The sequence below is a fragment of the Zoogloea sp. GW822-FHT05C07 genome (assembly GCF_058800215.1).
Genome location: NZ_CM179510.1, coordinates 4,593,615 through 4,823,702, shown reverse-complemented (window position 1 = coordinate 4,823,702; position 230,088 = coordinate 4,593,615). Strand labels below are relative to the sequence as shown.

General features: G+C 66.0%; 194 protein-coding genes and 5 tRNA genes (2 of these 199 running past the window's edge). 89 read left to right on the top strand and 110 right to left on the bottom strand.

From position 1 onward, the window contains the following. Positions 1-1,111 carry the 5' portion of an MFS transporter gene (locus AC3QL2_RS22205; protein WP_493232490.1) on the bottom strand. The gene continues 107 nt to the left of window position 1, outside the view, so only the first 1,111 of its 1,218 coding nucleotides appear in the window; the start codon lies at positions 1,109-1,111; the stop codon falls past the left edge of the window. A gap of 31 nt (positions 1,112-1,142) precedes the next feature. Then, a complete protein-coding gene (locus AC3QL2_RS22200) occupies positions 1,143-1,916 on the bottom strand; it encodes an SDR family NAD(P)-dependent oxidoreductase (protein WP_493232489.1) in 774 nt (257 codons plus the stop codon). Between the two features lie 181 nt (positions 1,917-2,097). Here AC3QL2_RS22200 and gcvA point away from each other — a divergent pair, with 181 nt between their 5' ends. From gcvA to AC3QL2_RS22185, 3 genes are all read left to right on the top strand, one after another. Then, positions 2,098-3,012, top strand: a complete 915-nt coding sequence (gcvA, locus tag AC3QL2_RS22195) for a transcriptional regulator GcvA (RefSeq protein ID WP_493232488.1) — start codon at positions 2,098-2,100, stop codon at positions 3,010-3,012. A gap of 324 nt (positions 3,013-3,336) precedes the next feature. After that, positions 3,337-6,219: an adenosylcobalamin-dependent ribonucleoside-diphosphate reductase gene (locus tag AC3QL2_RS22190; RefSeq protein WP_493232487.1), complete on the top strand. Its 2,883-nt coding sequence runs from the start codon at positions 3,337-3,339 to the stop codon at positions 6,217-6,219. A 288-nt stretch (positions 6,220-6,507) separates the two neighbouring features. Then, a complete protein-coding gene (locus AC3QL2_RS22185) occupies positions 6,508-6,693 on the top strand; it encodes a hypothetical protein (protein ID WP_493232486.1) in 186 nt (61 codons plus the stop codon). A 78-nt stretch (positions 6,694-6,771) separates the two neighbouring features. Here the strand turns inward: AC3QL2_RS22185 and AC3QL2_RS22180 are convergent, their stop codons facing one another. From AC3QL2_RS22180 to czcI, 4 genes are all read right to left on the bottom strand, one after another. Further along, positions 6,772-9,939 (bottom strand): CusA/CzcA family heavy metal efflux RND transporter, encoded by a 3,168-nt coding sequence (locus AC3QL2_RS22180; protein ID WP_493232485.1) that lies wholly within the window; start codon positions 9,937-9,939, stop codon positions 6,772-6,774. A gap of 15 nt (positions 9,940-9,954) precedes the next feature. Continuing rightward, a complete protein-coding gene (locus AC3QL2_RS22175; protein ID WP_493232484.1) occupies positions 9,955-11,247 on the bottom strand; it encodes an efflux RND transporter periplasmic adaptor subunit in 1,293 nt (430 codons plus the stop codon). A 9-nt stretch (positions 11,248-11,256) separates the two neighbouring features. Continuing rightward, the gene (locus AC3QL2_RS22170; RefSeq protein ID WP_493232483.1) at positions 11,257-12,591 is read right to left on the bottom strand and encodes a TolC family protein; all 1,335 of its coding nucleotides are present in this window, start codon (positions 12,589-12,591) and stop codon (positions 11,257-11,259) included. Positions 12,592-12,707: 116 nt separating this feature from the next. Beyond that, a complete protein-coding gene (gene czcI / locus AC3QL2_RS22165; protein ID WP_493232482.1) occupies positions 12,708-13,052 on the bottom strand; it encodes a cation efflux protein, CzcI family in 345 nt (114 codons plus the stop codon). A 246-nt stretch (positions 13,053-13,298) separates the two neighbouring features. On the opposite strand from czcI, the gene AC3QL2_RS22160 reads away from it, so the two are divergent. Next, entirely contained in the window at positions 13,299-13,979 is a 681-nt protein-coding gene (locus AC3QL2_RS22160; protein WP_493232481.1) for a CCXG family PEP-CTERM protein, read from the top strand. Between the two features lie 99 nt (positions 13,980-14,078). Here AC3QL2_RS22160 and AC3QL2_RS22155 read toward each other — a convergent pair whose 3' ends face one another. Then, positions 14,079-15,008 carry a LysR substrate-binding domain-containing protein gene (locus AC3QL2_RS22155; protein ID WP_493232480.1) on the bottom strand — a complete coding sequence of 310 codons (930 nt, stop codon included), beginning with the start codon at positions 15,006-15,008 and terminating at the stop codon, positions 14,079-14,081. Positions 15,009-15,270: 262 nt separating this feature from the next. Here AC3QL2_RS22155 and AC3QL2_RS22150 point away from each other — a divergent pair, with 262 nt between their 5' ends. The 3 genes from AC3QL2_RS22150 (at position 15,271) to AC3QL2_RS22140 (ending at position 19,316) form a co-directional block, all read left to right on the top strand. Further along, a complete protein-coding gene (locus AC3QL2_RS22150) occupies positions 15,271-16,191 on the top strand; it encodes a dihydrodipicolinate synthase family protein (protein ID WP_493232479.1) in 921 nt (306 codons plus the stop codon). A gap of 163 nt (positions 16,192-16,354) precedes the next feature. Then, positions 16,355-17,797, top strand: coding sequence for an MFS transporter (locus AC3QL2_RS22145; protein ID WP_493232478.1), 1,443 nt, complete (start codon positions 16,355-16,357; stop codon positions 17,795-17,797). Between the two features lie 139 nt (positions 17,798-17,936). Continuing rightward, entirely contained in the window at positions 17,937-19,316 is a 1,380-nt protein-coding gene (locus tag AC3QL2_RS22140; protein ID WP_493232477.1) for an OprD family outer membrane porin, read from the top strand. Positions 19,317-19,472: 156 nt separating this feature from the next. Here AC3QL2_RS22140 and AC3QL2_RS22135 read toward each other — a convergent pair whose 3' ends face one another. After that, the gene (locus tag AC3QL2_RS22135) at positions 19,473-20,807 is read right to left on the bottom strand and encodes a hypothetical protein (protein ID WP_493236660.1); all 1,335 of its coding nucleotides are present in this window, start codon (positions 20,805-20,807) and stop codon (positions 19,473-19,475) included. Between the two features lie 347 nt (positions 20,808-21,154). Between AC3QL2_RS22135 and kdpF the strand changes: the two genes are divergently transcribed. The 16 genes from kdpF to map all read left to right on the top strand — a co-directional run bounded on the left by kdpF (position 21,155) and on the right by map (position 36,541). Continuing rightward, the gene (gene kdpF, locus AC3QL2_RS22130; RefSeq protein WP_481122358.1) at positions 21,155-21,247 is read left to right on the top strand and encodes a K(+)-transporting ATPase subunit F; all 93 of its coding nucleotides are present in this window, start codon (positions 21,155-21,157) and stop codon (positions 21,245-21,247) included. Further along, positions 21,244-23,040, top strand: coding sequence for a potassium-transporting ATPase subunit KdpA (gene kdpA, locus AC3QL2_RS22125; protein WP_493232475.1), 1,797 nt, complete (start codon positions 21,244-21,246; stop codon positions 23,038-23,040). Before kdpF ends, kdpA begins: the two co-directional genes overlap by 4 nt. An 18-nt stretch (positions 23,041-23,058) precedes the next feature. Next, a complete protein-coding gene (gene kdpB, locus AC3QL2_RS22120) occupies positions 23,059-25,137 on the top strand; it encodes a potassium-transporting ATPase subunit KdpB (RefSeq protein WP_493232474.1) in 2,079 nt (692 codons plus the stop codon). Positions 25,138-25,150: 13 nt separating this feature from the next. Then, positions 25,151-25,726 (top strand): potassium-transporting ATPase subunit KdpC, encoded by a 576-nt coding sequence (kdpC, locus tag AC3QL2_RS22115; RefSeq protein ID WP_493232473.1) that lies wholly within the window; start codon positions 25,151-25,153, stop codon positions 25,724-25,726. A gap of 16 nt (positions 25,727-25,742) precedes the next feature. Further along, positions 25,743-26,618, top strand: a complete 876-nt coding sequence (locus AC3QL2_RS22110; RefSeq protein WP_493232472.1) for a TorF family putative porin — start codon at positions 25,743-25,745, stop codon at positions 26,616-26,618. A 23-nt stretch (positions 26,619-26,641) separates the two neighbouring features. Further along, entirely contained in the window at positions 26,642-27,106 is a 465-nt protein-coding gene (locus AC3QL2_RS22105) for a PTS sugar transporter subunit IIA (protein WP_493232471.1), read from the top strand. A gap of 6 nt (positions 27,107-27,112) precedes the next feature. Next, a complete protein-coding gene (locus tag AC3QL2_RS22100) occupies positions 27,113-27,928 on the top strand; it encodes an amino acid kinase family protein (RefSeq protein ID WP_493232470.1) in 816 nt (271 codons plus the stop codon). Beyond that, positions 27,921-28,217 (top strand): hypothetical protein, encoded by a 297-nt coding sequence (locus tag AC3QL2_RS22095; protein ID WP_493232469.1) that lies wholly within the window; start codon positions 27,921-27,923, stop codon positions 28,215-28,217. Before AC3QL2_RS22100 ends, AC3QL2_RS22095 begins: the two co-directional genes overlap by 8 nt. A 42-nt stretch (positions 28,218-28,259) precedes the next feature. Then, positions 28,260-28,427, top strand: coding sequence for a hypothetical protein (locus tag AC3QL2_RS22090; protein ID WP_493232468.1), 168 nt, complete (start codon positions 28,260-28,262; stop codon positions 28,425-28,427). An 82-nt stretch (positions 28,428-28,509) separates the two neighbouring features. Then, positions 28,510-30,144 (top strand): CorA family divalent cation transporter, encoded by a 1,635-nt coding sequence (locus AC3QL2_RS22085; protein WP_493232467.1) that lies wholly within the window; start codon positions 28,510-28,512, stop codon positions 30,142-30,144. Positions 30,145-30,146: 2 nt separating this feature from the next. Beyond that, on the top strand, positions 30,147-32,867 hold the full coding sequence (kdpD, locus tag AC3QL2_RS22080) for a two-component system sensor histidine kinase KdpD (protein WP_493232466.1): 2,721 nt from the start codon (positions 30,147-30,149) through the stop codon (positions 32,865-32,867). A gap of 21 nt (positions 32,868-32,888) precedes the next feature. Then, the gene (gene kdpE, locus AC3QL2_RS22075) at positions 32,889-33,602 is read left to right on the top strand and encodes a two-component system response regulator KdpE (RefSeq protein ID WP_493232465.1); all 714 of its coding nucleotides are present in this window, start codon (positions 32,889-32,891) and stop codon (positions 33,600-33,602) included. A 130-nt stretch (positions 33,603-33,732) separates the two neighbouring features. Next, positions 33,733-34,329 (top strand): DUF2239 family protein, encoded by a 597-nt coding sequence (locus AC3QL2_RS22070; RefSeq protein WP_493232464.1) that lies wholly within the window; start codon positions 33,733-33,735, stop codon positions 34,327-34,329. Between the two features lie 216 nt (positions 34,330-34,545). Continuing rightward, entirely contained in the window at positions 34,546-35,385 is an 840-nt protein-coding gene (locus tag AC3QL2_RS22065; protein WP_493232463.1) for an aldo/keto reductase, read from the top strand. A 122-nt stretch (positions 35,386-35,507) separates the two neighbouring features. Continuing rightward, complete coding sequence (locus AC3QL2_RS22060; RefSeq protein WP_493232462.1) at positions 35,508-35,738, top strand: ParD-like family protein; 231 nt, start codon at positions 35,508-35,510, stop codon at positions 35,736-35,738. After that, on the top strand, positions 35,735-36,541 hold the full coding sequence (gene map, locus AC3QL2_RS22055; RefSeq protein WP_493232461.1) for a type I methionyl aminopeptidase: 807 nt from the start codon (positions 35,735-35,737) through the stop codon (positions 36,539-36,541). Before AC3QL2_RS22060 ends, map begins: the two co-directional genes overlap by 4 nt. A 112-nt stretch (positions 36,542-36,653) precedes the next feature. Here the strand turns inward: map and ahpF are convergent, their stop codons facing one another. Both ahpF and AC3QL2_RS22045 read right to left on the bottom strand, forming a co-directional pair. Then, positions 36,654-38,204: an alkyl hydroperoxide reductase subunit F gene (gene ahpF, locus AC3QL2_RS22050; protein ID WP_493232460.1), complete on the bottom strand. Its 1,551-nt coding sequence runs from the start codon at positions 38,202-38,204 to the stop codon at positions 36,654-36,656. A 161-nt stretch (positions 38,205-38,365) separates the two neighbouring features. Continuing rightward, a complete protein-coding gene (locus tag AC3QL2_RS22045) occupies positions 38,366-38,941 on the bottom strand; it encodes a hypothetical protein (RefSeq protein ID WP_493232459.1) in 576 nt (191 codons plus the stop codon). Between AC3QL2_RS22045 and AC3QL2_RS22040 the strand changes: the two genes are divergently transcribed. The 4 genes from AC3QL2_RS22040 to AC3QL2_RS22025 all read left to right on the top strand — a co-directional run bounded on the left by AC3QL2_RS22040 (position 38,940) and on the right by AC3QL2_RS22025 (position 43,028). Continuing rightward, positions 38,940-39,392, top strand: coding sequence for a hypothetical protein (locus AC3QL2_RS22040; protein ID WP_493232458.1), 453 nt, complete (start codon positions 38,940-38,942; stop codon positions 39,390-39,392). The two genes, AC3QL2_RS22045 and AC3QL2_RS22040, sit on opposite strands and share 2 nt — an antisense overlap. Positions 39,393-39,607: 215 nt before the next feature. After that, positions 39,608-40,624 carry a LysR family transcriptional regulator gene (locus tag AC3QL2_RS22035; protein ID WP_493232457.1) on the top strand — a complete coding sequence of 339 codons (1,017 nt, stop codon included), beginning with the start codon at positions 39,608-39,610 and terminating at the stop codon, positions 40,622-40,624. Between the two features lie 9 nt (positions 40,625-40,633). Further along, on the top strand, positions 40,634-41,476 hold the full coding sequence (locus AC3QL2_RS22030; RefSeq protein WP_493232456.1) for a DMT family transporter: 843 nt from the start codon (positions 40,634-40,636) through the stop codon (positions 41,474-41,476). A gap of 85 nt (positions 41,477-41,561) precedes the next feature. Next, positions 41,562-43,028 carry a Do family serine endopeptidase gene (locus AC3QL2_RS22025; protein ID WP_493232455.1) on the top strand — a complete coding sequence of 489 codons (1,467 nt, stop codon included), beginning with the start codon at positions 41,562-41,564 and terminating at the stop codon, positions 43,026-43,028. A gap of 51 nt (positions 43,029-43,079) precedes the next feature. On the opposite strand, the gene AC3QL2_RS22020 is transcribed toward AC3QL2_RS22025, so the two are convergent. Together AC3QL2_RS22020 and AC3QL2_RS22015 are read right to left on the bottom strand one after the other, a co-directional pair. Beyond that, positions 43,080-44,279 (bottom strand): hypothetical protein, encoded by a 1,200-nt coding sequence (locus tag AC3QL2_RS22020; RefSeq protein ID WP_493232454.1) that lies wholly within the window; start codon positions 44,277-44,279, stop codon positions 43,080-43,082. A 139-nt stretch (positions 44,280-44,418) separates the two neighbouring features. Further along, the gene (locus tag AC3QL2_RS22015; protein ID WP_493232453.1) at positions 44,419-45,312 is read right to left on the bottom strand and encodes a LysR family transcriptional regulator; all 894 of its coding nucleotides are present in this window, start codon (positions 45,310-45,312) and stop codon (positions 44,419-44,421) included. A gap of 277 nt (positions 45,313-45,589) precedes the next feature. Between AC3QL2_RS22015 and AC3QL2_RS22010 the strand changes: the two genes are divergently transcribed. The 5 genes from AC3QL2_RS22010 to AC3QL2_RS21990 are packed head-to-tail and all read left to right on the top strand — an operon-like array spanning position 45,590 to position 52,034. Further along, positions 45,590-45,736, top strand: coding sequence for a hypothetical protein (locus AC3QL2_RS22010; RefSeq protein WP_493232452.1), 147 nt, complete (start codon positions 45,590-45,592; stop codon positions 45,734-45,736). After that, positions 45,730-48,936: an efflux RND transporter permease subunit gene (locus tag AC3QL2_RS22005; RefSeq protein ID WP_493232451.1), complete on the top strand. Its 3,207-nt coding sequence runs from the start codon at positions 45,730-45,732 to the stop codon at positions 48,934-48,936. Before AC3QL2_RS22010 ends, AC3QL2_RS22005 begins: the two co-directional genes overlap by 7 nt. A 1-nt stretch (position 48,937) precedes the next feature. Further along, on the top strand, positions 48,938-50,098 hold the full coding sequence (locus AC3QL2_RS22000; protein WP_493232450.1) for an efflux RND transporter periplasmic adaptor subunit: 1,161 nt from the start codon (positions 48,938-48,940) through the stop codon (positions 50,096-50,098). After that, positions 50,095-51,507 (top strand): efflux transporter outer membrane subunit, encoded by a 1,413-nt coding sequence (locus tag AC3QL2_RS21995; RefSeq protein ID WP_493232449.1) that lies wholly within the window; start codon positions 50,095-50,097, stop codon positions 51,505-51,507. Before AC3QL2_RS22000 ends, AC3QL2_RS21995 begins: the two co-directional genes overlap by 4 nt. A gap of 41 nt (positions 51,508-51,548) precedes the next feature. After that, positions 51,549-52,034, top strand: a complete 486-nt coding sequence (locus AC3QL2_RS21990; protein WP_493232448.1) for a (R)-mandelonitrile lyase — start codon at positions 51,549-51,551, stop codon at positions 52,032-52,034. Positions 52,035-52,064: 30 nt separating this feature from the next. Here AC3QL2_RS21990 and AC3QL2_RS21985 read toward each other — a convergent pair whose 3' ends face one another. The 15 genes from AC3QL2_RS21985 to AC3QL2_RS21915 all read right to left on the bottom strand — a co-directional run bounded on the left by AC3QL2_RS21985 (position 52,065) and on the right by AC3QL2_RS21915 (position 69,246). Continuing rightward, positions 52,065-52,682, bottom strand: coding sequence for a glutathione S-transferase family protein (locus tag AC3QL2_RS21985; protein ID WP_493232447.1), 618 nt, complete (start codon positions 52,680-52,682; stop codon positions 52,065-52,067). Positions 52,683-52,885: 203 nt separating this feature from the next. After that, positions 52,886-53,515, bottom strand: coding sequence for a helix-turn-helix domain-containing protein (locus AC3QL2_RS21980; protein ID WP_493232446.1), 630 nt, complete (start codon positions 53,513-53,515; stop codon positions 52,886-52,888). Between the two features lie 129 nt (positions 53,516-53,644). After that, positions 53,645-56,743, bottom strand: coding sequence for an nSTAND1 domain-containing NTPase (locus AC3QL2_RS21975; protein ID WP_493232445.1), 3,099 nt, complete (start codon positions 56,741-56,743; stop codon positions 53,645-53,647). An 11-nt stretch (positions 56,744-56,754) separates the two neighbouring features. Continuing rightward, on the bottom strand, positions 56,755-58,818 hold the full coding sequence (locus AC3QL2_RS21970; protein WP_493232444.1) for a TIR domain-containing protein: 2,064 nt from the start codon (positions 58,816-58,818) through the stop codon (positions 56,755-56,757). Between the two features lie 9 nt (positions 58,819-58,827). Next, the gene (locus AC3QL2_RS21965) at positions 58,828-59,124 is read right to left on the bottom strand and encodes a hypothetical protein (protein ID WP_493232443.1); all 297 of its coding nucleotides are present in this window, start codon (positions 59,122-59,124) and stop codon (positions 58,828-58,830) included. Between the two features lie 246 nt (positions 59,125-59,370). After that, positions 59,371-60,750: a porin gene (locus tag AC3QL2_RS21960; RefSeq protein WP_493232442.1), complete on the bottom strand. Its 1,380-nt coding sequence runs from the start codon at positions 60,748-60,750 to the stop codon at positions 59,371-59,373. A gap of 184 nt (positions 60,751-60,934) precedes the next feature. Then, positions 60,935-62,134, bottom strand: a complete 1,200-nt coding sequence (locus AC3QL2_RS21955; protein ID WP_493232441.1) for an ABC transporter substrate-binding protein — start codon at positions 62,132-62,134, stop codon at positions 60,935-60,937. A gap of 52 nt (positions 62,135-62,186) precedes the next feature. After that, positions 62,187-62,885: an ABC transporter ATP-binding protein gene (locus AC3QL2_RS21950; RefSeq protein WP_493232440.1), complete on the bottom strand. Its 699-nt coding sequence runs from the start codon at positions 62,883-62,885 to the stop codon at positions 62,187-62,189. After that, entirely contained in the window at positions 62,882-63,601 is a 720-nt protein-coding gene (locus AC3QL2_RS21945) for an ABC transporter ATP-binding protein (protein WP_493232439.1), read from the bottom strand. Before AC3QL2_RS21945 ends, AC3QL2_RS21950 begins: the two co-directional genes overlap by 4 nt. Continuing rightward, positions 63,598-64,608 carry a branched-chain amino acid ABC transporter permease gene (locus AC3QL2_RS21940; RefSeq protein ID WP_493232438.1) on the bottom strand — a complete coding sequence of 337 codons (1,011 nt, stop codon included), beginning with the start codon at positions 64,606-64,608 and terminating at the stop codon, positions 63,598-63,600. Before AC3QL2_RS21940 ends, AC3QL2_RS21945 begins: the two co-directional genes overlap by 4 nt. Next, complete coding sequence (locus tag AC3QL2_RS21935; protein ID WP_493232437.1) at positions 64,605-65,456, bottom strand: branched-chain amino acid ABC transporter permease; 852 nt, start codon at positions 65,454-65,456, stop codon at positions 64,605-64,607. Before AC3QL2_RS21935 ends, AC3QL2_RS21940 begins: the two co-directional genes overlap by 4 nt. A gap of 127 nt (positions 65,457-65,583) precedes the next feature. Beyond that, positions 65,584-66,360, bottom strand: coding sequence for an SDR family NAD(P)-dependent oxidoreductase (locus AC3QL2_RS21930; protein WP_493232436.1), 777 nt, complete (start codon positions 66,358-66,360; stop codon positions 65,584-65,586). Positions 66,361-66,363: 3 nt separating this feature from the next. Beyond that, positions 66,364-66,714, bottom strand: a complete 351-nt coding sequence (locus AC3QL2_RS21925; protein ID WP_493232435.1) for an NIPSNAP family protein — start codon at positions 66,712-66,714, stop codon at positions 66,364-66,366. Then, positions 66,711-68,417 carry an FAD-dependent oxidoreductase gene (locus AC3QL2_RS21920; protein WP_493232434.1) on the bottom strand — a complete coding sequence of 569 codons (1,707 nt, stop codon included), beginning with the start codon at positions 68,415-68,417 and terminating at the stop codon, positions 66,711-66,713. The genes AC3QL2_RS21925 and AC3QL2_RS21920 overlap by 4 nt, the downstream gene beginning before the upstream one ends. 10 nt (positions 68,418-68,427) lie before the next feature. Continuing rightward, positions 68,428-69,246 (bottom strand): SDR family NAD(P)-dependent oxidoreductase, encoded by an 819-nt coding sequence (locus AC3QL2_RS21915; RefSeq protein WP_493232433.1) that lies wholly within the window; start codon positions 69,244-69,246, stop codon positions 68,428-68,430. A 238-nt stretch (positions 69,247-69,484) separates the two neighbouring features. Between AC3QL2_RS21915 and AC3QL2_RS21910 the strand changes: the two genes are divergently transcribed. After that, positions 69,485-70,423 carry a helix-turn-helix domain-containing protein gene (locus tag AC3QL2_RS21910; RefSeq protein ID WP_493232432.1) on the top strand — a complete coding sequence of 313 codons (939 nt, stop codon included), beginning with the start codon at positions 69,485-69,487 and terminating at the stop codon, positions 70,421-70,423. A 98-nt stretch (positions 70,424-70,521) separates the two neighbouring features. Here the strand turns inward: AC3QL2_RS21910 and cydX are convergent, their stop codons facing one another. From cydX to AC3QL2_RS21870, 8 genes are all read right to left on the bottom strand, one after another. After that, positions 70,522-70,638, bottom strand: coding sequence for a cytochrome bd-I oxidase subunit CydX (gene cydX, locus AC3QL2_RS21905; protein ID WP_374486062.1), 117 nt, complete (start codon positions 70,636-70,638; stop codon positions 70,522-70,524). Positions 70,639-70,650: 12 nt separating this feature from the next. Beyond that, on the bottom strand, positions 70,651-71,793 hold the full coding sequence (gene cydB / locus AC3QL2_RS21900; protein ID WP_493232431.1) for a cytochrome d ubiquinol oxidase subunit II: 1,143 nt from the start codon (positions 71,791-71,793) through the stop codon (positions 70,651-70,653). 11 nt (positions 71,794-71,804) lie between these two features. After that, a complete protein-coding gene (locus AC3QL2_RS21895) occupies positions 71,805-73,358 on the bottom strand; it encodes a cytochrome ubiquinol oxidase subunit I (protein WP_493232430.1) in 1,554 nt (517 codons plus the stop codon). Continuing rightward, the gene (gene cydP, locus AC3QL2_RS21890; RefSeq protein ID WP_493232429.1) at positions 73,348-73,530 is read right to left on the bottom strand and encodes a cytochrome oxidase putative small subunit CydP; all 183 of its coding nucleotides are present in this window, start codon (positions 73,528-73,530) and stop codon (positions 73,348-73,350) included. Before cydP ends, AC3QL2_RS21895 begins: the two co-directional genes overlap by 11 nt. A 306-nt stretch (positions 73,531-73,836) precedes the next feature. After that, entirely contained in the window at positions 73,837-74,850 is a 1,014-nt protein-coding gene (locus tag AC3QL2_RS21885; protein ID WP_493232428.1) for a YeiH family protein, read from the bottom strand. Between the two features lie 153 nt (positions 74,851-75,003). Continuing rightward, positions 75,004-75,080 (bottom strand) — tRNA-Arg (locus AC3QL2_RS21880). Positions 75,081-75,169: 89 nt separating this feature from the next. Continuing rightward, positions 75,170-75,246, bottom strand: a tRNA-Arg gene (locus tag AC3QL2_RS21875). A gap of 88 nt (positions 75,247-75,334) precedes the next feature. Then, a tRNA-Arg gene (locus tag AC3QL2_RS21870) sits at positions 75,335-75,411 on the bottom strand. A gap of 222 nt (positions 75,412-75,633) precedes the next feature. Here AC3QL2_RS21870 and AC3QL2_RS21865 point away from each other — a divergent pair. Then, positions 75,634-75,987 (top strand): Rieske 2Fe-2S domain-containing protein, encoded by a 354-nt coding sequence (locus tag AC3QL2_RS21865; RefSeq protein ID WP_493232427.1) that lies wholly within the window; start codon positions 75,634-75,636, stop codon positions 75,985-75,987. On the opposite strand, the gene AC3QL2_RS21860 is transcribed toward AC3QL2_RS21865, so the two are convergent. The 3 genes from AC3QL2_RS21860 to AC3QL2_RS21850 all read right to left on the bottom strand — a co-directional run bounded on the left by AC3QL2_RS21860 (position 75,947) and on the right by AC3QL2_RS21850 (position 79,344). After that, complete coding sequence (locus tag AC3QL2_RS21860; protein WP_493232426.1) at positions 75,947-76,867, bottom strand: helix-turn-helix domain-containing protein; 921 nt, start codon at positions 76,865-76,867, stop codon at positions 75,947-75,949. The two genes, AC3QL2_RS21865 and AC3QL2_RS21860, sit on opposite strands and share 41 nt — an antisense overlap. Positions 76,868-77,103: 236 nt before the next feature. Next, complete coding sequence (locus tag AC3QL2_RS21855; RefSeq protein WP_493232425.1) at positions 77,104-78,294, bottom strand: 4-hydroxybenzoate 3-monooxygenase; 1,191 nt, start codon at positions 78,292-78,294, stop codon at positions 77,104-77,106. A 144-nt stretch (positions 78,295-78,438) separates the two neighbouring features. After that, positions 78,439-79,344 (bottom strand): LysR family transcriptional regulator, encoded by a 906-nt coding sequence (locus AC3QL2_RS21850; protein ID WP_493232424.1) that lies wholly within the window; start codon positions 79,342-79,344, stop codon positions 78,439-78,441. A gap of 170 nt (positions 79,345-79,514) precedes the next feature. On the opposite strand from AC3QL2_RS21850, the gene AC3QL2_RS21845 reads away from it, so the two are divergent. From AC3QL2_RS21845 to AC3QL2_RS21815, 7 genes are all read left to right on the top strand, one after another. Beyond that, positions 79,515-82,238 (top strand): type VI secretion system Vgr family protein, encoded by a 2,724-nt coding sequence (locus tag AC3QL2_RS21845; RefSeq protein WP_493232423.1) that lies wholly within the window; start codon positions 79,515-79,517, stop codon positions 82,236-82,238. 18 nt (positions 82,239-82,256) lie between these two features. Next, positions 82,257-84,407, top strand: a complete 2,151-nt coding sequence (locus AC3QL2_RS21840) for a T6SS effector phospholipase Tle3 domain-containing protein (RefSeq protein ID WP_493232422.1) — start codon at positions 82,257-82,259, stop codon at positions 84,405-84,407. Positions 84,408-85,072: 665 nt separating this feature from the next. Continuing rightward, complete coding sequence (locus tag AC3QL2_RS21835) at positions 85,073-85,870, top strand: hypothetical protein (RefSeq protein ID WP_493232421.1); 798 nt, start codon at positions 85,073-85,075, stop codon at positions 85,868-85,870. Beyond that, the gene (locus AC3QL2_RS21830) at positions 85,867-87,165 is read left to right on the top strand and encodes a hypothetical protein (RefSeq protein WP_493232420.1); all 1,299 of its coding nucleotides are present in this window, start codon (positions 85,867-85,869) and stop codon (positions 87,163-87,165) included. Before AC3QL2_RS21835 ends, AC3QL2_RS21830 begins: the two co-directional genes overlap by 4 nt. Positions 87,166-87,190: 25 nt before the next feature. After that, on the top strand, positions 87,191-87,454 hold the full coding sequence (locus AC3QL2_RS21825) for a PAAR domain-containing protein (RefSeq protein WP_493232419.1): 264 nt from the start codon (positions 87,191-87,193) through the stop codon (positions 87,452-87,454). A gap of 54 nt (positions 87,455-87,508) precedes the next feature. Then, the gene (locus AC3QL2_RS21820; protein WP_493232418.1) at positions 87,509-88,123 is read left to right on the top strand and encodes a LysE family transporter; all 615 of its coding nucleotides are present in this window, start codon (positions 87,509-87,511) and stop codon (positions 88,121-88,123) included. 157 nt (positions 88,124-88,280) lie between these two features. Continuing rightward, positions 88,281-88,898, top strand: coding sequence for a DVUA0089 family protein (locus AC3QL2_RS21815; RefSeq protein WP_493232417.1), 618 nt, complete (start codon positions 88,281-88,283; stop codon positions 88,896-88,898). Here AC3QL2_RS21815 and AC3QL2_RS21810 read toward each other — a convergent pair. The 12 genes from AC3QL2_RS21810 to AC3QL2_RS21755 form a co-directional block, all read right to left on the bottom strand. Next, entirely contained in the window at positions 88,895-90,463 is a 1,569-nt protein-coding gene (locus tag AC3QL2_RS21810) for an acyl CoA:acetate/3-ketoacid CoA transferase (protein WP_493232416.1), read from the bottom strand. The genes AC3QL2_RS21815 and AC3QL2_RS21810 overlap by 4 nt on opposite strands. A 13-nt stretch (positions 90,464-90,476) precedes the next feature. Continuing rightward, a complete protein-coding gene (locus AC3QL2_RS21805; protein WP_493232415.1) occupies positions 90,477-92,264 on the bottom strand; it encodes an acyl-CoA dehydrogenase in 1,788 nt (595 codons plus the stop codon). 51 nt (positions 92,265-92,315) lie between these two features. Then, complete coding sequence (locus tag AC3QL2_RS21800) at positions 92,316-93,662, bottom strand: porin (RefSeq protein ID WP_493232414.1); 1,347 nt, start codon at positions 93,660-93,662, stop codon at positions 92,316-92,318. A gap of 204 nt (positions 93,663-93,866) precedes the next feature. Then, positions 93,867-94,286, bottom strand: coding sequence for an acyl-CoA thioesterase (locus AC3QL2_RS21795; RefSeq protein WP_079433857.1), 420 nt, complete (start codon positions 94,284-94,286; stop codon positions 93,867-93,869). Positions 94,287-94,296: 10 nt separating this feature from the next. After that, positions 94,297-95,064: a 3-hydroxyacyl-CoA dehydrogenase gene (locus AC3QL2_RS21790; RefSeq protein ID WP_481118303.1), complete on the bottom strand. Its 768-nt coding sequence runs from the start codon at positions 95,062-95,064 to the stop codon at positions 94,297-94,299. Between the two features lie 49 nt (positions 95,065-95,113). Continuing rightward, positions 95,114-96,373: a thiolase family protein gene (locus AC3QL2_RS21785; RefSeq protein WP_493232413.1), complete on the bottom strand. Its 1,260-nt coding sequence runs from the start codon at positions 96,371-96,373 to the stop codon at positions 95,114-95,116. Beyond that, positions 96,370-97,140: a crotonase/enoyl-CoA hydratase family protein gene (locus AC3QL2_RS21780; RefSeq protein ID WP_493232412.1), complete on the bottom strand. Its 771-nt coding sequence runs from the start codon at positions 97,138-97,140 to the stop codon at positions 96,370-96,372. Before AC3QL2_RS21780 ends, AC3QL2_RS21785 begins: the two co-directional genes overlap by 4 nt. Positions 97,141-97,180: 40 nt before the next feature. After that, a complete protein-coding gene (locus AC3QL2_RS21775; RefSeq protein ID WP_493232411.1) occupies positions 97,181-99,055 on the bottom strand; it encodes a feruloyl-CoA synthase in 1,875 nt (624 codons plus the stop codon). A 9-nt stretch (positions 99,056-99,064) separates the two neighbouring features. Next, a complete protein-coding gene (locus AC3QL2_RS21770; RefSeq protein ID WP_493232410.1) occupies positions 99,065-100,207 on the bottom strand; it encodes an ABC transporter substrate-binding protein in 1,143 nt (380 codons plus the stop codon). Positions 100,208-100,314: 107 nt separating this feature from the next. Then, complete coding sequence (locus tag AC3QL2_RS21765) at positions 100,315-101,073, bottom strand: ABC transporter ATP-binding protein (protein ID WP_493232409.1); 759 nt, start codon at positions 101,071-101,073, stop codon at positions 100,315-100,317. Next, complete coding sequence (locus AC3QL2_RS21760; protein WP_493232408.1) at positions 101,073-102,926, bottom strand: branched-chain amino acid ABC transporter ATP-binding protein/permease; 1,854 nt, start codon at positions 102,924-102,926, stop codon at positions 101,073-101,075. Before AC3QL2_RS21760 ends, AC3QL2_RS21765 begins: the two co-directional genes overlap by 1 nt. Next, positions 102,923-103,957 carry a branched-chain amino acid ABC transporter permease gene (locus AC3QL2_RS21755; RefSeq protein WP_493232407.1) on the bottom strand — a complete coding sequence of 345 codons (1,035 nt, stop codon included), beginning with the start codon at positions 103,955-103,957 and terminating at the stop codon, positions 102,923-102,925. The genes AC3QL2_RS21760 and AC3QL2_RS21755 overlap by 4 nt, the downstream gene beginning before the upstream one ends. 333 nt (positions 103,958-104,290) lie before the next feature. Between AC3QL2_RS21755 and AC3QL2_RS21750 the strand changes: the two genes are divergently transcribed. Then, complete coding sequence (locus AC3QL2_RS21750) at positions 104,291-105,193, top strand: TetR/AcrR family transcriptional regulator (RefSeq protein WP_493232406.1); 903 nt, start codon at positions 104,291-104,293, stop codon at positions 105,191-105,193. A gap of 165 nt (positions 105,194-105,358) precedes the next feature. Continuing rightward, complete coding sequence (locus tag AC3QL2_RS21745) at positions 105,359-107,941, top strand: sensor domain-containing diguanylate cyclase (protein WP_493232405.1); 2,583 nt, start codon at positions 105,359-105,361, stop codon at positions 107,939-107,941. A gap of 28 nt (positions 107,942-107,969) precedes the next feature. Here AC3QL2_RS21745 and AC3QL2_RS21740 read toward each other — a convergent pair whose 3' ends face one another. Together AC3QL2_RS21740 and nosP are read right to left on the bottom strand one after the other, a co-directional pair. After that, entirely contained in the window at positions 107,970-109,118 is a 1,149-nt protein-coding gene (locus AC3QL2_RS21740) for a histidine kinase (protein ID WP_493232404.1), read from the bottom strand. Next, a complete protein-coding gene (nosP, locus tag AC3QL2_RS21735) occupies positions 109,111-110,262 on the bottom strand; it encodes a nitric oxide-sensing protein NosP (RefSeq protein ID WP_493232403.1) in 1,152 nt (383 codons plus the stop codon). Before nosP ends, AC3QL2_RS21740 begins: the two co-directional genes overlap by 8 nt. A 157-nt stretch (positions 110,263-110,419) precedes the next feature. On the opposite strand from nosP, the gene AC3QL2_RS21730 reads away from it, so the two are divergent. Then, a complete protein-coding gene (locus AC3QL2_RS21730; RefSeq protein WP_493232402.1) occupies positions 110,420-111,301 on the top strand; it encodes a LysR family transcriptional regulator in 882 nt (293 codons plus the stop codon). A 139-nt stretch (positions 111,302-111,440) separates the two neighbouring features. On the opposite strand, the gene AC3QL2_RS21725 is transcribed toward AC3QL2_RS21730, so the two are convergent. The 4 genes from AC3QL2_RS21725 to AC3QL2_RS21710 form a co-directional block, all read right to left on the bottom strand. Next, positions 111,441-113,003 (bottom strand): methyl-accepting chemotaxis protein, encoded by a 1,563-nt coding sequence (locus AC3QL2_RS21725; RefSeq protein ID WP_493240305.1) that lies wholly within the window; start codon positions 113,001-113,003, stop codon positions 111,441-111,443. A gap of 226 nt (positions 113,004-113,229) precedes the next feature. After that, positions 113,230-115,839, bottom strand: coding sequence for a bifunctional aconitate hydratase 2/2-methylisocitrate dehydratase (gene acnB, locus AC3QL2_RS21720; RefSeq protein WP_493232400.1), 2,610 nt, complete (start codon positions 115,837-115,839; stop codon positions 113,230-113,232). 213 nt (positions 115,840-116,052) lie between these two features. Continuing rightward, a complete protein-coding gene (locus tag AC3QL2_RS21715; RefSeq protein WP_493232399.1) occupies positions 116,053-116,439 on the bottom strand; it encodes a response regulator in 387 nt (128 codons plus the stop codon). A gap of 7 nt (positions 116,440-116,446) precedes the next feature. Beyond that, positions 116,447-118,993 carry a sensor histidine kinase gene (locus AC3QL2_RS21710; RefSeq protein WP_493232398.1) on the bottom strand — a complete coding sequence of 849 codons (2,547 nt, stop codon included), beginning with the start codon at positions 118,991-118,993 and terminating at the stop codon, positions 116,447-116,449. Positions 118,994-119,283: 290 nt separating this feature from the next. On the opposite strand from AC3QL2_RS21710, the gene AC3QL2_RS21705 reads away from it, so the two are divergent. Further along, complete coding sequence (locus AC3QL2_RS21705; RefSeq protein WP_493240303.1) at positions 119,284-119,571, top strand: YchJ family protein; 288 nt, start codon at positions 119,284-119,286, stop codon at positions 119,569-119,571. Between the two features lie 183 nt (positions 119,572-119,754). Here the strand turns inward: AC3QL2_RS21705 and AC3QL2_RS21700 are convergent, their stop codons facing one another. From AC3QL2_RS21700 to atzF, 14 genes are all read right to left on the bottom strand, one after another. Further along, the gene (locus tag AC3QL2_RS21700; protein ID WP_493232396.1) at positions 119,755-119,988 is read right to left on the bottom strand and encodes an RNA-binding S4 domain-containing protein; all 234 of its coding nucleotides are present in this window, start codon (positions 119,986-119,988) and stop codon (positions 119,755-119,757) included. Between the two features lie 96 nt (positions 119,989-120,084). After that, positions 120,085-120,417: a YkgJ family cysteine cluster protein gene (locus tag AC3QL2_RS21695; RefSeq protein WP_493232395.1), complete on the bottom strand. Its 333-nt coding sequence runs from the start codon at positions 120,415-120,417 to the stop codon at positions 120,085-120,087. 3 nt (positions 120,418-120,420) lie between these two features. Beyond that, complete coding sequence (locus tag AC3QL2_RS21690) at positions 120,421-121,134, bottom strand: UPF0149 family protein (RefSeq protein WP_493232394.1); 714 nt, start codon at positions 121,132-121,134, stop codon at positions 120,421-120,423. Continuing rightward, positions 121,131-121,826 (bottom strand): tRNA (guanine(46)-N(7))-methyltransferase TrmB, encoded by a 696-nt coding sequence (gene trmB / locus AC3QL2_RS21685; RefSeq protein ID WP_493232393.1) that lies wholly within the window; start codon positions 121,824-121,826, stop codon positions 121,131-121,133. Before trmB ends, AC3QL2_RS21690 begins: the two co-directional genes overlap by 4 nt. Before the next feature lie 9 nt (positions 121,827-121,835). Beyond that, complete coding sequence (locus AC3QL2_RS21680; RefSeq protein ID WP_493232392.1) at positions 121,836-122,810, bottom strand: tRNA dihydrouridine synthase; 975 nt, start codon at positions 122,808-122,810, stop codon at positions 121,836-121,838. A 106-nt stretch (positions 122,811-122,916) separates the two neighbouring features. Further along, positions 122,917-123,651, bottom strand: a complete 735-nt coding sequence (locus AC3QL2_RS21675) for a GntR family transcriptional regulator (protein ID WP_493232391.1) — start codon at positions 123,649-123,651, stop codon at positions 122,917-122,919. A gap of 4 nt (positions 123,652-123,655) precedes the next feature. After that, the gene (hpxZ, locus tag AC3QL2_RS21670; protein WP_493232390.1) at positions 123,656-124,039 is read right to left on the bottom strand and encodes an oxalurate catabolism protein HpxZ; all 384 of its coding nucleotides are present in this window, start codon (positions 124,037-124,039) and stop codon (positions 123,656-123,658) included. After that, the gene (locus AC3QL2_RS21665; RefSeq protein ID WP_493232389.1) at positions 124,036-124,716 is read right to left on the bottom strand and encodes a cysteine hydrolase family protein; all 681 of its coding nucleotides are present in this window, start codon (positions 124,714-124,716) and stop codon (positions 124,036-124,038) included. The genes hpxZ and AC3QL2_RS21665 overlap by 4 nt, the downstream gene beginning before the upstream one ends. Positions 124,717-124,729: 13 nt before the next feature. Then, positions 124,730-126,325, bottom strand: coding sequence for an ABC transporter ATP-binding protein (locus AC3QL2_RS21660; RefSeq protein ID WP_493232388.1), 1,596 nt, complete (start codon positions 126,323-126,325; stop codon positions 124,730-124,732). Between the two features lie 4 nt (positions 126,326-126,329). Then, positions 126,330-127,013, bottom strand: a complete 684-nt coding sequence (gene biuH, locus AC3QL2_RS21655) for a biuret amidohydrolase (RefSeq protein WP_493232387.1) — start codon at positions 127,011-127,013, stop codon at positions 126,330-126,332. A 31-nt stretch (positions 127,014-127,044) separates the two neighbouring features. Next, a complete protein-coding gene (locus AC3QL2_RS21650; protein WP_493232386.1) occupies positions 127,045-127,980 on the bottom strand; it encodes an ABC transporter permease in 936 nt (311 codons plus the stop codon). Further along, entirely contained in the window at positions 127,973-129,007 is a 1,035-nt protein-coding gene (locus AC3QL2_RS21645; RefSeq protein ID WP_493232385.1) for an ABC transporter permease, read from the bottom strand. The genes AC3QL2_RS21650 and AC3QL2_RS21645 overlap by 8 nt, the downstream gene beginning before the upstream one ends. A gap of 15 nt (positions 129,008-129,022) precedes the next feature. After that, positions 129,023-130,147 (bottom strand): BMP family ABC transporter substrate-binding protein, encoded by a 1,125-nt coding sequence (locus AC3QL2_RS21640; protein WP_493232384.1) that lies wholly within the window; start codon positions 130,145-130,147, stop codon positions 129,023-129,025. A gap of 25 nt (positions 130,148-130,172) precedes the next feature. After that, positions 130,173-131,999, bottom strand: a complete 1,827-nt coding sequence (gene atzF, locus AC3QL2_RS21635) for an allophanate hydrolase (protein WP_493232383.1) — start codon at positions 131,997-131,999, stop codon at positions 130,173-130,175. A gap of 263 nt (positions 132,000-132,262) precedes the next feature. Between atzF and AC3QL2_RS21630 the strand changes: the two genes are divergently transcribed. Both AC3QL2_RS21630 and AC3QL2_RS21625 read left to right on the top strand, forming a co-directional pair. Further along, the gene (locus tag AC3QL2_RS21630) at positions 132,263-133,603 is read left to right on the top strand and encodes a TAXI family TRAP transporter solute-binding subunit (RefSeq protein ID WP_493232382.1); all 1,341 of its coding nucleotides are present in this window, start codon (positions 132,263-132,265) and stop codon (positions 133,601-133,603) included. A gap of 58 nt (positions 133,604-133,661) precedes the next feature. Next, complete coding sequence (locus AC3QL2_RS21625; protein WP_493232381.1) at positions 133,662-134,273, top strand: xanthine phosphoribosyltransferase; 612 nt, start codon at positions 133,662-133,664, stop codon at positions 134,271-134,273. Positions 134,274-134,375: 102 nt separating this feature from the next. Here the strand turns inward: AC3QL2_RS21625 and AC3QL2_RS21620 are convergent, their stop codons facing one another. From AC3QL2_RS21620 to AC3QL2_RS21580, 9 genes are all read right to left on the bottom strand, one after another. Then, positions 134,376-135,191 (bottom strand): ABC transporter substrate-binding protein, encoded by an 816-nt coding sequence (locus AC3QL2_RS21620; RefSeq protein ID WP_493232380.1) that lies wholly within the window; start codon positions 135,189-135,191, stop codon positions 134,376-134,378. Further along, entirely contained in the window at positions 135,173-135,919 is a 747-nt protein-coding gene (locus AC3QL2_RS21615; RefSeq protein ID WP_493232379.1) for an ATP-binding cassette domain-containing protein, read from the bottom strand. Before AC3QL2_RS21615 ends, AC3QL2_RS21620 begins: the two co-directional genes overlap by 19 nt. Further along, entirely contained in the window at positions 135,916-136,620 is a 705-nt protein-coding gene (locus tag AC3QL2_RS21610; protein ID WP_493232378.1) for an ABC transporter permease, read from the bottom strand. Before AC3QL2_RS21610 ends, AC3QL2_RS21615 begins: the two co-directional genes overlap by 4 nt. Positions 136,621-136,651: 31 nt before the next feature. Continuing rightward, the gene (locus AC3QL2_RS21605) at positions 136,652-136,963 is read right to left on the bottom strand and encodes a hypothetical protein (protein WP_493232377.1); all 312 of its coding nucleotides are present in this window, start codon (positions 136,961-136,963) and stop codon (positions 136,652-136,654) included. 3 nt (positions 136,964-136,966) lie between these two features. Further along, entirely contained in the window at positions 136,967-137,218 is a 252-nt protein-coding gene (locus AC3QL2_RS21600; protein WP_493232376.1) for a MoaD/ThiS family protein, read from the bottom strand. Next, complete coding sequence (locus AC3QL2_RS21595; protein ID WP_493232375.1) at positions 137,215-138,501, bottom strand: NAD(P)/FAD-dependent oxidoreductase; 1,287 nt, start codon at positions 138,499-138,501, stop codon at positions 137,215-137,217. Before AC3QL2_RS21595 ends, AC3QL2_RS21600 begins: the two co-directional genes overlap by 4 nt. Before the next feature lie 110 nt (positions 138,502-138,611). Further along, positions 138,612-140,459, bottom strand: a complete 1,848-nt coding sequence (locus AC3QL2_RS21590; RefSeq protein WP_493232374.1) for an aldehyde ferredoxin oxidoreductase family protein — start codon at positions 140,457-140,459, stop codon at positions 138,612-138,614. Between the two features lie 10 nt (positions 140,460-140,469). Continuing rightward, positions 140,470-140,943 (bottom strand): 4Fe-4S dicluster domain-containing protein, encoded by a 474-nt coding sequence (locus AC3QL2_RS21585; protein ID WP_481118344.1) that lies wholly within the window; start codon positions 140,941-140,943, stop codon positions 140,470-140,472. A gap of 239 nt (positions 140,944-141,182) precedes the next feature. Continuing rightward, positions 141,183-142,148, bottom strand: coding sequence for a LysR family transcriptional regulator (locus AC3QL2_RS21580; RefSeq protein WP_493232373.1), 966 nt, complete (start codon positions 142,146-142,148; stop codon positions 141,183-141,185). Positions 142,149-142,278: 130 nt separating this feature from the next. Between AC3QL2_RS21580 and AC3QL2_RS21575 the strand changes: the two genes are divergently transcribed. Next, positions 142,279-143,427, top strand: a complete 1,149-nt coding sequence (locus AC3QL2_RS21575; protein WP_493232372.1) for an iron-containing alcohol dehydrogenase — start codon at positions 142,279-142,281, stop codon at positions 143,425-143,427. A gap of 66 nt (positions 143,428-143,493) precedes the next feature. Here the strand turns inward: AC3QL2_RS21575 and AC3QL2_RS21570 are convergent, their stop codons facing one another. Next, positions 143,494-144,465 (bottom strand): LysR family transcriptional regulator, encoded by a 972-nt coding sequence (locus tag AC3QL2_RS21570; RefSeq protein WP_493232371.1) that lies wholly within the window; start codon positions 144,463-144,465, stop codon positions 143,494-143,496. A 228-nt stretch (positions 144,466-144,693) separates the two neighbouring features. Here AC3QL2_RS21570 and AC3QL2_RS21565 point away from each other — a divergent pair, with 228 nt between their 5' ends. The 4 genes from AC3QL2_RS21565 to moeA all read left to right on the top strand — a co-directional run bounded on the left by AC3QL2_RS21565 (position 144,694) and on the right by moeA (position 149,104). After that, a complete protein-coding gene (locus AC3QL2_RS21565; RefSeq protein ID WP_493232370.1) occupies positions 144,694-145,533 on the top strand; it encodes an SDR family oxidoreductase in 840 nt (279 codons plus the stop codon). A gap of 32 nt (positions 145,534-145,565) precedes the next feature. Then, complete coding sequence (locus tag AC3QL2_RS21560; RefSeq protein ID WP_493232369.1) at positions 145,566-146,546, top strand: aldo/keto reductase; 981 nt, start codon at positions 145,566-145,568, stop codon at positions 146,544-146,546. Between the two features lie 77 nt (positions 146,547-146,623). Continuing rightward, on the top strand, positions 146,624-147,475 hold the full coding sequence (locus AC3QL2_RS21555) for an aldo/keto reductase (protein ID WP_493232368.1): 852 nt from the start codon (positions 146,624-146,626) through the stop codon (positions 147,473-147,475). 381 nt (positions 147,476-147,856) lie between these two features. After that, on the top strand, positions 147,857-149,104 hold the full coding sequence (gene moeA, locus AC3QL2_RS21550) for a molybdopterin molybdotransferase MoeA (protein ID WP_493232723.1): 1,248 nt from the start codon (positions 147,857-147,859) through the stop codon (positions 149,102-149,104). Here the strand turns inward: moeA and AC3QL2_RS21545 are convergent. The 5 genes from AC3QL2_RS21545 to AC3QL2_RS21525 all read right to left on the bottom strand — a co-directional run bounded on the left by AC3QL2_RS21545 (position 149,101) and on the right by AC3QL2_RS21525 (position 154,753). Next, positions 149,101-150,096 carry a CapA family protein gene (locus AC3QL2_RS21545; RefSeq protein ID WP_493232367.1) on the bottom strand — a complete coding sequence of 332 codons (996 nt, stop codon included), beginning with the start codon at positions 150,094-150,096 and terminating at the stop codon, positions 149,101-149,103. The two genes, moeA and AC3QL2_RS21545, sit on opposite strands and share 4 nt — an antisense overlap. Next, positions 150,093-150,488 carry a hypothetical protein gene (locus tag AC3QL2_RS21540; RefSeq protein ID WP_493232366.1) on the bottom strand — a complete coding sequence of 132 codons (396 nt, stop codon included), beginning with the start codon at positions 150,486-150,488 and terminating at the stop codon, positions 150,093-150,095. The genes AC3QL2_RS21545 and AC3QL2_RS21540 overlap by 4 nt, the downstream gene beginning before the upstream one ends. Before the next feature lie 72 nt (positions 150,489-150,560). After that, positions 150,561-152,456 (bottom strand): propionate--CoA ligase, encoded by a 1,896-nt coding sequence (locus AC3QL2_RS21535; protein WP_493232365.1) that lies wholly within the window; start codon positions 152,454-152,456, stop codon positions 150,561-150,563. 83 nt (positions 152,457-152,539) lie between these two features. Beyond that, on the bottom strand, positions 152,540-153,718 hold the full coding sequence (locus tag AC3QL2_RS21530) for a GGDEF domain-containing response regulator (RefSeq protein ID WP_493232364.1): 1,179 nt from the start codon (positions 153,716-153,718) through the stop codon (positions 152,540-152,542). A gap of 27 nt (positions 153,719-153,745) precedes the next feature. After that, positions 153,746-154,753: an oxidoreductase gene (locus tag AC3QL2_RS21525; RefSeq protein ID WP_493232363.1), complete on the bottom strand. Its 1,008-nt coding sequence runs from the start codon at positions 154,751-154,753 to the stop codon at positions 153,746-153,748. A gap of 150 nt (positions 154,754-154,903) precedes the next feature. Here AC3QL2_RS21525 and AC3QL2_RS21520 point away from each other — a divergent pair, with 150 nt between their 5' ends. After that, the gene (locus tag AC3QL2_RS21520) at positions 154,904-155,791 is read left to right on the top strand and encodes an HDOD domain-containing protein (RefSeq protein WP_493232362.1); all 888 of its coding nucleotides are present in this window, start codon (positions 154,904-154,906) and stop codon (positions 155,789-155,791) included. A gap of 6 nt (positions 155,792-155,797) precedes the next feature. Here AC3QL2_RS21520 and AC3QL2_RS21515 read toward each other — a convergent pair whose 3' ends face one another. Continuing rightward, complete coding sequence (locus AC3QL2_RS21515; protein ID WP_493232361.1) at positions 155,798-157,705, bottom strand: ATP-binding cassette domain-containing protein; 1,908 nt, start codon at positions 157,703-157,705, stop codon at positions 155,798-155,800. A 134-nt stretch (positions 157,706-157,839) separates the two neighbouring features. Here AC3QL2_RS21515 and hemP point away from each other — a divergent pair, with 134 nt between their 5' ends. The 3 genes from hemP (at position 157,840) to AC3QL2_RS21500 (ending at position 159,390) form a co-directional block, all read left to right on the top strand. Beyond that, positions 157,840-158,115, top strand: coding sequence for a hemin uptake protein HemP (gene hemP, locus AC3QL2_RS21510; protein WP_493232360.1), 276 nt, complete (start codon positions 157,840-157,842; stop codon positions 158,113-158,115). A 203-nt stretch (positions 158,116-158,318) separates the two neighbouring features. After that, positions 158,319-158,549 carry a (2Fe-2S)-binding protein gene (locus AC3QL2_RS21505; protein ID WP_493232359.1) on the top strand — a complete coding sequence of 77 codons (231 nt, stop codon included), beginning with the start codon at positions 158,319-158,321 and terminating at the stop codon, positions 158,547-158,549. A 187-nt stretch (positions 158,550-158,736) separates the two neighbouring features. Next, entirely contained in the window at positions 158,737-159,390 is a 654-nt protein-coding gene (locus AC3QL2_RS21500; RefSeq protein WP_493232358.1) for a TetR/AcrR family transcriptional regulator, read from the top strand. Positions 159,391-159,436: 46 nt separating this feature from the next. Here AC3QL2_RS21500 and glcC read toward each other — a convergent pair whose 3' ends face one another. Next, positions 159,437-160,225, bottom strand: coding sequence for a transcriptional regulator GlcC (glcC, locus tag AC3QL2_RS21495; RefSeq protein ID WP_493232357.1), 789 nt, complete (start codon positions 160,223-160,225; stop codon positions 159,437-159,439). Positions 160,226-160,473: 248 nt separating this feature from the next. On the opposite strand from glcC, the gene glcD reads away from it, so the two are divergent. From glcD to AC3QL2_RS21470, 5 genes are all read left to right on the top strand, one after another. After that, positions 160,474-161,973, top strand: a complete 1,500-nt coding sequence (gene glcD, locus AC3QL2_RS21490) for a glycolate oxidase subunit GlcD (protein WP_493232356.1) — start codon at positions 160,474-160,476, stop codon at positions 161,971-161,973. Then, the gene (gene glcE, locus AC3QL2_RS21485) at positions 161,973-163,040 is read left to right on the top strand and encodes a glycolate oxidase subunit GlcE (protein ID WP_493232355.1); all 1,068 of its coding nucleotides are present in this window, start codon (positions 161,973-161,975) and stop codon (positions 163,038-163,040) included. Before glcD ends, glcE begins: the two co-directional genes overlap by 1 nt. Before the next feature lie 38 nt (positions 163,041-163,078). Continuing rightward, positions 163,079-164,296: a glycolate oxidase subunit GlcF gene (gene glcF, locus AC3QL2_RS21480; RefSeq protein ID WP_493232354.1), complete on the top strand. Its 1,218-nt coding sequence runs from the start codon at positions 163,079-163,081 to the stop codon at positions 164,294-164,296. A gap of 87 nt (positions 164,297-164,383) precedes the next feature. Next, on the top strand, positions 164,384-166,045 hold the full coding sequence (locus AC3QL2_RS21475; protein ID WP_493232353.1) for an L-lactate permease: 1,662 nt from the start codon (positions 164,384-164,386) through the stop codon (positions 166,043-166,045). A 14-nt stretch (positions 166,046-166,059) separates the two neighbouring features. Next, on the top strand, positions 166,060-166,506 hold the full coding sequence (locus tag AC3QL2_RS21470; protein ID WP_493232352.1) for a universal stress protein: 447 nt from the start codon (positions 166,060-166,062) through the stop codon (positions 166,504-166,506). A 156-nt stretch (positions 166,507-166,662) separates the two neighbouring features. Here the strand turns inward: AC3QL2_RS21470 and htpG are convergent, their stop codons facing one another. Next, positions 166,663-168,579, bottom strand: coding sequence for a molecular chaperone HtpG (htpG, locus tag AC3QL2_RS21465; protein ID WP_493232351.1), 1,917 nt, complete (start codon positions 168,577-168,579; stop codon positions 166,663-166,665). Between the two features lie 90 nt (positions 168,580-168,669). Here htpG and AC3QL2_RS21460 point away from each other — a divergent pair, with 90 nt between their 5' ends. Further along, positions 168,670-170,466: an ATP-binding protein gene (locus tag AC3QL2_RS21460; protein WP_493232350.1), complete on the top strand. Its 1,797-nt coding sequence runs from the start codon at positions 168,670-168,672 to the stop codon at positions 170,464-170,466. 47 nt (positions 170,467-170,513) lie between these two features. Here the strand turns inward: AC3QL2_RS21460 and greB are convergent, their stop codons facing one another. Continuing rightward, positions 170,514-171,071, bottom strand: coding sequence for a transcription elongation factor GreB (gene greB, locus AC3QL2_RS21455; protein ID WP_493232349.1), 558 nt, complete (start codon positions 171,069-171,071; stop codon positions 170,514-170,516). 97 nt (positions 171,072-171,168) lie between these two features. Continuing rightward, positions 171,169-171,402, bottom strand: coding sequence for a DUF3567 family protein (locus AC3QL2_RS21450; RefSeq protein ID WP_493232348.1), 234 nt, complete (start codon positions 171,400-171,402; stop codon positions 171,169-171,171). A 169-nt stretch (positions 171,403-171,571) separates the two neighbouring features. Here AC3QL2_RS21450 and AC3QL2_RS21445 point away from each other — a divergent pair, with 169 nt between their 5' ends. The 7 genes from AC3QL2_RS21445 (at position 171,572) to AC3QL2_RS21415 (ending at position 176,649) form a co-directional block, all read left to right on the top strand. Continuing rightward, a complete protein-coding gene (locus AC3QL2_RS21445) occupies positions 171,572-171,796 on the top strand; it encodes a DUF465 domain-containing protein (RefSeq protein ID WP_493232347.1) in 225 nt (74 codons plus the stop codon). Positions 171,797-171,828: 32 nt separating this feature from the next. After that, complete coding sequence (locus AC3QL2_RS21440) at positions 171,829-173,133, top strand: O-acetylhomoserine aminocarboxypropyltransferase (protein WP_493232346.1); 1,305 nt, start codon at positions 171,829-171,831, stop codon at positions 173,131-173,133. A 14-nt stretch (positions 173,134-173,147) separates the two neighbouring features. Continuing rightward, positions 173,148-173,978, top strand: coding sequence for an alpha/beta fold hydrolase (locus tag AC3QL2_RS21435; protein WP_493232345.1), 831 nt, complete (start codon positions 173,148-173,150; stop codon positions 173,976-173,978). Positions 173,979-174,047: 69 nt separating this feature from the next. After that, complete coding sequence (locus AC3QL2_RS21430) at positions 174,048-174,845, top strand: DUF2189 domain-containing protein (RefSeq protein ID WP_493232344.1); 798 nt, start codon at positions 174,048-174,050, stop codon at positions 174,843-174,845. A gap of 139 nt (positions 174,846-174,984) precedes the next feature. After that, a complete protein-coding gene (locus AC3QL2_RS21425; RefSeq protein WP_493232343.1) occupies positions 174,985-175,692 on the top strand; it encodes an SIMPL domain-containing protein in 708 nt (235 codons plus the stop codon). Next, positions 175,689-176,126 carry a D-aminoacyl-tRNA deacylase gene (gene dtd, locus AC3QL2_RS21420; RefSeq protein WP_493232342.1) on the top strand — a complete coding sequence of 146 codons (438 nt, stop codon included), beginning with the start codon at positions 175,689-175,691 and terminating at the stop codon, positions 176,124-176,126. The genes AC3QL2_RS21425 and dtd overlap by 4 nt, the downstream gene beginning before the upstream one ends. Then, complete coding sequence (locus AC3QL2_RS21415) at positions 176,095-176,649, top strand: C40 family peptidase (protein WP_493232341.1); 555 nt, start codon at positions 176,095-176,097, stop codon at positions 176,647-176,649. Before dtd ends, AC3QL2_RS21415 begins: the two co-directional genes overlap by 32 nt. Positions 176,650-176,675: 26 nt before the next feature. Here the strand turns inward: AC3QL2_RS21415 and hemB are convergent, their stop codons facing one another. Then, positions 176,676-177,641 (bottom strand): porphobilinogen synthase, encoded by a 966-nt coding sequence (hemB, locus tag AC3QL2_RS21410; RefSeq protein ID WP_493232340.1) that lies wholly within the window; start codon positions 177,639-177,641, stop codon positions 176,676-176,678. A 420-nt stretch (positions 177,642-178,061) separates the two neighbouring features. Between hemB and AC3QL2_RS21405 the strand changes: the two genes are divergently transcribed. Continuing rightward, positions 178,062-178,142, top strand: a tRNA-Leu gene (locus AC3QL2_RS21405). Between the two features lie 184 nt (positions 178,143-178,326). Here AC3QL2_RS21405 and AC3QL2_RS21400 read toward each other — a convergent pair. The 3 genes from AC3QL2_RS21400 to ribA form a co-directional block, all read right to left on the bottom strand. Beyond that, positions 178,327-178,401 (bottom strand) — tRNA-Arg (locus tag AC3QL2_RS21400). 77 nt (positions 178,402-178,478) lie between these two features. After that, positions 178,479-179,249 (bottom strand): MgtC/SapB family protein, encoded by a 771-nt coding sequence (locus tag AC3QL2_RS21395; RefSeq protein ID WP_493232339.1) that lies wholly within the window; start codon positions 179,247-179,249, stop codon positions 178,479-178,481. Next, the gene (gene ribA / locus AC3QL2_RS21390) at positions 179,246-179,860 is read right to left on the bottom strand and encodes a GTP cyclohydrolase II (RefSeq protein WP_481114543.1); all 615 of its coding nucleotides are present in this window, start codon (positions 179,858-179,860) and stop codon (positions 179,246-179,248) included. The genes AC3QL2_RS21395 and ribA overlap by 4 nt, the downstream gene beginning before the upstream one ends. A 162-nt stretch (positions 179,861-180,022) precedes the next feature. Between ribA and AC3QL2_RS21385 the strand changes: the two genes are divergently transcribed. The 5 genes from AC3QL2_RS21385 to AC3QL2_RS21365 all read left to right on the top strand — a co-directional run bounded on the left by AC3QL2_RS21385 (position 180,023) and on the right by AC3QL2_RS21365 (position 187,245). Then, positions 180,023-180,724, top strand: coding sequence for a c-type cytochrome (locus tag AC3QL2_RS21385; RefSeq protein ID WP_493232338.1), 702 nt, complete (start codon positions 180,023-180,025; stop codon positions 180,722-180,724). Between the two features lie 100 nt (positions 180,725-180,824). Beyond that, positions 180,825-181,172 (top strand): copper-binding protein, encoded by a 348-nt coding sequence (locus AC3QL2_RS21380; protein WP_493232337.1) that lies wholly within the window; start codon positions 180,825-180,827, stop codon positions 181,170-181,172. Between the two features lie 112 nt (positions 181,173-181,284). Continuing rightward, positions 181,285-182,520, top strand: coding sequence for a TolC family protein (locus AC3QL2_RS21375; RefSeq protein ID WP_493232336.1), 1,236 nt, complete (start codon positions 181,285-181,287; stop codon positions 182,518-182,520). Then, the gene (locus tag AC3QL2_RS21370) at positions 182,517-184,097 is read left to right on the top strand and encodes an efflux RND transporter periplasmic adaptor subunit (RefSeq protein WP_493232335.1); all 1,581 of its coding nucleotides are present in this window, start codon (positions 182,517-182,519) and stop codon (positions 184,095-184,097) included. Before AC3QL2_RS21375 ends, AC3QL2_RS21370 begins: the two co-directional genes overlap by 4 nt. Before the next feature lie 13 nt (positions 184,098-184,110). Next, entirely contained in the window at positions 184,111-187,245 is a 3,135-nt protein-coding gene (locus tag AC3QL2_RS21365) for an efflux RND transporter permease subunit (protein ID WP_493232334.1), read from the top strand. Between the two features lie 167 nt (positions 187,246-187,412). On the opposite strand, the gene lon is transcribed toward AC3QL2_RS21365, so the two are convergent. From lon to tig, 4 genes are all read right to left on the bottom strand, one after another. Then, a complete protein-coding gene (gene lon, locus AC3QL2_RS21360; RefSeq protein ID WP_493232333.1) occupies positions 187,413-189,830 on the bottom strand; it encodes an endopeptidase La in 2,418 nt (805 codons plus the stop codon). 86 nt (positions 189,831-189,916) lie between these two features. Further along, positions 189,917-191,188: an ATP-dependent Clp protease ATP-binding subunit ClpX gene (clpX, locus tag AC3QL2_RS21355; RefSeq protein ID WP_493232332.1), complete on the bottom strand. Its 1,272-nt coding sequence runs from the start codon at positions 191,186-191,188 to the stop codon at positions 189,917-189,919. A gap of 38 nt (positions 191,189-191,226) precedes the next feature. Then, entirely contained in the window at positions 191,227-191,871 is a 645-nt protein-coding gene (gene clpP, locus AC3QL2_RS21350) for an ATP-dependent Clp endopeptidase proteolytic subunit ClpP (RefSeq protein ID WP_481114550.1), read from the bottom strand. 21 nt (positions 191,872-191,892) lie between these two features. Then, entirely contained in the window at positions 191,893-193,194 is a 1,302-nt protein-coding gene (gene tig / locus AC3QL2_RS21345; RefSeq protein ID WP_493232331.1) for a trigger factor, read from the bottom strand. A gap of 387 nt (positions 193,195-193,581) precedes the next feature. Here tig and AC3QL2_RS21340 point away from each other — a divergent pair, with 387 nt between their 5' ends. The 3 genes from AC3QL2_RS21340 (at position 193,582) to AC3QL2_RS21330 (ending at position 198,366) form a co-directional block, all read left to right on the top strand. Further along, positions 193,582-195,504: a PrkA family serine protein kinase gene (locus tag AC3QL2_RS21340; protein ID WP_493232330.1), complete on the top strand. Its 1,923-nt coding sequence runs from the start codon at positions 193,582-193,584 to the stop codon at positions 195,502-195,504. Positions 195,505-195,568: 64 nt separating this feature from the next. Continuing rightward, positions 195,569-196,837 carry a YeaH/YhbH family protein gene (locus AC3QL2_RS21335; protein ID WP_493232329.1) on the top strand — a complete coding sequence of 423 codons (1,269 nt, stop codon included), beginning with the start codon at positions 195,569-195,571 and terminating at the stop codon, positions 196,835-196,837. Further along, a complete protein-coding gene (locus tag AC3QL2_RS21330; RefSeq protein WP_493232328.1) occupies positions 196,834-198,366 on the top strand; it encodes a SpoVR family protein in 1,533 nt (510 codons plus the stop codon). Before AC3QL2_RS21335 ends, AC3QL2_RS21330 begins: the two co-directional genes overlap by 4 nt. Here the strand turns inward: AC3QL2_RS21330 and AC3QL2_RS21325 are convergent. Continuing rightward, positions 198,363-199,646 carry a right-handed parallel beta-helix repeat-containing protein gene (locus tag AC3QL2_RS21325; protein ID WP_493232327.1) on the bottom strand — a complete coding sequence of 428 codons (1,284 nt, stop codon included), beginning with the start codon at positions 199,644-199,646 and terminating at the stop codon, positions 198,363-198,365. The genes AC3QL2_RS21330 and AC3QL2_RS21325 overlap by 4 nt on opposite strands. Between AC3QL2_RS21325 and AC3QL2_RS21320 the strand changes: the two genes are divergently transcribed. The 4 genes from AC3QL2_RS21320 (at position 199,626) to AC3QL2_RS21305 (ending at position 203,943) form a co-directional block, all read left to right on the top strand. Continuing rightward, positions 199,626-200,612 carry a DnaJ C-terminal domain-containing protein gene (locus AC3QL2_RS21320; RefSeq protein ID WP_493232326.1) on the top strand — a complete coding sequence of 329 codons (987 nt, stop codon included), beginning with the start codon at positions 199,626-199,628 and terminating at the stop codon, positions 200,610-200,612. The genes AC3QL2_RS21325 and AC3QL2_RS21320 overlap by 21 nt on opposite strands. A gap of 28 nt (positions 200,613-200,640) precedes the next feature. Beyond that, positions 200,641-201,903, top strand: a complete 1,263-nt coding sequence (locus AC3QL2_RS21315) for a peptidase U32 family protein (protein WP_493232325.1) — start codon at positions 200,641-200,643, stop codon at positions 201,901-201,903. A gap of 97 nt (positions 201,904-202,000) precedes the next feature. After that, a complete protein-coding gene (gene rpmE / locus AC3QL2_RS21310) occupies positions 202,001-202,219 on the top strand; it encodes a 50S ribosomal protein L31 (RefSeq protein WP_493232324.1) in 219 nt (72 codons plus the stop codon). Between the two features lie 140 nt (positions 202,220-202,359). Then, on the top strand, positions 202,360-203,943 hold the full coding sequence (locus tag AC3QL2_RS21305; protein WP_493232323.1) for an ArnT family glycosyltransferase: 1,584 nt from the start codon (positions 202,360-202,362) through the stop codon (positions 203,941-203,943). Between the two features lie 119 nt (positions 203,944-204,062). Here the strand turns inward: AC3QL2_RS21305 and ftsB are convergent, their stop codons facing one another. The 7 genes from ftsB to AC3QL2_RS21270 all read right to left on the bottom strand — a co-directional run bounded on the left by ftsB (position 204,063) and on the right by AC3QL2_RS21270 (position 211,401). Next, positions 204,063-204,338, bottom strand: coding sequence for a cell division protein FtsB (gene ftsB, locus AC3QL2_RS21300; protein ID WP_493232322.1), 276 nt, complete (start codon positions 204,336-204,338; stop codon positions 204,063-204,065). Between the two features lie 48 nt (positions 204,339-204,386). After that, on the bottom strand, positions 204,387-205,676 hold the full coding sequence (gene eno, locus AC3QL2_RS21295) for a phosphopyruvate hydratase (protein WP_493232321.1): 1,290 nt from the start codon (positions 205,674-205,676) through the stop codon (positions 204,387-204,389). Between the two features lie 92 nt (positions 205,677-205,768). Then, positions 205,769-206,608 carry a 3-deoxy-8-phosphooctulonate synthase gene (gene kdsA / locus AC3QL2_RS21290; RefSeq protein ID WP_493232320.1) on the bottom strand — a complete coding sequence of 280 codons (840 nt, stop codon included), beginning with the start codon at positions 206,606-206,608 and terminating at the stop codon, positions 205,769-205,771. Between the two features lie 11 nt (positions 206,609-206,619). After that, positions 206,620-208,254, bottom strand: coding sequence for a CTP synthase (gene pyrG, locus AC3QL2_RS21285; RefSeq protein ID WP_493232319.1), 1,635 nt, complete (start codon positions 208,252-208,254; stop codon positions 206,620-206,622). A 145-nt stretch (positions 208,255-208,399) separates the two neighbouring features. Continuing rightward, positions 208,400-208,948 (bottom strand): hydrolase, encoded by a 549-nt coding sequence (locus AC3QL2_RS21280; protein WP_493232318.1) that lies wholly within the window; start codon positions 208,946-208,948, stop codon positions 208,400-208,402. A 10-nt stretch (positions 208,949-208,958) separates the two neighbouring features. Next, positions 208,959-210,938 carry an acetoacetate--CoA ligase gene (locus AC3QL2_RS21275; RefSeq protein WP_493232317.1) on the bottom strand — a complete coding sequence of 660 codons (1,980 nt, stop codon included), beginning with the start codon at positions 210,936-210,938 and terminating at the stop codon, positions 208,959-208,961. Positions 210,939-210,972: 34 nt separating this feature from the next. Continuing rightward, a complete protein-coding gene (locus AC3QL2_RS21270) occupies positions 210,973-211,401 on the bottom strand; it encodes an acyl-CoA thioesterase (protein ID WP_493232316.1) in 429 nt (142 codons plus the stop codon). Positions 211,402-211,627: 226 nt separating this feature from the next. Between AC3QL2_RS21270 and AC3QL2_RS21265 the strand changes: the two genes are divergently transcribed. Next, entirely contained in the window at positions 211,628-213,271 is a 1,644-nt protein-coding gene (locus AC3QL2_RS21265; RefSeq protein WP_493240300.1) for an electron transfer flavoprotein-ubiquinone oxidoreductase, read from the top strand. 107 nt (positions 213,272-213,378) lie between these two features. Here the strand turns inward: AC3QL2_RS21265 and purL are convergent, their stop codons facing one another. Beyond that, on the bottom strand, positions 213,379-217,308 hold the full coding sequence (gene purL / locus AC3QL2_RS21260; RefSeq protein ID WP_493236253.1) for a phosphoribosylformylglycinamidine synthase: 3,930 nt from the start codon (positions 217,306-217,308) through the stop codon (positions 213,379-213,381). A gap of 274 nt (positions 217,309-217,582) precedes the next feature. Here purL and AC3QL2_RS21255 point away from each other — a divergent pair, with 274 nt between their 5' ends. From AC3QL2_RS21255 to AC3QL2_RS21230, 6 genes are read left to right on the top strand one after another with little or no spacing between them, the layout of a single operon-like run. Continuing rightward, positions 217,583-219,031 carry a diguanylate cyclase domain-containing protein gene (locus tag AC3QL2_RS21255; protein ID WP_493236254.1) on the top strand — a complete coding sequence of 483 codons (1,449 nt, stop codon included), beginning with the start codon at positions 217,583-217,585 and terminating at the stop codon, positions 219,029-219,031. A 30-nt stretch (positions 219,032-219,061) separates the two neighbouring features. Then, on the top strand, positions 219,062-219,868 hold the full coding sequence (locus AC3QL2_RS21250) for a phosphatase PAP2 family protein (protein ID WP_493236255.1): 807 nt from the start codon (positions 219,062-219,064) through the stop codon (positions 219,866-219,868). Continuing rightward, positions 219,865-220,836 carry a lysylphosphatidylglycerol synthase transmembrane domain-containing protein gene (locus AC3QL2_RS21245; RefSeq protein WP_493236256.1) on the top strand — a complete coding sequence of 324 codons (972 nt, stop codon included), beginning with the start codon at positions 219,865-219,867 and terminating at the stop codon, positions 220,834-220,836. Before AC3QL2_RS21250 ends, AC3QL2_RS21245 begins: the two co-directional genes overlap by 4 nt. A gap of 5 nt (positions 220,837-220,841) precedes the next feature. After that, positions 220,842-221,900, top strand: a complete 1,059-nt coding sequence (locus AC3QL2_RS21240) for a glycosyltransferase family 2 protein (RefSeq protein WP_374487122.1) — start codon at positions 220,842-220,844, stop codon at positions 221,898-221,900. 6 nt (positions 221,901-221,906) lie between these two features. Continuing rightward, on the top strand, positions 221,907-223,472 hold the full coding sequence (locus tag AC3QL2_RS21235; protein WP_493236257.1) for an ArnT family glycosyltransferase: 1,566 nt from the start codon (positions 221,907-221,909) through the stop codon (positions 223,470-223,472). Further along, positions 223,469-224,923 (top strand): ArnT family glycosyltransferase, encoded by a 1,455-nt coding sequence (locus AC3QL2_RS21230; RefSeq protein ID WP_493236258.1) that lies wholly within the window; start codon positions 223,469-223,471, stop codon positions 224,921-224,923. The genes AC3QL2_RS21235 and AC3QL2_RS21230 overlap by 4 nt, the downstream gene beginning before the upstream one ends. 59 nt (positions 224,924-224,982) lie before the next feature. Here AC3QL2_RS21230 and AC3QL2_RS21225 read toward each other — a convergent pair whose 3' ends face one another. The 3 genes from AC3QL2_RS21225 to AC3QL2_RS21215 form a co-directional block, all read right to left on the bottom strand. Then, positions 224,983-226,428 (bottom strand): DNA recombination protein RmuC, encoded by a 1,446-nt coding sequence (locus AC3QL2_RS21225; RefSeq protein ID WP_493236701.1) that lies wholly within the window; start codon positions 226,426-226,428, stop codon positions 224,983-224,985. Between the two features lie 36 nt (positions 226,429-226,464). Further along, entirely contained in the window at positions 226,465-228,951 is a 2,487-nt protein-coding gene (locus tag AC3QL2_RS21220) for an ABC transporter permease (protein ID WP_493236261.1), read from the bottom strand. A 109-nt stretch (positions 228,952-229,060) separates the two neighbouring features. Further along, positions 229,061-230,088, bottom strand: partial view of a M20 aminoacylase family protein gene (locus AC3QL2_RS21215; RefSeq protein ID WP_493236262.1) — the 3' portion only. 142 nt of this gene lie beyond the right edge of the window; only the last 1,028 of its 1,170 coding nucleotides appear in the window; the start codon falls outside the window, past its right edge; its stop codon occupies positions 229,061-229,063.

Below are 230,088 nucleotides of genomic sequence, written 5' to 3'. Positions count from 1 at the left end.
CGCCGGACAGGAAGGAGCCGACGGCAACCATCCCGAACACGATGAAGTCGTTGAAGGACTGGACACGCGTCTTCTCCTCGGGGCGATGGCACTCCAGCACCAGTGCCGATGCCCCGACGAAGCCGAAATTCCAGCCAACACCGAGGAGCACGAGGGTCAGCCAGAAGTGCGCGATGTCGGTGCCCAGCAGGCCCACTATGGCGGAAAGCGCGGTGAGAACCAGCCCCGCCATGGCGATCCGGTGGGCGCCGAAACGCGCGATCAACTGCCCGGTGAAGAAGCTCGGGGCGTACATCGCAATGATGTGCCACTGGATGCCAAGGTTGGATGCCTCCTGCGACAGGCCGCACATCCGCATCGCCAGCGGTGCGGCGGTCATCAGGAAATTCATCAGCAGGTACGAGACCACCCCGCAGGTGACGGCGATGATGAACCTCGGCTGGCGGGCGATGACGCCGATCGGACGACCGCCGGCCCCCTCCTCCGCCTGCGGCATGGGCAGGCGAACGCCAGTCAGCGTGAGCGCGGAGACGACCGCCACCGCCGCCTGCGCGAGGTAGGTGCCGGCAAAGGCATGCGGCATCCACATGTCCATCGTATGGGTGACGAGCTGCGGCCCGATCACGCCCGCGAAGATCCCGCCTGCCATGACCAGCGACAGTGCCCGCGGACGCCGCTCCGGCGGCACGCAGTCCGCCGCCGCGAAGCGGAAGGACAGGACCACCGCAGCATACGCACCGCCGAAGAAGGTCGCCCCACAGAACAGCCAGAACCAGCCCAGCGCCACCGCCAGCGCCGCGAGCAAACCGGCCAGCACGCCGCATGCCGTCCCGACCTGGAAGGCGACGTGACGGCCGTGGCGCCGGGCAACCAAACCGGCAGGCAGGGAACACGCCGCCATCCCCAGCACGAAGATGGTGATCGGCAGCGTCGCCAGCGCGCGGCTGGGCGCGAGCATGTTTCCGACGATGGCACCGCTTGCATAGACGACTGCCGCGTTCGCCCCCGAGAGCGCCTGCGCGACCGTCAGCCTTGCGACGTTGCTCCGGGCGTAGGCGTAGAGAGCTGGCGAGGATTGTTCAGTCAGCGTGCTTGCGTCGGCGTGCGGCATTGGCGCGGGTCTTTCATGGTCAGATTGACGATCAGTTGCGGCCGGCCATCACGCCGCCGTCCACATCCCAGTTGGCGCCGGTCACCCAGCCCGCCTTGTCTGACAGCAGGAAGACGATGGCCTCGGCGACGTCCTGGGGCGTGCCGACGCGGCCGATGGGATGAAAACTGTTGAAGCCCTGCAGCGCGTCGTGCACTTCGGCCTTCGGGATGAAGCCTTCGTAGATCGGGGTCTGCACCACCGCCGGCGACACCGCGTTGACGCGGATGTGCTGCGGCGCCAGCTCCATGGCCAGGTGCTGGGTCAGTGCATGCAGGCCGGCCTTGGCCATGGAATACGCCGACGACGGCGTCGCCGCGATGGCCTGCTTGGCCCACATCGAGCCGATGTTCACGATGGAACCCGGGCGCCCCCGGGCGACCAGCCTGGCGGCGACCTTCTGGGTGACGAAGAAGAACGCCTTGTTCAGCTTCATGTACTGCTCGTAATCGGCGGCCTGGTGCGCCAGGAAAGGCTTGGGGAAGAAGACCCCGGCCGCATTGACCAGCAGATCGATGTCCGGATGCTGCTCGTCGATCGTCGTGAGCAGGGCCGCCAGCCCTTCGTCGTTGGCGAGGTCGGCCGTCAGCGCCCACACCGGGCCCATGGCGGCCAACGCCTTGCGTGCCGCTTCGGCCTTGTCGGTGCGGTGCCCAACGATGACCACACTGCCACCTTCGGCGAGGACCATACGGGCCGACTCCAGGCCCATGCCGCTGGTACCGCCGACCACCAGCAGCTTCCTGCCCTTGAATTGATTGCTCATCCACGCGCTCCTCTTATCTGTTAGGAAAACTATCCGCTCAACGCCCACACCAGGCGCCCCGAACATCAGCCTCGGATCTCCGTCATACTTGAGTCATTGGTGTGAAGAGGATTCTTCGCTTGTTTCGGGCCACCCACAAACGAGATAAAGTGCCCTTTATTGAAAGAAAAACTTTATTGCAATGAAGCTGCCCGTACATCTCAACGCCCTGCGCGCCTTCGAGGCCAGCGCCCGCCATCAGAGTTTTTCTGCGGCGGCGGCCGAGCTCCACGTCACCCCCGCCGCGGTCGGGCAGCTCGTGCGTGCGCTGGAGGAATGGCTGGGCACGCCGCTGTTCCTGCGCAACAGCAGCGGACGGACCCGGCTCGTCGCCACCGAGGCGGCCGAGCGGGCGCTGCCGGACATCCGGGCCGGCTTCGATAGGCTGACGGTGGGTCTGGAACGGCTCAAGGAAGGCTCGGCCAGCGGCGTACTCACCGTGACGATCAGCCCGGCCTTTGCCGCCAAGTGGCTGCTGCCGCGCATCGACCGCTTCCAGGCGGCGTGGCCCGGCACGGACGTGCGCCTGGAAACCAGCCTCAAGGCGGTGGACTTCGTCGCCCAGCGGGTCGATATCGGGGTGCGTTACGGCGCCGGCAGCTGGCCGGGGCTGACGGCAGACAAACTGATGGACGAGGAGGTCTACCCGGTGTGCTCACCACGGCTGCTTGACGACACCCGACGCCTGCAGAAACCGGAGGACCTCGCCCAAGAGAATCTGATCCATGACCTGTCGATGGACCGCCACACGGGCTTTCCTACCTGGGAAGCCTGGCTGCAGAAGGCCGGCGTGACCGGGACTTCGACGCAGAGGGGTATGCAGATCAACAACTCCGCCGCTGTGCTGCAGGCCGCCGTCGACGGGCACGGCGTGGCCTTGGCACGCAGCGTCATGGCCCGCGACGATCTTGCGGCAGGACGCCTCGTCCGGCTATTCCCCAATATTGATTACAGCTCGGAACTTGCCTACTACGTGGTCTATCGCCCCGAATGCGCCGGCCTGCCGAGACTGGTGGCATTCCGCGAGTGGATCATCGGCGAAGCAGGTGCCAGATAGAGTCGCCCTATCGAACGCCCCACCACGGCCTTCTCCCATCCGGGATCACACCGAGAAATCCCATGTCTAAAAAATGGTTTTTCTCCCCCCGCCCAACCACCGCCATTTGTTCCGCCAAATCAATACCCTGGGGTGCTTTTCAGGGAAAAGTTCTTGATTTTCAGCGCCAAAAACACTACTAAATGTAGTAGAAAATTTCTTTTTATCGCACTGTTGACTTTTTTAAGTTCATGATTTTAAACAACTAAAATATTTTGCCGATTTTCCGCCTTGGAGTAAGCTATGCGCCGCTTCAGATCACTACCAATAAGCCATCCAAGAGCCATGACCGCCACCACAAAAAACGCCAAAGCCCAGCCCGCATCTGCCGCCACGCTCGAATCGCAGGATATCTCCGGCGAAGTTCTGCTCGAGAAATACGCCAAAGGTAACGAGCAGAGCGTTGGCGACGTGCGCGCTCGTGTCGCCCGTGCGCTGGCCTCCATCGAGGTCGAAGAAAAGCGCGCCTTTTGGGAAGCCAGGTTCCTCGAAGCGCAGGAACGGGGCTTCGTGCCCGCCGGCCGTATCAACTCCGCCGCCGGCACCAATCTCGCCGCAACCCTGATCAACTGCTTCGTGCAGCCGGTCGGCGACTCGATCACCGAATCCGTGGATGGCCGCTGCGGCATCTACACCGCCCTCGCCCAATCCGCCGAGACCATGCGTCGCGGTGGCGGCGTCGGCTACGACTTCTCCTCCATCCGCCCGAAGGGCGCGATGGTGCGCGGCACCCAGTCCAACGCCTCCGGCCCCGTCTCCTACATGCGCGTCTTCGACCGCTCCTGCGAGACCGTCGAATCCGCCGGCTCCCGCCGCGGCGCCCAGATGGGCGTGCTGCGCTGCGACCACCCGGACATCGAGGAATTCATCCACGCCAAGGACCACGGCGACCTGACCAACTTCAACGTGTCCATCGCCGTGACCGACCTGTTCATGCAGGCCGTGGAAAACGACGGTGACGTGGAGCTGGCCCACAAGGCCGAGCCGTCCAGCGACATCAAGGCTGCCGGCGGCTACAAGCGCGAAGATGGCCTGTGGGTGTACCGCAAGGTGCGCGCCCGCGACCTGTGGGACCAGGTCATGCGCTCCACCTACGATCACGCGGAGCCGGGCATCCTGTTCCTCGATCGCATGAACAAGGACAACAACCTTTACTACTGCGAGACCATCGAGGCAACCAATCCCTGCGCCGAACAGCCGCTGCCGTCCTACGGCTGCTGCTGCCTGGGCTCGATCAACCTGACCCTGTACGTGAAGGACGCTTTCAGCGAGAAGGCCAGCTTCGACTTCGCCGGCTTCGCCAAGACCGTCGAAACCTCCATCCGCATGCTCGACAACGTGCTCGAGGCGACCCACTGGCCGCTCGAGCAACAGCACGCCGAAGCCCAGTCCAAGCGCCGCGTCGGCCTCGGCTTCACCGGCCTCGGCAACGCGCTGGCCATGCTGCGTCTGCGCTACGACACCGACGCCGCCCGCGAGATGGCCACCAAGATCTCCGAGTTCATGCGCGACCAGGCTTACCTGGCCTCCGTCGATCTGGCCAAGGAGCGTGGCGCCTTCCCGCTGTTCAACGCCGACATGTACCTGTCCGGTGGCAACTTCGCGTCCCGCCTGCCCAACGAGGTGAAGGACAAGATCCGCAAGCACGGCCTGCGCAACTCCCACCTGCTGTCCATCGCCCCCACCGGCACGATCAGCCTGGCCTTCGCAGACAACGCCTCCAACGGCATCGAGCCGCCGTTCTCCTACACCTACACCCGCAAGAAGCGGATGGCCGACGGCACCTTCAAGGAATACGCGGTCGAGGATTACGCATGGCGCCTGTACAAGCACCAGGGCGGTGACGTCTCCAAGCTGCCCGAGTACTTCGTGACCGCGCTGGAAATCTCCGCCAAGGCCCACAAGGACATGGTCGCGGCCGTCGCCCCGTACATCGACACCTCCATCTCCAAGACGGTGAACGTCCCCGAGGACTACCCCTACGCGGAATTCGAGAACCTCTACCTGGAAGCCTGGAAGTCCGGCCTGAAGGGCCTGGCCACCTACCGGCCCAACAGCGTGCTGGGTTCCGTGCTGTCAGTGACGCCGAGCACCGAGCAGAAGCAGCCCCACGACCTGGAAATCTCCGACGACACCAACCGCCGCCTGTCCATCAAGAACCTGCCGGCACCGGTGCTCTCGTCCCTGCGCTGGCCGGGCCGCCCGGACCTGCCGGATGGCAACTCCGCCTGGACCTACATGCTCAACACGCCGCAGGGCAACTTCGCGCTGTTCGTGGGCCACATGGATCCGGTCGAAGACAGCCCCGCCAAGGGCGCCTTCCCCTTCGAAGTGTGGGTCAACGGTGCCGACCAGCCCCGCGGCCTTGGCGCCGTCGCCAAGACCCTGTCGATGGACATGCGTGCCAACGACCGTGGCTGGCTCAAGCTCAAGCTCGAAACCCTGGCCAAGACCGTCGGCGAGAAGTCCTTCGAAATGCGCTTCCCGCCCCATGGCGAGCAGAAGCTGATGCCGGGCGTCGTGTCCGCCTTCGCCCAGGTGGTCCGCTACCGCTGCGAGAAGCTGGAAGCCCTCGATGGCGACCTGCCGACCCCGGTGCTCGACAGCGTGTTCTCCCTGCAGGAGCCCAAGACCGGTACCGATGGCACCCTGTCCTGGACTGTCGACATCCAGAACCCGGCCACCGGTGAAGACTTCGTGCTCGGCCTGAAGGAAATCACCCTGCCGGACGGCGTCACCCGCCCCTACTCCATGTGGCTGTCGGGCAACTACCCGCGCGCCCTGGACGGCCTGTCCCGCATCCTGTCCCTCGACATGCGCGTGATGGACCCGGCCTGGATCGGCATGAAGCTGCGCAAGCTGATCGACTACCCGGAACCCCTGGGCGACTTCATGGCCTTCGTGCCCGGCACCCGCCGTCAGCAGAACTGGCCGTCCACCGTGGCCTACCTGGCTGCGCTGATCATCCACCGCTACGCGATGCTGGGTGTGCTCGACGAAGCCGGCTACCCGACCCGCGAAATGGGCATCCTCGAGTCCCCGCGCGACGACAACGAGCCCAAGCTGATGCAGGGCGCCCTGTGCAACGAATGCGGCAACCACTCGGTGATCCGCAAGGACGGCTGCGACTTCTGCACCGCCTGCGGCGCAGTGGGCACCTGCGGCTAAGCTGCATGCAAGGCACGCCGTTTCCGGCGTGACTGTGCACAATCAGCTGCAAGTCGTTGCGTCATGACTTGCCAGCTGGTTTGTGAAAACGAAACAGCCCGCGAACGATTCATTCGCGGGCTGTTTTTTAGCATGCTCCACCTCAGGAAGGAACGGCCAGGGCCGCATGCGCCTTTCGCTTTTCAGCCGGGAACATTCGCCAGTATGATGCGGCCCCCGTCGACCCGGTATAGCGATCAGGCGCCTCACCAGCGCATGGCCGGATAATCAGCTCTCAGATTTGTTGTGATGAACACGCCACTCCCCACCGAACGAAAGAAATTTGCCGACCTCGAAATTGGCGCCCGCTTCTACGACGCCTTGAGCCAGGAATTTTTTGTGAAGTCCTCGGCCACCCAGGCTGTCATGGTGACCTGGCTTGCCGACGGGAAGACGCCCGATGATTTCGAGCCCGATGACCCTGTGCGGGTCTAGCCTGCCCCAGCTTCACGACTTGACACAGTAAACAGCAAAAGGCCCATCTCCCCCGGAGAGGGGCCTTTTGTCATGCCATCAATCGGTCACCGTAGCCGGCCTCATCGCCACGCCGCCTTCCTGCGCCTCCCTGGCGTGCGCCAGCCGATACAGCAGCGGCAGCACCAGCAGGGTCAGTGCGGTGGAGGACAGAATGCCGCCGATGACCACCGTCGCGAGGGGGCGTTGGACCTCCGCGCCGGTTCCGGTGGCGAGGGCCATCGGGATGAAGCCGAGGGACGCGACCAGTGCCGTCATCAGCACCGGACGCAGACGCGTCAGCGCGCCGTCGTGGATCGCCTCGTCCAGCGAACGGCCTTCCTCCCGCAGGTTGCGGATGAAGGTGATCATCACCAGTCCGTTCAGCACCGCCACGCCGGACAGGGCGATGAAGCCGACACCCGCCGAGATGGACAGCGGAATGTCGCGCAGCCACAGGGCGGCGACTCCCCCCGTCAGCGCGAAGGGGATGCCGGAGAACACCAGCAGGCCATCCTTCACGTTGCCGAACATCGCGAACAGCAGGATGAACACCAGCAGCAACGCCACGGGCACCACGACCTTCAGGCGCTGGGACGCCGACTCCAACTGCTCGAAGGTGCCGCCCCAGGCCATCCAGTAGCCCACGGGTATCGCCACTTCGCCCAGCTGTGCCTGGGCCTCTGTGACGAAGGAGCCGATGTCGCGTCCGCGCACATTGGCGCTGACCACCACGCGGCGCTTGCCGTTCTCGCGGCTGACCTGGTTGGGGCCCGGCGCCAGATCGAGGCTCGCCACCTCGCCGAGCGGGATGTAGCTCGTCCGCCCTTCCCCGCTTCCGCGCGGCAACGCGATCGGCAGGCGCTTGAGCGCTTCCGGATCGGAGCGCAGCGCATCCGGCAGGCGCACGACGATGTCGAAGCGCCGGTCGCCCTCGAACAGCGTGCCCGCCTCCTGGCCGCCGATCGCCGTGGACACCGCGTCCTGCACGTCGCCAACGTTCAGGCCGTAGCGCGCCGTCTTGTCGCGGTTGATGTTGACGGTCAGCACCGGCAGGCCGGTCGTCTGCTCCACCTTCACCTCGGACGCCCCGGGGATCTTCTCCAGCAGCGCGGCGATCTTCCCCGCCGTCTCGTTCAGCACCACCATGTCGTCGCCGAAGATCTTGATGGCCACGTCGCTGCGCACGCCGGAGATCAGCTCGTTGAAACGCAGCTGGATCGGCTGGGAGAACTCGTAGGCGTTGCCCGGCATCCCGTCGGCGACCTTCTGGATCTCCGCCAGCAGCGCCTCGCGGCTCCGCCTGGGCTCGGGCCACTGGGATTCCGGCTTGAGCATGATGTAGCCGTCGGAGATGTTCGGCGGCATCGGATCGGAGGCAATCTCGGCCGTGCCGGTGCGAGCAAAGACCCGCTCGATCTCCGGGAACCCGGCCTTCAAGCGGGTCTCCAGCCGCTGCTGCATCTCGACGGATTGGGACAGGCTGGTGCCGGGAATGCGCAGCGCCTGAATCGCGAAGTCCCCTTCGTTGAGGCTGGGCACGAACTCGCTGCCCATGCGCGTCACCAGCAGGCCGGACAGCACGATCGTCACCGCCGTCAGCGTCAGCACCACCGGCTTGTTCGCCATCACCTGCGTCAGCACCGGCTCATAAGCCCGCCGTGCGGCGCGCATTAGCCCGTTCTCCTTCTCGGCCACCTTGTCGCCGATGAACAGCGCCACGGCCGCCGGGATGAAGGTGACGGACAGGATCATCGCGCCGATCAAGGCCGTGACCACCGTGAAAGCCATCGGATGGAACATCTTTCCCTCGACGCCGGCGAGGGCGAAGATGGGCAGATAGACCACCATGATGATCAGCTGGCCGAAGAGCAGCGCCCGCCGTGCCTCCTTTGAAGCCGCGAAGACCTCATGGAAGCGCTCCGTCCGGCTCAGCGGCCGGCCGAGGCGTGCCTGCGCGTGGGCCAGCCGCCGCACGCAGTTCTCGACGATGACCACCGCGCCGTCGATGATGATCCCGAAATCCAGGGCGCCGAGGCTCATCAGGTTGGCACTGACCCGGTAGCCGACCATCCCCGAAAAGGTGAACAGCATCGACAGCGGGATGACCATCGCGGTGATCAGCGCCGCGCGGATGTTGCCGAGGAACAGGAACAGGATGACGATCACCAGGATCGCGCCTTCGAGCAGGTTCTTCTTTACCGTGGCGATGGCCTTGTCCACCAGCACCGTGCGGTCATAGACCGTCACCGCTTGGATGCCCGGCGGCAGGTTGCGGTTGATCTCCGCCATCTTCTGGTCCACCGCGCGGGAGACGGCGCGGCTGTTCTCGCCAATCAACATGAAGACCGTGCCGAGCACCACCTCGCGGCCATTGTCGGTCGCCGCCCCGGTACGCAGTTCGCGCCCGATGGCAACCTCGGCCACGTCGTGGATACGGATCGGCACGCCCTGCACGTTGCCGAGGATCACGTTGCGGATGTCCTCCGGCGTGCGCAGCTGGCCCGGCGCACGCACCAGATACTGCTCGCCGCGCTTCTCGATGTAGCCGGCACCGGCATTGCCATTGTTGCGGTCGAGCGCCGTGACCAGGTCCTGCAGCGTGAGCCCGTAGGAAGCGAGCTTCTCCGGGCTCGGCGCCACCTGGTACTCCTTCGCAAAACCGCCGATGGAGTTGATTTCGGTCACACCCGCCACGTGGCGCAGCTGCGGCTTGATGATCCAGTCCTGGATCTCGCGCAGATCGGTCGGCGTGTAGGCCGTGCCGTCCGGCTTGCGGGCGCTCTCCCCGGCCTCCACGGTCCACAGGTAGATCTCCCCCAGCCCCGTCGAGATCGGCCCCATGGCCGGCGTGATGCCCGCCGGCAGTTTCTCCCGGGCCTCCTGGATACGCTGGTTGACGAGCTGCCGCGCGAAGTGGATGTCGGTCCCGTCCCTGAAGATGACCGTCAGCTGCGACAGGCCGTAGCGCGACAGGGAGCGGGTCTGCTCCAGGCCGGGCAAGCCTGCCATCACGGTCTCCACCGGGTAGGTCACCCGCTGTTCGACCTCCAGCGGCGAATAGCCCGGCGCCGCGGTATTGACCTGGACCTGCACGTTGGTGATGTCCGGCACCGCGTCGATGGGCAGGCGCTGGTAGTTGTAGATGCCCAGCGCGGCCATCCCGAGCACGGCCAGCAGAACCAGCCAGCGGTGCTCGATGGCGAGGCGGATGATGCGTTCAAACATGGCGTTCTCCTCCCGTCAGTGCGCGTGCTCGGCGCTGTCCTTGCCGAGCTCCGACTTGAGCACGAAGCTGCCCGACGCCGCGTAGGACGTGCCGGCCTTGAGCCCGCCCGTCACCTCGACCCGCTTCCCGTCGGCGCGCCCCAGCGTCACCGGCTGGACGCGGAAGCCGTCTGCCGTGCGCACGAACACCACCGGCTTGTCGTCGACGGTCTGGACCGCCTCCGCGAGCACGCTCACCGGCACGTCGTTTTCCCCCGACACGACCTCCACATTGACGAACAGCCCCGGCCGCCAGGCCATCTTCGGGTTGTCCAGCGTCACCCGCGCCTTGGCCGTGCGGGTCTCCTGGCCGAGCAGCGCACCGACGTAGGAAATGCGCCCCTCCGCGCGGGAGTCGAGGGCCGTCGCACGCACGACCACCTTCTCGCCGACCCGAACCACGTCCAGGTCTCTCGCCGACACCACGATTTCCGCCCACACGGACGACAGATCCGACAGCGTGAAGATGCTGGCGTCCTCCTTCACCGCCTCGCCGAGGGCGATGTGCTTCTCCACCACCATCCCATCAAAGGGCGCGCGGATCTCGTAGCGGTTGAGGCTCCCCGTCCCGGCCGCCGACGCGCCGAGGGCCACCAGCTTCTGCTGGGCGTTGGCCACGGCGATCTCGGCCTCGCGCAGCGCCTGCTCGGCGACCAGGTAGTCCTGCTCCGCGGCGATCTTCTGCTCCCACAGCTGCTTTTCCCGGAGGTAGGTGGACTTCGCCAAGCCGAGGCGCTTCTGCGCGGCGAGGAGTTCGCTGCGCAGCTCCGACAAGCCGGTGCTGGCAATCACCGCCAGCACCTGCCCGCGACGCACCGGCTGGCCGAGATTGGCCGGCACGCTGTCCACCACGCCGGCCAACCGCGGCACCACGTGGGCCGTGCGGTCTTCGTTGAAACGGATCTCACCGGGCAACTGGCGCGTCGTACGGATCCGCGCCGGCCCGGCCTGGTCGATGCCGACACCGGCCGCCTCGATCTGCGCCGCGCTCAGGGCGAGCGTTTCGTCGTGGAGTTTGGCTTTGTCATCGTCGGCGTGATGCTCGGCATCGCCGTGCGCGTCGCCAGGCTTTTCCGCGTGATGGGCCGTGTCGTCGTGGCCTGCGGCCTCCGCCGGAGCCGCGTGCTCCGCGGCTTCGCCGGCAGGCGTGGCCGGACTGCCGGCGAGAATCCAGCTTCCGGCGGCAATCCCGCTGATGAGAATGGCCGCAATAGCGATGGCCTGCTTGCCGGTGATGGTCGATAAACTTGATTTGAGAGGGTTGTTCACGGTGGGCTCCTACGGATGGTCGGCCATCACTGACGACGGCGTGGTGATGGCACCCAGCACGCGCTCCAGTTCGGCAGCGGTGCGATGGGCATCGGAGAGACTTTTCAGGTACTGGGCGCGAGCCTGGAAGAAGGTGCGCTGGGCATCGAGCACTTCGAGGAAGCTGAACTTGCCTAGCTCGAAACCCTTAGTCGCAGCGTCATAGGCGCTGCGGGCGCCCGGCACGATCTCCTGCTGCAGCGTCCGGGCCTCGACCAGCAGCGCCTTCAAGCGCTCCTGGTTCTGCGCCGCGTCGGCACCCAGGCGGAGTTCGGCGGCGCGCAGCTCATCCCGTGCCTTGTCGGTCCGCCGCAGCGCCTCGAGCAGATTGCCCTGGTTGCGGTCGAAGACCGGGAACGGGATCGACAGACCGACCACGGCCTGGTTGCGGCCAAGCTCCTCGACCCGCTTGGCGCCCACGCTGACAGTCAGGTTCGGAATACGCTTCGTCCGCTCCAGCTCGGCCACGGCGGCAAGACGCTCGACCTCGAGGCGCGAGCGCAGCAGCGTCGGCGCGGTTTCGAGACGGCGGGCCAGCGCATCGTCCGGCAGCAGCGCGGGCAGGACGTCCATGCGCCCTTCCGCCTGCGCGAAGCGCGGCTGGGCGCTGCCCCAGGTGATCGCCAGCCGCTTGCGGGCCACGCTCAGGTCGGCCCGGGTCTGGTTCAGCTCGACCCGCGCCGACGCCTCGGCAACCCGTGCCTTGGTCTCCTCCACCGGCGACACCTTGCCGGCCGCCACCCGTCGAGAGGCGGCCAGCGTCACGCGCTGGGCCAACGCGAGGAGATCCTCGGCCTGCTGGACGCGCTCCTGCGCCATCAGCACCTCGAAGAAGGCGCCGATCGTCGTCGCCCGCACGTCCAGGCGCCGGGCGGCCAGATCGGCAGTGGCTACGTCACGCCCCCGCTCGGCGGAAGCGATTCGCGCGGCGCGCTTGCCGCCCAGTTCCAGCAGCTGGCCGATCTGCACCGTAGTGCTGCGGGTCGCGCGGTTCTGGGTATCTTCGATGGATGCCGAGATGTCGGGATTGGGCCGCAGCCCGGCCTGTATGACCACGCCCTCGGCGGCGCGCAGCTCGTTGGCGGCCGCCGACATTTCAGGGTTCGCCGCCATCGCGAGGTCGAGCGCCATCGCCAGGTTCAAGGAACCTGTCGGCTCGACAGGATTGGCGCCAGGGCTGGCGACGGGGCTGACTACGGACGCCGCGGCCGGTTCGGCAGGCCAGTCGATGTCGGCATGAGCAGTGCCCGCTAGCGCGGCAAGCACGCAGCTCACCGCCAGGGTGATTCGTGTATTGGAATGCATCCGATTCTCCAGTGATGAAAGACACGTGGGGAAATCGGCGGGACGCCATCCAGCCGGACGGCGCGCGGCAAGGGCCGCGAGGGGAAACTACGGAAAGGAAGGCCCGCTCCCGCCGATCAGGCGGAAACGGTCCAGTTGGGGCGTTCCGGCAGGTCGCCAGGCGGCGACGCCAATGGATGCGGCGCCCACGGCGGACTCACGACACCCGCCTCGGCGGGGATGGGCTCGAACAGCCCGAGCAATGCGGACGCACAACCCGCATGGCAGAACGCACAGTCCTCGTCGATACCAGACGGCGCACTCTTCGAATCCTTGAAGCCGCCATCGCCTTGATGCTTGTGCTGGTGGTGACCGAAGTGCTGCGATTGCCCCGACTCGTGCTGGCAATAGGCCGCCGCCACCGACCAGGTGAACTGGAGTGGCAGGAAAACCAGCAGGAAGAGAGCAAGCCAGCGGCGCATGGGGACGGATGGTATCAGAGTTGCCGTCCAGGGCCCGCCCGGCATGCTCGAACGGATACACACAGCGCACCGGAATGCCGCTGAGATACAGCCTGGCACATATTGCATCGGGCTTCCCCGCGCATGGAGCATGACAAAACTCACGCAGGATAATGCTCTCGCCTTCCAACCGTGACACGCAGCACGGCCTGAAATGTCCCGAGTGGATAAGCTGCACGCTATCCTGAATCCCAACGGTATGCCGCGATGCGCTTCTCCTCCTTCAGCAAGCTTTGCTCCGTCCTGACTGTATCCGCCCTGTCTCTGGCGGCCCAGAACGCCAGCGCCAGCGTGATCACGATGGATACGCGCTACTCGGCCAGCTCGCCGTTGGCCACCGCCGACGCCTATCGCAGCACCATTGACCAGCTCGCCGCCGCGGCGCCGACCGCCGGCTATGGCAGCGCCAGCCTCGCCTCCTTTGATGGCGTTTCCAATCAGAGCGTGTTCGGCGGCTCGGCCACCAACATCGCCTTCCGCTACACCGTCAGCTTCGGTTCGGACAGCGGTGCGTGGAACTTCCGTATCGGCCCCGATTTCGGCAACGGCGGCGCGGTCTTCCTCGACGGAATCCTGATGGGCTTCAAGACCAACAACATGTGGTGGGCCGGCTCCTACGCCTCGACCTCGCAGGACTTCGAGTTCCTCGCCAACCTGAGCTCCGGCAATCATCTGCTGCAGATCTACGGCCTGGAAGACTGCTGCGACGGCAGCCAGCAAGCCCAGTTCCAGGGCCCCGGTGGCACGTCATTCACGTCCTTCAACAGCACTGACGGCCTCAACGCCCACGGCGTACCCGAACCGGCCAGCCTGTCGCTGGTGATGGGCGCCGGCCTGGCCCTGGCTGGCTGGCAGCGCCGCGGCCGCCGCGAACAAGCCTCCGAGTAAGCAGACGCGCCCACCGGGCGCAAGGCTTCGTGATCCAGCGCAAGAGAGCCCGCATTTCGCGGGCTCTCTTGCCGTTTACGGGGCACAGACGGCAGGCGCTCATGCGGGCGCCAGGAGCGTTCCTTCCGCCGGATTGGCCGCCAGCGACGCAGCGATCTCCCGCGTCACCTGCATCACCGTCCGGGTGGCGAGCGTCAGCTCCCCGTGGGGCGACATGGCCAGCGCCAGGTAACGGGGCACTTCCGGCTCCACCAGCTTGGCCGCCTGCAGGCGGCAGTGCTTCATGGCTGCGGCAATCGCATAAGGCCCCAGCAGCGCGTAGGCGCTGCCATCCGCGGCGATCTGGGTCTGCAGGCTGAGGCTGTCCGCCTCGGCAACCACGTTCAGGCTCACACCGTGCTGGGCGCTCAACTGGTCGAACTGGTCGCGCCAGCTGTTGGGCCGGCAGAACATCACCAGCGGCAAGCCATCCAGCGCCGAGAAGGCCACCGTCGGCCCCGCCGTCAGGGCGTCGCCAGCAGCGCTGACCAGGTAGGTCGGCGCTTCCGACAGGTAGATATCGCCGTTCCGGGCCAGCGGACTGTGGCGGAACAGGATCGCCAGATCCAGGTTGCCGCTCTCGAGCCAGGTTTCGAGCTGGGCGCCCTGCCCCTCGCGCACACTCAGCTGGATCAGCGGATAGCGTTCCCTCAAGCGGTAATACAGCGTGCTGACCAGCGGGTGCGCGGTGGACGGCAGGATGCCGATGCGCACCGTGCCAATCGGCTTGCCGGCGGTGGTACGGATGTCGTTGGAGAGCTGCTCGGTGCTGGTCACCCAGGTGCGCACCTTGGGCAGGATGCGCTGCCCCAGTTCGGTCAGCACCACGCCCCGGCCGGTGCGCTGGAACAGGCGTCCGCCGCATTCGTCTTCAAGCTCGCCGATCTGCCGGCTCACATGGGGCTGGCTGGTCCGGTAGGCCACCGCCACCTTGCTCAGGCTGCCCAGCTCCACCGCGTCGAGAAACAGCTTCCACGCCGAATAGTCCATTTCCGACCTCGCCAAAACCCATGTCTGATCAGTATAGCTGAAATACAAGAATTGCCTCTTCCGGCATATCAGACCCCTTCCTATACTGCAGCCATGCTCGATGACCGACACGGCAAGAGCTGAACAAGTCGTTGAATAAACTGCGTTTACTGGCCTCTAAGCGCCCCCCCGAAAATGCCTTCCGGATTCCTCCGGAACACTCGGAACCGCGGCCGGCGCAGGCGATCGACGACCACTCCACCTACCAAAGAGGAAATACATCATGACCCTGGATCTTCGTGGCCTCGTTCCCGCCCCCGTCACCCCCTTCACCCGCGACGGCGCCGTCGATCACGACGCCATCCAGCGCCTCGGCTCCTGGCTCGGCGGCATCGACGGCGTCAAGGGCCTGGTGGTGCTCGGCCATGCCGGCGAAGGCACCTTCCTGTCCCAGGACGAACAGGCGGCCGTCATCGAGAGCTTCGTGAAGTCCACCGACGGCCGCCTGCCGGTTATCGCCGGCATCACGCTGGAGGGCACCGCCGTCGCCGCAGAGGAAGCCAAGCGCGCCGTCAAGGCCGGGGCCGCTGCCGGCCTGGTCTACCCGTCCCACGGCTGGCTGCGTTTCGGCTACCAGAAGGGCGCCCCGCAGGACCGTTACCGCGCCATCTACGAAGAGAGCGGCCTGCCGCTGATCCTCTTCCAGTACCCGGACGCCACCAAGGCCACCTACGACCTGCAGACCCTACTGGACATCTCCGCCCAGCCCGGCGTCTTCGCGATGAAGAACGGCGTGCGCAACATGCGCCGCTGGGACGTGGAAATCCCCATCATCCGCCGCGAACGCCCGGAGCTGCAGATCCTCACCTGCCACGACGAGTACCTGCTGCACACCATGTTCGACGTGGATGGCGCCCTGGTCGGCTACGGCAACATCGCACCGGAACTGCTGATCGAGCTGATCAAGGCCGGCAAGGCCAAGGACTATCCGAAGGCCCGCGCGATCCACGACCAGCTGCTGCCGGTCACCCGCAACGTCTATCACCGCGGCTCCCACATGGAAGGCACCGTCGCGCTGAAGCACGCGCTGGTCGCCCGCGGCATCCTGGAGCACGCCACCGTGCGCTCCCCGCTGCTGCCGCTGGCCGAAGGCGCCGACGTGGAGATCGCCAACGCGATGCGCGCCGCCGGCATCGTGCGCTGATCCTGGCGGGATCACAGGCGACGCAGGCCGGCGTCGCCGGGGCAGTCGGCAGAGCCGGCCGACTGCCCATCAGGCCGAAGTGTTACCGTAGCCGCCCCCTGGAGAATCCAATCTCCCGGGGGCGCGCGCCGAGCACCTATATAAGAAAGAGACTGGAGACAAAATGGATACCAAAGTTGCCGCTTTGGGGACGGGCATCGCCCCTCCGGCGGAACAGCACCTTGCCGCCAATGGGCAAGGGCGCGCGGCGCAGCTGCTCTTCCGCATCGAGAACGTGCCCTTCTGCCGCTGGCACACCAAGGCCCGCATCATCATGGGCAGCGCGACCTTCTTCGACGCCTTCGACGCGCTCTCGCTGGCCTTCGTGATGCCGGTGCTGGTCGGCCTGTGGCACCTCGGCCCGACCGAGATCGGTGTACTGATCGCCGCCGGCTACCTCGGGCAGGTGATCGGCGCACTGCTGTTCGGCTGGCTCGCCGAGCGGCGCGGCCGCGTACCGAGTGCCACCCTGGCGGTCGGCATCATGTCGGTGATGAGCGTCGCCAGCGCCTTCACCGGCAACTTCCAGATGCTCTTCCTGGCCCGCTTCATCCAGGGCATCGGCGTCGGCGGCGAGGTGCCGGTCGCCGCGGCCTACATCAACGAGCTGTCCCAGGCCCACGGGCGCGGCCGCTTCTTCATCCTCTACGAGCTGATCTTTCCGCTGGGCCTCCTCGGCGCTGCGCAGATCGGCGCCTTCGTCGTGCCCCGCTTCGGCTGGGAATACATGTTCCTGATCGGCGGCATCCCCGGCATCCTGATCGCCACGCTGATCCTGCGCCTGTCCGAATCGCCGCGCTGGCTGATCGCAAAGGGCCGCCTCGACGAGGCCGAGCGCATCATCGAACAACTGGAAGCCGCCACCACCAAGCGGAACCTCGACCCGGCACGCGACCGCATCGAAGTCGACGCCCGCCTGGCCAGCCTGCAGGCCGGCCTGCAGAACCCGCGCAAGGCCTCGTGGAAGGAACTCTTCTCGCCGATCTATCGTGGCCGCACGCTGATCGTGTGGGTGTTGTGGGCCAGCAGCTACTTCGTCGCCAACGGCATCAACAACTGGCTGCCCAGCCTCTACAAGACGGTCTATCACCTGCCGCTGCAGGAATCCCTGCATATGGCCTCCATCTCCAACGTGCTGAGCACCTGCGCCGTGCTGGCCTGCGCCTTCCTGATCGACCGGGTCGGCCGCCGCCGCTGGGCAATGGGCTGCTTCGTACTGAGCGGCGCGCTGCTGGCCACGCTGGGCATCCTGGGCGCCGACGACCCCCGCTCCGTGATGCTGCTGGCCTCCTCGGCCTACGCGGTGATGGGCACCACGACGGTGATGCTCTACCTCTACACCCCCGAGATCTACCCGACCCGCATGCGCGCCATCGGCACCGGCCTCGCCACCTCGTGGTTGCGCGCCGCCTCCGCCGCCGCCCCGGCCATCGTCGGCGTGGTGCTGAGCGGGCAAGGCGTCGCCGCGGTCTTCCTGATGTTCGCCCTCACCACCATCGTCGGCCTGATCGCCGCCACCCGCATGATTGAAACCACCAATCGTGCGCTGGAGGAAATCTCTCCCTAAGCCTCCGGGGAAGCACCACATCGACATCGCGATACATGCGGCCCGCAAGGGCTGCAGGGACGGTATCGCCCTGAAAAAGACAAGGAACCGCCCCGCCACCACGACGGGAACACGGTCACAGGATTGGATTGGGGACACCATGCAATTCACAACATCCATCGACAGACGCGCCCGCGCGATGCTCACCGCCGGCCTCTGCGGCTGCTGCCTGCCCCTCGCCGCGCTGGCCGACGACGACGCCCAGGAACTGGAACTCAAGGTCCACGGCGTTTACTGGGCCGACAAGGGGCTGGCCTATCCGACCGTCAAGACGCCCAAACCGCAGCCTGCCGCCTACGAACAGAGCGCGCTGGGGCTGGAGCTCAACTACCGCTCGGCCTACTTCCTGGGCGGCGTAGCCGGCTTCGACGCATCGGTCTATAGCGTCAACCGGCTCGGCGCCAGCGGCGTGCCGACGACCCAGCTGCTCGAAGTGGGCAACAACGGCCACCTGGAAAACAGCTACCAGTCCCTCGGCCAGGCCCTGCTCAAGCTCCGGCTCGGCGACAAGGCCGTCGTCAAGCTCGGCCGCCAGTTCCAGGACAGCCTGCTGCTGAAGAGCACCACCAACCGCGCGGTGCCCGACACCTATTCCGGTGTCAGTGCCACACTGCAGCCGATCGACGGACTGAAGCTCTACGGCGCGGTATATGACCAGTACCGCAGCCGTACCACCGGCGAGTTCGTTCATTTCCGGACCGAGGCGAGCGGCCGCAACCGCATCGACTACATCGCCGTCCTCGGCGGCAACTATGTCCGCGGGCCGCTGGAGCTGACCGCCGAGTACCTGAACGCCAAGTCCTACCTCGCCAAGAGCGCGCTGATCGCCGCCTACACCATTCCGCTCGGCGCCGACCGGCTGAAGCTGTCCGGCGGCTATCTCGCATCCCGCGACGCCGGCTCCCTGTTCGTCTGCGGCGCCGAGAAGGACATGGACTGCGCCGGCAGCGGCCGCATCGCCAACCGGGGGAGCGGCGCCTACGTGGATGTGGCGTGGACGATCCGCGACTTCACCATCGGCGGCGCGCTGACAAAAATCAGCGGATTCTGGATAGAGGACAACTACGCCGTCGATGCGGACCGGACCGGGGCGCTGACCCAGGACCCGGGCACCAATCCCTTCCCGACCCAGGCCGTCGTCGGCCCGGACTTCACCAATCGGGACGAAACCGCCGCCCAGATCCGTGTCGCCTACGACTGGAAAGCCCTGGTCCCCGGCCTGAAGACCGCCTACCGCTACGTCCGCGGCACCGGTGCCCGCAGCAGCAACCTGGTTAATAACGTGGAAGGCCGGGAACAGTACCGCGAACTGGAGGCGCGCTACGCACTGCCCTTCGTGAAGAACGTCAGCCTGCGCTACATGTTCATGACCTACGATTCCCAGGCCGACGGGCGCACGACGAGCCAGACCCTCAACGGGCTGACCCGCCAGGACTGGCGCCAGCACCGCTTCTACATCGACTACAGCTACCGCTTCTGAAGCGGCGGCACGCAGCGAATCCCTGTGCAGTAGCTTGCCTCCCCGCCCACCGGCGGGGAGTTTTTTTGCACAGCGGGTGCGACCGCGAAAATCAGCCCTTCACCGGAGTGCCTGCCATCGGCGCCGGACGCTCCGGGCGGCGTCCCGGGTGAATCCTCACTGGCCCTGCGGATACCACAGCACCGCCTGGCGCTGGCCGTCCTTCGTCGAACTGCCCGCCGCCACCGCCCGCCCGCAACCATCGATAGCCACCGAAGCGCCCCGCTCGTCACCGGCCGTTCCCCACTGCCAGGCGCGCAGCACCGCACCGTCGTTGCGGACCTTCAGCAGGAAGAGATCGCTCGCCCCCGCCGGCGCCTTGCCGCCGACAAAGGAGCCGGTCGTCTCACCGAACAGGAACAGATTGCCCTGGCTGTCGATCTTCGCGTCGGTGAGCCACTCGGCGCCGCTGGTGCCCAGTTGGGCGCTGGTGATCGCCGAGCCATCCAGCGGGTTGATGCGCGCCACGAAAACGTCCGTATTGCCGATGCTGACGCCACCGCGGAAGGAACCCATCACGGTGCCGAGCATCAGCACGCTGCCGTCGGACAGAGGCTTGAGGAAGGCCACGTTGTCGACGCCAGATGTCGTGTAACGGGCGGTCCATACCGTCGTTCCGTTACTGTCCAGCTTGCGCACGAAGGCGCCGCGGTTGCTGCCGCTGGTCACCACGCCGCCGACGAATGTCGAGCCATCCGGCGCGACCGCCAGACTCGACGCGTAGTCCTGCTCGTCGCTGTTCGAACGGTGACTCCATACCGTCGCGATGGACGAGGCATCGCCGGGCCGGCCGGCCCGCAGCCGGTAGACGAAGGAGTCAGCCCAGGCCGCCACGTAATTGGTGGGAATGTAATCGTCGTTGTAGCCACCGATGTAGAGATCGCTGTCGGACATGGCCAGCAGGCGCCGCGGATGCTGCGGGAACTCGTCCCCGAACTGGGTGATACCCCACTGGCCAGACGGACTGTTGGCATCGGAGCTAGCCACGAAAGCATCGAACTGGCCCCGGTTGACCGTCCCGGCAAGAACGCCCGTAGTACGCCCCACCGCAAACAGGGTGCCCGACGCGGTCAGTGCCAGCGCCTCCACTACGTCCGCGCCCGGCGAATCGAAGCGTGAGCCGCTGTCGAACTGCAGATCGCCGGTATTCGACAGCATGCGGATCACGCCGCGAGCGTTGCCGGCCGGCTCCAGCGAAGTCTGGCCGATCACGCCCCGGTCGTAGCCGGCGAGCCAGATCCGGTTGCTGCCATCGACCACCACATCGTTCCATTCGCTGGCGCCGGCATCCGCTGGATGCAGCGTCGCCTCAGCAGGCAAGGCGACACAAACCTGGGGGCCCTCGCCGGGCAGCGTGGCGGTACCACCGCCGCCACCGCCACAGGCATTGAGGAGGGAAAGGAGCGCGACGGCCAAGGCCGTGCGACGGAGTTTCTTGCTTGTATGGACCACGTTGACCATTTCTTGCGTGCCAGGGGAAATCACCAGGGACGGAGTATTCGACGGCGAAACAGTGTGGTCTATGACCCATTTAACACCGTCGGCATATCCACAAAGGACGCATGGTTATGCTTTAGGAGCCCTTCCGGCACCCCGCCCACGGCGGATTTTTACAAGTCCTTTATCCCGCAGCGCCCCCTTTTTCGAAGCTTTTGATACCGCCTTCCCTAGCATGACGGTGTCGATTCCTTCGATCCGAAAGGGGAAATCATGGATCTCATCTACCTCGCCGCCATCGCCGCCTTCCTGGCCCTGATGGCCGGCATGGCGGTCGGTTGCGACCGCCTGAGAGGCCGCAAATGAACGGGCTTTACATCGTCGGCGGCCTCGTCGCCATCGCGCTGCTCATCTATCTCGTGGCAGCGCTGCTCAAACCGGAGGACTTCTCATGACCTCCCATGCCTGGTTCCTGCTGGGGCTCTTCCTGGCCGTCCTGCTGCTGACGGCCAAACCTCTCGGCATCTACATCGCAAACGCCATGGAGGGCCGCCTGCGCGTCGGCCGCCCCTTCGGAAACCTCGTCTACCGCCTGTGCGGCATCCATGCCGACGAGGAAACCGGCTGGCTGCGCTACGCGATGGCACTCCTCATCTTCAACGCGCTGGGCGTCGTCACCGTGTATGGGCTGCAACGCCTGCAGGCCGTCCTGCCGCTGAATCCCCAGCAGATGGCGGCCGTCGCGCCGGACTCCGCCTTCAACACCGCGGTGAGCTTCGTCACCAATACCAACTGGCAGGGCTATGCCGGCGAAGCGACGATGGGCTACCTGGTCCAGATGCTCGGCCTCGGCGTGCAGAATTTCCTGTCCGCGGCCACCGGCATCGCCGTCGTCTTCGCGCTGATCCGCGGCATCGCCCGCCACAGCGCCACCACGGTGGGCAACGCGTGGGTCGATCTGACCCGCGCCACGATCTGGGTGCTGCTGCCGCTGTCCGTGCTGATGGCGCTATTCCTGGCCGGCCAGGGCGTGATCCAGAACTTTTCGTCTTACCGAGACGTGACTACGGTCGAGACGACCCACTACGACGCGCCCCGCCTCGACGCCTCCGGCCAGCCCTTGAAGGACGACAAGGGCAATGCACTGACCGATCCCGCCGAGACCCGCGTGCAAACCCTGCCGATGGGGCCGGTCGCCTCCCAGGAAGCCATCAAGATGCTCGGCACCAACGGCGGCGGCTTTTTCAACGCCAACTCGGCGCATCCCTACGAGAACCCCACGCCGCTGACCGACTTCGTGCAGATGCTGGCGATCTTCCTGATTCCGGCGGCGCTGTGCGTCAGCTTCGGTCGGCTGGTCGGCGACAGCCGCCAGGGCTGGGCCGTACTGGCTGCGATGACGCTGATGTTCGTGCTGGCCGCCTGGGCCGCCATGAGCTTCGAGCAGCAGGGCAATCCGCAGCTCGCCGCTCTCGGCGTCGATCAGTCAGCCAGCACGCTGCAGGCCGGCGGCAACATGGAGGGCAAGGAGACCCGCTTCGGCATCGCCGACTCGGCCCTCTTCGCTACCATCACCACCGCCGCCAGCTGCGGCGCCGTGAATGCCATGCACGACTCCTTCACGCCCCTCGGCGGGCTGGTTCCGCTGGTCAACATGCAGCTCGGCGAGGTGGTCTTCGGCGGCGTCGGCACGGGGCTCTACGGCATGCTGGTGTTCGCCATCCTGGCCGTCTTCATCGCCGGCCTGATGATCGGCCGCACGCCGGAATACCTGGGCAAGAAGATCGAGGCCTACGAGATGAAGATGAGCTCCATCGCCATCCTCGTCACACCCCTCCTCGTTCTGCTCGGCACCGCGGTGGCAGTGATGGCGGAAGCCGGCCGCGCCGGCATCGCCAACCCTGGTGCCCACGGCTTTTCGGAAATCCTCTACGCGCTGACCTCCGCCGCCAACAACAACGGCAGCGCCTTTGCCGGGCTGTCCGCCAACACGCCCTTCTACAACGTGCTGCTGGCCGTCGCCATGTGGTTCGGCCGCTTCGGCGTGATCGTGCCGGTGCTCGCGATGGCCGGCTCCCTGGCGGCGAAGAAGCGCATCCCCACCGGCGCCGGCACCATGCCGACCCACGGCCCGCTGTTCGTCACCCTGCTGATCGGCACCGTGCTGCTGGTCGGCCTGCTCAACTACGTACCGGCGCTGGCGCTCGGCCCGATCGTCGAGCACCTGATGCTGTGGCTCGGCGCCTGAGCCAAGGAGAAGACCAACATGAGCAAGAAGACCTTCACCCTGTTCGACCCCGCCCTGGCCCTACCGGCCGTCGGCGAGGCCTTCCGCAAGCTGAACCCCGCCGTGCAGTGGCGCAACCCAGTGATGTTCGTGGTGTACGTCGGCAGCATCCTGACCACCCTGCTCGCCGCCCAGGCCCTCACCGGTGACGGCGAGGCGCCCGCCGGCTTCATCGTCGCGGTGGCCCTGTGGCTGTGGTTCACCGTGCTGTTCGCCAACTTTGCCGAAGCGCTGGCCGAAGGCCGCAGCAAGGCCCAGGCCGCCTCCCTGCGCGGGCTCAAGAAGGAGACCTGGGCCAAGAAGCTGCTCGAACCCCACTACGGCGGCAAGTGGCAGCTCGTCCAGGGCGCCGACCTGCGCAAGGGCGACGTGGTCGTCGTCGAGGCCGGCGGCCTGGGCCATTCGGTGATTCCCGCCGATGGCGAGGTGATCGAGGGCGTGGCCTCGGTGGACGAATCGGCCATCACCGGCGAATCCGCGCCGGTGATCCGCGAGTCCGGCGGCGACTTCTCGGCAGTGACCGGCGGCACCCGGGTGCTCTCCGACTGGATCGTGATGCGGGTGACCGCCAATCCCGGTGAAACCTTCGTGGACCGCATGATCGCGATGGTCGAGGGCGCCAAGCGCCAGAAGACCCCCAACGAGATCGCCCTGACCATCCTGCTGGTGGCGCTGACCATTGTCTTCCTCGGCGTCACAGTGACGCTGCTGCCCTTCTCCCTGTTCAGCGTGGACGTGTCCGGTGCCGGCCGCCCGGTCGGCATCACGGTCCTCGTCGCCCTGCTGGTGTGCCTGATCCCGACCACCATCGCCGGCCTGCTGTCGGCCATCGGCGTGGCCGGCATGAGCCGCATGATGCAGGCCAACGTGATCGCCACCTCCGGCCGGGCGGTGGAAGCTGCCGGCGACGTGGACGTACTGTTGATGGACAAGACCGGCACGATCACCCTCGGCAACCGCCAGGCCTCGGCCTTCCTGCCCGCCGAGGGCGTGAGCGAGGCCCACCTGGCGGACGCCGCCCAGCTCGCCTCCCTCGCCGACGAAACACCGGAGGGGCGCAGCATCGTGGTGCTCGCCAAGCAGAAGTTCAACCTGCGGGAACGGGACATCCACGCCCTCGACGCGCACTTCGTCCATTTCTCGGCACAGACCCGCATGAGCGGCGTGGACCTGGGCAGCAAGCAGGTCCGCAAGGGCGCTGCCGATGCGATCCGCCGCCACGTTGAAAGCCTGGGCGGCCACTTCCCGGCCGCCGTCGCCACCCGCGTGGACGAGGTGGCGCGCCGCGGCAGCACGCCGCTGGTGGTCGCCGACGGCAAGCAGGTGCTCGGCGTCATCGAGCTGAAGGACATCGTCAAGGGTGGCATCAAGGAACGTTTCGCCGAGCTGCGCCGGATGGGCATCAAGACCGTGATGGTGACCGGCGACAACCGGGTCACTGCCGCGGCGATCGCCGCCGAAGCTGGCGTGGACGACTTCCTCGCCGAAGCCACGCCCGAAGCCAAGCTGGCCCTGATCCGCCAGTACCAGGCCGAGGGCCGCCTGGTGGCGATGACCGGCGACGGCACCAACGACGCCCCGGCCCTCGCTCAGGCCGACGTGGCCGTCGCCATGAACACCGGCACCCAGGCGGCCAAGGAGGCCGGCAACATGGTCGACCTGGACTCCAACCCGACCAAGCTCATCGAGGTAGTCGAGACCGGCAAGCAGATGCTGATGACCCGCGGCTCGCTGACCACCTTCAGCATCGCCAACGACATCGCCAAGTACTTCGCGATCATCCCGGCGGCCTTCGTCGGCACCTACCCGCAATTGGCCGCCCTCAACGTGATGGGCCTCGCCAGCCCGGCCTCGGCGATCCTGTCGGCGGTGATCTTCAACGCGCTGATCATCGTCTTCCTGATCCCGCTGGCCCTGAAGGGCGTGCCCTACCGTCCCCTCGGCGCCGCCACGCTGCTGCGCCGCAACCTGGCCGTCTATGGCCTCGGCGGCATCCTGGTGCCCTTTGTCGGCATCAAGCTGATCGACGTCCTGCTGGCCGCCAGCGGCCTGGCCTGAACCGGAGAAAGCCATGAAAACCCTGCTGCGCCCCGCCATCAGCCTGTTCGTGCTGCTCAGCGCGCTGACCGGCATCGCCTACCCACTCGCGGTGACCGGTATCGCCCACGTCACCTTTCCCGACCAGGCCACCGGCAGCCTGATCCTGCAGGACGGCAAGCCGGTCGGCTCGCGCCTGATCGGCCAGAACTTCAGCGACCCGGCCCACTTCTGGGGCCGCCCGTCGGCCACCGCGCCCCAGCCCTACAACGCTGGCGCATCGTCGGGCTCCAACCTGGGCCCCTTGAACCCGGCACTGACCGACGCGGTGAAGGCCCGCATCGCCGCGCTGCGGGCCGCCGATCCGGCCAACCACGCCCCGATCCCGGCTGATCTGGTCACCGCCTCGGCCAGCGGCCTCGACCCCCACATCAGCCCGGCCGCCGCCGCGTGGCAGGCCGGCCGCGTCGCCCGGGCCCGCGGGCTGTCCGAAGCAGCGGTGACGGCGCTGATCGACGCCCACACGGAAGGCCGCGAGTGGGGCGTCTTCGGCGAACCCCGCGTGAATGTACTGGAACTCAACCTCGCGCTCGACGCGCTTAAGCACTGACAAGAAAGCTCCGACCATGTCCTCCCTGCAAGCCAGAACACGTATTGCCACTGCCGCCGCACTGTTCATCGCGACCTGCCCGCTCGCCGCCCATGCCGAGCCGGACAGCACGACGCCCACCGCTACCCCGCTCACAGCCAACATCGGGCTCGTCTCCAGCTACCGCTTCCGCGGCCTCGACCAGACCTTCGGACACCCGGCGGTTCAGGGCGGCTTCGACTATGCCCACCCGTCCGGCTTCTACGCCGGCAACTGGAACTCCAACGTCAGCAGCGGCGCCGGCTATCCCGAAGGCAGCCTCGAGATGGATTTCTACGGCGGCTACAAGACCACCCTCGGCGACTTCGGCGTCGACGTAGGTGGCCTGTATTACTACTACCCCGGCTCGCGCCTCGACCATGCCTTCGCCGGCGTGAACCAGCGGCGTCCCGGCAGCACGGCCAATGGCAACGTGGACAACGGAGAGGTCTATTTGGCCGGGAGTTGGCAGTTCCTCACGCTGAAGTACTCCCACGCGCTCACCGACTATTTCGCCATGCCCGGCACCCGTGGCACCGGCTACCTGGACTTGTCGGCGTCCTATGACCTGGGCGGGGGCTACACGTTCGGCGCCCACGTCGGGCGTCTCTTCATGCGCGGCTTCGCTTACGCAAACACGGACGGCTCGCGCTATGACGGCCGTTACACCGACTGGCGGCTCGGCATCACCAAGGACCTCGCCGGCTGGATCGTCGGCGCCGCTTATGTGGGCACCACTGCCCAAGGGCGCTGCGGCAACGGCGAGTTCTATTGCTTCAGCAGCAGCATGGCCAGCGACGGCTCAGCCAGCGGTTCGCGCAGCCGAGATGCCGGCCGCGGCATCGCAGTGCTGTCCGTCGCCCGCAGCTTCTGAGCAGACAGGAGGAACGCACAATCATGCTGACCCTCGCCGACATCCTGCTTCCGGAAGACATCCTGCTCGACCTGGACGTCACCAACCCTGCCGCGCTGTTCGATGCCATCGGCCGGAACATGCAACGCTGGCACGGGCTCGCGCGCGTACCAGTGGCCGAAGTCCTCGATCAGCGCGAGGCGCTGGGCTCCACCGCGCTCGGCCAGGGCGTGGCGATTCCCCACGGCCGGCTGGCCGGGTTGCGCCAGACCCATGCTGCCTACGCCCGACCACGACGGCCGCTGCCCTTCAACGCGCCGGACGGCAAGCCTGTGACGGACTTCGTCGTGCTGCTGGTGCCGGAACGGGCCACCGAAGAGCACCTGGGCATCCTCGCCGGCATCTCCAGCCTGTTCACCGACCCGAGTTTCCGCGAAGCCCTGCATGCCTGCACCGACCCGCATGAAATCAGGTCCTTGTTCCGCTCCTGGCAGCCCGCCGCGGCCTGATCCGTAATGCGTACCGATTCAATCCCGGCCGCAGGCCGGGCCGAACCTGCAAGCGACGTACGTGCGCAGATCCTGGCCGAACTGCTGCCCTACATCCATGCCTGCCGGAACCAGCTTTTTGTGGTCGATTACGCCTGCGGCAGCATTCTTGATCCGGTCACTTGGAACAGCCTCGGCCGCCACCTCGCGCTACTCCAGTTGATCGGCCTCCGGCTCATCGTCGTGCATCGCTCCAGTGCCCTCAATACCCGGCTGGTTGCGCTCCTGAACCGGCACGGCGCAAGGGCTGCCGGGCTGTCCGGCGTCGATGACGGCATGCTGCAATTGCGCCCTGCGAGACTGTCCCTTGGCCGCGACGCCGGCCTGGAAGCCGGAGCCGTCAACAAAGCGCTGCTCGACCTGTATCTGGATGCCGGGCTACTGCCCGTCATCCGTCCGATCGGCATCGCTCCTGATGGCTTGGCCTGCCCCATGAACGGGAGCCAGTTGGCCTCTGCCCTGGCCGTGCACTTGCAGGCCAGGAAGCTCATCGTGCTGGGAGACAGCCCTCCACCGATGGATCAGGAAGGCCGCCCGGCGCACCGCCTGTCGGTTTCCGACGCCGCATCGCTGGCCACCATTCCAGCGCACATCGTCGACGCGCTGGCAGCGGGCGTCCCTGCCATCCATCTTCTCGATATCCGACACCCTGAAACCCTGCTGGTCGAGTTACTGACCCCATTCATCGGCGGCACGCTGATCCTGCCCGATGCGGCAGCCGGCGTTCTTTCCCAAAGCGAGCATTACCTGGCCCCTGTCACCGAAGGAGATGAGCATGAATGAACTGTGCATCGGCATCGTCGTCAGGAACCGCGCATACGCAGTCGCCACCCCCGGCACGGACAGTGCCGCCAACACCATCGGCTTTCCGGGCTCGCAACTGGGACGCGAAGCCTTGCGTGTATTCCTTGCCGGACAGGAATGCCCCATGCGCCTGGCCGTCGCCGGAGACGGTGCGATCGGAGTCGCACTGGCGATCAGTCCTACAGCCCAGTGCAACGTTTACATCCTCGATGCGGAGCCCGGAGCCCATCCGGCACGTCTGGCGTCGTACGCTTCAAGGGCCCTGTGAACCATGCCGGTGCACATCTGCCCCGTCTGCGGCGCCCGGCACATGGTATCGAGTGTGCTGCACCTTCTCGCCTACCGCCGCGACCTGACCTGTTCGCCAAGCTGCAAGGCGGTATTCGGCCAGCAGGTACGGCGGCGCATCCTGGCGGAAATGGCTGAAAGCGCAGAGCGCCGACGCCTGTCCGAACGCCATCAGGTGAGCGAGGACTAGCGTGTTGTTCGTCGAACGGAAGAGAATCGCGCTCTCGCGCCCCGGCGCACCGTTCGTACGCACAAGACCTAAAGGAGACGCGATGCTCTCGCAACCGGACCACGTGGTCCGCCATTTCCGGGATGTGCTCGTCTGGCCGGTCCAGATCAAGCCAGGCTTCACGGGGGAGAACGTGGCACGAATCCACGAGAGGATCACCGGCAGCGGCTACTGGGCGCCAGTGGACGATGAGTTCACCACCGATCCGGCCGACTTTCAGGAACGTCATTACAAGGAATTCGTGGCCTTCCTTCCCTACGTCCAGCGCTTCCTGTATGGAGACGGGCGCTCGGCAACCGGCGATGGCCCGCCCAGCCGCTCGGCGCCGATGGCGGTGTACCGGCGCACCGACGTGGCGGGGCTGAAGGTGACCCTGCGGCCCGGCGACGCCCCCATCCCGCTGCGCATCGCCCATGTGGACCTCTACCTTTTCCTCGATCTCGACGTGGCGATGCTCAACGTGGAAGTGGCCGCCGACGACCTGCCGCTGGCCACCGCACTGGAACTGCTCTACCGCTTCGGGCGCGCCTATCCGACCGGCTGGGACGCCAGCGGCCAAGGCGTGCACAACGTCCACCGCACCGAACTCCTCGACCGGGACGGGCGTGTGCTCGCCACCTCGGACTCGGAGAAGCGGGAACGCTACCTGCGCTTCGTCTGCGAGCACCGCACGCCCTGCGTCGGCGCCCTTTGGTCCTGGCTGCTGCGCCCGCTGGTGCAGGACGCCGAGCGCGGCGAAGGCGATCTGAGCTATCGACTGCTCGAGTACTACCGCATGCCGATGATGGCCTACCTGGCCCTCGACGAGCCGCGCAGCCTCAGCCGCGAGGACTTCATCCGCATGGGCTTCGTCGCCAACCTGCCATCCCGTGACCCGGTGCCCGCCAAGGACCCGGCGGTCATCCGCTTCGAGCGCCTGCACTGCGAGGACCGCTTCTGGACCGATTCCGACGACGGCCCCAACAGCCGCTTCATCTGCACCGGCAATGCGCTGGTACTGGTGGGCGAAGCCGGCTCAGACTACTTCCGCGATCCCGAACACGGTTTCCTCGCGCGCTTCCGCCACCAGTATTTCCTGGTCTTCCTGATCGCCCATTTCCACCGCGCCGCGCTGCTGTCCTTTTCCGACGGACTGGCCAGCGCGGTGAACGAACTCGATATCCGCAACAACGAATCCGTACGCCGCTTCAAGCGCCGCATCCGCCAGTCCTTCGAGGCCTTCCTGCGCTTCACCCACCGCTACTGGTTCCACGAGGTTTCCGAACAGGGGTTGGTGCAGGCCCTGTTCCAGCGCACCACGCGCCTGCTGCGCAACGACGAACTGTTCTGCCACGTAAAGGATCAGATGCGCGAAATGAGCGCCTACCTCGATAGCGACAGCCAGCGCCGCCAGTCCGGCACCGTGCTGCGCCTGACAGTGGTGACCATCTTCGGCCTGATTGCCACGGTGGTCACCGGCTACTTCGGCATGAACCTGTTCAACTTTCCCGAGGTACCGGGTACCTACAAGCTGCTCCAGCTGGGGCTGGTGAGCGCCAGCACGCTGGCCTTGGTGCTGTTCGCGGTGGCCCGCTCCAAGCGCCTGTCGGATTTCCTTGAGGCACTCTCCGACGAGCGCCTTCCCCGCGAAGCCAAGTGGACCGCCCTCGGCCGCGTCTTCAAGCGTACGGAACCCTAGCCATGCCTGCCCCCGACACCCCCACCGACCGCCCCGACCCGGACGCCCTGCTGGCCCGCCTGCAGGCCGACGAGGCCCGCGCCCGGCGGGGCCGCCTGAAGATCTTCTTCGGCGCCAGCGCCGGGGTCGGCAAGACCTGCGCGATGCTGGCCGCTGCGCGCCAGCAGCTCATCCAGGGCGTCGACGTGGTGATCGGCGTCGTCGAGACCCACGGACGCATGGAAACCGAGGCGATGGCCGACGGCATCGCCCGCATTCCTCCTCGCCAGATTCCCTACCGGGAGCGGCTGCTGCCTGAGTTCGATCTGGACCGGGCGCTGGAGCGCAAGCCCGGCCTGATCCTGGTGGACGAACTGGCCCACGCCAACGTGGCCGGCTCCCGCCATCCCAAGCGCTGGCAGGACGTGGAGGAGCTGTTGGCAGCCGGCATCGACGTGTATTCGACGGTGAACGTCCAGCACCTGGAGAGCCTCAACGACGTGGTCAGCGGCATCACCGGAATCCGCGTGTGGGAGACGGTGCCGGACCGGGTTTTCGACGACGCCGACGAGGTCGTGCTGGTGGACCTGCCGCCCGACGAGCTGCTGCAGCGCCTGCGCGAAGGCAAGGTATACCTGCCCAACCAGGCGGAGCAGGCGATCCGCAACTTCTTCCGCAAGGGCAACCTGCTGGCGCTGCGCGAACTGGCCCTGCGCCGTACCGCCGACCGGGTGGACGAGGACGTCCAGCAGTACCGCCGCGACAAGTTCGTGTCGCCGGTCTGGCAGACCCAGGACGCCCTGCTCGCCTGCATCGGCCCGGAAGCAGGCAGCGACAAGATCGTGCGCAGCGCCGCCCGCCTCGCCGGGCGCCTCGAAGCCCCGTGGCATGCGGTGTACGTGGAAACGCCCGAACGCCAGCGCCTGCCTGCCGTCAGCCGTGACCGTATCCTGAAGGCCCTCAAGCTGGCCCAGGATCTAGGTGCCGCTACGGCCACCCTGGCCGGCGCACAGGTGGAAGCGGAGGCCGTGCGCTACGCCCGCAGCCACAATCTGTCGCGCATCCTGGTCGGCCAGGACGCGCCGCGGCGCTGGCGCTTCTGGGAGCGCGGCATCGCCGAGCGCATCGGCCACCTCGCTCCGGACCTGGACGTGATCCAGGTAGCCCACGCCGGGCTCACGCCCCCCGAGGCCGGGCGCCCGGCCGCGGAAGGAGGCGGAGAGGCCGCCATCGCCTGGCGTACCTACGCGCTGAGCGCCGCCGCCTGCGGCCTCGCCGGCCTCATCGCGATGCCGCTCCATGCCTTGGTGGACCTGGCCAACATCGTGATGGTCTTCCTGCTGGCGGTGGTGCTGGTGGCCGTCCGCCTGGGGCGCGGGCCGGCCGTGCTGGCGTCCTTCCTGAGCGTGGCGATCTTCGACTTCTTCTTCGTCCCGCCGCGCCTGTCCTTCGCGGTCAGCGACGTCCAGTACCTGATGACCTTCGCCGTGATGCTGGTAGTCGGCCTGGTGATCGGCCAGCTCACCGCCGGCTACAAGCATCAGGCCCACGTAGCGGGCAGCCGCGAGAACCGCATGCGGGCCCTTTACGAGATGTCCCGCGACCTGTCCGGCGCGCTGTTGCCCGAGCAGATCGCCGAGATCGGCGAGCGCTTCCTGGTAGCCGAGATGGGCACCCGTGCCGCCTTCCTGCTCGCCGACGAGACGGACCACCTGCCGGCGCCGCTGTTCGCGTCGGCCGGCCTGCCGGAGATCGACCCCGGCGTCGCCCAGTGGGCCTTCGACCACGCGGAAGCGGCCGGCCAGGGCACCGACACCCTGCCCGCCAGCCCCCTGCTCTACCTGCCCCTCAAGGCACCGATGCGCCTGCGCGGCGTGCTCGCCCTCGAACTGCGCGACCCGGGCCGCCTGCTGGAGCCCGAGCAACGCCGCCTGCTGGACACCTTCGCATCCCTGATCGCCATCGCACTGGAGCGCGTCCATTATGTGGATGTCGCCCAGCACACCACCGTTCAGATGGAATCCGAAAGGCTGCGCAACTCCCTGCTGTCGGCCATCTCCCACGACCTACGCACCCCGCTCAGCGTGCTGATCGGCCTCGCCGACTCCATGTTCCTGACCCGACCTCCACCCACCGCAGCCCAGGCCGGCATCTCCCACCAGTTGCGCGAGCAGGCACTACGCATCAACGCCCAGGTGGACAACCTTCTCGACATGGCCCGCCTGCAGGCCGGTCGCATCCAGCTCAACCGCCAGTGGCAGCCGCTGGAGGAAGTCGTCGGCAGCGCCCTCAAAAGCCTGCGCCCGATCCTCGCCGGCCATCAGATCCGGGTCGAACTGGACGATGATCTGCCCCTTGTGGAGGTGGATTCCGTACTGATGCAGCGGGTGTTCTGCAATCTGCTCGAGAATGCCGCCAAGTACACGCCGGCCGGCAGCCACATCTGGATCCGGGCCCACGAGACGGCGCAGCACATGGAAGTCCGCGTCGAAGACGACGGTCCTGGTCTCCCCGCCGGGCGCGAGGAAAGCCTGTTCAAGAAATTCGAACGTGGCGAGCAGGAAGGCAGCACGCCGGGCGTCGGCCTCGGCCTGGCGATCTGCCGGGCCATCGTCGAGGCCCACGGCGGCCGCATGCACGCCTGCCGGAGCAGCCAGGGCGGCGCCTGCTTCGTATTCACGCTGCCCATCGGCACGCCGCCGCCCCTCGTCGAAGACGAGGACGAGGACGACCGTGCCCCCTGATGTATCGAAAGGAAAACCGTCATGCCCGAGCCGAGCCCCCGCGTCATCGTCGTCGAGGACGAAGCCCAGCTGCGCCGCTTCGTGCGCCTGGCCCTGGAGAGCGAAGGCTGTGAAGTCCATGAGGCCGACGGCGTCAAACGCGGCCTCATCGAAGCCGGCACCCGCAAGACGGACCTGCTGATCCTCGACCTGGGCCTGCCGGACGGAGACGGCATCGAGCTGATCCGCGAGCTGCGCACCTGGTCGGAGATCCCGATCATCGTGCTGTCGGCGCGGACCGCCGAGACCGAGAAGGTCGCCGCCCTCGACGCCGGGGCCGACGATTACCTGACCAAGCCCTTCGGTGCCGCCGAACTGCTGGCCCGCGTGCGCGCCCACCTGCGGCGGCGCTACAAATCGGGCAGCAGCGGGCAAAGCTCGGTGAGCTTCGGGACGGTCAAGATCGACCTGGGCAAGCGCCTCGTCGAAAAGAACGGCGTTCCGGTGCACTTGACCCCGATCGAATTCCGCCTCCTCGCCTACGTGGTGTCGAACCCGGACTGCGTGCTGACCCACCGGCAGCTGCTGAAAGCGGTGTGGGGCCCGTCCCATACGGAAGACGCCCACTATGTGCGGGTCTACATGGGACATCTGCGCAAGAAGATCGAGGACGACCCCACCGATCCGGACCACATCGTCACAGAACCGGGGGTCGGTTATCGTTTCGTCGCAGAGGCCCCGGCCCGCGATACCTAGCCTGCAGGCAGGCCGCCCAGCGCACGGCCGATTGTGGATAGACGATGATGTTTATTTATACCCGGATTTTATTTGCAATTTATTTTAACCCGGGTAATATTTAAGACAGATCAACTCATCCAGCCCGACCATGTCCTCATCCAGCCCCACGACCTACACCACCTTCGACGGCCCGCGCCGCATCGCCGGCGGCAGCCTGCAAGACAACGCGCTGGCCGCCAAGCGGGCACTCGAAGCCGACGCGGGCGGCACCGTGCTCACCTTCGATGACAGCACCGGCCGGCTCGTGGACATCGACTTCCGCGGCAGCGACGCCGATGTGCTGGCCCGCCTCGAACAGAACACCGCCCCCGCCGCAACCGAGGCCGAACCAACCGCCGAAACCCGCGGCCGTGGCCGGCCGCGGCTGGGCGTCGTCGCCCGCGAAGTCACGCTGTTGCCCCGCCACTGGGACTGGCTCGCCTCCCAGCCCGGCGGCGCCTCGATCACCCTGCGCAAGCTGGTGGACGAAGCGCGCCGGGCCGGCTCCGCGCAGGACGGCCGCCGTCAGGCCCAGGAGCGCGCCTACCACTTCATGTCCGCGCTGGCCGGTGACCTGCCCGGTTTCGAGGAAGCCTCCCGGGCCCTGTTCGCTGACAACCAGCCAGTCTTCCTGCAGCGCACCGATGCCTGGCCGGCGGATCTGCGCGACCACGTCCGCCGCCTGGCTTTCGGCGATACGGCCTGAACGCACCCCTGACAGAGCCGGCAGACATCGCGCTGACCGGATGACATATCCGGCCGTGTTTCGGCAATTCACGGAACATCGGCGGACGAACGCGCTCCAACGCGGGAGCCGCGCGCCGGAGCCCTCCCCGGTGCGCGGCTCTGCATGACCATCGCCCCCGCAGCAGGGGGCGATCCGTTCCTCAAAACGACCAACAAGACACGCCAGGAATCCTTCATGACACAGCAGACCACCCTTGCCCCGACCATCACCCTCGCCAATGGCGTCGCCATGCCCCTGCTCGGCCTCGGCAGCTGGCCGATGAACGACCAGGAAGCCGCCCACACCGTCGCCGAAGCCATCGGCCTGGGCTATCGCCTGATCGACACGGCGGAGAACTACGGCAACGAGCAAGGTGTCGGGGAAGGCATCCGGCGCTCGGGCGTCCCCCGCGACCAGATCTTCCTCACCACCAAGTTCAACCGCCAGTGGCACAGCGTTGCCGGCGCGCGGGAAGCCTGCGAAGCCAGCCTGAAGCGGCTGGGCGTCGATTACATCGACCTGCTGCTGATCCACTGGCCGAACCCGGACCAGGACCACTACGTGGACGCCTTCCACGGTCTGATCAGGTTGCTGGAGGCCGGCCTGGTCCGCGCCATCGGCACGTCCAACTTCAAGCCGGATCATCTGCAGCGCCTCTTCGACGCCGGCCTGGTGCCCCACCACAACCAGCTCCAGCTCGATCCCTACCACCGCCGCGACGACCTGCTCGCCATCCACAAGGCGCATGGCATCACCACCGGCGCGTGGCGCCCCCTCGGCCGCGGCAACGAGATGCTGACCGACCCGGTGATCACCGCCATCGCCGAAGCCCATGGCCGCACCGCCGCGCAGATCGTCCTGCGCTGGATCGTCCAGCAAGGCATCGTGACGACGCCCAAGTCCGCCAACCCCACCCGGCTGGCCCAGAACCTCGCGCTGTTCGACTTCACGCTGTCGGACGCCGAAGTGGCCGCCCTCGATACCCTGGACCGGCCCGACCCGACGATGCTGAACGCCGACGTCTTCGGGCACTGAAACCCGGAGGCTGCGGCCTCCACGCTGCCCATGGACGCCCCCGTGCCCGGTCGCCGGGCGCAGGGGCCGGAAAGCTGCTAATATATGAAACAGCTACAAACCATATATTCGAGATCCGAGCCATGGGCATCGTCAAAATTTCCGAGCAGATGCACGAGAACCTGCGTCTGACGAGCGGCGCGCTGAGCCGCTCCATCAACGCGCAGGCCGAGCACTGGCTGCGTGTCGGCATGCTGGCCGAACTGAACCCCAATCTCCGCTACGGCGAAATCTGCCAGCTGCTGATCCAGACCGAGCAGCAGGCCCTCGACGCGGCCGGTCTGGCCGCCGAAGCAGGAGGTGCCGCAGCATGAGAGCCCTGAGACAAGTCCCCATCCGCTCCCAGGAGGAGATCGCCCTGTCCCGCCACGCCGGCGGCCTGGCTGCCGACGTGCTGCGGATGATCGGCGAACACGTCAAACCCGGCGTCAGCACAGACGAACTCGACCGCCTGTGCCACGACTACATCGTCGATGAACTCAAGGCCATCCCGGCCAACGTGGGCTATCACGGCTACCCGAAGACGGTCTGCGCGTCGGTTAACCACGTCATCTGCCACGGCATCCCGTCGGACAAGAAGCTGAAGAACGGCGACATCGTCAACATCGACGTGGCCGTCATCAAGGACGGCTGGTTCGGCGACACCAGCCGCATGTACTACGTCGGCGAGCCCGGCATCCTGGCGCGACGGCTGGTCCGCACCACCTACGAGGCGATGGTCGCCGGCATCCATCAGGTTCGCCCCGGCGCCACGCTGGGCGACGTCGGCCACGCAATCCAGAGCGTCGCCCACCGGGAAGGCTTCAGCGTGGTGCGCGAGTACTGTGGCCACGGCATCGGCGACATCTATCACGACGAGCCGCAGGTCCTGCATTACGGCAATCCGGGCCAAGGCCTGCGCCTGGAGCCCGGCATGGTGTTCACCATCGAACCGATGATCAACGCTGGCCGCGCCGCCACCCGCCAGTTGCCCGACGGTTGGACCGTAGTCACCAAGGACCGCTCCCTGTCGGCCCAGTGGGAGCACATGGTTGCCGTCACCGACACGGGCTTCGAGGTACTTACTCCGTGGCCGGACGGCTACGGCGATTACCCGGCGATCCTGCCGCCGGCCTGAACGCCTGCACTGAACACCTGAACCGGGCACGCAGAAAAAAGCCGGAGCTTGCGGCTCCGGCCTTGGTCAGTCTGCTCAAGCGGCCGCCGGAACCCCGGCGGCCGTTTCACAATCAGGCGACCGAACTGCGGATCAGGTGATCGAAGGCGCTGAGGGACGCCTTGGCACCTTCGCCCATCGCGATGACGATCTGCTTGTACGGCACCGTGGTGCAATCGCCGGCGGCAAAGACGCCCGGCACCGAGGTCTGGCCCTTGGCATCGACGACGATCTCGCCGCGATCGGACAGCTCGACCGTGCCCTTCAGCCAGTCGGTGTTCGGCAACAGGCCGATCTGCACGAAGATGCCTTCGAGCTCCACCTGCTTCTCCTCGCCGCTGACGCGGTCCTTGAAGCGGATGCCGTTCACCTTCTGGCCGTCGCCGGTCACTTCGGTGGTCTGCGCCTGGGTGATCACCGTCACGTTGGGCAGGCTGTTGAGCTTGGTCTGCAGCACCGCGTCGGCACGCAACTGGTCGGCGAACTCGAGCAGGGTCACGTGGGAGACGATGCCAGCCAGGTCGATGGCCGCCTCGACACCGGAGTTGCCGCCGCCGATCACCGCCACGCGCTTGCCCTTGAAGAGCGGGCCGTCACAGTGCGGGCAGAAGCACACGCCCTTGGCCTTGTACTCCTTCTCGCCGGGCACGTTCATCTCGCGCCAGCGGGCGCCGGTGGAGAGGATCACTGTCTTGCCCTTCAAGGATGCGCCATTCTCGAGCTGCACCTCGACCACCTTGCCCGGAATCAGCTTGGTGGCGCGCTGCAGGTTCATCACGTCCACCTCGTACTGCTTCACGTGCTGTTCAAGCGCAGCGGCGAGCTTGGGCCCTTCGGTCTCCTTCACGGAGATGAAGTTCTCGATGCCGAGGGTATCCATCACCTGGCCGCCGAAGCGCTCCGCCACCACGCCAGTGCGGATGCCCTTGCGTGCCGCGTAGATCGCTGCCGCCGCGCCGGCCGGCCCGCCACCAATCACCAGTACGTCGAAGGCATCCTTCGCTGCGATCTCTTCCGCCGCACGGGCGGCCGCGCCGGTGTCGAGCTTGGCGACGATCTCCTCGATGGTCATGCGGCCCTGGCCGAATTCCTGGCCGTTGAGGAAGACCGTCGGCACGGCCATGATGCGGCGCTCGTTCACCAGGTCCTGGAACAGCGCGCCGTCGATCATCGTGCTGGTCACGCCCGGATTGAGCACGGCCATCAGGTTGAGGGCCTGCACCACGTCCGGGCAGTTGTGGCAGGACAGGGAGATGAAGGTCTCGAAGTCGAAGCGGCCCGGCAAGGCCTTGATCTGCTCGATCACCGCCGCATCCACCTTGGGCGGGTGACCGCCGGTCTGCAGCAGCGCGAGGATCAGGGACGTGAACTCATGCCCCATCGGAATGCCGGCGAAGTGGATGCGCGGTTCCTCGCCCGGCACCGCCACACCGAAGGACGGGCGCAGCGCGTGGCTGCCGTCGTCCCGCAGCGTGACCTTGTCCGAGAGTTCCGCGATATCGACGAGCAGGCCGCGCAGTTCCTGCGCTTTGGCGCTGTCGTCAAGGGAGGCGACCACCTCGATCGGGCGCTGGAGCTTCTCGAGATAGGCCTTGAGCTGGTTCTTGATATTGGCGTCGAGCATGGTCTTGTCCTTTTATGTGGGCGTCGTTCAGGCCCCCATGCCTGAACGGTGAATAGGACACATCATATCGACGGGCCGCGCATTGCTCCAATTGATTGATGGAATCGATTCAATACCTATTTTCTATCGGCGTGGAGTGCAGGCGCCACACGCCGCGCCAATCAATTGGCGTGGGCCGAAATGAGCAGCGGCCACATGTGGCTTCCCGCCGCGTGTCCTGCCTCCTGCCGGGGGAGGACTCCCGGCTTGAGCGTGAGGCGCACACGGAGATCCGCGCTCAGCTTGTGCGTGGAGTATGGCAGCGCCACCTCGCCCCCCGTCGCCGGCAACTGGACCGGCACATCCAGGCCGAAGACCTCCACAGCGCTGAACAGGTACTGCATTTCCGGCAGCACGCTGATGACCAGTGTGTACCCGGCGCGACTGTTGGTCGTGACCGTCAGCTTGATGCCTTCGGGGTTTCGTTTCGACGGAATGTCGATATGGCGTGTGCCGTCACCGAGTTCATCGTCACCGATGAGCAGTTCGCTTGGTTGAATGGACGTGGAATAGGCATAGAGCCGTACGTCGCTGGCGACGGCTGAACGTTCTTCATGCAACCTGGCCGCAGCGGGGAACAGGTAGGTCGCGGCGCACAGCACGGCGACGACAGCTGCGCCCGGCAGGAACCCGATGACGGGCGCCCGCGATACGGGAAAAGGGGGGACGCCGTCCTGGAGTACGGTTTTGTCGCTCATGTTGATGGTCCTGTTCTGGATTCTGTTGGTACCCGAAGGCGACGGGTTGATTATTTTTCTGAAGCGCCAGTTGCCATCCGCAAGTTCCAGGCCATTTTTTTATTTGTTTAAAAACAACAACCTAAATAATAATATTGGCATTTATCGAAAAGTCGTAAAGAAAACTGACGTTTTAATAGTTTTTGTTATATTTTTTGTACTCGCTAAGCATTTGCCCCCGCAATGCGGCCTTCCTGCCATGAAGACCGGTATTGGCCCTAGCAAAAGACGGGCAAAACCCAAAATGGGGGGCGAGGCGGGCTGCGACACAGATCACGCTCGCAACGAGAGTTTTCGCGGTTCCCGATTTTCGGAGGTGTCAAAAAATCCGACAGAATCCGGCATTCGGATGCACCGGCCGAGCAAGCCCGCACTTGGCAGCAGCCTCAATATTTCTAAGTCAAGTCTTTAGAAATCATCGTTTTACTCCGTCACGTCCAGGCCCTACGATAGCCCGGTACAAGCTCGGCAAGCCCTGGCCTTGCTGCCGAGCCAAGCTTTCATCGTGAGCAGACCCATGTCGCCCTACTACAGCCATCGCAGATGGCAGAGCAACCCCCACTCACGCGAAACCGGAATCGCCGGACGTCCGGGCCGCTCCATGCCGTGCCAACCCCACATCCCCCGATGACGCTTCCCGCCCCTCCCGCCTCCCGCCCGCCGGAACACGCCACCTCGGCGCGGCTGCCGCCCCTCATCGCGCTGTCCTACTTCGAGGTGGCGGCCCGCACCGGCAGCTTCAGCGAGGCGGCCAAGCTGCTGCACGTCTCGCCGGCCGCGGTCAGCCATCAGGTGAAGGCCCTCGAGAGCATCCTCGGCATCCCGCTCTTCGTGCGCCATCACCGCAAGGTGGTGCTGACCCGCGCGGCGGATCTGGCCTTGCCGCGCCTGCAGGAGGGCTTCGCCGCGCTGGCCGATGCGGTCGAGCAGCTGCGGGCGCACCGGGACGACGAGTCCATCATCACGGTGTGCGCCGAGCCCCTGCTCGCCACCAAGTGGCTGGTGCCACGCCTGCACCGTTTCTACGCCGCTTTTCCGGATGCCGAAGTGCGCCTGCAGGCCAGCCTCGGCTCGGTGGACTCGGTGGTCGGCGGGCCGGTCCCGCTGGCGAGCTTCCAGCGTTCGGGCATCGACGTATCGCTGCGCCTCGGTTTCGGGGTCCATCCGGAGCTGCACGTCAGTCCGATGTTCCCACTGGTCCTCGTGCCGATGTGTGCGCCAGCCCTGCTGCCGCGCCTGTCCGTGCCGGCCGACGTGCTGCGTGTGCCGCTGCTGTGCGACAGCACCTACCTGCGTTCGCCAGCCCGCTTCGGCTGGGCCGAATGGCTGGAGCAGCAAGGCATCCCGCGGCCCACGCCCTTGCGCGAACAGCGTTTCGGCAACGGTCTGCTGGCCCTCGAAGCGGCCGTCAGCGCTCATGGCGTGTGGCTGGCCAGCCCCGAGCTGACGATCGCCGAACGGGAGGCCGGCAAGCTGTGCATTGCCTTCCCGCAGGCCACAGCACTGGCCTTGCGGACGCCTGTCGCCTATCACCTCACCTGCCCGCCGGCCGCCCTCGAACGCCCCATCGTGCGGGCCTTCCAGGACTGGCTGCAGCTCGAAACCACCACGGCGGGTGCCGCGCCCCTGTTGCCCGCCTCGTAGGAGAACGCCATGCCCCCCATTCGTATCGCCGCCTTGACGGCGCTGGCCATGCTCGCCTTCGCCGCCAATTCCCTGCTGTGCCGGCTGGCACTGCGCGACGGCCACATCGACGCAGCGAGCTTCACGGCGCTGCGCATCGGCTCGGGCGCGCTGGTGCTGTGGCTGCTGCTGCGCCTGCGCGGCGGCGGAAGCGGCGCCCGCCACGGCAGCTGGCCGTCGGCGCTGGCGCTGTTCGTCTACGCCGCCGGCTTCTCCTTCGCCTATCTGAGCCTGTCCGCCGCCACTGGCGCGCTGCTGCTGTTCGGCGCCGTGCAGGCGACGATGATCGGCTACGGCCTGTGGCATCGGGAGCACCTCAAGCGCATGCAGAGCGTCGGTCTGGTGCTCGCCGCCGCCGGCCTCGTCGCGCTGGTCCTGCCGGGCCTGTCGGCACCACCGCTGGTCGGCTCCTTGCTGATGACGCTGGCCGGCGTGGCGTGGGGCATTTATTCCCTGCGCGGCCGCGGCGGCAGCGACCCGGCGGCCAGCACCGCCGGCAACTTCGCGCGGGCCGCGCCGATGGCGCTGGGGCTGAGCCTGGTCACCCTGTCCCACGCGCAGACGGACGGCGCCGGCATCGCCTACGCCCTCGCCTCCGGCGGGCTAGCCTCCGGCATCGGCTACGTGATCTGGTACATGGCGATGCCCCAGCTGCGCGCCGCCAGCGCGGCGAGCGTGCAGCTCAGCGTACCGGTCATCGCCGCGCTGGGTGGCGTGCTGTTCCTTGGCGAGGCGATCACGCCGCGCCTGGTGTGTTCGTCCATCGCCATCCTCGGCGGCATCGCGCTGGTCATCAGCGGGCGACGGCGCTGAACGTCAATACCGTGGCACCGCTTCGGGCGATAATCGCGGCAACAACACCAACATAGCCCGCGCAGTGCCTCGGAGGGAGGCCGTCATGAACTTCATCACCCCCGCAATTACGGCCAGCCTGCTTGCCGCAGCGCTTGGCTGCCCAGGTATTGCAACGGCGGCGCCCGCAGCTCCGCCGGCCAGCGAAGCACCGCCCTCGGTCGCCACCGTCGGCGTCCCCGACTTCTCGCAGATCACCCGGCGGTATGGCCCGGCGGTGGTCAACATCAGCATCAGCGGCATGCGCCAGGTATCCGTCAGCCCCGACTCGGCGGACGCCCCCGGCGACGACAACGGCGATTCGGTGCAGCAGTTCCTGCGCCGCTTCCAGCAGGAGTTCGGCGGTGCCGGCGCCAGCATGCAGATCCCAGTGCGCGGCCAGGGTTCGGGCTTCATCCTCAGCGAGGACGGGCTGATCCTCACCAACGCCCACGTGATCGCCAACGCCAGCGACGTGGTCGTCAAGCTCACCGACCGGCGCGAGTTCCACGCCCGCGTGATCGGCAGCGACCGCAAGACCGACATCGCGGTGCTGAAGATCGACGCCCACCGCCTGCCCACCGTCAGCATCGGCAATCCGGCCGACCTGCAGGTGGGCGAATGGGTGCTCGCCATCGGCTCGCCCTACGGCTTCGAGAACAGCGTCAGCGCCGGCGTGGTCAGCGCCAAGGGGCGCTCCCTGCCGGACGGCAGCGGCGTGCCCTTCATCCAGACCGATGCGGCGGTGAACCCCGGCAATTCCGGTGGCCCGCTGTTCAACGCCCGCGGCGAGGTCGTCGGCATCAACTCGCAGATCTACAGCCGCACCGGCGGCTTCCAGGGCCTGAGCTTCGCAATTCCCATCGACCTGGCGCTGAAGATCCAGAAGCAGATCGCCGCCACCGGCCACGCTTCCCACGGCTTGCTGGGGGTAACCGTGCAGGAGGTGAACCAGTCGCTGGCGGACGCCTTCCGCCTGCCGGCGCCGGCAGGCGCGATCATCCTCGACATCATGCCCGGCAGCCCTGGCGCCAAGGCCGGCCTGCTGCCCAGCGACGTGATCCTCGGTGTGGACGACATGCCGATCACAGCGGCCGGTGACGTGCAGACCCTGGTGACCATGGCCCAGCCCGGCCAGCGCCTGCAGTTCGAAGTGTGGCGCGACGGCAAGGCCCATCGCCTGCCGGTCGTTCTCGGCGAGGCCGGCAAGGCGACCGCCAGCCCGCAGCCGGCACCCGCGCCGGACACCAGCACGTTGCACCAGTTCGGCCTGCAGCTGCGCCCGCTGCAAGCCGTCGAACACCTGGCCATCGGCTTGTCCATCGGGCTGCTGGTGGAATCCGCCACGGGTCCGTCCCGCGCCGCCGGCATGCAGGCCGGCGACGTGGTGCTGTCGATCAATGGCAAGCCGGTCAGTACGCTGGATCAGGCCCGTGCCATCGTCAAGACCGTCACCGGTACCGTGGCGTTGCTGGTGCAGCGCGGTGGCGAGCGGCAGTACGTGACCGTCACCCCGAGCACGACGGCCAAGTAAACGTCGGCAACGAGGGCGCGCGCCTTCCGCGGGCGCCCTCGCCTTTCCGGATTACAGCGCCGGCTGCGTGCGCTTCCAGCTGAAGGGGCCGAAGCTGGTCGCCGTCGCGGCGGCCTTGCTGTCGTAGTTCGGGTCGATGCTCAGCTTGAGCCACTCCAGCGGCGCCGTGCTGCCATGCACCACGATACGATGGAAGTTCGGCACGCTGTAGCCATTCGGCTGGTTGGCATAGGCATCGTCGGAGCAGGCGACGGCCGCCGCGCCCGAGCTCGGCTCGATCAGGCACGCCGCGCCCTGCACCAGCGGGTTGTCCGAGCGATACACGTGGGAATCGCCGTTGAGCAGCAGCACCGGCTTGCCGAAGGCCTTGGCGCGGGTGGCGATCAGGTCGATGAACTGCTTGTACTGGGAGATGTGGCTGGCGGCCTTGCCGTCCACATCCCACATGTCGGCCTGCAGCTGGATCACCACCGCGGTGGAGTTGTCACTCACCGCCCGGTTGAAGGCGTTATCCAGCCAGCGCTTGTTGGCGGCGGAGCGGTTGGCCACTTCCTGGGCCTGGGCCGGACTCATGGACGGCGCGCCGTACCACGGGTCGGTGTCGTTGTTGGAGCCGCCCGGCATGTTGACGGTCACGAACAGCACACCGGCCTTCTCGAACCACACGTTCTCCACGTAGCTGCTGTCGGTCGGGTAGTTGGTGTCGTATTCGAGGGCCTGGGAATGCACGTCCATCGAGCCGCCGAGGGTCTTGCCCGGCTTGGCGAAGAAGATCGAGCGGACCAGATCCAGGTTGGCCAGCGGATCGCCGCCCGCGTAGCTCAGCAGGTTGCCGCCGGCATCCACCTTGTAGTCGATCTGGCCGGTAGTCGCGTTGTAGACGCCGCCGCCCTCCTTGGCCTTGTGGCAGTCGGTCCACTCGTTGTCGCCCGGCGTGTAGACCAGCGGGTTCTTCAGGGCCTTCCAGTCGGTGGCGACGGTGACGTCGTAGGCCTGGGTGCAGTACTGGGAGCCGGAGTGGATGTCGCCGACGTGCATCACCAGCGACACGTCCGCGTCGCCATCCAGGGCCGTCATGAAGGCCGGCAGCGCGGTGGTCTGCGTGGTATCCGTCGCCGTCGCACCGTAAGGCACGTCCCCAATCACCGCCGCGGTGATCTTGCCCGGCGCGTCGCTGCCGCCGCTGCCACCACACCCATACATCGCCAATGCCGCCGCCGAACACATGATCGGCCCTACGAATTTCCGCATGATTGTTCTGTCCTGTTCTTGTCGAGTGCCTCGGCCCCGAAGCGGGCCGGGCGGAGCGTTGCAAGACCGCCCCGGCGGCGATGCTGCGGCATACAGATGACAGGACCATGAACCGGAATGGGGAATGCGGGCCTTGCCTTCAGCCCCGGTAGCGTAAAGCCTCGACCACCAACGCAAAGGCCGGCGAGGACTGGCGGCGACTGGCGTAGTAGAGGTGATAGCCGGGAAAGTTCGGGCACCAGTCCTGCAACACCTGCACGAGGCACCCTGCCGCCACATCGTCCCGCACCATGTCCTCCGGCAGATAGGCCAGCCCGAAGCCGGCCAGTACCGCCGTCAGCCGCGGCGTGCTGCTGTTGAACACCCACTGCCCGTCAACCCGCACGTTCAGCGTCTGGCCGTCCTTCTCGAACTCCCAGGCCAGCAGGTTGCCGTGGGTTGGCAGGCGCAGGTTGATGCACTGGTGGTTGGCCAGCTCGCGGGGCGTCAGCGGTGGCGGACGCTTCGCGAAATAGGCCGGCGCGCCGACCACGGCCATGCGCATGTCCGGCCCGATGCGCACCGCGATCATGTCTTTCTCCACCTGGTCGCCCAGCCGCACGCCGGCGTCGAAGCGCTGGCTGACGATGTTGGTCAGCCCGTAGTCCACGTTGATCTCGATACAGACATCCGGGTAGTCCGGCAGCACGGCCGCCAGCCGGGGCCACAGCACGGTGTTGGCGGCGTGTTCGGCGCAGGTGATGCGCACCGTGCCGGCCGGCTTGTCGCGCAACTCGGTGAGCGCCGCCAGCTCGGCCTCGATCTCCTCGAAACGCGGCGCGACGGTGCGGAGCAGGCGCTCGCCGGCCTCGGTGGGCGACACGCTGCGCGTGGTGCGGGCCAGCAAGCGGATGCCCAGCCGTGCCTCCAGCGCACGCACGGTATGGCTCAACGCCGACTGGGACACGCCGAGCCGGGCCGCCGCCTTTGTGAAGCTGCCCTCCCGCGCCACCGCGACGAAGGCCAGCAGGTCATTGAAATTCTCGCGCTGCATTCATGAATTCAGTTCATAAGCTCTTGCGGATTGTAGTGGCTAATCAATGGCCCCGCTGCCCGCTAAAGTCTGCGCATCGGGCCGAGGCCAGGGCGCGCGATCCGGAAACACCGAAAAAGCGTGCCCCCCTCCCCACCGCTCACCGAAAAAGGGACACGACCATGACCATCGACGTACTCGGCTACGCCGCCTATTCCCCCACCGACGATCTGAGCCCCTACCGCTCCAAGGCCGGCAAGCAGGTCGACACGGGCACGCTGAAGGCCTGAGCGCACCGATGGAAGCAACCACCGCCGGCGTCACGCGGCTGGCCCACCGCATCGCCGCCACCTTCGCGACGTGCGCCGCGATGCTCGGGCTGTGCCTGGCGCGGGTGCTCGCGCTGATCATCAGGCCTCACCACCGTGGAGTCCCTTCGTGCTGATTCAGACCGTGCGCGTCGCCCTGCAGCGCCCTTACACCTTCGTCGTGATGGCGTTGCTGCTGCTCATCGTCGGGCCGCTGGCGGCCCTGCGCACGCCGACCGACATCTTTCCGGAAATCCGCATCCCGGTGGTGGCGGTGGCCTGGCAGTACACCGGCCTGCCGCCGGACCAGATGGCCGGACGCATCTCGACGGTGTTCCAGCGCATCCTGACGACCGCGGTCAACGACGTCGAGCACATCGAGGCCAACACCTATCCGGGCGTCAGCGTCGTCAAGATCTTCTTCCAGCCCGGCGTCGACATCGCGGTTGCCAACGCACAGGTCACCGCCGCCTCCCAGGTGGCCCTGCGCCAGATGCCACCCGGCATCACGCCGCCCGTCATCCTCAACTACAACGCGGCGACGGTGCCCATCGTGCAGTTGGCCCTGTCGGGCGAAGGCCTGTCGGAACAAAGCCTGTTCGACCTGGGCATGAACACCGTCCGCACGCCGCTGACCACCGTGGCCGGCGCGGTCATTCCCCTGCCCTACGGCGGCAAGCAGCGCCAGGTGCAGATCGATCTGGACCCGGCAGCCCTGCAGGCCCGCGGCCTGTCGGCCCAGGACGTGGCCGCCGCGCTGGCTGCCCATAACGTGCTGGTCCCGATCGGCACCCAGAAGATCGACAGCTACGAATACACCCTCCAGCTGAACAGCGCCCCGTCGGCCATCGAGGAGATTGGCCGCCTGCCGGTGAAGGTCATCGACGGCAGTACGATCTACCTGCGCGACGTGGCCCAGGTGCATGACGGCAACGCGCCGCAGACCAACATCGTGCACGTGGACGGCGGCCGCTCGGTGCTCATGTCGGTGCTCAAGAACGGCTCGGCGTCCACGCTGGCCATCGTGGACGGCATCCGCACGAAGCTCGCCGCGCTGAAGAGTGGCTGGCCCGCCGCGTTGAGCGTGGTGCCGATCAACGATCAGTCCCTGTTTGTACGGGCGGCGATCCGCGGCGTGGTGCTGGAAGGCGCCATCGCCGCCGCGCTGACCAGCGTGATGATCCTGCTGTTCCTCGGCAGCTGGCGGTCCACGGTCATCATCGCGGTGTCCATCCCGCTGTCCATCCTGGGATCGATCATCGCCCTCGCGGTGGTCGGCGAAACCCTCAACCTCATGACCCTCGGCGGGCTGGCACTGGCCATCGGCATCCTGGTGGACGACGCCACGGTGACCATCGAGAACGTGAACTGGCACCTGGAACACGGCAAGGACGTGGAGACGGCGATCCTCGACGGCGCCCGCCAGATCGTCGCGCCGGCCTTCGTCTCCCTGCTGTGCATCTGCATCGCCTTCGTGCCGATGTTCTTCCTCGAGGGCGTGTCGCGCTTCCTCTTCGTACCGATGGCCGAAGCGGTGATCTTCGCGATGGTGAGCTCCTTCATTCTGTCGCGCACGCTGGTGCCGACGATGGCCAAGTACCTGCTGCGCCCACATGCGCAGCATACCGACATGCACGGCGACGACCATGCACTGCCACCGGCCCGCAATCCGCTGGTGCGCTTCCAGCGCCGCTTCGAGGCCGGCTTCGCGTCCCTGCGCGACGGTTACCGGGGCTTGCTGGCTGGCGCGCTGGCGCATCGCAAGCGCTTCCTCGGTGGCTTTGGCGCAGCGGTCGGACTGTCCTTCGGGCTGCTGCCCTTCATCGGCAGCAACTTCTTCCCGCAGGTGGATTCGGGCCAGTTGCTGATGCACGTGCGCGTGCCTGTCGGCACCCGCGTGGAGGAGACCGCTGCCCGCTTCGCACGCATCGAGGCCGAGATCCGCCAGGTCATACCGGCGCAGGAAATCGCCACGCTGGTGGACAACATCGGCCTGCCGCCCAGCAACATCAACCTGACCTACAACAACACGGGCGTGATGGGCTCCCAGGACGGCGACTTCCAGATCGCCCTGCGCGAAGGGCACCACCCGACCGCCGACTACGTGCGGCGCCTGCGGGAACGACTGCCGACCGCGTTTCCTGACACGAACTTCTCCTTCCCGCCGGCCGACATCGTCAGCCAGATCCTCAACTTCGGCGCACCGGCCCCGATCGACGTGCAGATTCGCGGCGCCGACCTGGACGCCAACTTCGCCTACGCCCAGCGCCTGCTCAAGCGCCTGCGCACCGTCCCGGGCGTGGCCGACGCGCGCATCCAGCAATCCAACAAGGCCCCGGTATTCAACGTGGAGCTCGACCGAACCCAGGCCCAGCTGCTCGGCCTGAGCACCCGCGACGTCACCAGCAGCCTGGTCGTCAATCTGGCGGGCAGCAGTCAGGTGGCCCCTACCTACTGGCTGAATCCGGCCAACGGCGTCAGCTACCCGATCGTGATCCAGACACCGCAGCACCAGCTGGACTCGCTGGCGGCCCTGGAGAACCTCCCGGTCGGTAACGGGACGAGCGCCAACGCCACAACCCTCGGCGGCATCGCCCGCTTCGAGCGCGGCAACGCCAACGCGCTGATCAGCCAGTACAACGTGCAACCCATGGTCCAGATCCATGCCAGCACCCAGGATCGCGACCTCGGGGCGGTCGCCGCCGACATCCGGCGCGTTCTCGCCGAGACGGCCGGCGAGGTGCCCAAGGGCGCCACCGTCAACCTGCTCGGCCAGGTGCAGACCATGGACCGGGCCTTCTCCGGCCTGCTGTTTGGCCTGCTCGGCGCCATCGTCCTGATTTATCTCCTCATCGTCGTGAATTTCCAGTCCTGGCTCGATCCGGCGGTGATCGTCTCGGCCCTGTCGGCCGCCCTGGCCGGCATCGTGTGGATGCTCTTCGCTACCCGCACCACGCTGTCGGTGCCGGCCCTGACCGGCGCCATCATGTGCATGGGCGTGGCCACCGCCAACAGCGTGCTCGTCATCAGCTTCGCCCGCGAACGGCTGGCCGTGCTGGGCGATGCGACCGCTGCGGCCCTCGAAGCCGGCTTCGTGCGCTTCCGCCCGGTGCTGATGACCGCCCTGGCGATGATCATCGGCATGCTGCCGATGGCCCTCGGCCTCGGCGAGGGCGGCGAGCAGAACGCCCCGCTGGGCCGGGCCGTCATCGGCGGCCTGCTCCTCGCCACGGTCGCCACCCTGATCTTCGTGCCCGTGCTCTTCAGCCTGGTACACGGCCGCGGCGCCCATCGCCCGGCCTCCGCCACCCCGCAGCCCGCTCCCGGAGTGTCCTGACATGCCCGCTCGTTCTTCCTCTCCCCTGTTCCGCCGCAAGCCCCTCGCCCTGCTGGCCCTCGGGCTGGCGGCCAGCGTGGTGGGCGGCGGACTCCTGTCGCGGCAGTCCCAGGCCGAGCAGCTGCGCGAAAGCGCCACCGCCCAAGCCGTACGGACCGTCACCGTCGCACCGCCGACGGCCACATCGGAAACCGTGCTGGAGTTGCCGGGGCACATCGAGGCCTGGTCGCGCGCCCCCATCTACGCCCGGGTGAACGGTTACCTGAAGCGCTGGACGACGGACATCGGCGCCGTGGTGAAGGCCGGCCAGCCCCTCGCCGAGATCGAGACGCCCGACCTCGACCAGCAGCTCGCCCAGGCCCAGGCCGAACTGGCCACCGCCCGCAGCAATGCGGCCCTCGCCACCGAGACATCGCGGCGCTGGCAATCCCTGCTGGCCACCGACTCGGTCTCCCGGCAGGAGGCCGACGAAAAGGCCGGCGACCTCGCCGCCAAGCAGTCGGCCGTCAATGCGCTGCAGGCCAATGTGGCGCGGCTGCAAGCCCTCAAGCACTTCCAGCGCCTGCTTGCCCCCTTCGACGGGGTCGTGACCGCCCGCAACACCGACGTGGGGGCGCTCATCAACGCCGGCATGACCCCCGGCAGCGAGCTGTTCGTTGTCTCGGAGATCCGCCGCCTGCGCGTCTATGTGAAGGTGCCGCAACGTCAGGTGGCCCGAATCCACCCTGGTGAGCGTGCACGACTCCAAGTGCCGGAGCGACCGGGCCGCAGCTACGAGGCCACCGTGCTCTTCCTGGCCCAGGCCATCGAGGCCGGCTCCGGGGCGATGCTGGTCCAGCTCACCGTGGATAACAGCGCTGGCGAGCTGCTGCCCGGCGGTTTCGCGACGGTGCGCTTCACATCCTCTCCGCCGGCGGACGACGGCCTCGCGGTACCGCCCAGCGCGCTGATCTTCGACAAGGCCGGCGTACGGGTCGCCACCGTCGGCCGCGGGGGCAGCGTGCAGCTCAAGCGCGTGTCGATCGCCCGCGATCTGGGCAAGAGCGTGGAGCTGGCCGGCGGCCTGGGCAAAGACGAACAGGTGATCCTCAACCCGCCGGATGGCCTCGCCAGCGGCGACCGGGTGCGCATCGCCACGGCCCCAACGGGGGCCGCAAGGTGAAAGCGCCACTGATCGCGGCGCTGGCCGTAGCCCTCGCAGCCTGCGCCGCCACGCCCCCCGCACCGCGGCCGGCCTTGCCAGAGGTGCCGGCGTCCTACAGGGAACTGCCCGCACCGTGGATCGCCGCCGTCCCCGCCGATACCCTGCCCCGTGAAGCCTGGTGGACGCTGTACAACGATCCCGAACTCGACCGCCTGGAACAGCAGCTGCTCGCCAACAGCCCCGACCTGGCCAGCGCGCTGGCGCGCTACCAGCAGGCCGGGGCCGCCGCCGACGCAGTGCGCGCCGCCCAATCCCCCACCGTCGGCGCCGCCCTCGGCGTGGAGCGGGACCGCCAGTCCCAGCGGCGCCCCCTGCGCGTGCTGGGCCCCAATTCACCGGACGAATACAACAGCGCGTCCCTCGGGCTGAGTCTGCAATACGAAGTGGACCTGTGGGGCCGCATCCGCCAGCAGGTCCACGCGGGCACGGCCCTGCAGCAGGCTGCGCACGCCGATCTGGCCGCCGCGCAGCTGGCCCTGCAGGCTCAGCTCGCGGACACCGTGATCGCGCTGCGCGCCGCCGACCGGGAGGCCGGGCTGCTGCACGCAAGCGAGCTCGCCTATCAGCGGGCCGCCGGGATGGTCGAGCGGCGCCACGCCGAGGGCATCGCCTCGGGACTGGATCTGGCACGAGCCGAGGCCCAGCTGGAGAGCACCCGCTCCCAGTCGCGGCAACTGCAGGCGCGCCGGGCGGTGCTGGAACACGCAATCGCCGCGCTGGTAGGGGCCAACGCGTCGACCTTCACGATCACCCCAAGCATCGTTGCCGAGCCGATTCCGGCCATCCCTGCCGGCCTGCCCTCCGCACTGCTGCAGCGCCGGCCCGACATCGCCGCCGCCGAACGGCGTGTCGCCGCCGCCAATGCCAGCGTGGGTGTGGCCCACTCGGCCTTCTTCCCGTCCCTCACGCTGAATGCCGGCGGTGGTTTCCAGAGCAGCGATCTCGGCCACTTCATTGCAGCGCCGAACCTCTTCTGGGCCATCGGGCCGGGCCTGCTGACCCGGTTGCTCGACGGCGGCCTGCGCAAGGCCGAGCTTGCCCGCAGCGAAGCGCTGCTCGACGAGGCCGGACAGAACTATCGCGGCGTGGTGCTCGCCGCCTTCCAGCAGGTCGAGGACCAGCTCGCGCTGCTGACGCATTACGCTGACGCCGCGCAGTCCGAAGGGCGGGCCACGGCCGCCGCCGAGCGTGCCGAGGCCCTCGCCACCCACCGCTACCGGGACGGTGCCGCCAGCTACCTCGACGTGGTCACCGCGCAGACCAGCCATCTCCAGGCCCAGCGCAACCTCCTCGACCTGACCACCCGCCAGCGGCGCGCAACGGTACAACTCGTGCGCGCGCTGGGGGGCGGCTGGTCGGCCAAGTAAGCCGCGGCCATGTGCCGCTCAATCATCGAAAGGAACATGCAATGAAAACATTGGCAGCCGCAGCGGTCCTGCTCGCTCCCCTGGCCGCCCCCGCGCTGGGCGACGACACGCAGCACGTCCGGGTCACGCGGATCGGCACACAGGCGTCGGTGGCGGGTCCGGCCGACTACTTCACCGGCACGGTGCGCATCGACTCGCCCTTCCAGGGCACGGCGCCGGCACGGGTCGGCGGCGCGAGCGTGAGCTTCGAACCGGGCGCCCGCACCGCCTGGCACACCCATCCCCTCGGGCAGACGCTGATCGTCACCGCCGGCAGCGGGCTGGTGCAGTCCTTTGGGGGGCCGGTGCAGCGCATCCACCCAGGCGATATCGTATGGATTCCGCCCGGCGTGAAACACTGGCACGGCGCCGCGGCGGGCACCGCGATGACCCACATCGCGATTGCCGAGGCGCTGGACGGCAAGGTCGTCGACTGGCTCGAGCACGTCAACGACGCGCAGTACCTTGCCGTACCGCCAGCCGACTGACAGCGGCCCGGACCGCGGGCCGCCGCACCGTCACACGCGGTAGCCCTCTTCCCGCAGCACCTGGCGCACCGCCGGCCGCTCCAGCATGCGCAGGTAGTGTTCGCGGCAGTTCGGCGGCAGCTTCATCTTCAGCTTGTCGGCCCAGAACTCCGTGTAGAACAGCGCCGCATCGGCAATGGAAAAGTTGCCGGCAATGAACTCCCGCCCGGCCAGCTGGGCGTCCATGACCTCGAAACCCCGCTCGACGATCTCCCGGCCGCGGGCGCGCACCACGTCGTGGTCCGCCGGGTTAGGGGTGAAGTTGGGCGTCGTGAAGATCCGCGTGAAGCCCTGGCCGTGGATCGTGCCGACCACGTAGTCCATCACCTCCAGCACCCTCACCTCGCCGTCCGCCCCCTCGGGCAGCAGGTGCTGCTTGGGATATTGGCGCGCCAGCCACCAGGCGATCGCCTGGAACTCCGTGATCGGCCTGCCGTCCTTGCGGACCAGCGTTGGGATGGTGGACTTGGGATTGATCGCCACGTAGTCGGGCTCAAGATGCCCGCCGGCCGGCAGATTGACGATATAGACCTCGAAGACGGCCCCCACCTCTTCAAGCAGGATATGGATGCCGGTCGAGCACGAGCCGGGCGTCATGTAGAACTTCATGGACAGAATTCCTCGGGCGATGGCGCCGTGCCACGTGCGCGGAGCACGGCAGAGGCAAGCCCGAAGCAAGAGGGGGGCCACTGTCGGCATCCCCCACGGAAAAGGCCGATCCGGCCCCGCGGCTATGTCGGAAAGCCGTCGAGCGCCTGTCGCGATGTCGGATTCATGACAGGGAGATCACGCCGGACCGAGGGCCCCGACGCCTACAGCACGGCCTCCAGCCGGCAGGCCGACAACGAAGCGCGCCGCCGGCTGCCTATTCCCAGGAAGGCGCGCACGGTCGCGGCCAGGCCGTCGCCATCCACCGGCGCGTCCACCAGCACCGCCGCCTCTGGCAGATGCGCCCGGGCCTCGTCCCGCGCCCTGTCCGACGCCGCCAGCACCACGACCAGCAGCCGCTGCTTGCGCGCCCGGCCGAGCAGCACGTGGGCCATGCGGGCGGCATCAAGTCCGCCGATACGCCAATCCACGACGAAGACGTCCGGTGCCATCTCACCGACCCGGAGCAGGCCGTCGTAGGGGCAGCCCGTGGATGTCACCAGGCACTCCGGCAACCGCTCGCCGAGCGCACCCTGCAGCGCATGGCGCTCCGTCTCGTCGTCCATGACGAGCAGCATGCCAAAGGGCACGGGGGTATGGATGCCGACGCAACGCTGCTCGAGCAGCAACCGGTCGACCGATCCAACCAGGATTCGCCGGTGTCCCCCCGGCGTTTTCCAGGCTTGCAGGCGCCCCTCCTCCACCCAAAGCTGAGCCGTACGTACGCTGATGCCGAGCAGGCGAGCCGCATCGCGGGTCGAACATGTCTGGGTCAAAATCGTCTCGGCAGTCATTGCGCGTCACATGTCTCATCGGGCATTCGATGAGCGTATTCTAAACGCGTTTTATTGATTTTGTCGATTTAATTGTTTATTTGCAAAATTCAACAAATACACATCAATTGAAAAATACTGCAAACATTTTTATGGCGCCCCGGTGTTGAGCAGCTTGAGTGCAAAGCCTGTCAGCTCCTGATCGGAACGCGCCCAGGCCTCGCCGTCGAACGGGGTGATCCGGTCGCCATTACGCTTGATGATGCGCCGGCCATCCGCGCTGAAACGGGCGTCCCGCACCCGGTCGGCTTCACCTTCCAGCGTACTGAGCGGTGTCTTGCCGCCGTTCCAGGCCCACACGCGCGCCGCGCCATCGGCTCCGGTGCTCACCAGCAAGGTGCCGTCCGGGCTGATGTCCACGCTCATCACCGGCCCCGCATGGGCTGGAATGCCGCTGTGATCGGCGCGCAGCGCCCGCACCTCGTAGCGGCGCAACCGTCCGTCGGAACCGCCGCTGGCCAGGCGGCGACCGTCCTGATCGAAGGCCAGCGCAAAGATCGGCCCATCCGCATCGTCGCTCTGGAACAGGATCTGGCCATCGGCGCTGCGTATCAGGCGCAGCCGGCCGTCGGTCAGCCCGAGCGCCAGCAGCGACTCGTCCCGGCTGAAGACCGCCGAGCGCACGCTCTCGCCCTTGCCCAGCAGGTCGCGCAACTGCTCCGGCAGCGAAGTTTCGAAGAGCTGCCCGCTGGCCAGCCGGAAGCTGTACCTCCCGGCGCTGCTGAGGATCAATCCATTGCCCGTCGGCGTCAGGAAATCCAGGCTCTGCAGGCGCCATAGCCGCACTGCCCCGTCGGCGCCGGCGCTCGCCAGGTGCTGGCCATCCGGCGCAAACACCGCCGCACGCACCCCCTGGCTGTGGCCGCGGAACTCCCGCGCGCGGAATTCGAAGGGGTCGTCCCACACCCGCACCGTGTCGTCCACGCCGAAGGACACCAGCCGCGTGCCGTCGGCACTGAAGGCCACGCCCAGCGCCCCGCCGGCATGAATGCCGTCCAGATGCAGCGGCGGTTTGGGCGGCGGCGCCTCGCCCTGCCCCAGCGTCCACAGGTAGATCTGTCCGTCCGAGCCGGCCACTGCCAGGCGCTTGCCGTCCGGACTGTGACGGGCCGCCGTCGGCAGCACCGGCGGCTGGCCGGCCGGCACCGGAATCTCCAGCGGGCGGCCGATCACGTGGCCGCGGGTGGTCCACCGGTAGATTTCGCCGTTGGCCACGGCCACCGCCACTTCGCTGCCATCGCTCGAAAAGCTGGCCGACAGGACTTCGTCCGGATGGGTCAGCGTCGCCAGCAAGGCGCCGGTGGCCGCGTTCCACAGGCGGGCCGTGTTGTCGTTGTTGCCGAAGGACAGCACCCGCCCGCCGCTTTCGTCGAACACCGCCGACCCGACGTTGCCGAAGTGCCCGGACAGGCGTGTCATCGCGCAGGGCTCGGCCACCGGCACCAGCAGCAGTTCCGCCCCGCCCTTGCCGTCCTCGCGGATGCCGACCGCCCGCGTGCCCTCCCGGCTCAGATCGGCGTCCACCCACGGGGCGCCGCCGTCCCCGCCGCAGCGCATCAGGTCGCGGCCCGCCTCGTCCCACACCCGCAGCACGCCGTCCCGCCCGGCGGACAGGAAGCGCCGCCCATCGGCGCTCGCCGCCACCGCCACCACCGGCCCGCCATGCTTCACCCGCGCCTCCACGGCCAGCGAGTGGCGATTCACCAGATGCGCTTCGCCGTCGTCGCCGGCGCTCAACACCCAGCGGCCGTCGCGGCTGAACACCACGCCGTTGGCCGCCCCCTGGTGCGGCAACAGCGCCGGGCTCTGCAGGAAGTTGGCGACGGCCAGGCGCAGCGTGCTGCGCACATTGCGGTCGTCCACCCGGCGCGCCAGCGCCAGGGCCGCCTCCAGCGTCTGGCGGGTATCCACGTCTATCCTGTCGGTCAGCTCGGCGGCCTCCCGCCGGGCATCGCCTCGGCGCAGTTCCTGGCGCCACAACCAGGCATTGACGCCGAAGCCCAGCACCAGCACGCAGGCCGCCAGCCCTCCCAGGAAGCGGCGCCGGCGCAGGAAGTAGCGGTCCACCCAAGGCCGGATGATGTCGATGAAGGCATCGTGCTGCAGCTCGTAGCTCACGCCGCCGCTGCCCTCGCGGGTCCGCACGATGCGATGCCGCTCCAGCACCCCGAGCACGCGCCGCACCCGCGCCGCCCGCACCCGCGCCTGGGCCTGCAGGGCTTCCACCGGATAGGCGATCTTCACGCCGCTGCGCGGCGCCAGCGCCTTGAGGACCTTGGCCGCATCATGAAACAGGAAGAAGCCGAAGTTGCCGACCACCTCTTCCAGGTACACCGAGATGATGCCGCCCCGCCCGCCGAGAGCCCGGTAGTCCTGCAGGCGCAGGCCGCGCACCCCCGCCGCCCGCGCCACCAGCCACAGGCGGCGGCAGATCAGCTGCAGGATGGGCAGCTCGATGCCGCCGTCGAACAACCGCCGGCCCGCGCGGGGCCCGTCGCCGGGCATCAGGTCGTCGAGCAGCTGGCTCACCAGCAGCTCGTCGCAAGTGCCGCCGCACTTCAGCACCGGCGCGCGGATCGCCTCGGCCGCCTGCTCCCGGTTGAGGTGCTCCAGATGGAAGGTGGACGCGAACAGGGACAGCACGTGGTCGCGCAGGCAGGCATCCACGCTGGCCAGAAATTCCTCGCGGAAGGACAGCACCAACCGTACATCAAGGGACGCCCGCAGCAGCGCGCCGATGGCTGCCGGCAGCTGCCCCAGTTCGCCGGCGTGGCGCTGCAGGTACTCCTCGAACTGGTCGAGGATCAGCACCAGCGTGCGCCCGTCGGCCTGCAGGCGCGCCCTGGCGGCCTCGCTCAGCTGCGCGGCGCCGAGCGCGCGGTCGACCGTCGCCACCGCCTCGGCAACCGTCACGCAGGGATCGGCGCCACACCAGCGGTCCACGTAGACCACCTGGGCCTCCTCGGCGGCCAGCGCGGGAATCACCAGCGCCCGCAGCAACGAGGTCTTACCGACGCCGGACGGCGCGTAGAGCAGCGTCAGCGGGTGGGAGAACAGTTTGTTGATAAGCAGTTGAGCATCCCGCTCGCGGCCGAAGAAGCGGTCCCGCTCGGCCTCGGTGTAGGGCTTCAGCCCGACGTAGGGCTCGCTGCCATCGTCGGGAACAGCCGCTTTCGGCCTGCTGGACATGGCGCCGTCTCCTACTTGAACTGGCCGAGGGTCTGCACGAAGGCGTCGCAGTCGGACTGCAGGCGATCCTCGGCAGCCACCAGCTGGGCCCAGAAGCGCTCCTCGATCGGCGATACCGCGGTGCGCACCGCGTAGCGCCGCCGCGGCCGGACCTGCCCCTCGCTGCTGAAGATGTGCCCGACGAGGCGGTAATGCCACACGTCCAGGTTGTAGCCCAGGAACAGCAGCGCGCTCTTCTGAAGGCGCCGCGAGAAGGCGCTCGGCGGCTTGGTGTGCTCGTTCTCCAGGCGGCCGAGGAAGGTCACATGGTCGCTCTCCGTGATCACCACCGTGTCGATGCCGGAGCGTGGATCGGCCAGCGCGTTGGCGAACGGCGAGCCGACGATCTTGTAGATGATGCGGTCGCCATGCTCGCCCAGGTCGGACAGCAGCCAGTTGTCGGCCAGCTTCACCTCCACACCCGGCGTCTGCCCGCCGCGGCGGATCACCAGCAGGCGGCCGTCCAGCTCGTCGTCCTCGGCGCTGAGGATATGGGTCACTACCGTGAACGGCACGCCCGACTGCTCCAGCAGGTTCTCGAAGACCCAGTCATAGCTGGCCGACACGACGATCCACGGGCTCGTCATCGCTGCCAGGAAGCGGTGCGTGCCGGGCAGCACCGGGCTCTGGCTCTGCTCCTGCAGCACCGCGGTGAGGCGCCTGAGGAAGGCACCACGCTCGCCGCCGAAGACCAGTAGCAGGTATTCGGCAGCAGTGGCCAGCGGGTAGCGCTCGTCGATGCGCATGCCGGCCTCCAGCCCGGCGGTCTGGATCAGCGCGCTGACCAGCCGGAAGGAACTCAGCGGGCCGCTGCCGAACACCCCGTCGCCGACCAGCGGCACCAGCCGCCCCTCGTCCAGGCATCCGCGGATGGCCAGGAAGAACTCCCGGTTGCCGCGCAGCGCGGTGGCCGTCGGCGCCGCGGCGGTGCGGCGGGCGATCTCACCGCGGCTCGAATTGGTGTTGAAGCCCTTGCTGATCGCCTTCAGGTCGGGCGCCTCGGCGTCGATGCGGGCCTGCACATAGCGGCAGATCTCGTCCGCGGTAAGGATGCTGTCGCCGTCGTCCGCCTCGAAGGTCGTCACGCCGTGCACGAACCAGCGCACCATGCGCGACACCGCGCTGCCCTTGTCGGCCACGTCCCGGTCCATCACGGTGCAGCCGGACAGCAGGTACTTGCCCTGGCCCTGGCCCAGGTTGGCCACCAGGATGGAGGGGATGTCCACCTGTCCGCTGGCCTCCGGCGTCAGGCTGAAGAGGCAGTCGAGCATGATCACCAGCTGGCCGGCGGCGCTCTCGTTGAGGGCCCGCTTGGCGATCCACTCCATCGAGATCGCCGTCGCATCCAGGTAGTCGAGTTCCGAGTCGTTGGGGCACAGGTAGAGGTCGCCGCGGGCCGACAGCTTGGCATGGCCGCAGTAGTAGAACAGCACCGTGTCGTTGGGCAGCGCATCCTTGAAGACCTTCTGCAGGCTCTTCATCAGCGCCGTCTTTTCCGGGTTGAGCAGGCACTCGATCTCGAAGTGCGCGTCCTCCTTGCCGAGCACGTCGCGCAGCGCGTCCACGTTGGCCGACGCGGTGGCCGGCACCGGGAAACCCGTCGCGTGGGCGTAGGCATCCACGCCGACCAGCAAGGCCGAACGGGCGCCGCGCACGCGCTTCTCGATGGGCACCACGAAGTTGTCGCGCAGCAGCGGATCGGCCGGGTCGCCGGTCCACGCACGCAGGTCCAGCCATTGGGATTCGGTGAAGCCGAGGGGCACGCCGTCGCCATCCAGGCAGACCTGCAGCAGCGCCCGCCGCTGGGCCGCCCGGCTCGCTTCGGAGCGCACGAAATCGCTGGCCCGCGCCGCCTCGGTCCACAGCACGACGACGCAGCGGGCGCCGTCGATCTGCTCTTCGAGCTCGCTGCGCCAAGTGCTCGCCGCGTCGAGGTCGGCGTCCCACCACACCGCGAAATGCTCGGACAGCACCTTGGCCAGGGCCTCGGCCCGTGCCCGGTCGGGATGTGCGTAGCTCAGAAAGATGTCGGCCATGGTCCGCCCCTAGCGCGCCACGCCCGGCACCGCACCCCACTGGGTGTAGCAGGCACAGGCCGCCCCGACCGGCATGCCGACCGCCATCGGGCACAGCCCGGCGTTGGTGGCGCAGACAGTGGCCATCGGCAGACGCTGCTGCATCGGCGGCATCGAACGCAGGGGCGCCTGCTGTTGTACCGGCACGCCGCACAGGCGATCGATCTCCAGCGGCGCCACGCCTTCGTTGCGCAGCTGGATGCGCTCCCGCGTCGTGCAGTACGCATCGGCGCTCGCGGTCCAGCACAGTCCCGCGGCAAAAGTCATAAGCAAAACGAGCAGATCCCGGTGCTTCATGGCAATCACGGCCCCGAACTCGATGCGTCAGTTCTTTTTATATGGTGCGCGGGAACGGAAGTCCAAGGAATACTGCGCTTGGCAGCGAGACGCCCGCCGCCGCAGGGCCCGCAAACTCGCATCCGGGGAGCCGGGCCTGCCACCGTGGCCTGGCGCGGAGCGGGCGGACGAGCTGCGCCGAGAAGCTGCTCGCCGCCGCATCAGGCTAGGGCACCGTCAGCGCAGCAGATCCGCGTTGAAGGCGTAGGAGAAGCCCATCGCCACCGCGTTGGCCGAGCTGTGGCCGCCGAGGGTCTGGTTGGCCCCGTTGTCGCCGCGGGAATGGGCGTTGTCGAACAGCGCGTAGAGCTTGGCGTTCTTGTACAGCAGCCAGGTGGCGCCGAGGCCCAGGGTGTCAACGCGCGGCTTGTTGCCGTCTGCGATGTCGTAATGCTTGATGTAGTAGGACAGCATCAGGTCGAGCCGCGGATTGACCGAGTAGATGGCGCCGACGCTCTTCACCGACGCATCGGCGGCGGAATACGTGACGTTGGTGTTGGTGGTGTCCTTCACGGTGACGGCCGGCAGCGCGGTGTGCCCCATCGCGGCGCGCAGGCTGAGGGCGCCGATGCGGTAGGCGACGCCGAAGTTGCCGAGGCGGTAGCGGGCGTCCTGATTGGTGAGCACGTCCACCGGATGCCACTCGGTGTAGGAGCCGCCGACGCTCAGGTTGCCCACGTCGTAGGTGGCGCCCAGCGCCGCCTTGCTCCCCATCGAGCCGCTGCCGGCGATGGCGCCGGGGCTGTAACCGGCGATCAGGCGAGCGCCGCCGATGACCGGGCTGGTGTACTTGATCACCGCGTTGTCGCGGGAATCCAGGTTGTTGGCGACGCCGGGCGAATACTTGCCGGCGGCGGTGTTGAGCAGGCCCTGGCCGTAGATCGCGTTGCCGAGGCCCCACGCGCCGTAGGCCGAGGACATGAAGAAGTTGGTGAAGTTGGACGCCTCCACCTTCACCACCGCGTCCACCGCCACGGTCTGCTGGCGCCCGAGGGTCAGCGTGCCGTAGCGCCCTGCCAGACCAACATAGGCCGCCCGGTTGAAGACCACGCCGCTGCCGTTGCCGGCGTTGTAGCTCGACGGGGCGATCTGCCCGCTGGCCGACACCAGGTTGGCGCCAGTGGAGGTCAGCAGCTCGGTATCCAGCTTGAACAGCGCCGTCAGCCCGTCGCTAAGCTCGGTGGAGCCGGTAAAAGCCAGGTTGCTGGTGGCCAGCCCGGCGTTAAAGAACTTGGTGGTCTGCCCTTGCGAGGCAGCATTGCCGGGCGCCACGTTGCCCTGGCTGCCGAGGGCGGCGTCGAGGGTGCCGGACACGCTGAAACGGAAGCGCCCAGGGCCGCTGGCGGCCTCTCCGCCGCTCGCCACGGCGGCCGGCGCCGGCGCGGCCTTCTGCTCGGCGAGCTGGGTCTGCAAGGCCTGCAGCTGCTTGGCCAGAAGGTCGATCTGGGCCTGCAGTTCCTGCTCGCCGGCCATTGCGGTGCTGCTGCCGGCGCAGGCCGCGGCAATGCCCAGGGCCAGGCAGGTGTGGCGGAAGTGGCTGATCTCGTATTTGTGCATTCTTGTCTCCTCCTTGTGACGTGTGGGTGGAACGGCGGGGCTCGCTCCGTGCCGGCGAAAAATCGCGAAAAAACGCCCCCCTCGCCCGGTCAGGGGCGATGCGAAAAAAGTGATATGGATTCAGGCCGGCACCGCGAACGGGTGCCGGTGGGGACGCCGCCGGGCGCGCCGGCGGCGGATGGGCTTACTTCAGCTTGCAGCTGCCATTGGGCGCAGGCACCAGAGCCACGTCGTAACGCTTCTCGATGACCGGGCGCGGCTGGCCGTCCACCACCTTGACCTGGCCGATGTAGCTCGGCAGCACCAGCTGGTTGTCTTCGGCACGCATGTTGACCTTGCCGTACACGCTGTCGTAGCTCAGCCCGCGCAGCGCCGCGGCCACGTCGGCCGGCTTGACGCTGCCGGCCTTGCGCACCCCCTCGAAGATCGCCTGCGCGCCGTTGTAGGCCTGGCCCTCGTTCTCGGTGGGCACGCGCTTGTACTTGGCCTTCCAGGCCGCCACGAAGGCCTGGTTGGCCGGCGTGTCGATCTCGGCACCGTAGCCGATGTTGCCCCACACGCCCTTGGTGGCGTCACCGGTAGCCTTGACCACGAAGTCCATGATCGCGGCGTGGCCGATGATGCGCTTGCTGGTCAGGCCGAACTCCTTAGCCTGCTTGGTGAACGCGATCAGGTCGCGGCCGGCGAGCGCCACCCAGATGCCGTCCACGTTGGGGGCATCCTTGATCTGCGCGATGTAGGGAGCGAAGTCCTTGGTGCCGAGGGGCGGGAACAGGCTGACCGGGACACTCTTGCCGAGGGACTTGGCCTGCTTGGCGAAGAATTCCGCCGAGTCGCGGCCCCAGGCGTAGTCGGCGGCGATGACCGCGAAGTTCTTCTCCTTCACGCCCTTCATCCACTCGGTGAACATCGCCATGTCCATCGCGTCGGAGTGGTTGGTGCGGAACATGCGCGGCTTGCAGGCCTCGCCGGTGAGCCGGTCGCCCTTGCTGGCGACGACCACATACAGGGCGTTCCAGCGCTCCAGGTTCTGGGAGATGGCCTGGGAGATGGACGTGGGGATGGCGCCGATCAGCAGGTTGTTGCCGTCCCGCGCCAGCTTCTCGGCCACGCGGCGGCCGGCCTCCGGCGTGCTCTCGTCGTCGGCGACCTGGACGGCGACCTGCCGCCCGTCCACGCCGCCCTTGCGGTTGGCCTCCTCCGCCGCGAACTGGATGCCGCGCAGGACCTCCTCGCCCTGCTGGGCGAACACGCCGGACACCGAGCTGACTGCGCCGATGCGCAGCGGCTCCTTGTCCACCGCGGCGTGGGCGCCGAGGGGCGCGAGCGCGCCGATGGCGAGGGCGATGCAGGTCTTGCCGAACAGGTTGGTGCTCTTCTTCATGAGTGTCTCCTCTGTTGTTGTGCTGGATCTAATGCGATGGATACGCGGCCGCTCAGGCGACCACGTGTTCCTTGAGTTCGTGCATCACGGCGGCGTTCACCGGCCCCTGGCCGATCACCGCGCCCTTGGCCATCGCGTAGTAGCGGTGGGCCACCCGCTCCACCAGGCTGAGGTTCTGCTCAATGAGCAGCAGCGCGGTGCCCAGGTCGGCCACCTGGTTGAAGATGGTCGCCAGCTGGTCGACGATCACCGGCGCGAGGCCTTCGGTCGGCTCGTCGAGGATCACCAACGCCGGGTTGGACATCAGCGCCCGGCCGATTGCCAGCATCTGCTGCTGGCCGCCGGACAGCGCGGTGCCCGGCGTATGGGCCCGCTCGCGGAGGATCGGGAACAGCTCGTAGATGCGCGGGACGGTCCAGTGCCCCTTGCGCCCGGCGGCGGTGCCGAGGATCAGGTTCTCCTCGACGCTCAGGTTGGCGACGATGCCGCGCCCCTGGGGCACCACCGCCACGCCGAGGCCGGCCGCCACGTAGGGGCGCGGCTTCTTGAGGCCGCTGCCACCGATGGCGATGCTGCCGCCGCGCAGGCTGGCCACCCCGAGCAGGGTGTTCACGCAGGTGGTCTTGCCGACCCCGTTGCGGCCGATCAGCGCCACCCGCTCGCCGGCGGCGATCTCCAGGCTCATGTCGTGCAGGATGTGGGCGGCGCCGTAGAAGGCGTTCACCCGCTCGAATTTCAGCAGCGTGCTCATGCGGCGCTCCCCAGGTAGGCTTCCCGCACACGGGGATGGGCGCGCACCTCGGCGGGTGCGCCGCTGGCGATGACGCGGCCGAGCTCCATCACCGTGACGGCGTTGGAAATGCCGAACACCACGTCCATGTCGTGTTCGACGAGGAGGATCGACACCTCGCGGCGCCCGGTGAGCACCTTGAGGTGGTGCGCCAAGTCTTCCGACTCCTGCGCCGACAGGCCGGCCATCGGCTCGTCGAGGAGCAGCAGCGAGGGCTGGCCGACCAGCGCCAGGGCCAGGTCGAGGCGGCGCTGCTCGCCGTAGCCCAGGTCGCTGGCGGTGACCTGGGCCATGTCGAGCAAATCCAGCTGGCGCAGCACTTCGCGGGCGTCGGCCTCCGGCTTGTCGGCACCGATCTTCCAGGACGCCAGCTCCACCTGCGCGCCGACCTTCATGCCGTGGAAGATGCTGGTGCGCTGGAAGGAGCGCGACAGGCCGCGGCGGCGGCGCTCCAGCGCGCCGAGGGCGGTGACGTCCTCGCCGCGCAGGCGGACCCGGCCGCGGGTCGGCGGGCGCCGTCCGGTGATGGCGTCGATGATGGTGGACTTGCCGGCGCCGTTGGGGCCGATGAGGCCGCGCACCTCGCCGGGCGGAATGCTGATGGACACCCCGTCCACCGCCTTGACGCCACCGTAGTGGACCGCCACGTCTTCGACTTCGAGGGAAAGCGCTTTCATGTCCGTTCCTTCAGTTCAGGGATGATGGCTGCGGCGGCCTGGGGCACGACGGCCTTGCGCCGGAACAGGCGGGCCAGCGCGCCGCTGATGCCCTGGGGCGCGAAGACGATGACGACGATCAGCGCCACACCGAAGATGGCCAGCCAGTGCTGGGCGAAGTCGCCCACCAGATCGCGGCTCATGAAGAACACGATGGCGCCGAGGGCCGGCCCCCACAGGTAGCGGTAGCCGCCGATGACGACCATCATCAGGGCCGTGCCGGAGACGCTCCAGTGCATGCTCTCGGGGGACACGAAGGCGGTCTGGAAGGCCGACATCAGGCCGGCCAGGGCCGTCACGGTGCCCGACAGGGTGAAGATCAGCACCCGCGGCAGCAGGGTCCGGATGCCGATGAAGCGGGCCCGCTCCTCGTTGTCGCGGATCGCTTCGGTGGTGGCGCCGAAGCGGCTCGCCATCAGCGCGGCGACGATGCCGATGCTCAGCACCAGGCCGCTCCACGCGAAGTAGAACATCGCGTCCTGGCGGGTCAGCAGCGAGATATCCAGGCCGAACAGGGTGTCGGGCCACGGGATGTTGATGCCATCCGCCCCGCCGGTGAGGTTCCGCGAACGGGACGCCACCTGGTAGAACATCTGCCCGAGGGCCAGGGTCAGCATGCCGAAGGCGATGCCCGGTACCCGCACCACCACGAAGCCGATCAGGAAGGCGAACAGCGCGATCCCGAAGAAGGCCGTGACCAGCGCCATCTCGGCCGACATCAGCTGGCGTTCCAGCAGGATCGCCACGACGTAGCCGCCCAGCCCGTAGAAGGCCGCGTGGCCGAAGCTGACCATGCCGTTCTGGCGCAGCAGGATGCCGACGCCGAGGGCAAAGATCGCGAAGATGGTGGCCTGGGTCAGCAGGGACAGCACGGTTTCCGACGTGACGGTGAGCGCCACGACGGCCCCGGCGGCCAGCGCCACCGCAACCCCGCCGGCGATACGCCCGTTGGTGAGTTCGCGGCTCATACGCGGTTCCCGGCAAAACCCGCCGGCCTCCACAGCAGCACAGCCATCATCAGCACGTAGGGCAACACCGTGGCGAACTCGGGCAGATAGACCGCGCCGACGGCCTGCACCTGACCGAGCAGCAGCGCCGCAGCGAAGGCCCCGGACAGGCTGCCGAGGCCGCCCGTAACCACGACCACGAAGGAGTCGATGATCACGTCGCTGCTCATCGACGGCGACAGGGACAGGAAAGGCGCCGCGATGATGCCGGCCAGCCCGGCCAGCGCGGTGCCGACGGCCACCACCAGGCCGCTGAGGCGATCCACGTTGACGCCCTGCATGGAGGTGATGGTCGGCTCGGTGCTGGCGGCACGCACGAACAGGCCCATCTTCGAGTAACGCAGCCACAGGGTCAGCGCGCCGGCCACAACCAGGCCGAAAAAGATCACCGCGATACGGTAGGCCGGCACCGACATGCCGAAGAGGTCCACCGAGGCGCTCAGCACATCCGGCGCCGGCACCGACAGGTTGCTCTTGCCCCACACCGTCTGCACCAGATCCTCGAGGACCAGCAGCAGGCCGAAGGTGACCAGGATGACGGTGAGCGGGTCGCGGTCCTGCAGCGGGCGGAACGCGAAGCGGTCGAGAGCCAGGCCGAGCAGGCCCATCAGCAGCGGAACCGCCACCTGGGCGACCCAGAAGTTGGTATGGGATGCCACCGTGTAGCCCAGGTAGGCGCCGAGCATGTACAGGGAACCGTGGGCGAAATTCACCACCCGGCGCAGCCCGTAGATGAGGGCAAGGCCCGAGGACATTACGACGAGTAACGCCCCATAGACCAGCCCGTTGAAGATGTTGATGCTTAACACGTGTCTCTCCTCCGTGGGATTGATGGTTTTCTGCTCCGGGTGGCGGACGCGATGGACGCAAGCATCCCCGCCCCGTCCCGGCGTGTTGCGGACGTGGTGTTCTCCTCCTTGGGTTGTGGGGACGGGCTCAGGGGCCGAGGGCGTTCTCGGGTGCGCCGAAGGCCAGCCAGCCGCCATCGGCATGCAGCGTGGCGCCGGTGACGTAGCTGGCCCGCGGCGAGGCAAGGAAGGCGATGACCTCGGCGATCTCCTCGGGACGCGCCATCCGGCCCAGCGGCGTGCGGGCCTCGATGGCGGCCGCATCGAAGGCGCCACGGCGTTCAAGATCGTCGATCAGCGCGGTACGCACGTAGCCGGGGGCAACGGCATTGACGCGGATCCCGCGGCGGGCCCACTCGCAGGCCATCGAGCGGGTCATCGCCGCGACGCCGGCCTTGGCCGCACCGTAGGCGTTGCGGCCAGGAATGCCGGCGACAGCGGCGATGGAAGCGAGGTTGACGATCGCCCCGCCGCCCTGCTCCACCATCACCTTGGCCGCAGCGCGGCTGAACAGAAAGCTGCCGCGCAGGTTGATGGCGAGCACCCTGTCGAAGCCTTCGACGCTCTGCTCCAGCGTCGGCACGGTCTGGTCACCGACGCCGGCGTTGTTCACCAGCACATCCACACGGCCGAATTCCTCGATGACGGCGCGCGGCACGGCGTCCACATCGGCTTCGACGGAAACATCGGCCCGGTAGCCCCGGTGCGCTTCGCCCAGCTCATCGGCCCGTTGCCGCACAAGGTCCTCGCGCAGATCCACCAGCGCCACCCGGCAGCCGTCGGCAGCCAGGGCCTGCGCGGTGGCCCAGCCGATGCCGTCGGCCGCGCCGGTGACGATGGCCACCCGTTGCAGATCGGTCGCCATGGCTCAGCGTCCCTGCATGGTGTTCAACGCAGCCCGGCGGATCAGCCGGGTCTCCTGGGCGACGATCAGGTCCGCCGACGCCGCCAGATAGGCCGGAAAATCCGGATGGGCGTCCCGCGCCCGGCTGCGGCGTTCGTAGTCCGCCAGGTCCGCGTAGGCCCACAGGTGCACGAACTGGTTCTGCGGCCCGACCAGGCTGGTGTACGCGCCGACCGGGTTGCCGAGGGTCTCGAGGAGAATCGGCATCGCGAGCCGGTCGAAGACCTCCAGGAATTCGTTCATCTTGCGCAGCCGGATGGTGTAGATACGGTGGTCGATGAGCGGCAGCGCGGCCGGATCGAAATGCGGGTTCATGCAGCCCTCCCGGCCTGGTCGGCGATGTGGTTGGCGGTGATGAAGCCGAAGGTCATGTTCGGCCCGTGGGTGATGCCGGCGCCCGGGTAGTTGCCGCCCATAATGCTGGCCCGGTCGTTGCCGACCGCGTACAACCCGGCGATCGGCGCCCCGTCGCGGCGCAGCACTTCGCCAACGACACTGGTCTTGATTCCGTCGAAAGTGCCCAGGTCGCCCATCACCACCTTGACCGCAAAGAACGGCCCCTGGCGGACCGGCGCCACGCAGGGATTGGGCTTGTTGTCCGGGTCGGCCAGGTAACGGTTGAAGGCGGTGCTGCCGCGCCCGAAGGCGGTGTCCTCGCCGCGTTCGGCGCCGACGTTGTAGTCGCGCACGGTGGCTTCGAGGCCGGCCGGGTCGATGCCAGCGTTGCGCGCCAGTTCGGCCAGTGTGTCGCCCTTGATCAGGTAGCCGTTCTTGATGAAACGGCCGATGGGCATCGGCGCCGGTTTGACGAAGCCGAGGCCGTACTTGCCAAGGGTCGGCTTGTCGCAGATCAGCCACATGGCGGTTTCCGACTGGCCGGCGCAGGCGCGGATCAACGCAGCACCCACGTCGTGGTAGGACTCGGCCTCGTTGGTGAAGCGCTTGCCATTGGCCAGCACACCGATGATGCCGGGCTTGTAGCGGTCCAGCAGGTGCGGGAAGACGCCGTATTCGCCGTTGCCGTAGGGCACGCGAGAGACCGGCATCCACGCCGAGGTGTCCTTGAAGCGGATGTCCACCGCGGCGCCGGCAGCCTCGGCCATGTTCACGCCGTCGCCAGTGTTGCCGCGGGGCGTCGGCGACAGATGCTCACCGCCCCTGGCCAAGTGCGGATAGGCCTGGGCGATGCGCTTGACGTCATGCGGGAAGCCACCGCAGGCCAGCACCACCCCATGTCGGGCGGTGATGCGCCGCTCGCCGCTGGCGCCGCCGATCAGCACGCCGACGGCCTGCTCCTTGTCCATCAGGATCTGCCGCGCCGGCGAATCGGTGAGGATCGGAATACCCAGATCGAGAGCCGACTTGGCCAGCCGCGCGGCCAGCGCGTTGCCGCTGGTGACGTTGATGGCGCGGCGGTACAGGGCCAGCTCCTTCATGTGGTTGGCGAGGCGCTTGGCCACATACACGAAGGACGTGAGCGACTTGGTGGCCTGGAAGAAGTGCTTCAGGTCGGCGTTCGACGAGTTGAACATCATCCCCATGAAGGTGATGGTCTTCAGCGGCAGCTTGAGGCGCGCCATGTCCTCGCCGAGGCCGCGGATGTCGAAGGGCGCGGCCAGGATGGAGCGGCCGATATCGACGCCGCCCTTCACCTTCGGGTGGTAGTCCGGGTAGAGGGTCGGCACGAATTTCATCGAGGTCTCGCGCTCGAAGAACTCGACCATCTGTGGGCCGTTGGCGAGAAAGGCATCGACGGCGGCTTCGTCGTAGTACTGGCCGGTCTCGGCCATCAGGTAGGTCTTGACCGCCTCGCGGGTGTCGCGGGGGTTCTGCTTGCGCCCATGCGGCCCGAGGGGAATCCATAGCACGCCGCCGGACAGGGCGGTGGTGCCACCGAAGACCGGTTCCTTCTCGATGACGATGACGTCGAGGCCGCGCTTGCGGGCGGTGATGGCGGTGGCCAGGCCGGCGGCGCCGGAACCGACGACCAGCAGGTCGCAGTCGGGATGTGCGTTCATGCGTCTCTCCTCAGGCGGTCTGGTTGTAGCCAGGACGCGGCACCATATCCATCAGCATCGAGGACATGCCGCCATCCACCACCAGCTCGGCGCCGTTGATGTAGGCCGCCCGCGGGCTGGCCAGGTAGAGCACCGCGTCGGCGATGTCCTGCGGCTCGCCGATGCGCCGGCTGGCGGTGACCGCCGCACGCTTCTGCTCGAAACCTGGCTCCTCGTAGAAACGCGCCGACAACGGGGTACGGATCATGCCGGGGCACACCACATTGCTGCGCACGCCCTTGTCGCCCCACTCCACCGCCATCTGGCGTGACAGCAGCAGCACACCGGCCTTGCTGGCGCTGTAGGCGCCGCTGCGGGTCTGCGGAAAGTGCGCGGCGATCGACGCCACATGGACCACGCTGCCGCCGCCCTTCTCCGCCATCTGCGCCGCAAAGCTGCGGGCGCACAGCAGATAGCCGGTGAGATTGACCGCCAGTACGCGGTTCCAGTCTTCCAGCGACACCGTATCCAGCCCGCCAGCGGAGAGCACGCCGGCGTTGTTGATGAGCGCGTCGCACGGCCCGAGGGACTCGGCCACCGCCGCCGCCGCCATCGCCACCGCTTCGGCGCTGGAGGTGTCGCAGCCCAGACCAATGGCTTCCGCACCAGCCTCGACGAGGCTTTCGGCGACGCCGCGGCAACCGTCCGCATCCCGATCGAGCAGCGCGACCTTCGCCCCGGCTTCGGCGAGGCTGTGGGCGATGGCCGCACCAATACCGCTGGCGGCACCCGTCACAACACAGACTTTTCGATCCAGCCCGAGCCAGCTTGATTTGTGCACCTGCATCATTTCGTGCACTCCCTGCCGGGCAGTCCGGAACACGACACGTGGGCTTTCGGGATGGCTGCAGGCTCGGCCGCAAAGCCGCACCAATGCATTAATTCACTGATTAGTATTGAATTTATCGGTGAAACGGGTTTTGATATCATCACTCCACCTTATATATCTATAAGTATTTTGGTGGATTCAGTATCGAGGCAAATGCCTCCCCGTTGATTCACATTTCCGGCAAAAAACAGGACAAATCGTGCACACCCCGACACGCCGCACTGCGATTCCCAACTACGCCCTGTACGGCGACCAGGCCCAGCCCGGCTGGTACGATTCCTACGATTTCGAGTGGATTCCGCAACGCTCGCGGCCGTACAACTGGCAGATCCAGCCGCACACCCACGACGGCTTCCTGCAGATCCTGTACATGCAGAAGGGGCGCGGGGAGGTCCTGCTGAACAACACCAAGTGGCAGATGGTCGCACCCTGTTTGGTGGTGGTACCGGCGCGCACCGTACATGGCTTCCACTACTCGGCCGATACCGACGGCCCGGTGATCACGGCAGCACAGAAGCCGCTGGAATCCCTCGCCGCCATGCTGATGCCCGAGCTGATCCAGACCATCCGCAGCCCGGCGGTGATTCCGCACGCGGAATCGAGCCGCTACGCCGACGGCCTGCTCCCGCTCTTCCTCGCTGCCGAGAGGGAATTCCACACCCACGCCCAGGGCCACTCCGCCGCCGGCATGTCCCTGCTGACGGCGCTATTGGTGCAGATATCGCGTCTGAGCAGCGTCCTCGAACCGGCGCCGGTGGCTGCCCAGTCGCGCAAGGCCGCGCAGGTCGAGCGCTTCCGGACGCTGGTGGACCAGAAATTCCGCAGCCATCAGCCGGTGTCGGACTACGCCGGCGAGATGGGCATGACACCCGGCCAGCTATCGCGGATCTGCCGGGAGCTGCTGGGCGTATCGGCGCTGGATGTGATCAATGCACGCCTGATCCACGAGGCCCAGCGCGACCTGGTCTACACCCCCAACAGCGTCAAGCAGTTGGCGGCCTCGCTGGGATTCAACGATGAGGCCTATTTCGGCCGCTTCTTCCGCAAGCACACGCAGATGAGCCCGCGCGCCTTTCGCCAGCAGGTTCTGCAGCAGATGCGCCAGCAGGACGGCGGGGAGGTGGAGAGCGTGGCATGACCAGCGCTGCAGTCGACGGATCGAACGATGGGCGGTTCAAACACTCACCTGTCCAGCGAATGTAGCCGCGGCCCGCCAGGGCCGCGGATGGTCATCAGTTACCGGGAAGCACGCTGGCCTGTGCGCCGGCTCTCCTCGTGCTCAGCCCACAGGGCATTGAGGATGGCCAGCAACACCGCAAAGCCGATCCCCAGAATCCAGGCGAAATACCACATCTGTCCTTCTCCTCAATAAGCCGAGTGGCTGTTTTCCCGCACGTAGGCGGCGGTCACCTTGCCGCCCATGACCCGGTAGGCCCATGCGGTGTAGGTGATGATGATCGGCATGAACAGCAGCGTGGCCACCAGCATGATGGTCAGGGTGAGCTGGCTGGACACGCTGTCCCATACCGTGAGGCTGGCGTTGGGGTCGATCGACGACGGCAGGATGAACGGAAACAAGGCCGCTCCCGCCGTGCCGATGACACCTACGATGGCCAGCGCCGAGGCCCAGAAGGCCGCCATCGTGCGCCCGGAGCGCGCCAGCGCCTGGGCTGCCGGCACGGCGACAAAAGCCACGGCCGGCAGCGCCATCGTGAGCGGGTAATGCCGATAGTTCGCAAACCACGCACCGGTCTCTCGGACGACGATCTTGGCAAGGGGATTCGGCTGGGCCGCAGTATCCAGTGTGGACTGGATCACGTAGCCGGGAATGCCCATCCATAGCCACACGCCGGCCGCTGCGAAGGCCAGCAGCATCAGCCCGCCGAAGAAGCCGGCAGCGCGTAGCGCACGCCACTGAATCTCGCCCTGGGTGCGATGGGCCAGGTAGATCGCGCCGTGGAAGCTGATCATCGCCGACGAGACCACGCCGCACAGCAGTGCAAATGGACTGAGCAGTTCCCAGAATGAGCCCGAATAGGTGGACACCAGCTGCGAATCGAAGCTGAACGGCACGCCGAGGAAAAGATTACCGAAGGCCACGCCGAAGATCAGCGGCGGCACCGCGCCACCGACGAACAGCCCCCAATCCCAGGTGCGCCGCCAGGCCGGATTGTCGATCTTGCTGCGGTAATCGAAGCCCACCGGCCGGAAGAACAGCGCCCACAGCACCGCCAGCATGGCCCAGTAGAAGCCCGAGAAGGCCGTCGCATAGACCAGCGGCCAGGCCGCGAAGATGGCCCCGCCGCCGGTGATGAACCACACCTGGTTGCCGTCCCAGTGGGGGCCGACGGTGTTGATGATGACCCGCCGCTCCACATCGTCGCGGCCGACGAAGGGCAGCAGCGTGCCGACGCCCATGTCGTGGCCGTCCATGATCGCGAAGCCCACCAGCAGCACGCCAACGAGCAGCCACCAGATCAGTTTGAGAGTCGTGTAATCGAGCAACATGTGGATCTCCTTCAGGCATGGGCCTCGTTGGCGTAACGGCCAGTCCCCAGGCTGCCGGGGCCCTGCTTCGCGAAGCGGGTCATCAGGTACATCTCGACGACCAGCAGCACCGTGTAGAAGCCGACGAAGCCGGCCAGCGAGCCGTACAGGCTTTCCACGCTGAGGGTTGAAACGGAAAGATGGGTCGGCAGCACGCCGTAGATCGTCCACGGCTGGCGTCCGTATTCGGCAACGAACCAGCCCACTTCGCAGGCCAGCCACGGCACCGGCAGGAAATACACGGCCCAGCGCAGCAGCCAGGGCTTGTCGGCAAAGGTTCCTTTCACCGAGTACCACAGGGCCAGGCTGAACAGGGCCAGCATGCCGAAGCCGCAAGCCACCATCAGGCGGAAGCTCCAGAACATCGGCGTCACGCGCGGCACCGTGTCGTTCATCGCGCGATCGATCATCGCCGGCGTCGCCTGGCTCACGTTGGCGGTGTATTTCTTCAGCAGCAGGCCGAAGCCCAGATCGGCCTTGTGCCGCTCGAAGGCCTCGCGGGCACGGGCGTCGTCCGGATTGCGACGCAGGGCTTCGAGGGCCGTCACCGCGCCGATACCTGCGACGATGCGCTCCCGGTTCTTGGCCTTGATCTCCTTGATGCCGGGAATCTGCTTGCTCAGCGAACGCGTGCCGATGATGCCCATCACCCACGGGATCTCGATGGCGAAGTCGTTCTTCATATCCGCCTCGTTGGGAACCGCGACGAGATTGAACGCGGCTGGCGCCGGCTCGGTCTCCCACATCGCCTCGATGGCGGCCAGCTTGGTCTGCTGGGCCTCGCCGACGGTATAGCCCGACTCGTCGCCGAGCACGATCACCGAACACACCGACGCAAAGCCGAAGGCCGCCGCGATGCCGAAGCTGCGCTTGGCGAACTCCACGTCGCGCCCCTTCAGCAGATACCAGGACGAGATCGACAGCACGAACATCGCCCCGGTTACGTAGCCGGCCGACACGGTATGTACGAACTTGGCCTGGGCATCCGGGTTGAACAGCAGCGCCCAGAAGTCAGTCATCTCCATGCGCATCGTCACGTAGCTGAACTCCGCACCCACCGGGTTCTGCATCCAGCCGTTGGCGATCAGGATCCACAGTGCCGACAGGTTGGTGCCCACCGCCATCAGGATCGTCACCAGCAGGTGCTGCTTGCGGGAAAGCCGGTCCCACGCAAAGAAGAACAGGCCGATCATCGTCGATTCGAGGAAGAAGGCCATCAGCCCTTCGATGGCCAGCGGCGCACCGAAGATGTCACCGACGTAGTGGGAGTAGTAGGCCCAGTTGGTGCCGAACTGGAACTCCATCGTGATGCCGGTGGTGACGCCCAGCGCGAAGTTGATGCCGAACAGCTTGCCCCAGAAGCGGGTCATGTCCTTGTAGAGCTGCTTGCCGGTCATCACATAGACCGACTCCATGATCACCAGCAACCACACCATTCCGATGGTCAGCGGCACGAACAGGAAGTGATAGAGCGCGGTAGCAGCGAACTGAAGGCGGGAAAGATCGACCACTTGCTCAGTGACCACGGCTGCCTCCCTGACCAGCCATGGGGCCGGCAAGATGCGCAGACATGGCCGCCGGATCGACCGGCACCTTTGCGTCGTGAACGAAGAACCACCACAGGGCGCCCAGCGCAATGGCCTTGGCGAGGAGTATCCAGCCCAGGTGGCGTAACAGGAATGAGTCAGTTGGGGTCATGGTTCGACTGCCTTGTTGGAAAATCAGACTTGGCTTATCAAGCGCCGTGCCATTCTGCCGAATTTCGACAAAGTCTTTTTACAACAAAGGCTTGAATTCGACTTTTCGCGACCATTGGTCGCAGGCCGGACCCCACCTGGAGGCTGTCACGACAGCCATTGGCAGTCAAAAATTGCCCAATGGCAGTATCTGGCAGCGTTTTGACGGCAGGTCAAACCACCATGACACAGACGTAGTCGTTGTGTCCCGAGACATCCGGGGCGCATCTGCTTCGAGCCCCATCCAGCCAAGGCGGTTCCGCAAAGCTCACCCCAGCAGCCACACCACGGCAGCACCGCCGACCATCAGTTGCAGGAACAGGATCGCACCGAGCAGCAGCGCCCCGCTGCCAGCTTCGCGTATGCGCGCCAGACGGGTTTCCAGACCGAGAGCCGCCATCGCGACGGTCAGCAGCAAGGTATCGGCAGTGCGCAGCATCTCGCTCTGTGCCGGAGAGCACAGATGCAAGGAATTCAGGCCCACGACGGCCACGAAGCCCAGCGCAAACCACGGCACACGCACGCCTCCAGAGACGCCCTCCCCGCGCAATCTCAGAAACAGGCTCACGCCAAACAGGAACGGGGCCAGCATCATCACCCGCAACATCTTCACGATCACCGCGGTATCTTCCGCGCCGCCACCCACTGCATTGCCAATGGCCACCACCTGGGCGACCTCATGTACCGTCGCGCCTGCATAAACGCCAAACATCTGCGCCGGCCAGTCGATGAAGCGCTGAAGGCAGGGGTAGAGCACCATCGCCAGGGTGCCGAACAGGACGACCGTGCCAATCGCGGCACTGGTCCGGTGGGGCTGCGCGCCGACAACCGGCTCGGTAGCCAGAATCGCCGCCGCGCCGCAGATCGCGCTTCCGGCCGAGGTAAGGATCACGGTGTGCGGATCGAGCTTGAGCCAGCGGGTTCCCACCAACCAACCGACGAGCAGCGTGCTCGCCATCATCAGCAGATCGGTCAGCAGCGCTTGCGAACCGACACCGACGATCTGCTGGACGCTCAAATTGAACCCGTACAGGGCAACCCCCGCCCGCAGCACCCTCCCTTGTGCCAGCAGTACGCCTGGGGTGAAGCGCAGCCGAAGACGCTCCGGCAAGCCGTTGCCGAGCAGTGCGCCGAACAGGATCGCCAGCGTCAGCGGCCCGACGCCAAGACGGCCGATGAAACCAAGCCGACTGACCGTGTAAGCCATCGCAGCCAGGACAGTGCACAGGCCAAGACCAATCAGCCATGACATGCGCACGTGGATATATGCAGGAAGGTTCATTGACGACTTTCTCGATGTGGAACCGAGACATTAGCGTCAACTAATACATTGGATAAAATGGATTATTTAGAACACTTACATCCGCAAAATAGATATAGAAGGTCGTATATGCAATGCAAAAAGGGACTGCATTTCTGCAGTCCCTTTTCAATTTGGCGCGCCCGGCAGGATTCGAACCCACGACCCCTTGGTTCGTAGCCAAGTACTCTATCCAACTGAGCTACGGGCGCAACACTCACACGCTCAACCGACCGGAAACCCGGTGAGGCCATTGCCTCTGCGGTTGAAAAGAGCCGCACTGAAGCGACTCTGGCAAAACTGGCGCGCCCGGCAGGATTCGAACCCACGACCCCTTGGTTCGTAGCCAAGTACTCTATCCAACTGAGCTACGGGCGCACACTTCACAATCAGCCAACCGGAAACCCGGCGAAAGCAATTTGCTTCCCGACTGAACAGAACCGCAATGAAGCGATTCTGGTAAAAATGGCGCGCCCGGCAGGATTCGAACCCACGACCCCTTGGTTCGTAGCCAAGTACTCTATCCAACTGAGCTACGGGCGCGCTGCGAAAGACCGGCATTATACATAGCTTCGGAGAAAATGGAAGCCTTTCGTTGCAGTTTGATGTCTTTCTCTTCCGGGCTCTGGAATTCGCCCTTTGGCGTCCTTCTTGCGTACCCATCTACATCCGGGCTTTTGCGCGATCAAAACGGAGGGTTTGCGACACGACGTCCCGTTTTCGCGCCAGCCCTTGTCGATGATCCCACGCCCCAAGGAGCACGCAATGTTCGTCCCCGTCTGCAAGCAGAGCTATCTCTACGAAGGTGAAATGGTGCCCTGCATGGCCGGCACCAAGGAAATCCTGATCGTCTGGGCTGACGGCGGCCAGCCGCACGCCTTCGACGGCATCTGCCCGCACGGCACCTTTCCGCTGTCGAAGGGCATGTTCAATGGTCGCACCCTGGTCTGTCCGTCCCACAACTGGGTCTTCGATGCCCGTAACGGGCACGGCCTGTCGCCGACCGGCTGCCAGATCCCGGAGTACGCGATGAAGTTCGAGGACGGCATGGTGTGGGTGGACACCGACGCCAACGCAGTCAACGCCCAGTGTGGGACTGGCGATAGCGGGACGGACTGAGCCCCGTGCGGCGTTTGACGAAACGGCAGAAATAGGCCGGATCGTCGAAGCCCAGGCTGGCCGCGATGCCGGTGACTGGCTCGGTTGTATACAGCAGGAGCCGGCAGGCCTCGCGGGTCAGGCGTTCGTGGATCACGTCCAGCGCACTGCCGCCGCACTCCGCACGGGTCAGCCGATTGAGCCGTGGCGTGCTCACGCCCAGTTGGCTGGCGTAGCGGGCCACCGGCCAGTGCTCCAGGTAATGGGCTTCGACCTGCAGCACGAAGCGGGTGAACAGCGCCTGATGCACCGCCACCGGGCTCCCCTCCCCCAGCGCCTGCAGACGGGCGCCGGCCTGGGCCAGGTGCCAGACGATGGTCTGGGACAACCAGCGCAAGGGCGGCGAGCCGGCCATACCGGGGCTCATGAACTCGGCGCTGAGTTCCCGCAGCAGCGCATCCAGCCGCCCTGCCGTCGGATCCTCCGCATCGAAGCGCAATACGCGCGGCCCGGCGAAGAGCTCGCGCAAGGCTTTTCCGACCGTTTCCAGTTCCCCTTCGACCAGGAAGCGGCCGCCCAGCGTGAGCACCCGGCCCTGGGTCTCTGGCGCGAAGCGGAAGCCATGCACCGTGCCCGGCGGAATGATCACCGCCACCGGCCCCGTCACCTCCTGGCGGCCGGCATCCAGCGCGACGCTCGCCGCCCCCTCCGTGATCCACACCACCTGATACAGGCCGTGGTGCAGGTGAGGCTGGATCTCCCAGTCGTGGATGCGGCTACGGGACTGGATTTCTTCAATGTGGAGAAGCTCGCGCACCGGCTCGGCCGCTTCACCATATAAGGTGAAGCTCGGGATGAGCGGCTTCGGTGCAACGAAGCGGGGCTTCACGCGCATGTCCATGAGTGAGCGCCTCAGGACAGAACGTCCGCCGGCATCCGGCTAGCCTCGCCATCAAGGGCGAAGCCCGAATGCCACGCGGGGAAATGCGAAAAGAGATGCATCACGGGACTCCGGAAGCGGCACGACGCCAGCACTTGCGCCGATTATGACGCCGCCTCCATCCCGCAGACAGTGCGCGGGCCCACTAGCAGCTAGACAATTCTGCTATGGCCCGCCTGTCGCCAATCAGATGCCAATCAGCCCTGCCAGCCTTCGAACGGCAAGCCGACGTAGTTCTCCGCCAGCGATGCCGCCGCGGCGCGGGAGCTGACTGTGTATTCCAGCTGCGACCGGCGGAAGCGCCGGGTGATGGTGTCCTCGCCGTCGAAGTCGTGCAGCATGTTGGTCATCCACCAGCTGAAATGCTCGCCGCGCCACACCCGCTTGACCGCACGGGTGCTGTAGCTGTCGAGCGCCGCACGGTCGTCGCGGCGGTAGAAATCGACGATCGCCTTGCTGAGCAGGACCACGTCACCGGCTGCCAGGTTGAGGCCCTTGGCGCCGGTCGGCGGCACGATGTGGGCGGAGTCGCCGGCCAGGAACAGGCGGCCGTGCTGCATCGTTTCGCAGACGAAGCTGCGCATCGCGATGATGCCCTTCTGGAAGATCCGCCCTTCCTTCAGCTGCCAGCCATCGTCATTGGCCAGGCGGGCGCGGAATTCGGCCCAGATGCGATCATCGGACCAGTTATCCACGCTGTCGTTGGGGTCGCACTGGAAGTACATGCGCTGCACGTCCGGCGTACGCGTGCTGACCAGCACGAAGCCACGGTCGCTCTGGGCGTAGATCAGCTCGTCGCTGGACGGCGGCGCTTCGCACAGAATGCCGAACCAGCCCGCCGGATAGACCTTCAGATGTTCCTGGCGGATGGATGCCGGGATCGCCTGGCGGGACGGACCGTGGAAGCCGTCGCAGCCGCCAATGAAGTCGCACTGAATCTCCTGCGCCGCACCGTCCTTGCTGTAGCGTATGGACGGCTGGGTGCCGTCGATGCCATGCAGGCTCACGTCCGATACGCCAAACTCGATAGTCGTGCCGTTGGCGAGCACCACCGCCACCAGATCCTTGATCACTTCGTGCTGCGGATAGACGGTGATCGACTTGCCGCCGGTCAGCTCGGGCAGGTCGATGCGGTGGCGCTTGCCGCCGAAGGACAGCTCGATGCCGTTGTGCACATAGCCTTCGCGCACCATGCGCTCGCCGACACCCAGCTCCTTGAGCAGTTCGACGGTGGGGTGCTCCAGCACGCCGGCCTTGATGGTCGCCTCGATGTCTTCCCGCGAGCGCTGCTCGACGATCACCGATTCGATGCCCTGCAGATGCAGCATGTGGGAAAGCAGCAGCCCCGCCGGGCCCGCGCCGATGATGCCAACCTGGGTCTTCGTCATGTCCTTGTCTCCTGTCAGAGTTGTTGTGTTCGACAGGACGCAGGTTACGGACAGACATAGACCGCTTGAATGGACGAATCAGCGGTACGAATTGCACTTTTGGAACGACTGCGGCCGGCAACCATCGCCCCTACAAAAATCGGCTCAAACCGGCCCGGCTTCGCACATCAGATCGGCAACCAGACCGCGCAACCAGCGGTTGGCCGGGTCGTTGTGGAAACGCTCGTGCCAGTGCTGGCGTACCGAGTATTCCGGCAAGGGATACGGCACCGGGAAGCAGCGGAAACGCCCGCGCCCGGCCAACACCTCGCCGAGGCGCTTGGGAATGGTCAGCAGCAGCTCAGTCTGCTCGATGAAGAAAGCCACGCCAACGAAATTGGGAATCCGCAAGGCCACGCGCCGGCGGATACCCTGGCGGGCCAGCTCCTGGTCCACGATCAGGTGCCCGGTGCCCTGGGTGCTGACCAGCGCATGTTCTTCCGCCTCGAACTGCTCGGGGGTCAGGCCATCGCGGATGCGCGGATGGTCTGCGCTCACCATGCACACATAGTGCTGGCGGAACAGCGCCTGCTGATAGAAGCCCGCTTCCAGCTGCGGGATGAAACCGATGGCCAGATCGGCCCGCCCGCTTTCGAGCAGGTCCGACGTGTCCGGCGACAGCGGCAGCACCTCGATCTGGATCCGCGGCGCCACCTCACGCAGGCGCCGCCACAGGCCCGGCATGATCACCAACTGGCTGATGTCGGTCATGCAGATGCGGAAGCATCGGCTCGACTCCCGCGGATCGAACTCGGTGCGCTGACCGAGCACCCGGTCCAGCGCCTGCAACGCCTCACGCACCGATTCGATCAGCGACTCGGCCAGCGGCGTCGGCTCCATGCCGCCGGCGGTGCGCACGAACAGCGGATCGCCGAACTGCTCCCGCAGCTTGCCCAGCGCAATGCTCACCGCCGGCTGCCCCATGTTCAACGTCTCCGCCGTGCGGCTCACGCTGCGGGACTTGAAGACTTCGTCGAAGACGCTGAGCAGGCGGGCGTCGAGGGGGTTCATGGGCGGTAGCGTGGGTCTTGGCGAAGATCGCCCATCTTACTGCAGGGCTGTCACGTCCAGCCAACCTGCCCCAAGCACGGCAAGCCGCCAAAATACTAATGTCATGTTGACACAAAAATGACATTAACCTAAAAAGACAGGCTTTACGGCACCGATGGCATCGAGCCCCCATGTCTTCTTCCCTCGCGTCCACCCTGTCCGCCCTTCTCAATGCGCTTAGCCAGGCAAACTCCATCCTGAGGCTGCAGTTTCCGGACGACGCGGCGGCGGCCGTCACGCGCCTGGTGCCCTATCAGCTCGCCGGCGAGGAGGCCGTCTGCGACGGCATCCGCTATCGCCTGCAATGCCTGGCCGATGACAACCGGATCGACCTGACCGAGCTGCTGGGCCAGCCTGTTGCAGTAACCATCGGTGATGACCGCGGCGGGCGCCGGCTGATCAGCGGCATCGTCACCTCCGCCGAACAACGCCTGTCCGACGGCGCGGCAACGGCCCTCGAGATCGTCGTCGAGGACGCTCTCGCCATACTCCGCCAGCGCAGCACCTGGCGGGTGTTCTGCGAAACCTCGGTCGTCGAGATCACCGAGCAGATCCTCGCCGAACACATCCGCGGCAACACCGTCTTCGCTCAGGCCTTCAAGTTCGTCATCACCGGCCTCCAGAAAAGCTACCCGAAACGCGCCTTCACATTGCAAGCTGGCGAGAGCGACCAGGCCTTCCTCACCCGCCTGTGGCGCCAGGAAGGCATCACGTGGAGCTTCCAGTTCTCGCTGGACAAGGACGTCCCGCAGCACACGCTGCTGCTCACCGACCGACCCGGCGCCTTTCCCGACAACCCGGCCGGCACTGTGCGTTTTCACCGCGCCGACGCTACCGAGGAACGCGACACCGTCGTCGCCTGGCGCGCCTGGCGGACCCAGGCGCCGTCCTCCATCACCCGCGCCAGCTTCGATTACAAATCCGTCCGAGCCTCCGAGAACGTGCAACCCACTGTGCTCAAGCAAGGCAAGGCCGGCAATGCGCTAGCCAATACGCTGACCGACTACCACTACGACGCACCGCAGCACGCCGCCGGCAACGCCCATTACGACGAGATGGGCCGCGCCCACATCATGGCCCATGAGTTCGCTGCTTCTGGCTGGCGCGGCGAATCGGTGGTCCGCCAGTTTGCCCACGCGACAGTCTTTGGCCTCCGCGAGCATCCGGAGATCGACGCCTGGCCCGACGACAAACGGAAATTCACGCTCACCCGGCTTCAGCTCTACGCCCGCAACAACATTGCCCTCGATCCGCTGCTGGAGCGTCGCCTCACTGCAGGCTGGGACATTCCCAGCAAGGACGGCAATACGGAAGAGCGCGCCGACGCGCCGATCTACTACAACCGCTTCGAATGCGTACAGCAGGACACCCCGGTCGTTCCCTTTTTCTCGACCGCCGATGCGCCGCGCGTAGGCATCCTCAGTGCCATAGTGGTCGGCGCAGAAGGCAGCGAAATCGATGTAGACGAGCGCGGGCGAGTCGCAGTGCGCTTCCCCTTCGCGCGGCCGGAAGACCATCCCTACGGCTATGGCACCTCAGGCACGCCGCGCGATTCGGCACGCATCCGCGTGATGCACCCGTGGGCCGACAATGCCTACGGCGCCGCCCTCTGGCCCCGCGTCGGCTCGGAAGTGCTGGTCGGCTTTCTGCAAGGCGATCCATCGAAGCCGATCGTCCTCGGCGCAGCCTACAACGGCACCCACGAGCCGCCGCGCTTCTCCGGCTACGGCAGCCTGCCCACCAACAGCGCGCTGTACGGTCTGCGCAGCAAGGAGATCAAAGGCAAGGGATACAACCAGCTGCGCTTCGACGACACCTCGGCGCAGATCAGCGCCCAACTGTCCTCTGATTACACCGCCAGCCAGCTCAACCTCGGCTGGCTCGGCAAGCCGCGCCAGGACGGACAGTCCGAAGCCCGCGGTGAAGGCTTCGAACTGGCCTCCGATGCCGCTGGCGCGCTACGCGCCGCCAAGGGCCTGCTGCTGTCCGCCTGGTCCCGCTTCAAGGCCTCCGGCGCCCAGCTGGACCGACAGGAACTGCTGGGCCTGATGGAAGAACAGCTGGATTTCTTCAAGCAGATCGGTGACTACGCCGCCCAACACGGCGGCAAGGCCAACGACAACGCACCTCACAACCAGCTCCACGACGACCTGAAGAACTGGGAGGCAGGCTCCAACACCGCCAAGGGCGGCAGTGGCGGTGGCAAGCCGCTGGTCGCCGTCAGTGCCCCGGCCGGCGTTTACCTCAACAGCCCCGAGGCCGTGGTGACCCACGCCGGCAAGAACGTGGACATCGTCGCCGGCCAGCACCTGCAGTCGGCCTGTGCCGGCCGCCACACCCTCAACACCGGCCAGGGCATCGCGCTGTTCGCCCAGTCGGAAGGCATCAAGATCCTCGCCCACGACGGCAAGCTGGAACTCCAGTCCCAGCACGGCGACACCCAGGTCAATGCCAGCCAGAACCTCAAGCTCTCCGCCAGCGAAGGCAAGGTGCAGGTCATGGCCGCCGCGGAGATCCTCCTCGCCGAATCCGGCGGTGCCTACATCAAGCTGGCCGGCGGGCGTATCGAGTTGGGCTGCCCCGGCGACTTCACCGTCAAGGCCGCCAGCCACCAATGGTCCGGCAGCGCATCAAGCCCAACCGACCTGCCCAAGTTCTCCACCGGCGACCTCGGTCGCACGCCCGTGCTGGTGCGCGCCACCGACGGCCAGCCCATCGGCGGTATCCCCTACTCGATCACCCGCCCCGACGGCAGCACCCTGTCCGGCCACACGGACGCCAACGGCAAGGCCGCCGCCCTCGAAGGCAGCACCTTCGAGCAAATCAGCGTGCAGTTCTTCGCCCCCGACCAATAACCGACCCTGTCCTTCGCCATGATTGCCCCCGGACTCAACACACCCCAGCCCCTGGCCACCGGCCAGTTCTTCACCGACCCCAGCCACAGCAGCAAGAAGATCCCTAACCCCCTCCCGCTGCCCGGCGTGGTCATCTTCGTGCACGGCGTGAATTCGGACGGCGAGTGGTTCGACGCCAGCGAAGAAGGCTTGTGCAAGGGGCTCAACAAACGGCTGGCCCGGCAATCGGAGCAGTTGGCGTGTCAAGGGCCGGAGGCTGGGCAGTTGAAGGAGGTGAAATACACCGCTGAACTGTCTCCCGAAGGGTTCATTAGTCCCAAACGCAACGCCAAGAACTTCATTGAAACTTCTCCCAACTGGTCACCCGTCATCCGCTTCCGCTGGGGCTACAAGGCCAGCAAGGATGATCTTAAGCTCTACGGCTCCAACATCTGGCTCAACGAGCAGGACTACTGGGGCGGCGGCCCCTTCGCCAACGGCTGCACCAGCCTGCCCGATCTTTGGAGCGAGGGAACGAACGACCGCCTGTTCCTATGGCTCACCGCCCAACACGTGAACCCGGTTCCGGGCCGCGACGTCTTTGCCTGCCCACCGCGCAGCTACTACGTCTTCGCCGCGCTCAGGCTCGCCAAACTGGTCGCATCGATCCGCGCCAAACAGGCGGACTGCCCGGTCACCATCGTCTGCCACAGCCAGGGCAACATGGTTGGCATCGCCGCAGCATTTCTCGGCGAGCGCCTCGGCGACGCCGTTGCCGACAACTACATCCTGTGCAATCCGCCACTGAGCCTGCGGCCCGATAACCTCGCCGAGCAGTGGACCCAGCGCTACACCATCAGCACCGGCAACCAGACGAGCGGACGCCAGACCTCGGCAGCGCGGAACGCGACACTGGCCCACTACTTCGAAATCCTGCGTGCACGCGCCAGCAAGGAGCAGGATCCAGCCAGCATCGACAAGGCTATGGCCAACGAGAACTGCCCGGTCGGTACCCCGTACAAGGCGGAAACGGACAAAAAAACTCACGGCTTCAAGGATCGAACCTATGGCCGCGTCACGCTGTATTGCTGCCCCCACGATCAGGTCATCTCGGCAACACCGGTGCAGGGCATCGGCTGGCTCGGCATGCACGCAGACGAAATCGGGGCATGCAACGGGAAAGACGTATTCAGCCAACGAGTCTTCGCCCAAGGCTATCCGGTCGGCGCACCGCCCGGCAAATCCTCCGCCTACCACTATCTGAACGACCGCTGGAACAAAGACCGGAAAGACGGCAAGGATGGTTTCTGGCACCCCCCCTCCCCCACCGCCCGCTTCTCCCTGCGGCACGGCCTGGATGCCAACACCAGCCTGCTCGGCAAGACGATGACCGTCGCGACGTGCTGGCTCCTCAGCGCAGTGGATCTCTTCAAGCTCCCAGTCAATGCCAACCCTGAGGAGAACTGGGTCATTCCGATCAATGCTCCCCCACTGCCCGAGTCCTTCACCCCTAAGGCTCGACGCTTCGGTCAGGTCAGCGACCAGTTCGACGAGGGCTACGACCCGGGTGGCAATTCACGGAATGCGCAAAAGCCCAAGGCGGAGAAGGCCGCTGACGATCCCTATGACTCCCACACTACCCTGAAGACAAAGGATGGCTCGATGGAGGACCGTCCGATGGGCGACGCCAATTCCGAAGCTCAGATGCGCTACGAAGACCGGGCCCGCCTGCGCATGCGGGCCCGGCGCGAAGGACTGGCCGATGAAAACAACCGGGTCGTTGGCGAAGACGACCCCACGCAGGCCAGCGAAGCCCACAAGCAATGGCGCAACGCGAAGATCAAGACGTTTCTGTCCGAGTCGGTTGATCAGAATGCAACGGACCACTCGACGATTGTTACGAACCCAATGCATGCGGAGAAGGCGATGGCTTACGACGTTGCGATTGGAGTCTGTCGGCTGAACCCAGCGGACTGGCGTGAATTGAGAGTAGAGGCCGACTGGAGATATCTACAGGAGTTGCAGGATAAGAATCGCCCTCATGGCAGCTTTGCTGAGTACTTCGACACAGGAAAGATGGCCGATCAAGACATCCACTCTTGGGCCAATAGCAATCCGGAGGCTCGTATCCCCCCAACAATCACCGACGAGCGGACTGTCACCACCTCTGGATATCCGAGACAGGTATGAAAAATTACTTCACCACGCCGCAACGACGGTTAGCTCTCTCGGTCTCCGTATTTCTTGTGACCTCATTGGTCGCCTTACTTATTGCGTGGCGGCAAGACGCATCTGCACCTCCCCATGCCTGGACTATCGAGGACATCATGATCCGTTTATTTGCACTACCTGCGCTCCTCTCAGCTATGGCTTTGGCCTGGCCTGCTAGCAGCACCCTCTCTCATGCTATGGCCATGACTCCGTCACAAGCTGCACCAGTCACGTCAGCCCCTTTTAAAGCTCAAGTCGTTGGTATTCAGTGGATGAATCCCCTTGTGCGTCGGGACTACCCTACCGAGTGGCAATTGCTATGGACACTTGGATTGACAAAGCCGAACAAGAACGACGATATGGTCAGAACAGACCCCACGTCTTTTTCTACAGTTCAACCTGTTGCAGCCATCGTTTGGAATATGGACGGTGAGGTGACGTTCTCCCGCTTCTTTCGAGGCTATTTCGTTCGCTTCCTGCATCCAATGGGGAGGCGCTATGCAATGAATGCCGATTATTTCTATACCGTTCAACCCCGGTCACCAAAAGACTGGCGTGAACTGGCCGGAATCCATATCGAATTTGCGCTCCCTGACACACCTCTTCTTCCGCAAGAAGAAGCCATCGCTATGGTGAAAGAGGCGATGAACCGTGAGTTCGAGTTCTACAACCCCAACCTCTCCACCCGCAACGTCCCTGCCGACGTGCACGTCTCCGTCGGCGGCGCCAGCGTCGGTTTCACCTCCCTCACCTCCGCCCTCGACTATCTAAAGACCCACCCCAAAGAGTCCGTCTGGGCGATGACCTGGGATTCGCCGGATCACCCGAAGGACGAGCAGATGACCGAGAACTGCGTCCTCCTCGTCCTCGCCGGCCCCGACTTCGACACGAAACGCGAACCCCTCGCCTGGATCGGCTACCCAGCCGTCCGCAAGAGCGAGGACTTCGAAACCCAGCCCGACGCCTCCCGTCAGTTGCAGGCCTGGCAAGCCGCCATCCGCGATGCGGCCGCCCAGGCCGACACGACGGTCCCCACCCTCGGCCACGTCATCCACGACGCCGGCTTCGGCTCAGACTTGGCCGGACGCCGCTTGGCGCAAGTCGGCCATGCCCTCGGCACGCTCAACCCCGAGTTCGACTTCGCCACCCAGACCTTCAACACGCCCAAGCTGCTCGGCGACATGCGCGCCGGCACCGCATTGACCAACGTCGCGCTGGCCATCGCCTGGACACACCAGAAAGGCAAGCCTGTACTGGTACTCGGCACCACCGAAACCGACCGTCTCAGCGCCGTCGTTGTCACCCCACCGTCCCGGCCGCGTCTCTTCGATCCCAACCGCGACTGGTTCCGCGCCCGCGGCGAGGGCAATGCCTACCTGCCCTGGTGGGGGCTGCGCAAGGACGTGGACTGGGCCACCTATCCGCAGGGGTTCTCCGATTGAAAGCCGTTCTTGCCGGCCTGCTGGGATTGCTCGCGGGGTGCGCCTCGATCAACGAGTCCACACGAACGCAGCAGCTAGATCGCCCGACGGGGCCCTTTCGGGCGCAGGTCGTTGGTGTGCAGTGGATGAATCCGCTCGTGCGGCGGGATTATCCGACTGAGTGGCAATTGCTATGGACGCTTGGGCTATCAGCGCCAAATCTAAAAGACGACATGGTCAAAACGAACCCCGACCTGTTCACCTCAATTCAACCAATTGTCCCAATCGTATCAAATAGAACAGGCAAGACGATCTTCTCGCGCTTCTTTGGCGGCTACATGGAGGACATCCTGCGTCCATTCGGCAATCGTTATGTATTGAACGCCAACTACTTTTACACCATTCAACCCAAGTCTCCGAAAGACTGGCGCGAACTGGCCGGCATTCACATCGAATTTGCGCTCCCGGATACGCCTCTTCTGCCTCAGGAACAGGCCATCCATATCGTGCAAAATGCAATGAATGAGGAATTTCAGTTCTACAACCCCAAGCTCTCCACCCGCGACATCCCAGCCGACGTGCACATTTCCGTCGGCGGCGACAGCGTCGGTTTCACCTCCCTCGCCACAGCCCTGGACTACCTACAGGCGCACCCAAAAGAAAGCGTCTGGGCCATGGCCTGGGACGCACCCGATCATCCCCGCTACAAGCTGATGACCGAGAACTGCGTCCTCCTCATCCTCGCCGGCCCCGACTTCGACACCAAGCGCGAACCCCTCGCCTGGATCGGCTACCCAGCCGTCCGCAAGAGCGAGGACTTCGAAACCCAGCCCGACGCCTCCCGTCAGTTGCAGGCCTGGCAAGCCGCCATCCGCGATGCGGCCGCCCAGGCCGACACGACGGTCCCCACCCTCGGCCACGTCATCCACGACGCCGGCTTCGGCTCAGATGCGGCCGGACGCCGGCTCGCGCAAGTCGGCCATGCCCTCGGCACGCTCAACCCCGAATTCGATTTCGCCACCCAGACCTTCAACACGCCCAAGCTGCTCGGCGACATGCGCGCCGGCACCGCATTGACCAACGTCGCGCTGGCCATCGCCTGGACACACCAGAAAGGCAAGCCGGTGCTAGTGCTCGGCACCACCGAAGCCGACCGCCTCAGCGCCGTCGTCGTCACGCCCCCCGCACGCCCGCGTCTCTTCGATCCGAACCGCGACTGGTTCCGCGCCCGCGGCGAGGGCAATGCCTACCTGCCCTGGTGGGGGCTGCGCAAGGACGTGGACTGGACGACTTATCCGCAGGGGTTCTCCGATTGAACATCAGCCATTCCCGGAGGCAGCAATGAAAGGCGTCATCCGACTCGGCGATCCGACCAGCCACGGCGGCAGCGTGGTGCAGGCCAGTTCGTCCCACCGCGTGATGGACCGGGGCGTGGCCCGCGTGGGCGACCGCTGCATCTGCCCGATGCGTGGCCATGAGAGCTGCGTGATCGCGGAAGGCGATCCGCAGGTCTTGAGCGACGGCATTCCGGTGGCCTTCGACGGTCACAAGACCAGTTGCGGGGCGACGCTGATCTCCACGCTGGGCAGCAGCGGACGCGCCTGAGTGCGCCAGCATCCGTAAAATGCCTGCTCCGCGTCGCTCTTGAGTACGGCCACCATGTCCGGTATCACCGACTACCCTGCTTTCGTCCTCGCCGTCATCCTCTTCTTGGTGATTCCAGGCCCCGGCAATCTGGCACTGATGACCTCCACCGGCAAGGGTGGCATCCGCGGTGGTCTGGCTGCAACCTGCGGCGTGATACTCGGCGACCAGGTCCTGATGTGGCTGGCTGTGGGCGGCGTGGCGGCGCTGCTGGCGATGAATCCACTCGCTTTCCAGGCCGTACAGTGGCTGGGCGCAGCCTACCTGGGCTGGCTGGGGCTGCGGATGCTGTGCGCCAAGCCCGGGCAGGCGCCGGTGCTCAACATCCGTCCGCGACATTACCTGCGCCAGGCGCTGCTGATCACCCTGCTCAATCCGAAGGCCATCGTTTTCTACATGGCCTTCTTTCCGCTCTTCATCGATCCGGCCCGCAATCCGGGCCTGGCCACCTACGGCATCATGGCCTTGAGTATCGCCGTGCTGACCTTCCTGTACGGCCTCATTGCGGTGCTGCTGACCCATTTCCTCGCTGAGCGGCTGCGGAGCAACCCGATCCTGTCGCGGGCGCTGGAGAAGCTGGCGGGCAGCGTGTTGATCGCCTTCGGCATCAAACTGGCGGTAACACGCTGAATCGTTGTCGATTTTTCTTACACAAAGCTTCTCGCCGTTTTTTTCAGAACGCCAAGCCATTGATATAAAAGGGCTTAATTTCAAGGCACGTATGATGCGTGTTGTGATCAACCGCACACCATTCACTGGATGCCGGTCCGGTTTCACGGAGATCCCCATGCAATACTCCGGCTTCCCACGCTGCCTTGCCGTCGCGCTGCTTTGCGTCGCGCCGCACGCCTCCGCCGGGAATTACAGCTTCTCCGGTCGTCTCGATGATGCAGGCAACCCCGCGCTGGTGGGCAGCGATCTGGGCGCGCCGCAATTTGCCACCGAAGGTGCCATCGCCAACAACGTCGCGCTGTACACCTTCAACGTGGCGGCCAGCGGAACTGCCAGCTTCACCAGTCTCGGCTTCTCCGGTGGCGGCGTCGATCCCTATTTCAGCCTGTTCAGCGGCAGTGGCAATGCCGCCAGCTTCATCGGTTCGAACTACGTGCAGGCCTTTTCGACGGGGGGCGATTTCGCGTTCAGCTTCGTCCTCTCCCCCGGCGACTACACGATCACGCTCGGCAGTTTCGCCAATATGTCCCTCGCCGAGAACGCTGGCACCGGTACGCTGGGTGACGGTTTCAGCGGCCTCGGCCAGGCGGGCGCCCTGGGCTCTAGCTTTTACAAGCTGGACGTCGGCGTACCCAATCTTCCCAATGACGCCCCCGAGCCGGGAACCCTGCTGCTGCTGGGGCTCGCCGGCGTCGTGCTGGGCGTGATCCGTTACTTCCGGTCCCGCCGTTAGGCACGCTCTCCAAGCAGCCCGGCGAGCCCGCCCCATTCCGGCTTGAAGATCTCCGCGTCCATCAGCGTGAGGTCGCGGATGATCGGCCGGAAGCGCATGTGGGCGAGAACGTCCCGCTCCAGGTCGATGCCCGGCGCGATCTCGGTGAGCTCCATGCCTTCCTCGGTCAGCCGGAACACCGCCCTCTCGGTCACGTACAGCACCGGCTGGCGGATGCCCTGGGCGTAGCGGCCGCTGAAGGTGATCTGCTCCACCTGGTCCAGAAACTTGCTGTGTCCGCCCTCCTGCACCACCGTCACGCGGCCGTCGGCAATCTCCACCTGCAGGTCGCCCGCCGTGAAGGTGCCGCAGAAAACCACCTTGCGGGCATTCTGCGTGATGTTGATGAAGCCGCCGCAGCCCACCGGCCGACCATTGAACTTGCTGACATTCACATTGCCGACCGCATCGGTCTGCGCGAGGCCCAGGAAGGCCACGTCGATGCCGCCGCCGTCGTAGAAATCGAACTGGGCCGGTTGCTCGATGACCGCCTCCGCGTTGAGCGCGTGGCCGAAGTCGAAGCCGCCCGCCGGCACGCCGCCGATCGGGCCGGTCTCCAGCGTCAGGGACATCAGCTGATCCACGTGCTCCTCGGCGGCCACCGCGGCGACGCCTTCCGGCATGCCGATGCCCAGGTTCACCACCGCGCCGGCCTTCAGCTCCATCGCCGCCCGCCGCGCAATCACCTTGCGCGGGTCCAGCGGCAGCGGCGGCGTGGAGCCACGCAGCACCTTGATGTCGCCCGCGTAGGCCGGATTGAAGTAGGTCGCCATGGTCTGCAGGTGGTTCTCCGCCTTGCCGACCACCACGTAGTCCACGACCACGCCGGGGATCTTCACCTGCTTGGGATGCAGCGAACCGGCGCGCACCACGTGCTCCACCTGAGCGATCACGATGCCGCCGCTGGCCCGCGCCGCCTGGGCCACCGACAGGCTCTCCAGCAACACGCCTTCCCGGTCCATCGTGATGTTGCCCTTCTCGTCGGCCACCGAACCGCGGATCAGCGCCACGTCCACCTTGGGCGCCTTGAATTGCAGCCACTCCTCGCCATCCATCTCGATGAGCTTCACCAGGTCTTCCTCGGTCCGGCGGTTCACCTTGCCGCCTTCGATGCGCGGATCGACGAAGGTACCCAACCCGACCTTGGTGATGAAGCCCGGCCGGCGCCCCGCCACCTGGCGCGGCAATAACGCCAGCACGCCCTGGGGCAGGTTGTAGGCCTCGATGCGCTCCTCCATGATCAGCTTCATGAGGTTCGGCCCGCCGACGCCGAAGTGCCCGCCGACCAGGCGCTTGATCAGCCCTTCATGGGCGAAATGGTGCATGCCCCGGTCCTTGCCGTTGCCGACGCCGGTGGAGTGATACAGCGTCAGGTCACGCGGATGGCCGGTGGCGAGAAAGGCCGCCTCGATGGCCTTGGCCACTTCCTCCGGAAAGCCGGCCAGGCCCATGCCGGTGCAGAACACGGTGGCGCCGTTGGGAATCAGGCGAGCGACGTCGCCCGCCTCGATGAAACGGGTAGTCATGGATTTCTCCTTGTCAGAAGGCGGCTTCGCTGAAGGCCGACAGTGCGGGGCCGGCCGTCTGCACGGTCTGCGCACGGGCAGCCACTTCGGGCAGCACTGTGGCGAAGTAGAAGTGGGCCAGCTCCACCAGGCTGCGCAGATAGATCGCGTCGCCGTCGCCTGCGGCCAGCTGAAGCCGGGCGGCCTGGGCCATGCGCCCCATCTGCCACGCACCGACTACACTGCCGAGCAGGCGCAGGAACGGCACCGCCCCAGCCAGCACATCGGCCAGACGGGTCTTGCCGTTGGCGAGGATCCAGTCCGTCGTGCCTTCCAATGCGGCGACAGCCGCATCCAGCCCGTCGGCCAGCGCTGCGAAATCATTGCCGCGCAGCGAAGCCACGCCGTCGCGCAGTTCGGCGATCAGCTCGCGCAGGGTTTCGCCGTTCTCGCGGAGGATCTTGCGGCCGATCAGGTCGTTGGCCTGGATGCCGGTGGTGCCTTCGTAAATGGTGATGATGCGGGCGTCGCGGAAGAACTGGGCGATGCCGGTCTCCTCGACGAAACCCATACCGCCGAAGACCTGGATCGCCTCGTCGCAGACGTCGTTGCCGACCTCGGTGCACCAGCCCTTGGCCACCGGCATCAGCAGATCCACGTAGCGCCGGGCCTTGCCGGCGGCCGCCGCGTCCGGGCTGTGGTGGGCGATGTCGAACCAGCCGGCGGCGGTGTACAGCAGGCCGCGCATCGCCATCACGCGGGCGCGCATGCCGAGCAGCATGCGCTTCACGTCCGGGTGGTGGACGATCGGTCGCCCCGCTTCGCCGCTCACCGCGTCGCGCCCCTGCACCCGCTCGCGGGCGTAGGCCAGCGCGTACTGGTAGGCCCGCTCGCCGAGGCCGAGGCCCTGCACGCCGACGCCGAAGCGGGCTTCGTTCATCATGATGAACATGGTTTCCAGACCCCGGTTCGGCTGGCCGACCAGCCAGCCGATCGCGCCACCAGCGTCACCGAAGCTCAGCGTGCAGGTCGGGCTGCCGTGGATGCCCATCTTGTGCTCGATGGAGATGCAGCGCACGTCGTTCTTCGCGCCCGGCTGGCCGTCCGCATCGAGCAGGTACTTGGGCACGATGAACAGGGACAGGCCCTTCACGCCGGCCGGTGCGTCCGGCAGCCGGGCCAGCACCAGATGCACGATGTTGGGGGTCAGCTCATGCTCGCCGTAGGAGATGAAGATCTTCTGCCCGAACAGCCGGTAGCTGCCGTCCGCGCCCGGTTCGGCACGACAGCGCGTGGCCGCCAGGTCGGAGCCCGCCTGGGGCTCGGTGAGGTTCATCGTCGCCGCCCATTCGCCGCTCACCACCTTGCCGAGCCACAGGGCCTTCTGCTCGTCGGATGCGGCGATCTCCAGCGCCTCGGCCTGCCCCACGTTGAGCTGCGGCAGCATCGTAAAGGCCATGTTGGTGGAGAACCACATCTCCCACACCGCCGTGGACAGCAGCTTGGGCAGGCCCTGGCCGCCGTGCTCGACGGGCAGCGACAGGCCGATCCAGCCGGCTTCGGCGAACTGCTTGTAAGCCTCGGCCCAGCCGTCGGGGGTGATCACCCGGCCGTCGTCGGTCAGCCGGCAACCCTGCAGGTCACCCTGCCGGTTGATCGGTGCCAGCACGCCGGCGGCAAACTTGCCCGCCTCTTCCAGCACGGCGTTCACCAGGTCCTCGCTGGCCTCCTCGCAACCCGGCAGGCGGGCGATGTCATCGAGTCCGGCCAGCGCCTTCATCAGGAATTGCATGTCCCGCAGGGGAGCTTGATAGTCGGTCATGGTGGCGTCTCCACAGCCGGGCCCGTGGGCCCGGGTTTCAGGTTGAAGGGATCAGAAGCGGTAGCGCAGGCCGATCATGCTGGCATTCTGCGACCCACCGGCCGGCGGCGAAATGCCGGCACCGACCGATGCCGCGTACTGGGCCTTGGCGCTGTTGTCGATGTGGGCCAGCTGCAGGTAGGTCGAGAAGTCCTTGTCGAAGGAATAGAAGCCGCGCAGCACGATCAGGCTGCCGTCCCGCTCCTGGTCCTTGTTGAGGATGCGCTGGAAGCTGCCGTCCACCGAGATGCGGGTGGTGATTGGATGCGCGCCTTCCACGTAGTAGATGTCCGACTTCACCTGCGCCGCGGCGGCATCCACCTTGCGGCCCAGCCAGCCGAAGCCGACGCGGCCCTGGCCCAGCTTCACGTAGCCGCCCAGCGCGGTGCGGGTGTCGGTGTCGCCGGAGTTGGTGAAGGCGATCGCCGCCGTGCCGTTGAAGAAGGACGCGGTGGCGCCGGTGCCGCCGTGCTGCACGTCGGTGGCCGCTGCCACGCCAAAGCGCTCGTCGTCATAGCGGATCATCGCAGACCAGCCCTTGCAGGAATCGGCGTTGCCGGCAATCTCGCCGGCGCAGGTTCCGGACGACGGCGTGCCGCCCTTGGTATCGCGGCCGGCGCTGTAGTTGATGCCCATCGACAGCTTGGAGAAGGTGCCGCGCCACGCGATGCTGTTGTCGAAGCGGGCGCTCGGCAGGTAGTAGTCGAAGGAACCCAGACCATAGATGTTGGGGCCCAGCAGGTCCGAGCTGTCCATGCCGAACAGCAGCATGGAGTACTGGCGGCCGAAGGTGAAGGTGCCGATCGGCGTGTCGATGCCCGCGTAAAGCTGGCGGCCGAACAGGCGCCCGCCCTGGCCCAGGGAGCCATCGTCCATGTTGAAGCCGGCCTCGGCAACGCCGACCGCCTTGTAACCGTCCATCAGGTCCTTCACCGCCTTCACGCCGACCCGCGACGCGATGGTGCCGGTGACGCTCGGCAGCCGGTTGAGGCTGCCCTTGCTGGTGCCCTGCTGCACGTTGCCGATGTGCTCGTAGCCACCGTCGAGCACGCCATAGAAGCTGAGCTGCGGTGCCCCCGGCACCAGGCTGGCGACCTTCGCGCCGACGCTCGTCGCAGGAGCTGCAGCCGGTGCCGCGGCGGGCGCGGCTGCCTGGGCGGCACGCAGATTTTGCAGTTCAGCGAAGATCTTCTGGATCAGCACCTTCTGCTCGGCCACTTCGCGCTTCAGCGCATCGTTCTCCGCGTCGGCCAGGGCCGGTACGCTGGCGCCGAGGCCGCAGGCGGCCAGCACGGCGACAGCCAGCGGGCGCTGCCAGGTGTTGAAGGTTTGTGCGGTGTGACGGTTTGTTGTTTTCATCGTGGGTCTCCTCCTTGGTCCGGCATCGAGGCCGGAATGGTTTTGCCCGTACGGGCGCCTTCACGGGGCGTCAGTCGCCATTCCATGAATCCTTGGGACGCACCGGCCCCGGGCCGGTCCGCGACGGGTCAGGTCGGCGGCGCGGCCCCAGCGGGCGCGTCAGATAGGGAGCAGGCCGGGCTTGCCCGGCGGCGGATCAGCCGGCTATTCGCACAGCGCGCGGTAGTCCTCGGGGATCGGCACCGCGCGGATGCGCAGCGGATCCTCCGGGTCCTGGCGGGCGAACACGCGCACCTCGCGGCCTTCGCACAGCACCGTGTCGCCGCGACGGGCGACGTGGCGCATCACGAAACTCTTGGTGTTCCAGGCCTCCACCGAAGAGTCGATCTCGATGTCCTCGCCGTAGGTGGCCGAGTTCATGAACTTGGCCTGGGCATCCACCAGCGGCGTGCCGATGATGCCGCGCTCGGCGGTGGTGTCGCGCCAGCTCGGCACGCCGCAAGCGGTGAAGAACTCCCGGCTGGCCGTGTCGAACCACTTGAAGTAGTTGGCGAAGAAGACGATCTGCGCCGGATCGCAGTCGCTGAAGGCGATGCGCAGGCGGTGGGTGTGGCTGCGGGCCATCGTCGCCTCCTTACTTCGCCGCCAGACGGGTCGCCCCGTCGAGGCGGATCGTCTCGCCGTTGAGCATCACGTTCTCGACGATGTGCTTCGCCAGCGCCGCGTATTCCGCCGGCTGGCCGAGGCGCGGCGGAAACGGCACCGACGCGCCCAGCGAGGCCTGCACCTCGGCCGGTAGCGTGTGCATCATCGGCGTGATGAACAGGCCCGGCGCGATGGTCATCACGCGGATGCCGTGGCGCGCCAGCTCGCGGGCGATCGGCAGCGTCATCGCCACGATGCCGCCCTTCGACGCCGCGTAGGCAGCCTGGCCGATCTGCCCCTCGTAGGCGGCGACGGAGGCAGTGTTGATGATCACGCCGCGCTCGCCATCAGGGCCGGCCTCGCCCTTGCTCATCGCGTCGGCGGCCAGGCGGATCATGTTGAAGCTGCCCACCAGGTTCACGTTGACCACCCTGGCGAAGGCGTCCAGTGCCAGCGGCCCCTCTTTACCCAGCACCTTGGCGGCATTGCCGATGCCGGCGCAATTGACCAGCCCGTGCAGGCCGCCGAAGCGGCTCAACGCCAGCGCCACGCAGGCCTGGGCATCGGCCTCGTCGGCTACGTTGGTGCGCTGGAACGCGGCGCGCTCACCCAGTTCGGTGACCAGCCGGTCGCCGAGTTCGGCGTTGAGGTCGGCGATCACGACATTGGCGCCGGCGGCGTGGAAGGCCCGCACGGTGGCCTCGCCGAGGCCCGAGGCCCCGCCGGTGACGATGAAGCTATGGTTGTGAAGCTGCATTGGCTGTGTCTCCGTATGTTCTTGTGGCTTTGTCTTCCTGCCGCGGCAATCAAGCGCTTTCCAGCAGCACCGCCGCGCCTTGCCCGCCGCCGGCGCAGGCCGAGGACACGCCGTACTGCTGGCCGGCCTCCTGCAGTTCGCGGGCGACGGTGAGGGTCAGGCGTACGCCGGAGGCGCCGAGCGGGTGGCCGATGGCGATGGCGCCGCCATGCACGTTGGCCTTGTCCCGGTCCAGCCCCAGTTCCCGCTCGCAGGCCAGGTACTGGGCGCCGAAGGCCTCGTTGATCTCGACGCGGCCGATGTCGCCGACGCTGATGCCCGCCTTGGCCGCCGCCGCGCGGATGGCCGGCGCCGGGCCGATGCCCATGATCTCCGGCGGCACCGCCACCACCGCACCGCCGACGATGCGGGCCAGCGGCTTGAGACCGTGGGCGCGCACCCAGTCGCCGCGAGCGACGATCACCGCCGCCGCGCCATCGACGATGGCCGAGCTGTTGCCGCCGGTCTGCACGCCGCCGAAGGCCGGCTTGAGCTTGTTCAGCGTTTCGAAGGAGGTCGGGCGCACGTGGCCGTCGCGCTCGAAGCGGGCCACCCGGTCCGCCAGCTTGATGCTGCGGGGCTTGTAGCCGTCCAGCTCCCAGGTGGCGTTCTCGACAGCCGTCACCTCGTCGGCGAACCAGCCGCTCTCCCAGCCTGCGCAGGCGCGGGCGAAGCTCTGCTCAGCGAAGCGGTCCACTTCCTCGCGGCCGATGCCGTAGCGGCGCGCCAGGTTCTCGGCGGTGTCGCCCATGCCGATGCCGGGCGCGGTGTCCTTGGTGGCTTCCCACAGGAAGTCACGGAAATCCACCTGCCCCATGCGGAAGCCGGCGCGGTGGGTGTAGGCCGCCACCGGGTTGCGCGACATGGACTCGGTGCCCACCGCCAGCACCACGCTGGCCTTGCCGAGGGTGATCTGGTCGGCGGCGCTCAGGATCGTCTCGAAGCCGGTGCAGCACAGGCGCTGCACTAGCAGCGCCGGGGCCAGCGGATTGATGCCCGAATACAGCCCGATGTGGCGCGGCAGGAAGTAGGCGTCGAAGCTCGACTGGGCCATGTTGCCGGCGATGATGGCGTTCACTTCGCTGGCCGGGATGCCGCTCTTCGCGAACAGCGCGCGGGCGGCGCAGATGCCCAGGTCGGTGGCGGAGGCGTCGCGCAGCGGGCCGGCGTAATCGGCAAACGGTGTACGCTGGCCGGCCACCAGCCAGATGTCGTCGTAGGTGGCGCCGAGGGCGGCCGCTTCGGAGGCGGCGAAAGCGTGGGTGCTCATGTGCGGGGTCCTTGTCCTTTGCGCTGGAGGAATTCGCCGATGCGGCCGGCCACTTCAGGGCTGGTTTGCGTGAGTGCGGCGGTGAGGGATTCGACGAAGAAGCCGTCGTCGGTGGCCATGTTGTCGATGCGGGCGATGGCCGAGCACATCGCCCAGTTGGCCATCGGGGCGTTCTCGGCGACGCGGGCGGCGAGCTGCTGGGCCTTGGCCAGCGCCTCGCCCTTGCCGACCACGTAGTGGGACAGGCCCAGGCGCTGGCCCTCCTCCGCGTCGAGAATGCGGCCGGTCAGCATCATTTCGCACATGCGGCCCGGCCCGATGATCTTGGCCACGCGCACCGACGCGCCGCCGCCGACGAAGATGCCGTGGCGGCCTTCGGGCAGCTGGTAGATCGTGGTCGGCTCGGCGACGCGGATGTGCGTCGCGGTGGCCAGCTCCAGCCCGCCGCCGATCACCGCCCCGTGCAATGCGGCGATCACCGGGATGCCGCCGTGCTGGATGCGGTGGAAGATGCGGTGCCACCACTGGGAGTGCTGCATCACGCCGAAGGGCTCCCGGTGCTGGTGCTCGGCCAGGTCGAGGCCGGCGCAGAAGTGGTCGCCCTCCCCGGCCAGGATGATCGCCCGGGTGCCTTCGGGCGTCGCCGTCAGGGCTTCGTCCAACGCCCGCAGCAGGCGGTCGGACACCGCGTTGCGCTTGGCCGGCCGGGCCAGGGTGATCGTGTAGATGACGCCATCCTGCGACGTCTTGACGAGTTGTTCACTCATTGCTGTTTCCTTTTGTCGTTCTTGTTTGTCTTGTTGCGCCCTACACCGCGCCGTGCACCGTGATGACGGTCTTGTCGGGCACGTCGGCGTACAGGTAGGCCACCAGGTCGGCGCGGCGGTTGAGCACCGCACGCTGGTTGATGTAGCCCTTGTCGGTGATCTCGCCCGCCTCCACCGACGGCGGTTCGGCAACGAGCAGCGCCCGCGCCGGATAGGTGGAGGTGCCGCCGCCCAGGTTCTTCATCATCGCCATGCCCTGGCGCACGCGGGACAGCACCGCCGGGTTGGTGAGCACCTGCTCCACCGGCGCGTCCGGCGGCAGGTTCGGGCACAGGGTCCGGCACTCGGGGATGTTCGGGAAAACCAGGAAGCCGATCTCGTCCCGGTCGTGGCCGGTGACGACGATGTCCTGGGCCACCGGCTTCAGCGCGTCGATGCCGGCCACCCGCAGGGAGCCCACATGCACCCAGGTGCCGGTGAGGAGCTTGAAGTCCTCGCCGACGCGGCCGTCGAAGACCAGCCCAAGGGCCGGGCGCACCACATCGACGAACTCCACCGCGTCGCCGATCATGTAGTAGCCCTCGTCGTCGAAGGCCTTGGCGGTGACGTCCGGCTGGCGCCAGTAGCCGGGGAAGACGTTGGGGCCCTTGACCCGCACCTCCATCTTGTCGGCGGCGGGCACCAGCTTCAGTGCGGTGCCCGGCACCGGCACGCCGATCACGCCGGAGCGCACCGCGCGGAAGTGGCAGTCGGTGGCCATCGGCCCGGTCTCGGTGGCGCCCCAGGAGGACACCATCAGAATGCGCTTGCCGGTGGATTCCTCCGACAGGTCTTCCAGCGCACTCCACAGGTGGTTGGGCAGCGCGGCGCCGGCGTAGAAGATGAACTTCAGGCGACGGAAGAAGTTGTCGCGCAGCGCCTTGTCCTCGCGCAGCAGCGGCACCAGCATGTCGTAGGCGCGCGGCACGTTGAAGTACACCGTCGGCGAGACTTCCTTCAGGTTGGCGACGGTCCTGGCGATCTGGGCCGGCGTCGGCTTGCCCTCGTCGATGTAGAGCGAGCCGCCCCAGCGCAGCACCATGTTGAAATTGTGGTTGCTGCCGAACGTATGGCTCCACGGCAGCCATTCCATCAGCACCGGCGGCTCCTCGGCCAGCACCGGCCACATCAGCTCCTTGGCCTTCTGGTTGGAGCACATCATGCGCTGGGTGTTGATGACCGCCTTCGGCGTGCCGACCGAGCCCGAGGTAAACAGAAACTTGCCGATGGTGTCCGGCGTGATGCGCGCGAAGGCCGACATCACAGCCGCCTCGTTGGCCTCCCCTTCCAGTTCGGAGAAGGGAATCGTGCCGTCCACCCGCGCGCCGCCCCCGCCGGCCACCACCACGCCGTTGTGCAGGTGGCGGATCGCCTCGATGGCCGGCAGGAAGCGCTCCACCGGGTCGGCGTAGATCACGCCGGGGCGCAGCAGCTCGATGTTGCCCTTGAGCTTGGCGTGGTCCTTCGACAGCAGCGAGTTGCCGGACGAGATCGCGCAGGACGGCACGCCGATGTGCATCGCGGCAAGCATCAGCAGCGCGTGCTCGATGGAGTTGTCCGACAGCATCACCACCGGCCGCTCCGGCGACAGGTTCTGGCCGAGCAGCCAGCTGGCGATGCGGACCACGCGCTGGCGCGCCTCGCCGTAGCTCACCTCGATCCACGCCCCGTCCGCGCCGCGCTGGGCGAGGAACATCCGTTCGGGCGTGACACGGGCCCAGTGCTCCAGCCATTCGCCGACGCAGCGCGCGTAGGTGTCGGGCAGCGGGATACCGGAGCGCAGGATGCGGGTGCCGTCGGCGCGGGCCTCGATCAGCACCAGCGGCTCGGTGAACATCGGCCGGCTGAGTTCGGTGATTTCATTGAGCATGTTCATCGCCCGTCCTTACTTGGTGAGCAGCGTATAGGCGCCGCCGACCACGTGGATCAGCACCCGGCCGCGCTGGTCGAGGCCGAAGTGGTCGGTCGGGCTCATGTTGTAAACGCCGTGGGTGGCAACCACCTCCTTGTTGCTCTCCAGCGCGTCACGCAAGGCCTTGCGGAATTCCGGCGTGCCGGGCTTGGCCTTCTTGAGGGCCACCGGCACCGCCGCCTCGATCAGCCGGTAGGCATCGAAAGCATGGCCGGCGAAGGACACGAAACTGCCGGCGCCGTACTTCTCCTCGTACCTCTGCACGAACTCCATGCCGAGCTTCTTGGACGGATGGCTGTCGGGAATCTGCTTGGCGGCGACCACCGGGCCGACAGGCATGATCACGCCTTCGGCGGCCTTGCCGGCGACGTTGAGGAAGGTCTGGTTCACCGCCGCGTGGGTCTGGTAGATCTGGCCCTTGTAACCACGCTCCACCAGCGCCGTCTGCGGCAGCGCCGCCGGGCTGCCGGAGGCGGCGACGAGCACCGCGTCCGGCCGCGCCGAGACCAGCTTGAGCACTTGGCCGCTGACCGAGGTGTCGTTGCGGGCGTAGCGCTCGACCGCCGCCAGCTTGATGCCGGCCTGGGCCAGCAGCGGTGTGACGACGTTGAGCCAGTCTTCGCCATACACGTCGGAGAAACCGATGAAGCCGACGCTCTTCACGCCGCGCGCCTTCATGTTGTCCACCAGCGCACCGGCCATCAGCGCGTTGTTCTGCGGTGTGCGGAAAACCCAGGCGTTCTTGTCGGCCGGCACATTGACCGGCGAGATGGCGATCTGCGGCGTCTTGCTCTCGAAGGCGACTTCGGCGATGGCCACCGAGGCCGGCGTGCTGGCCGAGCCGACCAGCACGTCCACCTTGTCCTCGGAGACCAGCTTGCGGGCGTTCTTCGACGCGGCCGACGGATCGGTGGCATCGTCGAGGACGATGTACTTGACGTTCTCGCCGGCGATCTTGGTCGGCAGGATCGCGAAGACGTTCTTCTCCGGAATGCCGAGGGAGGCCGCCGGCCCGGTGGAAGACAGGGAGACGCCGACGGTGATGTCGGCCAGCGCGGCTTGGCTGGCCAGCAGCGCGGCACCGGAAAACACGACGGCGAGTTTCTTCATCCTCATTGTTGCTCCTTTGGTCTCATGCCCCCTTTGTTGGGGCGTGGTTTCTAGGTGAGCGGGTCTTGGCGCCCGGCTTCGTTTTGGATTGCTGTTGTCCTTTTACTTGCTGGTCACGTCGCCAGCATGTCCTGGTGCTTGCCGCCGAGGCCCAGGTAGGCCTCGATGACCCGCGGGTCGTCGCGCAGTTGGTCGGCCGGGCCTTCCATCGCCACCGCGCCGGTTTCCAGCACGTAGGCGTAGTCGGCCACCGCCAGCGCGGCGCGGGCGTTCTGCTCGACGAGCAGGATCGACACGCCGCGGCGGCGCAGCTCGGCGATGATGCGGAAGATCTCGCGGGTGATCAGCGGCGCCAGGCCCAGGCTGGGTTCGTCGAGCATCAGCAGCTTGGGCTTGGCCATCAGCGCGCGGCCCACCGCCAGCATCTGCCGCTCGCCACCGGACAGCGTGCCGGCGGCCTGGCTGCGGCGCTCCTTGAGGCGCGGGAAGAGGCCGAAGACCTCCTCCATGGTGTCCTTGTACTTGCGGTCGCCGCTGCGGTAGCGGTGGAAGGCGCCCAGTTCCAGGTTGTCTTCCACGCTCATCTCGCCGAACAGCTCGCGCTTCTCGGGCACCAGGCTCATGCCGCCGGCCACAAGGCGCTCCACGTCGGGGGCCACTTCCAGTTGGCCGTCGAAGCGCACCTGCCCCTTCGATTCGAGCAGGCCGATGATCGCCGACAGCATGGTGGTCTTGCCGGCGCCGTTGGGCCCGATCACCGTGACGATCTGCCCTTCGCCGACGCGCAGGCTCGCGTTGGTGAGCGCTTCGACCTTGCCGTAGGCCACGCACAGCTTGCTGACTTCCAGCACATTGCGGGTCGTCGTGTTCATCACTCCACTCCCCCCAGGTAGGCTTCCAGTACGCGCGGGTTCTGCTGCACCTCGTCGGGCAGGCCTTCGGCGATCTTCTGGCCGAACTCCATCACCACCACGCGATCCACCAGGCCCATCACGAAGTCCATGTCGTGCTCCACCAGCAGGATCGCCATGCCTTCGCCGCGCAGCTTGACCAGCAGCTCGCCGAGGGCCTGCTTCTCCTTCAGGCGCAGGCCGGCAGCAGGCTCGTCGAGCAGCAGCAGGCAGGGGTCGGAAGCCAGCGCCCGGGCGATCTCGAGGATGCGCTGCTGGCCGAGGGCCAGGCTGCCGGCTTCGGCGTGCATGAATTCGCCGAGGCCGACACGCTCGATCTGGTAGGCAGCCTCGCGCAGCAGGCGGGCTTCTTCGTCCCGGTCCATACGCCAGGCGGCCGGCAGCACGCCGCGGCTGCCGCGCAGGTGGGCGCCGAGGGCGACGTTTTCCAGCACCGTCATGCGCGGCAGCAGGCGTACGTGCTGGAAGCTGCGGCTCATGCCGAGGCGGGCGATCTCCCGCGAGCCGTGGCCGGCGATGGACTTGCCGCGGAACAGCACCTCGCCGGAGGTCGGGGTATCGACGCCGGACAGCTGGTTGAACATGGTGCTCTTGCCGGCGCCGTTGGGGCCGATCAGCGCCAGGATCTCGCCGGCCTTCACGTGCAGGTTCATGTCGTTGTTGGCGACGAGGCCGCCAAAACGCCGGGTCACGTTCTTCGCTTCGAGGATCACCTCGCCGGCGGTCGGCATGGCCTTGCGCGGCAGCGGCTCGGCGGCGGCATCCACGTGGCGCACCGTGCTGCGGCTCGGCGCCAGGCGGGCGATCAGCGGCCACAGGCCTTCCCGCGCCCGCTGCAAGAGCACCACCATCAGCAGGCCGAAGATGATCGTCTCGAAGTTGCCGGACGCGCCGAGCAGGCTCGGCAGCCAGTCCTGCAGCCACTGCTTGAGCAGGGTGATCACGCCGGCGCCGACGATGGCGCCCCACACCTGCCCCGCCCCACCGACTACCGCCATGAACAGGTACTCGATGCCCACATGCACGCCGAAGGGCGACGGATTGACGAAGCGCTGCAGGTGGGCGTACAGCCAGCCGGACGCGGCGGCGTGCAGCGCGGCGATCACGAAGATGATCATCCGCGAGCGGGAGGTATTCACGCCCATCGCCTCGGCCATCACCATGCCGCCTTTCAGCGCGCGGATCGCCCGCCCTTCGCGGGAATCCAGCAGGTTGCGGGTGGTCAGCACGGCCACCAGCAGGAAGGCCCAGATCAGGTAGAACAGCTCGCGGCCCTCGTCCAGCTCCCAGCCGAACAGGCTGATCGGCGGGATGCCGGTGAGGCCAGTGTGGCCACCGAGGGTGTCCATGGTGCCGAACAGGAAGTACAGGCTCATGCCCCAGGCGATGGTGCCGAGCGGCAGGTAGTGGCCAGACAGGCGTAGCGTCAGGGAGCCGAGGATCAGCGCCACGGTGGCGGTGAGCAGCAGGCCGACCACTAGCGCGGCCCACGGGGACGACGCCCAGGCCAGCCAGGCTGGCAGATCCGGGCTGGTGGTGAGCACCGCCGTGGTGTAGGCGCCAAGGCCGACGAAGGCCGCCTGGCCGAAGCTGGTCAGCCCGCCGACGCCGGTCAGCAACACCAGGCCAAGGGCCACCATCGCCGCCAGGCCGATGTAGTTGAGCAGCGTCACGTAGAACTCGGGCAGCACCGCCGGCGCCACCGCCAGCAGGGCCAGCAGCACGAGCGGCAGGCTGACGGCGAAACGGGTGGCCGGCGCAGAACCGGTGGTGGGCAGCAGCGTCACGGCTGCGTTGCGGACGGGGGCGTTCATTCTTCTTCCTCCACGTGGTGGCTGGTGAAGGAGCGCCACATCAGCACCGGGATGATCAGCGTGAAAACGAAGACTTCCTTGTAAGCGCTGGCCCAGAAGGACGAGAAGGACTCCAGTACGCCGACCAGCAGCGCGCCGGCGGCGGCGATGGGATAGCTGGCGAGGCCACCGACGATGGCTGCGACGAAGCCCTTGAGCCCGATCAGGAAGCCGGTGTCGTAGTAGATGGTGGTCAGCGGCGCGATCAGGATGCCCGACAGCACGCCGATGAAGGCCGCCAGCAGGAAGGTGAGCTTGCCCGCGAAGACCGGCGAGAAACCCATCAGGCGCGCACCGTTGCGGTTGATGGCGGTGGCACGCAGGGCCTTGCCGTACAGGCTGCGCTCGAAGAACAGCCACAGCCCGCCGATCAGCGCCGCCGACACGGCGACCACCCACACCTGCTGTCCGCTGACGGTCAGGCTACCTAACGCAAACTGGGCATCGGAGAAGGCCGATGTGCGTGCCCCTTCGGCGCCGAAGAACAGCAGGCCGAGGCCGACCATCGCCACGTGGATCGCCACCGAGACGATCAGCAGGATCAGCACCGGCGCTTCCGCCACCGGCTGATAGGCGAGCCGATATACCAGCGGCCCCAGCGGCACCAGGATCGCCAGCGTCAGCAGCGCCTGCACGAGGATCGAAGGATCGGGCGGCAGCGCATACAGCAGTGCGGCCAGCGCCAGCGGGTAGCCGAGGCACCAGCCCAAGCTGGCCGCCAGCCCCGCCCGGCTGCCGCCGCGCAACGCTTTCCAGGCGTCCAGCCCGGCGGCCAGCGCACCAAGGACGACCAGCAGCCACAGGGTGGCGGGCACCTTGCCCTGCTGCAGCATGGCCATGGTGAGGGCCCCGTAGGCCACGTACTCGCCCTGGGGAATGAAGATGACGCGGGTCACGGCGAACACCAGTACCAGCGCCAGGGCCAGCAGCGCATACACCGCGCCGGAGGTGATGCCGTCCTGGGTCAGGATCAGCGCAATATCCAGTTCCATCAAAGCCTCCCCAACCTGCCGGCGCCGCGGATCATGCCGCGCCACGCCCAAACCCGCAGGGGAACCGATGAAACCGGAGCTTGAGAGCTCGGTCTCGGGCACATCTGTTGTCTCCTCACATTCCTGTAAGTGGAACCGGACGGCGGCTTGAGTCGCTCTTTTCCGGTAGGTGCTGCCTTATGTCTGCAGCGTGATGTCACTGTATCGTTCACTAACTACCCTGTCAAACACTTGGATAACTAATTAGTTAAAATTTCGGTGACGGGGAAATCGGCCCGCGGCAGGGTCGCCGGTGGCTGGTTTAGACTGACGGGGACAGGAAAGGCAGGACACATGGCAACACAGCAGGAAACACCCACCGCCCCCGCACAGGACAGCGAGGCGGCGATTCTCGAACTGGCGCGCAGCGAGCCCGAACTCGGACAGGCCGCGGTCGCCCGGCGGCTGCAGGACCAGGGCTACCGCATCTCCCCGTCCGGGGTCCGCTACATCTGGCAGAAGCACGACCTGGAAACCACGGTGAAGCGCCTCAACGCGCTGGCCGCGGATTCCGCTGACGGTGTGGAGGCGCTGACCGACAGCCAGCGCGAGCTGCTGGAACGCAGCTCCGTCACGGCCCGCCTGCTCCACCCCGGCGGCAACGACGGCACGGCGGCGGACGAACCGCTGGAGCGCAGCGAAATCATCATCAACGCCGCGGCCGAGCTGTTCAGCACCGCCGGCTACGACCGCACGTCGATCCGCGACATCGCCAGCCGCGTCGGCCTGCTGCCGGGCTCCATCTACCACCACTTCCCGTCCAAGGAAGAGCTCTACATCGCCGTCCACCGGGAAGGCTTCCGCCGCGTGCTGAAGCGCGCCAGGGCCGCCGGCAAAGGGATCACCGATCCATGGGAACGCCTTCGGCGGGCCTGCGAAGTGCATGTGCACGGGATGACCGACGGCTCGCCGGTAGACCGCATTACCGGCACCAATCTGGCGCTTATCGGCAATGACGAACTCCAGGCACGGATCCAGCCTTTCCGTGACGAATATGAGCAGGTCTTCCGCGAACTGATCGATACGCTGCCGCTACGCCCTGGCGTTGACCGCAAGCTCTTCCGCCTGACCCTGCTGGGCAGCATGAACTGGGTCTACCTGTGGTACCGCCCGGGGCAACGCACGCCAGCCCAGATTGCGTCGGCGATGCTCGACATGATCCGCGACGGCGTGGCCCCCATCGCAAGCCAAGACTGAGTGGAGTACCCCGGGCCGGGAATTACTCACGAAAGGTACGTATAACTTAAGGCTTAGGAATAGAGCCTATTTATAATTTGAGACCAAATCCTCACGTCCCGACTCCGTGCCATCAGCCCCTTTCCGTCCGCAGCCCCGCCCAGTACCCGACGCCTGGAGCGCGCCGTGCTGAAGCTGCGCATCCCGCGCCTGCGGTCCAGGCGCCTGCCGATACTCGCATGGCTCACGCTGGCCCTGGCCTCCGGAGCGGTCGGTATCTATTGGTGGCGCGTGGATGCCTTCTACCAGCAGCTGCATGACGACGCGCTGGCGCAGGTCAACCTGCGCGCGGTCGAACTCGCGGGCTCCGTCGCCGCCCACACGGAAACGACCATCCGCAGCGTCGACCTGGCGCTACGCCACCTGCGCGACGAATACGCAGCCGGGCGCGACATCGACGAAATCGTCCGCACCATCCGCGAGAGCTTTCCGCCCGACGCCATCGTGCAGGTGGCAGTGATCGGCCCCGACGGCTACCTCAGGAAAACCAGCATCGGCCGCTCTGAACGGACCTACCTGGGCGACCGGGAACATTTCCGCGCCCACCTGGACACACCCGACGACAGCCTGTTCATCAGCCACCCTGTCCTGGGGCGCGCCTCGGGCGTGTGGTCCATCCAGTTCACCCGCCCCATTCGCCGCAACGGTGAATTCGGCGGCGTCATGGTCCTGTCGATCGCTCCTCAGTACCTTGCCGACAGCCACCAGCAGATCGAACAGAGCGGCCACAATGTGGTGTCCCTGTTCCGCACCGACGGCAGCTATCTCGTCCGCACCCCGCGGCTGCTCGAGGCAATGGGCAAGCGCCTGCCGGCCGACCGCCCCTTCCTACGCGCCAATGCGCCAGCACGGGGCAGCTTCCGGACGACGGCGGCGTTCGACACGATCGCCCGCACCTATGCCTGGCATCGCCTCACCAACTACCCGGTCGTCGTCAATGTGGGGCTCGACGAGGACGCGCCGCTGGCCCGCCTGAATGCCGACATCGAGCGCTCCCATTTCCGGACCACCGTGGGCGGTGCCATCGTCCTGCTGCTGGCGGGGGTCGTCTCCCAGCTGCTCCACCGCGCAGCCCGCCAGCAGGAAGCCCTGGTCGCCAGCGAGCGGCGCCATCGCTCCTTCTTCGAGCGGAATGCATCGGTCAAACTGGTCGTCGACCCGCAGGACGGCCGCATCGTGGACGCCAACCCGGCCGCGATTCGCTATTACGGCTACCTGCGGGAGACCCTTCTTGGCATGCGCATGAGCGACCTAAACCGGCAGGAGCCGGAGCAGGATCGCCTCGAAATGCACCGGGCCCTGCGCGAGGAGCGCACCTCCTTCAGCGCCCGCCATCGCCTGGCAAACGGCAGCGAGCGGGACGTGGAGGTGTATTCGGGCCCGGTGGATGTGGACGGCAGGACGCTGCTGTACTCCATCGTCCATGACGTCACGGCCCGCCGCGAACTGGAGACTCGCCTCGCCGAAAGCGAGGACCTGCATCGCAACCTGTTCATGACGGTCGCCGACGGCATCACGGTCATGAGCCGCGACGGCAACGTCGCAGCGTGGAACGAGGCTGCCCTCGCCATCCTCGGCGTCGACGCGGCAGACATGCGCTCGCGCGGCTACCTGATGTACGACGCGGCCGGCACGCCCCTGGCGCTCGCCGACTATCCGTCGTCGCGTGCGGCCCGCGGCGAGTTCGTCGACCACCAGCTCTACAGCGTGCAGCACCTGGACGGCAAGCGCGTGTGGATCAGCGTCAGCAGCCGTCCGCTGCACGTCGGTAGCGCCACTCAGGGCGCCGCAGCAGTGCTCTCCTTCTCCGACATCACCAAGCTGGTGGACGCCGAGGAGTCGCTGCGCGTCGCCGAATCCGTTTTCGAGGTGGCCAGTGAAGGCATCATCGTCACCGACGCGGACAACCGCATCATCGCGGTGAACCCGGCCTTCACGGTACTGACCGGCTACACGCAGGCCGAGGTGGTCGGCAAGCGGCCGGCCGTACTTGCATCAGGCATCCATGACTCGGCCTTCTACACCGGCCTGTGGCAGCACCTCGAACGGGACGGACGCTGGGAAGGCGAGATCAGCAATCGCCGCAAGGATGGCCGCCTGTACATCTCGTGGCTGCGCATCAACGTCGTGCCGGAACGGCTAGGTCACGGCAAGCGCTACGTCGGCCTGTTCAGCGATGTCACCGACCGCAAGCGTGAGGCCGACGCGGTGTGGCGCCAGGCCAACTTCGACGCCCTCACTGGCCTGGCCAACCGCAAGCGCCTCGAAGACCGACTCCAGCAGGCCATCGCCCGCGCCCATCGCAACCAGACATCGGTGGCGGTGCTGTTCATCGATCTGGACCGCTTCAAGCCGATCAACGACCAATACGGACACGCCGCCGGCGACGAGTTGCTGCGCCAGGTGGCCGGCCGCCTGGAGAACTGCCTGCGCGACGAGGACACCGTAGCCCGTCTGGGCGGTGACGAGTTCATCGCCGTGCTACCCGATCTGCAGATTGCGGAAATTCCCGACCGGGTGGCCGAAAAGATCGTCTCGGTGCTGAACGAGCCCCATCGCCTGGGCACGCATATCGTCGATGTCTCGTGCAGCATCGGCGTCAGCCTCTTCCCCACCGACGGCGACACCCCCGGCAAGCTGATCGCCGCCGCCGATGCCGCGATGTACGAGGCCAAGCAGGCCGGGCGCGGCACCTGGCAGCGGGGCTAGGCCGCCCTTGCGCCTGATCGCGTGATGATCAAGGCGCGGAGGCCGGACGGCTCACGGGCAGTATGACGGTAAAGGTGGAGCCGCAGCCCGGCGTGCTGTCGACCTCGATGCGCCCGGCGTGGCGCTCGACGATCCCGTAGCACAAGGACAGGCCCAAGCCCGTCCCCTTGCCCACCGGCTTGGTGGTGAAGAAGGGGTCGAAGATCCGGGCCCGGATCTCGGGGGCGATACCAGCGCCGGTATCGCTGATGGCAACGCGTACCGTATCGCCATCGACACAGGTCCGGATGGTGATCGTGCCCTGGGTCGCGATGGCCTGAGCGGCATTGACCAGCAGATTCATGAACACCTGGTTGAGCTGGGACGGCAGGCACTCCACCAACGGCAGCTCGCCGTAATCGCGCACCACCTCAGCCTTGTACTTGATCTCATTGCGGACCACGTTGAGGGTGCTGTCGATACAGCCATGGAGGTTGGTCCACTCGCGAACACTCTCTCCGGCCCGCGAAAAATCGCGCAGGTCCTGCACGATCACGCGGACCCGCTCGGTGCCCTCCAGCGATTCCTCGATCAGCGGCGCCATATCCTCGCGCAGAAAATCGATGTCCGCCGCACGTCGGGCCTGCTGCAGGCGGGCCGCCACCTCCGGATCCGCCTGCAGGCGCGCATCACAGGACTCATAGACCGCCAGCACGTCCAGCAGCTTGGCCGCGTAATCCTTGAGGGTGCCGAGATTGGAATTGACGAAACAGATCGGATTGTTGATCTCATGGGCCACGCCTGCCGCCAACTGGCCGATGGAGGCCAGCTTTTCCGATTGCAGCAACTGGCCATGAGCATCCTCGAGCTGACGGATCAGCGCCTTCTGCTCGTCTTTTTCGCCTTCCAGCGCCACCTGGGTCAGCTTGTGCTCCTCGATCTCCTGCTCCATGCGCGCCTTGGCTTGCTGCAGCTCCCGGTTCATCGCCTCATTCTTGCGCAAGGCGATCTCGAGCTCCTGCGTCCTCCGGCGAACCTGCTGCTCGAGCAGCAAGGTGTTCTGGAACATGCCGAAGCTCGTGGTCTGGGAGTTCATGGACTGCTCGGCGCGCTTGATCAGTGCGGCCACCACCTTATTGAGACGGACAACCTCCGCCTTCAGGGCGTCGTCCCCTTGCAACGCGACAGGCTCAGTCATGGCCAAGCTCCCGATACTCGCCAATCGCCAGCCCGGTCAGGGTCTGATTCACATGTACTCCCCAGAACTGCTCGCCATACGTGCAAAAGCCGATACTGTTCGCCTGCCGGTAAATCTCATCCACTGTGGACTTAAGCCCACGCTGCCCCATCTCGAGGTTGCGCAGCACGCAATCGAACCCCAGCGTCAGCTGAGGCGCTCCCAGGGCGTCACGAATGTCCTGGAAGGTCTGCCGCACACTGGCCAGCAGATCGGTGGCACGCGCCACACGAAAGACCAGCCCCTCCTCAATCGCACAGTAGAACGTTAGGCTGCCGTCCGGATTGACGCTGCGGATCGAACGCACATAGTCCGAACCGTTGATGACCACGACCACGGGCACGGCCGCAAAGGCGTCGGGACGCAAGTCCTCGACGCTGACACCGGCGATCCGCGCATATTCGCTGGCTGCCGGCAGACCGTTGATCTCCCTGACGATCCGCCGACCCGCATCCGCGGCCGTGACCACCAATCGCTCATCCAGGCATTCGAAATGCTGGGTCTTGAAGACATGGACCGGGCAATCGGTGTGGACCACCATCAGCGCGGCAGCATCCTCATGAAAAGCGCCATCGAAATAGACCTGCGTCCTTGCGAAGCGCAGATCGTCTCCAGCCGAGCCCCCCACCAGCGGCAGATTGCCGATGCCGTCCTGGAAGGCCCGTGCGACCAGTTCCTCGCGTACCGACAGCCCGTCCACCAGCATCAGCGCAAAGCCATTGTGGCGGTGGCCGTCATGGAGTTCAAGCGCATCGTACAAGGCATAAGCAAAGCGTCGCCCCGCATCCAGGTCGAATTCGGCAAGGCCGCTCAGCAAGGCCGCTTGTACGGAAAAATGAGCCCCGGAAAAGCTCGTACCGGAAAGACTCCGATCCCGGTATCCCACCGGGCCGATCTCCCCGGCGGTGGTACACCCCACCACGGTGACGCCTGGAAAACAGGCCCGCATCTCCGTCGCCAGCACGTCCAGATCGTAATGGCTCGAACAGAAGAAGATCACGGCTGACATGTCCGGCTGCACGACAGCAGCGTGAAACTCACGCACGGCCGCCGCGGCATCGACAGCGCAGGACTGGGCAGAACGGCAGGCGTGGACGACTTCCATGACGGTTCTCTCTAAACGATGAGGGGGCTCGTGTCCCCGTCGCGGCACTCTGCCGAAAACACCCGGTCTTGGGAAGGGCGTAATACGCGCTCGCCTGCTCAGTCGGGAAACCCCACACTGGGCGATAATCGAACCATCCTGCAGCCAACTCCGCCCCATGATCGCCCGCAAGTACCTCTACCTCATCGCCCTCGCCCGGGAGCGGCACTTCGGGCGCGCCGCCGAAGCCTGCCACGTGTCGACGTCCACGCTGTCGGCGGCCATCCGCGACATCGAACATGAACTGGGCGTCACCATCGTCGAACGGGGGCAGCAGTTCTCCGGGCTGACGGTGGAGGGCGAGCGGGTGCTCGACTGCGCACGCCAGATGGCGGCCCGCGCCGAAGGGCTGCACCAGGAACTCGCCCAGTTGCAGGACGGCCTGTCGGGCAAGCTCCGGCTGGGCGTCATTCCCACCGCCCTCACCGCCGTCGCCGCGCTGACCGCACCCTTTGCGCGCCACCATCCGCACGTGGATATCGAAGTGCTGTCCATGAGCACCCAGCAGATCCTTGCCGGGCTGCGCAGCTTTGAGCTGCAGGGGGGCATCACCTACCTGGAAGCGGCAACCGGCGACCTGTCGGCCACGCCGCTGTGGTGCGAGAACCACGTGCTGATCACCCCCGCCGGCGGCCCCTTCGAGCGGCGCGAATGGGTGACCTGGCTGGAGGCCGCCGAGCTGCCCCTGTGCCTGCTGCCCCCCAACATGCACAACCGCCAGACCATCGACGGCGTCTTTGCGACCATCGGCCACAAGCCGCAGCCAACGCTGGAGACGGACTCCATCGTCAGCATCCTGGCCCACGTGGGCGCCGGCCACTGGTCGAGCATCGTGCCGCGCGCCGTGCTCGACCTGATCGGCATCCCCAACGGCATCCGCGCCTACGACCTGCGCGAACCCGTCGTGGAATGGACCACCGGCCTCCTCCTGCTCAACCGCCAGCCGCGCTCCCCGATGGCCGAGGCACTGCTCGCCGAAGCGCTGCGCCTGGGAGGCTAGACGCTCGGGGCAGATGGCGGCTTCTACCAGGAGGACGTTGCCCCTTTCATCCACACCCCAGCCTGCGGATCTACCGCAGACCGGTTCGTACCTGGCGAGCAGACTGACAAAATGCTGGCGCAGGTCTTGAGCCGGACGATCAGACGTGGAAGCGGGCAATACGCTCGCGCATGTTTACCGCCATTGCTTCCAGGCTTTGCGCAGCGTGGGCAACGTCGCGGATCGCTGACGTGTTCTCGAAGGCCTGCCGGGAGATGTCTTCGATATGCCCCGAGATCGAGGCGCTGGCGGCGTGCTGCTCCTCGGCGGCACGGGCGATGTCGTCGACGATCTGGCTGACTTCGCCGACGCTGCCATTGATGCTGGTGACCGAGTCGCCGGCCTTTTCCGCCAGCCTCACCCCGTTCAACGCCATGCTCGAGACCAGACCAATTTGCTTCACCGCCTGCTCGGTACGCGACTGGATCGAGCCGATCATGCTGGTGATCTGGCCGGTCGACTGGGCGGTTCTTTCAGCCAGCTTGCGCACCTCATCGGCGACGACGGCAAAGCCACGGCCGGACTCGCCGGCGCGGGCCGCTTCGATGGCGGCATTGAGCGCCAGCAGGTTGGTCTGATCGGCGATCTCGCGGATGACTGCGACGATGTCCGAAATGCGGAGGGACTCCTCGCCGAGTTGGTCGACTGCCTGGGCCGTGCCGGAGATCGATTGGGCAATGCGGCTCATTTCTCCGGAAGCCTGGGCAACGACACTGCGCCCTTCCAGCGTCAATTGCTGCGAGGAGCCGGCAATCCCTGTCAATTGCTGCAGGCTGCTGGTGGTGCTGGCGATGCTTTGGCTGACTTCCTCGATGGTGCTGGCCGTCGAGGCGGCGGCATCGCTTTGCCGCGTGCTGCTCTGCTCGATGCGCTGGATACTGTTGGTCAATTGCTCGGAGGCGGCAAGGACCTGTTGCGAACTGGCGGAGATGTCGCGAATGATCTCGCCAAATTTCTGCTGCAAAGCATTGAAGGCTCGGGCGATGGCGCCGATCTCGGCACCGCTGCCTACGTCGATCGCCCGACTCAGATCTCCGCTGGCGGCAGCCTGGTGCATGCCGTCGCTCAACTGGGTCAAGGGCCGGGCAATACTGATTGCGATGAACCAGGAGAGGATCACCAGCAGCAGGATGCCGCAAGCGATACCGATGCCGATCACCCCGGCCGCCCGGAGGAACTGGGTATCGACGTCGTCGATGTAGATGCCGGAAGTTACCACCAGGCCCCACGGCGCATACAGCCGGGCTGTTGCCAATTTGGGCTGCGGGGTCTTGTCGGCCCCACGCGGCCACAGGTATTCGACAAACTCGCCCTGGCCGCGCTTGGCGGCCTCGACCAGTTCATAGACGATGCGTTTGCCGGTACTGTCCTTCAGTTCGCTCTGATCCTTCCCGTTCAGTTCCGGCTTGAAGGGATGTCGGACCATTCGGTATGTCGTGTCGTACTGACTGAAGTAATTCCCTCCCCCGTAGCGTAGCGCAGCAATTTCGACCTGAGCCCGTTCCTTCGCTTCGTCCTGGGTGAGTTTGCCGCTCTCCGCCTGCTTGCCGTAGTGCTCGGCGATGCTGTAGGCAAGGTCAACGATTTCTCGCGTTTCGATGCGCTTGTCTTCGAGGATCGAGCCACGCAGGATCATCAGCCCATAGCCAGCGGTTGCAAGCATCAACAACAACGCTCCGACGACGAGCAAGGCCAGTCGGTAGCGGATTTTCAGGCTCGAAAGCATGCTTTTGAAGTAATGATTGATGGTTTTTTACTCTGGCATAATTTTCATTTCTCATCAATGAGTTAGCTCTCAAACGGGCTGACAATTCACGACAAGCAATAAAAAAACCCGCATCGTTACCGATGCGGGTTTCAAGGGCCTAGCGAGGCTTATCTGCCGGACATCAAACCTCGACGGTATCGGCGACTTCAACGAAGGCCGGGATCTGGTCGAAGTTCATGTAGCGGTAGACATCGGCCGCCTTGGCGTTAACCGCCTGGACTTTTTCCTGGTACTCGGCGACGGTCGGCAGGCGGCCCAGCAGGGCAGCGATGGCGGACAGTTCGGCCGAAGCCAGGTACACCCGGGTGTCGATACCCAGACGGTTCGGGAAGTTACGGGTCGAGGTGGACACCGCGGTGGAACCCTTGCGGATCTGTGCCTGGTTACCCATGCACAGGGAGCAACCCGGCATTTCCATGCGGGCGCCAGCCTTGCCGAGGACGCTGTAGTAGCCCTCTTCGGTCAGGATCAGGGCGTCCATCTTGGTCGGCGGAGCGATCCACAGACGGGTCGGGATGTCGGATTTGCCGTCCAGAACCTTGCCCGCGGCGCGGAAGTGGCCGATGTTGGTCATGCAGGAACCGATGAACACTTCGTCGATCTTGTCGCCGGCGACTTCGGACAGCACCTTGACGTCGTCCGGGTCGTTCGGGCAGGCCAGGATCGGCTCGGTCACGTCGGCCAGGTCGATCTCGATCACGGCGGCGTACTGGGCGGCAGCGTCGGCCTGCAGCAGCGTGCCGTTGGCGATCCACTCTTCCATCGACTTGATGCGGCGCTTCAGGGTGCGGGCATCTTCGTAGCCTTCCGCGATCATCCACTTCATCAGGGTGATGTTGGAACGCATGTACTCGACGATCGGCGCCTTGTTCAGGGCCACGGCGCAGGCAGCGGCGGAACGCTCGGCGGCGGCGTCGGACAGTTCGAAGGCCTGTTCGACCTTCAGATCCGGCAGACCTTCGATTTCGAGGATGCGGCCGGAGAAGATGTTCTTCTTGCCCTTCTTCTCGACGGTCAGCAGGCCGGCCTTGATGGCGTACAGCGGGATCGCATTGACCAGGTCGCGCAGGGTGATGCCGCGAGCGGTGGCGTCAGCCATCGTGCCCTTGAAGCGGACCAGCACGGATTCCGGCATGTCCAGCGGCATCACGCCGGTGGCTGCGGCAAAGGCGACCAGGCCGGAACCGGCCGGGAAGGAGATGCCGATCGGGAAACGGGTGTGGGAGTCGCCACCGGTGCCGACGGTATCCGGCAGCAGCAGGCGGTTCAGCCAGGAGTGGATCACGCCGTCGCCCGGACGCAGCGCAACGCCGCCACGGGTGGAGATGAAGGACGGCAGCTCGCGGTGCATCTTGACGTCCACCAGCTTCGGGTAGGCCGCGGTGTGGCAGAAGGACTGCATCACCAAGTCGGCGGAGAAGCCGAGGCAGGCCAGATCCTTCAGTTCGTCGCGGGTCATCGGGCCAGTGGTGTCCTGGGAACCGACGGTGGTCATCTTGGGCTCGCAGTAGGTGCCCGGCAGGATGCCCTTGCCTTCCGGCAGGCCACAGGCACGGCCGACCATCTTCTGGGCCAGGGAGTAGCCAGCGCCGTCATCGGTGGGGTTCTGCGGCAGGCGGAACAGGGTGGACGGAGCCAGGCCCAGGGCTTCACGGGCCTTGGTGGTCAGGCCACGGCCGATGATCAGCGGGATGCGGCCGCCAGCGCGGACTTCGTCGAGGATGACGAGGGTCTTGAGCTGGGACTCGGCGATCACGGCACCGTTCTTGAGCGCGGTAACCTTGCCGGTGGCGTCGTCAACTTTCAGCTCGATCTCGTCGCCCATGTCCATCTGGCCGGCGTCGATTTCGATCGGCAGTGCGCCGGCATCTTCCATCGTGTTGAAGAAGATCGGGGCGATTTTGGAGCCCAGGCAGACGCCGCCGAAACGCTTGTTCGGCACGTAGGGGATGTCTTCGCCGGTGAACCACAGCACGGAGTTGGTGGCGGACTTGCGGGAAGAACCGGTACCGACCACGTCACCGACGTAGGCGATCAGGTTGCCCTTGGCAGCCAGGCCTTCGAGCTGCTTCAGCGGGCCACGGGCGCCCGGCTCGTCGGCTTCGATGCCCGGACGCGGGTTCTTCAGCATGGCCAGCGCGTGCAGCGGGATGTCCGGACGGGACCAGGCATCCGGAGCGGGCGACAGGTCGTCGGTGTTGGTTTCGCCGGTGACCTTGAAGACGGTCAGCTTCTGGCTGGCGGGAACGGCGGGGCGGGAAGTGAACCACTCGCCATCGGCCCAGGACTGGATCACGGACTTGGCGTTGGCGTTGCCGCCCTTGGCCAGTTCGGCGACGTCATGGAAGAAGTCGAAGACCAGCAGGGTCTTCTTGAGGCCTTCGGCGGCCACGGCACCGACTTCGGCGTCGCCCAGCAGGTCGATCAGCGGCTTGACGTTGTAGCCGCCGAGCATGGTGCCCAGCAGCTCGGTAGCCTTGGCGCGGGACACGAGGCCGACGGACAGCTCGCCCTTGGCAACCTTGGCCAGGAATTCAGCCTTCACCTTGGCGGCGTCATCCACGCCGGCGGGAATACGGTAGGTCAGCAGTTCCACCAGGAAAGCTTCTTCGCCGGCCGGCGGGTTCTGCAGCAACTCGACCAGAGCTTGGGTTTGCTGCTTGGACAGGGGCAGCGGCGGGATACCGAGGGCTGCGCGCTCGGCAACATGCTGGCGGTAGGCTTCAAGCATGGATACATCCTTCCTAGACGGTGGTTACGTGACTGTGGTGCTGACGCGTGCGACCGGCCGGTGCAGGCCCGGAGCGCCTCTCCCTAACGGACTGGCACCATTGTTATAAATGACCAGGGCCAAGTCTTATATATATTATATTTTATTTCTCTCAGGATTGTGCGGCTGCACCAATCCAAATTTTGCAGGCCGATTGCAGTCGCCGCGCCAGCCTTACCTACGGAGACAGGCGCTCAACGCATCCTCAACAGCCTTGAAGGTGATCGGCTTGATCAGCAGTTCGTCGAAGCCTGCATCCAGCAGGCGCTGCTTTTCGTCGGGTAACGCATGGGCAGTATAGGCAATCACCGGAAGCCCGCTGAGGCGAGGGTCAGCCCGCAGCGCCACCAGCACCTCCTCGCCGGACATCCCCGGCATGCTGATATCAAGCAGGACGATGTCGAAACGCCCCCCGATGAGGCGTTCGAGCGCGGTTGGACCATCCTCCGCCTCCTGGGTCTGCAGCCCCAGCCGAGTCAGGAAGGCAACCGCGAGACGCCGGTTGATGGCGTTGTCGTCGACAACGAGGACTTTCTTTTGTTCGAGAGGCTGCTCGCTCATGGATGAATCAGGAGCCAGGCTCCTGCACAGGAAGATGAAAGATGAAGATCGAGCCTTCGCCGACCCTCGACGTCACGGACAGGCTGCCTCCCAGAAGCTGGGCCAGTTCCCGTGCGAGCGCCAGGCCCAGGCCCGACCCACCGTGATCGCGGGTCACGAAGTGGTCCAGTTGCCGGAACTTCTCAAAGACGAGCTCTAGCGCATCGGGTGGAATGCCGCGACCGGTATCGAAGACCGCGAAGGCCAGCCAGACGCCATCCAGACTGACCCGTAGACCGATTTTGCCATTTTCGGTGAATTTCACCGCATTGTTCAACAGATTGTTCAGCACCTGACGCACCCTCAGCACGTCGGTATAGACCTTTTCGGGCAGGTCGGAGGCCAGTTCCAGCTCCACCTCCAGCCCCTTTGCCCGTGCATGGGCCCGATGTGCCGCCACAAGTTCGCCGGCCAGGCCGGCGACGTCCACATCCGACGGCTTGAGCTCGATCCCGCCGGCCTCGATCTTGGCCAGATCCAGGATGTCATTGACGATATTGAGCAGGTGCTCGCCGGAACTGTGGATGGTGGCGGCAAACTCCCGCTGGTCGGGTTCCGCCAGTTCCAGGCGCAACAGCTCCGAATAACCGAGGATACCGTTCAACGGCGTGCGCAACTCGTGGGACATGCTGGCCAGGAACTCCGACTTCAGCCGATAGGCCTCCTCGGCCTTGCTGCGCGCCTCCTCCGAGCGCTGGAAGGATTCCTGCACGGTATCGGCCATGCGGTTGAAGGAGCGGGCCAGTTGCCCCATCTCGTCATCCGAGCGCACCTCCAGCCGGTGGGACATCTCTCCTTTTTCGAAACGGCCGAGCCCCTGGATCATGTCGGTGATGCGCCGGGTGATGAACTGGGCCATCCAGATCGCCACGACGATCACCAGGCCTCCCATCATCAGGGTAGACAAGCCCAGGGCTGTCGCCGTTTCGGCCAGGTTTCGCCCGATGGATTCGAGCAGATCCTGGCGGCGGGTCTGGAAATCCCGGTCCCGCTCGTCGATGGTGGCGCCGATACGCTTGGCCGACTCGGTCGCCGCACGGTGGAAATCATCCACGTTGGCACCGATGGTCACAAAACCGAAGCCCTGCGGCGTCCTGCCATACTGGCCGGTGTAATAGGGAATTGCAGCGGCGGTGGTAAGCTTCCACAGGCCCGAAAAAAAGATCTCGAAGGAGCCTGAGCCCCCCTTCTCCGTCAGCTGGTTCCAGCCCGTGCACTGGGGAGAGAAGTTCAGGTAACGGCAGTCCAGAGCCACCGTGCCCGCCTTGATCTGCGCGGTAGCCGGCTTCTTCTTCAGGGACTGCCCGTCGAAAGGCTTCACTTCGGCAAGGAATTCCCGCGCCGACTGGCCGGACGCCCGCCAGGCCTCATGCAGGGACTGGTCCAGCCACGGCACCACCGGCTCGCCTGTGGCGGGATCGTAGCCGGGGATGAAATAGTCCCGCGGATGGGAAATCGCCCGGCTCCTGTGGTCCCACATGAAAGCGTAATTGCCGACGATGGCATCGCTGATCTGCGTATAGCGCCGATCCGTTGGGCTGATGCGGTCGGTGAACTGGCGGATATGATCGTGATCCAGCGCCAGCGTCACATACCCCGTCACCTTCCCGCCCTGCACCACCGGCATGGCCCAGCGCACGATGGCGCGGAAATGCTTGCCGACCGGGTTCTCGGTGCCCGCATAGGCTGACTCCTCCGGCTTGAAGTCGACACCCGCCTTGCCGGCGCTCTCCGGCAGATAGGCACCGATGACCCGACTGCCGACGTAAGCGCCGATGACGTCCGAAACGTAGATTTCGCCCGGCTTCAGGCGCTTGAGCTCCGGCCAGTAACGCTCGGCCTTGAGGAACGTGCCTTCCGGACGGCTCACATCCCGCAGACCGTGCTGCGTCAGCGCTCCCGTGGCGACCTTGACGCGCTCCTGCCCGTGCAGATCGACAAAGCTCATCTCCACGAAAAGCGGACGCTGTTCGGGAATACCGAGGAATTCGGATGGCCGCGCACTGAAAGCCTTGGCATTGTCCGCCAGAGCCTGGCGCGGATCGGCAGCCGACTGCGCGTCGGCCGCCTGGGGCTCGACGGGCTCCCAACGCTTCTTGTCGGCGGACAGCTGCCAGCGGCCGTGCCCGTAGAGCGTGCGGCTGCGGTGGGCGAGGAAACGGCGATAGGCCTCCGCGCCGGGCGTCAGCTCGGCCGCCTGCCGCAGATCGGCATCCCGGTCATACAGAAAGGCCGCCACCGCCCGGGCCGTGTCGGTGGTCAACCGCTCCATGCCTTCCCGGGCCCGATCGTCGAGGGCGTGAATGGCATCGCCAGTCGCCGCGTCGCCCACCTGCTTGACAGTTGCCAGCATCACTTCCGCCATGGATTCCGCCTGGCCGCTGACGCTCTGGCCCAGCCTCTGCGCCATGCTCCACGCCAGCAGCGCCAACAACACCAGCGGAACCACCTTGATGACCACGAAAATCGCGATCAACTTGGCGCGGATCCCCTTAATCCACGTCCCGAATGCCATGCTTCTCCCCATTGCCGGCACGTCACAGCAGGACTGCCGGCCCCCCGTCATCGATCGGATGTTTCCTGTTCCCCCGGACTTATCGGCTCCGCACCGAAAATCTCAAACAGGAAAACAGCTTGCCATGTACCTTGCCGCAGATATGGGTTCCCACAGAGAATACCGTGCCCTGTCCACGACATGCCCCTGCGCCCATGCCCTCCTGCCCCTGCGGCTCCCAAACCCCCTATGCCGCGTGCTGCGGTCCTTACGTCGATGGCGGAGCAGCCGCACCCACAGCCGAAGCCCTGATGCGTTCCCGCTACACCGCCTTCACGCTCGGCAACGAAACCTACCTGCGCGCCACCTGGCATCCGAGCTTCCTGCCCGCCGATCTGCACTTGGCCGACGACCCGCCCACCAAATGGCTTGGGCTGGAGGTGAAACGCCACCAGCAACAGGATGCGGAGCACGCCATCGTCGAATTCGTGGCGCGCTACAAGATCGGCGGCCGGGCCCACCGCCTGCACGAAACCAGCCGCTTCGTGCACGTCGACGGGCGCTGGATGTATACGGATGGCGACATCCATCCGCGCTGAAATCAACGGGAGCGATGCCCTCCTCCCCGCGCACCACATCTTCCGGATTAACATCGAGTCGGCGTCCGGAACGCTGAGGCGATAAGGCGAAGCGCCTCAACGGGTCAGCCCCCGAAATTCGGTGGGCACAAACAACAAAGGGGCGATTCGCTCGCCCCTTCGTCAGACCGAAAACCCTGGCTTTTACACTGTCGCCACTACATCCGCAGCAATCAGCTCGATGGTTTCGCCGGCAAAATCCACTCGTTGGCCTGGCCGCAGCTTGGCCCGCTTGCGGTTCTCGATATCCCCGTCCACGAATACGTCGCCGTCCGCCACGCGTTGCTTGGCCTCGCCGCCAGAACCGCACAGGCCCACGGCCTTCAGGAGCTGGTCGAGCTGAATGAATTCGCCTTCAACGGAGAAACGAATGGTCATGGTGACACCCCTTGCGTGTGTTAAGGAAATGTTGCAGTCGGCACGGATTGTGTCAGAGCCCGCACGCGCCGCCAAGCGGCTTGAGCAGGCTCCGATTCACTCGCCGAGCGGCACCATTCCATGCCGCCGCCGGGCCTTTGCACAGCCTGCGTCACCAATGTTGAGGGCCGCATAGGGCGCGAAATCCCGGCATGGGCCGGGGCGCTTTTCGTAGATCGTGCACTTCACTTCGCGCCCCACCTCACCGGCCAGCGCAATGCAGCGCGGCTCCGCAGCATCGGTGCCACGCATGCGCACCAGCGTCGCGGTGAGCGGCACCGTCAGCGCTACCGGCACGCAGCCGCCGGGCGTGGTTTCCAGATCGGCGATATGGAAATCCACCCGGAAGCTGGCGCAGCAGGCACCACAGCTCAGGCAGGGGTCAGCCACGATTCAGTCGGCCCCGCAGCACTTCTTGTACTTCTTGCCGCTGCCGCAGGGACAGGGTTCGTTGCGGCCCGGGCCGCTCTTGGCGGCGCCCGTCGCGGCGCTGACGGCCACCTGTTCCGGTGCCGGCAGGCCCAGCGCACGCCAGTTCTGGTAGAGGTGCTGGACGGCGAAGCCCTTCTCTTCCAGTTCGGCCAGCTGTGCTTCCGTGTCAGGTTGGACCGCTACTTCCTCTTCATCCCCGAGGATGGTTTCCAGCAGCGCCTCGGCGATGGACGTGTCGCTCACCTTGTCCGGCCACTCGGACGGCCACATCTCGAAGCCTTGCTCGAAGCCGTTGCTCCATTCCTCTCCGATGGCGGGGTCATCGTCGCCGCCCTGGGCGTAACAGAACGGCTGCCAGCCTTCGGCCTCGCCTTCCTCGTCGCCCTCTTCGTCGCCGATCATCTCGATCAGGTCGTTGTAGTAGCGCAGCACCAGCTCGATGGCCTTCTGCAGGGACGCGCCGGAGCCGAAGCCCACCTCACCCTCATCAGCGGTCCACACCGCCGGCAGCCAGTCCTCCACGGGGATGGGCAGCGGCGAGGCGACGATTGCGGCCAGGTAGCCGTCGAGCATCTCCATGTTCATGCAGTCGGCCGGCACTTCGTCCGACACCAGCAGTTCTTCAAGCTGCTCGAGTTCTTCTTCGGTCAGCGGGATGGATTGAGCGGTGGTCATTGCGGGGTTTCCTCCACGGTCGGTTGGCGATCGAGCTCCACCACACACCGGTAAAGGGTCTGGCCGGAATCCCGGTACTTGCGTTCGAATGGGGTCAGCGGCGACGGCGCCTCGAAGGACTCCCACGGCAGCTGGCGGCCGATCAGCAGCCCCAGCGCAATGGCGAATTCTTCCACATAAATGTTCCAGTTGCTGCGGCACTCCAGCCGGCCGCCGAGGCGCGGCACGAAGGGAAAGACCGGGTGCGCATGCCAGCGCCGCGCCAGGTGGCCGATCTTCGGCCACGGGTTCGGATAAAGGATGTAATGGCGCGCCAGGCGGAGGCCGGCATCCGCCATCAGGCGCCAGTAGTCCACCAGGTCGGCGCGCACGAAGATCATGTTCTTCGGCAGCAGCGCGTCCGGGTAAGGTTTCTTGCGGCTCAGGCGGTCTTCCGACTGGTCCACGCCAATCACCCAGTGGTCAGGGAAGGCCCGCGCCAGCTGGATGGTGCTGTGGCCCACGCCGCAGCCGGAATCGAGGATCAGCGGTGCCCTGCCGTCCCAGCCGGCCAGGCTGGCCTCGAAGGCCGCCTTGTTGTGGTCGAGGACGGGTTTGCGGAACTCGCAGCTGGCGTGCTTGGCCACCCGCTCGACGAGATGTTCATGGACGCCCTGCTGGGCGCTTTCGGGAATCTTTGAATTGGCGTACATCGGTTTAGGTCAGGCGGCGGCCTGCAGCAGCGGCACGCCATGGCGGCGCAGGACGTAGTCGATGGCCCGGCACTCAGGCTGGGCGCGCAGGTCCTGGTAGAGAAGTTCGGCGGCCGGGAAATTACGCCGCAGCATGTTGATCCATTGTTTCAGGCGGCCCGGCGCGTGGCGCGGCTCGACCTTCAGCTGCACGCGCTCCCAGAAGTCGCCGATGAGGTGCAGCAGCTCGCTCCACTCCGCCTCCCGGTCGGCCGGCACGTCGGCACCGGCGGCGATGCGCCGCGCCAGGAAGGGATCGGACACCGCGCCGCGGCCGAGCATCACGTCGTCCGCACCGCTCACCGAACGGCAGCGCCGCCAGTCGTCCTCGCTCCACACCTCGCCGTTGGCCACCACCGGCAGCTTCACCACGTCACGGATGCGGGCGATCCATTCCCAGTGGGCCGGCGGACGGTAGCCGTCGCGCTTGGTGCGGGCATGCACCACCAGGCCTTCGGCGCCGCCGGCCTCCAGCGCCTGGGCGCAGTCCAGCGCCAGGGAGGTGTCCTCCACGCCGAGGCGCATCTTGGCGGTAAAGGGGATGTGCCGCGGCACCGCGCGGCGCACAGCGCCGGCGATGCGGTACAGGCATTCGGGATCGGCCAGCAGCATGGCGCCGCCGCCATGGGAATTGACGGTCTTGGCCGGGCAGCCGAAGTTGAGGTCGACGCCCGGCGGCGACAGCTCGCACAGCCGCTCGGCGTTCTCGGCCAGCGCGGCCGGATCGCTGCCGAGCAGCTGGACTATCACCGGCGTGCCATCGGACGTGCGCCCGCCGTTGTCGATCTCGGGGCTGATGCGGCGATAGGTGCGATGGGGGAGCAGGCTGCCGGAGACGCGGACGAACTCCGTCACCGCGCCGTCGTAGCCGCCCACTTTGGTCAGCACGTCGCGTAGCAGGTAATCGGCCAGCCCCTCCATGGGCGCAAGCAACAGTCTTCCCATCTAATCCACACACACCGCTCACGGTCGAAGGGCGCGATTCTACGGCGAATCGGCGAGCCGATCCGAGGTTTTTCAAGCCCTTGGCGGAGAAAAGGCAGCTGTCCGGTCAGTCTCCGGCGCCCTGCTCCGCCGCCGCTGTGGTGATCGGCCCCTGCGCAAGATTCTGCTGCCGCGCCGCGTGCAGGTTGTGCAGCGTGATCTTGCGCACCTCGGCCTTGCTGGCCTCGATGTGGGAGCGCAGCAGGATGCTCGCCTGCGCCGCCTTACGCTGGATCAGCAGGCGCAGCAGCTGCGCGTGCTCGTCGTAGGTCGCCTGGATGCGCGCCGGATTGGTGAAGTCCAGGCGGCGCACGATGCGAATCTTCTCGGTCACGTCCTGGTGCACGGCGGCCATTTCCCGGTTGCCGGTTGCCAGCACCAGGCCCTGGTGGAAGGCTTCGTCCAGCGCGGCGACGCGGTTGCCGTCGGTGAGGCGCTCCGCCGGGTCCACCAGCCACACATCGGTCAGCGCCATCAGGTCCACGGTCTGCGGCGCTTCGCAGATGCGGCTCACCGCCGCCTCCTCGAGCACGACGCGCAGGTCGTAGAGCTGGTCCAGGCGCTCGAAGTCGATGCTGCGCACGGACCAGCCGCTGCGGAAATATACCTGCAGGAAACCCTCCCGCTCCAGGCGGTACAGCGCACCACGCACCGGCGTGCGCGACACCCCGTAGCGCTCGGCCACCTGGGTCTCGGTGAAGCGGTCCCCCGGCAACAGGTGGAAGGAGAAGATCTCGTCCTTCAGTTGCTCGTAGATCCGGTTGGCGAGGGCGTTTTCCTTGGTTCGACCGGTGTTGCCCATGGGCTCAGCTCAGCATGCTCACGTGGGCCGAGACGACCCGCCAGCCTTCCGGGAAACGCACCCAGGTCTGGCTCTGGCGGCCGACCGGATCGCCGTCCCGCAGGAACTCCACGTCGGCAGTGGCGAAGTGCTCGTCGAAGGTGGTGATCACCAGGTTGCGCAGTTGTCGCGGCATGTTGGCTGGGGGAACGAAGTGCTCCCGATACTTGCGGATGGCATCGGCGCCGTAATGGATCTCGGCGATGCCGAAGCGCACAGTGAGCGGATTGTCCCAGAAAAGCGCGTTGAGCACCGCCACGTCGTTGGCGATCAGCGCGGCCTCGTAGCGCTCGAAGACGGCGGCCAGTTCGGCGACCACATGGGGAAGATTGATGGCGGTTGCGCTCATGGATTCGCTTTCGAGGGTTCGAGGGCGGCCGTCAGCGCGGCCAGCGGGGCGCTCCAGCCGACGATGCCGCCCTGGGCGACGATCATGTCGATGGCGGCGGCCTTGAAGGCCGGAAAGTAGCTCGCGGTGGCGTCTTCGACCAGCAGGCAGTCGTAGCCCCGGTCGTTGGCCTCACGCATCGTCGTCTGCACGCAGACTTCGGTGGTCACCCCGGCGAACAGCAGATGGGTGATCCCCTTCAGCCGCAGGATCTCGCCCAAGGCGGTGGCGTAGAAGGCGCCCTTCCCCGGCTTGTCGATGACGATCTCGCCAGGCAGCGGCGCCACCGCCGGAAGGATGTCATTGCCCGGCTCGCCGGCCACCAGGATGCGCCCCATCGGCCCCGTGTCACCGATGCGCAGCGCCGCGTCGCCGCGATTGAGCTTGGCCGGCGGACAGTCGGAAAGATCCGGTCGATGGGCCTCGCGGGTGTGGATCACGGCGATGCCGTGGCGGCGGCAGGTATCGAGCAACGCGGCCACCGTCGGAACGATCGCGGCCAGCCGCGACACGTCGTTGCCCAGGCTTTCGCCGAAGCCACCCGGCTCGATGAAGTCGCGCTGCATGTCGATGACGATCAGCGCCGTGCTGGCCGGCGCGAAGGTGAAGCCGTAAGGCTGTGCGTCGACGCGGATCATGGCGCTCATCTCCTCAGTGCCCCGCCCCATGCCCGGCACCGCCCGCCATGTGGCGGCCGACCTCCGCCACATCCACGTAACCGGCCAGCGCCTGATGGGCGATGCGCCCTTCCGACATCACCAGGATGCGGTCGGACAGCTCCAGCAGCTCGTCCAGGTCTTCGCTGACCAGCAGGATCGCCGCGCCGTCGTTGCGGGCCTGGTCGAGCCGGCGGTGGATCGCCTCGGTGGCTGCGAAGTCCAGCCCGAACACCGGGTTGGCGACGATCAGCAGGCGCACCGCGCCGGAAAGCTCGCGGGCCAGCACGGCCCTCTGGACGTTGCCGCCAGACAGGTTCTCGATGGCCGCCGACGGATCCGGCGGACGCACGCCGAAGGCCTCGATCCATTCCTTCGCCCGGCGCGTCAGCGCGCCGCGGCGCAGGAAGCGCAGACTGAGCCAGCCGCCGGAGAACGGCGCGATGTCGAAATCCCGCAGCCCCATGTTCTCCGCCACGCTCATATTGGGAACGCAGGCATTGCGCAGAGGCTCCTCGGGCAAGCTGAAGATGCCGTGGCGGCGCAGCTCGGCCCGCGTCGCGCCGTAGGTTTCGCCATCCACACGCACCGCCCCGCCGCTTACGCTGCGCTGGCCGAGCAGCACCTCGACGAGCTCCTTCTGCCCATTGCCGGCCACACCGGCGATGCCGACGATCTCGCCGGCGCGCACCACCATGTCCAGCTCCCGCACCGCCGCCATGCCCCGGTCGTTGTCGGCGCACAGGCCATCCACCGCCAGGCGGATGTCTCCCGCCGTTCGCCCGGCATCGGCGGCCCGTCGGCGCGGCGCGGTGGCCACCGACACCGCACTGCCGACCATCATCTCGGCCATGTCCTGGGTGCTCAGTTCCCCGACCTTGCCACCGCCCGCCAGCTTGCCACGCCGCAGCACCGTAACGCTGTCGCCGTAGGCGCTCACCTCGCGGAACTTGTGGGTGATCATCATCACCGTCAGGCGGCCGTCCCGCGTCATGCCGTGGAGCAGGCCAAGCACCTCGTCGGCCTCGGCGGGGGTCAGCACCGAGGTCGGCTCGTCGAGGATCAGCAGGCGCTGGCCCAGGTAGAGCTGCTTGAGGATCTCCAGCTTCTGCTTCTCGCCGGCGGCCAGGTCGGCCACCCGCGCATTCAGATCAAGGCGGAACGGCGTGCTGTCCAGAAAGGCCGCCAGCGCTGCCTTCTCCCGTCGCCAGTCGATGCGCAGCGGCAGGTCGCCGCGGGCCAGCAGCAGATTCTCGGCCACCGTCATGCCCGGCGCCAGCGTGAAGTGCTGGTAGACCATGCCGATGCGCAGGCGCTGGGCATCCCGCGGGCTGCGGATGGCCTGCTCGCGCCCATCCACCAGGAAGCTGCCTTCCTCCGGCGGGTGGTAGCCGACCAGGCATTTCACCAGCGTGCTCTTGCCGGCGCCGTTCTCGCCGAGCAGGCAGTGGAAGCTGCCGGCCTCCACCTTGAGGGACACCTCGTCGAGGGCCGTCAGCGCGCCGAAGCGCTTGGTGACCCGGTAAGCCTCGACGGCCGCGCCGCGGTCCTGCACATCGGCTGCCAGCAGGGTATGGGTGAGCGCATCCATGGCCCTACTCCAGCGCCGCCAGCAAGGTGCTGGAATCCGACACCGCGCCGAACACCCCGCCCTGCATCTTGATCATCTTGAGCGCCGCCAAGTGGTTGCCATGATCGGTGGCGCCGCAGCAGTCCTCCAGCAGCAGGCACTCGAAGCCCATGTCGTTGGCGTCGCGCATGGTGGTGTGCACGCACACGTCGGTGGTGATGCCGGTCAGGATGATGTTGCGGATGCCACGGGTGCGCAGGATCAGCTCGAGGTCCGTGGCGTAGAACGAGCCCTTGCCCGGCTTGTCGATGATCACCTCGCCGGGCAGCGGCGCCAGTTCGGGGATGATCTCCCAGCCCGGCTCGCCGCGTACCAGGATGCGCCCGCAGGGCCCGGCATCGCCGATGCCGGCACCGATGCGCTGGGAGCGCCAGCGCTTGTTGGGCGGCAGGTCGGCCAGGTCAGGACGGTGCCCCTCGCGGGTGTGGATGATGAAGAAACCCAGACTGCGCAGGCACGCCAGCACCGCCTTGATCGGCCCGATCGGCGCGCGGGTCAGGGACAGGTCGTAGCCCATCTTGTCCACGTAGCCGCCGACGCCGCAGAAATCGGTCTGCATGTCGATGATGATCAGCGCGGTGTTGGCCGGCGTCAGGTCGCCGTTCCAGGGCCAGGGATAGGGGTCGGCTTCGAGGTGGAAAGCGGTCATGCTTGAAGCTCCTGCCAGGGTTGTCGTGGATTCAGCGCTGGGTGAAGGACAGCTCGCCGGGCGCGCCGGCCAGGGTCTGCCCCGGCGTCCAGCTGGCCGCCATCAGGGCCAGGGTCAGCACATAGGGCGCCGCGTTGAAGAGGTAGTAGCCGGCCGTGATGCCCTGCGACTGCAAAGCCGGGCCGAGCGCGCCGGCGGCTCCGAACAGCAGCGCCGCCAGAGCGCAGCGCAGCGGGCTCCAGCGGGCGAAGATGACCAGCGCCACCGCCATCAGCCCCTGCCCGCTGGACAGGCCTTCGTTCCAGCTGCCCGGGTAGTAGAGGGACAGGAAGGCACCACCGACGCCGGCCAGAAAGCCGCCCGCCGCCGTCGCCCCGATGCGGATCGGCACCACCGGATAGCCCAGCGCCCGCGCCGCCGCCGCGTTGTCGCCGACCAGGCGCAGCGCCAGCCCCCAGCGGCTGGCCCGGAAGGCCCAGTGCAGCAGGCCCGCCAGCGCCAGCCCGACGGGCAGCAGCACGTTGATGCGCAGCGCCGAGCGGACCTGTTCATTGTCGCTCCACGCCCCCAGCTCCACGGACGGCAGCATCGGCGCCTGGGGCTGGATCAGCGGCTTGCCGAGGAAGAAGGCCAGCCCGGTGCCGAACAGCATCAGCGCGATGCCGACGGCGATGTCGTTCACCTTCGGCAGGGAGCACAGGCCACCGTGCAGCAGCCCCATCAGCACCCCGCACAGCCCGGCGGCCAGCACGCCCAGCCACGGCGAGCCGGTGAGCAGCGAGACGCCGTAGCCGCCCATCGCCCCCAGCACCAGCGTGCCTTCCAGGCCCAGGTTGATGCGGCCGGATTTCTCGGTGATGCATTCCCCCAAGCTCACGAACAGGAAGGGGGTGCTGACCCGCAAGGCGCCGCCGAGCAGGGCCAGCACCAGACTGCCGAAGGCCAGGCCGTCAGTGGTTTCAGACACGGCGGACTCCTTTCCGATTGAGGGTTTCGAAGGCCAGCAGGGCCACGAACAGCGCGCCCTGCAACACCAGCACGGCGGCGTCTGGTAGATCCAGGCGCCGCTGCAGCATGCTGCCGGATGCACCGATGCCGCCCACCAGGATGGCCCCGGCGACGATGCCCAGCGGGTTGTGGCGGGCCGCAAAGGACACGAGGATGCCGGCGTAGCCGTAGCCCGCGAGCAGCGAGGCGTTGGCGCTGCCGTGCACCGCCGCCACCTCCAGCATCCCCGCCACGCCGGCCGCGCCGCCGCCGAGGAAACAGGCCGCGAGCAGCAGCGTGCCGACCGGCAAGCCGGCCATCAGCGCCGCCCGCGGGTTACCGCCGACGACGCCGACCGAGAAGCCGAACACCGTACGCCGCAACAGGAACCACGCCGCCGCGCAGGCCAGCACGCCCCACACCAGACCCCAATGCACTTCCAGCCCCGGCAGCGGACCGATCAGCACCGCGTCGGGCAGCGGCGGCGTGGAAGGCTTGTTGAGGCTGGCCGGATCGCGCAAGACGCCTTCGACCAGGAAATTGAACAGCGCGATGCCGATGTAGGAGAGCAACAGACTGGAAATGGTCTCGTTGATGCCGCGCACGTGGCGGAGCCATGCCGACGCGGCGATCCACGCCCCACCAGCCACGAAACCCGCCAGCGCCATCAGCAGCTGCACCGGCAGGGCTGGCCAGCCGGCGGTCAGGGACGGCACCATCGCCGCCGCCAGCGCGCCCAGCGCCAACGCCCCTTCCCCGCCGATGATCACCAGCCCGGCGCGGGCCGGCAGCGCCACGCACAGGGCCGTGAGCATCAGTGGCGCGGCGCGGGCCAGCGTGTTCTGCCACGCGAAGGCAGAACCGAAGGCACCCTCCACCACCAGCCCCAGCGCCTCCGACGCCTCGAAGCCCTGGGCCGCCAGGAAGGCTGCGAACAGCAGTGCGGCAGCCAGCGCCGCGGCGGTGAAGGGCGCCAGCGGCGCGACGGCGCGCATGGCCCGGTTCATGGCGGCCTCCATGGCTCAGACCTGCCCGATCACGCCGTCAACCAGGTAGTTCATGCTCTCCAGCAAGGGATCCTGCTGGCCGAGCACCTTGCCGGCGGCGATCACCGTCTTGCCGGTGTTGTCCAGCAACGGCCCCTTGAAGATCGGGAAGTCGCCCTTCAACATCGCCGCCTTGACCGCCTCGGACTTCTTCTTCGCCTCGGCCGACACCGCCGGCCCGAAGGGCGACGGCTTGACGAAACCGTCCTTCAACCCGCCGCGCAGGAAATTGACCATCGGCTTGCCGTCGAGGGTCGCCTTGACGATCTGCGTATACGGCGTCTGCCAGTCCCACTCCGCGCCGGTCAGGTAGCCCTTCGGCGCCAGCTTGGCCTGGCTGGCGTGGTAGCCGCAGCTGTACACGCCACGGCGCTCGGCGGTCTCGACGATGACCTTGGGGCTGTCCACGTGACAGGTCAGCACGTCCACGCCCTGGTCGATGAGGCTGTTGGCGGCCTCGGCCTCCTTGACCGGCAGCGACCAGTCGCCGGTGAAGATCACCTTAACCGTCGCCTTCGGGTCCACCGAGCGCGCGCCGAGCAGGAAGGCGTTGATGTTGCGCAACACCTGCGGAATCGGCTTGGCGGCGATGAAGCCGAGCTTCTTGCTCTTGCTCGCCGAGGCCGCGGCGATGCCGTCCAGGTACTGGCATTCGTCGATGTAGCCGAAAAAGCTGCCGACGTTCTTCGGGTGCTTGCCCGCCGTCCACAGGCCGCCGCAGTGGGCGAAGCGCACGTTCGGGTATTTCTCGGCCATCTTCAGCACGTGGGGGTCGAAGTAACCGAAGGAGGTGGCAAAGATCAACGTGGCCTTGTCCTGGTTGATCATCGCCTCCATGGTCTTCTGCACGGCCACCGTCTCCGGCACCTTCTCTTCCTCCACCACCTTCACGCCCGGCATCTTCTTGAGCGCCGCCACCGCCTGGGCCTGGGCCTGGTTGTAGCCGAAGTCGTCCCGCGGGCCGACGTAGATCACGCCGACCACCAGCTTGTCGGCCGCGCCGGCCAGGCCGATGCCGAAGGGCAAGGCGCTGGCGGCGGCACCGGTGCCGAGAATGCGGAGGATGTCGCGACGACCGGCGGAGAAACGGGTTTGAGCCATGGTTGTTCTCTCTTTCGTTTGGGGTTCAGGACAAGGTCGGGTCGGAAAGCGGCGCCGCGGCGCGCAGATGCGTGCGCCAGCCACCGCTGGCGGAAATATCCTGGGCGCCAGCCAGCGCGGCGCCCTCGCAGATGAAGCCCTTCACCTGCCGGCCATCGGCCAGGATCAGCGTGCCGATGCCCAGCGGCGGCGGAATCTCGGCGACGAAGCTGCCGAACAGGCGCAGCGGCATCTCCCACACTTCCACCTCGATGGCGTATCCCTCGCCGCTCACCCGTTCGAGCCCGGGCTTGGGCGGCACGGTGCCGGACAAGGCGTGCAGGCGGTAGAGCGGCGCGGTGCGCGTAGTCTCCACCAGACGGGCGGCCCGTTCGAGGAGCTGCCAGTTGAGCGGCAGACCGCTCAGGTGGGCGCCGACCACTGCCACCTGCACGGTGGCCTCCCGCGGCGGCAGGGCCGGCAGCGGCTGCGCGTGGCGCGGCGGTTCAGCGGTGGTCAGGCCGAGCCGCCGGTGCAGGACGCCTTCCCAGCCGCGCGCGGTTTCCGCCAGCAGATGATCGGCACCAGACGGGCCGATCAGGGTCACACCGGCCGGCAGGCCATCACTGCGGAACGGCCCCGGCACAGCCAGCGCCGACAGACCGAGGAGATTGACGAAGTTGGTGTAGCGCCCCAGCCAGGCGTTGCGCTCGATGGGCTGCCGGGCGATCTCGCGCCGCGTGAAGTGGGCCGGTGCAGTCGGCACCAGCAGCACGTCCACCTGCTCGAAGACCCGGTGACAGGCCGGCGCCAGTTCTTCCAGGCGGTAGCGGCCACGGAAGGCGTCGGCGGCGGACTGGATGTCGGCGCGACCGATGATCGCGGCCACCACCGGGTCGACGCTGGCGTGCGACGTATCGAGAAAGCTGCCCAGCGCGGCCCGCCGCTCGGCGACCCACGGCCCGTCGTAGAGCAGCGCCGCGACCGCGTGGAAAGGCGCCAGGTCCACATCAACAAGGTTCACGCCAGGCAGGCCCTGAACCGCGGCGAGGGCCGTGTCGAAGGCCTTGCGGGCCTGCGCGTCGAGTTCGCCTTGCAACCCACTCGGCACCCCCACGACGATGCCGCGGGGCTTGAGCCCACGAGCGGGAACCGCCCCATCCGCGGTGACCGCCAGCACCTGCCAGGCATCGGCGACGGTGTGGGCGAAGATCGACACACAGTCCAGGCTGCGGCAGGCCGGCACCACGCCGCCGGTGCCGATCAGGCCCGGCGTCGGCTTGAGCCCGACCAGGTTGCAGAAGCCCGCCGGCACGCGGCCCGACCCGGCCGTGTCGGTGCCGAGGGCAAAAGCCACGTGCCCGAGCGCGGTCGCCGCCGCCGAACCGGAACTGGAACCGCCGGAGATGTAGTCCGGGTGGAAGGGATTGCACACCGCGCCGTAGGGCGAGCGGGTGCCAACCAGGCCGGTGGCGAACTGGTCGAGGTTGGTCTTGCCTAGCGCGATGGCGCCGGCCTCTTCCAGGTGCCGCACCGCGTCGGCGGACTGCTCCGCCTGGTAGGCGAATTCGCGGCAGGCGGCGGTCGTCCTGAAGCCTGCCACGTCGATGTTGTCCTTCACCGCGAAGGGCACGCCGAGCAGCGGCCGGCGGGCCAAGGCTGCCACCGGATCGGCCAGCAGGCTGGCATCCATTTCCGCCAGCCGCTCGCGCAGATCGGCGTGGGACGCCACGCTGATCCACACCGCCGGATCGTCGGCGGCGGCGATGCGGGCCAGCAGCGCACGCACCAGGCCGCCTGGAAGGAAACGCCCGCTCCGGTAGCCTTCGAGCAGGGAATCGATGGTCAATACACGTGGCAGGCTGGCATTCACGGTTAGCACCCAAACTTGGATACAAGACAGAATCCAAGTTAGCAGCATGTATGCCAGTTAAATCGCGCACCGCCTTTTCATAAGAATCATGGGCTTACGAATACGCGCAAAACGGCACCCCATGCCGCAGCGCACCATCAACGGGAAAATCCCGGAACAAGGCACGCTCCCGGTGCATTCCGGCAAACCGCCGGCCGCCGCAGCGCGCCGGACAGGCGTAACATTCGGCCCCCTGAATCCACCCGCCGTCACTGGAGCTTCCCATGCGCCGCCTGACCGCCACCAGCAGCCGTCGCGACCTCCTCGTCCTTGCTCTGCCGGCCATCGCGCTGGTCATCGCCGCCTTTGCGCTGGCCTGGCAGTTCGTGCGGCCGGCGCCGCCGAAGAAGATTGTCATCAGCACCGGCGCCACCGGCGGCGCCTACCAGTTCTTCGGCGAGCGCTACAAGGCCAAGCTGGCCCAGGAAGGCATCGAGGTTGAGCTGCGGCCGTCCACCGGCGCCGTCGAGAACCTGATGCGCCTGAAGACCGACGACAGCGTGGATGCCGGCTTCGTGCAGGGCGGCATCGCCAACGAGCCGGATTCGGAAGACCTGGCCACCCTCGGCAGCATGTACCTGGAGCCGGTGTGGGTTTTCTATCGGGGCAAGGACGACTACGAGCGCCTGACCCAGCTGAAGGGCAAGAAGATCGCCGTCGGCGTACAGGGCAGCGGCGCCCAGCTCTTCGCGCTGCAGCTGCTGTCGGCCAATGGCTTCGTCACCCACGACCCGACGCTGGTGGCCATCGGTGGCATGGAGGCGGTGGACGCCCTCAAGCGCGGCGACGTGGATGCCTTCTTCGTGGTCGGCGCGCCGCAGGCGCCAGTGGTGGATGCGCTGCTCCACACGGAGGGCATCAAGCTGCTCGACTTCGTTCAGGCGGAAGGCTACGTACGCCACTTCCCACACCTGCTGACGGTCACCCTGCCCCGTGGTGCCATCGATATCGCCGACGACCGGCCCGCCAAGGACATCCACCTGCTCGCCGCCACCGCCAACCTAGTGGTCAAGGCGGACATCCATCCAGCCATCGTCACCCTGCTCCTCAAGCATGCCCGTGAGATCCACAGCGCGCCGGGTCTGCTGCAGGCGGCCGGCGCCTTCCCGGCACCGCAAGACCACGCGCTACCGCTGCACCCGTCGGCGCGCCGGTTCTACGACAGCGGCCCACCCTTGCTACAGCGCTACCTGCCGTTCTGGCTGGCGGTGCTGATCGACCGCCTGATCGTCATGCTGCTGCCGCTGGTGGCGGTGGTGATTCCTCTCTCCAAGGTGCTGCCGGGCATCTACAACTGGCGCATCCGTTCCCGCATCTACCGCTGGTACGGGGAGCTGAAATACCTGGAGAACGAACTCGACCAGACCCCCGCCGCCGCCCACGACGCGGACACCATCGACGCCTTCATCCTGCGCGTCGACCGCATCGAGCAGCGCGCGCTGCACCGCAAGCTGCCGCTGGCCTTCAGCACCGAGCTGTACACCCTGCGCGAGCACATCGCGCTGGTGCGCGGCCACCTGCAACGCCTTGCGGAAACTGCCACAGGCTCAGCAAAGTCCAATTGATAAACTCGTCGTGCAGGCGGCCATCCGACCGCCGGCGCTACGCAAACCGAGCCACACCATGAGTCCCCATCTCGATCTCACCGCCCCTTACGCCCCGCTGGTCCATCGCATCGAAAAGGAAGCCACCGTCGAGAACGGCCAGATCCTGCGCATCGACCACTTCCTGAACCACCGCATCGAGCCGGCCTTCATCTTCGAGCTGGCCCATGAACTGGCGCGGCGCCTGTCCTTCTTCCAGCCCAACGTGATCCTCACCGCCGAGGCGAGCGGCATCGCGCCGGCACTGATCGTCGCCCAGACCCTCAGCGTGCCGCTGGTGTATGCCAAGAAGTATTCGCCGCAGGTGGAAGCGCCGGCGATCTCGCGGATCATCCCGTCGCCGACCAAGGGCGGCCACACCCGGCTGGTGATCTCCCAGCGCTACATCAAGGCCGGCCAGCGGGTCGTCATCGTGGACGACTTCCTCGCCAACGGCCGCACCGCCACCGCGCTGATCGACATGGTGCGGGAAGCCGGCGCCGAGGTGCTGGGTGCCGGTTTCGTGGTGGAGAAGCGCTTCAAGCAAGGCCGCGAGCACATCGAGGCGCTGGGCGTGCCGGTATCGACGCTGGCCCAGGTGGAGCGCCTGGAGCACGGCCACGCGGTCCTGACGCAGCCGCGGGCGGAATAAGCCGGACGCCGGCGCGGGGCCTGGCAGGCACCGCACCGGCCCGGGCTTGTTCCGGATCTCCTGCAGACAGGGGCGGATTCCTTCACCCCATCCGCGCGTTCCTCACTTCGACAATGGGTAGAACAGCTGCTCGTTGCCGATGCGGTAGGCCGAGATCGCCCGCCGGCCGTCGGTCGACGTGAGCCAGGCGATGAACCTCTCGCCAGCAACTCTCTTGACGTGCGGATGCCTGGCCGGGTTCACCAGCATCACGCCGTAGGGGTTGTAGAGCTTGAGATCACCCGCGTACAGGATGGTCAGATCCTGGCGGTTCTTGAAGCTGGCCCAGGTACCGCGATCAGTCAGCGTGTAGGCCCCCATGCCGGCCGCCATGTTCAACGTCGGACCCATGCCGGAGCCGGCCTCCTTGTACCAGCCCTGCCCCTTCGGATCGATGCCCGCCGCCTGCCAGAAGCGCAGTTCGGCGGCGTGGGTGCCGCTGCGGTCGCCGCGGGACACCCACGGGCCGCCTTTGCGGGCGATACGTACGAAGGCGTCGGTCACATCCTTCGCACCCTTCACGCCAGCTGCGTCGGCCATCGGACCGACCAGCACGAAATCGTTGTACATCACGTTGCGGCGGTCGATGCCATAGCCGTCGGCGACGAACTTCTCTTCGGCCGGCCGATCATGCACCAGCACCACGTCCGCATCACCACGCCGCCCCACGTCCAGCGCCTGGCCGGTGCCCAGGGCCACCACCTTCACGGAGATGCCGCTCTCCTTCTCGAAGATCGGCAGGATGAAATTGAACAACCCGGACTGCTCGGTGGACGTGGTGGACGCCACCACGATGGTCTCGCCGGCCTGGGCCGCCGAAACCAGCGCCGTCAAACCCAGCACCGCCGATCTGAGGAACTTCAAAACGCCATACGCCATGGTAGTTCTCCCTGGATGTAGAGCCGCGCGGCCTGGGAGGCCGGGCGGGCGAAGAAACGCTGGACCGGCGCGTGCTCGCAGACGCGGCCGGCGTCCATGAACACCACGTCGTCGGCGAGCCGGGTGGCTTGCCCTAGGTTGTGGGTGGTCATCAGAATGCGTGTGCCCTCGGTACGGATCTCCCGCACGATGCGCTCGATGGCGTCCACCGACGATGGATCGAGGCTGGCGGTCGGCTCGTCGAGGAGCAGCAGGCGCGGCCGCGTCACCCAGGCCCGCGCCAGCGCCAGGCGCTGACGTTCGCCGCCGGACAGGCCACGGGCGCCGTCGTCGGCCCGATGGGCCAGACCGACGCGTTCAAGCACAGCACGAGCACGCTGCCGCCGCTCCGCCGCCGGCACGCGCTGCGGCCGCAACGCCAGCTCTACGTTGGCAAGCACCGAATCGCGCAGCATCTTCGGTTGCTGGAAAACCATCGCCACGCCGAACTCGGGTCGCTTTCCACCACCCCACTGAATCTCGCCGCTGTCCGCTTCGAGCAGGCCACACAAGGTACGCAGCAACACGCTCTTGCCCGCCCCGTTGGGGCCGAGCAGGATGGTGATGCCTTCGCCGCCCAGCTCCATGCTGAGCCCGTCGAGCACCCGGCGTCCGCCGGCCTGCCAGCAAAGTTCGTGGATGCGCAGCGGAAACAGGGATGGCACCTCTGCCACGTCGTCCGCCGTCATGCGTAACGCCTCAGCGCCCACTGGCGCAGCGCGTGGGCCAGGCCGTTGAGCAGCAGGATCACCGACAGCAGCACCAGGCCCAGCGCGATGGCCAGCGGCAGATCGCCCTTGCTGGTTTCCAGCGCAATCGCGGTGGTCATCGTGCGGGTGGAGCGGTCGATGTTGCCGCCGACGATCATCACCGCCCCCACCTCGGACATGGCCCGCCCCAGGCCAGCCAGCACCGCCACCAGCAGGGAATGGCGACAGTCGTGGAGCAGCACGCGCACGCTGTCGAACCAGCCGAAACGCATCGCCGTCAGCTCCTCCTCATAGTCACGCCAGGCATCCTCGACGACCTGCCGGGCGATGGCCGCCATCAGCGGCACCACCAGCAGGCTCTGGGCGACGACCATCGCCGTCGGCGAATACAGCAAGCCCAGCTCGCCCAGTGGCCCGGAGCGCGACAGCAGCAGATAGACCACCACGCCCACCACCACCGACGGCAGGCCCATGCAGCCGTTGAGGATCACCACCAACGCCGTCCGGCCGGGAAAGCGCCCAACGCCCAGGCAGGCCCCCAGCGGCAGGCCGAGCAGCGTGCCGAACAGCACCGCCAGGCCGCTGACCCGCAGGGACAGCAGCACGATCCCGGCGACCCGCTGGTCGAAACCGGTTAGCAAGGCAAAGGCATCGGAAAAGGCCTGCGTGAGTCCGTTCATGCGCGGAACTTATTTGCAAAAAAATACCGGCTCAGCCGCCGCCACGCTGCATCGCAAGATCGATGCGGGCCAGCAGCGCCGTGCGCGCGGCGCGGTCGCCCGCGGTGAAGCGCAGGCGCGCATGCAGCACCGGCAGGCGGAACAAGCCGATGCAGCGCTCCGGCATCTCGCGGAGTTCCACCTCCAGCACCGCGCAGCCGTCGTCGGCACTCAGCCGACCCGGTTCGAGCGCGCAGACGCCGTCCGGCAGCGCCAGCCGCAGACCGCGTTCGAACTCTGCCAGCGTCGCGCCGACCTCCCGCACGAAGCCGCCCGGCGCGCACACATCCTCCCCCCGCAGCAAGCATCAGCCTCCGGCAATCGGCGGCCAGATGGCGAGTTCGTCGCCCTCCTGCAGCGCGTGTTCTGGGCGCCCGGCGGGCGCGATGTAATGGCCGTTCACCAGCACGAGGTGCGCGCTCTTCTCCGGCAGCTGGTAGCGCGCGATCAGGTCGCCGACCGTGGTGCCGGGCTGCACGTCGAGCTCGATGCGGTTGCCGCGCCGCTCGGCCGGCAGGTAGTCGGACAGCGACGCGAACAGCTTGAAGACGACTCTCATGCGAAGGCGGCCACCGGGTGATGTCGCGCCACCGAATCCGGCTGCGTTGCCGCCAGGTAGGCCTCGAAGAAGCGTTGCGGCGCGTGCAGCAGCACATCCTTCCACGGGCCGAGTTTGAGCTTGCCCTGGATCAGCCCGCGCAGCGCGCCCACATGCTGGGTCATGCCGATGGAGGTGGCGCCGATCAGCACGTCGTCCTTGAACTGCAGGCTGAGGTAACGGTAGGCCGCCTCGTCCACATGCTCGACACCCTGCCCGTCCGGCTCGCCCCACCATTGCCCGAAGGACGTGGAGATCAGCCCGAGGGTGTCCAGCACGTTGATCGCCAGCACGCCGGGCATGCGCGAATTGCCGCCGGCCATGTTGATCGCCGCCACGCGGGCCTGGTCGGCCGCGTTGGGCTGGATGGCCGACACCAGATGGGCGCCGGTGAACAGGTCCGGTGCCTCGGCCACGTCGCCGGCGGCGAAGATGCCCGGCACCGAGGTCTCCATGCGCGCATCCACCAGCACGCCCTTGGCCACGTGCACCGGCGTCGCATCCAGGAAGGCGATGTTGGGCGCCACGCCGGCCGCGACGATCAACAGGTCGCAGGGCAGCAGGTCGCCGGTGGACAGCTTGACCGTCAGCGGCGCACAGCCGGCATCGCCACGTTCGATACGCTCAACCCCCGCCGACGTAACGACGCGGATTCCCTTCTCCTGCACCCAGCGCTTGATCATGCCGCCGGCCTTGGGCGTCATCATGCGCGGCACCATGCGGTCGCCCATCTCGACGACGGTCAGCTCGACGCCGCGCTTGGCCAACGCCTCCATGATGATGCAGCCGATGAAGCCGGCACCGAGCTGGATCACCCGCGCGCCGGGCTTGGCGTGGGCAGCGATGGCCCGCGCATCGGCCAGCGTCCAGCAGGTCTGCACCTCCGGCAGGTCCACGCCGGGGATCGGCGGGCGCACCGGGTGGGAGCCGGTCGCCACCAGCAGGCGGTCGTAATTCTCGAAATGGCCGTCGGCGAACAGCACGCGCTGTTGCACGGTATCCAGCGCCACCGCCCGGGCATTGAGCTGGCGCACGCCGAGCTTGTCGAAATGATCCGGCGTCTTGCGCAGCCAGGTGCCGGACTCGTCGATGTTGCCTTCCAGCAGGTAGGGAATCGCCATCCGCGAATAGGACGGCTCGCTCTCGCAGCCGACCATCACGATCTCGTCGCGCGGCGCAGCACGGCGCAAGGCTTCGACGGCCACCACGCCCGCCGGCCCGTTGCCCAGGATGAGGTGTTTCATCGGGAAATCCTCGGATCAGGATCGCGCCGACACGGCCGCAAGGGCGCATCGGCGCAGGAAACAGGAAGCTGAAGAAGAATGGCGGGACACCTGTCCCGCCATCCCGCTCTTCAGAGCCCCAGGCGCTCCAGGGTTTCGGCGGTCGGCACCCCGTCCGGCGTCCACCCGCGCAGCTTGTAGTACTCCGGCAGCATCGTCGCGAGGCCGTTCACCAGGCCCTTGGCCGGACCAGTCTTGGCCGGTTCGGTGGTCAGGCGCGGCGGCAGGTTGTCGTCCTTGCTGGTCAGGCCCGCCGCGTTGTTGAACAGGCGCTCCATGTTCCAGATCCGTTCGCCCATCGCGTTGAGCTTGTCCATCGACCAGTCGCCTTCGCAGGCGGCTTCGATCTGCGGCTGCACATCGGCCACGGTCCACGCGAAGGAAGTGAACACGCAGATCCCTGCCGCATCGAAGACCGCCGTCGCGTCCTGGAAGGCCTTCACCAGTTCCGGCTTGCCCTCGGTGGTCAGCGGATCGGTCTTGACCGGGATGCCCAGCACTTCCGACGCCACCGTGTAGCCGCGCAGGTGGCAGGCGCCCCGGTTGGACGTCGCGTAGGCCAGGCCCATGCCCTGGATGCCGCGGGCGTCGTAGGCCGGGAATTCCTGACCCTTGACGGTCATCGACAGCTCCGGGTGGCCGTACTTGGCGCACAAGCGCCGGGAACCCTCGCCGATTTCCTTGCCGAAGCCCTCGCCACGGGCGGTCATCTCGGCCAGGCTCGCCAGCGCGGCGGCTGAGCCGAAAGGCGCCTCGGTGCCGAGCTGCTCCTTGGTCAGCACGCCCATCTCGTAGAGCTCCATCACCGCGCCGATGGTCGCGCCGAAGGAGATCGGGTCCATGCCCTGCTCGTTGCACAGCAGGTTGGCGTACTGCAGCGCCTCCAGGTCGCCCACGCCGTTGGCGGCGCCCAGCGCCCAGGCCGCTTCGTACTCCAGACCGCCGGATGCGCCCCAGTACTTGGGATTGTTCACCACCGTGAAGTGGCCCTTGTCGATCTCGGCGATGCGCCCGCAGGCGATGGTGCAGCCGAAGCAGGCCGCGTTGGTAACCAGCTGCGGCTTGCCGTCGGTGGGCCGCTTCTCGTGCATGGCTTCGGCGGAGATCTTGCCGGCGTCCTCGAACTGCACGTCCTTGTGGTTGCGGGTCGGCAGTGCGCCAATCTCGTTGATCACGTTCATCAACACCTGGGTGCCGTACTTGGGCAGCCCCTGGCCGGTCACCGCATTGTCGGCGAGGATCTTCTTCTTCTCGGTGGTGATCTTCATGAAGGCCTTCATGTCCTTGATGCCGGACACGCCCTTGGTGCCACGCAGGGCCACCGCCTTCAGGTTCTTCGAGCCCATCACCGCGCCGACGCCGGAGCGCCCCGCCGCCCGGTGCAGGTCATTGACGATGCAGGCGAACAGCACCTGGTTCTCGCCGGCCAGGCCGATGGACGACACGCGGATCAGCGGGTCGTGGTGGTGATGCTTGATCGCCTCCTCGGTCTCCCAGCAGCTCTTGCCCCACAGGTCGGCGGCATCCACCAGCTCGGCCTTGTCGTTCTCGACGTACAGATACACCGGCTTCGGGGAACGGCCTTCGAAGATGATCATGTCCCAGCCGGCGAACTTCATCTCGGCGCCGAAGAAGCCGCCGGAGTTGGAGCACGCCACGGCCCCCGTCAGCGGCCCCTTGGTGACCACCGTGTAGCGCCCGCCGGTGGACGCCATCGTGCCGGTCAGCGGCCCGGTGGACATGATCATCTTGTTGTCCGGCGACAGCGGATCCACCTTCGGGTCGATCTCCGACACCAGATACTTGGTGGCCAGCCCGCGGGAGCCGAGGTATTCGTCGGCCCACTCCATGTTGAGCGGCTCTTCCTTGCAGGTGCCGGCAGTGAGGTCGACACGCAGCACTTTCCTGTTCCAGCCCATGGTCGCCTCCCTATTCCGTAACGGCCGTGTTGGCCTTGGCCGCCCACGCCCGCATGCGGTCGAAGCCGGTCCAGTCGGCGTCCACATAGGTGATCGCCGCGGTCGGACAGGCCGCCGCACAGGCCGGATCGCCGCCGCACAGGTCGCACTTCTGGACCTTGCCGGTGTCCTGGTTGTAATTGACGGTGCCGAAGGGACAGGCAATGGTGCACACCTTGCAGCCGACGCAAACGTCGTCGAAGACCTGCTTGGCGCCCGTCGCCGCATCGAGGCGGATCGCATCCACCGGACAGGCGTTCATGCACCAGGCCTCGGTGCATTGGGTGCAGGTGTAGGGAACCTTGCGCCCCTCGGTCTCGAAACTGAAGACCTTGATGCGCGACTTGGAAGGATTGATGACCCCGGTGTGCTCCACCGAACATGCCATTTCACACTGCAGGCAGCCGGTGCACTTCTTGGGATCAATATGCAGGGATTTCCACATCGAACGATTCCTCCTCCAGATGGATCGCGAACCGGCCGGTGCGACCACTGCTGGGCCGAAGGATCACTCCGTGGAGTGCCCCGAACATCCGCCGGACTCTATCTCCCGCCATGGCCCACCCGAAATGGGCCGCGTGTCTTTTGAGAATACGCCGCCGCATCGTGATGTCAATGCGCGGCGCGGCAAGGCTGGAGCAGCGGGTTCACCAAACCGTTGCATCGACCAGGTGAATCCAAACCTCAGTCTGGATCACTAACCACGTTTTGCGCCTGTTTCGTAAGCTCGTCGACGCTCAAGACGAACTCGGTACTGTCCGCCAGTCGGTCGACGGTCATATCGATGAAAAGCCTGACGCGGGTTGGCACGGCAGCCCGACTACCGTAGTAGACGTAGAGACTGTAGTGGTCCGCCACATGTTCAGTCAGCAAGGGGATCAGCCGGCCGGCGCGGATGTGTGCCGCGGCGCTGGGCGCGGCCAGTTGCCCGATCACCTCACCCGCCAGCACGGTCCGTAGTTCAAAGGCCTCATCATTGGTTCCAAAGACCGGGTTGATGGGGTGATCCTGGATGCGCTCGCCCAGCTTGACCATCCAGGGCACCACGCGCCCGTCACTGGCCCGGCGGAAGGCGCTGCAGCGATGCGTCGCGAGATCGTAGAGTGTCCGCGGTGCGCCATATTTGCGGATGTAGCTCGGCGCGGCGCAGATGATCAACTGCATCGGGAACAGTCGCCGGGCAATCAGCCCCTCCTGCGGGGCGTGCCCAAGGCGGAAACCGACGTCCACGCGCTCCTCGACCCAATTGCCGATGCGGTCGTCGAACTGCAGATCGGGCCGCACTTCGGGATAGAGTCGGATGTACTCGTCCAGTACCGGACCAATCACAGATTGAAGCACGGTACGGGGCCCGGTGATTCGCAGCGGCCCGGCAACGTCTTCCCGCGTCTGCCGCACCGACAGCAGGGCTTGCTGCAATCCCTGTAGGGAAGGCTGGGCCGCCTCCAGGAAGCGCTGGCCTTCCTCGGTCAACGACATGTTCCGTGTTGTCCGGTGAAACAGGCGTACGCCCAGATATTGTTCAAGCTGCCCCAGCGCCTTGCTGGCGGCCTGCGGGGAAATCTCTTGGTCCGCTGCTGCTTTGCTCAGGCTGCCCAGTTCGGCGGTACGGATGAAGGTGGTAATCGAGCGTAGTTCGTTGATCGACATGTGCAGGGCCGCCCCACGATTTACATCTGTTAGTTGTAAATCATTCAATCTTTAGCTGTCTAGTTTGATGTTCGTTCAGCCCCTAAAGTGTGGCCCATCACTTTCCCGCCTCACCCTCCAGGAGATTCGAATGGACAACTTCACTTTCTTCAACCCGACCCGGATTGAATTTGGGACCGACAAGGAACAGCAGATTGGCCGGTATCTGGCCGAGCACGGTATCAAGAAGGTGCTGCTGACCTATGGCAGCGACCGCATCAAGCGTGACGGCCTGTTCGCCACCGTCAGCAAGAGCCTGGATGCCCATGGTGTGAGCTTCATCGAATGTGGCGGGATTGTCAGCAACCCGGTGATCTCGAAGGTGCGCGAAGCGGTTGTGCTGTCGCGGACCCACAAGGTCGAGGCGATCCTGGCCGTCGGTGGCGGCTCGGTGCTGGACAGCTCCAAGGCGATTGCCGCCGGCACGCTCTACGACGGTGACGTGTGGGATCTCTTCATCGGCAAGGCGTCCATCCAGGCCGCGTTGCCGGTCTTCGACATCCTGACGCTCGCCGCCACCGGCAGCGAGATGAACAACGGTGCCGTGGTGACCAACGAAGAGACGAAGGAAAAGTTCGCCATCGGCTCGGTGCTCACCTTCCCCAAAGTATCGATCGTCAATCCGGCCCTGATGCAGACCGTGTCGCGCGACTACCTGGTCTATTCCGCAGCCGACATCATCGCGCACTCGATCGAAGGCTACTTCACCGCTACGCTACAGCCGCGTCTGCACTCGCGGATGGTGGAGGCGATCATCAGCACAGTGATCGAGACCACCGAGACCTTGCTGGCCAATCCGGCCGATTACACGGCGCGCGCCGAGTTCGCCTGGGCCTCGACGCAGGCGCTCAACGGCCTGATCTATGCCGGCACGGCAGGTTTCAGCTACCCCAACCACATGATCGAGCACTCCCTTTCGGCGCTGTTCAATGTGCCGCACGGCGCGGGGCTGTCAGTCGTGATCCCGGCGTGGATGAAGTGGTATCACGATCGCAACCCGATTCAATTCGAACGTTTCGCCAAGCAGATCTTCGGTGTCGAAACCGCCGCACAGGGCATCGCCGCACTCGAGAAGTGGTTCGACAAGATCGGCACGCCGACGCGCCTGTCGCAATTGAGCATCACCGAAGCGGACCTGCCCTCAATCATCGAGAACGCGCTTGGCAATGCGAAGTGGTTCGGCCTTACCGAGCTCTACACGCGCGATGTCCTGACCCGCATCCTGAAGAACGCGCTGTAACTCATCTGTCGCCAGACGGCGGGCTTGCCCCGCCGCCACGGCCTGTCACTCCCCCCTCTCCCCTCATCATCGTGAAGCTGGCGCCCCAGCCCAAGCTTGCGCGGCGGCGCTCAGCTCACGGTCGTTCATCACGTATTCCTTGCAGTCCTGCAATCGCGCCAACACGAGGTCAATGAAGGCCCGGACCCGCTTGGGCTGTGCCGCACGGCTACCGTAGTACAAGTGCACGCCGATGTGCGCGCTGATATGCGGTAGCAGCACTGGCACCAGCCGACCCGCGCGCAGATGCCCGGCGACAGAGAACGCCGCCAATTGTCCGATCACCTGACCCGCCAGCACGGCCTGGATCTCCAGCTCGGTGTCGTTGGTCGCCAGCGCGGGCGAGATCGATCGATGCTCAAGCTTGCCGTCGATGGTCAGGTACCACGGCGATACCTTGCCGGTGGCGGGATGACGAAAGACGCTGCAGCGATGCGATGCCAAATCGTCCACCGTGGCCGGAACCCCGTGACGCTCGAAATAGTCGGGCGCACCGCATACGATCATCTGCACCGGGAAAAGCTGACGGCCAATCACGCCTTCCTCGGGCGAGGCCCCGATGCGAAAGCCCACATCCACGCGATCCAGGACCCAGTTGCCAATTCCATCGTCGAGCTGCACGTCAGGCTGGATGTCGGGATAGGTACGGCAGAACTCATCGAGCAGCGGCATCAGGATGGGCGCAAACGAAGAGCGGGGGCCAACGATACGCAGGGGGCCGGCGATTTCATCCTTTGCCTCGCGCACCAGCCGCAGGGCACGATCCAGCGCCGCCAGTGCTGGCTGGGTGTTCTCAAGGAAGTGCTGCCCCTCTTCCGTCAGCGCCAGACCGCGCGTGGTCCGGTGCAAGAGCCGAACCCCGAGGTGCCGTTCGAGCTGGGCAATCGCCTGACTGGCCGCCTGCGGCGTGACCTCCTGTGCGATGGCAGCGCGGCGGATGCTGCCCAGCTCAACGGCCTTGGCAAAGGTGGCGATGGCACGGAACTCGTTGATCGGCATGCGTATTTCCTCGGGCGCCAGTTCTCTTCGACAACTTTGAGTATCAACCTTAACTTGCTACTGGAGCAAGCCTGAATGCGCTAGTGGATTGCAACTCCGCGACCTAGAGTTACATACCATGAACACGGCAAGCACCTCCCTCTCCGCAAGCCAAACCCATCGGCGGCTTTTGCTGGTGCTGATCCTCTCCAGTCGTACATGACTGACCACTGATCCAAGGAGTTTGAAATGAAAGACGTCATCGTCGTTGTCGGCGCCGGCCAGATCGGCCAAGCCATCGCCCGGCGAATTGGTGCGGGCAAGCGCGTGCTGCTCGCCAGCCTTCAGGAACAGCAAGCGGCCGAGGCGGCCAGCTCATTTCATGACTCCGGCTTCGAGGCCAGTGCAACGGAGGTCGATATCGCGTCACGGGCCTCGGTGCAGGCTCTGGTTGAAAAGGCTCGCAAGCTCGGCCCAGTGTCCGGCGTGATCCAGGCTGCAGGTGTCTCGCCGTCGCAAGCCTCGATCGAGACGATTCTCCGGGTCGATCTGTACGGAACGGCACTGGTGCTGGAGTTGTTCGGAGAGGTGATCGCGCCTGGCGGCGCCGGCGTCGTCATCTCGTCGCAGTCCGGCCATCGCTTGCCGGCACTGACGCCCGAACAAGACCGGGCGCTGGCGCTAACGCCGGTGGAGGCGTTGCTCCAGCTCGATTTCGTACAGCCCGGCGCCGTGCGGGACACGCTGCACGCCTACCAGCTTTCCAAGCGCGGCAACGCGCTGCGCGTGATGGCCGAGGCGGTGAAGTGGGGCCAACGCGGTGCGCGCGTCAACACCATCAGCCCCGGCATCGTCATCACGCCGCTCGCCAACGATGAACTCAGCGGCCCGCGCGGCGCCGGCTACCGGCGAATGATCGAGGGGTGTCCGGTCGGTCGCGCGGGAACCCCCGACGAAATCGGGCAACTCGCCGCACTGCTGATGGGGCCGGACGGCAGCTTCATCACCGGCAGCGACTTCCTCATCGACGGCGGTGTGACCGCCTCGTACAAGTTCGGCCCCCTGGCGCCGGATGCGCCGCAAGCCTGAACCCTCGTCCGCATATCTCCGGGAAAGCAATCATGAACACACGTGAATTGGGAACCAGCGGCCTGACCGTCTCCGCCCTTGGCTTCGGCTGCATGGGACTGAGCTTCGGCTATGGTCCAGGCCTCGACCGCGCGGCCGGCGTCCAGATGATCCGCCGGGCGTTCGAACAGGGCGTCACCTTCTTCGACACAGCCGAAGCCTACGGCGCCTTGAACGAAGAGATGGTCGGCGAAGCGCTGGCACCGGTACGCAATCAGGTCGTTATCGCCACCAAGTTCGGCTTCAAGGACGGCGACGCCACGCAGGGCATGGACAGCCGCCCCGAGCGCATCCGTGCGGTCGTCGAGGCTTCGCTGCAGCGCCTGCGCACCGACCACATCGATCTGCTCTATCAGCACCGCGTCGATCCGCAGGTGCCGATTGAAGACGTTGCCGGCGCCGTAAAGGACCTGATCGCCGAGGGCAAGGTCCGGCACTTCGGTCTATCCGAAGCGGGTGCGGATTCGATCCGTCGCGCCCACGCCGTGCAGCCGGTGGCGGCCCTGCAGAGCGAATATTCGCTGTGGTGGCGCGAGCCCGAGCGCGAGGTATTGCCGCTGCTCGAAGAGCTGGGCATCGGCTTCGTGCCGTTCAGTCCGCTGGGCAAGGGTTTCCTGACCGGCGCCATTGACCAGAACACGTCCTTCGCCCAGAACGACTTCCGCAACATCGTGCCGCGCTTCTCGACTGAAGCGCGGCACGCCAACCAGGCGTTGGTCGACGCGCTCAAGCGCATCGCGACGGCGCGGGGCGCCACGCCTGCCCAGATCGCTCTGGCCTGGCTGCTGGCGCAGAAACCCTGGATTGTGCCGATCCCCGGCACCACCAAGCCGCAGCGGCTGGAAGAGAACCTCGGTGCGGCTGCCCTCGAACTTGAAGCGCACGATCTACTGCAGATTGAGCACGCTCTGGACGGCATCACGGTGCAGGGCGAGCGCTACCCCGCACACCTGGCGGCACGTGCGGGTCGCTGACATCCCTAACCGAGCCCCCGGTCCCGATCGCGGCGACGCCCTCGGCACCTGAGCGCGCACAACCCAAGGAGACAAGCATGCAAGAAGTAACCCTCAACAACGGCGTGCGTATGCCGATCCTCGGCTACGGCGTCTTCCAGATCGCCGACGAATCCGAATGCGAGCGCTGCGTCGTCGATGCCGTGCAGGCTGGCTACCGCCTGATCGATACGGCTGCGTCCTATCGCAACGAGGAGGCTGTCGGGCAGGGCCTCAAGCAGTGCGGCGTGCCGCGAGACCAGCTTTTCGTCACCAGCAAGCTGTGGGTCGAGGATGCGGGCTACGAGCGCACCCGCGTGGCCATCGACAAATCGCTGCGTCGCCTGGGGCTGGACTATCTGGACCTGTACCTCATCCATCAGCCGTATTCGGATGTCCACGGGGCCTGGCGGGCGATGGAAGAGGCCTATCGCGCCGGGAAGTTGCGCGCGATCGGGCTCAGCAACTTCCAGCCCGACCGGCTGATGGACATCCAGGCGTTTAACGAGATCACGCCGGCGGTCAACCAGATCGAGGTCAATCCCTTCCACCAGCAGGTCGAAAGCGTGGACTTCATACGCAGCCTGGGGGTTCAGCCCGAGGCCTGGGCGCCTTTCGCGGAAGGGCGCAACAATCTGTTCCAGAACGAGCAGCTCGTGGCGATGGCCGAACGCCATGGCAAGACGGTCGGCCAGGTGGTGCTGAGATGGCTGGTTCAGCGAGGCATCGTTGCGCTGGCGAAATCGGTACGTCGGGCACGCATGGAGGAGAACCTCGCGGTCTTCGACTTCGCGTTGTCGGATGAGGATATGGCGCACATGGCCGGGCTCGAGACCGGCACCAGCAGCTTCTTCTCCCACCGCGATCCGGCCATCGTCAAGTGGATGAGCGAGCGCCGGCTCGAGCTCTGAGGATTCACATCACATTGCCCTGATCGGCCAACCATACAAGCTGAAGGCGTTCTAGGCTCGGACCCTATTAGAGTTTTCATATGACATAAACCGTCATTCGAGCCGCGGAATCCTCCAGCGACGCGGAACAATGGTTTTTTCACGCTGGCCGCAGATTTTGTGATGCAAAAAACCGAGCTGGCGGCAGCGCCGGGGCGTTTTGTCATATGACAGGTTCTTCCAGCGGTGCCGCCCAGTTTTCTTGTCGTCTGAAAAAACGTTTGGGTCGTGCCACGAAAGATCTTTTTCATATTAAAAAATCCCTGCGCGACGCCTCATGGTCAGGCAGCCACCCGATGTGCTATTAAATCTGCTTCGCCCAGCAGGAGACGCATGATGGACATGGATGCAGGCTGCAGCGGCGCCGACAGCCGCAAATCGATCAGTGCCGCCGAAGCACGGCGGATCATCCTCGGTCGCGTCGGGCCGCTGGCCGGCTGGGAGCGCGTGGCGATCCGTGCCGCCCTCGGGCGCATCCTCGCCGAAGACGTGGTGGCGCCGTGCAATGTGCCGGCCCACGACAACTCGGCGATGGACGGCTACGCGGTACGCGCCGACGATCTGCAGGCCAATGGTGACGTGACGCTGCAGGTGGTCGGCACCGCGCTGGCTGGGCGTGGTTTTTCCGGCCTGGTCGGCCCCGGACAGGCGGTGCGCATCATGACCGGCGGGGTGATGCCCGCCGGCGCCGACACCATCGTCGTGCAGGAAGTGGCGCGCAGGGACGGCAGCATGATCGTCGTACCGCCCGGCATCCGCCGTGGCCAGAACGTACGGAGGGCCGGCGAAGATCTGGCCGAAGGCGCCGTCGCCCTGCCCCGCGGCAAGCTCATCGGCCCGGCCGAGCTGGGGCTGGTGGCGTCCCTCGGGCTGGCCGAGGTCAGCGTCCATCGGCGCCTGCGGGTGGCCTTCTTTTCCACCGGCGACGAGCTGGCCAGCATCGGCCGGCCGCTGGCGCCGGGCGAAGTCTATGACTCCAACCGCTACACGCTGTACGGCGCCCTCGCCAAGCTGGGTTGCGACATCGTGGACATGGGGGTCGTCCCGGACCAGCCGGAGGCCCTCGAAACCGCCTTCCGCAACGCCGCCGCCTGTGCCGACGTGGTGCTGACCACCGGCGGCGTGTCGGTCGGCGAGGCGGACTTCATCCGCGCGCTGATGCAGCGCCTCGGCGAGGTGAGCTTCTGGAAGATCGACATCAAGCCCGGCCGCCCCATGGCCTTCGGGCGCATCGGCGACACGTGGATGTTCGGCTTGCCGGGCAACCCGGTGGCGGTGCTGGTCACCTACTACCAGTTCGTCGTCGATGCGCTGCTGAAGATCGCGGGCCTCGATCCCTTGCCCGAGCGCCCGCTGACCCGCGTGATCTGCAGTGAGCCAATCCGCAAGCTCGCCAACCGCCGGGAGTTTCTGCGCGGGCGCCTGTTCGAGGAGGCCGGCGAGTGGAAGGTCCGCCCGGCCGGCAAGCAGGGCTCGGGCATTCTGCGCTCCATGTCGGAGGCCAACTGCTTCATCGTACTGGACGAGAACCAGGGCGACGTCGCTGCGGGCGACGCGGTCCACGTCCAGCTATTCGACGGGCTGGTTTAAGGTTTTTCGGCAAGCTCTGCGCCGCTGCGGCACTGGCGCACGTGGTGGTCGCCCCGTGCACCGCAGGGGGTCAGCGCGTCGGGCGCCAGCGTGGGCAGGCCGTCGCCGTCCATGTGCGCCTCCACCGTATGCCAGCGCCGCACGCCGCTCCGGTCGACACTGAACTGCAGCAGCCAGCCGGTCTGGGCTTCCGGGAAATCGAAGCCGTCGAATACGAAGTTGCCGAGACTGTAGATGATCGGCCGCCCCTTGTAGATCTCCGCGCCCTGCGTGACATGCGGATGGCCACCAACCACGGCTGCTGCGCCGGCATCGATCATCTTGTGCGCAAGCCGGCGTTGCCGTGTGCCGGGCGCCGGCTCGTATTCCCAGCCCCAGTGCATGAAAGGGATCACCAGATCGGCACCGGCCCGCTTCGCCGCGCGGATGTCCGAGATCACCTCGCTGTCCTCGCTCCACGCGATGCCGGGCGTGGCGGCGCCGGCCTCGAAGGAGCGCGGTTTGAATTCGTTGTAGGCGAGGATCGCGATGCGCAGCCCCTTGGCCTTGATCCACAGCGGCTTGTGCGCCTCGACGAGATTGCGGCCACCGCCGACCACGCCGATGCCGGCCGCCGTGACATGATCCACCGTCTCAACGAAGGCTGCCTTGCCGAAATCGCCGGCGTGATTGTTGGCCACCGCCACCGCGTCGAAGCGCCCCTTCAGCACCTTCACGACGTCCGGCTCGGCGCGGAAGACGTAGGGCTTGTTGGCCATCGGCACACCGTCCTTCGCCACCGCGCATTCCAGGTTGCCGATGCGGTAGTCCGCGCCGGCCAGCAACGGCGCCACTGCGGCGAGCGGATCGCGCCCCGCCGCAATGGCCTTGCCGGGGCCGTCGGCGAGCATGATGTCGCCGGCAAACAGCAGGCGCAGTTCTTCCGCCTGTACGCCCTGCGCCCCACCGCACAGGCCCGCCAGCATGGCGGCAGATGCGAGCCACGTTTTCATCGCGCGCCCTCCTTCGTCACGTCGCACCAGTAGCTCAGCTCTCCGTCACGGTAGGGTTCGTAGATACGCTGCAGCCCGGTAAAACCATAGCGACGCCCAACCGGCCGCAGCGGCCACGGATAGCGGGCCTCCTGGATCATCACCGGTTCGTTCTTACGATTCCAGAACACCTGGATACGCACGCCGGCCAGGTCGGCGGGCTTGTCGCGCAGGACTACGCGCAGCTGGAAATCGTCGTAGATCGGACGCGGCGCCACGGTGTAAGGCGTATCGACAGCACCGAACGAAACCTTCTGTGCCGCGCCGTCGTATTCCGTATGGCAGACGATGTTCGGCGCCGCGACGGCCAACTGCGGCACGACGGCGAACAGCGCGATGAATGGAAAACGCATGGAACTCCCGTGAATGAAAAAAGCCGACCGGCTGATGGCCGGTCGGCTCCATGGATCAGCTACAACCCAGGCTTACTTGGCGCCCAGTGCCGACTTGATCTGCTCCAGCGTGGACGGATCCTCGATGGTGGTCAGGTCGCCCGGATCGCGGCCTTCCGCCAGCGCCTGGATGGAGCGGCGCAGCATCTTGCCGGAACGGGTCTTGGGCAGACCGGAGATGAAGTGCACGCGGGCCGGACGGGCGATGGCGCCGAGGCTGCCGTCGACGATCTTCATCACAGCCTTCTCGAGCTCGGCGACCTTTTCCGGGGTGTCGATGGTGGTCGGGTCCTTGACCACGGCAAAGGCCATCGGCATCTGGCCCTTCAGCTGGTCGGCCACACCGACCACCGCCACTTCGGCGATGGCGGGATGGGACTGCACCGCTTCCTCGATCTCGCGGGTGCCCAGGCGGTGGCCGGCGACGTTGATCACGTCATCGGTACGGCCGAGGATCTTGTAGTAGCCCTTGTCGTCCTTGATGCCCCAGTCGAAGCTGGAATAGACCAGCGGTTCCTGGAACAGCGTGAAGTAGGTGGACACGAAACGCTTGTCATCGCCCCACACGGTGGACAGGCAGCCGGGCGGCAGCGGCGGCACGACACCGACGATGCCCTTTTCGTTGGGGCCGCATTCGGAACCGTCGTCGCGGAACAGGCGCACGTCGTAGCCATACACCGGGAAGCCAGGGGAGCCGAGCTGCACTTCGTGGTGCTCGACGCCGGGCATCAGGGACAGCATCGCCCAGCCGGTTTCGGTCTGCCAGTAGTGGTCGATGACCTGGATGCCCAGCTCGTCCATCATCCACTGGTGGGAAGTTTCGTCCATCGGCTCGCCGGCGCAGTACAGGGTGCGCAGCTTGGAGAGGTCGTACTTCTTGAGGAAGGCCGGGTCCTGCTTCTTCAGCACGCGGATCGCAGTCGGCGCGCTGAACATCACGGTGACTTCGTGATCCTGGCAGATCTTCCACCAGATGCCGGCGTCGGGGCGCAGCGGCGTGCCTTCGTACATCACGGTGGCCATGCCGGCGATCAGCGGGCCGTAGATGATGTAGCTGTGACCAACCACCCAGCCGATGTCGGAGGTGGAGAAGAAGGTCTCGCCCGCGTTGCCGCAGTAGATGTGCTTCATGGACGCGGCCAGCGCCACGGCGTAACCGCCGGTGTCGCGTTGCACGCCCTTCGGCTTGCCGGTGGTGCCGGAGGTGTACAGGATGTAGCTGGGCTCGGAGGATTCCAGCCAGGTGACCGGCACCTCGGCATTGAGGTGCTGCTCGCGCAGGGTGGCGTAGTCGACGTCACGGCCTTCGACGATGGCCATGTCCTTGTCGAGGCCACGGTTGACCATCAGCACGCTGGCGGGCTTGTGCTCGGCCAGGCTGATGGCTTCGTCGAGCAGGTGCTTGTACGGCACCGGGCGGCCACCGCGCATGCCGGCGTCGGCGGACACGATGACGGTCGGCTTGGCGTCGTCGATACGGGTTGCCAGCGAGTGGGAGGCGAAACCGCCGAACACCACCGAATGGATCGCGCCGATACGCGCACACGCCAGCATCGCGAAGCAGGCTTCGGCGATCATCGGCATGTAGATCAGCACGCGATCGCCCTTCTTGACGCCGAGGCTCTGGTAGATCGCCGCCATGCGCATGACTTCGGTGCGCAGCTCGGCGAAGGTGTAAACCTTTTCCTGGTCGGTCTCGGTGGAGATGAAGACCAGCGCCTTGCGATCCGGATGGGTCTCGGCGTGGCGGTCTACCGCGTTGTAGCAGAGGTTGGTTTCACCGCCGACGAACCACTTGACGAACGGCGGGTTGGAAAAATCGTAGATCTGGCTGGGCTGCTTGTTCCAGTGCACCAGCTCGGCCTGTTCGCCCCAGAAGCCATCGCGGTCTTCGATCGAGCGCTTGTGAAATTCCTTGTATGTTGCCATCGGATCCTCTCCCTATTCTTGAATAGTCCAAACCACTTTCAATTTGTGGGAGCAGTACGTCCGCCTGTTGCAGCGTCTGTCCCTTATTCGTTTTTGGGTTGCATATTCGATCCGGTTTCTGCGGCGCGGGCGAGGGCTGCCAGCGGCAGACCGGAAGGAAGCTCGGATTCTATCAATTCCAGCAGCGGTAAGAGCGTCCGTATGGCGTCAGGAAGTTGTTTGCGCAGGTTGGCGTCCAGTCCGGTAGTGCGCAGGCGCACCAAGAGCTGGTCGATGCTGACCGGTGCGCGGGTCGGCTGCTCGACCATGTCCGGCGTGACTTCGCCGTCGGCGCCGATCACCCGGTTGCCGCCGGCGGCGCGCCCGCTGGCGATGCGCTCCATCGCCACACCGATCAGGTGGCTGACGGTCTGCACCTTGCCGGGGGTCGTCGCGGCCAGACCGATGGTGATCTGGATGCGGATGCGCTCCTCCCGGTAGGTCATCACGATGTGGTCGAAAGCCGCGCGAAGGCGCATGGCGAAGGCACAAGCCCCGTCCATGTTGGTGCTCGGCGACACCACCGCGAAACGCGCCGGCGCCAGTTCGGCGACGGTGTCTTCCTGGCGCAGCTTGGTGGCGAGGATCTTCGACAGCTTGCGGTTGACCAGCTGCGCCACGTGGGCGCCGTAACGGGCCACCAGCGCGTCGAAATGGTCGATCTCGATGACCATCACCGACACATCGGCGTGCCGGCGCTGGGCCAGGGACAGCTCCTGCGCCGCGTGGTAATGGAGGTAGGACGGCGTGGCCAGGCCGGAACTGGGATCCACCGGACTCGCGCTAGCCAGCGCCGCCCTGCTCTCTTCCAGATCCCGCTGGGTGCGGGCGAGCTGGGTCAGCGCCTCCAGGCGAGCCAGCAGCTCTACGTTGCCGATGCTCTTGGAGATGAAGTCGGTGGCCCCGGCGCTCTTGGCGCGGACGCGCACGTCGGGCTCATCGTCGCCGGAGATCACCACCACCGGCAAGGTGTTGATGCGCGAGATGCGCGAGGCGCGGATGCGTTCCAGCAGGCCGTAGCCGTCCAGATTGGGCATGCCGATGTCGGTGATGACGGCCTGGATGGTCGGGTCCACCATCAGGGTCTGCCAGCCGGCTTCACCGTCGGCCTCCTCGCGCACCTCGAAGCGGTCCCGTATGTGCCGGATGATGGAAGCCCGCACCATCCGGGAATCGTCGATGATCAAGACCCTTGGCAGGGTCTGCTCGCTGTCGTCGCTCATGCTGGGACTCGCTGGAAAAATGAATCTTTAAGGATTAACGGCAATCACCGTGCGCCCCTTGACCCTGCCGGCGATGAAGTCGTCGAAAACGCCGGGCAGGTCGCCGAAAGGCACCGTGCGCGTCATGCCGGCCAGATGGCGGGGCTTGAGGTCGGATGCCAGGCGCTGCCAGACGGTGCTGCGGGTCGGGAAGCCGATGTAGCCGGAATCCACGCCGAGCAGGCTGACCCCGCGCAGGATGAACGGGAACACCGTGGCGTTGAGGGCGATGCTCTGGGCGTTGCCGATGCTCGCCACCGTACCGGCCTGCTTCATCGTGGACAGCACCCAGGTCAGGATGTCACCGCCCACGTTGTCCACCGCGCCGGCCCACAGGCCCGCGTCGAGGGGCCGCGTCTTGGCCGGGTCGATGGTGTCGCGCAGGCGGATCTCGGCGGCGCCGAGGTCCTTGAGGTAGGCCTCTTCCTGCGCTTTGCCGGTCAACGCGACGACGTGGTAGCCGAGCCCGGCCAGCATGTCGATGGCCAGGCCGCCGACGCCGCCGCTGGCGCCGGTGACAATCACCGGGCCGCTGTCGGGACGCAGGCCGTTGTCCTCCATGCGGACGATGCCCAGCGCGGCCGTGAAGCCGGCAGTACCGAGGGCCATCGCCTCAAAGAGGCTCAGGCCGGCCGGCAGCGGCACGACCCAGCCGGCCGGGATCCGCGCGTATTCCGCGTAGCCGCCGTGATGGGCCACGCCGATGTCGAAACTGGTCGCAATGACCTCGTCACCCGCCTTGAAGCGCGGATCGCTGCTTTCCACCACCGTACCCGACAGGTCGATGCCGCCAACGCAGGGGAAGCGGCGGATGATCTTGCCGGCGCCTGTCGCGGCCAATGCGTCCTTGTAGTTCACGCTGGAATAGGCCACCTTGATTAAAACCTCGCCGGCATCGAGGGCATCGGCGGCAAGGGTTTCCATCGCGGCGGCAACCTTGCGGTTCTCGTCCTGGCGGATCACATAGGCCTTGAAGGGGGAAAGGGTGACGGTCATGCGTTTCTCCTCGTTGCCGGGCACCGGATTGGCGCCTCATGTTGGTTATCGGCCGATTATAGCCCTGCCAACTTGACGCCAAGCCGCACCACGCCTCAATACCGAATGCAAAATGCCGTAAATGGATTCATCGCCCGCAGGAACACCGACATGGCCCTGATCAACGTCCCCTTCGAGACCCTGGACGCCTACATCGCGTTCTTCAGCCAGCAGCCCTTGCCCGTCCTCAAGCACACGGTCAAGGAGCTGCAGGCGATGCGCGGCCGGGAGGATCACATCAACGGCCGCACGGTCGCCGCACTGGTGCTGAGCGATCCGATGATGACGCTGCACGTCCTGATCCATATCGAAGAGAACCGGCGCGCCCGGCAGAATCACGACATCACCACCGTCGAGCGGGCGATCATGATGATGGGCATCTCGCCCTTCCTGCGCCAGTTCTCGGATCTGCCGACCATCGAAGACCAGCTCGCATCGTCGCCAAAGGCCCTCGTCGGCGTGCTCAAGGTGATCAGCCGGGCCCGCCGCGCCGCTCGCTACGCGCGCGACTGGGCCATCGTCCGCCACGACCTGGACGTGGACGAGATCACCGTGGCGGCCCTGCTGTCGGAGGTCACGGAGATCCTGTGCTGGAGCCTGGCGCCAAAGCTGACCTACCAGGTGTACGAGATGCAGCACATCGACCGGAGCCTGCGCTCCGCGTCCGCCCAGAAGTCGATCTTCAACTTCTCGGCGCGGGAGCTGCAGCTGGCCCTGGTCCATCACTGGCGACTGCCGGAACTGCTGGTGTCCATGCTGGACGAGCGGCAGATCGGGAATCCGCGGGTGCGTACCGTTCAACTGGCCAACAGCCTGGCTCGGCACACCGGGCTCGGCTGGGACGACCCGGCCATTCCCGATGACCTCAGCGCGATCACCGAGCTGCTGCACATCAACCGGGAGACGCTGCTCAGCCGCCTGTCGGTGCCGCACGAAGCCGTCGAGCCCCTGCTTGCCGCCGGCGGCGACGCCCAGGGGGCGATGCCGCCGCCCCTCTGAACGGTTTTACTTGCCGGTGCCGCGCGACTCCAGCTCTTCCCAGCGCAGCATGGCCGCCTCGATCTCCCCTTCCAGCGCCTGCAGGCGGGTGTTGAGGGCCGGCACTTCCTGCGGAGCATCCCGGTAGGTGGCGGGATCGTTGAGGCGGGCCTGGATGGTGCCCTGCTCTTCCTCCAGTGCCGCGATGCGGTCCGGCAAGGCTTCCAGCTCCCGCTGTTCCTTCCAGCTCAGTTTGACCGGCTTCGCTGCCTGCGGCTTGGGTTCTTCCTTCTTCGCCTGAACCGGCTTGGGCGCGGCGGCGGGCTTGGTGGCCTCGGGAACGGGGCGCACGCGCAGCCAGTCCTCATAGCCGCCGGCGTATTCCTTCCAGTTGCCGTTGCCTTCCGCGGCGATCACCTGCGTCACCACGTTGTCGAGGAAGGCCCGGTCGTGGCTGACCAGGAAGACGGTGCCGTCGTACTGGGCCAGCAGGTCTTCGAGCAGATCGAGAGTTTCGATGTCCAGGTCGTTGGTCGGCTCGTCGAGCACCAGCACGTTGGCCGGACGGGCGAACAGGCGCGCCAGCAGCAGGCGGTTGCGCTCACCGCCGGACAGGGACTTGACCGGCGAACGGGCCCGTTGCGGCGAGAACAGGAAGTCTTCCAGGTAACCGATGACGTGGGTGCGGTGACCGGCGATTTCCACGTAGTCGGAGCCCGGGCTGATGACTTCGGTCAGCGGCGCCTCGGGATCGAGCTGCGCGCGCAGCTGGTCGAAATAGGCCACCGTCTGGCGCGTGCCGCGCTTGATCGTGCCTTCGTCCGCTTCGAGCTCACCGAGGATTAGCTTCAGCAGCGTGGTCTTGCCGGCGCCGTTGGGGCCGATCAGGCCGATGCGGTCGCCGCGCAGGATGCGCGTGGAGAAATCGCGGACAATCTGCCGCTCGCCGAAGCTCTTGTTCACATGGGTCAGCTCGGCCACCAGCTGGCCGCTGCTCTCCCCGCGGTCCAGCGCCAGCTTGACGTTGCCAAAACGGTCACGGCGGGCACTGCGCTCGCGGCGCAGGGCTTCCAGGCGCCGCACACGGCCTTCGTTGCGGGTCCGTCGCGCTTCGACGCCCTTGCGAATCCACACTTCTTCCTGCGCCAGCAGCTTGTCGAAGCGGGCATTGGCTTTGTCTTCCGCGTCCAGCTGATCGGCCTTGCGCGCCTGGTAGTCGCTGAAGCGGCCGGGAAAGCTGCTCAGGATGCCGCGATCCAGCTCGACGATGCGCGTCGCCACGTGGTTCAGGAAGACCCGGTCGTGGGTGATGACCACCACCGCGCCCGGAAAATCGCGAATCAGCTCTTCGAGCCACAGGATGCCGTCGATATCCAGGTGGTTGGTCGGCTCATCGAGCAGCAGCATTTCCGGCTCGCCGACCAGCGCGCGGGCCAGTGCCACGCGCTTGATGCCGCCACCCGACAGGCTGCCGACGACCGCCTCGCCCGACAGCTTGAGCTGGGCCAGGACCTGTTCGACACGCTGCTCCAGGCGCCAGGCCTGGGCATCCTCGACGCGGTGCTGGAGCTCTTCGAGCCGCGCCAGGTTGGTCTCGCTGGCATCGTCGGCCACCGCCAGCATGGCCTCGTGATACTCCACCAGCAGGCGGGCCACGTCGCCCAGGCCATCGGCCACGGTCTCGAACACCGTGCGCTCCAGCGAAAAGTCCGCCTCCTGGGGCACGTAGGCGATCCGCGCCCCCGGCTGCCGCCACAGGCGCCCATCGTCCAGCATGGCCTGCCCGGCCAGCGCCTTCAACAGGCTTGATTTACCGCTGCCGTTGCGGCCGATCAGCGCGACCCGCTCGCCGGGGTCGAGCTGGAAACTGGCCTTGTCGAGCAAGGCAACGTGGCCGAAGGCGAGGCAGGCATCATCGAGGGTGATCAGCGGCATGGTGCAAATAAGTAGGCAAGACTGCAGAAGGGGCTGGATTCTACCCCGCCGCCGCGTTCCGCCGCCGAAACAGCCGACGACCACGGCCCGGAAAGGCATGCCCGCTGTCCTCGAAGCAACACCGAAACGGCGTGATGCAGACTTTCTTCACAAGCCTGTTGACGAAAACGATTCTCAGATATTTAATAGGAACCGTTCTCATTAGCATTCGTGTCCAAGTGGAAAACCTTAGCACTCCGGCCCAGCAATCGTCCTGCGACGCAGCCCTCGAAGCCGATGTCGGCCAGTTCGAGGTGCCGATCCGGAGCAAGGATCTCTTCAACGACCGTAGCTGCGTGTTCATCGAGCATGAAGGCATGATTTATGCACTTCGAGCTACACGTGCCGGCAAACTGATACTGACCAAATGACGACATCTGCCCGACTCCGCCACCGCGACGGCCTTCCCGGCCACTGGACCGAACCCACTGGCCAGCGCCCGCTGTCTGCCACCGGCCTTGCAGCCCTGTTGTGCGTCGGGCTTGCGGGGTGTGTTGCGGCAGCCAGTCTGGTGTTGCGCCTTTATCCGATCGTCTGAGCAAGCCCTCAATCCGGGTGTGAAGGAAAGAAGACAATGTACGTTTGCATCTGTCGTGCCGTTACTGAAAAGCACATCGAAACCGCCGTTCAGGGCGGCGCGCGGCGTCTGCGCGATCTGCGGCAGCAGCTTGGCGTGACCGAGGAATGTGGACGTTGCGCCCAGTGCGCCAAGCAGTGTCTCGACGGCGCCGTGGAGCAGGCCTGTGCCTCCGCCTGCAGCAGTGCTGCCGACTCCAACTACCCGCAGCTGCTGATCGCCGCCTGAGTCCGGCTTCGCCGCACCGCCTGATCCATCAGGGCGGGTGCGTCGATTTGTGCTCTGCACATCTCAGCACGTCCCGCCACATCCACCGACCAAAAAGTTTTTAGGCATACGCCATAAAGCAGGTGGCAGTTGAGGGGCACATCGGTTATCTTTATGGGTCCATCAAATTTTATCCGGGCCCAGCGACATGCCCACCGGCAACACACCCAGTAACGACACCGGCGCCAGCCATCCGCGCAAGCGCCTCACCCCCGCCACCCGAATCCCCCTGATCCTCGATGCAGCCCTGGCCGAGTTTTCGGCCCACGGCTATAGCGCCACGCGCGTCGACGACATCGCCAACCGGGCAGGCCTTTCCAAGGGCGGCTTCTACGCCCACTTCTCAGGCAAGGACGCGGTCTTCGAAGCGCTGCTGCGCCGTTCGTTGACGGCTCCGACGCTGGACGTGGACGCGCTGCTGGAATCCGCCACCGACATCCGCAGCCTCATCGAACAGCTGGTGGACCAGTTGCATACCCACCTGGGCGACCCTACTCTGCGCGCCACCGCCCGCTTGCTGCTGACCGAAGGCCACCGCCTGCCCGACATCGTGACCCTGTGGCGGCAGAACACCGTGGACAACCTGCACGTGCAACTGGGCAGCCTGCTGCGCCGCTGCGTCGAACGCGGCCTGTGCCGGGACAGCACGGTGGTCCACCATCCCTGGCTGATCCTGTCGCCGGTCATCCACCAACTATTCCAGCAGCTCTCCTCGGCCGCGGTCATACCGATGCAGCTCCGCGAGGTGCGCAGCACCCACGTGGACATGCTGTGCGAACTGCTGACCCCGCAGGCAGCCTGACCGCCGGGCGCTGAGCAGCGCCCCACGCACGCCGGCGGATCGCTGCCTAGCGGTCCGCCCCCAGCCGCATCGAGGCCCGCACGAGGTGCTGCTCCTCCTGCTCGATCTCGAGAAAGGTATCGCGCAGGCTGTTGATGTGCTCGCAGGCCACGCGGCAGGCCTTTTCCGAATCCCTGTCCAGCACCGCCCGGTAGATGCGCTCGTGGTGGCGGTCCAGCACGCGCTTGTGGGCGGGGCGATGGTAGAGATTGCTCACCGATGCCAGCACGCTGCTGAGCATCAGGTCCGACAGGGACTGTAGTGTGTGCACCAGCACCGGGTTGTGGGACGCGTCGTTGATCGCCCGGTGAAAGGCGTGGTCGGCACGGGCGTGTTCCTCCAGCGTCACACCCTCCCCCTGCCCTTGCAGGCTCTGTAGCTCCTCATAGCGCCGCCGGATGAGCAGAAAATCCGACGGCGTGCCGCGCTGGGCGGCCAGACGCGCCGCCTCGCTCTCCAGAATGGCCCGCACCTCCAGCAGGTCGTACAGCGTGCGTGGCTGGGAACTGAACAGATGCATCAGCGGCGACATGTCCCGGTCGGAGGACAGCGGCGCCACATAGGACCCGCTGCCATGGCGGGTCTCGATGATGCCCAGCCCGCGCAGCACCCGCAGCCCTTCCCGCAGAGCCGTCCGCGAAGTGCCGAGTTTCTCGCACAGCCGCCGCTCCGACGGCAACACCTCCCCCACCTTCAGGATGCCGTCGATGATCAGCCGCTCGATCCGCTCGGCGACCACGTCGGCCACCTGCTTGCGCGCGGTGGCCTGGAACGGAGCGCTGGAGCGGCTTTTCAAGGTGGTCCTACCAGTTGATTCGGACACTGCGGCAAGTCCCTTCTGACGGTCCGATCACATTGAATTCAAAGGTTTTATCTTTCAATAAGGGAAAACATGTATTCGAAAATACTGGTACGACCACTTGAAAAGTGCTTTGTTTTCAGTGTCTTCGAAACCTAGTATCGGCCATTCCGAGCACTCGGCCGGGCCGTGCCAAGGCCCCGAACGAGCGCCAAACCCAACCGGAACCTTCTGGGCCCGCAGCCATGAACATCCTCTACGACGAAAAGATCGACGGCGAGCTCCACCATGTGGACCGCGCCGAACTGCTGGCCGCGATGCGCACCGCCGTGCCCGATCTGGAGATTCTGCACACCCGCGAAGACCTCAAGCCCTTCGAATGCGACGGCCTCGCGGCCTACCGCACCACGCCGCTGCTGGTCGTGCTGCCCGAGCGCATCGATCAAGTGGAAACCTTGCTCAAGCTGTGCCACCGCATGCACGTGCCGGTGGTCGCCCGCGGCGCCGGCACCGGCCTGTCCGGCGGTGCGCTGCCGCTGGAACAGGGCGTGCTGCTGGTGATGGCGCGCTTCAACCGCATCCTCGAAGTGAATCCGGAAGGCCGCTTCGCCCGCGTCCAGCCCGGCGTGCGCAACCTGGCCATCTCCCAGGCCGCCGAGCCCTTCGGCCTCTACTACGCGCCGGACCCGTCGTCGCAGATCGCCTGCTCCATCGGCGGCAACGTGGCCGAGAACGCCGGTGGCGTGCATTGCCTCAAGTACGGCCTCACCGTGCACAACCTGCTGAAGGTCGAAGCGCTGACCATTGAAGGCGAACACGTGACCCTCGGCGCCGACGCGCTGGACGCAGCCGGCTTCGACCTGCTGGCGCTGTTCACCGGCTCCGAAGGCCTGCTCGGCGTGGTCACCGAAGTCACCGTCAAGCTGCTGCCCAAACCACAGGTGGCTCGTGTGCTGATGGCCAGCTTCGATTCCATCGAAAAGGCTGGCAAGGCGGTGGCCGACATCATCTCCGCCGGCATCATCCCGGGCGGCCTCGAAATGATGGACAAGCTGGCCATCCGGGCCGCCGAGGACTTCATCCACGCCGGCTACCCGGTGGATGCCGAAGCCATCCTGCTGTGCGAACTCGACGGCGTCGAGGCCGACGTGCAGGACGACATCGAGCGCGTACGCGCGGTGCTCAACGCCGCCGGCGCCACCGACGTACAACTGGCGCGGGACGAGGCCGAGCGCATCCGCTTCTGGGCCGGCCGCAAGAACGCCTTCCCGGCCGTCGGCCGCATGTCGCCGGACTACTACTGCATGGACGGCACCATCCCGCGCAAGCAGCTGCCGGCCGTGCTGAAGGGCACCGCCGACCTGTCCGTCGAGTACGGGCTGCGGGTCGCCAATGTGTTCCACGCCGGCGACGGCAACATGCACCCGCTGATCCTCTTCGATGCTAACCAGCCCGGCGAATTCGAGCGGGCCGAAGCCCTCGGCGGCAAGATCCTCGAACTGTGCGTGGCGGTAGGCGGCACCATCACCGGCGAGCACGGCGTCGGCCGCGAGAAGATCAACCAGATGTGCGTGCAGTTCAACAGCGACGAGCTGACCTTCTTCCACGCCGTGAAGGCCGCCTTCGACCCGGCCGGCCTCCTCAACCCCGGCAAGAACATCCCGACCCTGCACCGCTGCGCCGAATTCGGTGCGATGCACGTCCACCACGGCCACCTGCCCTTCCCTGAACTGGAGCGTTTCTGATGAGCGAGCACCCCCACGACGCCGACCAGGGCGACGCCTTACTGTCCCAGGTTCAGGCGGCGCTGGCTGCCGGCACGCCGCTCTCCATCACCGGAGGTGGCAGCAAGGCCTTTTACGGCCGCAAGGTGGATGGTGTACCGCTGGACGTCCGCGGCCACCGGGGCATCGTCAATTACGACCCTGCCGAACTGGTCATCACCGCCCGCGCCGGCACACCGCTGGCCGAACTCAACGCCGCCCTCGACGCCGCCGGCCAGATGCTGCCCTGCGAGGCGCCGGACTTCACCGGCAGCGCCACCGTCGGCGGCATGGTCGCGGCCGGCCTGTCCGGCCCGCGCCGCCCGTGGGTCGGCTCGGTGCGCGACTTCGTGCTCGGCTGCCGCATCATCACCGGCCATGGCAAGCACCTGCGCTTCGGTGGCGAGGTCATCAAGAATGTGGCCGGCTACGACGTCTCCCGGCTGATGACGGGCACCCTCGGCTGCCTCGGCCTGATCACCGAAGTGTCCTTCAAAGTCCTGCCCAAGCCCCGAGCCAGCCTCACGCTGCGCCTCGAGATGGATCGCCCGCGTGCCCTGCGCAAGTTCGCCGAATGGGGACAGCAGTCCCTGCCAATCAGCGGCGCCTGCCAAGACGGCGGCACCACGCTGCTGCGCCTGGAAGGCGGCGAGAGTTCCGTTAAGGCCGCCCGCGCACTGCTCGGCGGTGAAGAAGTATCGGCGGATTTCTGGGACGGCCTGCGCAACCACCAGCTCGGTTTCTTCAAGGACCCGCGCCCCCTGTGGCGTCTGGCGGTGGGCAACAACCGCACGCCGGTGGACCTGCCCGGCGACGCGCTGATCGACTGGGGTGGCGCCCAGGTGTGGCTCAAGTCGACGGCCGACGCCGTGAAACTGCGCGCCCTCGCCGAATCGGCCGGCGGCCACGCCGACTGCTACACGCCCGACATCACCGACGGCCCGCTGCCGCTGCTGCCCGGTGCGCTGATGCGCTATCACCGCCAGCTCAAGGCCCAGCTCGACCCGCAGGGCGTCTTCAACCCCGGCCGCATGTACGCCGGGCTGTAAACGCCCCCGCGCCCTCCCCTCTCCAGACCAGACACGCCATGCAAACCAACCTGAGCGAAGCGGCCCGTCACCGCTACGGGGCCGAAGTGGCCGAAAGCGTGCTGCGCACCTGCGTGCATTGCGGCTTCTGCAACGCCACCTGTCCCACCTACCAGATCCTCGGCAACGAGCTGGACGGGCCCCGCGGCCGCATCTACCTGATGAAGCAGATGCTCGAGACCGGCGAAGTCAGCGAGAGCACCCGCACGCACCTGGACCGATGCCTCACCTGCCGCAACTGCGAAACCACCTGCCCGTCCGGTGTGCAGTACCACAAGCTGCTCGACATCGGCCGCGCCGCCGTCGAGGAACTGGTGCCGCGCAGCACCGGCGAACGCCTGCGCAACCTGGCGCTGCGTGCGGTCGTCCCCAACCCGGGGCGCGTCAGCACCGCCCTCGGCATCGCCTCGGTGCTGCGCCCCTTGCTGCCCGCCGCGCTGGCGGACAAACTGCCGCGCCACCGCTACGCACCCAAGCCCCGCCCCACCGCACGCCAGAGCCGCGTAGTGCTGATGCTTGAAGGCTGCGTGCAGCCCGGCGTGTCGCCCAACACCAACGCCGCCGCGGCACGCATCCTCGACCGCCTGGGTATCTCCATCCAGCCCGCGCCGGAAGCCGGCTGCTGCGGCGCCGTGGATTACCACCTCAACGCCCAGGACGCCGGCCTCGACCGGGCCCGCCGCAACATCGATGCCTGGTGGCCGGCCGTCGAAGGCGGCGCCGAGGCGATCGTGCAGACCGCCAGCGGCTGCGGCGCCTTCGTGAAGGAATACGCCTTCCTGCTGCGCGACGACCCGGCCTACCGGGACAAGGCCGCGCGGATCAGCGCACTGGCCAAGGATCTGGTCGAAGTGCTCAGCCGCGAACCGCTGGAAATGCTCGGCGTACAGGCCGACAAGCGCCTCGCCTTCCACTGCCCATGCACGCTGCAGCACGCCCAGAAACTCGGCGGTGCCGTGGAGGGCGTGCTGCGGCGCGTCGGCTTCGCGCTCACCGCGGTGCCCGACGGCCACCTGTGCTGCGGTTCCGCCGGCACCTACTCGATCACCCAGCCCGAGCTCTCCCGCCAGCTGCGCGACCGCAAGATGGACGCACTGGAAAGCGGCAAGCCGCAACTGATCGCCACCGCCAACATCGGCTGCCAGATGCACCTGGATGGCGCCGGACGCACCGAGGTCCGCCACTGGATCGAGATCATCGAGGACGCCATGCCCTGAACCCGAACCCGGCGGCTACCCCGCCCGCCGGAGTCCGGCCGGACTTGCAGCACCCGCAGCACCACACCAAAAAGAGGAGACAAAACCATGGTTTGGCAACAGACGTACGACCCGCTCGGCAGCATGCTGCTGAGTACGCTGGTCGCTGCAATCCCGGTAGCGGTCATGCTGATCGGACTCGGCTTCCTGCACCTGAAGGCCCACATTGCAGCGGCGGCCGGCCTGGCCAGCGCACTGCTGATCGCGGTCTTCGCTTACGGAATGCCGGCCGAGATGGCCGGCAAGGCGGCCTTCCTGGGCGGCCTCACTGGCCTGCTGCCGATCGGCTGGATCGTGCTCAACATCATCTTCCTGCACCAGCTCACCGAGCAGAACGGGTCGTTCAAGATCCTTCAGGACTCCATCGCCGGCATCACCGAGGACCGGCGCCTGCAACTGCTGCTGATCGCCTTCGCCTTCGGCGCCTTCTTCGAGGGCGCGGCCGGCTTCGGCACGCCGGTGGCGGTGACCGCGGCGATCCTGATCGGCCTCGGCTTCTCGCCGCTGGCCGCCTCCGGCCTGTCCCTGATCGCCAACACCGCGCCGGTGGCCTACGGTGCCCTCGGCACGCCGATCATCACGCTGGCCAAGGTCCACAACTACGACGTGATGGCCGTGTCGGCGATGGTCGGCCGCCAGCTGCCGTTCTTCTCGGTGCTGGTGCCGTTCTGGCTGATCTGGGCCTTTGCCGGGCGCAAGGGCATGCTGCAGATCTGGCCGGCCATCCTGGTCGCGGGCGTCACCTTTGCAATCCCGCAGTTCATCGTCTCCAACTTCTTCGGTCCGGAGCTGGTGGATGTCATCGCGGCGATGTGCTCGATGATCAGCCTCGTGCTGTTCATGAAGGTCTGGCAGCCCGCCGAGATCTGGCGCACAACCTCCCTGCGCGGCCATGAGGAAGACGGAGGCAAGGCCGCTCCAACCACCGCCATCGCCCGCCATGCCACTGGCGACGTGATGCGCGCATGGATGCCCTGGTTCATCCTGACCGTGTTCGTCTTCATCTGGGGCCTGCCCGTGGTCAAGGCCTACTTCAACGGCATCTACGCGCCGAAGTTCCCCATCGAAGGCCTGCACAAGCTGGTCGAGAAGGTGCCGCCGGTCGTTACCACGCCGACCAAGGAAGGCGCCGAGTACGTCTTCGGGCTGCTGTCAGCCACCGGTACCGGCATCTTCGTAGCAGCGATCGTCGGCGGCCTTGCGATGAAGTACAACCCGCTGACCCTGCTGCGCACCTACGGCAAGACGATCTGGCTGGTCCGCTACTCACTGATCACCATCGTGCTGATGCTGGCCCTCGGCACACTGACCCGCTATTCCGGCCTCGACACCACGCTGGGCCTGGCCTTCGCCTCCACCGGCGTGCTGTACCCCTTCTTCGGCACCCTGATGGGCTGGCTCGGCGTCGCGCTGACGGGTTCCGACACAGCCTCCAACGTGCTGTTCGGCGGCATGCAGAAGGTCGCTGCCGAACAGCTCGGCCTCAGCCCCAACCTGATGGGCGCAGCCAACAGCGCCGGCGGCGTGATGGGCAAGATGGTGGATGCCCAGTCCATCGTGGTGGCGTCCACCGCCACGCGCTGGTTCAACCATGAGGGCGACATCCTGCGCTACGTGTTCTTCCACTCCATCGCGCTGGCTTGCCTGGTGGGTATCTTCGTGACGCTGCAGGCCTATGTCTGGCCGTTCAGCGCCCTCGTCATCAAGTAATCGGGAGAGTCTTCATGTACAAGCGCATTCTGGTTGCCATCGACAGCAGCGACACCGCCCGCAAGGCCCTCGACGAAGCCCTGCAGCTGGCCCGGCTCACCGGCGCCACGCTGTGCGTCGCCCACGCCCTCGACGAGGCGCCGCTGGTCCAGCACGCAATGGGCATCGGCACCTACATCGACGCCGACAAGATCAAGGACGAGATGCGCCAGGTCGCCCTCCCGGTGCTTGACGAAGCGGTGGCCAGAGCCAACGCCGAGGGCGTCACGGCCGAACGGCTGCTGATCGAATCGGACAATAAGCGCACCGCCGAGCAGATCGTCGACGCAGCCCGAAACTGGGGCGCCGACCTGATCGTCGCCGGCACCCATGGCCGCCATGGCATGGACCGCCTGCTGGTCGGCAGCGTCGCCGAGAACCTGACCCGGCTGGCGAAGACCTCGCTGCTGTTGGTGCGCTGAGACCACGCGCATTTGTTTCGGGCAAGAAAAATGGCGAGCCGCGAGGCCCGCCATTTTTTTGATGAAGCAGTCGGAGGCTGCCGCCATGAGAGCGAACTCAGTCGCCCTTCACGTATTCAGCCCCCGTCCGCGAGCGGAACGATTCCGCCCCACAACTCACGCAGCGTTCATCGCCAGCATCAGCTGGTTGATGCGCTTCACGAAGCTCGCCGGATCGTCCAGCGTGCCGCCTTCAGCCAGCAGGGCCTGGTCGAACAGCACCGCGGCCCAGTCCTCGAACTGCTTGTCCTCATACTTGAGACGCAGCACCACCGGGTGGGCCGGGTTGATCTCAAGGATCGGCTTGGAAATCGGCATGTTCTGGCCGGCCGCCTTCATCAGGCGGGCCAGGTTCATCCCCATGTCGTGCTCGTCGGCCACCAGGCAGGCGGGGGAGTCGGTCAGGCGATGCGTGACGCGGACTTCCTTTACCTTGTCGCCGAGGCTGCTCTTCATCTTGTCGAGCAGGTCCTTCAGCTCACCGGTTTCCTTCTCGACGGCGGCCTTCTCGGCTTCGTCTTCCAGCTTGCCCAGGTCGAGGCCGCCCTTGGCGACGGACGCCAGTTGCTTGCCGTCGAACTCGGTCAGGTTGCCAACCACCCATTCGTCCACACGGTTGGACAGCAGCAGCACTTCGATGCCCTTCTTGCGGAAGATTTCCAGGTGCGGGCTGTTCTTGGCGGCGTTGAAGCTGTCGGCGGTGACGTAATAGATCTTGTCCTGACCTTCCTTCATGCGGCTGATGTAATCGGCCAGCGAGACGACTTCCTCGGTGGTGTCGGCATTGGTGGAGGCGAAGCGCAGCAGGCCGGCGATCTTCTCCTTGTTGGCGTGATCCTCGCCGACGCCTTCCTTCAGCACCTGGCCGAACTCTTTCCAGAAGGTGACGTACTTTTCCTTCTGGTTCTCGGCGAGGTCTTCGAGCAGGCTCAGCACCTTCTTGGTACAACCGGCGCGCAGGGTATCGATGTCCTTGGATTCCTGCAGGATCTCGCGGGACACGTTGAGCGGCAGGTCGTTGGAGTCCACCACCCCGCGCACGAAGCGCAGGTACATGGGCATCAGCTTCTCGGCATCGTCCATGATGAAGACGCGGCGCACGTAAAGCTTGACGCCGTGGCGGGCCTGGCGATCCCACATGTCGAAGGGCGCGTGGCCCGGCACGTAGAGCAGCTGGGTGTATTCGTGGCGGCCTTCGACCTTGGCGTGGGTCCAAGCCAGCGGCTCTTCGTAGTCGTGGCCGACGTGCTTGTAGAACTCGGTGTATTCCTCGTCGGTGATGTCCGACTTGGCGCGCGCCCACAGGGCGTTGGCCTTGTTGACGGTCTCGTCTTCGTCGGTGAGGACCTGTTCCTTCTTCTCCTCGTCCCACTGCTCCTTCTTCATCACGATGGGCTGCAGGATGTGGTCGGAGTACTTCTGGATGATCGAACGCAGCTTCCAGCTGGACAGCAGGTCGTCCTGGTCATCACGCAGGTGCAGGGTGATCTCGGTGCCGCGGCCGGCCTTCTCGACGGCTTCGACGGTGTATTCGCCGGCGGTGTCGCCGGTCATCGAACAGGTCCATTGCACTGCGGCGTCGGCCGCCAGGCCGGCACGGCGGGTGCGCACGGTGACCTTGTCGGCCACGATGAAAGCGGAGTAGAAGCCGACGCCGAACTGGCCGATCAGGTGAGCATCCTTCTTCTGGTCGCCGGTCAGCTTGCCGAAGAACTCCTTGGTGCCGGACTTGGCGATGGTGCCCAGGTTGGTCACCACTTCGTCGCGGCTCATGCCGATGCCGTTGTCGGTGATGGTCAGCGTGCGGGCCACCTTGTCGTAGCCCACGCGGATCTTCAACTCGGCGTCGCTCTCGAACAGCCCGCCGTTCTCGAGGGCTTCGAAACGCAGCTTGTCACAGGCATCGGAGGCATTCGAAACCAGCTCCCGCAGGAAGATCTCCCGGTTCGAATACAACGAGTGGATCATGAGGTGCAGTAGTTGCTTGACCTCAGCCTGGAAGTTCAAGGTTTGCGCGGACGTATCGACAGTCATAAAGCTTGCTCCATAAGAACCGTTAACGATCCCCATATGGGTATGCCCCGCTGACTTTCAAGTCCCTGCCAACGCATGGAACACTCCCGATTGCCCGCCTCAGCGCTTTCGTCGTCGCAGCCCGCAGCGTCCCGGGCAGATCCCCCCATCGCGGCAAGTTCGCTGCGCTGGCTGCGGCTGGCCATCTGGATCGCCTTTGCGCTGCTCGCCGCCCTTATCGTCGGCGTCACCACTTCACTCATCCGTTATGACCACGACCAGGTGCTGCGGCGCTCGGAGTCCGAGCTGCTGAGCCTGACCCGCGTACTGGAGGAACACATCGCGCGCACCTTCGGCGAGGCAGAAGGCGCCGTCAATGAGATTGCCGGCCTGGTTGCGCTGCGCGGCGGCATCGATGCCTTCGGCCAGGGAGAGCTGCAGGCCTTGCTGCAGCAACGCGCGCCCCACCTTCCGGAAGCCGAGACCCTGTTCGTCGAGCGCGAGGATGGACGCCTTGCCGCCGATGCCCGCGAGCCGGAACCCACCGAACAGGATGGCGCGGCGCCGGACAAGCCAAGCATGCCGCCCGTCCTGAAGGATGGCTTCGATATCGGCAGCCCAGGGCATCACCAAGTCGGCAGCCGCGTCAGCACCCCGCTGACCCGCCAGATCTTCGATGCGGCTGGCAAATACCTCGGCACAGCCGGTGCGGCCATCAGCCATGCCTATTTCGGGGCGGTATACCGGGAGCTAGGGCTGTCCGACCGGGACACGATCCTCGTGATCCACGCCAGCCGGCAGGTCGTGCTGATCCACCACCCGCAAAACGACGCCCTGATCGGCACCGCGGCCTCGTGGCCATCGGTACCCGGCACGCCCGCCGACGCCCGCAGCCTGGTGCTGACCGGCGCCAGCGACACGGACCCGGTCGACAGCATCCGCGCCTACCGCCGCCTGGCCGACCGCCCGCTGATCATCGCGGCAAGCCGGCCGGTCGAGGTCGCGCTGGCCGACTTCTACGCCCATCGGCGCTACATCGTGGCCGCGGCGGGCCTGATGCTGGCCCTCCTCGGCGCGCTGGCTTTCAGCCTGCACCGCGTGGCCAGCCTGCGCGACGCCGAACGCGAAGCGCTTGCCGAATTGAACGCGTCGCTGGAGGAACGGGTACGCCAGCGCACCGAAGAACTGGAGCAGTCCAACCGGGAGCTGCTGAGCTTCAGCTATTCGATCTCCCATGATCTGCGGGCGCCACTGCGCGCGATCAACGGCTTTGCCCACGCGCTGGCCGAGGATTACGGCGAACGCCTCGACGCGACGGGCCGCGACTACATCGCCCGCCTCGCCAAGGCCAGTCTGCGGATGGGGGAACTCATCGACGCGCTACTGAAACTTGCCAGCGTGTCGCGGCAGGCGCTGAAGATCGCACCGACCGACGTGAGCGCCATTGCGCGGGAGATTCTCGATGAACTGGCCACCACCACACCCGAGCGCCTGGTGCAGTTCCATGTGGAAGACGCACTCAGCATCGACGCCGATCCGACGCTGATCCGCAATGCCTTGCAGAACCTGCTCGGCAACGCCTGGAAGTTCTCCCGCGACAGCCACCCAGCGATCATCCAGGTCGGCGGCCGCCCCCACGGGGAGGAACAACTCTTCTACGTGACCGACAACGGGATCGGCTTCGACATGGCCCATGCCGGCAAGCTCTTCGAACCCTTCCAGCAACTGCATGCGCGGGGCGGTTTCGAAGGTTCGGGGATCGGCCTGGCCAGCGTACGCCGTATCATCGAACGCCACGGCGGGACGATCTGGGCCGAGTCGGCGCCAGGTGCCGGCACGACGGTTTTCTTCACGCTCCCGCGCAGCCCGGCCATTGTCCGCCGCCCGCGCATCAGGCAGATGGCGTAGGCAGCGCTGCGGCCAGCGCCTTCACGCTGACAGCAGCAACGCCTGTCTCACTCGTAACGGATTTCCACCACTTCGATTTCCCGCACGCCCGCCGGGCTGGCGAAACGCACCACATCCCCTTCCCGGGCCTTCAGCAAGGCACGGGATAGCGGCGCAATCCAGCTGATCCGGCCTTCGGAGGCATTCGCCTCGTCCACACCGACAATCTGGTAGGTCTGCTCGTCGTCCCCCCCGTCCACATCGCAGACGGTGACGGTCGCGCCGAAGAAGACCTGCTCGGTATTCTCCTGCTCGGACGGCGTAACCACCGTGGCGCCCTCCAGGCGCTTGATCAGGAAGCGGATGCGGCGGTCGATCTCCCGCAGGCGCTTCTTGCCGTAGATGTAATCGCCGTTCTCCGAACGATCGCCGTTGGACGCGGCCCAGCGCACCGTCTCGACCAGCTTGGGGCGCTCATCGCGAACGAGTTCATCGAGCTCGGCCTTGAGCCGCTCGAAACCGTTGCGGGTCATGTAGTTGCGGGTACCGGGCGGCAGGCTGGGCACACCGGGGGCGGACTCGTCGTCCTCGTCCTGGTCGCTTTCCTTGACGAAGGCCTTATTCACCCTGAAACACTCCGGAAACAAAACGGTGGGCAATAGTAGGAGCCGCCTGCCCGACTGGCAAGCGACTCCTACCGCCCCGTCCCGCATCAGGAACGCGTCAGTGGTAAATCGCCGGCTGGGTCATCAGCGAACCGTAGTCGGCGATCCAGGCTTCGAAATCGTTCATTTCGGTGGCCGACGACGCCACATCGCGCAGTTCGCGGCGAAAGCGCTGGGCCGCCTCGTCACGGAACAAGGCTCCGACGCCGCGCCGCTTGTCGATCACCTCGACCGCATCGAGGTTGGGGTAATCGACCACATACAGGACAGGATTGTTGAGTACCACGTTCATGACAGGCCTCCCGATAGCTAGGTTTTGCCTTTTGGGCATCGTGCTACTGAAGATGGGAACACATTCCGGTACTTCAAGTTCCCCAACGCCGTTGTATTTCCTGCCCCCCGCGCCTAAGATTCCACCGAAACCCGCTCGCAGCCGTGCCCTTACCTCATTCAGACCAGGCATGAACGACAGCAACGAACCCAGCGCCGACGTCACCAGCCTCACATCCCGGCTGGCCACCCTGACCACCGAGCATCGAGACCTCGACGCCGTCATCTCCCAGATTTCGTCGGCGCCCCCGCCGGGCGACGAACTTCTGTTGCGCCGCTTAAAGAAACGCAAACTGCTGGTCAAGGACCGGATTGCCATCATCCAGCGCCTGATCGACCCGGACGAACTGGCCTGAAGCCAGCCCTCCCATTCCAGAATAGATACCGCATGTCCATCCACCGCAATGCCGGGGCCGACACGCTCGCCCTGCACGCTGGCCAGACGCCCGACCCCGTCCATCATTCCCGGGCCACACCGATCCACTTCACCACCAGCTACGTCTTCGAGGACAGCGAGCACGCCGCATCGCTGTTCAACCAGGAGCGGGCCGGACATGTGTATTCGCGCATTTCCAACCCCACCAACGCGGTGCTGGAAGAGCGCATCGCCGCCCTCGACGGCGGTGTCGGCGCGATTGCCTGCGCAAGCGGCCAGGCCGCGCTGCTGCTGGCCATCACCACACTGATGGGCAGCGGTGGCCACATCGTTGCATCCCGCGCGCTGTATGGTGGCTCCAACAACCTGCTGGCCTACACGCTGCCCCGCTTCGGCATTGAAACCACCTTCGTCGCTCCCGGCGACCATCAGGGCTGGCGGGCGGCCATCCGTCCGGAAACCCGCCTGCTGTTCGGCGAAGCGATCGGCAACCCGGGCCTGGAAGTGCTCGACATCCCCGAGCTGGCACAGATCGCCCGTGACGCGCGCATTCCGCTGCTGGTGGATGCCACGCTGGTCACGCCGATGCTGCAATGTCCGCTGGATCTCGGCGCCAACCTGGTCGTGCACTCCGCCACCAAGTTCCTCGGCGGCCACGGCGTTGCCATCGGCGGCCTGCTGGTCGATGGCGGCAACTTCGACTGGGAAGCCTCCGGCGGCCATTTCCCGACGCTCACCGAACCCTATGAAGGCTTCCACGGCATGGACTTCGCCGAGGAATCCCCCATCGCCGCGTTCCTGCTGCGCGCCCGGCGCGAAGGCCTGCGCGATTTCGGAGCCTGCCTGTCGCCGATGAACGCCTTCCAGATCCTGCAGGGCATGGAAACCCTGGGCCTGCGGATGGAGCGCCACGTGGCCAACGCACGGGCGCTGGTCTCCCATCTCGTCGCCCAGCCGCTGGTGGAGTCCGTCTCCTGGCCCGAACTCGACAGCCATCCCGATCACAAACTGGCCGCAAGGCTGCTGCCGAAAGGTTGTGGCGGCGTGTTCAGCTTCAGCCTCAAGGGCGGGCGCAAGGCGGGGGCGGCGTTCATCGAAGCGCTCCGGGTGTTTTCCCACCTGGCCAATGTGGGTGATGCCAAGTCCCTCGCCATTCATCCGGCCAGCACCACGCATTTCCGCATGTCGCGCAATGCGCTGCTGTCGGCGGGCATCACCGAAGGAACGATCCGCCTCTCCGTCGGTCTGGAAAGTGTGTCCGACCTGATCGAAGATGTGGACCGTGCGCTGTACGCCGTCCAGAAAGCCCTGGCCTGATTCCGGAAGCACGCATGAGACTCAACCTGTCCGGTCACCTGACCGACCACATCACCTTCTGCTACACCGGCGGCCAGCGCCTGGAGCGCGAGCGTCCCACCGCGCTGTTCATTCACGGCGCCGGGCACGACCACAGCGTATGGACGCTGCAGACCCGCTACTTTGCCCACCACGGCTGGAATGTCATTGCCCCGGACCTGCCCGGCCATGGTCGCTCCAGCGGTCCCGCGGTGGACAGCATCGAGGGCCTGGCCCAGTGGATCCTGGCCTTGGCGCACAAGCTCGGTACCGAACGTCCCGTCGTTGTCGGTCACAGTATGGGTGCGCTGATCGCGCTGCAATTGGCCGCCACGGCTCCCCAACTGGTGAGCCGACTGGCCCTTGTCGGCGCCGTCGCCCCGATGCCGGTGGCTCCCGCCCTGCTGGATGCCACGCTGTCGAACCGGGACAAGGCCCATGCACTGATCAACCAGTGGTCTTTCGCACCAAGCAGCCAGATCGGCGCGAGCAGTATTCCTGGCATGAACCTCACCGCGCTCAACGAACGCCTGATGCAGCGCCAAGCGCCGCGCGTGCTGCATACCGACATGGCCGCGTGCAATGCGTATAGCGCGGGCTTCGACGCTGCCGCACGGGTTCGCTGCCCAACCCTGCTGCTAAGCTCAGCCCAGGACCGGATGACGCCCCCCAAGGCCATCGCACCGCTCGCCGCGGCTTTCGACAAAAGCACCGAGCTCACCCGGGTCGTGCTGCCCGACGCCGGCCACGCGATGATGTCCGAAGCCCCCGGCCAGGTGCTCGATGCCTTGTGGCGCTTCGTCAATTCTTCCCACGCAACCGGATAGCCCCCGACATGAACTGATCCGGTGTAGCGGCAGGCCATTGAGTTCCAATAACCATAACGGAGACAAAGCATGGCTCAGCACGACATCCCCCCGGACGAGGAACAGGCCGCCGCGCTGCCCTTTCCCACTTTACGCACTATCGGTGCTGGCGCACCGTTCCAGTGGATCGCACAGGGTTTCAGCGATCTCAAGGCCTGCCCTGTCGCCAGCCTGTTCTACGGCTTCTGCTTCGCGGCCATGGGCTTGCTGCTGACTTTCGTCTTCGAGCATGCCTACCAATACACCTCCGCGGTCTCCACCGGCTTCCTGCTCCTCGCCCCGTTTTTTGCGATGGGGCTCTATGAACTGTCGCGGCGCCGGGAACTCGGCGAGCAATGCGCGCTGACCCCGACGCTGATGGTATGGCGCCGCAATGCTGGCAACCTGGCCGTCTTTGCCGCGGTACTGACTGTCATCTTTCTGATCTGGGCGCGCGCCTCCCTCGTCATTTTCGCCATCTTCTACACGCAGGAGCTCCCGAATCTGTCCGGCTTTCTCGGTCAGGTGCTGTCCTTCGAGAATCTCGACTTCCTGCTGGTCTACTTTGGCGTCGGCCTCATCTTCGCCTTGCTGGTGTTCGCGGTCAGCGTGGTGTCCATTCCGCTGATGCTCGACCGCAACCAGGACGCCGTCACCTCGATGATCGCCAGCATCCGGGCTTTGACCCTCAATCCGCTCCCGCTGCTCATCTGGGCCGCACTGATCGTCAGCCTGACCATCCTGGGCTTCCTGAGCTTTCACCTCGGCCTCGTCGTCCTGATGCCCATCGTCGGACATGCCACCTGGCACGCCTACCGGCAACTGGTGGCGCCTCTACCGCACAACTGACGTGCGAGCCCTGTGCTTTTCAGCGACACTCTGCACCGTTGTCGGCGCTGAACGGGCACATGGGCTTTGCCAATCGCGGCGGCCTGTGGCGAAATAGGCAGAATTTCTTACCATCCAGTCATGGCCGGAGAATATGCCCGTGCGCATAAAGCATTTCCTTTCCGCAGGCGTGGCCCTGCTTCTCGCTACTGCCACGGCGCAGGCAGCCGACGGAACAGCGCCCCCCGCCTTGCCGACGGCAGATATCTCGGTCGAGGCGAGCCGCCCTGCCCCCAACGACCAGTTCCGGGCCCAGGTCTATTACGAAACCACCGAGACCAGCCCCGCTGAACTCGCCCGCAAGGTGAATTCGGTCGTCGCACAGGCGCTACAGTCGGCCCGCAACTATCCGGCAGTGAAGGTGCGTACCGGCGGCAACATGACCTACCCGGTCTATGGCAAGAACGTGCGTAATATCGAGGCTTGGCGGATGCGCTCGACGCTGCTCCTCGAGTCCAATGATTCCGCAGCCCTGTCGGAACTGCTCGGCAAGCTCCAGCAAAGCATGGTCATCGGCGGGCTGAATGCAGCCCCGTCGGCCGAGACCTGGAAGAAGATCGAGGAGCAGGCCATCGTGGATGCCCTCACCGCCTTCGAAGCCCGTGCGAAACTGGTCGCCGCCAGCCTCAACAAGAAGTGGAAGATCAAGCACGTCTCGGTCAACACCGGCGGCATCCAGCAGAAGTCCATCATGCCGCTCGCCCGCAGCGCCAGCATGATGGCCGCCGAAGCCGTGCCCACGCCCATCGAGGCCGGCGACAGCGCGGTCAGCGTGTCCGTCAACGGGCAGATCGAACTGCTGGAATGATCGCGCTGATTCAACGCGTTCTCGAAGCCCGCGTGACCGTGGAAGAACGTACCGTCGGAACGATCGGCCCGGGGCTGCTCGCCCTGATCGCCGTGGAAAAAACCGATACGTCGGCCAACGTCGGTCGGATGGTGGAACGCCTGCTGGGCTATCGCGTCTTTCCCGACGACGACGGACGGATGAACTGCTCTCTGGTGGACACCGGAGGCGGCCTGCTGCTCGTATCCCAATTCACGCTGGCGGCCGACACGGCCAAGGGAACCCGCCCGAGCTTCACGCCCGCCGCCGCACCCGACGTCGCCGAAGAACTTTTCAATGCAGTCGTGACCCTGGCCCGCAGCCGCCATGCTTGCGTGGAGACCGGCGAGTTCGGGGCCGACATGCGCGTATCCCTAGTCAACAATGGCCCGGTTACCTTTCGCCTCACCGCCTGAACGGGCATACCCCGCCCTGCTCCTCGCGCTGGCCCTGCTCGCAGGCTGCAGCCAGGCGCCGCAGCGGCCGCTGGATTCGTCCTCGCCTTACTCCCGGCCATCGTCGGCAAATCGCAACTGGATCACCCTTTCCCAGTCCGGGGATGCCCAGGAAGTCGTGCTCTACGCGTTGGGGCTGCTCGACACCGGCTACCGCTTCGGAGGCAAGAACCCGTCCGCCGGGCTCGACTGCAGCGGCATGGTCAGCTACATCGTCGAACAGGTCAGCGGGCGCAGGCTACCTTACAACGCCGCCGGTATCGCCGAACGTACGCGGCCCATTTCATCCGGCGCAATCCAGCCCGGCGACCTGGTGTTCTTCAACACCCTTGGCCGTTCGTATTCCCACATGGGCATCTATCTCGGCGACGGCAAGTTCATCCATGCGCCCAGCAGCAAGGGAAAGGTCCGGGTCGATCGTCTCGACAACCGCTACTTCGCAGAACGCTTCGAAGGCGCCCGGACCCTGATGCCGGAGAGCTGACGCCCTCCGGCATCAGGGTCCGGCGCTTACTGGTTCTCTTTCAGCCAGCGCGCCGCATCCAGCGCGTAATAGGTCAGGATGCCGTCGGCACCGGCCCGCTTGAAGGCCAGCAGGGACTCCATCGCGCAAGCCTTCTCGTCCAGCCAGCCATTGGCTGCCGCTGCCTTCAGCATCGCGTACTCACCGCTCACCTGATAAGCGTAGGTCGGCACCTTCAACTCGGTCTTCACGCGCCGCACGATATCCAGGTAAGGCATGCCGGGCTTGACCATGAACATGTCGGCGCCTTCGGCGATATCGAGGGCCACTTCACGGATGGCTTCGTCGGAATTGGCCGGATCCATCTGGTAGGTGTATTTGTTGCCCTTGCCCAGATTGCCCGCCGAACCGACCGCATCACGGAACGGCCCGTAGAAGCTCGACGCGTACTTGGCCGAGTACGCCAGGATGCGCGTGTAGATCTGCTGCGCGCCATCCAGTTCGGCACGGATACGGGCGATCCGGCCATCCATCATGTCCGACGGCGCAACCACATCGGCCCCGGCCTGGGAGTGGCACAGCGCCTGGCGGGCGAGCACCTCCAGCGTCTCGTCGTTGAGCACGTAGCCGTTCGCGTCGATGAGACCATCCTGCCCATGAACCGTGTACGGGTCGAGGGCCACGTCGGTGATCACGCCCAGTTCGGGGAAACGACGCTTCAGCTCGCCGACGACGCGGGGCACCAGGCCATCCGGGTTAAAGGCCTCCTCCGCGCCCAGGCTCTTCTTGTCGTCCTCGACCACGGGGAACAATGCCAGTGCCGGCACACCCAGCTGAACAGCCTCTTCGGCAACACGCAGGAGATTGTCGAGCGACATGCGCGCCACACCGGGCATCGATGCCACCTGCTGAGTGATGCCCTGCCCCTCCAGAACAAAAACCGGGTAGATCAAATCGTCGGCGGACAAGCGATGCTCGCGCATGAGCCGACGGGAGAACTCATCCCTGCGCATGCGACGCATCCGGATTGCCGGAAATACAGACTGAACTGGGCTCATAAAGATCTCAAGTACTTACATCCAGAAACGAAATGCCGCAGGAACTTTCTCCCCCGGCCTCTACACTAATAAACAGATGGTGCTGAACCGTCTCCCGCTATACCTCCCTGAGCGGGTGCCTTGAGCAAGCAAGGCATTTTTTGACCCCCGGCGCTCCCCTTGCCGGGGGTTTTTTATTCCATCGTCACCAGACACGTCACATCGCTCATCCGGACGGATGGAATTCTAAGCCCAAGCCCCCGGGCTGACATCCCGCGATGCAGACCCAGGCTAAGCGGCGCACCCAAAGTGTGGTGTTTTCAAAACACACCATCCACCGGAAAAATCGAAGGGCTGGCAATGGCACCGCACTGCCTTTACAATGCGAGCCCTTCAGCGGACGTGGCGGAATTGGTAGACGCACCAGATTTAGGTTCTGGCGCCCTTGGCGTGAGAGTTCGAGTCTCTCCGTCCGCACATCAAACTCGAACGAGCCCGGAACTCTGCCCACAGCGCAGAGTGTCCGCGCCCGATTCGGCGGGGGAAGCTCTGCCTGATCACCAGAATGCTCGTGATCGTACCCCCCAAAACAAAAAAGCCCGCAATCGCGGGCTTTTTTGTGCGCTCAGGATACTCCTTGAGACCTCTTGCTACAGCAATTTGGTCCCCCCGACAGGAATCGAACCTGTATCTGGCGCTTAGGAGGCGCCCGTTCTATCCATTGAACTACGGAGAGGCGAGGGCGGCATTCTAGCTTGGTGTGCGGCGATGCGCCATGCCCATGGGCGTGCCTCGACAAATCAGCCGCAGCCGTCAGTTTCTCGCGTAGGAGAGGTGGAACTCCTCGATGCCGTCGAAATGCCGCAGCTCCGCAGACAGGGCGGCAATCGACATCGCCGAATCCTTGTTGAGGGCCACAGCCACGTAACGCCACTCTTCGCAGTCGTTGGAGCGGTGGATCTGGATGGAACCGGCAGCCAATTCATAGCCACGCGCCTTGGCGATGGAAGACAGTACCGCCTCGTTGGGGTGGAAGCCCGTGCGAAAGCGCAGCACGATGGACACGGCGTGGCGGGAAGGCAGCCATTTTTCCAGCCTCGACGCCCACATCATCAGTGCGGCGGAGAGCAGCGTCAGCAGGATTGCCGCCGAATAGAAGCCAACCCCGACCAGCACGCCGATTGCCGACGAAGACCAGATCGACGCGGCGGTGGTCAGGCCGCTGATGTTGAGGCCTTCCTTCATGATCACGCCGGCACCGAGGAAACCGACGCCGGACACGATGCCCTGGATGACCCGAGTGGGGTCGGGCGGCGCATGGCCGAGCAGCTCCGTCAGTGCACTCCCGCCATACCACGACCCCGGATAACCAACGATCACCGTCAGCGCGCAGGACGCCATGCAGACCAGCCCATAGGTCCGCATCCCTGCGGCCCGGCCATGGTAACTACGCTCGTAGCCCACCAGCAGACCAAGCAGCAGCGCACCGAGCAGATTGGCGAAAACGATGAGGTTGACCGCCAGCTCTTTCGCCGACCAGTAATGCGCGAACAGCTCGGCTACGGTCGGCGACGCTACGTTCATGCCCGTTCGGAGGTGAGCAGATGCCCCAACTTGCGGCGCTTAGTGGACAGATAGCGCTGATTCCAGCAGTTATTGCCCACTTCCAGCGGAACACGCTCGACAACCTCGATGCCGACGTCGGTCAGAGCGGCGACTTTGCGCGGATTGTTCGTCATCAGGCGCAAGGCGCCGACACCGAGATGCGCCAGCATGGGCTTGCACAGCTCGTAGCTGCGCATGTCCGCCGGAAAACCGAGAGCCGTGTTGGCCTCGACGGTATCGGCCCCGCCATCCTGCAGCTGATAGGCGCGAATCTTGTTGATCAGGCCGATGCCACGGCCTTCCTGGCGGAGATACATGAGCACGCCCCTGCCCGCCTTGGCGATCCGCCGCAGCGCTTCTTCCAGCTGGGCGCCGCAATCGCAGCGCTGGCTGAACAGCGCGTCGCCGGTCAGGCATTCCGAATGGACGCGGGCCAGCACCGGCTCGCCGTTGGCAATGTCGCCCAAGGTCAGGGCAACATGCTCCTTGTCGGTCCGTTCGTCGACGAAACCGTGGAGTTGAAACTTGGCCCACTGCGTGGGTAATTCGCAGGAGCCTACATACGAGAGTTGGGGGGCAATTTCACTCATTCTGGAACGGATCTTGAAACACAGGGGTTGATTCGGCGCGCCGATACCCCGCACTGTAACCCCACTCGACGATTTGAAACAGAAGTGTGACGGCAAACCAGTTTTGCCAGACGCACAACAATAGCGGGCCGGCGATGAAGCCGGGCCGCAGGGAACCCAGGAATGAACAAGACTCTGAGCATCGTTTCAGCGCTGGCCGCAGTCGGCGTGGCAGCAGGCGCGATCGCCCTTTACGCCGGCGCCATCGACGTTGCAGCCGACAATCCACACGCACCGCTGACCTATCGCGTGCTCGAATTTGCCCGCGAGCGCTCCATCGCGGTCCGGGCACACGACATCGAGCCGCCCGTCGATCTGGCCAACCCCGAACGCATCCGCCGCGGTTCGGGCAACTACGACGCGATGTGCGTCGGATGTCACCTGTCGCCAGGCGCGGAAGACTCCGAAATCCGCAAGGGGCTGTATCCAACACCGTCCAGGCTTGCAGACAAGTCAGCCGCCACGCTCGACCCGCAGTTTGCCCAGGCGCGTCGGTTCTGGATCATCAAGCATGGCATCAAGGCATCGGGCATGCCGGCCTGGTCCAAGGGTGGGATGGAGGACGAGGCGATCTGGGATCTGGTCGCGTTCGTGCAGAAGCTGCCCGGGCTGACCGCTGCCGACTACCGTGCCCTGGTCGCCTCCAGCGAGGGGCACCGCCACGGTGGGCTCGATGGGCATCATGACGGGCACGAGCATGACGACGACGATGAGCACCATGAGCACGGCGACCATGCGGACCATCACGAGGATGAGCCGGCGTCGGCACAAGCCGGGATGAAGAAGGGCCATACCCATCCGCCCGGCTTCAAGCATCAGCACTGATCCAGCCAAGATTACTGAAATGTAATGTTCGGGACAGCTTCCCGTCGGTGAAGGCTTGCCAAAATGGGGCATCCCTTCCGTTCATCTGGATCCAGTCATCATGAAGACGCCCCTTGGAATCATCTTCGCAGCCCTTCTTTCCGCAGCAGCCCTGCCGGCCCCCGCAGCCAAAGACAAGCCTCAAACGGCCGACGCCCACAATCATGGCAGCCACGCCGCCCTGGCCCCGGCGACGCTGACCGAAGGCCTGGTGAAGAAGGTGGACAAGGCCGCCGGGCGCGTGACCCTGTCCCACGGCCCGCTGCCGAACGGCATGCCGGCGATGACGATGATGTTCCGCGTGCAGGACCCCGCGTGGCTCGACCAGCTCAAGGCCGGCGACCAGATCCTCTTCGCGGCGGATCAGGTGAACGGCGCGATGACCGTCGTAGAGTTGAAGCGCAAATGAGTGTGCAGTCCGGCCTCGCCTGATTGCGAGGCGCGCCAGACCCGCCCCAGTGATGCTCAGGGAGCAAACAATGAGAACGCGAATGCCATGTCGCGCCAGAAGCCTTCTTGCCGTGCTGTTGTGTGCCATCGGCGTGAGCGCCCAGGCACAGGAAGCGCTGATCGGCGCCGATGTGGAGTCCCTGCTCGCCTACGCCCGCGAGCGCAATCCGGACTACGCGGCCATGCGCCATGAGGCTGACGCCGCGGCCGAGCGGGTGATTCCGGCCGGCGCCCTGCCCGACCCGAAGTTCCGCACCGAACTACGCGACATCACCCGCATGGGCGACCAGAATCCGGCCCTGCTGCCGGCCCAGGTCGGCAGCACGCGCTACCTGCTGATGCAGGACGTGCCCTGGCTGGGCAAACGCGACCTCAAGCGGGAGATCGCCGAGCTCGACGCCCGCGGCGCCAGCGGACGGGCCAGCGGCACCTGGGCCGAGCTCTCCGCCCGTATCAAGAGCACCTACTCCCAGCTGCAGTACGTCTCCCGCAACGAGCAGCTAACCCGCGAGATCCTCGACCTGATGATGCGCCTCGAGAAGATCGCCCAGGCGCGCTACGCCGGTGGCCTGGCCGCCCAGCAGGACGTGATCCGCGCCCAGGTCGAACAGACCGGCATGAAAAGCGAACTGCTCGCGTTGCAGAACGAGCACCGGCAACTGCACGCGCGACTCAATGCGCTGCTGGCCCGCCCCAGCGCCGCGCCGCTGGCGCCGCCCCAACGCCTGCGCCCGCTGCCAGTCGCTGCCCGGCTCGATCCGGCGACGCTCGAGGAACGCGTGCGCGCCCGCAATCCGCAGATCTTCGCCGACGAAGCCCGCATCCGCGCCGCCGAGAAGAACCGCGAACTCACCTACAAGAACCGTTACCCGGACTTCACGCTGGGCGTTTCGCCGATCCAGTACCAGGGCGCGGTGCGGGAATGGGAGCTGATGGTCGAGCTGAACCTGCCGCTGCAGCAGGGCTCCCGCCGTGCCCAGGAAAGGGAATCGGAGGCCATGCTGTCCGCCGCCCGGGCTCGCCACGACGCAACCGCCAACCAGGTGCTCGGCGAGCTCGCGGAAAATCTCTCGGGGCTTGAGTCAGCTCGCCTGACCGAGACCCTGACCACCACCAGCCTGCTGCCGCAAGCGGAGCTCAGCTTCAAGGCCGCCCTCGCCGGCTACGAAAACGGCAAGGTGGATTTCGCTACGCTGCTCGACGCCCAGCGGCAGATCAAGCAGGCCCGCCAGAGCAGCATCAAGGCCCAGGCCGAAGCACAGCTGCGCCTTGCAGAAATCGAACGCATTCTCGGAGAAGACCTATGAAAGCAGGCGCAGGCATTGCCGTCGGCCTCGCCATCGCCCTCGCTGCCGGTGGCGGCTACTGGCTCGGGCAACGCCCCCCGGTTGGCCCGCAGCAAGCGAGCAGCCCGGTCGCCGCGGCGCCGGCGGACGGCGCGAAGAAGGAACGCAAGCTGCTGTACTACCGCAACCCGATGGGCCTGCCGGATACCTCGCCGACGCCCAAAAAGGACCCGATGGGGATGGACTACATCCCGGTCTATGAAGGCGAGGCGGATGACACGCCGACCGCCGCCGGGACGGTGAAGATCAGCACCGATAAGGTCCAGAAGCTCGGCGTGCGCACCGAAGCCGCCGAACTGCGCAGCCTCGACCGCACTGTGCGCGCCGCCGGCCGCGTGGAGATCGACGAGCGGCGCAGCTTCGCGATCTCGCCTAAGTTCGAAGGTTACGTCGAGCGCCTGCACGTGAATGTCACCGGCCAGCCGGTCGCCAAGGGGCAGCCCCTGTTCGAGGTCTACAGCCCGGAGCTGGTGTCCGCCCAGCGCGAGTACGCCATCGCCGCCCAGGGTGTCGAGGCCCTCAAGGATGCCGGCAGCGAGGCCCAGAGCGGCATGAAGCAGCTCGCCGAATCCAGCCTGCAGCGCCTGCGCAACTGGGACATTTCCGACGAGCAGATCCGCACCCTCGCCAAATCGGGCGCCACCAAGCGCACGCTGACCTTCCGCTCGCCGGTGGCCGGCATCGTCACCGAGAAGAAGGCCCTCCAGGGAATGCGCTTCATGCCGGGCGACGCCTTGTACCAGGTCGCCGACCTGTCGTCGGTGTGGGTGGTCGCCGACGTGTTCGAGCAGGACATCGGGCAAATCCGCAGCGGCAGCCCGGCCCGGGTGCGCATCAACGCCTATCCGGACAAGGTCTTCGAGGGCAAGGTGAGCTATGTCTATCCGACCCTCAACGCAGAGACGCGGACCGTACCCGTCCGCGTGGAACTCGCCAATCCCGGCCTGCTGCTGAAGCCCGCGATGTTCGCGCAGCTGGAGCTGCCGGTCGGCGGCCGGCAGCAGGTCGTGACCGTACCCAACTCGGCGGTGATCGACAGCGGCACGCGTCAGATCGTCCTCGTCGCCCACGGCGAAGGCCGTTTCGAGCCGCGGGAGGTGAAGCTGGGCAGCCGCAGTGAAAACCACATCGAGGTACTGCAAGGCATCAAGGCCGGCGAGCAGGTCGTCGTTGCAGCCAATTTCCTGATCGACGCGGAGAGCAACCTGAAGGCTGCGCTGGACGGCTTCGGTCAAGCGGACCACGGAGCCAATCCAGCCGTCGCCCCAGCTTCCGTCGGCCATCGCACAGAGGGCACGGTGGAGGGTCTCGACCCCAAGGAGAACACCGTCACCCTCAGCCATGATCCGGTGCCCAGCCTCAAGTGGCCGGCGATGACCATGGACTTCAAGCTGGCCAATCCGGCCCTGCAGCAAGCCCTCAAGCCCGGTGCTCGGATCAGCTTCGAGTTCGTCGAACGCCAGCCGGGAGAATGGGTGATCACGGCGGTCAAGCCGGCCGGCGCCGCAGCAACAGCCAAGGCCCACGCTGGACACTGACAGGACCCCGCTCATGCTAGCCAAGCTTATCGACTGGTCGGGGCGCAACCGCTTCCTGGTCCTGCTCGCCACGCTATTCATCGTCCTCGCCGGCGTCTTCGCGGTGCTGCGCACGCCCATCGACGCGCTCCCCGACCTCTCCGACGTGCAGGTCATCGTCTACACCGAATACCCCGGCCAGGCGCCGCAGGTGGTCGAGGACCAGGTCACCTACCCGCTCACCACGGCCATGCTGTCGGTGCCTAAGTCGAAGGTCGTGCGGGGCTTCTCCTTCTTCGGCGCGTCCTTCGTTTATGTGATCTTCGAGGATGGCACCGACATCTACTGGGCCCGCTCACGGGTCCTCGAATACCTCAACTTCGCCGCCGGCCGCATGCCCAAGGGCGTGACGCCGCAGATCGGACCGGACGCCACCGGCGTCGGCTGGGTCTATCAATACGCGCTGATCGCCAAGGAGAAGACCCTCGCCGAGCTGCGCACGATCCAGGACTGGTACCTGCGCTACCAGTTGGCCAAGGCCCACGGCGTCGCTGAGGTCGCCTCTATCGGCGGTTTCGTGCAGACCTACCAGGTCACCGTCGATCCAGTGAAGCTGCGCGCCTACGGCATTCCGCTGATGAAGGTCGCCCAGGTGATCCGCGACTCCAACCGGGACGTGGGCGGCCGCGTGGTGGAGATGGCCGAGACCGAGTACATGGTGCGCGGCAAAGGCTATCTGCGCGGCAAGGACGACATCGGGGCACTGGTCGTCAAGGCCGAAGGCGGGACGCCGGTGCTGGTCCGTGACATCGCCCGCGTCGAACTGGCACCGGACGAACGCCGCGGCCTCACCGAGCTTAACGGCGACGGCGAAGTGGTGGGCGGTATCGCCATGGCCCGTTACGGCCAGAACGCGCTGGAGGTCATCCACAACCTGAAGGACAAGATCGCCGAGATCGGCCCCGGCTTGCCGGAAGGCGTATCGGTGCAGACGGTCTACGACCGCTCCGAGTTGATCCACCGGGCCATCGAGACTCTCAAGAGCACGCTGATCGAAGAATCGCTGATCGTCGCGCTGGTGTGCGTGGTCTTCCTGCTCCATGTACGCAGCGCGCTGGTGGCGATCCTGATGCTGCCGGTGGGCGTGCTGATGGCCTTCATCGCCATGCGCCTGTTGGGCATGAACTCCAACCTGATGAGCCTGGGCGGCATCGCCATTGCAATCGGCGCGATGATCGACGCCGCCATCGTGATGATCGAGAACGCCCACAAGCACCTGGAGCGCCTGCCGGAAGGGCACACCACCAACGAGCGCTTCGAGGCGATGCTGGCCGCCTGCAAGGAGGTCGGCCCGGCACTGTTCTTCTCGCTCTTGATCATCACCGTCTCCTTCCTGCCGGTGTTCACGCTGGAAGGCCAGGAAGGCCGGCTGTTCTCGCCGCTGGCCTATACCAAGACCTTCTCGATGGCCGCTGCGGCGCTGCTGTCGGTAACGCTGGTGCCGGTGCTGATGCTGCTGTTCATCCGCGGTCGGATCATGCCGGAGGCGAAGAACCCAGTGAACCGGGCGCTGATCTGGCTCTATCGGCCGATCATCGCCGCGGTGATGCACTGGAAGAAGCTGACCATCGCGCTGGCCATGCTAGCGCTGGTGGTGTCGATCTATCCGGCCTCCCGCCTGGGCTCGGAGTTCATGCCGACGCTGAACGAAGGCACCCTCCTCTACATGCCCACTTCCCTGCCCGGCATGTCGATGACCAAGGCCGCCGAGCTGATGCAGACCCAGGACAAGATCATCAAGAGCTTCCCCGAAGTCGAGTCGGTGTTCGGCAAGGCTGGCCGCGCCAACACCGCCACCGACCCGGCGCCGCCAGAGATGTTTGAGACCGTCATCAACCTCAAGCCCCAGTCCGAATGGCGGCCGGGCATGACCACCGACAAGCTGATAGCCGAGCTCGACAAGGCCCTGCAGTTCCCCGGTGTCGCCAATGCCTGGACGATGCCGATCAAGGCGCGCACCGACATGCTGTCCACCGGCATCCGCACGCCGATCGGCATCAAGGTCTTCGGCAAGGATCTGGACGAGATGGAGAAGCTGGCCAAAGAGATCGAGGCCGTCGTGAAGACCGTGCCGGGCACCACCAGCGCCTTCGCCGAACGCATCACCGGCGGCTTCTACCTTGACATCGAACCGGACCGGGAGCAACTGGCCCGTTATGGCCTCGCCGTCGGGGACCTGCAGGACGTCATCGCCAGCGCCCTCGGCGGCGAGATGGTCACCACCACCGTCGAAGGCCGCGAGCGCTTCGGCGTCACCGTGCGCTACCCGCGCGAGCTGCGTTCCGATCCTCAGCAGATCGCCAGTCAGGTGCTGGTGCCGACGATGGGCGGCGCGATGGTGCCCCTAGGCCAGCTCGCCCGCGTCGGCATCGCCAAGGGCACACCGGGCATCCGCACCGAGAACGCACTGTTGTCCGCTTACATCTACGTGGACATCCGCGACCGGGACATCGGTGGCTACGTAGCCGACGCGAAGAAGGCCGTCGCCGACCAGGTCAAGTTTCCGCCAGGCTACTACGTGAGCTGGAGCGGGCAGTTCGAGTACATGGAGCGGGCCATCGAAAAGATGAAGATCGTCATCCCGATCACGCTGCTGACCATCTTCGTACTGCTCTACCTCAACTTCCGGCGCATCACCGAGACACTGATCGTCATGCTGTCGGTGCCCTTCGCGCTGGTCGGTGGCGTGTGGCTGATGTGGCTGCTCGGCTACAACCTGTCTGTCGCGGTGGCCGTCGGCTTCATCGCGCTGGCCGGCGTGGCGGCGGAGACCGGCGTGGTGATGCTGATCTACCTGGACCACGCCTGGGAAGCCCTAAAGACCCGCTGCCGCGCAGAAGGTCGGGCACCCCATGTCGGCGATCTGTACGAGGCGGTGATGGAAGGCGCGGTCGAGCGCGTGCGCCCGAAGATGATGACGGTCGTCGCGATCATGGCCGGCCTGCTGCCGATCATGTGGAGCAGCGGCACCGGCTCCGAGGTGATGAGCCGCATCGCCGCGCCGATGGTCGGCGGCATGCTCTCCTCCACCGTCCTGACCCTCGCCGTAATCCCGGCCATCTACGCGCTGGTCAAACAATGGCGGCTGGCACGGGGGCTGGAGAACTAAAGGGCGGCCCGAAGCCCTCACGCCTCGGGCCCCAGTTGAAAACACGGCGGAAAAAAGACCGCAGAAAGTAAAAGACCTCGAGCGACGGCAAGCCGCTCGAGGTCTTTTCTATGTAGCCAAGCGCCTGCATCAACCCGACGGGCCGACGCAGGAAACGGACAAGCCGATCAGTGCTTCACCACGCCGCCGTTGTCCGGGGTTTCTGCCGGAGCAGCAACCGCCACCTCGGCAGCCGGCACTTCCGGCAGCGGCTCGGGTTTGCGCTCCAGCGCGTGCTCGAGCACCTGGTCGATCCACTTCACAGGGATGATTTCCAGCGCGTTCTTCACGTTGTCCGGAATGTCGGTGAGGTCCTTGACGTTTTCCTCGGGGATCAGCGCCGTACGGATGCCACCGCGGACAGCCGCCAGCAGCTTTTCCTTCAGGCCGCCGATGGGCAGGACTTCGCCGCGCAGCGTGATTTCGCCAGTCATCGCCACATCGCAACGCACCGGAATGCCGGTCAGCACGGACACCAGGCCGGTGCTGATGGCGATACCCGCCGACGGACCGTCCTTGGGAATCGCGCCTTCCGGCAGGTGGATGTGGATGTCGGACTTCTGGTAGAAATCCTCCTGGATGCCCAGCGACTTGGAACGCCGACGCACAACCGACAACGCCGCCTGGATGGACTCCTGCATGACCTCGCCGAGCTTGCCGGTAGTCATGATCTTGCCCTTGCCCGGCAGTGCCACCGCTTCGACGGTCAGCAGTTCGCCACCCACTTCGGTCCAGGCGAGGCCAGTAACCTGACCAATCTGGTTTTCCTTCTCGGCAACACCGTAGGAGTACTTGCGCACGCCCAGGTACTTGTCGAGGGTCTTGGCATTGACGATCACCTTGGCCTTGCGCTTGCCGAGGACCAGCGCCTTCACCACCTTGCGGCAGACCTTGGACACTTCGCGCTCGAGACCCCGCACGCCCGCCTCGCGGGTGTAGAAGCGGACGATGTCGCGGATCGCATCTTCGGTGACCGACAGCTCCTCGCGCTTGATCCCGTTGTTCTTCATCTGCTTCGGAACAAGGTAGCGCTGGGCGATGTTCACCTTCTCGTCTTCGGTGTAGCCCGACAGGCGGATCACCTCCATCCGGTCGAGCAGCGGCGCCGGGATGTTGAGGGTGTTGGCGGTGGCCACGAACATCACATCCGACAGGTCGTATTCCACCTCGATGTAGTGGTCCACGAAGGTCGCGTTCTGCTCCGGATCGAGCACTTCCAGCAGCGCCGAAGACGGATCGCCGCGGAAGTCCTGGCCCATCTTGTCCACTTCATCGAGCAGGAACAGCGGATTGCGCACCGCAACCTTGGACATGTTCTGCAGGATCTTGCCCGGCATCGAGCCGATGTAGGTACGACGGTGGCCGCGGATCTCGGCCTCGTCACGGACACCACCGAGGCTCATGCGCACGAACTTGCGGTTGGTGGCACGTGCCACCGACTGGCCGAGGGAGGTCTTGCCGACACCCGGAGGGCCGACGAGGCACAGGATCGGAGCCTTCAGCTTGTCGACACGCTGCTGCACGGCAAGATACTCGAGGATGCGTTCCTTGACCTTCTCGAGGCCGTAGTGCTCGGTGTCGAGAACCTTCTCGGCCTCGGCCAGATCCTTGCTGATCCGCGACTTCTTCTTCCACGGCAGGCCGACCAGGGTCTCGATGTAGTTGCGGACCACGGTCGCCTCGGCGGACATCGGCGACATCAGGCGCAGCTTCTTGAGCTCGGCCTGGGCCTTGGCGGTAGCTTCCTTGGTCATGCCGGAAGCCTTGATCTTCTTCTCCATCTCCTCGAGATCGGCGCCGTCCTCGCCCTCGCCGAGCTCCTTCTGGATGGCCTTGACCTGCTCGTTGAGGTAGTACTCGCGCTGGCTCTTCTCCATCTGGCGCTTGACGCGGCCACGGATACGCTTTTCGACCTGGAGGATGTCCAGCTCGGTCTCGAGCTGGTTGAGGAGACGTTCGAGACGCTGACCGGCATCGAACATCTCGAGGATTTCCTGCTTCTGCTCGAGCTTCAGCGGCAGATGCGCAGCGATGGTGTCGGCAAGCCGACCCGGCTCCTCGATGCCCGACAGGGAGCTAAGGATTTCCGGCGGAATCTTCTTGTTGAGCTTAACGTACTGGTCGAACTGGCTGATGATGGCCCGGCGCATCGCCTCGACTTCATTGTTCGGCACATCGGTCAGCGGCATCGGCTGGGCCTTGGCGACGAACAGGGTGCGCAGGTCTTCGACGGACACCACGCGGGCACGCTGCACACCCTCCACCAGCACCTTCACGGTGCCGTCGGGCAGCTTGAGCATCTGCAGGATGTTGGCGATACAACCGAGATCGTAGAGGTCTTCCGCCGACGGCTCGTCCTTCGCAGCGGACTTTTGAGCCACCAGCAGGATGCTCTTGCCGGCCTCCATGGCGTTCTCGAGCGCCTTGATGGATTTGGGGCGCCCCACGAACAGCGGGATCACCATGTGGGGAAACACCACTACGTCGCGCAGCGGCAGCAGCGGGAGTTCGATCTGTTCTTCGGGGAGGTCAAGCGTGCTCGACATGATTATTCCTTTAAAGGCACTAAGGCCCCATATGGGGCCCTAGCGACATCAATTCAAGCAGTCCTGCGAAAAACTTCTGCTTGATGTCAGTTGGAGCCGGAGACCTTGGGTTGATCGGCGTAGATCAGGATCGGCTTGGCGCTGCCATCGATCATGCCCTCGTCGATCACTACCTTGGAAACATTTTCCATGGAAGGCAGTTCGTACATCGTGTCCAGCAGCGTGGCTTCGAGAATCGAGCGCAGGCCGCGGGCACCCGTCTTGCGCTTCAGCGCCTTGCGGGCAATCGCCTGCAGGGCAGCCGGACGCACTTCGAGTTCGACGCCTTCCATCGAGAAGAGTTTCTGATACTGCTTGATCAGCGCGTTCTTCGGTTCGATGAGGATCTGGATCAGCGCATCTGCGTCCAGTTCCTGCAGCGTCGCGACCACCGGCAGACGACCGATCAGTTCGGGGATGAGGCCGAACTTGATCAGATCGCCGGGTTCCACTTCACGCAGGGACTCGGACAGATCCTTGTTCTCGCTGCTCTTCACTTCCGCGCCGAAACCGATGCCGACCTTCTCGGTACGGTTGCGGATCACCTTGTCGAGGCCGTCGAAGGCACCGCCACAGACGAACAGGATGTTGGTGGTATCCACCTGCACGAAATCCTGGTTCGGATGCTTGCGGCCGCCCTGCGGCGGAACCGACGCGATGGTGCCTTCGATGAGCTTCAGCAGGGCCTGCTGCACGCCTTCGCCGGACACGTCGCGGGTGATCGACGGGTTGTCGGATTTGCGGGAGATCTTGTCGATCTCGTCGATGTAGACGATGCCCTGCTGGGCCTTGTCCACCTCGTAGTCGCATTTCTGAAGCAGCTTCTGGATGATGTTCTCGACGTCCTCGCCGACATAACCGGCCTCGGTGAGGGTCGTCGCATCCGCCATCACGAAGGGCACATTGAGAAGGCGTGCCAGGGTCTGGGCGAGCAGGGTCTTGCCGGAGCCCGTCGGGCCGACCAGCAGGATGTTGCTCTTCGACAGCTCGACTTCGTCATGGGTCTTCGACAGGTGGCGCAGCCGCTTGTAGTGGTTGTACACCGCCACGGAGAGGATGCGCTTTGCCGAAGCCTGGCCGATCACGTACTGGTCGAGGATCGCGCTGATCTCCTTCGGAGACGGCAACTCGCCCTTGACACCCTTGGCACCGCCGGTGTCTGCAGTAATCTCATCGCGAATGATGTCGTTGCAGAGCTCGATGCACTCATCGCAGATGAACACGGACGGACCCGCGATCAGCTTGCGGACCTCGTGTTGGCTCTTGCCGCAGAACGAGCAATACAAGAGCTTTTCACCGCTTGTTTTCTTGTCCGCCATTACTGCCCTTTCTCTCTGTACTTGAAGCTAGAAGACCATCAAACCACGTCGTTGCGGCTGGTCAAGACCTTGTCCACCAGACCGTAGCGGACGGCTTCTTCCGAAGACATGAAGTTGTCCCGGTCGGTATCGCGTTCGATCTGCTCGACAGCCTGGCCGGTGTGCTTGGCCAGCATGTCGTTGAGCTTGGCGCGCAGGGACAGGATTTCGCGGGCATGGATCTCGATGTCCGACGCCTGGCCCTGGAAACCGCCCAGCGGCTGGTGAATCATGATCCGCGAGTTGGGCAGCGAGAAACGCTTGCCCTTCTCGCCGGCCGCCAGCAGGAAGGCGCCCATGCTCGCAGCCTGCCCGATGCACAGCGTGCTGACATTGGGCTTGATGAACTGCATGGTGTCGTAGATCGCCATCCCTGCAGTGACCGAACCGCCGGGGGAGTTGATGTAGAAGAAGATGTCCTTGTCCGGGTTTTCCGACTCAAGGAACAACAACTGGGCAACGATCAGGTTGGCCGTTACATCATTGACCGGACCAACCAGAAACACCACCCGCTCCTTGAGAAGACGCGAGTAGATGTCGTACGAGCGCTCACCACGGCCGCTCTGTTCGACAACCATCGGGATCAGGCCGAGGCCGACCGGGTCCCAGTCAGTACGGGAATTCGGGGGTGTAAAGGGATTCATTTGCCGTTGCCTTCCGCGGAATTAAGCCGCATTACCCATCAAGTCGTCAAAAGAAGTGGCGACATCGGTCGTCTTGGCATTGCTGACGACCCACTCGACCACATTGTCCTCGATCACCAGAGCCTCGGCCTGGGCCAGGCGCTGGGGCTGCGAGTAGTACCAGCTCACGACCTCAGTCGGGTCTTCGTAGCTTGCTGCAAAATCTTCGATCACGGCACGGATCTGCTCGGGCTTGGCCAGCAGGTCCTTGCTCTTGACCAGCTCGGACATGATCAGGCCCAGCTTGACGCGACGCACGGCCTGCTCGGCAAACCAGGCGGGCTCGATCGGCAGGTCCTTGGTCTTCATGCCGCGGGCCTCGAAATCCTTCTTGGCGTTCTCAGCCAACTGATTGGATTCCTGCTCGACCAGCGCCTTCGGCACTTCGATCGGATGGGTCTCGATCAGCACGTTCATCACACGCTCCTTCAGCTTGGCCTGCACGCGGCGCTTCACTTCGCGCTCCAGGTTGGCCTTCACTTCTTCGCGCATCTTGGCCACATCACCGTCGGCGACGCCCAGGGACTGGGCAAACTCCGCATCGATCTCGGGCAGCTTGGGCTCTTCGACCTTCTTCAGCACGACTTCGAACTGCACGGTCTGATCAGCCAGGTGGGCAGCGTGGTAGTCAGCCGGGAAGGTCATGTCGAAAGTCTTGCTCTCGCCGATGTTCAGGCCCAGCACAGCGGTTTCGAAATCCTTGAGCATCTGGCCGCCGCCGATCACGAACGGGAAATCGGTCGCCTTGCCACCGTCGAACTCGACACCATCCTTGCGGCCGGTAAAGTCCACCGTCACGCGGTCGCCGTCCTGGGCAGCACGCTCGACGGGCACGAAAGTGGTGCGTTGCTTGCGCAGCACGTCCAGGGTCTTGTCCACTTCGGCGTCGCCGACGGCCAACTGGGGGCGCTCGACTTCCTGGCTGCTCACGTCACTGATCACGACTTCCGGGTAGACCTCGAAAACGGCGCTGAATTCCAGCACGTCGGTCGCGGTGGATTCCTTCGGCTCGATGCTCGGGTAGCCCGCCACGCGCAGGCTCTGGGCACGGATCTGTTCGCCAAGGGCCTTTTCGACGGCAGCGCCGATGGCCTCGGAGCGGGCCTGCGGGCCGTAGGACTGGGCGACCAGACGGTACGGCACCTTGCCCGGACGGAAGCCCGGCATCTTGACGGTACGAGCCATCTGCTTCAGACGCGCCTCGACATCCTTGTCGATTTCGGACAGCTGGACGGACATGTCGATACGGCGCTCGAGCGCGCTCACGGTAACCTGGTTGCTCATGAAAAGATAATTCCCTGATCGTTCTTGACAAAAACGCTCCGCAAGCAGGACAGACAACACGTAGCAAAACATGTGCCGCCTATCTCCTCCTGCCGGACGGAGTCGTCGGAAAAACCTTTAGTCTAACACAGGCCTTTGCTCCATCCGCAGCCCCCGCGCCAGTGCTTGGCTTTAGGGCGATAGATGTGAAAAACTGCCCCACACAATGCGGAACTCCATTTATCTTTCTGCTATCACATGGAATGAAATGGCCGTGTTCGTCAGCCTCCACGGCAAATGCGACTAGCTTCACGAGGTGCTCAAGTATCTGCGTCATCAACCGTATGTCCCGTACATACATGGCGACCCCGGCGCCCCGGTCCGGGTCCGTGCCCCAGGAGACCTTAGATGAGTATCTTTACCAGCTTCCAGGCCCGCTTCGAGTCCGCCAAGGAAGAGGAAATGTCTGTCCAGGAATACCTGGAACTGTGCAAATCCGATCCCGTGGCCTACGCGACGTCCGCCGAGCGCATGCTGCAGGCCATCGGCCAACCGGAGCTCGTCGACACCCGGCTCGACCCACGCCTGTCACGCATCTTTTCCAACAAGATGATCAAGATCTATCCGGCCTTCCGTGACTTCTACGGAATGGAGGAGTCGATCGAAAACATCGTGTCGTATTTCCGACATGCGGCACAGGGACTGGAGGAAAAGAAACAGATCCTCTACCTCCTCGGCCCGGTCGGCGGCGGGAAGAGTTCCCTGGCCGAGAAGCTGAAGAGCCTGGTGGAGAAGATCCCGTTCTACGCGATCAAGGGCTCGCCGGTGCATGAATCGCCGCTGGGCCTGTTCAGCTCGGTCGAGGATGGGGCGATCCTGGAGGACGACTACGGGATTCCGCGGCGCTACCTCAACACCATCATGAGCCCGTGGGCGGTCAAGCGCCTGCACGAGTTCAACGGCGACATCACCAAGTTCCGCGTCGTCAAGCTGCGCCCGTCGGTGTTGCGCCAGATCGCGGTTGCCAAGACCGAACCGGGCGACGAGAACAACCAGGACATCTCGTCTCTCGTCGGCAAGATCGACATCCGCAAGCTCGAGCAATACTCCCAGGACGATCCGGACGCCTACTCCTACTCCGGCGGCCTGTGCCTGGCCAACCGGGGCCTGCTCGAGTTCGTCGAAATGTTCAAGGCGCCGATAAAGGTGCTGCACCCGCTGCTCACCGCAACGCAGGAAGGCAACTACAAGGGCACCGAAGGCTTCGGCGCGATCCCCTTCGACGGCATCGTGATGGCCCACTCCAACGAGTCCGAGTGGATGGCCTTCCGCAACAACCGCAACAACGAGGCCTTCCTCGACCGCATCTACACCGTGAAGGTGCCGTACTGCCTGCGGACTTCCGACGAGATCCGCATCTACGACAAGCTGCTGGCCCACAGCTCCCTGTCCAACGCCCCCTGCGCGCCGGACACCCTCAAGATGATGGCCCAGTTCGCGGTGCTGTCGCGGCTCAAGGAACCCGAGAACTCGAGCATCTTCTCCAAGATGCGCGTCTACGACGGCGAGAACCTGAAGGACACCGACCCCAAGGCCAAGAGCTACCAGGAATACCGCGACTACGCGGGCGTGGACGAAGGCATGAACGGCCTGTCCACCCGCTTCGCCTTCAAGGTGTTGTCCAAGGTCTTCAACTTCGACCACCGGGAAGTGGCGGCCAATCCGGTACACCTGATGTACGTACTGGAACAGCAGATCGCCCAGGAACAGTACCCGCCAGAGAACGAAGCCCGCTACCTGGCCTTCATCAAGGAGTTCCTCGCCCCCCGCTACGCCGAGTTCATCGGCAAGGAGATCCAGACCGCCTACCTGGAGAGCTACAGCGAGTACGGCCAGAACATCTTCGACCGCTACGTCACCTACGCCGACTTCTGGATCCAGGACCAGGAATACCGTGATCAGAACACCGGCGAGATCCTCGATCGCAACGCGCTCAACGACGAGCTCGAGAAAATCGAGAAGCCGGCGGGCATCAGCAACCCGAAGGACTTCCGCAACGAGGTGGTCAACTTCGTGCTGCGGGCTCGCGCCAAGAACAGCGGCAAGAACCCCAGCTGGACCAGCTACGAGAAGCTGCGTGCCGTCATCGAGAAGAAGATGTTCTCCAACACCGAGGACCTGCTGCCGGTCATCAGCTTCAATGCCAAGGCCAGCGGGGACGAGCAGAAGAAGCACCAGAACTTCGTCAATCGCATGATCGAAAAGGGCTACACCGAGAAGCAGGTACGCTTGCTGTGCGAATGGTATTTGCGCGTCCGCAAGTCGTCTTGATCGTCCGCTCGCCGGCGCCCGACAGGGCTGCCGGCGGTGAACGCCAACAATTCGGGAGGCTCGAATGGTTCGTATCATCGACCGCCGGTTCGACAGCAAGAACAAGAGTGCTGTAAACCGGCAGCGATTCATGCGCCGCTTCAAGAACCAGATCCGTGAAGCCGTGGCCGACGCAATATCCGGCCGCTCAATCAAGGATCTGGACAACGGCGAAAGTGTTTCCATTCCGAGCAAGGATCTGTCGGAACCCCAGTTTCATCACGGTCGCGGCGGCATCTGGGAAAACGTCTTCACAGGCAACGACCAGTTCTCGTCTGGCGACCAGATCAACCGGCCACAGGGAGGCGGCGGAGGCGGAACCGGCAAGGGCAAAGCCAGCAAGGACGGCGAAGGCGAGGACGATTTCGTCTTCAACCTGTCGCGAGAGGAGTTCCTCGACGTCTTCTTCGACGACCTGGCCCTGCCCAACCTGGTCAAGACCCAGCTGGCCCGCATCCACGAGTACAAGAGCCAGCGCGCCGGCTTCACCAACGACGGCACGCCAGCCAACATCAACGTGGTCCGCTCCCTGCGCGGTGCCCTGGGCCGCAGGCTGGCCCTCGGCTCACCGTATCGCGGCCAGTTGCGGGAGCTGCAGCAGCAACTGGACGAACTGCTTGAAACGCGCCCGGAGGACGATCCGGAAGTCCTCAAGCTGAAGGACGAAATCGGCATCCTGCGCGCCAAGATAGAGGCCATCCCCTTCATCGACACCTTCGACCTGCGTTACAACAACCGGATCAAGGTGCCCAAGCCGACCACCCAGGCCGTGATGTTCTGCATCATGGACGTGTCAGGCTCGATGGATGAGGACAAGAAGGCCACGGCCAAGCGCTTCTTCATGCTGCTCTACCTGTTCCTGACGCGCACCTACGAGCACATCGAAGTGGTGTTCATCCGCCACCACACGATCGCCAAGGAAGTGAACGAGGAAGATTTCTTCCACTCCCGCGAGTCCGGCGGCACAGTCGTCTCCAGCGCGCTCGAGATGATGAAGGACATCCTGCACGCCCGTTACCTGAACGGCGCCTGGAACGTGTACGGCGCCCAGGCCTCGGACGGCGACAACTGGGAGAACGACTCGCCGCACTGTCGCGAACTGCTCGCCGACACCATCCTGCCCTTCGTCCAGTACTTCGCCTACATCGAGATCACGCCGGGCGAGCCACAGAACCTGTGGCGGGAATACGAAAAGCTGATCGGCGCCCACCCCAACTTCGCCATGCAGCACATCGAGGGCCTGCCGGACATCTATCCGGTGTTCCGGGAACTTTTCAAGAAGAAACTCGTATGAGCGCGAAAAGACAGAAACGGAAGCAGCCCCTGCCCGCCCCCGGCGAATGGACATTCGAACTGATTGAGGCCTACCACGCCGAGATCGACCGTGTGGCCAGGAACTACGGGCTGGACACCTATCCCACCCAGATCGAGCTGATCACTTCCGAGCAGATGATGGACGCCTACTCGTCGGTGGGCATGCCCGTCAATTATCACCACTGGTCCTTTGGCAAGAGCTTCCTGCAGACAGAAAAAAGCTACCGACGCGGGCAGATGGGGCTGGCCTACGAGATCGTCATCAACTCCAACCCCTGCATCGCCTATCTCATGGAAGAAAACACCATGACGATGCAGGCACTGGTGATCGCCCACGCGGCCTACGGCCACAACAGCTTCTTCAAGGGCAACTACCTGTTCAAGCAGTGGACAAATGCCGACGCGATCATCGACTACCTGATCTTCGCCCGCAATTACCTCACCGAGTGTGAGGAGCGCTACGGCGAGGAGGAGGTCGAACTGCTGCTCGACTCCTGCCACGCGCTGATGAACGTCGGCGTCGACCGCTACAAGCGCCCGGAAAAGCTGTCCCTCAACAAGGAACTGACCCGCCAGCGGGAACGCGCCGAGTACCTGCAAAGCCAGGTCAACGACCTGTGGCGGACGCTGCCAACGGCCCACGTCAAGACCCAGGCCGTGGAGCAACGGCGTTTTCCCTCCGAACCCCAGGAAAACCTGCTCTATTTCATCGAGAAGAACGCACCGCTGCTCGAGCCCTGGCAGCGCGAGGTGGTCCGCATCGTCCGCAAGGTCGGGCAGTACTTCTTCCCACAGCGCCAGACCCAGGTGATGAACGAGGGCTGGGCCACCTACTGGCATTACACCCTCATCAACACGCTGTACGACGAGGGCCTGCTGGCAGACAACTTCATGCTGGAGTTCCTGCACTCCCACACCAACGTCGTCTATCAGCCCAGCTACAACGAGCCCTGGTATCACGGCCTCAACCCCTACGCGCTGGGCTTTGCGATGTGGCAGGACATCCGCCGGATCTGCGAGAACCCCACCGACGAAGACCGCTACTGGTTTCCGGACATCGCCGGCAGCGACTGGCGGGAAACCTTCGACTTCGCGATGCGCAACTTCAAGGACGAGAGCTTCATCGCTCAGTTCCTGTCACCCAAGGTCATGCGCGACTTCCGCCTGTTCGCCATCCTCGACGACGACAAGGAGTCCAAACTCAAGGTGTCGGCGATCCACGACGAGGAAGGCTATCGCCGGGTGCGGGAGATCCTGTCCGACAACTACAACCTGGGCAGCCGCGAGCCCAACCTGCAGGTCTGGAATGTGGACCTGCGTGGCGACCGCTCGCTGACGCTCCGCCACCAGGCCTATCAACGCCGCCCGCTCAGCGGCGATGCGGACGAAGTGCTGAAACACGTCGCCCGCCTGTGGGGTTTCGCAGTGCGCATGGAAGTCGCCCGCGAGGATGGCTCCGTGGAAGTCCTGCACGAGTGCCGCCAGGAACGGCGCAAGACGGACGCCTAAGGCTGGAACGCCCCGGGCACGGCCGGCTGCCCCGCCGGCCGCTGCTTGGTATTGGCGGGGTGGACATACTCGCGGCGAGGCACGAGCGAGACGCCCTCCGCACTGCCCGGATCGACCGTATTTTGCGCGCCTTCGAGCTTCGGTCTGTATCCGCCAGCCGCCAGGGCTAAACTTGTGTCGGCTCCGTGGACGAACCGGTTTCCCGCTTCCACGGGAAAGGCATTCGCGCTCCACGGTAGCCGCCTGTCGTGAATCCGATGGACGCTCTGCCGAATCCGGCCTTCCACGCACGGCAATCCTGAACAGGCACTCACCAGCAGGTTGTTGAACGCCTTCACCAACACCCGCTCCGGCGACGACACCGTCAGGAACTCACCCCCAGCAGGGAGCGTATCCACCAGCGTGTTGCTGGACAGGAATATTTCATTCTGCTCGTACAGCAGGCCCTCTTCACCAAACGCGATCATGCGGTCGTTTTCCGTACCCGCCGACTGCTGGACTAAATTACCGATCAGCAACACCGTACCGCCGTTCGGAAAATCCAGCTCGTAGCTGGCCCGCCCCTCCTTCTCGTCGGTGATCCGGTTGTATTCGACCAGATTGAACCGCGCCCTGCTCTTCAAGAGATGGCCGACCAGGCCATGGTGGAAGTAACTGCCCCGCACCTCCAGCCGCGCAATGCGTCCCACGTACAGCAGGTGACTCAAGCGGGGCGTCACCAGTACCCCGTGGGAAAACTCGGAATTCTCGACGATCAACGTCAGCGAACTCCGGTTCGCCGTCAGGATGCCCATCTCGTTGTCATCGAACAGGCAATTGCGCACCGTCAACCGCCCTTGCTCGTGACGAATGCCCGACCCGTTGCGATCCGGCACGCGTGCCCCCCGGAAAGCAATGTTCTCGATGAGCACATCGCCTCCGCGCACGACCCAGATCCCCTTGTCTTCCGCACTCCGCCCGGCCGCCGTAAGGACTGGACGGCCGCCCACACCGCGGATGGTCAGATGAGCCTGATTCCAGACCGCCACATCGCCGTTATAGTTGCCAGCCACAATCTCCACGACGTCGCCGTCCCTGGCCACCCGCGCCGCCTCGGCAACGCTGCGAATGGACTCATCGGGCCCCACGCGCAAGGTGGCCGACCACCCACTGCCGGCGGCAAGGCACGCCATGGCGATCAGTACCCTGCGCAACATCAGCCCCATCGCCTTTCTCCTGTCCCGACCCTCAAGGGTGGCTCCGCCGATTAGAATATCGAAATGCCCGCCGTAAACTTCCATGAAATTCTCGGCGTCGCGCCGGATGCGACCGCTGCAGAAATCAAACGCGCCTACAAACGCCTCGCCATGCGCTGGCACCCGGACCGCAATCCGGCGCCGGAAGCGCATGACGAGTTCCGTCGCGTCCGGGAAGCGTTTGAACGCCTGACGCGACTGCCGGAGCCCGAAGACGCGGACGAACCACCGCCCGGCCCTACGCCCGCCAAGGGCGAGGACCACCGCATGGACATCGTCGTGGACCTGCAGGAAGCTGCCAATGGCGGAACCGTCTCGGTCATGATCGACGGCCGCGTGGACTGCGACGACTGCGACGGCAGCGGCCAACGCAATTATGGCCGTACCACGATGTGCTCCCATTGCCACGGCAGCGGCCGGATTCGCGGCAAGACGGGACTCAAGCCCTGCCCCCATTGCCACGGCAAGGGCTTCACCACCGACCACCGCTGCCCGAGTTGCGAAGGACGCGGCTGGCACCCGGCCGAACGCCGGCTGGCCGTCAACCTACCCCCTGCCATGCTGCCCGGCGACGAACTGCGCGTTGCCGGACAAGGCGGCCCTGCCGTGGATGGCGGCGAGCCCGGTGACCTCTACCTGACGGTCCGGACCCACCCCCATCCGCTGTTCCGCCTGGACCGGCACGACATCCACGTGACGGCCCCCGTCAGCATCTTCCGCCTCCTGGCCGGCGGCACCATCGAAGTCCCGACCCTGCACGGCGTGCAGGAAGTCCTGCTGCCGGAGATGTCCGCCAGGCAGGAAATCCGCGTTCCGAAAGCCGGCTTTCCCGCCCGCGGCCGCCGGCACGCCGGCGACCTCGTGGTCCACCTCGAACCCCAATATCCTTGCTTCCTGAGCAAGGAACAAAAAGCCATGCTCGAAATGGCAGAACAGGTCCTGCAGCACCAACTCGAATCCCAGAGCCCGTCGCTGGCCCAGTGGAGAGAGGTGCTGGAGAACCATCGCTGACTCATCGCCCCAACCCCGAATACCTTTCATGCCTCAGAAACACCCGGAACTCCTCGCACCGGCCGGCTCGCTGGCCATGCTCGACACCGCCTTCGCGTTTGGCGCCGACGCCATTTACGCCGGTCAACCGCGCTATTCCCTGCGCGTGCGCAACAACGACTTCGGCGACCTGCCGGTCCTCGCCGACGGCATCCAGCGTGCCCGCACGCTCGGCAAGCGCTTTTACGTGGTCGCCAACATCTATCCCCACGGGGCCAAGATCAAGACCTTCATCAAGGACATCGCACCGGTCATCGCCCTCAAGCCCGACGCCCTGATCATGTCGGACCCCGGCCTGATCCTGATGGTCCGCGAGAATTTCCCCGACATGCCGGTTCACCTGTCGGTGCAGGCCAACACCGTCAACGCGGCTGCCGTGCGCTTCTGGAAGATGGCCGGCATCTCGCGGGTCATCCTGTCCCGCGAACTATCCCTCGATGAGATAGCCAGCATCCGTCAGGACTGCCCCGACACCGAACTGGAGGTCTTCATCCACGGCGCACTGTGCATCGCCTATTCCGGGCGCTGCCTGCTGTCGGGCTACTTCAACCATCGGGATCCCAACCAGGGCAGCTGCACCAACTCCTGCCGCTGGGATTTCAAGACCCACGAAGCCAAGAGTTGCGGCACCGGCGACGTCCATCTGCTCGAAGAGCCGCACAAACGTCCTGGCGAGTACATGCCCATCGAAGAGGACGAACATGGCACCTACATCCTGAACTCCAAGGACCTGCGCGCCATCGAGCACGTCCAGCGCCTCACCGAGATCGGCATCGACTCCTTCAAGATCGAGGGCCGCACGAAAAGCCCCTACTACGTTGCGCGCACCTGTCAGGCCTACCGCCAGGCCATCGACGACGCCGTCGCCGGTCGCGGCCTCGACCCGGTCTTGCTCGGCCAACTCGAAGGCCTCGCCAACCGCGGCTATACGGACGGCTTCTACCGACGCCATACGCCCCACGAAACCCAGAACTACCTGCGTGGCCACTCGGAATCGAACCGCAGCCTCTATGTCGGTGATGTCGTTGGCTACGACAGTGAGCGGGGCCTGGCCGAGATCGCATCCAAGAACGCCTTCGCCGTCGGAGATCGCCTGGAACTGATCCATCCGAACGGCAATCGGGAAGTCGGCGTCACCCGCTTGCTGAGCGCCGATGGCACCGAGATCCAGCGCGTGCCCGGGAGCGACCACCGGGCATGGTTGCCGCTCCCGCCGGACAGCGTCGGCGCTTTCGTCGCCCGCTTCCTGTAAGCCCGCGGCAATCTTGCACAAGACACTGAAATAGTTCAGAATGGTCAGCTTCCGGGTGGCCAAATTCACCACCCACGTACTACACAAAGGACCCGCGATGAAAGCCGATACCCATCCTAAATACACCGAAGTGCAAGTGACCTGCTCCTGCGGCCACGTCTTCATGACCCGTTCCACCATGGGCAAGCCCCAATACCACGTGGAAGTCTGCTCCGCCTGCCATCCGTTCTACACTGGCAAGCAGAAGATCGTTGACACCGCTGGTCGTGTCGAGCGCTTCCGTCAGAAGTACGGTTCCGTTCAGCGCCTGGGCTAATTACCGCGTTTTATCGGTAACACCCGAAAAAGGCAGCTGCGGCTGCCTTTTTTTATTGCCTGCAAAGAAACCTGTCTTTCCGCCCCATGCCCGACGCCAGCCCACGCTTTTCCCTGCCAACCCCGCTGCAAGGATGGGCGTTGGTCGCGCTCCTCGCCATCTACCTGCTGGTCGGCACGACCGGGCACCTGCCCTGGCGGGGTGATGACCTCACCCACCTGGGGCCTATTCATTCCATCCTGAACCACGGCACCTGGCTGCTGCCGGAGATCGCCGGCGAGATCTATCGGGAAAATCCACCGCTGTATTACTGGCTGGGCGCCGGATTGGCCTGGCTGTTCGGCAACACGCTCCCGGTCCACGATGCGGCACGGCTCGCCAGCAGCGTGTTCACCGCAGCAACCCTGTACTGGACCGGGCTGGCCGCCCGTCGCATGTACGGCCCCAACAGCTTTGCGTCGGCGATCCTGCTCGGTCTCGGCGCCCTCGGCCTCGTCGTGCATGCCCATGAGACCCAGCCCATCCTGGCCCAGCTTGCCGGCATGGCACTGTGCTACGCCGGCCTTGCCGAACAAACCGAGCGACCCTGGCGGGCAGCCCTGCAGACCGGCATCGGCAGCGCCATCGCCTTCCTCGCCGGCGGCCTCTCCGGCCTCGTACTCACGACCCCGCTGGTAGCCCTGAGCCCCGTGCTCTGCCCATCCCATCGCTGCCGCACCGGAATCCTCGGCACGCTGCTGAGCCTAGCCATCACCGCCGCAATTGCCGGCCTCTGGCTGGGCGCCGTCACCCTCAATCATCCGGGCGAAATCCCGCTCTGGTGGCACGACGAGTACGCAAGCATTCGCCCCCACCTGAGCAATCTGGCGGCCTTCAACAAGCTGATCCAGCTGCTCGGCTGGTTCTCCTGGCCCTTGTGGCCTATCGCCGGCTGGGCGGTGTGGCGCAACCGCCAGCAATTGCGGCTGGGCACTCCACAGCTGACGCTGCCGATCCTGGCCAGCCTGCTGGCAATCCTGTTCACGGCGCTCACCGGCAGCATCCGGCCGGCCAACATGCTGCCCATCCTGCCGCCCCTGTGCCTGCTGGCTGCCTTTGGCGTCGGAAGCCTCCGCCGCGGCGCCGCCAATGCCTTCGACTGGTTCGGCGTCACGACCTTCATTTTCTTCGGCCTGCTGGTCTGGCTGGGATGGAGCGCGCTGCACTTCGGCTGGCCGCCGGGGCTGGCCCGCCAGGTCGCCCGCATTGCCCCCGACTTTCCAGAGGAGTCCATCGTTGGCGGCGCCGTCATCGGTGCCATCCTGAGCGCAGCCCTGCTACTGCTCCCAGTCCTGACGCGCCGCGGCCCAATGCGCGGCACCACCAACTGGGCATTGGGCCTGACCTTGCTGTGGTGTCTGGCCGTCACGCTGTGGCAACCCTGGTTCGTCTACACCAAGAACTACCAGCCCGTGGCAAGCGATCTGGCCAGAACGCTGAATGGACGCAGCTACGACTGCGTGAAACGTGCCGGCCTCGGCGACACCCAACGGGCAGCACTGGACTACTTCTCGGGCATCCGGACCGTGCGCTACCGTAGCGAGGAGCACTGTAACCTGCTACTCACCTACAGCACTGCAAGCAGCTCACCAAGCGTATCCAAGGACGAGTGGACGCCCATCTGGCAACGCCGTCTGGGTGGAGGACGGAAGACGGAGATCTTCCGGCTCTACCAGCGCAACTGAGGTATTCGCGTGCGGCGTCGTGGGCGCTCACGCAGGCAGCAGCAATCATCCCGCGCACAGAACGCAGTGAAAACCGCGTCCCGGGCGGCCGTATTCCGGCCAGAACGCGAGAGCTGCTCTTACTTTGAGGGCGGGGTCTGGACGAAGATCTCGTCCGGCTTGGTCAGACCCAGTTCGAAGCGGGCACGTTCTTCCACAGCTTCGTAACCGGATTTCAGATCGCGCACTTCAGCTTCGAGGCCGGTATTGCGCTGCTCCAGCTTGCGATTACCGTCCCGCTGGGCGGCAAGCTGTTGCTCGACCTCCCAGACACGCAGCCAACCTCCCTTGCCGATCCACAAGGGATACTGCAGGGCAACTACCAGAAGAACGAGAACAATGGCTGGCCAGCGCATGGGAGAACATGCCCGGCTGCGTTGCACAGCCGGGCAAGAGAAGGATGATTAACGGGAACGCAGGTTGTAGAACGCGGAGAGGCCCGGGTAGAAGGCGGTTTCGCCGAGATCTTCCTCGATGCGCAGCAGCTGGTTGTACTTGGAGATACGGTCGGAACGGGACAGCGAACCGGTCTTGATCTGCATCGCGTTGAGACCAACGGCGATGTCGGCGATCGTGGAGTCCTCGGTTTCACCGGAACGGTGGGAGATCACTGCGGTGTAACCGGCGCGCTTGGCCATTTCAACAGCGGCGAAGGTCTCGGTCAAGGTGCCGATCTGGTTGATCTTGATGAGGATCGAGTTGGCGATACCCTTGTCGATGCCTTCCTTCAGGATGCGGGTGTTGGTGACGAAAAGGTCGTCGCCGACGATCTGCACACGCTTGCCGAGGCGCTCGGTCAGCAGCTTCCAGCCCGCCCAGTCGCCTTCGGCCATGCCGTCCTCGATCGAGATGATCGGGAACTTGTCGGTCAGCGTGGCGAGGTAGTCGGTGAAGCCTTCGGCGGTGAGGGACAGGCCTTCACCCACGAGTTCGTACTTGCCGTTCTTGTAGAACTCGGAAGCGGCACAGTCGAGGGCCAGCACGATGTCGCTGCCCGGCTCGTAGCCGGCGTTGGACGTGGCTTCGAGGATCAGGTTGAGGGCTTCTTCGGTACCGGAGACGTTGGGGGCGAAGCCGCCTTCGTCGCCAACGGTGGTCGGGTAGCCCTTCTTGTCGGTGATCTTCTTCAGATGATGGAAGATCTCCGCGCCGGCACGCAGGGCTTCGCGGAAGCTCTTGGCGCCAACCGGCATGATCATGCATTCCTGGATGTCCAGCGAGTTGTTGGCGTGGGCGCCGCCGTTGATGACGTTCATCATCGGCACCGGCAGGGACATGCCGCCGGAGCCACCGAAGTAGCGGTACAGGGGCAGGCCGGCTTCTTCGGCAGCAGCCTTGGCCACGGCCATGGAAACGGCCAGCATCGCATTGGCGCCCAGGCGGGACTTGTTGTCGGTGCCGTCGAGGTCGATCAGGGTCTTGTCGATGAAGGCCTGCTCTTCAGCATCCAGGCCGATGAGCGCTTCGGAGATTTCCGTGTTGACGTTTTCGACCGCCTGCAGCACGCCCTTGCCCAGGTAGCGGCCGGCATCGCCATCGCGCAGCTCGATCGCTTCACGGGAACCGGTGGAGGCGCCAGACGGAACAGCCGCACGCCCCAGCACGCCGGATTCCAGCAGCACATCGGCTTCTACGGTGGGATTGCCGCGGGAATCGAGAACCTCGCGGGCAATGACATCAACAATGGCGCTCATTAACTTCCTCTCTTATTTACTGAATTGAAACCGGTGGCAATGATACCGTCTCGAGCCGGAAAACCGGAAATGACAAAGCAATAATTGCGCTATCAGGCGCGCAGCTCTTCGAAGCCCTGCCCCTTGACGAGTGCATCGATGCCCTTCAACGTCGCCAGCAGCGCCTTCATCCTGGGCAGCGGCCAGGCATTCGGGCCATCGGAAAACGCCTTGGCGGGATCGGGGTGGGTTTCCATGAACAGGCCGGAGATACCGACCGCCACGGCTGCCCGCGCCAGCACCGGCACGAACTCCCGCTGCCCGCCGGAGACGGTGCCCTGCCCGCCGGGCAGTTGCACCGAGTGGGTTGCATCGAACACCACCGGACAGCCCGTCTCGCGCATGATCGCCAGCGAGCGCATGTCGGACACCAGATTGTTGTAGCCGAAGGACGCACCGCGCTCGCAGACCATGATGGTGTCCGCCCCGCCGTTCGCCTCACGCGCCTTGTCGACGACGTTCTTCATGTCGCCGGGCGCCAGAAACTGGCCCTTCTTGATGTTCACCGGCTTGCCGGACGCCGCCACGGCGTGGATGAAATCCGTCTGGCGACACAGGAAGGCCGGCGTCTGCAGCACGTCGACGGCGGCGGCCACATCGGCAATCTCATGCTCGGCATGCACGTCGGTGAGCACGGGCACACCGACCTTCTCGCGGACTTCGGCCAGGATCGCCAGCCCCTTCTCCATCCCCAGCCCTCGGTACGACTTGCCGGAACTGCGGTTGGCTTTGTCGTAGCTGGATTTGTAGATGAAGGGGATCGCCAGTTCGGTACAAATCTCCTTCAACTGGACAGCCGTTTCCAGCGCCATCTCGCGAGACTCGATGACACAGGGTCCGGCGATCAGGAAGAAAGGCTTGTCGATACCGACATCGAAACCGCAGAGTTTCATGGGGCGTCCTTTCAGGCAGCGCGCTGATGAGCCAGCGCAGCCTTCACGAAGGCGGTGAACAGCGGGTGGCCGTTACGCGGATTGGAGGTGAACTCCGGGTGGAACTGGCAGCCGACGAACCACGGGTGCACGTCGGACGGCAATTCGATCATCTCGCACAGATCGGTGCCCGGCGCACGGCCGGCAACGCGCAGGCCCTGCTCTTCAAGCTTGGCGAGCAGCGTGTTGTTGACCTCGTAGCGATGGCGGTGACGCTCGGTGACATCGGCGTTGCCGTAGATCTCGCGGGCCAGAGAGCCTTCGACAAGATTGCAGACCTGGCCGCCCAGCCGCATGGTGCCGCCGAGATCGGAATCCTCACCACGCTTCTCGACCTTGCCGGACGCGTCCAGCCACTCGGTGATCAGGCCGATGACCGGGTAATCGGTGTGCTTGTCGAACTCCGTACTGTGGGCGCCATTCATGCCGGCCACAGCACGGGCGAACTCGACAACCGCCAGCTGCATGCCGAGACAGATGCCCAGATAGGGAACCTTGTTCTCGCGGGCGTAGCGGATCGCTGCGATCTTGCCTTCGGTACCGCGCCGGCCGAAGCCGCCCGGCACGAGGATGGCGTCCATGCTCTTGAGCACGCCACAGCCGTCCTTCTCGATGTCTTCGGAGTCGATGTAGTGGATGTTCACCTTGCTGAGGGTATGCATCCCCGCATGGTTGAGTGCCTCGATCAGCGACTTGTAGGACTCGGTCAGATCCACGTATTTTCCGACGAAGGCGACGTCGATGTTGTGCTGCGGGTTCTTCAGCGCGTGGACAAGGCGCTCCCACACCGACAGATCCGCCGCGCGGGCCAGGATGCCCAGCTTGTGGCAGACGATCTCGTCGAGCATCTGGTCGTGCAGCATGCCCGGGATGCTGTAGATCGAGTCGGCGTCAAGGCACTCGATGACCGCTTCCGGCATCACGTTGCAGAACAGCGCGATCTTGCGGCGCTCGTCGGCCGGCACCGGACGGTCGGCGCGGCACAGCAGGATGTCGGGCTGGATGCCGATTTCACGCAGCTCCTTGACGGAGTGCTGGGTCGGCTTGGTCTTCAGCTCGCCGGCCGTCGGGATGTAGGGCAGCAGCGTGAGGTGGATGAAACAGGTGCCCTGGCGGCCTTCCTCGATACCCATCTGGCGGATGGCTTCGAGGAACGGCAGGGATTCGATGTCGCCGACGGTACCGCCCACCTCGACGATCGCCACGTCGGCACCTTCGGCGCCACGCTTGACGTAGGTCTTGATCTCGTCAGTGATGTGGGGGATGACCTGCACGGTCTTGCCGAGATATTCGCCGCGCCGTTCCTTCTTGATCACCGCCTCGTAGATCTGGCCGGTGGTGAAGTTGTTGCGCTTGCTCATCTTGGCGCTGGTAAAGCGCTCGTAGTGGCCCAGATCCAGGTCGGTTTCGGCGCCGTCTTCGGTCACGAAGACTTCACCGTGCTGGAAGGGGCTCATCGTGCCCGGGTCAACGTTGATGTAGGGGTCGAGCTTGAGGTGCGTAACCTTGATGCCCCGGGACTCGAGAATTGCCCCGAGAGAGGCGGCGGCGATGCCTTTGCCCAGAGAGGACACGACACCACCGGTAACAAAGACGTATTTGGTCATGACACGGGGGGACTACTGGAAAGGGGAATGATAGCCGATCAGGCCCCTTCTCTTCAATCGGTACGACCGCCTCGCCCCCGGGAACAGGGGGCGCAGAACCGTCCGGCGCCCCCTGTTCCCGCCTTGATTTCGCCTCAATCCGGCCTCAGTTATCCCGGATGAAATCCCGGTTGATCTCCCGGAACTGGGCCGTCGCGCTCCGCTTCAGCCATTCGAAAGCCACCATTTCCCGGCTCACGATCTCCACCCCGTGAGCACGCATGCGCGCCAACGCCAGTTCTTTGTCGGGCGGCTTGCGGGACCCCACCGCGTCGGCCACAACGAAGACCTCCTTGCCCTGCCAGCGTAGTTCGAGCACCGTCTGCTGGACACAGACATGGGCCTCGGTACCGACGACGATCACCTGCCGTCGCGCCTCGACCTCCGTCCCGCCAAGACAGCCATCCGAGACGCACGAGAAATGGGTCTTGTCGACGCAATGCGCCCCGTCGAGCACGGCCTTCAAGGGCGCTGCCGTCGGCCCCAGTCCCACCGGGTATTGCTCGGAAACCACCACCGGCACCCGCAAGCGACGCGCCACACCGGCCAGCCAGACGCAGTTGGCGAGAATGACTTCGCCGTCGTGGATCGCCGGGAGCAGCCGCTCCTGCACGTCCACGACCAGCAGAACCGATTTGTCCGCGGTCATCAGCATCCCGCCCTCCTCAGGACTGCAGTTCCGGACGGCTCCGGAACTGCTCCAGCGCCGCCGGATTGGCCAGGGCCTCGACGTTCTTCACCGGCCGTTCATGCACCACCGCACGCACGGCCAGTTCGACGATCTTGCCGCTCTTGGTGCGCGGAATGTCATCGACCCGCACCACCCTCGCCGGCACGTGGCGCGGCGTGGTGTTGTCGCGAATCGTGCGGCGGATGCGGTCGATCAACCCGTCGTCGAGCTGCAGCCCTTCCCGCAACTTGACGAAGAGCACTACCCGCACGTCGGTCGGATTCTCCGGCGGCCACTCCTGGCCGATCACCAGCGCCTCGATCACCTCGTCGAGCTTCTCGACCTGGCGATAGATCTCCGCCGTGCCGATGCGCACACCGCCCGGATTGAGGGTGGCATCGGAACGACCATAGATGACAAGGCCGTCATGGGCGGTGATCTCGGAATAGTCCCCATGACACCACACGTTGTCGAAACGCTCGAAGTAGGCCGCCTTGTACTTGCTGCCATCCGGGTCGTTCCAGAAGCCGATGGGCATCACGGGGAACGGGCGTACGCACACCAGCTCACCCTTTTCGCCGCGCACCGGACGACCGCCATCGTCGAACACGTCCACGGCCATGCCGAGCCCCTTGCACTGGATCTCGCCCGGCCACACCGGCAGTGCCGGATTGCCGAGAACGAAACAGGAAACGATGTCCGTTCCGCCCGAGATGGAAGACAGGCACAGGTCCGCCTTGATGTCCCGATACACGTATTCGAAGCCCTCCGGCACCAGCGGGCTGCCGGTCGAGAACATCGCCCGCAGACGGCTCAGGTCATGGGTTTCCCGGGGCTTGAGACCGGCCTTGGCAATTCCGTCGATGAATTTTGCCGACGTGCCGAAATGGGTCATGCCTTCGGCCTGGGCGTAGTCGAAGAGAATCGAGCCGTTGCCGAGCATCGGCGAACCGTCGTACAGCAGCAGGGTTGCGCCGGACGCCAGCCCCGACACCAGCCAGTTCCACATCATCCAGCCGCAGGTGGTGAAGTAGAAGAGCCGGTCGCCGGGCTTCACGTCGCCATGCAGGCGATGCTCCTTGATGTGCTGCAGTAGGACGCCGCCGGCGCAATGGACGATGCACTTGGGCACACCGGTCGTGCCGGACGAGTACATGACGAACAACGGATGGGCGAAAGGCAGCCGCGCAAACGCAATCTCGGTCACCGCCTGGAAGGGCTTGACGAATTCAGGCAGCAAACGGGCGTGGGGCACCTGGCTCAGGTCATGCTTGGCATGCACGTAGGGCACCACCGCCACCCGCTTCACCGAAGGCAGACCGGCGGTGATCTCCGCCAGGCGATCCAGGCAGTCCACCACCTTCCCGTTGTAGTAGTAGCCATCGACGGCAATCAACACCTTCGGCTCGATCTGGCCGAAACGGTCCAGCACGCCCTGCACGCCGAAATCCGGCGATGCCGACGAGAAGATCGCCCCGATGCTCGCCGCAGCCAGCATGGCCACCAGGGTTTCCGGCAGATTGGGCATCCATGCCGCGACACGATCCCCCTCCACCACGCCCATTTCCCGCAGCGCTGCCGCGAAACGCGCCACCTGGCGATACAGGTCGGCATGGGTCAGGCGATTCTTGACCTTGTCTTCGCCCCAGAACACCAGCGCATCGCTCTCGTCGCGGCTACGCAGCAGGTTCTCGGCAAAATTGAGGCGCGCCTCGGGAAACCAGCGCGCACCGGGCATCTGGCCGCCCTCCTCAAGCACCACCGCGCCTTTCTCGCCGCGCAGCTCGCCAAGCTCCCAGACGGAAGTCCAGAACTCTTCGGGCTCGTCGATCGACCAGGCGTGCAAGGCGGCGTAATCGGTGAGTTTTCGCCCCCAGCGCTGCTCGGCAGCCTTCGCAAAGACGGTAATGTTGGCCGCGGCAACCCGCTCCGCATCCGGGGCCCACAGCGGGCGATCAGCCGACGTATAGCTCATGATGTCTCTCCTCGTTTTTCTTATGCGGGCCGGATCAGCTTACCTTAGCGCGCAGCGCATCGGGAATCGGCACCGACTTGCCTGTGCGCGGATCCATCCACACCACCTTGGCGGCGCCCTCCGCATACAGCCGGTCCTCGCCCTCGACATATAATTCGTACCAGGTCATCACGCTACTCCGGCCCGGCTCGCCGGCATAAAGGCGCACGACGACAGTCGCCGGATAATTGACCGGCACGAGGAAGGTACAACTGGCATTGATGATGACAGCACCAGCCTCGGCCTGCGGGCTCACCACGAAGCCTTCGGCCTCCAGCCATTCGACCCGGGCCTGTTCGAAGTAGCGGAAATAGACGGTGTTGTTCACATGGCCGTAGTAATCCATATCCCCCCAGCGCACCGGGATCCGGGTCGTCAGCAACAGCTTGCGCGAGGGGGCTTCTGCGGGGATGTCGGTACTCATGGCTCTTCTGTCTCCGGTTTGATTGATTATGGGCTCTCGTGATCCGTGCAGCCAAACAAGCGGCTCGCCGAAATCAGCCGGGTCAATGTAACATACGGTACCGTATGCTGCGAAAGCCCCGTATTTGCCCATTCCGGGATTGCCCGGCGTCTGGCGGGCGGGTTACGCTTCGCGGTTTACGGTTACACACCACAACAAATCGAACGGCTCTCAGGAGGAGGCAGCAATGGAACGCGATTCCATGGAATTCGACGTCCTGATCGTAGGCGGCGGCCCGGCGGGCTTGTCGGCGGCGATCAGGCTCAAGCAACTGGCCGCTGAAAAAGGCCAGGATTTTTCGGTGTGCCTGATCGAGAAGGCCGCCGAGATCGGCGCCCACATCCTGTCCGGCGCGGTCATCGATCCGCGCGCGCTCAACGAACTCTTCCCCGACTGGAAGGCGATGGGCGCGCCGCTCAACACGCCGGTCTCGGAAGACCGGGTGATCTTCCTGTCGGAAAACGGCGGACGCCAGATCCCCAACGGCCTGCTGCCGGAGGCCTTCCACAACGAAGGCAACTACATCGTGCGTCTGGGCAATCTGGCCAAGTGGCTCGGTGAGCAGGCCGAGGCGCTGGGCGTCGAGGTCTATCCGGGCTTTGCCGGCGCCGAGTTGCTGCTCGACGACAACGGTGCCGTCGCTGGCGTGATCACCGGCGACATGGGCGTGCTCAAGGACGGTAGCCAGGGCCCGAACTTCCAGCCCGGCATGGAGCTGCGCGCCAAGTACACCCTCTTCGCCGAAGGCTGCCGCGGCCACCTGGGCAAGCAGCTCGAAGCGAAGTTCTCGCTGCGCGACGGCGTCGACCCGCAGACTTACGGCATCGGCCTCAAGGAGCTGTGGGAGATCCCCGCCGGCCAGCACGTGCCGGGCCTCGTCGTGCATACGGCCGGCTGGCCGATGGATACGGCCACCTACGGCGGCGGCTTCTGCTACCACCTGGAAGGCAACCTGGTGTCGGTCGGCTACGTGGTCGGCCTCAACTACACCAACCCCTATCTGTCGCCTTTCGAGGAGTTCCAGCGCTACAAGACGCACCCGGAGATCCGCCAGTTCCTCGAAGGCGGCAAGCGCCTGGCTTACGGCGCGCGCGCGATTGCTGCCGGCGGCCTGCAGAGCCAACCCAAGCTGGTCTTCCCCGGCGGCGCGCTGATCGGCGACGACGCGGGCTTCCTCAACGCGGCGCGCATCAAGGGCAGCCATGCGGCCATGAAGTCCGGCATGCTGGCCGCCGAGGCTGCCTTCGAGGCCCTTGCCGCCGGCCGCACCCAGGACGAACTGAGCGCCTTCCCGGAGCGCTTCAAGGCCAGCTGGCTGCACGCGGAGCTGCACAAGACCCGCAACTTCAAGCCCTACATGAAGAAGGGCCTGTGGCTCGGCTCCTTCCTGTTCGGCGCCGAGCAGAAGCTCTTTGGCGGCAACGTGCCGTGGACGCTGCACAACCACGCCGACCACACGACGCTGCGTCCGGCCGCCGAGTGCCAGCCGATCGCCTACCCGAAGCCGGATGGCAAACTGACTTTCGACCGCCTCTCGTCGGTGTTCCTGTCCAACACCAACCACGAGGAAGACGAGCCCTGCCACCTGCAGCTGAAGGACGCCTCGGTGCCGATCGCCATCAACCTGGCCAAGTACGACGCTCCCGAGCAGCGTTACTGTCCGGCCGGCGTGTATGAGATCGTGCGCAGCGAAGAAGGCGACAACCCACGCCTGCAGATCAACGCCCAGAACTGCGTCCACTGCAAGACCTGCGATATCAAGGACCCCACCCAGAACATCAACTGGGTCGTTCCTCAAGGCGGCGAGGGGCCGATCTACCAGGGGATGTAAGCCTCCGACGACGCCTTCGCAACAAACAAGAACGGCCGGTGTTTCGCACCGGCCGTTCTTGTTTCCGCTACGGGAGCGAACCGCATTCGCTCCCTCGGATCAGCTGCTTACCCCACCCACTTGCGGGCGTTGCGGAACATGCGCAGCCACGGGGAATCCTCGCCGAGCTCGGCCGGATGCCAGCTCATCTGCACGGTCCGGGCGGTACGCTCCGGGTGCGGCATCATGATCGTGAAGCGGCCATCCGGCGTGGTCAGGCCGGTGATGCCGGCCGGCGAACCATTCGGGTTGAACGGATAACGCTCGGCGATGGCGCCGTTGTTGTCCACGTAGCGCAGCGCAATCCTGGCATTGTCCTGAGCGTCGATGCCGGCGAACACCGCGCGGCCTTCGCCGTGGGACACGACGATGGGCATGCGGCTACCGGCCATGCCGGCCAGCAGGATGGACGGGCTGTCCTGCACTTCCACCATCACGAAGCGGGCTTCAAACTGCTCGCTGCGGTTGCGGTGGAAGCGCGGCCAGGTTTCGGCACCGGGGACGATCTCGGCCAGGTTGGACATCATCTGGCAGCCGTTGCAGACGCCCAGCGCAAAGGTGTCGTCACGCTTGAAGAAGGTCTCGAACTGCTCGCGCAGCGCCGGGTTGAAGAGAATGGACTTGGCCCAGCCCTGCCCCGCGCCCAGCACGTCGCCGTAGGAGAAGCCGCCACAGGCCGCCAGCCCCTTGAAGTCGGACAGATGCACGCGGCCGGCCTGCAGGTCGGACATGTGCACATCGAAGGGCGCGAAGCCGGCCCGCTCGAAGGCCGCCGCCATTTCAGCCTGGGAGTTCACGCCCTGCTCACGCAGGATCGCGATCTTCGGCCGAGCGCCGGTAGCGATGAAGGGCGCAGCGATGTTGTCCGCCGGATCGTAGCTCAGCGATACGGACAGGCCGGGGTTGGAGGCATCGGCCAGCGCGTCGAATTCTTCCTTGGCGCATTCCGCGTCGTCGCGCAGACGGGCGATCTGGTAGCTGGTCTCGGACCAGGTCTGCAGCAGTTCGGCACGCGGCGCATTGAACACAAGCTTGGCGTTGCGCCAGAAGCGCAGCTCGTCACGGTCGTTGGGCTCGCCGACGAAGTGGTAGCTGAGGCCGGCAATACGCAGGGCCTCGGTCAGACGACTGCGGTCGTCGCGGCGGATCTGGACGACGGCGCCCAACTCCTCTGCGAACAGGGCCTTGAACAGCATGTCGTTGAAGCGCCCCTTCAGGGAATCCGGGCGCTTGTCGAGACCATCCACGTCGTTCATGAACTGGTCGTAGGCCACGGTATCGAGCATGACCGACAGGCCGCACTTGGACGCAAAGGCCATTTCGCACAGGGTCGCGAACAGGCCGCCATCGGCGCGGTCGTGGTAGGCCAGGATCAGGTCGTCCTTGCGCCATTGCTGGATCAGCTCGAAGAAGGTCTTCAGCTGCGCCGCATCCACGTCCGGCGCATGCTCGGCCACCGAGTTGTAGGCCTGGGCCAGCACGGAGCCGCCGAGACGGTTCTGGTTGTTGCCAAGGTCGATCAGCAGCAGCTCGGTTTCCACGCCCTCCGGGAACTGCAGTTGCGGCGTCAGCGTACGGCGCACGTCCTGCACCGGAGCAAAACCGGTGACGATCAGCGACAGCGGCGACACGACCTGCTTGTCCTCGCCCTCCTCATTCCACGCGGTACGCATGGACAGGGAGTCCTTGCCGACGGGGATCGCCAGCCCGGCCTGCTGGCAGAACTGGGACACGGCCTCGACGGTCTGGTACAGCTTGACGTCCTCGCCGCGATGGCCGGCAGCGGCCATCCAGTTTGCGGACAGCTTCACGTCACCCAGCGAACGGATGTCCGCCGCGGCGATGTTGGTGATCGCCTCGCCGATCGCCATGCGGCCGGAGGCCGGCGCGTCGAGGGTCGCCACCGGCGTACGCTCGCCCATCGCGAAGGCTTCGCCGAGGTAGCCGCTGTAGCTCATGGTGGTCACCGCCACGTCGGCGACAGGGATCTGCCACGGGCCGACCATCTGGTCGCGGGCGGTCATGCCGCCGACGGAGCGGTCGCCGATGGTGATCAGGAAATTCTTGCTGGCCACCGCCGGCATGCGCAGCACGCGCCGGCAGGCATCGGCCAGCTCGATGTCGGTGACGTCGAAGGGCGGCACGAAGACCTGGCGACTGGAAACGTTGCGGGTCATCTTCGGCGGCTTGCCGAGGAGCACCTGCATTTCCATATCTACCGGCTCGTTCTCGAAGTGGCTGTCGGCAACGACCAGATGGCCGTCGTCGGACGCCGTGCCGACCACGGCGAACGGGCAGCGCTCGCGCTCGCAGATCGCCTTGAAAATTTCGAGGCTCTCCGGCGCGATCGCCAGCACGTAACGCTCCTGGGATTCGTTGGACCAGATCTCGCGCGGGCTCATGCCCGGCTCTTCGATGTGCACTTCACGCAGCTCGAAGCGCGCGCCCAACTCGGCGGAATCCGCCAGTTCGGGAAAGGCGTTGGAGAGACCCCCGGCGCCCACGTCGTGGATCGACAGGATCGGGTTCGCCGCGCCCTTCTGCCAGCAGGCATCGATGACTTCCTGGCAGCGGCGCTGGATTTCCGGGTTGCCGCGCTGCACGGACGCGAAGTCCAGGTCCGCGGTGTTGGTGCCGGTCGCCATCGACGACGCGGCGCCGCCGCCGAGGCCGATAAGCATGCCCGGGCCACCCAGCTGGATCAGCAGCGTGCCGGGGCCGAACTTGATCTTGAAGGATTGCTGGTCCTGGATGCAGCCCAAGCCACCGGCGATCATGATCGGCTTGTGGTAGCCGCGCACCTCGTCCTGCACGCTCTGCTGGAAGGTCCGGAAGTAGCCGGTCAGGTTGGGGCGGCCGAATTCGTTGTTGAACGCGGCGCCGCCCAGCGGGCCTTCGATCATGATGTCCAGCGCCGAAGCAATGCGTTCCGGCTTGCCGTAGGCCTGCTCCCAGGGCTGCTCGAAGCCGGGGATCTCCAGGTTCGACACGGAGAAACCGGTCAGGCCGGCCTTGGGCTTGGAGCCACGGCCGGTCGCGCCTTCGTCGCGGATCTCGCCTCCGGAACCGGTGGAGGCGCCGGGGAACGGGGAAATCGCCGTCGGGTGGTTGTGGGTCTCGACCTTGGCCAGGATGTGGGTCAGCTCGTCGTGGTACTGCCAGGCGCCGGATTCGTCCGGGTAGAGCTTGGGCACGGTGGCGCCCTCGATCACCGACGCGTTGTCGGAATAGGCGACGACAGTGCCTTCCGGGTGGGCCTTGTGGGTTTCGCGGATCATGCCGAACAGCGTCTTGTCCATCGGACGGCCGTCGATGACCCAGTCGGCATTGAAGATCTTGTGGCGGCAATGCTCGGAGTTCGCCTGGGCGAACATCATCAGCTCGACGTCGGTCGGGTTGCGGCCCATCCGCGTGAAATTCTCGACCAGATAATCAATCTCGTCTTCCGACAGAGCCAGGCCCAACTCACTGTTGGCAACCACCAGCGCATCGCGGCCGTTCTCGATGATCGCCACGGTGGTCAGCGGCTGCGGCTCGTAGTGGTGGAACAGCGCATGAGCGGCGTCTACGTTGTCGAGCACCGATTCGGTCATGCGGTCGTGGATGGCCGGCAGCACCGCGTCACGATCGGCCGACGACAGCCCGCCGCGCAGATCGAAGCTGTAGGCCGTGCCGCGCTCGACGCGGACGATCTTGTCGAAACCGCACTGGCGCGCAATGTCGGTCGCCTTCGACGACCACGGCGAAATGGTACCGAGTCGCGGCGTCACCAGCACCGGGCTGCCCGCGGGGGTCTCCCCTTCCGGATGGGCGCCGAGCAGGTCGACCAGCCGTGCCAGTTCGTCAGCGGAAAGCGGCGCACTGACTTCCACGAAGTACCAGTGTTCGACAGCCAGCCCCTTCAGGCGGGGCAGCGCGCTCTTGACCGAATCGGTCAGGCGGGCAAGACGGGAACGGGAGACGGCGGGCGCACCGCGCAGCTTGAGAATTTCGGACATGGCAAGGATGGGCGCGAAGTTGAAACCGGCCCGGCTGCGGACAAAAACGCCGTGCCGGACACGAAAAGGTCACAGATTATACCCGAGCCCTCCCGAGGCTCCGACCATCCTTCGCACAGGATTCCTCTACCCGCGCTACCAGCCCCTCCCGAGCCCCCGTCGGCACGGAGACCAGGGTTGATAAAATTAGTTGCAAATTACAAATGTGAAAATTCATCATAGATAGGACGTTTGCGTGTAAAAATTCACACTTTGAAGCCGACGGGCAGTGACCATGCCTCCTCACCACGCCTCCCACCAACCCTTGTCTCCGCGCCTGTTTTGGGTCATCGCGGCGGGATTCGTGCTGTTCGAAAGCGCGCTGCTCGGGCTCGCTTACCAATACACCCGCAACCAGCACCGACTGACCGAGCAGCTGGCTCTCGTTCATCAGGGCAGCGCCGTCGCCTGGCAGATGGCTTCATCGCCATCAGCCGATGCAGCGGCGAAGTCCCGGCAGCTCTGGCTGGACTCCATGCTGCACGCGCTGGACAGCGGCGGCAGCGTTGTCAGCCTGGAGAACACGCTGGCGCAACTTCCCCCCCTGGACAGTCCCAACGCCCGGCTGGCCGCCTCGAGGATCCAGACCCACTGGGACGAGTTCGCCCGGCTCAACAGGCAAGCGCCCGGCAGCGCAGCGGCGCGTGGCGAACTTACGGCCATGTCCGCCCCCCTCCATGAACTCTCGAACATCTTGAGTCTGGAGCGCAACGAAGCCTCCCACACGGCCACGGTGATGGGCCTGATCGCCGTCGCCGCGGGCATCCTGACCTTCATCACCACCGGCTCGCTGATGCTGCACCAGATCCTGCGCTTTGCCCGCTCGGGGCAGATGCTGCGCTCGATGATGAACCAGATCGGTGCCGGGGTCTGCATCCTGAGCAGCGGCGGCCGCATCGCCGACGCCAACCGCGCCGCGTGCCGCATGCTCGGCCGCCCGCGCAAGATGCTGCGCGGCAAGCGCCTGGAGGAAATCCTCACCCTCAACGACGGGGTGTGGACCGGCGACCGGCCGGACGGCCTGCCGATCGCCGTCGAACGCATTCCGGGGCAGATCGACTGCCACAAGGGGCCGCTCAACATCGTCACGCTGCTGGACGTCACCGCCCGCCACTTGACGACGGAATGCCTCCAGCACCTGGCGCACCATGACCCGCTGACCGGCCTTCCCAACCGGGCCTATCTGGAAAAGCGCTTCAAGGACGAACTCACGGACATCCAGAGCGACATTCTGCTGGGCGTCGCGGTGCTCGACCTGGACGGTTTCAAGCCGGTCAACGACACCTACGGCCACGCCATCGGCGACAGCCTGCTGGTGCAGATCGCCCAGCGTCTGAATTCCGCCTTGCGGATCAGCGACATGCTTGCCCGCACTGGCGGCGACGAATTCGTCGTGCTGTTCCCCGATGTAGGCAGCCGGGAAAGCCTCGCGCAGCTTGGCGAACGCCTGCTGGGCGTGTTCAACGACCCTTTCCAGGTTGCCGGCCACCGCATCCCCATGGGCTGCAGCATCGGGCTGTCCATCGCGCCGGACGATGGTACCGACCAGGACAGCCTGATGCGGGCCGCCGATGCGGCCATGTACCAAGCCAAGCATGCCGGCAAGCGGCGCGTCCGCCTCACCGCGGTGAAGAGCGCGGGGGCAGCCCCGCCCACCGGCCCAAGAAGCAGGGCGATCGGGTAAACTGCCGGGTTTTGCCGAGTCCCCGGTCCCTTGCATTACGACGAGTCCGTCCCCGACGAAATCCCCGCACCAGGCGCCACCCTGCCACGCAGCTGGCTGATCGCGCCTGCGGCCTCGCTCGCGGTGCTCGCACTAGCCTGCGTCTCGGCCGGCAACCAGTCGCTCTTCATCACGCTCAATTCCGCCGCCAGCGGCGTTTCATCTTCCCTGTGGTCCGCACTGTCGCTGACGGGCTCCGTGCTCGGCATGCTGGCCCTGCTGGCCCCAACCCTGAAGACACGCCCCCGCTGGCTGGCCTCCGCGCTGCTGGCCAGCCCGCTGGCCCTGGCTTTCAGTGAAGGCGGCAAGCGCTTTTTCGACATCATGCGTCCGGCCGGCGTGCTCGAATCCGGCAGCTTCAACCTGATCGGCCAGAAACTGTACGTGCACTCCTTTCCGTCCGGCCATGCGACCACCGCCTTCGTCGTGGCGGCGGCGCTGATCTTCGCGTGGCCCGAGGCCAGCACCCGCGTGCGCCTCGCCATTCTTGCCGCTGCCGTGCTGATCGCCTTCTCCCGCATCGCAGTGGGCGCCCACTGGCCGCTGGACGTACTCGTCGGCGCCTGCGGTGGCTGGCTGATCGGCGCCCTGGGCGGCCTGCTTGCCACGCGCTGGCGTTTCTGGGAACGCCGCGGTGGCGTACGCGCGATGGCCGCCATCGCCCTCGGCAGCAGCCTCGCACTCCTGTTCATCGACCTGGGTTATCCGTCCGTGCACCTGTATCAGATCGGTCTTGCCGCCTGGGGCATCGGCGGCGCAGCCTCGGCCCTCGGCAAAGAAACGGATATCCGCTCATGAGCGCCAAGCGCCTTCTCGCAATCGCCGTCTCTGTCGGCCTTCTGGGCTGGTTGATGGCCGATGGCCGCTGGCGTGGCCTCGGCGACGTCTTCGCACGCCTCGACATGCCCACGCTGCTGCTATGCGCCGGCGGCTTTGGGCTGTCCTACGTCCTTCGCGCACTGAGGGTGTTCGACGAGTTCCGCGCCCAGGCGGCCGGACGCTTCGGCACCTGCCTGCGCATCGTGCTGATCCACAACGCGATGATCAACGTGGTGCCTTTCCGCGGCGGCGAAGCGGCCTTCCCGCTGCTATTGCGGCAGAACTTCGGCATCGCCCTGCCCCGCGCCATCGCATCGCTGTTCTGGTTCCGCCTGCAGGACGCCTTCGTCGTGATGGCCCTCGCCGCCTTCGTGTGGCCGGGACTGCCGGTGACGCTCAAGGCCACCTGCATCACCGGCGTGATCGCGCTGGCCTGGTGGCTGCCGCGCTGGGCGCGGGCGCCCCATGACTGGGCCGACGGCAAGGCCTTCACCGCCAAACTGGCCAAGGTGCGCGACGCCTTCGCCGAGAGCACCCGCCACGCCCGCTACGGCTGGGTGTGGACCATCGCCAACTGGACGGTCAAGCTCGCCGCCCAGGCGGCCCTGCTAGCCGCGCTGCTTCCGGCCGCCATCGACGTGGGCGCGGCCGGCGCCCTCGGCGCCGAGCTCGCCGCGATCCTGCCGGTGCAGGGCGTGGCCGGCTTCGGCACCTACGAAGCCGGCGCCGCCGCGGCGCTGCTGCCGAATGGCATTCCCCTCACGGCCGGACTGCAGGTGGCGCTGGCGCTGCACCTCTTCGTCATCGCCTGTTCCGTCACCTCGGGCGCCATCGCCTGGCTCTTCCCGGCCGCAAAGACACCGGAAGCCGCCGCAGTGCCCCGCTCCGACTTACAATCCGCCTCGTCCGCCAACGACGGGGTGAATACCCGATCTGTAAACGAATAAATACTATGACCGCAGCCTCCCAGCTCTCTCCGCTCCCGCCCGCCCAGCCGCAGATCCCGGCCAACCTGCCGCCGCACCGGCTGTCGGTCGTCGTCCCCCTCTACAACGAGGAAGACAACGTGGCGCCGCTGCTCGAGCGCATCCACCTGGCTCTCGGCCCCTACCCCTACCCGTGGGAAGTGGTGATCGTCGACGACGGCAGCTCGGACCGCACCGTGGACAACCTGGAAGCCGCCGCCAAGCACTACGGCCCGCACGTGCGCATCGTCGCGCTGATGCGCAACTTCAAGCAGACTGCGGCGATGCAGGCCGGCCTCGACGCCGCCCGCGGCGACGTGATCGTCACGATGGACGGCGACCTGCAGAACGACCCCATCGACATCCCGCGCATGGTCGGCCGCCTGCTCAACGAAGATCTCGACCTCGTCGCCGGCTGGCGCAAGAACCGCAAGGACGGCATGGTCCTGCGCAAGATCCCGTCGAAGATCGCCAACCGCCTGATCGCCAAGATCACCGGCGTGCACCTGCAGGACTACGGCTGCTCGCTGAAGGCCTTCCGCGCCAGCGCGATCAAGAACGTCCGCCTGTACGGCGAAATGCACCGCTTCATCCCGGCCTGGCTGGCCACCGTGACCACGCCGCGCAAGATCGCCCAGGAAGAGGTCACCCACCACGCGCGCATGTTCGGCCAGTCCAAGTACGGCATCTCGCGGACCTTCCGGGTCATCCTCGACCTGATCTTCGTGTACTTCTTCATGCGCTTCCGCACCCGTCCGGGCCACTTCTTCGGCGGCATCGGTCTGGGTCTGGGCGCGCTGGGCATGGTGATCCTGGGCTACCTGGGTCTGCTCAAGCTGTTCACCGGCGCCTCCATCGGCACCCGCCCGCTGCTCTTCGGCGGCTTCTTCCTGGTCATCGCCGGCGTGCAGATGGTCACCTCCGGCGTGCTCGCCGAACTGCTCACCCGCGTTTATTTCGAGTCCGGCCAGAGCCAGGCCTACGTGGCGCGGGAAAGCGCCGCCCTGCAGGACGAACAAGGCTGGCGTTCGGCCGGCGCCCAGTAAGCGCCCATGTCGTCGGCCCTCCACACCGCCGGCGGGCGGCTTGCCGGCACGCCTGTCGGCCGCCTGATCCTCGTGCTGCCGCTGATCGCTTTCCTGTTGCGCCTCGGCGGCGCGCCGCTGTTCGACGTGGACGAAGGCGCCTTCTCCGAGGCAACGCGGGAGATGTTCGAGCGCCACGACTTCCTGTTCACCTACCTGAACGGCAGTCCGCGCTTCGACAAGCCGATCTTCATCTACTGGCTGCAGTCCATCGGCTACCTGATCTTCGGCGCCAGCGAATGGGCTTTCCGGCTGCCGTCGGCGCTGGCCGCCATCGTGTGGAGTTACGCGACCTATTTCTTCGCCCGCCGGCGCGTCGGCGAAGACGCTGCACTGATTGCACTGGCCGTCGCCTGCACGGCCCTCGGGCCCTTCGCCATTGGCCGCGCCGCCACCGCCGATGGCCTGCTCAACTGCCTGCTGGCACTGACGCTGTTCGACGTCTGGCGCCACCTCGAAGGTGGCCGGCGCGCGCCACTACTGCGGGCCTTCCTGTGGATGGGGCTCGGCGCGCTGACCAAGGGACCTGTCGCGCTGATCGTTCCCGGCACCGTGAGCTTCCTGTACTGCGCCAGCCGCGGCGAATGGCTGCGCTGGCTGCGGATGGTCTTAAACCCCGTCGGCTGGCTGATCCTGATCACCCTCGTCGCCCCGTGGTACGCCTACGCGCTGCACCGCCACGGTCAGGACTTCATCGACGGCTTCATCATGAAGCACAACGTCCAGCGTTTCTCTGGATCGCTGGAAGGCCATGGCGGCAGCGCGTTCTACTACGTGATCGCGGTTCCGCTGCTGCTGTTGCCGTGGAGCGGGTTGTTCATCGTGGCCCTCGGCAAGCTGAAGGCCGGGCTGGGCGATCCGCTACAGCGCTTCCTGTGGCTGTGGTTCGGCTTCGTCGTGGCCTTCTTCTCGCTGTCAGGCACCAAGCTGCCCCATTACGTGCTGTACGGCTGCACGCCGCTGTTCATCCTGATCGGCCTGCATGCCAGCACGGCGCGGCGGGCCTGGCCGCATCTGCTGGCACCCGGCCTGCTGCTGGCCCTGCTGCCCGCCCTGCCGGCCGTTTTCGACAAGCTGTCCAGCGGCAAGCTGGGTGACGGCTATTACCGCGCCCAGCTCGGCCGGGCGCTGGAAGTTGGCGACACCGTTTACCTCGGCCTCACCGGCGGCGCCCTCCTGCTGTGGCTGGTCTATGTGCTGTTCTCGAAGGCCTCGCTGGTGCAGCGCCTAGCCGTGACTGCCGCGCTCCAGGTCGTGCTGCTGGCCGGACTGGTCGTGCCCTTCGCCGGCGAACTGGCCCAGGGACCGGTGAAAGCCGCCGGACTGAAAGCCCATGAGTTGGGCGGCGACGTAATGTTCTGGAACTTCAGCACCGCCCCGAGCTTCAGCGTCTATCGCCAGGCTGTCACCCTCAAGGGCGATCCGCAGCCCGGCCAGGTCGCGCTGACGCGCGTCGACCGCCTGCCGGCCGACGTGCCGGTAGAGGTCCTGTTCCGCCAGGGGGGCGTGGCCCTCGTCAAGGTGAAACAATGAGCGAACGCAGCTACGTCGGCCCACTGGCGCTGATCGCCGCCATCCTCACGGTCTACCGTATCTGGGTGATCAGCCACCTGGGCATCGACCTGTACGTGGACGAAGCCTATTACTGGGGCTGGTCGCAGAACCTGGACTGGGGCTATTTCTCCAAGCCGCCGGTCATCGCCGCGCTGATCGCCGGCAGCACGGCCCTGTTCGGCAACGGCCTGATCGCCATCAAACTGCCGTCCCTGCTGCTCTACCCTGCGACGGCCTTCGCGCTGTACGCGCTGGGTAGCAGGATGTACTCGCCAAAGGTGGGTTTCTGGGCCGGCCTGTCCTTCATGTCCATGCCGCTGGTGGCGGCGCTGGGGCTGTTCGTGTCCACTGACGCCCCGTTGCTGCTGTGCTGGACCCTCGCGCTACTGTTCCTGCTGCGGGCGCTGGACAACGGCCGCTGGGGCGCCTGGCTGGCCTGCGGCGCGGTAATCGGTGTCGGCCTGATGTCCAAGTACACGATGGCGGCCTTCCTGCCGTCGGCGCTGCTGCTGATCGCGCTGGACCCGAAACAGCGCCACTGGCTGCTCCGCCCGCAGCCCTGGCTAGCCGTGCTGCTGGCCGTGGCGATCCTGTCGCCCAACTTGTACTGGAACTGGACCCACGACTTCCCCACCTTCCGCCATACGGCGGAGATCACCCGCGTCGGCGGCCACGGGGAGCGCGGCTGGCATCCCGGCCAGCTCGGCGAGTTCATCGGCGCCCAGTGGCTGTCCTTCGGCCCGCTGCTCGGCGTGCTGCTGGGCATCGCTCTGTTCCGCGGGCGCAGCCTGTGGCGCGATGCGTCCCATCGCACACTGCTGGTCTTCATCGTGCCGCTGCTGCTGCTCGTCAGTCTGCAGGCCCTGACCGGCCGCGCCAACGGCAACTGGGCCGCGCCGATCTTCGTCGGTGCCTGCCTGCTGGTGCCCGCGGTCTTCCTGCAGAATGGCAGGCGCTGGCTGATCGCCGGCGTGGTGGTGAACCTCGTCGCCGCGATGCTGGCCTATCACTGGCCGGACATCGCCCGCGCCACCGGCACCGCGCTGACCGCCAAGAACGACCCCTACAAGCGGGCGCGGGGCTGGATCCACCTGGCCGACGGCGTCGCGCCGCTGCTGGCAAGCCACCCCGGCAGCATCCTCGTTGGCGAAGACCGGGAGCTGATCGCCCACCTGGTGTACCGCCTGCACCCGGCCGAGTACGCGGCCTGGAACCCCGACCACCTGCCCATCGACCACTACGAGCTCACCACCACGCTGAAGGGCAAGGAAGGGCGCGACATCCTGTACGTCGGCCGCAAGCCGGAAATCCCTGACATTGCCGCCCGTTTCGGCGGCAGCGAGCTGCTCGGCAAGGTCGTCGTGCCGGTCCACAAGGACTTCAAACGAGAGGTCTACGTCTTCCTGCTGAAGGACTTCAAGGGCTACTGAACGCCCCCAGGGCTGGAAATAAGGAAACCTGGGGCGACCTGACGTTTCATTGCTAGCCGTTACTGCCCCGCGCCGGACTCCACGCCCGGCAGCGCGGCCAGCGGCTCGTCGAGTTGAGCCGCCTCGATCTTCTGGAAGTGGGCGCTGATCTTGCGCGATGAAGTCTGCACATCCACCACGTCCTCGTTGGCCTGGCGGATGTGCGTAGCGAGCTTCTGCATGCGCTCGTCGAAACGGTTGAAGTCCTTTGCCAGCTTGCCGAGGGCGTCCTTGATGACGTGGATCTGCTTGCGCGTCTCCACATCCTTGAGCACCGCCCGCGCGGTATTGAGCACCGCCATCAGCGTCGTCGGCGAGACGATCCACACCCGGCGCTGCATCGCGTAGGCCACCACCTCCGGGTGGTAGGCGTGGATCTCGGCGAACACCGCCTCCGCCGGCACGAACATCACCGCCCCGTCCGACGTGACCTCCGGCTGGATGTACTTGTCGGCAATCGCATCCACGTGCTTCTTCACGTCGTTGCGGAAGGCCGTCTGGGCCGTGCGCCGCTCCAGGTCGCCCACCTCGCCGGCGAACATGCGGTGGTAGTTCTCCAGCGGGAACTTCGAATCCACGACCACCATCCCGGTCGGCTCGGGCAGGCGGAGCACACAGTCGGCCCGTGTGCCATTCGGCAGAACGTACTGAAAATCGAAGGACTCCGGCGGCAAGGCGTTGCGCACCAGGGCTTCGAGCTGGACTTCGCCGAAGGCGCCGCGGGAGCGCTTGTCGCCGAGCAACTCCTGCAGGCTGACCACGTTGGTGGTCAGATCGCCGATCTTCTTCTGTGCTTCGTCGATGGTCGCCAGCCGCGCCATCACATTGGTGAAGGTCTCGTTGGTCTTGCGGAAGCCCTCGTCGAGACGCTGGTTCACGTGGCCGCTGATCGCCTCCAGGCGCTCACCAACGGTGCGGTGCATGGCCTCGATGCTGTGGGTCAGCTGCTGGGACGCGCCGTTCAAGCCCTTCTGCAGCAGCTCTCGATCCGCACGGGCGTGCTCGGACAAGGTCTTGAGGGTCTCGGCCATCATCTCCGTGCGCAGCTTCTCCTGTCCGCTGGCCACCGCGGACGCCAGTTCGGACAGACGCAGCGCCATCTCTTCCTTCTGCGTGCCGAGCTGCCCCACCAGGGCCAGATGGAGTTGCTGGAGCGCGTGTCGGGCCGCGGCCTGCTCGGCGTCGAGCCGGTCGCGCAGGCGATCGATCTCCCCCGCCAGCATTTCGATCACGCGGTCGCCGGCGGCCGTCGAACTAACCTGCAGCTCCCGGACGAACTGCAGTTGCTGGTGGCTGAACAGACCCTCCAGGCGAGCATCGAGGTGAGCGAGCATTTGCCCGGCGGTTTCGTCCTGGGCCCGGTTGAGACGTGTGATCCGCAAGGCCAGCCAAGCGACGACGGACAGGACGGCAAGAAGCAGTACGAACAGTAGCGGTATCAAGACTGAAGAGGATTCGGGAGTCATGGCCGGAGTATACCCGGCCATGCCCCCGTCCTTCCCTCAGCTCAGCGCCCGCAAGCTCGCCAGCGGCGGCTGGGAGAGCAGATGCCGGGTGCCGACCCAGCCCGCCAGCGTCACCACCGCGCAGCCGGCAATGCCGCCGGCCAGCAGTGGCAGCAAACTCGGCGCATAGGGCAGTTTGAAGACGAAATGCCCCAGCGCCCAGCCGATGCCAGTCGCCCCGGCGCCCGCCAGCACACCGGCTACCAACCCGAGCACGGCGAACTCGGCGAGCAGCGCCGCGCGCAGTTGCCCATTGCGGGCCCCCAGCGTGCGCAGGATGGCCAGCTCCTTCTCCCGCTCGTCATGGGTGGATTGCAGCGCCCCGAACAGCACGACCACGCCCGCCACCACCGCGAAGCCGAAGACGAACTGCACCGCCGCGATCAGCTGATCGACCATCGCCTGGATCTGGCCGATCACCGCCGCCACGTCGATCACCGTCAGGTTCGGGAAGGCCGCCACCAGGCGGTTGGAAAAGTCCAGCTGCCCCGGCGACAGGTAGAAGCTGGTGATGTAACTGGCCGGTTGCTGCTCCAGCATGCCCGGCGCGGCGATCACGAAGAAATTCACCCGCATCGAATCCCAGTCCAGCTTGCGCAGGCTGGTGATGCGCGCCTCGCTGCGCACACCGGCGATCTCGAAAGTCAGCAAGTCGCCCATCGCCAGACCGAGGGTCTGGGCCAGCCCCTGCTCGACGGAGAACTGCGGCACGTGCTCGTCCCCATGCCAGCGCCCTTCGATGACGCGGTTGCCGCCCGGTAGACGCGAGTCGAAGGACAGGTTGAAGTCCCGGTCCACCAAACGCTTGGCGCGGTCGTCCGTGTAGTCGTCCGGCCCGACCGGACGGCCGTTCACCGCCACCAGGCGTCCGCGGATCATCGGCTGCAGCAAAGGCTCAGGTCGGCCGTTGTCCTTGAAGAACTGGCGCAGGGCCGGCAATTGTTCGGGCTGGATGTTGATCACGAAACGGTTGGGCGCATCCACCGGCGTGGTCTGCTTCCAGCTCGACAGCAGGTCGCCGCGCACCAGCGTCAGCAGCAACAGCGCCGTCAGCCCCATGCCGAGGGCGAGGGCCTGCACGAGGCTGGCCACCGGCCGCCGCCGCAGGGACGCCAGCCCGTAGCGCCAGCCGCTGCTCGCCACACTGCGTACATGCCCCAAGCCACCGATCACGGCCCACGCCACGCCGCCATACACCGCGAAGGCCAGCGCGAAGCCGCCGACCACCCAGGCACCGAGCAGCCAGTCCCGCGCGATGCCGACCAGCAGGCCGGCCAGCACCAGCGCGCCGAGGGCCCAGGCCAAGCCTTCCCGCGCAGCGATGCCGTCCCATTCGCGCCGCAGCACGCGCAAGGTCGGCACCCGCCCAAGCCGGATCAGCGGCGGCAATGCGAAGCCCAGCAGCAACAGTAGCGACACCGCAAAGCCGTGCAGCACCGGCAGCCAGCCCGGCGCCGGCAATGGGAAGCCGACCAGGCTGCCGAGCAGTTCGTTGAGCGCGAACTGCACCACGAAACCCAGCCCGCAGCCGGCCACGCCCGCCGCCAGGCCGAGCAGCGCGAACTCGCCGAGAAACAGGGACAGCAGGCGCGCCTGCGTCGCACCGACGCAGCGCATCACCGCGCAACCATCCAGATGCCGCTCCACGAAGCGCCGCGTGGCCAAGCCGACCGCCACCGCCGCCAGCACCACCGCCAGCATCGCCGCGAAGCGCAGAAAACGCTCGGCGCGGTCCAGTGTGTTGCGCACCTCGGGCCGTGCATTCTCGACGTTCTCCAGGGTCTCGCCACGCTTGAGGCGGGCGCGGGCCCAGTCTTCGAAGGCCTTCACCGGCGCCACGTCCCCCGCCACATGCAGCCGGTAGAAGACCCGGCTGCCCGGCTGGATCAGGCCGCTCGCCGGCAGGTCGGCGGCATTCATCACCAGGCGCGGCAGCAGGCTGAAGAAATTGGCGCCCCGGTCCGACTCGAAGGACAGCACGGCCGTCATCTTCAGGCGGAGTGCCCCCAGACCGACCATGTCGCCGGGCTTGGCGGACAGGGCGCTGGCCAGCCGCTCATCCAGCCACAACTCGCCAGCGGCGGGAATGCCCGGCGCCACCCTGTCCGGCTGGTTGAGCCCGGGCGCGATGCGCATCGCGCCGCGCAGCGGATGCCCGTCCTCGACGGCCTTGACGCCCGCCAGCTGGGCGTCCTCGCCCAGGCTGGCCATGCTGGTGAAGGTGCTGGAGACCACCGTTCGGAGGCCGCGCCGGCTCGCCTCGGCGCGGTAGGCCGGATCGAGGGCGTGGTCGGACACCAGCACCAGATCCCCGCCAAGCAGCTGGTTGGCCTCCCGGGCCAGAGCCTGGGCGACGCGGTCGGTGAAGAAGCCGACACTGGTGAGGCTGGCCACGGCGATGATCAACGCCGCCAGCAGCAGCCCCAGTTCGCCGGCGCGCAGGTCGCGCCGGAGCATGCGGAATGACAGGAAGAAGGTATTCATGTGGCTTGAGGCAGGGAAGCAGCAAAAAAATTCCGGCCTGGCGAAAAACCGGGGCCGGAATTTTTCGGATTATCCGCGTGGATCGATGACAGCCCTGCGCTCACCCAGCTTACGCGTCGGACAGCCAGCGCTGCACCAGGCGGACCCAGTAGGCCACGCCGTAGGGAATCGCCTCGTCGTTGAAATCGTAATGGGGATTGTGCAGCGTGCAACCGCCTTCACCGGGCCCGTTGCCGAGCCACACGTAGCAACCGGGCTTTTCCTGCAGGAAGTAGGCGAAGTCCTCGGCGCCCATGCTGGGCTTGGGATCCACCGTCACGTTTGCGTCGCCGCAGATCTCCTTCGCCACCGCCGCGCAGAACTCCGCCTCCGGCACCGAATTGATCGTCGCCGGGTAGCCGCGCCGGTACTCGAAGCGGATGTCGGCGCCGAAGGCCGCGGCGACGCCGGTGCACACCCGCTGCATGGCCGCCTCGACGCTGGCCTCCACCTCGGGCCGGAAGGCCCGCACGGTGCCGCACAGTTGCGCCACTTCGGGAATCACGTTGTAGGCGTCGCCGGCATGGAACTGGGTCAGCGACAGCACGGCCGAATCCAGGGGGTCGACATTACGCGACACCACCGACTGCAGCGCCTGCACCAGCGCCGCGCCGGTGAGCACCGGGTCGATGCCCTGGTGCGGCATCGCCGCATGGGCACCCTGCCCGCGGATCTCGATATCAAAGCGGTCGGCGCAGGCCATCACCGGCCCGCGATGCACGGCGATCTGCCCGACCGGCAGGCCCGGCCAGTTGTGCAGGCCGAACACCGCCTCCATCGGGAAACGTTCGAAAAGCCCGTCGGCGATCATCGCCGGCGCGCCGCCCTCGCCTTCCTCTGCCGGCTGGAACAGGAAATAGACCGTCCCATCGAAATCGGGATTACGCGTCAGGTAGGCGGCCGCACCCAGCAGCACGGCGGTGTGCCCATCATGCCCGCAGGCATGCATGCGGCCCGGATGGCGGGATTGATGCGTGAAGTCGTTCTTCTCCTGGATCGGCAGCGCGTCCATGTCGGCGCGCAGGCCGATGGCCCGCTGGCTGTTGCCGGCCCGCAGCACACCGACCACGCCGGTCTTGCCGATGCCCCGGTGAGTCT

What these genes read in the sequence shown, in the direction of transcription:
- AC3QL2_RS22060 (WP_493232462.1), top strand. Translation starts at nt 35,508, where the DNA reads ATGGGCATCGTCAAAATTTCCGAGCAGATGCACGAGAACCTGCGTCTG.
- AC3QL2_RS22140 (WP_493232477.1), top strand. Translation starts at nt 17,937, where the DNA reads ATGCAATTCACAACATCCATCGACAGACGCGCCCGCGCGATGCTCACC.
- AC3QL2_RS21700 (WP_493232396.1), bottom strand. Translation starts at nt 119,988, where the DNA reads ATGACCATTCGTTTCTCCGTTGAAGGCGAATTCATTCAGCTCGACCAG.
- AC3QL2_RS22045 (WP_493232459.1), bottom strand. Translation starts at nt 38,941, where the DNA reads ATGAGCGACAAAACCGTACTCCAGGACGGCGTCCCCCCTTTTCCCGTA.
- AC3QL2_RS21860 (WP_493232426.1), bottom strand. Translation starts at nt 76,867, where the DNA reads ATGGACATGCGCGTGAAGCCCCGCTTCGTTGCACCGAAGCCGCTCATC.
- AC3QL2_RS21845 (WP_493232423.1), top strand. Translation starts at nt 79,515, where the DNA reads ATGTCTTCTTCCCTCGCGTCCACCCTGTCCGCCCTTCTCAATGCGCTT.
- biuH (WP_493232387.1), bottom strand. Translation starts at nt 127,013, where the DNA reads ATGACCGCTTTCCACCTCGAAGCCGACCCCTATCCCTGGCCCTGGAAC.
- AC3QL2_RS21610 (WP_493232378.1), bottom strand. Translation starts at nt 136,620, where the DNA reads ATGAACGGACTCACGCAGGCCTTTTCCGATGCCTTTGCCTTGCTAACC.
- AC3QL2_RS21265 (WP_493240300.1), top strand. Translation starts at nt 211,628, where the DNA reads ATGGAACGCGATTCCATGGAATTCGACGTCCTGATCGTAGGCGGCGGC.
- AC3QL2_RS21965 (WP_493232443.1), bottom strand. Translation starts at nt 59,124, where the DNA reads ATGACTTTTGCCGCGGGACTGTGCTGGACCGCGAGCGCCGATGCGTAC.
- AC3QL2_RS21850 (WP_493232424.1), bottom strand. Translation starts at nt 79,344, where the DNA reads ATGAACCCCCTCGACGCCCGCCTGCTCAGCGTCTTCGACGAAGTCTTC.
- AC3QL2_RS21915 (WP_493232433.1), bottom strand. Translation starts at nt 69,246, where the DNA reads ATGATGCAGGTGCACAAATCAAGCTGGCTCGGGCTGGATCGAAAAGTC.
- AC3QL2_RS22150 (WP_493232479.1), top strand. Translation starts at nt 15,271, where the DNA reads ATGACCCTGGATCTTCGTGGCCTCGTTCCCGCCCCCGTCACCCCCTTC.
- AC3QL2_RS21385 (WP_493232338.1), top strand. Translation starts at nt 180,023, where the DNA reads ATGAACAAGACTCTGAGCATCGTTTCAGCGCTGGCCGCAGTCGGCGTG.
- trmB (WP_493232393.1), bottom strand. Translation starts at nt 121,826, where the DNA reads ATGTACGCCAATTCAAAGATTCCCGAAAGCGCCCAGCAGGGCGTCCAT.
- AC3QL2_RS22025 (WP_493232455.1), top strand. Translation starts at nt 41,562, where the DNA reads ATGAACTTCATCACCCCCGCAATTACGGCCAGCCTGCTTGCCGCAGCG.
- ribA (WP_481114543.1), bottom strand. Translation starts at nt 179,860, where the DNA reads ATGAGTGAAATTGCCCCCCAACTCTCGTATGTAGGCTCCTGCGAATTA.
- ahpF (WP_493232460.1), bottom strand. Translation starts at nt 38,204, where the DNA reads ATGCTCGACGCCAATATCAAGAACCAGCTCAAGGCCTATCTCGAGAAG.
- AC3QL2_RS21820 (WP_493232418.1), top strand. Translation starts at nt 87,509, where the DNA reads ATGTCCGGTATCACCGACTACCCTGCTTTCGTCCTCGCCGTCATCCTC.
- AC3QL2_RS21525 (WP_493232363.1), bottom strand. Translation starts at nt 154,753, where the DNA reads ATGACCGTCACCCTTTCCCCCTTCAAGGCCTATGTGATCCGCCAGGAC.
- AC3QL2_RS22000 (WP_493232450.1), top strand. Translation starts at nt 48,938, where the DNA reads ATGCCCGCTCGTTCTTCCTCTCCCCTGTTCCGCCGCAAGCCCCTCGCC.
- hpxZ (WP_493232390.1), bottom strand. Translation starts at nt 124,039, where the DNA reads ATGAGCGCAACCGCCATCAATCTTCCCCATGTGGTCGCCGAACTGGCC.
- AC3QL2_RS21760 (WP_493232408.1), bottom strand. Translation starts at nt 102,926, where the DNA reads ATGAACGCCCCCGTCCGCAACGCAGCCGTGACGCTGCTGCCCACCACC.
- AC3QL2_RS21980 (WP_493232446.1), bottom strand. Translation starts at nt 53,515, where the DNA reads ATGACTGCCGAGACGATTTTGACCCAGACATGTTCGACCCGCGATGCG.
- AC3QL2_RS22090 (WP_493232468.1), top strand. Translation starts at nt 28,260, where the DNA reads ATGGTATCGAGTGTGCTGCACCTTCTCGCCTACCGCCGCGACCTGACC.
- clpX (WP_493232332.1), bottom strand. Translation starts at nt 191,188, where the DNA reads ATGGCGGACAAGAAAACAAGCGGTGAAAAGCTCTTGTATTGCTCGTTC.
- AC3QL2_RS21675 (WP_493232391.1), bottom strand. Translation starts at nt 123,651, where the DNA reads ATGGGCAACACCGGTCGAACCAAGGAAAACGCCCTCGCCAACCGGATC.
- AC3QL2_RS21235 (WP_493236257.1), top strand. Translation starts at nt 221,907, where the DNA reads ATGTCGTCGGCCCTCCACACCGCCGGCGGGCGGCTTGCCGGCACGCCT.
- AC3QL2_RS21690 (WP_493232394.1), bottom strand. Translation starts at nt 121,134, where the DNA reads ATGACCACCGCTCAATCCATCCCGCTGACCGAAGAAGAACTCGAGCAG.
- eno (WP_493232321.1), bottom strand. Translation starts at nt 205,676, where the DNA reads ATGAGCGCCATTGTTGATGTCATTGCCCGCGAGGTTCTCGATTCCCGC.
- AC3QL2_RS21660 (WP_493232388.1), bottom strand. Translation starts at nt 126,325, where the DNA reads ATGGATGCGCTCACCCATACCCTGCTGGCAGCCGATGTGCAGGACCGC.
- AC3QL2_RS21575 (WP_493232372.1), top strand. Translation starts at nt 142,279, where the DNA reads ATGGACAACTTCACTTTCTTCAACCCGACCCGGATTGAATTTGGGACC.
- AC3QL2_RS21975 (WP_493232445.1), bottom strand. Translation starts at nt 56,743, where the DNA reads ATGTCCAGCAGGCCGAAAGCGGCTGTTCCCGACGATGGCAGCGAGCCC.
- AC3QL2_RS21470 (WP_493232352.1), top strand. Translation starts at nt 166,060, where the DNA reads ATGTACAAGCGCATTCTGGTTGCCATCGACAGCAGCGACACCGCCCGC.
- AC3QL2_RS21865 (WP_493232427.1), top strand. Translation starts at nt 75,634, where the DNA reads ATGTTCGTCCCCGTCTGCAAGCAGAGCTATCTCTACGAAGGTGAAATG.
- AC3QL2_RS21620 (WP_493232380.1), bottom strand. Translation starts at nt 135,191, where the DNA reads ATGGCGTATGGCGTTTTGAAGTTCCTCAGATCGGCGGTGCTGGGTTTG.
- AC3QL2_RS21320 (WP_493232326.1), top strand. Translation starts at nt 199,626, where the DNA reads ATGCCCGCCGTAAACTTCCATGAAATTCTCGGCGTCGCGCCGGATGCG.
- AC3QL2_RS21885 (WP_493232428.1), bottom strand. Translation starts at nt 74,850, where the DNA reads ATGAACCTTCCTGCATATATCCACGTGCGCATGTCATGGCTGATTGGT.
- AC3QL2_RS21520 (WP_493232362.1), top strand. Translation starts at nt 154,904, where the DNA reads ATGGCCCTGATCAACGTCCCCTTCGAGACCCTGGACGCCTACATCGCG.
- glcD (WP_493232356.1), top strand. Translation starts at nt 160,474, where the DNA reads ATGAACATCCTCTACGACGAAAAGATCGACGGCGAGCTCCACCATGTG.
- AC3QL2_RS21955 (WP_493232441.1), bottom strand. Translation starts at nt 62,134, where the DNA reads ATGAAGAAGAGCACCAACCTGTTCGGCAAGACCTGCATCGCCCTCGCC.
- AC3QL2_RS21380 (WP_493232337.1), top strand. Translation starts at nt 180,825, where the DNA reads ATGAAGACGCCCCTTGGAATCATCTTCGCAGCCCTTCTTTCCGCAGCA.
- AC3QL2_RS21755 (WP_493232407.1), bottom strand. Translation starts at nt 103,957, where the DNA reads ATGGAACTGGATATTGCGCTGATCCTGACCCAGGACGGCATCACCTCC.
- AC3QL2_RS22085 (WP_493232467.1), top strand. Translation starts at nt 28,510, where the DNA reads ATGCTCTCGCAACCGGACCACGTGGTCCGCCATTTCCGGGATGTGCTC.
- AC3QL2_RS21595 (WP_493232375.1), bottom strand. Translation starts at nt 138,501, where the DNA reads ATGAAACACCTCATCCTGGGCAACGGGCCGGCGGGCGTGGTGGCCGTC.
- ftsB (WP_493232322.1), bottom strand. Translation starts at nt 204,338, where the DNA reads ATGCGCTGGCCAGCCATTGTTCTCGTTCTTCTGGTAGTTGCCCTGCAG.
- AC3QL2_RS21545 (WP_493232367.1), bottom strand. Translation starts at nt 150,096, where the DNA reads ATGAAAACGTGGCTCGCATCTGCCGCCATGCTGGCGGGCCTGTGCGGT.
- AC3QL2_RS21740 (WP_493232404.1), bottom strand. Translation starts at nt 109,118, where the DNA reads ATGACTGAGCCTGTCGCGTTGCAAGGGGACGACGCCCTGAAGGCGGAG.
- AC3QL2_RS21280 (WP_493232318.1), bottom strand. Translation starts at nt 208,948, where the DNA reads ATGCTGATGACCGCGGACAAATCGGTTCTGCTGGTCGTGGACGTGCAG.
- AC3QL2_RS21855 (WP_493232425.1), bottom strand. Translation starts at nt 78,294, where the DNA reads ATGACGAAGACCCAGGTTGGCATCATCGGCGCGGGCCCGGCGGGGCTG.
- cydP (WP_493232429.1), bottom strand. Translation starts at nt 73,530, where the DNA reads ATGACCCCAACTGACTCATTCCTGTTACGCCACCTGGGCTGGATACTC.
- clpP (WP_481114550.1), bottom strand. Translation starts at nt 191,871, where the DNA reads ATGAATCCCTTTACACCCCCGAATTCCCGTACTGACTGGGACCCGGTC.
- AC3QL2_RS21555 (WP_493232368.1), top strand. Translation starts at nt 146,624, where the DNA reads ATGCAAGAAGTAACCCTCAACAACGGCGTGCGTATGCCGATCCTCGGC.
- AC3QL2_RS21640 (WP_493232384.1), bottom strand. Translation starts at nt 130,147, where the DNA reads ATGGCTCAAACCCGTTTCTCCGCCGGTCGTCGCGACATCCTCCGCATT.
- AC3QL2_RS21340 (WP_493232330.1), top strand. Translation starts at nt 193,582, where the DNA reads ATGAGTATCTTTACCAGCTTCCAGGCCCGCTTCGAGTCCGCCAAGGAA.
- AC3QL2_RS22015 (WP_493232453.1), bottom strand. Translation starts at nt 45,312, where the DNA reads ATGCAGCGCGAGAATTTCAATGACCTGCTGGCCTTCGTCGCGGTGGCG.
- kdpF (WP_481122358.1), top strand. Translation starts at nt 21,155, where the DNA reads ATGAACGGGCTTTACATCGTCGGCGGCCTCGTCGCCATCGCGCTGCTC.
- AC3QL2_RS22020 (WP_493232454.1), bottom strand. Translation starts at nt 44,279, where the DNA reads ATGCGGAAATTCGTAGGGCCGATCATGTGTTCGGCGGCGGCATTGGCG.
- AC3QL2_RS21370 (WP_493232335.1), top strand. Translation starts at nt 182,517, where the DNA reads ATGAAAGCAGGCGCAGGCATTGCCGTCGGCCTCGCCATCGCCCTCGCT.
- AC3QL2_RS22100 (WP_493232470.1), top strand. Translation starts at nt 27,113, where the DNA reads ATGCGTACCGATTCAATCCCGGCCGCAGGCCGGGCCGAACCTGCAAGC.
- AC3QL2_RS22070 (WP_493232464.1), top strand. Translation starts at nt 33,733, where the DNA reads ATGTCCTCATCCAGCCCCACGACCTACACCACCTTCGACGGCCCGCGC.
- AC3QL2_RS21315 (WP_493232325.1), top strand. Translation starts at nt 200,641, where the DNA reads ATGCCTCAGAAACACCCGGAACTCCTCGCACCGGCCGGCTCGCTGGCC.
- AC3QL2_RS21515 (WP_493232361.1), bottom strand. Translation starts at nt 157,705, where the DNA reads ATGCCGCTGATCACCCTCGATGATGCCTGCCTCGCCTTCGGCCACGTT.
- kdsA (WP_493232320.1), bottom strand. Translation starts at nt 206,608, where the DNA reads ATGAAACTCTGCGGTTTCGATGTCGGTATCGACAAGCCTTTCTTCCTG.
- AC3QL2_RS21825 (WP_493232419.1), top strand. Translation starts at nt 87,191, where the DNA reads ATGAAAGGCGTCATCCGACTCGGCGATCCGACCAGCCACGGCGGCAGC.
- AC3QL2_RS21475 (WP_493232353.1), top strand. Translation starts at nt 164,384, where the DNA reads ATGGTTTGGCAACAGACGTACGACCCGCTCGGCAGCATGCTGCTGAGT.
- AC3QL2_RS21365 (WP_493232334.1), top strand. Translation starts at nt 184,111, where the DNA reads ATGCTAGCCAAGCTTATCGACTGGTCGGGGCGCAACCGCTTCCTGGTC.
- AC3QL2_RS21780 (WP_493232412.1), bottom strand. Translation starts at nt 97,140, where the DNA reads ATGAGTGAACAACTCGTCAAGACGTCGCAGGATGGCGTCATCTACACG.
- AC3QL2_RS21785 (WP_493232413.1), bottom strand. Translation starts at nt 96,373, where the DNA reads ATGAGCACCCACGCTTTCGCCGCCTCCGAAGCGGCCGCCCTCGGCGCC.
- kdpB (WP_493232474.1), top strand. Translation starts at nt 23,059, where the DNA reads ATGAGCAAGAAGACCTTCACCCTGTTCGACCCCGCCCTGGCCCTACCG.
- AC3QL2_RS21240 (WP_374487122.1), top strand. Translation starts at nt 220,842, where the DNA reads ATGACCGCAGCCTCCCAGCTCTCTCCGCTCCCGCCCGCCCAGCCGCAG.
- AC3QL2_RS21705 (WP_493240303.1), top strand. Translation starts at nt 119,284, where the DNA reads ATGCGTTCCCGCTACACCGCCTTCACGCTCGGCAACGAAACCTACCTG.
- AC3QL2_RS22185 (WP_493232486.1), top strand. Translation starts at nt 6,508, where the DNA reads ATGAACACGCCACTCCCCACCGAACGAAAGAAATTTGCCGACCTCGAA.
- AC3QL2_RS21625 (WP_493232381.1), top strand. Translation starts at nt 133,662, where the DNA reads ATGAGTCCCCATCTCGATCTCACCGCCCCTTACGCCCCGCTGGTCCAT.
- lon (WP_493232333.1), bottom strand. Translation starts at nt 189,830, where the DNA reads ATGTCGAGCACGCTTGACCTCCCCGAAGAACAGATCGAACTCCCGCTG.
- AC3QL2_RS21985 (WP_493232447.1), bottom strand. Translation starts at nt 52,682, where the DNA reads ATGAAGTTCTACATGACGCCCGGCTCGTGCTCGACCGGCATCCATATC.
- AC3QL2_RS22200 (WP_493232489.1), bottom strand. Translation starts at nt 1,916, where the DNA reads ATGAGCAATCAATTCAAGGGCAGGAAGCTGCTGGTGGTCGGCGGTACC.
- kdpC (WP_493232473.1), top strand. Translation starts at nt 25,151, where the DNA reads ATGAAAACCCTGCTGCGCCCCGCCATCAGCCTGTTCGTGCTGCTCAGC.
- AC3QL2_RS21275 (WP_493232317.1), bottom strand. Translation starts at nt 210,938, where the DNA reads ATGAGCTATACGTCGGCTGATCGCCCGCTGTGGGCCCCGGATGCGGAG.
- AC3QL2_RS21945 (WP_493232439.1), bottom strand. Translation starts at nt 63,601, where the DNA reads ATGAAAGCGCTTTCCCTCGAAGTCGAAGACGTGGCGGTCCACTACGGT.
- AC3QL2_RS21530 (WP_493232364.1), bottom strand. Translation starts at nt 153,718, where the DNA reads ATGAGCGACGACAGCGAGCAGACCCTGCCAAGGGTCTTGATCATCGAC.
- kdpE (WP_493232465.1), top strand. Translation starts at nt 32,889, where the DNA reads ATGCCCGAGCCGAGCCCCCGCGTCATCGTCGTCGAGGACGAAGCCCAG.
- AC3QL2_RS21940 (WP_493232438.1), bottom strand. Translation starts at nt 64,608, where the DNA reads ATGAGCCGCGAACTCACCAACGGGCGTATCGCCGGCGGGGTTGCGGTG.
- hemB (WP_493232340.1), bottom strand. Translation starts at nt 177,641, where the DNA reads ATGCGCAGGGATGAGTTCTCCCGTCGGCTCATGCGCGAGCATCGCTTG.
- AC3QL2_RS21500 (WP_493232358.1), top strand. Translation starts at nt 158,737, where the DNA reads ATGCCCACCGGCAACACACCCAGTAACGACACCGGCGCCAGCCATCCG.
- AC3QL2_RS21800 (WP_493232414.1), bottom strand. Translation starts at nt 93,662, where the DNA reads ATGAAAACAACAAACCGTCACACCGCACAAACCTTCAACACCTGGCAG.
- dtd (WP_493232342.1), top strand. Translation starts at nt 175,689, where the DNA reads ATGATCGCGCTGATTCAACGCGTTCTCGAAGCCCGCGTGACCGTGGAA.
- AC3QL2_RS21805 (WP_493232415.1), bottom strand. Translation starts at nt 92,264, where the DNA reads ATGACCGACTATCAAGCTCCCCTGCGGGACATGCAATTCCTGATGAAG.
- AC3QL2_RS21325 (WP_493232327.1), bottom strand. Translation starts at nt 199,646, where the DNA reads ATGGAAGTTTACGGCGGGCATTTCGATATTCTAATCGGCGGAGCCACC.
- AC3QL2_RS21710 (WP_493232398.1), bottom strand. Translation starts at nt 118,993, where the DNA reads ATGGCATTCGGGACGTGGATTAAGGGGATCCGCGCCAAGTTGATCGCG.
- AC3QL2_RS22030 (WP_493232456.1), top strand. Translation starts at nt 40,634, where the DNA reads ATGCCCCCCATTCGTATCGCCGCCTTGACGGCGCTGGCCATGCTCGCC.
- AC3QL2_RS22010 (WP_493232452.1), top strand. Translation starts at nt 45,590, where the DNA reads ATGGAAGCAACCACCGCCGGCGTCACGCGGCTGGCCCACCGCATCGCC.
- AC3QL2_RS21925 (WP_493232435.1), bottom strand. Translation starts at nt 66,714, where the DNA reads ATGAACCCGCATTTCGATCCGGCCGCGCTGCCGCTCATCGACCACCGT.
- AC3QL2_RS21560 (WP_493232369.1), top strand. Translation starts at nt 145,566, where the DNA reads ATGAACACACGTGAATTGGGAACCAGCGGCCTGACCGTCTCCGCCCTT.
- AC3QL2_RS21715 (WP_493232399.1), bottom strand. Translation starts at nt 116,439, where the DNA reads ATGAGCGAGCAGCCTCTCGAACAAAAGAAAGTCCTCGTTGTCGACGAC.
- AC3QL2_RS21395 (WP_493232339.1), bottom strand. Translation starts at nt 179,249, where the DNA reads ATGAACGTAGCGTCGCCGACCGTAGCCGAGCTGTTCGCGCATTACTGG.
- AC3QL2_RS21645 (WP_493232385.1), bottom strand. Translation starts at nt 129,007, where the DNA reads ATGAACCGGGCCATGCGCGCCGTCGCGCCGCTGGCGCCCTTCACCGCC.
- AC3QL2_RS21950 (WP_493232440.1), bottom strand. Translation starts at nt 62,885, where the DNA reads ATGAGCACGCTGCTGAAATTCGAGCGGGTGAACGCCTTCTACGGCGCC.
- AC3QL2_RS21600 (WP_493232376.1), bottom strand. Translation starts at nt 137,218, where the DNA reads ATGAGAGTCGTCTTCAAGCTGTTCGCGTCGCTGTCCGACTACCTGCCG.
- AC3QL2_RS22160 (WP_493232481.1), top strand. Translation starts at nt 13,299, where the DNA reads ATGCGCTTCTCCTCCTTCAGCAAGCTTTGCTCCGTCCTGACTGTATCC.
- nosP (WP_493232403.1), bottom strand. Translation starts at nt 110,262, where the DNA reads ATGGAAGTCGTCCACGCCTGCCGTTCTGCCCAGTCCTGCGCTGTCGAT.
- AC3QL2_RS21220 (WP_493236261.1), bottom strand. Translation starts at nt 228,951, where the DNA reads ATGAATACCTTCTTCCTGTCATTCCGCATGCTCCGGCGCGACCTGCGC.
- AC3QL2_RS21775 (WP_493232411.1), bottom strand. Translation starts at nt 99,055, where the DNA reads ATGAACATGCTCAATGAAATCACCGAACTCAGCCGGCCGATGTTCACC.
- AC3QL2_RS21920 (WP_493232434.1), bottom strand. Translation starts at nt 68,417, where the DNA reads ATGAACGCACATCCCGACTGCGACCTGCTGGTCGTCGGTTCCGGCGCC.
- AC3QL2_RS21565 (WP_493232370.1), top strand. Translation starts at nt 144,694, where the DNA reads ATGAAAGACGTCATCGTCGTTGTCGGCGCCGGCCAGATCGGCCAAGCC.
- AC3QL2_RS21990 (WP_493232448.1), top strand. Translation starts at nt 51,549, where the DNA reads ATGAAAACATTGGCAGCCGCAGCGGTCCTGCTCGCTCCCCTGGCCGCC.
- kdpD (WP_493232466.1), top strand. Translation starts at nt 30,147, where the DNA reads ATGCCTGCCCCCGACACCCCCACCGACCGCCCCGACCCGGACGCCCTG.
- AC3QL2_RS22035 (WP_493232457.1), top strand. Translation starts at nt 39,608, where the DNA reads ATGACGCTTCCCGCCCCTCCCGCCTCCCGCCCGCCGGAACACGCCACC.
- purL (WP_493236253.1), bottom strand. Translation starts at nt 217,308, where the DNA reads ATGTCCGAAATTCTCAAGCTGCGCGGTGCGCCCGCCGTCTCCCGTTCC.
- AC3QL2_RS21430 (WP_493232344.1), top strand. Translation starts at nt 174,048, where the DNA reads ATGGCTCAGCACGACATCCCCCCGGACGAGGAACAGGCCGCCGCGCTG.
- moeA (WP_493232723.1), top strand. Translation starts at nt 147,857, where the DNA reads ATGGATGCAGGCTGCAGCGGCGCCGACAGCCGCAAATCGATCAGTGCC.
- AC3QL2_RS21590 (WP_493232374.1), bottom strand. Translation starts at nt 140,459, where the DNA reads ATGGGCTGGAACAGGAAAGTGCTGCGTGTCGACCTCACTGCCGGCACC.
- AC3QL2_RS21930 (WP_493232436.1), bottom strand. Translation starts at nt 66,360, where the DNA reads ATGGCGACCGATCTGCAACGGGTGGCCATCGTCACCGGCGCGGCCGAC.
- AC3QL2_RS21435 (WP_493232345.1), top strand. Translation starts at nt 173,148, where the DNA reads ATGAGACTCAACCTGTCCGGTCACCTGACCGACCACATCACCTTCTGC.
- AC3QL2_RS22190 (WP_493232487.1), top strand. Translation starts at nt 3,337, where the DNA reads ATGACCGCCACCACAAAAAACGCCAAAGCCCAGCCCGCATCTGCCGCC.
- AC3QL2_RS22145 (WP_493232478.1), top strand. Translation starts at nt 16,355, where the DNA reads ATGGATACCAAAGTTGCCGCTTTGGGGACGGGCATCGCCCCTCCGGCG.
- AC3QL2_RS21270 (WP_493232316.1), bottom strand. Translation starts at nt 211,401, where the DNA reads ATGAGTACCGACATCCCCGCAGAAGCCCCCTCGCGCAAGCTGTTGCTG.
- AC3QL2_RS21725 (WP_493240305.1), bottom strand. Translation starts at nt 113,003, where the DNA reads ATGCTTGCAACCGCTGGCTATGGGCTGATGATCCTGCGTGGCTCGATC.
- AC3QL2_RS21580 (WP_493232373.1), bottom strand. Translation starts at nt 142,148, where the DNA reads ATGTCGATCAACGAACTACGCTCGATTACCACCTTCATCCGTACCGCC.
- AC3QL2_RS21505 (WP_493232359.1), top strand. Translation starts at nt 158,319, where the DNA reads ATGTACGTTTGCATCTGTCGTGCCGTTACTGAAAAGCACATCGAAACC.
- pyrG (WP_493232319.1), bottom strand. Translation starts at nt 208,254, where the DNA reads ATGACCAAATACGTCTTTGTTACCGGTGGTGTCGTGTCCTCTCTGGGC.
- AC3QL2_RS21615 (WP_493232379.1), bottom strand. Translation starts at nt 135,919, where the DNA reads ATGACGGCGGACGACGTGGCAGAGGTGCCATCCCTGTTTCCGCTGCGC.
- AC3QL2_RS21680 (WP_493232392.1), bottom strand. Translation starts at nt 122,810, where the DNA reads ATGGGAAGACTGTTGCTTGCGCCCATGGAGGGGCTGGCCGATTACCTG.
- AC3QL2_RS22040 (WP_493232458.1), top strand. Translation starts at nt 38,940, where the DNA reads ATGTTGATGGTCCTGTTCTGGATTCTGTTGGTACCCGAAGGCGACGGG.
- AC3QL2_RS21790 (WP_481118303.1), bottom strand. Translation starts at nt 95,064, where the DNA reads ATGCAGCTTCACAACCATAGCTTCATCGTCACCGGCGGGGCCTCGGGC.
- AC3QL2_RS22180 (WP_493232485.1), bottom strand. Translation starts at nt 9,939, where the DNA reads ATGTTTGAACGCATCATCCGCCTCGCCATCGAGCACCGCTGGCTGGTT.
- AC3QL2_RS21540 (WP_493232366.1), bottom strand. Translation starts at nt 150,488, where the DNA reads ATGCGTTTTCCATTCATCGCGCTGTTCGCCGTCGTGCCGCAGTTGGCC.
- htpG (WP_493232351.1), bottom strand. Translation starts at nt 168,579, where the DNA reads ATGACTGTCGATACGTCCGCGCAAACCTTGAACTTCCAGGCTGAGGTC.
- AC3QL2_RS22155 (WP_493232480.1), bottom strand. Translation starts at nt 15,008, where the DNA reads ATGGACTATTCGGCGTGGAAGCTGTTTCTCGACGCGGTGGAGCTGGGC.
- AC3QL2_RS21245 (WP_493236256.1), top strand. Translation starts at nt 219,865, where the DNA reads ATGAGCGCCAAGCGCCTTCTCGCAATCGCCGTCTCTGTCGGCCTTCTG.
- rpmE (WP_493232324.1), top strand. Translation starts at nt 202,001, where the DNA reads ATGAAAGCCGATACCCATCCTAAATACACCGAAGTGCAAGTGACCTGC.
- AC3QL2_RS22105 (WP_493232471.1), top strand. Translation starts at nt 26,642, where the DNA reads ATGCTGACCCTCGCCGACATCCTGCTTCCGGAAGACATCCTGCTCGAC.
- AC3QL2_RS21970 (WP_493232444.1), bottom strand. Translation starts at nt 58,818, where the DNA reads ATGGCCGACATCTTTCTGAGCTACGCACATCCCGACCGGGCACGGGCC.
- cydB (WP_493232431.1), bottom strand. Translation starts at nt 71,793, where the DNA reads ATGTTGCTCGATTACACGACTCTCAAACTGATCTGGTGGCTGCTCGTT.
- AC3QL2_RS21630 (WP_493232382.1), top strand. Translation starts at nt 132,263, where the DNA reads ATGCGCCGCCTGACCGCCACCAGCAGCCGTCGCGACCTCCTCGTCCTT.
- AC3QL2_RS21770 (WP_493232410.1), bottom strand. Translation starts at nt 100,207, where the DNA reads ATGAGGATGAAGAAACTCGCCGTCGTGTTTTCCGGTGCCGCGCTGCTG.
- AC3QL2_RS21230 (WP_493236258.1), top strand. Translation starts at nt 223,469, where the DNA reads ATGAGCGAACGCAGCTACGTCGGCCCACTGGCGCTGATCGCCGCCATC.
- AC3QL2_RS21585 (WP_481118344.1), bottom strand. Translation starts at nt 140,943, where the DNA reads ATGTGGAAATCCCTGCATATTGATCCCAAGAAGTGCACCGGCTGCCTG.
- AC3QL2_RS21330 (WP_493232328.1), top strand. Translation starts at nt 196,834, where the DNA reads ATGAGCGCGAAAAGACAGAAACGGAAGCAGCCCCTGCCCGCCCCCGGC.
- cydX (WP_374486062.1), bottom strand. Translation starts at nt 70,638, where the DNA reads ATGTGGTATTTCGCCTGGATTCTGGGGATCGGCTTTGCGGTGTTGCTG.
- AC3QL2_RS21665 (WP_493232389.1), bottom strand. Translation starts at nt 124,716, where the DNA reads ATGATCCGCGTCGACGCACAGCCTTACGGCTTCACCTTCGCGCCGGCC.
- AC3QL2_RS21810 (WP_493232416.1), bottom strand. Translation starts at nt 90,463, where the DNA reads ATGACTACCCGTTTCATCGAGGCGGGCGACGTCGCTCGCCTGATTCCC.
- hemP (WP_493232360.1), top strand. Translation starts at nt 157,840, where the DNA reads ATGCAGACTTTCTTCACAAGCCTGTTGACGAAAACGATTCTCAGATAT.
- map (WP_493232461.1), top strand. Translation starts at nt 35,735, where the DNA reads ATGAGAGCCCTGAGACAAGTCCCCATCCGCTCCCAGGAGGAGATCGCC.
- AC3QL2_RS21535 (WP_493232365.1), bottom strand. Translation starts at nt 152,456, where the DNA reads ATGGCAACATACAAGGAATTTCACAAGCGCTCGATCGAAGACCGCGAT.
- AC3QL2_RS21960 (WP_493232442.1), bottom strand. Translation starts at nt 60,750, where the DNA reads ATGCACAAATACGAGATCAGCCACTTCCGCCACACCTGCCTGGCCCTG.
- AC3QL2_RS21795 (WP_079433857.1), bottom strand. Translation starts at nt 94,286, where the DNA reads ATGGCCCGCAGCCACACCCACCGCCTGCGCATCGCCTTCAGCGACTGC.
- AC3QL2_RS21450 (WP_493232348.1), bottom strand. Translation starts at nt 171,402, where the DNA reads ATGAACGTGGTACTCAACAATCCTGTCCTGTATGTGGTCGATTACCCC.
- AC3QL2_RS21815 (WP_493232417.1), top strand. Translation starts at nt 88,281, where the DNA reads ATGCAATACTCCGGCTTCCCACGCTGCCTTGCCGTCGCGCTGCTTTGC.
- gcvA (WP_493232488.1), top strand. Translation starts at nt 2,098, where the DNA reads ATGAAGCTGCCCGTACATCTCAACGCCCTGCGCGCCTTCGAGGCCAGC.
- AC3QL2_RS21765 (WP_493232409.1), bottom strand. Translation starts at nt 101,073, where the DNA reads ATGAACACGACGACCCGCAATGTGCTGGAAGTCAGCAAGCTGTGCGTG.
- AC3QL2_RS21440 (WP_493232346.1), top strand. Translation starts at nt 171,829, where the DNA reads ATGTCCATCCACCGCAATGCCGGGGCCGACACGCTCGCCCTGCACGCT.
- glcE (WP_493232355.1), top strand. Translation starts at nt 161,973, where the DNA reads ATGAGCGAGCACCCCCACGACGCCGACCAGGGCGACGCCTTACTGTCC.
- tig (WP_493232331.1), bottom strand. Translation starts at nt 193,194, where the DNA reads ATGAGCAACCAGGTTACCGTGAGCGCGCTCGAGCGCCGTATCGACATG.
- AC3QL2_RS21750 (WP_493232406.1), top strand. Translation starts at nt 104,291, where the DNA reads ATGGCAACACAGCAGGAAACACCCACCGCCCCCGCACAGGACAGCGAG.
- AC3QL2_RS21335 (WP_493232329.1), top strand. Translation starts at nt 195,569, where the DNA reads ATGGTTCGTATCATCGACCGCCGGTTCGACAGCAAGAACAAGAGTGCT.
- czcI (WP_493232482.1), bottom strand. Translation starts at nt 13,052, where the DNA reads ATGCGCCGCTGGCTTGCTCTCTTCCTGCTGGTTTTCCTGCCACTCCAG.
- AC3QL2_RS21835 (WP_493232421.1), top strand. Translation starts at nt 85,073, where the DNA reads ATGAACCGTGAGTTCGAGTTCTACAACCCCAACCTCTCCACCCGCAAC.
- AC3QL2_RS21255 (WP_493236254.1), top strand. Translation starts at nt 217,583, where the DNA reads ATGCCTCCTCACCACGCCTCCCACCAACCCTTGTCTCCGCGCCTGTTT.
- AC3QL2_RS22095 (WP_493232469.1), top strand. Translation starts at nt 27,921, where the DNA reads ATGAATGAACTGTGCATCGGCATCGTCGTCAGGAACCGCGCATACGCA.
- glcF (WP_493232354.1), top strand. Translation starts at nt 163,079, where the DNA reads ATGCAAACCAACCTGAGCGAAGCGGCCCGTCACCGCTACGGGGCCGAA.
- AC3QL2_RS22065 (WP_493232463.1), top strand. Translation starts at nt 34,546, where the DNA reads ATGACACAGCAGACCACCCTTGCCCCGACCATCACCCTCGCCAATGGC.
- AC3QL2_RS21225 (WP_493236701.1), bottom strand. Translation starts at nt 226,428, where the DNA reads ATGACTCCCGAATCCTCTTCAGTCTTGATACCGCTACTGTTCGTACTG.
- kdpA (WP_493232475.1), top strand. Translation starts at nt 21,244, where the DNA reads ATGACCTCCCATGCCTGGTTCCTGCTGGGGCTCTTCCTGGCCGTCCTG.
- AC3QL2_RS21840 (WP_493232422.1), top strand. Translation starts at nt 82,257, where the DNA reads ATGATTGCCCCCGGACTCAACACACCCCAGCCCCTGGCCACCGGCCAG.
- acnB (WP_493232400.1), bottom strand. Translation starts at nt 115,839, where the DNA reads ATGCTTGAAGCCTACCGCCAGCATGTTGCCGAGCGCGCAGCCCTCGGT.
- AC3QL2_RS21570 (WP_493232371.1), bottom strand. Translation starts at nt 144,465, where the DNA reads ATGCCGATCAACGAGTTCCGTGCCATCGCCACCTTTGCCAAGGCCGTT.
- AC3QL2_RS21415 (WP_493232341.1), top strand. Translation starts at nt 176,095, where the DNA reads ATGGCCCGGTTACCTTTCGCCTCACCGCCTGAACGGGCATACCCCGCC.
- AC3QL2_RS21730 (WP_493232402.1), top strand. Translation starts at nt 110,420, where the DNA reads ATGATCGCCCGCAAGTACCTCTACCTCATCGCCCTCGCCCGGGAGCGG.
- AC3QL2_RS21445 (WP_493232347.1), top strand. Translation starts at nt 171,572, where the DNA reads ATGAACGACAGCAACGAACCCAGCGCCGACGTCACCAGCCTCACATCC.
- AC3QL2_RS22110 (WP_493232472.1), top strand. Translation starts at nt 25,743, where the DNA reads ATGTCCTCCCTGCAAGCCAGAACACGTATTGCCACTGCCGCCGCACTG.
- AC3QL2_RS22170 (WP_493232483.1), bottom strand. Translation starts at nt 12,591, where the DNA reads ATGCATTCCAATACACGAATCACCCTGGCGGTGAGCTGCGTGCTTGCC.